The sequence below is a fragment of the Paenibacillus sp. XY044 genome, from assembly GCF_002257645.1.
Classification (GTDB): domain Bacteria; phylum Bacillota; class Bacilli; order Paenibacillales; family Paenibacillaceae; genus Paenibacillus_AQ.
In genome coordinates this window covers 1,498,665-1,729,350 of record NZ_NQMO01000001.1, presented here as the reverse complement: position 1 = coordinate 1,729,350, position 230,686 = coordinate 1,498,665, and the positions used below count along the sequence as shown (strand labels likewise).

Below are 230,686 nucleotides of genomic sequence, written 5' to 3'. Positions count from 1 at the left end.
AATATCAATACTCACGACCGGATGCACACGAGTGCTGGTTCAATCGCCTTGGCTGAGTCATTTGCCCCTCAAGATTCGTTCATAGCTGCAAAGCTCCGCACTGCAGGCGCGGTACTTCTGGGTAAGGCAAACATGACCGAGTGGTCGAATTTTATGTCCGATCGGATGCCAGCTGGATACAGTTCCAGAGGCGGATATGTATTGAATCCATATGGACCTGGCAAGCTTTTCGTGAGCGGGTCAAGTTCAGGATCGGCTTCAGCCGTAGCAGCAAGCCTGGCAGCAGCAGCAATCGGAACAGAAACCGCGGGATCGATTGTTGGGCCAGCAAGCCAACACTTTCTTGTCGGAATAAAGCCTACTGTAGGGCTTGCGAGCCGTAGCGGCATTATTCCGATCTCCATAAGTCAGGATACACCAGGGCCAATTTCCAAGACGGTCACTGATGCTGCGACACTTCTCGGGGTAATCGTCGGGATTGACGAGAACGACAAGGCAACGTGGACTAGCCCCCATCGTACTTTTCACGACTATACATCTTATCTCGACCGGGACTTTCTGCGTAAAGCTCGTGTTGGTATTCCCAGATTTTATTATCAGTCGTTGGATGAAGAAAGACTTTCAATCATGGAATCCGCCATCGAAGTTCTACGTGAGCAAGGTGCTACAATTATCGATCCTGTAGACCTGCATTTGGAACAGCATCCATGGAATAATGATGTTATTTGCTACGAATTCAAAACAGGTCTGAATCGCTACTTATCGAAGTTGAATTCGGATATGCCCGTACATTCTCTTCAAGAACTGATTGATTACAATCGGAAACACGCTGCTTCTGCATTGAAGTTTGGCCAAGATAATCTGATTCGCTCGGAAGAAAATACGTTAAACGAGATAACCTATCAACTAAAACGTCAAGAGTATAACCAACAAGCTGTAACAAAAGGGATTGACTATGCACTCGATCAGCACGGTTTAGATGCATTAATGTTACCCGGTGACATTGATGGCATGTACATCGCTGCCAGGTTAGGGTATCCCCTTATCACGGTCCCTGCCGGTTATTCAGTCAATGGAACAATTGATGCGGATGGCGATTCGACTCAGGGACCATTTGGTGTTGTCTTTTCCGGGAGGGCTTTCAGTGAGCCCACGTTAATAGGCATCGCCTATAGTTTCGAGCAGGCGACACTTTCCCGTCGTCCGCCAGATCTCGGGAATTGATGTATTTTCTGCTTCCAATTTATACCATTGGAATTAACAATTACATACTGACCGTGTCATGGGGTTGGACTTAACCATAGCGTGATTAAACTAACGGAGAACGATAGCTCAATAAAGAATTTGAAGGCAGCTGGTTACTTGAGATCGGCTGTCTTTTCTCAACTAACGAGCAGTTTTCAGAAGCAGGTGAATATATCATCCAATATGTGGTAATATAGAACCTCCTCAAACGAGTAATACGACAATGGTGAGGGATATGAATCTTCTTTCAGTTTTAGGTGGTTTGTGAATGTGAGGATAATTAACTAAGCTAAGGAGTGGATAATTTACTTTCCGCCTACTCAAATATAATTTCTAGGAAGATAGACATTGCACAATTAGAAGATTTCATGTTTTTGGAAATATGCGGGCTCTACGCATTTCGAGTAAGTAATGAAGAAATGCGTATATGGATACGTGAACATATACCAAGTCTGATTGAACTTTGTAAGTCCTTGCTTAACGGCAAAATGGTTTTTAATAAAATGAATCAAGTAGGCCTAGCAAATTAAAGAAGCTGTAATTAAAGAAAACAAAGTACGCACTTCATTTGAATCCTCCTTACCTTAAAGCACTTACAAAGTTCTCATGCTTCACAGGGTGTTCCGCTAACGGAAAACGATAGTTCAATAAAGACGTTTGAAGGCAGCCGACCCCAAAGCCGGCTGTTTTTTCATTAAGCTAACAGGCAGGATTGAGCAACAAAGTTCGAGAATACAGGTAACTGAGGAGGCCTTCATTGATTGGCTTAATTTAACGAATAGGAGAGTTAAAATGGATCATGCATTGTCAAATAAGTGGTGGGAATTAGTTTTTAGAGTCGTTAAAGACCTTGATGAAGGAAATGTTCCGTATAGCTTCGATGCTTCAACTTCACTTTTTGTACATGGTATTGAAGATTTTGAAATGGATGATCTAGATATTATGATTCAGTGGGATTACTTTGAGATTGCCCACAAGTTATTTCAAAAATATAATCCTAGTCCAATAAATAAAGGCGGGTTTTGGCAATTCAACTTCTTTGTTGACGGAATGGAAGTACATATTATGTCTTCAGAACAAATAACTTGTCTTGAGAAAGATAGAGAACGTACAGCGATCCAAAAGGAAAACAGGGCCATATGGTCCAAATCAATTCTTTTTTATCGTCGACATACAAAGAATCCCCATCTAATTGAAATAATTGATGCTTTCCTTAACGCAAAGAATAACTGAGATTAATATCATTTTATGTGAACTTCATTAATACTCAAGGGAGGGATTACAATAAAAGGAATCCTCATCTGTTTATTCATGGTTATGTTTTTATCTGGATGTTTAAATAGCTCTTCTATTTTATTTACTGGTGAAAGTAAGAACTGGTCAGCAAACTATGTCGTTACTAACCCTAATGGTGAGAACCACGATTACATATTGACATTAACTTACAAAGGGGATAACCCTTCTGAAGTAGGTAAAGTCAAATATAAGTTTTCTGTATCATCAGGGGGAGGAAGTGGAGAAACAGAATTATCAGGGCATAAAGAAATCACTCATAAATCTATTAGTAATGGCGCTGTTCCGCAGAAAGACGAAACAATCAATGTTACTGTCGAGTGGAAAGGTATTAAAGAAGAGCTACAGCTTTCAACTAACGGAGAACGATAGCTCAATGAAAACATTTGAAGGCAGCCAGCTTTTTGGTTGGCTGCCTTCTTCTCAACTAACCAGGGATAACTTTTGACGGGGGACTATATATGGTGCATTCATTGAACGTGAAACGGAGTAAACCGGTTTCTGCGATAATAGCGAGTATTCCGCATGGCTCATCTCAAATCACACCTGAAATGAAAAAGAGTAAGAAACCCGATATAGTTCTGCCAAACAATGATTGGTTTTTAAACGAGCTTTATAGCTTTTTGGAGGGATTAAACATTACAACAGTGTCGGCAAATTACAGCCGATATGTGATTGATGTTAACAGGGATATAAAACTTAAGAATCAAGGAGAAGACTACACCAAGTCGTTAGTTTATCAAAAATCCACATTCGGAAGAGACATTTACGATATACCTCTGTCTGACGACACAATTATAAATAGAATTGAAAACATCTATATGCCGTACCACTATGGGTTGTCGGAAGAGATAAGTACTTCTTTGGCAGTGTTTGGTAAAGCGTTCCTAGTCGATTTGCATAGTTTTTATATCCAGACGACACATGATGTTGTTTTAGGTACTTGTCACGGTATGAGTTGCTCCAATGAATTTTTAGAGGCTGTCCGAAGTGCTTTCGTTAGAGAGAGATTTACGGTAAGCGTGGATGAAAACGGACTTTCAGGCGGCCATATTGTTTCGAAATATGGTTCGTGGAGCAATGTGGAAGCAATTCAAATAGAACTAAGATACACATCTTATATAGAAAATCGGGTGTTTGGCGAAGAAGAGGTAACAACAAAAAATTATGAACTCTTCAAGGAAACCCAGTACCGTTTAGGTAAAGTTTTTCAAAACCTAAAAACCCATTCGCTGTTAAGCTAACGGGAAACGATAGCTCAATAAAGTCAGGCGGCAGCCGGCCAGGGAGTCCAGCTGCCGTCTTCACGCTAACGGGCAGTAGAGCGCAACAGTGTTACTTCTAGAACTGTGTTTTAGAACATGAACATTTCCAAGGAGATGATGACATGCAGACCGTATATGAGGCAGTTGGTGGTTACGAGGGCTTGCTCAAGTTGGCGGCGGCTTGGCACGCTCGGGTGCTGGAGGATGAGCTGGTAAGCCATGCGTTTAGTCATGGTTATCACCCTGAACACACGGAACGGCTGGCGGCGTACTGGGCAGAGGCTTTGGGTGGTCCACAACGTTACACCGAGGAATATGGTGATGAAAACACCGTGGTTCGCCTACACAGTGGTAACGGTCCTCACAAGGATATGGACCGACGAGCTATTATCTGTTTTGATCAAGCGTTGGTCGATGTGGGCCTGGCAACCAACGACCAACTAAGACAGGTACTGCATGACTATTTTTCTTGGGTCACAACCACCACGATGGCCGGATATCCAGGTTCCGCCAACGACGTGCCAGAAGGACTCCAAATCCCGCGCTGGTCTTGGAACGGTCTTGTCGGCCATAACAGTTGTGACCACTGTTAGGATTAAAGTAATGGGAGACGATAGTTCCATGACGGCAGCCAGCCGAGGAGTTCGGCTGCCGTCTCCACGCTAACGGGCAGTTTACGTTAATTACGAGTGGGTTTTCGAGTATTATGCAGGTTTCTATTATTCACGATTGACATCTGAATTCTAACTGATACAATAACAATAATTAGGAAATGATACGAATGAAAACGATGAATGAACAAGATATGCTACATTTCGTTCAGAGAGGGATGTTTTGGTGTGAAATTCCACGAAACTTAGTATATTGCCGGTTCAGGAGTGCGGTTAATACCCGCCGGTTTGACTCGTTATAGTCAACAAGAGCTGATTGTTTCGCTATGCGCGAGGACAATAACTTGGGTGGTACCGCGATTAAAATCGTCCCAATTTTGGGGACGGTTTTTTTGTTGTAAAAATTCGGAATGGAACGGGGTAAAATTGATGAAATTCATTCAAAGAATACTATTGAGTCCATATCTTACCGTCGAACGGGAATACATATGTACAAAATACGAGTTTTGTGAAAATGTACTAAGGAAACGGCCGAATGACGGCCATTATTTTACGGTATTCCACATTCATTACTTATCCATATTGTTAACGGCATTTCTCATCTCTTCATCCGTTAAATGCGTATAGATCATCGTCGTCTGGATTGATGAATGCCCCAGCTGATTCTTCAGCCTCGGTACGTCGTTATTCTCCAGGTGGTAGCGGGTTGCGAAGGAATGTCTCAAGGAATGGACTGTCAGCGCCGGTTTGCCAAACGCTGCAGCGTATTTTTCGATCAGTTTTTCAATTGATCTTGGTGTTAACCGCCGGCTTTTGCCTTTGCGGCCGATTGGCGCTGCTATAAATAAGTAATTTTCCGATTTTTCCGGTACATATCGGGCTTCCCGGATCTTCAAATAGCTTTCCAGATCCAATAACGCTTGCTGGCTGAAATAAACATATTGTTCCTTATTGCCTTTACGCAGCACGCGAACCTGGCCTTTGTTCATATCCAAATCCTCAATATTGATTCCCGCTACCTCGGATAAACGCAGTCCGGAACCGAGTATCAGCGATACGATGGCGGTATCCCGCTCACGGTTAAATTCGTGGAACCGAACCATGCGTTTGTTGGTTTTGTTTAGTTCACCGAAATCATGGGCTACAAACTGCCGGAACTTCTCAAAATCATCTTCACGTAAAATTTTGCCCTCGATGCGGTTTGCGACGGTTTCCTGGCTTTCCTTAATGGAATTAAAGTCGATCTTGGCCATCACGTTTCGTTGAATATATGGCTTCAGATCGGACGTTTCGGCCTTGTTCTGCAGGTAATCAAACAGCGACTTTAACGCCGACAGTTTCCGGTTGATCGTGTATTTGTTGTTGCCCAGTTGATACTCTAGAAACGAAAGGAAATTTTCGACTTCACGTACGGTCAACGATTCCAGGACAGTCAATTCGATATCTTGACGATGATCAGCAGCCAGTTTCTCAGCCACTAGCCAATCAAAGAAGATAAGATAATCATGGCAGTAATTCAGCAGCGTCGTGTGCGACAGTTTGCGTTTGCGGCTGTCGATATATTCGGTTACGTACCAAGGAAGCTCTGCACATTTATCATCAACGCGTTTCATGTAATGCAGCTTCATGTTTTTATCCATTTATTGCTAAACCTCCTTATATACAGAATATCTTATTTGTATTTATTCGTCAAATTATTATTTTACGTAATTATATTTCTGCTTTATTATAGTCATCATAGACCATCTATTATGCTGCGCGGCGCTTATTCCCCGCTCCAATATGCTCTCATTACGAATCATTCATTGTTCATCACAAATCATCTTCATTGTTTATTAGTGTCCGTTGGCTTAGATTTCAATTTACATCTTACGGCATCGAAACAATCGTTTTATATCCGTCTATTTAAAATAGTTCTATAAAACAATAAAACCGCGCTTATGCGCGGCTTATACTGCTAAATTGTTCTTACTTAGCCAATCACTTAAACCCGGTTTGGTCAATAACCACCATCTTGATAAAAATTACTTAACTGTCACCGGCAGCACGCCGCCAGCTTTCAGTTTACCGAGCAGCACTTTTATCCCGGCTGCTGTATTCGGCTCTTGCTTACCATAAACTGCGATACCAGAACGCACGTTCTGGAGGTAGATCGTCTCATACGGATTGCCTAGCGAAAGCAGCGTGTACCGCTTATTACGCTTGTTCATCTCATCAATCAAAGTCTGATTATCGGCCCAGTTAAACTGGCTGGCCACGTTACGGAACTGGTAAGAGGCCAGGATGACGTAATCCGCCTGATCCACCGCTTGAAGCGCCTCATTGGTTTTCCCTTGGCCGCCGATTATGGCTATTTCCGTCTTCAGCGATAAGTTAGTCGCGGCTTGCTTCAGCTGTCTCTCGAGCTGCTTCGCCTGCTCTTCATCGGCTGCGGCAATAACGACCCGATCGCCTTGCTGAATGGGGTCCGGGCTCGCGCCGTCGCGGCTGGCCAACAAGGTGACAGCTCGCTCGGCGATTTCCCGCTCCACTGTGCGATGCTCCTCGGATCCGATGACATCATTAAGCGCGGCCAGCTGAGTCGTGAGACTCTCGCTGCGGTCAAACAAACCATATTTTGCTTTCAGCTCCAATATGCGTTTCACCGATGCATGGATGGTTTCACTCGGAATCCTCCCGCTCTTCACCGCGTTCACCAGCGTTTGATGCGCAGCTTCCGGATCTTGCGGCATAAGGATGATATCCACTCCTGCGGAGACTGCCCGCTCCACCGATTGATTTTCCCCAAAATGCTCCGCGATCGCATTCATCGTGAAGGCATCGGATATGATGACGCCTTTATATCCCAGCTCGCCCCGAAGCAGCCCGTTCAGCACCTTCTTGGATAACGTAGCAGGGATCGGTACGCTGCTTCCGTCCTTGAGCGATGTGACGTGCTCGTTATCTACGGCAGGAAAAGCAATATGTGCGGTCATGATCATCTCTACCCCATTATCGATGGCAGCCCGAAACGGTTTGAGCTCCACCGCATCGAGCCGTTCGCGGTCATGGTTCAGTACCGGCATACCCATATGGGAATCTACCGTCGTGTCGCCATGGCCCGGAAAATGCTTGACTGCCGCGATGACCCCCGATTGCCGCAGTCCTTTCATGCTTGCGAGACCAAGCCGTGTCACCAAATCCGGATCCGAGCTAAACGACCGCATTCCGATAATCGGGTTGTCTGGATTGCTGTTAATGTCGAGCACTGGCGCAAAATTGACCTGCAGCCCGAGCGCCTTCAGCTCTTCTCCGGTCAGCCGTCCGCCCGCTTCGGCCAGCGCTGTATCTCCGGTTGCGCCCAGCGCCATTTGACCCGGCAGATTCGTCCCCCCAGGGATTCGTTTAATCACGCCTCCTTCTTGGTCGATGCCAAGAAACAACGGAATATCGCCTGCTTCCATCTGCAGATCATGCGTCAGTGTTGTGACCTGCCGCACGTTTACAATATTTTTGTCAAAAAGAATAAGTCCGCCCAAATCTTGATCGTGGATGCTGCGTTTCAGTCCTTCATTGACTGTCGTCGTCACTTGCCCATTCCATTGCCTAATGTCAGGCATAAGCATTTGGCCGACTTGCTCGCTGACGGTCATATAGGACATCAGCTTATCCCAATCCTGTGCCTGAATGGCTCCTTCGCGTTCGAAGCGGATAACCCGCGACATAAATACGGCAAACTCCGCGCGCGTGACGGATCGGTCCGGACGATACGTGCCATCCGAATATCCGCCGATCAATCCATTGGAGCTCATAATGAGGATAGGCGCTGCCGCCCAGTGCTTTGCTGTATCCGATAACTTTACGGTTTGTTGGCCTTGCACGAGTGAATAGGCGCGTGTAAGGAAAGCCGCAGTTTCGGCACGGCTCATCGGTGCATCCGGATGGAACGTGCCGTCAGGAAATCCGCCGGCCAGCCCATGTTTTGCCGCGATGGCGATTTCGCGATAAAAAGGATGGGTTGCAGGCACATCTGAATAGGTCATGCCTTTCGCATCTTGCTGCAGCTCCTGCGAATAGAGCTCCCGCACCATGAAAGTGACGGCTTGTGCTCTTGTAACTTGCCTCTCGGGCATGAACTTACCATTGCCGTATCCGGCCACGGTTCCCCGTTTGGCCATATAGGTGATGCCGTCTTCTGCCCACTTTGAGTGCTGCAGATCGGTAAACCGTTCTTCTGCAGCCGCACTTCCTGTCCATACGAGCACAGAACCGATTACGGCACCGAATATCGTCATTAATTTTACATTCATCTGTTCCACCCCTGTTGCTGTTCTATGTACGATGATTAGACGCTATTGATACACTGTTTGTTGCGTTATTGCTTTTTGTTTGCTTTGTACGGCAAAATGATCAAATCAGAAAAAAATAAAACGGCCTATTTCCTAAGCTGGAAATAAGCCAATTCACTGCACCGCGGTGGCCCGCCGGTTATTAACTAACTATTGCGCTTGTTATCAACGATTGATTTTGCGATAAAGTTTGTTTTCCCATCCGTTCACACCGTTGTCGTGGTCATATTGCAGCCAGATAACCATCGTTCCGCGCGAACGGTTGTTCCAATACGGATAAGGAATCGCCGTCAACGGTTTGCCTTCCGCATCTTGGGTATGGACCAGTACTGCTCCGTCAAAGAAACTTGCATCAAATTCGGTGGTAAACGCCGGTTGCTGCGGAAGTTTGCATTCCAACTGTTGGTCAATGTCCAACGCTTCGCGTGTGTATTGAACTTTGCCATCGGTGTACTTATCGTTGTCTACCGACTCCAGACAGTACAGCATGGGCCCTCTTCGGATGGCCGCTTTGTTGGCATGCGTGTTCACATTCGGGTGAGCCCCGATCAGGTCAACCGGCAGATCCAGGTCAAGTTGGACAACGTCTCCCGGCGACCATGTCCGCTCCAATACAGCGTAACCGTCCACGATCTCGTAAGAGACTGTTTGATCATTAACCGTAATCGTGTATTGGCCGCACCATTCCGGAATCCGCAGCCGAATGGAAAACGCTGCCGCGTGCTCAGGCGAAACGCTAATGCCGACACTTCCCGCCCAGGGATATGAAGTATGCTGCTTAAGCGTGACCGCCACGCCATCCAGCGTCATGCTGACTTCGCTTGCAACGTACAGATTAACGAATGCCCCCATGTTATCGTAGGCATAAATGTAAGTCGCTAATTCCGGCAGCATTTTGAGCATCATCGGCGGGCAACAAGGGCAGGTGTGCCACTCCCACCGGTTATGGGAGCCGCGGCTGACCAGCGGATTTTCATAAAAATACCGATGCCCATCCATGGAACGGCCGGCCAGAACAATATTGTACAGAATCGTCTCCAATTGATCGATATAACGGCCTTCGCCTGTTGCCAAAAAAAGGTTCCAGCTAAAGAATCCCATTCCCACGCCGGCACAAGTCTCCAAATAGCCGTTATCAGGCAATTCATAGCTGCCGCCGAACTTCTCGTCATGATGTACGGCTCCGACACCTCCGGAAATATGCGATTTTTGATGGACAATGTTATTCCATAGCTTCTTGGCGGTGTCCAAATACCGCTTTTCTCCCGTACACAAATAAAGTGCCGTTAATCCTGTATATAACAGCGTCGCGCGTACTGCATGCCCGACCGCTTCCTCCTGTTCCAACACGGCCTTATGATCCTGGGCATACTCTTCATGGGAGTTCCTGCCTTCATGATTTCCCCGATGATGAATCCAGAAAACGGCCAAATCCAAATAATCGGAAGCCTCGAACGCAATATTCATGGTATTGGAGAGCTCCGGATCATCAAGAGCCAGCTGATACAGCTTTAACAGCGCTTCTTCCGGCAGTGAGTGGGCAGGAACGATATTCCTTTTGGGCGATGGCCCCATGATTTCGCACATATGATTGGCAAATCTTACGGCAGCTTTGAGCAATGAAGTTTTGCCTGTCGCTTTATAATGATGAACGGCAGCTTCCACCAGACATCCTGCATTGTACACGTCGTGCTGCCATCTTAAATTTCCTCCGTTTTCTCCCCAACGCTGGCCGGGCCGGTCGAGCAACGTATACGTGTTTATGTAGCCGTCACCTACAGCATCCTGCGCGCGTGAGATCCGCTGTATCAGATCGTCGATTCTCTGATCCAGACGCTCATCATACGAGACAGCGATCATATCCGAGAGCCCCCGGATCGTTTCATAGATCAAACCATCGAACCACGGTTCGCCGCAGTGATTCCCGCCAGCGCCATCCGCGACAAGGTCGAAATTATGAATCGCACCGTCATGTTCGAATTTATCAAGGACATCATAGGAAGTGATTTCGCGCAGTATTTTCAATTTGGGCTCCCAGAACGCGTCATCGATGCGCACCGTTTGAATCGGAAGCGGATATACCGCCTGGTGCTTGTAGAATGTTGGTCTATTGTGGACTTTGGTTGCTTCGAAGGACAAAAGGAAACACCCCTTCGCAAGGATTAATCGCACTGCAAGCAATCATACAAAGCCTCACTTACGGTTTCGGCTTGATTCAGCGCGGCTTGGATCACATCGGAGTGGGCATGGGACATGGCAAGCTGCGCGAACTTATGCGAAACATGGCCAGATCGTTAAAGGAATCGCCGATGCATGCGACATCCTCTCTGCCGATGCGCAGTAATTTCATTAATGATTTGTCTCGGGCGTTCGTACCCTTACATAGTTGGCGTCGGCGCTGCATATCACGGTAACCAGATCGTCGCTGGATGTTACGTGCTGAACGGAAAGAGTTAAATCCGAGCGAAAAGTGTTTGACACGATCACCGTCCCACTGCAGTCAACGAGGGTGGCACCATTTTGGCATATGGCATAGCAGGGAACTTCCAGCACGTCCATGACCACCTTGATTTCTTCATACATTCTGCCCGAAGCGAGGCACATGCGGACCCCCTGCCGATGCGCTTGTCGAATGGCCGTGATATCTTCACCCTGTATCTGCTTGTTGCTATCCATTAAGGTGCCGTCGATATCCGTTACAAAGAGCTTCACCAAGTTATCATCCACTCCAAGATCGATTATATAGGTTTAGGCAGTTTCACCCGGCAGCCTTGCTCGTAAGAGCGAATGGCCGCTTCCGCCAGAAGAAGTACCCGATACCCGGCTTCGGCATCGACCGGAGGCGCCTGCCCATTTCTCAGTGCGTGCAGCAGTGCATCGACATGTCTGTCGAACGTCCGGTGGAATTCCCGGTCTGCATCGTTAAAATATCCGGCTTCCCAGCTTTCCCCGATTTCGCTGCCGGCAGCATGAAACGTATATTTCTTCACCGTGTCTTGAATGACGCAGCGGCCGAGGGCGCCGTTGATTTCCACACGATGCGTGTCCGGATAAGCATAAGAGGAATCGTAAGTGCCGATCAGGCTGCCGACTGCCCCGTTCTCAAAGCGAGGGGTAATCGAGAGGGTGCGGTAACCTCCGCCTGTCTTATCCGTCATCTCCGCCATGACCGATTCGATCGGCCCGCAGAGATGTTCCAGCATGTCAAATCCGTGACACTGTGTCTCGATTAGATTGGCATGCGGATGATCGCTGCTGCCTTCCCCGCCGAACCGCCAGGTCGCGAAGGTCAGGTCGCCCAGCCTTCCCGTCCGGATTGCTTCGTCAGCCAATTCCACCGGTTTGGCGAAGCGGTGGTTGAAATTGATGGCAAAAAATACGTTTCGTTTGGCAGCTTCATTCAGGAGCTGGTCGGCTTCCTTCAGATTGAAGACGAGCGGTTTTTCCACCAGCAGCGGAAATCCAGCCTGAATGACTTCCATTGTCGCATCAAAGTGTCCTTGATTCGGAAGGCAAATGCTAACGAGGTCAGGGACTTCCTGCTCAAGCATGTCGGCGATGCGGGTGTACGCTTTGGTTCCATAGAATTCCGCCTTTTCTTTCGTACGCTCGGGGTTGCGCCCAACGATCGCGCAAAAGTCTACATCGGGTCTCCCTTCCCATATGCGGGCATGCTGTTGTCCCCAGTTTCCCGCGGACCGAAATCCCTCCGACCTTCCGCGGTCGAAAGCGGAGCCTCCTGCGCCAATTAATGCGACTTTCAGCTTTTGATCTGCGCTCATGGTTCGATTAACACCTTTCCGGTATCGCCTTGGAAAAATAATTCATACGCTTCCTGGATGCGGTCCAGGCTGAAACGGTGCGTAATGATTTGCTGCAGATAAGGCAGATGGTTCTGGATAACCCGATGATTATCTGCGATTTCGCCATATTGGAAATACTCGCTGCCGAGGACAGCCCGTTCGGCGGCGATCAAATCGCTCGACACATGAAGGTTAAGTTCCTCGCCGTGACCGACGCATACCAATACGCCGCGCTGATGAAGCGCTTCCAGCGAAGCCCGGCGTCCGGCTGTTTTGCCGCTCGTATCAATGGCGATATCGACGCCGCTGCCGCCTGCTTTTCTGATCGTCTCCAATACCGAACCCGCGCCCAAATTTACAGGAATGGCACCCATCTTCTCGGCGAGCTCCAGACGATATGGGACAAAATCCATGATAAACACCGGGATGTCATCCCCCAGCAGCAGTTTGGCCATCGCCAGTACGCCAAGGCCGATCGGACCCGCGCCGGTGACCAGGACGGACGTAATATCCTTGTGTACGAGCTGAGCTCTCTTGATCGCATGGCCGCCTGTTCCCATAATATCCAGGAGCATCGTCGCTTCGCTAAGCGGAAGAGATGCATCGATCTGAAAGAATACGTTTTCATTTACAACCATATAAGGGCCGTAACCACCGTCGTGCGTAAAGCCATAATCGGCTCTTTTGTGCAGGCATTGATTGGAAAATCCTTGCCGGCAATTGCGGCATTCGCCGCAGAAATCCATTAAATAGACTACGCCATGAGACCCGATCACTGTGGAAGTACCTTCTCCGGCCCCAGCCACTATGCCTGCAGCTTCGTGGCCGGGCGTAACGCTGCTTCCCTCATAGAATTGGCTGCGGTCCGAGCCGCACAGGGCATTGGCTTTCACCTGGATTAGAAGCTGCCCTTTACCTGGTATGGGCACCGGCTTCTCGCCGTATTCAATTTTCCCTTGCCCGACAAACAGCGGAACGATCATGGTTTGCGGTACATTGGCAACTTGATGCATTCCTTTCCCCCACTCTCAAAATAGGATTCGGCATGCCTTAATCGATAACATTAACGTTAATGTACTGATAAAATAACACCGGTGCGTGCCGCTGTCAATCGTTTGTTTGCAAATCATGGGAATGTTGCTTCATCGAACGTGAAGCGGCAGATCTTTACGCGAATAACGACCGCTTCACGCTGTTTCAGCGATTACAGGGTGCTGCCTCTTAACACCAGCTTGGTGTCGATGACTTCATGGAATTTTTCTTGCGAGCTGGGGTGATTGATTTTATGCAATACGATATCAACGGCCCTTTTGGACATTCTCCCCTTGGAGTTGCTTACGGACGACAGCTGAAAAGGAATAAAGAGACGTGACTGAATATTGTCAAAGCCGATCACCGCATAGTCTTCCGGCACGCGATAGCCGTACTTTTGCATAACATAGGCCGCTTCCCATGCGATGACATCATTAAAGGCAAAGACGCCTGTAAATTGAGCCTTCTGTTCGATCAGCTGCTTGACGACCATTCGGGTATCTCCGGCCGAGGCTCCAACTTCTATAATAAGATCCTCATGTACCGGGAGTCCCGCTTCCTGGTGCGCTCGCCGATAGCCTTCGAGTCGTTCCTGGGCACTGGATATCCGGATCGGCCCGTTGAGAAACAAAACCCTTTCGTGGCCGTGTTCGATCAGATGCTTCGTTGCCAGGTAACCTCCCTTTTCATCATCACAGATCACATAATCAAAATCAGGCTCATCCTTAAACCTTCTTCCGATCAGCACGAACGGAACCCCGTTCTTCTGCAAAAAGCGGATGTTGTCTACCCCGCGCTGAGAAGGACAAATGATAATGGCATCCACGTTTTTGCCGATGGCCGTATAAATCGCCCGCTCTTCCATTTCATAATCGTCTTCCGTATTGATGACGAAAATCGTGTAATGGTGTTTCCGAGCGGTTTTCTCAATCTCCTTAACCATAATGCCGAAATGCGGGTTGGCTACATCGCTGACGATGACCGCAATGGTTTTGGTCAGGCCTGATCGGAGAGAACCAGCTAGCGCGTTTCCGACATACCCCATTTCCTTGGCCAGTTCTTTAATCATTTGCCGGGTCGAAGGTGCGATGTCTTCTTTATCTTTTAATGCTCTTGAGATGGTGTTTACGGATAGCCCGGCTTTGACCGCAATGTCCCTGAGCGTTACTTTCCTGCCTTCCATGTGTTCTCCCCTTTGGAAATCAATATGAAAGAGATGGCCTGCACAGGCGCTCTCATTTTGCTTAATAGCTTAGCACTTGAAATTTTTGGCGTCAATTCATGAGACAATACCTGGTTTGACAGCTTCCGCGGCGTATCCTATCCATTCTTCCTTCATATATATCCGCTCCTTTCACACAAAAAAAGGACCGCCGGCACATATGCCGTGATCCTATGATGAATGGTTTGAACCAGCTGCCTTGCTATTTTTTCAAATGATACGGAACCGTCGTCACAACGACGTCTTTGCGGAACAAGAGATACGTCCGGATCATCAAGCTGGTCTGGTTGTGCAGCAGATTTTGCCAGCTCCGCTTCGGAATAAACTGAGGAATGATGACCGTTACCTGGTAATTGGATTCGCTGGCTTTCCGGTGTACCGTATCGATAAATTTGCTGAGCGGATGAATAATGCTCCGGTAAGGAGAATGAAGCGTCACAAGGCGCACGTCAGGCCGCCATTTATGCCATTTTTCTTCAAACCGGTTCTCTTCCTCCCGTTCAAACGGAATATATACCGCAATGATCTGTTCAGCCGCAAGCGACTGCGCATAATTGAGGGAATGCTCCACGACATGCGTAATACCCGAAACAGGAAGAATGATCACATTGCCTTCGATCGGTAACGCCGGCTCGCATGTCGACAGCCGCAGCTGCTCACCAACCGCTTCATAATGCTTCTTGATCCGGTGGAACAGATACACGATCAGCGGCAAAAAGATCAGTACCGGCCAGATCTGCGCAAACTTCGTTACAAAGAACATGACCGACACCGTGAAGCTGATCAGCGCGCCGATCGTATTGATGACGAGCTTTGTCAACCAACCCTGTGGCTTTTCCCGGATCCACTTGACCATCATCCCGGTTTGGGAAAGCGTGAAGGGGATGAACACCCCGACCGCGTACAGCGGGATCAGATGCTCCGTCTGCCCGTGGAAGGCGACAATTAGCACGATGGATAGCAACCCAAGGATGATGATTCCGTTCGAATACCCCAAACGGTCGCCGCGGACGGTGAACATCCGGGGAATAAACCGGTCCTTGGCTAAATTGACCGCAAGCAGCGGAAACGCGGAATATCCGGTATTGGCTGCCAAGATCAAGATCAAAGCCGTCGTGCCCTGAATGAAAAAGTACATAAAATTCCGGCCGAACGTCTGATTGGCAATCTGGGAAACGACCGTTTCCTGGGCATTTGGGGATATCCCCAAATAATAAGCAAGAAATACGATGCCCGAGAAGAGCACGGCCAGCAGGATGCCCATTGCCATCAAGGTTTTGGCCGCATTGTTCGGGCCTGGATCCTTAAAGTTCGGGATGGCGTTCGAAATCGCTTCGACCCCGGTCAGGGCTGAGCTGCCCGAGGCAAAGGCTTTTAAGAGCAAGAACAGGCTGATCCCCGCAACCGGCGTCCCGACCGGTGTATGCAGATGCGGCGACACGTGGCCGGTCACAATGTTGTACATTCCCACCCCGATCAGAATGAACAGTGCAAAGGCGAACAGATACACCGGATAAGCCAGGATGGAGGCCGACTCGGTCACGCCCCGCAAATTCAGCAGCGTAATGAGGATGACGAAGGTAACGGCAATTGCCACGGTATGCTCATGCAGTACCGGGAACGCAGAAGTCAGCGCATCCGTGCCCGCCGAAACGCTGACCGCAACGGTCAGAATATAATCTACCAGCAGCGAACCGCCGGCCACCAGTCCGGAATAAACCCCCAAATTTTGCTTGGAGACGACGTATGCCCCACCACCATGGGGATATGCAAAGATGATCTGCCGATAGGACAGAATGAGTGCCGACAATAAAATGAGTACGCCGATTCCGATCGGTATCGAATACCAGAACGCCGCCGTGCTGACCGTGATCAGGACCAGTAAAATTTGCTCAGGCCCGTAAGCTACGGACGATAACGCATCGGAGGATAGAATGGCCAAAGCTTTTTTCTTATTCAGTTTTTGTTCTCCCAATTCAGTGGACTTCAGCGGACGTCCGATCAGAAGTCTTTTCAAGGCTGCCATGGAATGTTAGTCACCGCCAGTGTTAGAGTTGAATGATTCATGAGGTACCCGTTTTTCGACATGCTCAACCCTTTTTGTGCACAACAAAAAAGCCACAGGAAAGTTGGACTTTCCCGTGGCTTTTTTACGCGCACGACAAAACCCTCTTTCATCACGCTTACGAGGTTAGCTGTCGGATTCGGGACTGAAAGTATCCCTACACTCAATAATTGAACATCAAGTGATTCACCCCTGGGACGAAGCTTTGCTTCCTCCCTTTGGTTCCCCCGCTCCTGATTCCAGAATTCAGCGATCAAGGAGTATTACGTATCAGGTTCACAAGTTCTCGATTACGAATGAAATCTTACTCCTTCCGGACGCCTGCTGTAAAGAAGCAAACCTTTCGAGATCGGTGTAAAAAAATTCGAAAGAACATCATGTCAACGCTTACAATGGCGGTAATCTATTAATTTCTTGCCGTAGCTGTGATTTTCGCATGTTTTCGCTATAAAAATAACAGCCTGCCCCTAAATATTTCTATCCGCCACATCCCGCAGCGAAACCTCTACCGTATCCAATCGGTTCAAGCAGTGATGCCGGACCATTTCAAGGTCATTATCCAGCTGATCCGGCTCGAGGTCGCGATGGAGAATATTCATGCACCAATGGGTCAGGTTTCTCAAGTGATGGCGGTAGGCATAAAATCGCAGCAGATCCGGATTCAGCCCCACCTGCTGCCCAAGCTCCTGCTCATACGCAGAGAGGAAATGACTCAGTCCGTCTCCGATATATCCCACGATGTCCAGCTCCGGGGGTGCAAGAATGGCCGCCTCCCAGTCCAGGACGAACAGCCGCCTGTCAGGGGTCTCCATCAAATTCCCTCCCCACAGATCACCATGGCATAGCACTTTGGGAACCGGATCAAAAATGAGAGAATCGCGAATCCCTGTAATCTGATACATCAGCTCGGTGATGCGCGCTTGTTGCGGAATGACAAGTTCCCGAAGCACATGGCGAGCGGAGTTATCACCGGTCTGGGGAGACTTAAGCAGCAGCAGGCATTCCATCAAATTTTCAGAAAAGGATATATCATACGCTTCACTCAATAGGCAGGAAGACGATGTCCACGGGGTCAACTGCCGAATGCGCGCCGCCAGCCGTCCAACCCGCTCCAGTTGTTGTTTGGAGAAAGGGTAGGCCTCAGCCCATGTCTCTCCTTCGATAAAATGAAACAGCGCTGCGGTACAATCGGAGAGGGTAAGCAGAAAATCGCCGCTTAAAGTCCGGTGTGGACAAGATAACTCTCGAAAGCGGCCCGTTTGGTGCAATTCCCAGGTAAGCGGCAGATAACGGGAGCAGCGAATGATCCCTTGGCGGTGGCTGTCATTGCTATGGTCAAACAGTTTCAGGTAGTATCGTGTCCCGTTTTCTCCATCTACCCGGTAAGAATAAGCCGAATCCCCATAAGGGATGAAATCAATCCTCCGGGCAGCGATCCCGTAAGCTTCGTTCAGGTGATGCATAAATGCTTTTTCGTCCATTCGATAAGGATGCTTCACACCGCTCCCCTTCCTCTCCAAGTCCGGATAAAAACAATCAAGCCCGGTGTCTGAGTTCTCCGGACTTGATCGCAATCACCTCATATGAATTTTTAAAATAATCTCTTGTTCACCGAAGCTAACCGATATAGACGACGACACCGCCGCGCCTATATGCTTTCGGCAGTTCCGTCTCCAGCAGCTCCAGTCTGCGTAACATGTGGTCGAGGTCGTCCCCATGCACGTGGGTGCGGGCCCATTCCTTGAGCTGGGACACTTCTCCTAAGATAGCCGGGATGTCCTCCGACTCTACGTCCGTACCATACTGAAAAAGCGAAGTCCACTGCAAATTCAGCTCTTCCACCGCCGGAACCCAATATTTCTGGAAAAAGGATTCCGTCGCCACCGGAAGCATAAACGAACGTTCAAACTCGTCCTCCGGGTCCACGATAATTGCGCTAATCGACATGTTATTCCACCACCCCAAATCGAATGTTGAATGTATGATCCGGAAACTCCTGGCGCAGCTTGTTCAAGCTGTTCTCCGCGGCCGCCCGCAGAGCCGGTGAATCCCCGTCCAGCTGAAACTCGAAATGCCGGATTCCCTTGATTTGCTCCAGCGTCGGGATTTCCTTCGTTCCATCCGGCGTCGGCCGTGTTCCGACTGCCTTCTCCAGGTTGTTGATCCGTACCTTCGTTTTTTTGTACAGTGCCTTATCTGTAAACTCCTGCGGCGTCTGCTGCGGTTTGCCCGTTTTCGGATGGATGCGGTCCAACCCCTTGGCCGATTTGGCCTCATAGTATATGCCTCTCTCCAGGTCAATGCCGTCGAACTCCCCAAGCGGCCCGTTCCGGCTGTCATACAGCTCCACCCCACGGTACTTCGCTTTGCTCCAATGCACGTAATCGTCTGCATCGTTCTTCGGCGGCTGATCCTCGGGATCTTTCTCTTTCTTTGGCGGAGGATCCTCCCCATCCGGCTTATGCGGCCTCTTGGGCAGCTCAGGATCCGGTTTCGGCTCCTTTCGCCGTTTGAGCAGCTTCTCCAGCCAATCCTTCAGCCTGCTGGCGCCTTTCTTCCCGAAGCGTTCGGCCAGCCTGCCGAACGGAACACGGCTCAGCGCCAGCGCGACCAGCGTGGAGATGACGTTCTCGGGGGTAAGCATCCGCTTCGGATCGCGGATGTCCTTGGCGATTTCGTGGCCGCTCGCCGGAATACTCGCTGCCGTTAAGGCGATGCCAAGCGCGGGCCAGAAGCTGACGAACATCAAGGACAAGGCAAATGCCCCGAGCACGATGGCACTCTTTTCCCAGAAACCGAGGCGGTCCCACCAGTTCTGCAGCGAATCGAACATGCACGAGAAGCATGCCGGATCGGCTGGATGAACATGCGCCTGGAAATAAGCAGCGAAGCCCGCCAGCCCGGCGACCACGAGAACGATCGCGGTTACGCCTGCGGCAGCACGGAAATGCTTCAGCATCCTCGCCTGCAGGTCACCCTGGATCGTAATGGCTTCCTGATTGCCGAAAAGTAGAGAAAAGCCCATTTCCCTGCGTTCCCGGGTCCAGGACATCACGCTTGCGAGTCGTTCCCTGCGGGTCAAAAGAGCCTCCAGCATATACCACAGCTCCGACACCGGGTTGATCCATCCTTCGCCCTCCATTCTCGGCAGCCGGCTTTTCACGCGATTCAACGAGACGTAATCCAGAATAAGCCCAATCGTAAACATCAGGAGGAAAACGCCTTTCGTCCGGTATCCGCTGCCGGTCAGGTCGCTGATCTTCATAAACCAGTCCGGCAAGGATCCCTGCCCGTTATAGGCGGCATGATCGATGATCGACCACACAAGCAGCAGTGCAGGCAGAATGAAGATGGCGGCGCTCAACCGCTTCCGATACCGCACGGCCAAACCTAGCCCCAGGGCGACCATGCCGGTATGTACGGGATGACTGACCGACATAATGGTCGGAAAGATGCTTTCTTCAAACCGTCCGGGGAACAGCGTCAAAAAATCCCAATGGATGGTTTCCCCTCCAAGCATCGTCACACTGTAACCGTACGTCCGCCCGATAATGCCGGAATTCAGCCAGCGGCGCGTCAGCTCTTCCATCAATTGAAAGCCCACGCCCGCCCCGGCCCCGGCAAGCGTATAATCGGTAAGGCTCATGGAAGAGGCGCGGCGTGAAAAGAGCAGAAATAAGCCGAGCGGCAGCAGCTTCCACACTTCCTCGAAGATCGGCGTCAGGACGGCCTGGGACCAAGTGTCCCGAGTATTCCCGCCAAACAAGCCGTGAGCCGCGAGCAGCGTCAGCGCCGTGACCGGGATGACCAGGAAAATGCCCATCAGCATAAACATGGCCGCCTGCTTCCAGGTAAACGTCTTGCTCCGGCAAAGAAACCAGAACTGCAGCATGACATAAAAGGACCATAAATACTGAACGAGCATCGTGCGTGAATCCCGGTACAGGAACAGGCCCAGGATAAAAAATAGCAGGGATATCCAGCACCAAATCGTATATAAGGTTTTGAGCCAGGGTAGACGCCGGAGCGTTTCCTGTACCCATCGATAAATCCCTTCGGCGATATCCCTAATTCCGTTTCGGATGTTCCAGATCGTATCCGTTTCAATCTCCTCCTTCATGGCATCCGCCTGATACTGTGGGGCTGTCCTGACAAGAATTGCGAAGATATGGGATCCGCTTCCTCTCAATATACCTTATATTCGGCCTGGATTGGGCAGTGAATATGGGGATACAAACCAAAACTGGACTATTTTCCCCCTTCAAGGGGACTAAGGACAGCCAAATGGACGCGGCAAACCGGCAAGAGTGGTGCATAGCTCCTAAAATCCCACCGCCCCTATTCACGCTTGGCTGACGAGCTGCAGGACGGTACCTGTGATAACCTGATCAGAAACGTTGCCGTACAACACAAACAGATAATCATCCTTCACGAAACGATATATCGGTTCGGCCGTTCGGACATCACGAAGCTTTTCCGCGGACGGAACAGTCTTCTGAGAAGACTGTTCCGGATAAGGGGACGGACCACGCATCCGTGTGACGGACAAACGTAATCCATTCGTATAACGGACTCGAATCTCCGGTTCCTTCCCGCAACAGCTTGCATGTGTGTTTTATAACAACGCGAATGCACGGGGAAGGGTTACGAAGTTTAATCATACGTGAAATATAAATTTCATCGATTGGACGCGGATACGACTCAGGATCATTCAAACAGCTTCTTGATATCAACCTACAGAAGCGGGACAACTTTTCCCCATAATTCTTTATAATTAATGTTATATATTATTAATATTATTAATTATATGAAATGTATTCTTCTCTTCCGTTAACATAGTGCTAAAGAAACCGAAAAGCACGTTCCCATAGCAGGAACCGTGCTTTTTTTCAGTGATTCTACAATTATTTCATCCCATTAAAGATCATGAGTTCACACGGAAATCGCGGGTGTTATTTCCCTTTCGGCTCCTGCGCTTCCTCCAATCGGCGGCGCTTGGCATCCCGCATTTTCCGTAAGACGGAAACGAGAATAATGCATCCGGAGAGAATGATATTAATCCAGACCGATAGAACAACGACGACATACGGCCCGGTGCCAGGCTGCACCGCCGTTAGCGATACGAAACAGAGCAGCAGCAGCACTAGCGACATCGAGAGTACGATTCTGGACAGTGCTCCGAAGTCGCCCATCACACGCTTTTTATGGCGCCGATGTCAGCCATCTTGCGCTGCCACAGCTCATGCGCCTCCTCCGCGTAATGACATGCCGTTTCCTCGGAGCCCACCAAACGGAGCTGGGGCTCTTCCGAGGAGCACCGGTCCGTAGCCATCGGGCAGCGCGGATGGAAGCGGCAGCCTGAAGGCGGTTTGGCCGCGTTCGGCATCTCCAGGCTGCGCAGCGGCAGCTCCGCCATCGCCTTGGCGATTTCGGGATCGGGCGTCGGAACGGCGGACAGCAGCGCCTGCAGATACGGATGCTTCGGCTGGCTGAGAACATCGTTGACGCCGCCAAGCTCCATCACGCGTCCGAGGTACATGACGGCCATGCGGCCTCTGCCGGCAATGTAGCGGGCCGTCGCCAGATCGTGCGTGATATAGATGATGGCGATGTCCAGCTTGCGGTTCAGCTCCGCCATCAGGTTCAGGATCGAGATCCGCAGCGACACGTCGATCATGGAGACGGGCTCGTCGGCTACGATGATCTTCGGATTCAGCGAGATGGCGCGGGCCATGAGGATCCGCTGACGCTGGCCGCCTGACAGCTGATGCGGATATTTATCGAGGAAGCGTTCCGGCGGCGTCAGGCCGACGGTCTGCAGCAGCTCGACGACCCGCGCCCGGGCCGCCTTGCGCCCGCGGACGATTTTGCGCTGTAGGATGGGGGCGGACAGCGATTGGTAAATGGTCCGCATCGGGTTCAGCGCGGCGTAGGAATCCTGCTGTACCAGTTGAACGTCGCCGCGGAATTGGTTCGCCTTCTCGCCGCTTAGCTTCGGCACCTCCTGCCCCTTGTACAGCACCTTGCCTGAAGTCGGCTTCTGCAGGCCCGTGATGATGCTGCCAAGGGTCGTTTTTCCGCATCCGCTCTCGCCAACCAGAGCAATGATTTCGCCGGGGTGGATATCCAGGCTGACATCGACGACGGCGCCGACTTTCTGGGGAGGACCAAACATGCCCTGGCTCCGCTCAAAATACATGCTCACGTTATCGAGCCGCATCAGTACTTCGGGACTCTCCGTTCTGGACGCTTCCCGCAGTCGCTGTCTAGGCTCCACCTCAAATTCGATATTTCTGGCATTCATGACGTACGCACCTCCGCTACCGACTCGGGATTCGGGTATAAATGACAAGCGACTTCATGCCCAGCGGGCGTATACACCTTGATCGGATTCTGTTCCTTGCATTTTGCATGCGCATATTCGCATCGCGGGTGAAACGGACATCCCGGCGGCATATTGAGCAGATCCGGCGGAGATCCGGGGATTCCCTTCCGTTCCGATACATCTTCATACAAGCTCGGAACAGCCTTCATGAGCTTCGCGGTATAGGGGTGCTTCGGCCGCTTGAACATATCGTACACGTCGCCGGCTTCGACGACGTTACCTGCGTACATGACGCCGACCCGGTCGGCGGCTTTGGCAACGACGCCGATATCGTGGGTCATGAGCAGCATGGTGATATTCATGTCTTTGTGGATTTTTTTCAAAATATCGAAAATATAAGCCTGCGTAATCACGTCCAGCGCAGTCGTAGGCTCATCGAGGATGACGAGCTGCGGATCGAGCAGCAGGCTGAAGGCGATCATAACCCGCTGCTTCATCCCGCCAGAGAGCTCATGGGGGAACGAATTCAGCACCCGGTCCGGATCAAGCCGGACATAGTCGAGCAGATTCCGCGCTTTATCAACCATCTGCTTCTCCGTATACGATTTGGAATGGGCCCGGAATGTCTCGATGATCTGATCTTTGATCCGGACGACCGGATTAAGCGCGTTCTGTGCCGCTTGGAACACCATCGACACTTGTTCCCATTTATACGCCTGCAGCTCTTTTTTGCTCAGGCTCATCACATCGCGGCCATCAAACGTAATCGTACCTGCCGACACGCGTCCAGGGACTGAAATCGCCCGCATGATGGCGGATGCCATCGTGGATTTTCCGCTTCCGCTCTCCCCGACCAGCGCGGTAATCTGTCCCTTGGGGATGACAAAATCCGCTTCATTGACGGCCCGCAGCAGCCCTGCGCGCATCGGGAACTCGATTGTCAGCCCCCTCACTTCCACTAATGGTTCCATCATTTTCTCCTCCTTCATCGCCGGCCCCTACGATCTCAGTCTCGGATTCAGCGCCTCTTCCAGCCCGTTGCTGAAAAAGATGCAGGCCATTTGGAACAGCCCCAGGCACATGATCGGCGAGATCAGATAGATATAGCCCTTGGGGTTGAAGATGCCGCCCGTGTTCTGAACGGCCAGCTGGATCATCATCCCCCAGTTGGTCGGGGAATACGGAGCGAGGCCGAGCATCATCAAACCGACGCTGGCAACGATGGCCCCTTGGGCCGCCATAATAAAGTTGATCGCCAGGTATGGCGTCAGGTTCGGGAGAATTTCCCGGAACAAGATATAGGGCGTTTTAAGGCCCATAATCCGGCAGGCGATAATAAATTCGCGGTTTTTCAGCGACAGCAGCTGCGACCGGATCGCCCTGGCAAGCGGCGCCCAGGACCATGCCGCCAGAATAAAGGAGAACATGACCGGATTTTTGATCTGCACGAGCGCGGCCACGATCATCAGCACGGGAAAACTGGGAACGGTCAGGAACAGGTTGGTGATGAACATCAGCACCGTGTCGGTTTTGCCTCCGGCAAAGCCGGATACCGCTCCGATCACGAACCCGAGTACCAGCGTAAACAATGCGGCGAATAGTCCGATCGATAATACGTCCCGCGAACCATACACCAGCTGCAGGAACGTATCCCTGCCGCCGTAGTCGGTACCCAGCCAGTGGGCGAAGGACGGGCTCATGTATCGGCCGTCGAAATTGACGGTCATATCCAGCGACGCCATCATGGGGCCGAAAATGGCCATAAAAATGAATATTGCCAGAATGATCAAACCTGAGAACGCCTTCTTGTTGCGGTACATCGTCTGCCAGAAATCGATAAAGCCTTGACTCATCCGTCAGCCCTCCTCCAGCTTGACGCGCGGATCCAGCTTGGCGTAAATGAGGTCCGAGGCCAGGTTGGCCAGAATGACCGCTATGCTGGTCACGAGCAGCAAGCCCTGCATCAAAGTATAGTCGCGCTGCTGTGTTGCTTGCCCGATATAATAGCCCATACCGGGATAACTGAACACATTTTCGATCAGAGGCGATCCGCCGAGCATGAACCCGAAATTGACGGCCAGCGTCGTAATCAGCGGCAGCATGGCATTACGCTTGACGTAACGGCTCATCAGCGTCCGTTCGGAGACCCCGCGGATACTGGCGGCGACGATGTAATCCTCACCCAGCACGTTGACCGCGCTCCCCTTCATCGTCAGTGCCCATGTGCCGATCGTCGTAATGACGTAAGTCAGAATCGGCAGCGCGCCGTGATACAGCACGTTTAGGATGAATGGAAGGTTGAAGCCGGGCTCCACGATCGGGTCATACGCCCCGTTAACTGGGAACCAGCCGAATTGAAAGGCAAAAATAACTAGCAGCAGGATGCCGACAATAAAGTTGGGTACCGAAGACGTCAGGATCGCATAGATCGAAATGATCGGATCCAAGACCGTCTTGCGCTTGAACGCCATCATGGCACCCAGGTTGATGCCGATCAGGAAGCTAATGACGAGCGACACGCTGAGCACAAACAGCGTCCAAGGCAGCGCGTTGGCGATAATTTCGTTCACCGAAACGTTCTGATAAATCATGGACATGCCCAGATTGCCGTGCAGCAGTCCTCCCAAGTACCGTCCGAGCTGGGTGAAGATCGGCTCCTTCGGATTGTAATTGATCATGGCCGTAATCTGGCGGTACGCTTCCTCGAGACTCATTCCCCGCTGGGTGGCAAAGTCTCTCGCCCACGTATCGATCGCATTGCCGGGCGTCATCCGCAGCAGGAAAAACGTAAGCAGCATCGCGAGGAAGACCGTGATCAGGGAAACTCCGATTCTTTTTAAAACCCCTTTCAGGCTCATTCCTGTCACCTCCAAGTGTTTATCCGGCTCGTGCGGCCGTTATCTCGGCCAATACTCTTCCGGCATATACGTTGAGTTGAAGCCGTGATTCAAGTGGGTGATGGCCAGCTGCTCATCCGGATCGGTAGCGAGCGGCATATCCCGGTTGTATTGAACGATTTGGTCCATCATCGGGAAGTCCCCGGACATCGTTTTTGTATTCATCCAGGCGCCCGTGGCGTTCTGGAAAAAGTTCACGCCCCAGCAGTTTTCGTTAGCGATCCAGGCCAGGTTGTCGATAATTTTGCGGCGTTCCTGTTCATCCTGAACGTAAGGGAACCGTTTCATTTCCTGGTCGATATCGTATTCTTTGCCGTCGATGCCCTTCAGCTTCAGATCGAGTTTGCCGGTATCGACTTCATTTCCGTCCGCGTCCTTTTTCTTGACGTTCGGGAAGCCGACCTTCGTTTTCGTTCCCTGCCAGAACAGCACCCGCATGGAACTCCATGGATTTTGGAAGCCCCAAGACACGTCTACCCAGTCCATGGACATGTCGTATTGTCCCTTATCGGCGTTCGAGAAGTAGATGGTGCTGTCCACCGCCTTCAGCTTGGTCGGAATGCCGAATTTGGTAAACTGTTCTGCGGCGATCTGCGCCGAGTTCACGCCCGGTGCCCAGTTGTTCGGCGCACCGATGATGAAGGATGGCACTTTGCCTTCAGGATCGTGCCATAAGCCGTCGGATCCCTTCGTCCAGCCGATTTCTTTCAGCAGCTCGGCCGCCTTATCCAGATTCGTCGTGTAGTCAGTCATCTGATCGAGCACGGATTTGTCGACTTCCTGGTCCAGCGATGAAGGCATAATGCCCGTCATCGAAATTTTCGGGTATTCCTGGCCATAAAAGTTTCCGATTTCACGCAGCTTTTTCTTATCCAGCACATAGGTCAGTGCCTGCCGGAACTTGAGGTTGTCAAACGGCTTGTTCCGGATGTTGTACATCAGGCCCACGCTCGCCGGATCATACATCCGGTAGTGAACCAGATCTTTGTTCTGTTTCAGCAGCGATTCCAGGATGTCCTTCGGCGGGGTGCCGTCATACCAGTCGAGCTTGCCGGCCTTCACGAGAGCGTATTGGGCCGAGAGCTCTGGCACGTTTTTGATCCAGATCTTGTCAAAATGGACCGCATCAGGTCTCCAGTAATCTTCGAACTTATCCAACAGCATATCGGTTGTCGTCACTTTTTCAAACTTATAAGGTCCGGTGCCGACCGGAATTTTCGGGCCCGCACGGGTGAATTCATTCCAGTTCAGGGCGATTTTTTTGCTTAGCTCATCGGTGATATCCAAGTTAAACGGTCCATCCTTGGACTTGTCTGTAAGCGGTTTCGCTTCTTTCAGCAAAGCGTCGGCCTTATCCACGTATTTCTTGTAGATGTGGTAAGGAACTTGGCCCTGGAGATCTTGGGCGAGGAGCAGCTTTCTGAGTTCAGGATACGGTGCAGGGTTCATCCAGTGAAAAACAATCGTGTAGTCATCGGGGGTTTCGATCGAAGTCAAATACTTCGTCACTTCGGCCCCGTTGTTCAGCCGGTAGTACGCCCATACATCTTTGCTGGTAAAAGGGGCTCCGTCATGCCACTTTACGTTCTGATGCAGGTGTACGGTCGTCGTTTGCTCGGTATCCTCGGAGGATTCCGCCAGCCGGTTATACACATTGTTCATCGACCGGATAAAGAAGAAGAGGCCTTCAAACATGTAGCGGTTGTTGGTATCCCCGGTTCCTCCGGAGCCGAAAGGGTTACCTTGGTACAGCGGGGGCTTGGGCCATCCGCCCAAGACGTGGAAAATCTTGTCCTTGTTGTACTTGATCTGCGCATCCGGTATCGGCTGCTGCATATCTTTTACTTCGCCGGCGCTGAGCCGGTCCACCAGGCCGGGAGCTGAGGTGCCGCAGCCTGAGACGATCATTACGGCTCCGAGCACAATGCTTAAACAAAGGCCTGATAATCTTTTGCGTCCGCTCAAGAGGTTCATGCAGTTCCTCCCGTCTAGGTTATCTTCTCCGGAAGAGTGGCTCCCGGAGTATTCCCTATTATAGCGAACGATTCTAAAATCAAGTTCATAAAAACGCTTACATACTCTCCTGAAAATGGATAGAATCGTTTCGTTTTCGACGGTCGAAAATTTTTATAGTCATTCTCTACCAGATTCCAGAAGGTGGCTGGCACAGCCCCTTTAAACAGCAAAAAGGCCCTTTGGACAAGGACCTTCCGCGCTTATTCACAGCATTAACTTTCGCTGCTGCGCCTCCATTCCATCGGCGTCATGCCCACATGCTTGACGAACAAGTCGTGAAAACGGCTGGACGAGCTGAAGCCGACTTCGGAGGCGATGAATTCAACGGGCTTACGCGATGTGTGCAGCAGCCGCTTGGCCTCGTCAATCCGCAGGGAAATAATATACTGCTTGGGTGACATGCCGATGCGGTCGGTAAACTTTTTGCGAAAAATGCTTTCCGACAAATAATGGTTTGCCGCTAAATCCGACACCTTCAGCGACGTGTGGTAATTTTGGTGAATTTCCTTCAACGCGTCCTGGATCATTTGCTCCTCCGGATGCTCCGAGGGGACTTCCGCCACCTTGTCGCAGGTTCCTGTATGGTAAGCCAGCAGCAGTGTTTCCAGAGCGTTGCGGAGCAGATCATAGGAATATTCGGTCTTCTCTTCCCGTCCGCATTCTTCCTCGATCTGGCGCATGGCGGCTAGCGCGCGCTCCGCGGCTCCGGGGGTCAATGACGCCTTCAGGATCGGACCCGGCCGCTGCGAAAACGCATGCGACATCAAATATTGGCTGTAAGGGGGAAGGTTCTGATCATAGATGTGCAGCGAATAACCTTGCCAAGCTTTGATGCAGACGTAGCTGTGCTTCAGATCCGCCGGAATTAACAGAAGATCCCCAGGAAGTACTTCAACGTTCTGTTCCCCTGCAGCATAATAGCCCTCTCCCCTCACAAGGAAGGTGATTTCGGCGGATAGGTGGGAATGGGATTGAAATATTCCTTCCTTGTTATCCTTGTCGCTCGGATTTGTATGAAAGTTCGCGATGCAGTCCATAAATCCGATATCCATCAGCGATCCCTATCCTTTTCAAATGAAATTGGTTGAGACGGTAGCCTTACGATAACACATACCCCAAAGACTGTATGTCAGACGGAAGTATGGGGACGAATGGCCCCCGTTAACCATCAAAAAGAGGCCTCTTCATGCATTGACGTCCGTCTTTCCTTGCACGCTCCTGCACCCTCAGCGCTTGACCCACACATCTTTGTAATTGATTTTGCCCCAGGTATCCAGGGTGATGCCGCCTAAGGATTGATCATGTCCGACGATGTGGATGCTGTGGTACACAAATAACAGATGAAGGTCTCTCTTTAACCGATCCTCAATTCGTCTCAGCAAAATCCTTCTGACCGTGTAATCCGGTTCAGCCAGTACCTCGGACAATGCCTGGTCTACCTCACCCCTGGCGGCTGCGTCCAGGTGGTTGCGGATATATCCGTAATGGGAGCGATACATTTCGATCAATGACACGGACGGTTCGTTACCGAGCACTTCTCCGGCATAGATCATATCGGCTTGTTCAATGACGGACGGATTCGTAAGCTCACGGATCGGCATCACATGGACTTCCACATTCACCCCGATATCTTCGCAAGCCCGCCGGATCCATTCGGTATCCAGCTCGTTGCTGGTCATTTCGTAGGTGTATAGGGTCAAGGTTTCTCCGCGGTAGGCGGAATCCGCCAGGGAGACTCTCGCGAGCATCAAATCCTCGCCCCGCCCGTACGCCTCGTCATGGTCATACGGATTAAAGCCCGAGGATGGCTTTTCTCTCCTTCCTCCCAGCTCCTTGACCATCTGTTCGCGATTGAGGGCTGAGTGGATCGCCTCCCGAAGCTTAACGTCATGAAGAATTCCGTCCCTCGACAGATTAAAAGTCAGATAGGTACTGCCCTCTTCGAGCCGGGTCAGCAAAGAGCCCGTTTTCTTCTTACCCGCCGCTTCAAAATAGAGCACCTGCGTGTCACGTTCCTGAAGTCTGTCGGGCTTCAGATGCTCCAAATAGTTCGGCCAAACCCATATCTCAATGCGGTCCATCATCGGCCGGCCTTGGTAATACCGCTCGTTCGCTTCGAGGATGATGCCGTTATCGGTGTTTTCCTTGACGACAAATGGGCCTGTACCTACCGGCATCCGCCGAATATCCCGGGTCGCCGCAATGCGTTCCAGATCCTTAGGTACGATGGAGAAGCGTTCTGATGCCAGTAGTTGCAGAAAAAGGGCGTTAGGTTCGCTTAGGTGAAAACGCACGCTGATATCGCTGAGGACCTCGACCCTTTCCACATTCGCCATGAACCAGTCCGCTGGATTCAGCTGCCCAAAGCGCTGGAACGTAAACTGAACGTCTTCGGCCGTCATCGCCTTCCCGTGATGAAACATCACTCCTTTACGCAGATAAAAGGTCCATTCGGTGTACCCGCGATCCGACTCCCAGTAATGGGCGAGCCCCGGCTTGATCACTTGACCGGTCGTGTCGAACTCCACCAGCGTGTTCAAAATCTGTCGAATCAAGTGAGTCTCCGTGCGGCGAATGACGAACAGCGGCTCCAGATCGGGCACCGGCCGGTAAAACGGGAACCGGAGAATGTCCTTATGGTCGGAAGCCTTCTGCGCACCAAACTGCCCGGCCAGCCAATCGGAAAATTGGGTTTCGGTCAGGGGATCCGTATGCTCATGCAGCAGCCCGAACGCCTCGCCGACATTTCCTTTCAAGGCAAGTTCCTTCGCTTTATCCAGCAACAGCTCCTGTGCGTCAGCGACAAGGACGAGCCGCGACGTATTACCCCGGCCCAATCCGCTCTGCCAATCAATAAGCCCCAGCTCCCTCATTTTCTGAACGAGCAGCTGTGCATTTCGCCGCGTGCATTCCCAAATGTCCTCCAGTTCCTGCATGGTTACCTGGATCGAAGAGCCTCTGGTCTCGGAAGCAAAGTGTTGATTCAGTTTATTGTAGTAATGGACAACGTCCACATGAATTCCCCTCCTTCGCTAAAAAGGTGAAGAAACCGATACATTGTTTCTCCTTTTCCTTCGCCTTTTCCAAAATTATAATTTGACTTGTATCAAACGTAAAGAGGAGGTCTTGAAACATGTTAACGGCAGAGCCCAGCAAGGTCCGAGCGCCTACTGTCTTGCGGAACATAGATCCTATGATGCTTCTGTAATCCGGCGCCATCACGGCTCTGGTGGAAAATGGTATGGACTGGCGCTGCCCTCCTATGTATGATCTTACATAATCTTCGCTCGTTATGTCTATGATGCGCGGAATTGATGATCTCCCCATTCTGCTGCCGCGCCATGTTTATAGGCGTATTAGTGGATCTGGCCGGCAAAAAGACACAGCCGATGACGGCCATCATGCTGCAGGGAATCCTCTTCATCATCCTGTTCATTTCCCTGGAAACCGGTCATTCGCCGATCTGGTTGTTCTATACAGCCGGATTTCTGCTAATGACCTTCAAGAAGGTTTGTCCGAGCTCTGCCGCAATCGGTTGCTGTGGACGTTAAGCATCATTGTGATCTTCGCCAAATGTACTTCCAGCATGTTGGATACGGCGATCATTTTTTATGCCAAAGATCATTTGGAGCTCTCGAACAGCGAATGGGGATTCGTTCTTTCCGCTGGCCGGGGAGGCGGATTAGCCGGCAGTATTCTGATCCCTCGCATGAAACGTATTTTTGCCATCGAACCGTTAATTGCTAATCCACCTGTGCACTGCCTTTACCGTGATTCTGTTCCATGCTTTGGATTCTGCCCTGCTTCTGTGCCTGGGTCTCTTCCTAATACGGTTTGTTCGAGACCATTAACACCGTCCCTTCCGCCAGGAATCCACGCCGATGGAACTGATCGGACGGATCGTCTGCATCATAAATGTGCTGATCGCCGCCGGCTGTCCCGCAGGCCCATGGATTAGACATCGTACACAATACTTAACGCCGCAGGTTTATAAATGTCATGGTTCACCTTGTGAAAAATTACGGGAGGGATGATTGTAATTAGCTCCAATGAGACCCGTCCCATACCCGGGAAATCCACGCACCGAACCAAAATTATTTCTTGGGTAATCGCAAAATGTTCAGGAGTTCGACATCCACGTATGTCCTTCCATGTCGTTCATGCTGTTAAGTGATTGCGGCAATCTGTCGAAATAAGCGACCGATTGTAAACGCTGCAATTTCCGATTATACTAGCTCCGCGGGTAATTCAACGAACAACGAAACGATTGCGGAGGATGATACTGACATGTTCTATTTACTGCCGCTTATGCTGGAAAGAGTCGGCATCTTGATTATCGTCGCCTTTCTGCTGTCAAGAATGCCGTCATTCCGCCAGACGCTTCATCATGAGGATCGACTTCCTGCCAAGCTGCTGCTGATCGTCATTTTTGGCGTATTCGGCATGATCAGTAACTATACCGGAGTAGAAATTCAAGGAGGCGTCATCGGCTCCGAAATATGGCAGGCAGGCGTGCAAGTCGACAGCGCGCTGGCTAATACGCGGATTATGGGCGTCGCCATCGGCGGATTGCTTGGCGGACCGCTCGTTGGACTAGGTGCCGGGCTGATAGCCGGCGTGCATCGGCTAACACTTGGTGGTTATACCGCTGCTGCCTGCTCCATATCCACCATTCTTGCGGGCGTGGTGACCGGCTGGATCGGGAGGCGATTCCGCAGATCCGATGCCCGCGCGCCATGGCGTGCGGTTGCCATCGGGATCTTGATGGAATGCGTACAGATGGGGATCATTCTGCTGATAGCCCGCCCCTTTGACGCTGCGGCGCAGTTGGTTTCGGTCATCGGCCTGCCGATGATCGTCATGAACGGGTTCGGCACCCTCATGTTTATGCTGATCATTCAGTCCATCCTGCAAGAGGAGGAGCGTACGCGCGCCCTACAGACGAACCAGGTTCTTCATATTGCCGACCGGACGCTGCCCTTTTTCCGCCAGGGTTTGAACCCGGCATCGTGCCGGGAAGCGGCGAGCGTCATCCTGGAAGCCACCGATGCAGATGCGATCTCGATTACGGATCGGGAGCGGGTGCTTACCCATGTGGGTGCAGGCTCAGACCATCATGTAGCGCTCCACAGCCTGGCGACCCAGCTTACCCGGTCCGTACTGGAACAGGGACGGATGTCCGTCGCAACGTCCAAGGAAGACATTCAATGCTTCCACGAGGGCTGCAGCCTGCAGGCTGCGATCGTGCTTCCGCTGCAGGTGCGGAGCGGCACCGTCGGGACGCTGAAGCTCTACTATACGAACTCAGATCGGCTGGATCGGGTGCAGCGGGAAATGGCGGAAGGCCTTGGACGCTTGTTCTCCACACAGCTTGAGCTGGCCGAGGCCGAAATGCAGAGCAGACTGCTGAAGGACGCTGAAGTAAAAGCGCTTCAGGCGCAGGTGCATCCCCATTTCCTGTTCAATGCGATCAATACGATTTCAGCACTATGCCGGACCGACCCGGACAAGGCACGGGAGCTGCTCATTCAGCTCGGAATCTTTTTCCGCAGCAACCTTCAGGGTGCACGGCAGATCCTTATTCCGCTCAGCCAGGAGCTGAGGCATGTGGAAGCCTACTTGACGCTGGAAAAGGCACGCTTTCCCGACAAGTTCGAGATGAAATTCGATATCGAACCGGAGCTGGCCGATTTGGATATTCCGCCGTTCACGCTGCAGCCCCTGGTCGAAAACGCCGTGCGTCATGCCTTCCAGGGACTCGGTTCACAGCATAAAGGGAACGTATGTATTGCCGCGAGTCAGCAAGGCGATGAGGTCATTATTGTCACGGCGGACAACGGCAAAGGGATCCCGCCGAAGCTGCTGGACCGGCTTGGTGAACAAACGGTACATTCCGAAGACGGGACTGGCACGGCGCTTCATAACATCCGTAAGCGGATCGGGGAAATCTACGGCTGCGAGGGTTCGATCCGAATCGATAGCGATCCCCGTACCCCAGGAACTCGAGTCGTGATCACGCTGCCTTTGCATCTTGCACATAGGAGGGAAATGCATGCTTAGAGGATACATTGTCGACGATGAGCCGCTCGCCCGGGACGAATTGGCTTATTTGCTTGGCCGCACCAGACAGGTTCATATCATTGGAGAGGCCGATTCGCTGGGAACGGCACTGCAGTCGATTACGGAGCTGGCCCCGGACGTCGTGTTTCTCGACATCCAGCTGGCGGAGGATAACGGCCTGGAACTGGCCAAGCAGCTCTCCGGACTGGAACAAGTCCCGGATATCGTTTTTGCCACGGCTTACGATGAATATGCGCTGCAGGCATTCGAGGTGAATGCGCTGGACTATATTCTTAAGCCGTTTGAGGAAGATCGGGTACGGAAAACCGTCGACAAAGTCGTGAAGCTGCACTCAGCCCGCGAGAAAAAGGCAGCCCCTTCTCCCCCGCTTGGGCCCGATCGTACAGGCAAACTGGCAGTCACCGCGGAAGAGAGGATCCTGCTCATCGATATCGATAACATCGTTTATTTGGGATCCGAGGACGGTAAGAGCGAGCTGGTTACGACTGCCGACCGGTATAAGCTGAATGAGCCGCTGGTCAATCTGGAGCGCCGGCTGGCCGGAACTTCCGTCGTCCGGGTGCACCGGTCATACCTGGCGAATTTGAACGCAGTCACCGAAATTCAGCCGTGGTTCAACTCCGCATGTATCCTCGTCATGAAAGACGGTTCCAAGGTTCCAGTCAGCCGGTCCTTCACCAAGGAACTTAAGCAGCTGCTCGGATTGTAATCGAGGATCAACTACAGTTCTGAGTTCAAGCCTTATCGGCGGCAGATGCCTGTTCAGTCACATTCATGACGTATCTGGCGGGATGGTTCATCCGAAACATCGGCCTGCCATTCGCCGCATTCTTTTTGCCGTTCATCCTCTCATTCCGGCTTTTCAGCGTGAAAACACCATAAATAGATTTTCATCAGGTACAGTACGGATAAAATCCATTCACCCTTATCACGCGAGGTGTGCTTAAAGGAGGAACTCCAAAAATGAATGCGGTTACAATTGTTATTGCATCCATCTGCATTCTTATGATCGCCTACCGCCTGTATGGGACGTTCATGGCCGCCAAAGTGCTGAAGCTCAGCAACAGCATGCCTACGCCCGCCCACGAACTCGCAGACGGTAAGGACTACGTGCCGACGAACAAATGGGTCACCTTCGGCCATCACTTCGCCGCGATCGCGGCCGCGGGACCGCTGGTCGGACCGATTCTGGCCGCACAGTTCGGCTATCTGCCCGGTCTGCTGTGGCTCCTGATCGGAGCCGTGATCGGCGGCGCGGTTCATGATGCGGTTGTCCTGTATGCATCCATGCGCAAACAGGGCAAGTCGCTGTCCGAAGTCGCGAAGGAGGAGCTCGGACCAATTGCCGGCTTCTGCACCGGCTTGGCGATGCTGTTCATCATCATTATTACGATGGCGGGCTTGTCCATGGTCGTGCTGCATGCGCTCGAGAACAACCCATGGGGTACCTTTGCCGTCGGCATTACGATTCCGATCGCCATGGGCGTCGGCCTGTATTACAAAAAAACCGGCAAGCTAAAGACTGCGACCACCGCAGGCTTTATTCTGCTGATGATCGGCGTATTTGCCGGTCCTTATATTCAGGAAACGGCCATCGCCCAGTGGCTGACTCTGGATGCCAAGACGCTGGCCGTGATTTTGCCGATTTACGCCTTTTTTGCGGCGGCGCTTCCGGTCTGGCTGTTGCTGGCCCCGCGGGACTATCTGAGCAGTTTCATGAAAATCGGCGTTTTCGTCGCCCTTATTGCCGGCGTGTTCATCATTAATCCGGTGATCCGGTTTCCGGCTTTTACCGAGTTCACCGGCGGCGGGGGTCCGGTCATCGCGGGTCCCGTCTGGCCATTCATCTCGATTACGATTGCTTGCGGCGCCATTTCCGGTTTTCATGCGTTTGTCGGCTCCGGAACGACGCCGAAAATGATCAACCAATGGACCGATATTAAAGTCATTGGCTTCGGAGCGATGCTCGTTGAATGCGTGGTTGGCATCATGGCGCTGATCGCCGCCACTGCGCTGCACCCCGCCGACTACTTCGCCATCAATTCCGCGCCGGCCGTGTTCCAAACGCTTGGCATGCATGTGGAAAACCTGCCGCAGCTCAGTAAAGAAATCGGCATGGATCTGGAAGGCCGTACCGGAGGCGCGGTGACGCTCGCCGTCGGCATGTCGTATATTTTCACGAAAATTCCGTGGTTCAGCCATCTGGCACCGTTCTTTTTCCAGTTCGTCATCATGTTTGAGGCGGTGTTCATTCTGACGGCTATCGATTCCGGGACCCGCGTCTCCCGTTATCTGATCCAGGACTTCTTCGGCGAGCTCTATAAACCGCTGAAGCGGACCGATTGGCTGCCCGGCAATATATTTGCGAGTGCACTCGCCTGCTTCATGTGGGGATATTTGCTATTCTCCGGCGATATCAGCTCAGTGTGGGCCTTGTTCGGTGTCTCCAATCAGCTTATGGCCTCCATCGGCTTGATTATCGGAGCAACCGTTATTTTAAAAATCGCGGATAAGCCGATCTATGCACTGACTTGTATCGTTCCGCTGGCGTATCTTTATGTCACGGTTAACTACGCAGGCTATTGGATGGTTCGCCACGTGTATTTGAATCCGGAAGCTTCGGGATACAACGTCCTCAATGGCGTGCTTTCGATCATCATGCTTATCCTGGGCGTCATTATTTTAATTACGGCCATCAAGAAATGGATGGAGCTGTTAAGCTCACCGTCGTTACACCAGGGAAGTTTGATTCCTTGATTCGCCTGTTTATACTCAGCCGTGGATCATTCGGTTATTCGCACTCGTTTCCAATGGATGAATATTTTTAATACAATATTTATCACTGGCATAGCGACAAGCCGCAAGGCCTCCATACAGCACTTTGCGGCTTTTCCCGAAACAGATTCCACGACAGTCAAGCCAATAATTAGCATTTGCTTCCAATATCAAGGGATGATAATATGTATAGCGGTCATTCGGTGGCCGTGCATGAATCATGATATTACAGGAAGAAGGAAGTAATTAACTACATGAACAACTCGATCCGTTTATTTAAAGTGTCCGGCATTGTGCATAAGGATCAGCTTGTCGTTTGCGTCAAGGAATGGAAGCTCCTGAAGGAAACCGGACGTTATTACGAAATCAAATCGGAAGATGCCTGCGTCAAAAGGATCTATAAAGAAAAGCTCGGCGTCATTCAGGACGATACCAAAGCTTATTCGAATGGGCTGATCTCAAACCATACCTTCTGCGCGCTGGAGGACATTGAAGCCATGAGGACACTCATTATCAAAGAACTGGACTCCAAAATATCATTCTACCTGCAAGACCTGTTGCTTAACAGAAAAGCACTGGAACATCCTCACGAAAACTCGATTTCGCTTAACATTAAAGGTATGGATCGTTAACTTATAAATAACTTTAACTTTGTGCAAGGGCGTCCATCATTCAGGAGGATGCCCTTGCTGCTTGTATCAAGATAATTATCGGTACCTGCGTTCCGTTTCCTGTATCGGATAGTCGTTAGCGCTCATATCCCGTCTTCGCATCAGTCCTTCTTCATCAAACTCCCAATGCTCATTCCCATGGGTTCTCATCCACTGCCCCGTTTCTGCATCCCGCCATTCATACTCGAAACGCACTGAAATGCGGTTGTCCGTGTAACACCAGAGTTCCTTCATCAGCTTGTAATCCAGTTCTTTCTCCCACTTCCGTTTTAAAAAAGCCCGAATTGCCTCTCTTCCCTTAAAGAACTCGGTGCGATTCCTCCATTCCGAATCGGGAGAGTAAGCCTCCGCTACCAGATCCGGATTTTTTGTATTCCAAGCATTCTCGGCAGCTTTTACCTTGGCTAATGCCGACTCGTGGTTAAAAGGGGGTTTAATAACAATAGACATGGACCTCACCTCATCATAAGAACTAACCACAAAAATGTAGTTGTTATGGTTAGTATATTATGTACTTTTCATTAACCTGTCAATCTATTATTATTAGGTTAGTTTATTATATCGCCGGTTGGAGGAAAAACTTCATGACATTAAAAAACTCGGGCTCATTTCCGCTGCTTTCCGGCCATCCTTCACTGGATTTGGTCAATACTGAGCTAGTTCGCAGAGGTATCCGACATGATCTGCTGGTCCGCCCGGAGGACCTAACCGCTTGGCTTGAAGCGTTGAATATGCAGGAAAGCTTCCCCTCACGCAAGCTTGGCGCATGGAAGATAACGGAAAAAGCGCTGAATAAAGTTAGAGATTTTCGGGGAGCCATCAGAGACATGTACGAGCGGCTGGCTGACGGCCAAGAAGTCACCCGCCCATGGATCCAACTCATGGAAGCAAGTATTGCCAAGGCCCCTTTGTCCTATCAATTCATTGCCGGCAGACTGGTCCCTGTTCCCGTGGGGTCCGATGAAGATGCGGTTCTGTCCCTTGTCGCCCTGGACGCGCTGCGGCTGCTGGAAACTGGAGAATTAACGTATCTTCACCGGTGTTCCAATCCCGAATGCGTCCTGATCTATATTGACCATTCTGGACGACGGAAATGGTGCTCTATGAAGATTTGCGGAAACCGAATCAAAGTGGCGCGAAATCAGGCGAAAAAAGACCACAATCAAGAAACGTGAGCAAGAAACAGCACTTTTCTCATGACGAAGCTTCTTCCTAGGCACACTCTAAAAGGTTCAAGATACATAATATATATTATGTTAACCAAAAATCCGCGCAGGTTCTAAGGCACCCTATAGGGATCTCTAGAATCCGGAAGTTTGGATTAAATGTTAAAGATGTTATCTTCATTAGGTTTGCAGAAGCTTTTCATAATAACCCAATTTGGTCTGTGCTTCGGCGATCGTCTGGTCCAGTGCCTGCCGCTGCTCCTCCAATCGGTTCAATTGGGCCGACAAAATGGACATCCGACTCTGAATTAAACTCACCTGCTCATCGTCCAACGTTTCCCGTGTTTTGAAGCACTGCCCATCAGCAATAAACTCCTTAATATCTTCCAGTGATAAACCGCTTTGCTTTAAGCATTTGATCGATAAAATTTGGTGAACATTTGCATCGCTATAGCTCCTGACACCACCTGTTCCACGCGAAGCCGGTTGGATCAGTCCCATTTTTTCATAATAACGCAGTGTGTCCAGGCTAAATCCAGTCATTGTGGAAGCTTCCCGAATGGTATACATAGAAATCACCGCCTTTCTTCCGTATTGTAAACGCTGGAGCTGACTCCAAGTCAAGGGCTGAGTGAGTCGTAATGAATTGAAAAGAAATAAATTGCAATGAACTGCTGTGAATGGCAGGAATCGGAAATGTTATTAATGATATTAAATATAAACGTAATAAATAAAATTATGGTTTACATAACATATATTATGTTGTCTATATGTTCTCAAACCACATTGATTCAGTTCTGCGACATCCTTACATACTCGATTCACACTAGTTCCCATAAAAAAATCCCATCCCCTGCTTATAGGAATGGGATGGGATCAAAACTACCGCTATGCATGCTGAATTCGGATCATCAACGTTTCCAATCGCTCCAAATCTTTTTGAAAAGGACTGAGCACGCTATAAACTCCTGAGCCGGATACTGTTTTCCACAAATGCTTCGTGAAATTGGCAAGTGTTCCGGACGGCCCTAGATCAACGCAGATATGCTCTGTGGGGCTCAGCCGCTGGATCGCTTCCAAAAACCGGATCGGATGCCGAACGGCATCCCAGACATAGTCTGAAGATAAAGACGTGATACCCATCCCATATAGACCGGAAATCAGCTTCACCTGCGGCCGGTTAAACTTGATTCCTTTCAGGTAAGGTTTATACGCCGCTTCCGCCGCGTCGATTGACGCGGAGTGAAACCCGTAACGCACCGGCAGCACCTGATGGGCAGTCCGGGTTTGCGTTAAGTACGCTTCCGCCTGCCGGATGCCTTCGGCCGTGCCGGATACGACGAAGTGGGAATGAAAATTCACGGCGGCCAGCTCGGTGTGCTTATGCAGCTCAGCGGTTTGCTCGAACATCGCGGGATCGCTTACGATGGCGATCATGCCGCCCGGCTCGCAAGTCTGCTGGACCACGTCGGCTTGAGCGGCAACAAGCTCCAAAGCCGTTTCCCAATCGATTACGCCGGCAACGGCACAGGATGCAAACTCGCCTAAGCTCGTCCCCAGCACGATATCCGGATATACCCCGTTTTCTATCATCACTTGCGCCAATGCATATTCCACCATAAAGATGGCCGGATGGCTGTAGGATAAATGATCCAGAGGTTCGCCCGCTTTACGGCCGCTGCCGTACAGTTCCAGGGCGACAGACCTGCCCGCCGATTGATACAGCCGCCGGTCCATCCGGTCCATCCATGACCGGAATCCGGAATGCCGTTCGTAGAGTTCGATTCCCATCTGGTAATATTGGGAGCCTTGACCGGGAAACAAGAAAACGACGGGTTTTGCCATGATGGTGAAGTAACCTCCAGATTATTGAAAATGGTACGCTTTGCTTTGGTTCGGCCTCATACGGAAGTCGACAAAGTGCTTGCGGGACTCCAGCTGCACGTAAATGTTCCGGTCATACAAGCGGGCAAAACTTGCACCGGGTGCTTCACCGAAGGAATGGCCGGGAAAAACGCGCATGTCGGGAGTAACACAGGCTTTGATTTTTTGAATGCTGTCAAACATCTGGTCTGCCGAACTCCCTCTAAATTGACATCCCCCGCACCCTTCAATGAAAAGCGTATCCCCAGTGAACACGCATTCCCGCAGAAAGTAACACATGCTTCCCGAGGTGTGCCCTGGCGTCCATATGCACGTCACCGTAGTTTCTCCAAAGCGCAGTATTTCTCTATCATACACCTTTATCAAATTTTTGCATCTGAAGGCGTAGTCTTCTGCCTCTACCGCGGACATGTAAACGGCACAATCGTATATTTCCGTTAAATCGGATGCTAAATGAACATGGTCTTCATGGGAATGCGTCAGCAGGATTCCTTGCACTTCCACTTGCAGCTCCTTCAGTTTTCCTGTAATCGCTTGGATGTCCCAAGCCGGATCAACCAGCATGGCTTGGTGATTGCGGGAATCCACCACGATATACGTGTAATTGATAAAAGGCAGGGAAACGGTTCGCAGCGGATAAACGTCGTAGCTCAGTTGAGCTCCCCTCCTCTCCTGTTCTTCAACGGAAGCTTGGGTCCCGGCCGCATGGCGGAGCATACAGCCTCACGACCGTGGTCCGCGCTTAGCCGCCTATAGCGTTTGCCGTTCTTCTTTTAAAATCGTTCAGAAATGCCTCTGAAGCGCCTTCCTTCGAGTATAACCGGGCGCAGAACTCGTAGATCTTCTCATAAGACTGAGGTTCCGAGAGCAGCACCATATGATTGGACGGATCGATGTCTATCATGTGAATATTGGGGAACTGCCGCCCCCATTCTTCCCAATAAGCCGCTTGGTCCAATGGTGTTGTGTCTTCGTGAATGGAAAAGTACGGTTCGAGTTCTCCGAAAATCAAGCCTCGTTTATTACGGAAATAATAGCAGGTGATCTCTGCTGCATTACTGAGCGGCTTCACCGAGAAACGGTCAAATTGGTATGCGTGCTGCATTTTGATATTTGCATCAATCATCCCGCGGATCTGCTGCTCTGTTTTGGTTAGCCCTCGCCCGTAACCTAGCTGTATAAGCTGCCGCAAGAGCCCTTCTTCGTCCGCGGCAAGCTCCAGCTCGTCCCTGTGGATGAGGGTTTCAGCAAAAGTGTCCGGACGCTGAAACTGGTTTGAAGCCAAGGCGAGATTGACCGCCTGCAGCACCGCTGTCGGCCTGGAAATCTCCCCTTGCTGAAAAGCTTCACCATACGGGGAATCGAGCATGACAACGGTATTTACCTTGTGCTCCAGCTCCTGAAGCTGTCTCGCAACTTCGTAGGCCAACACGCCGCCTAGGGAGTAGCCGCCAAGATCGTACGGTCCCTCGGGTTGAACGGAGAGAATCATATGCACATAATAGGCTGCCATAGCGGCCACCCCCTGAAGCGGCGCCCGTTCAGACATCCATCCTCTTGCCTGAATGCCGTAGAATGGTCGATCGCTCTGGCGTGATAGATCCTGGTACATCTCTACGCCGCCAAGGCCGCCGTGAAACCAGAAAACCGGCCGCATCGTCTGTAAACCTGCGTTCAGCAAAATCAGCTCCGGAAACGCTGGCCATGTCCTGACTTCGCCTGTAACCCGCCGTTCGCCATGAATGGGAGCGTCCCGCTGCGTTTGGACAACGGATGGCGGGACAATCTGAATCAAATCCCTAAGAGTATGGCATTCCTGAAGGCTCGACAAGTCGATTCCCGGATCGACGTGCTGCTGCAGCCGCTGCAGCAGCTGCATGTACAGAATCGAATCGAGCCCGTATTGATCCAGCGGAAGGTCGGGATTCATTTCTTCGGGATCCATCCCAAGCAGTGCGCTTACGATTCCAGTGACCCGTTTGCCTACCTGTATGGCGGCAGCGGCTGCCTCGGTCTCCTCCCAAGCCAAGTTGTTCATCTTGGCTGTGCTTTCCGCTTCCCGGCTGCTCATCGGGATATCGCGCCAGCACCTTCTGGTTTCAAATGGATAAGTCGGCAGCGGGATTCGGCGCTGTTTGCTTCCTTGATACAGCTGCTCCCATGGCACCCTGACACCCTGTACCCAACACGCGGCAAGCTTCTGAATATTTTCTCCTGCTATCCATGCGGCAACATCCAGCTCAGAAACATCCTTTGGCGGGCTTTCCGCACTGCCGGCAGCAATAGAAACCGCACTGGATACTGCTAACCCGGTCATTTTGCCATCCTGCAAAAATGCACTTATTCCGGCAAGCAGTTCCTCACGGGTGCCGGCGATCAGGGCGAGGCGTGAATGCATGGCTTCTCTGCCCAGCTGAAGCGTATACGCCATATCCGCGAGCGGCAGACGCTCCATGCACTCGATATATTCAAGCATCTGACGGGCATAGGCTTTCAAGCGGTCCCCGTTTCGCGCAGACAAAACAAATAGGTGCTTCCTGTTTGCAGGATGTTCCGGCGCCGCCTCCGTGTGTGGAGAGGTGTACTCCTCCAAGAGGATATGCCCGTTCACCCCTCCGATCCCGAAGCTGTTCAACGCGGCCCTTCGTGGAAGCTCCCGCCCTTCCGCATCCGTTAATGCGGGCCAAGTCAGGTGCTCCGAGGTCAGACGAAGCGGGCTGCCATTCAAGGAAATTTGGCCGCTCGGCTCCGTAAAACCGTGTATTCCAGGTATCACCTTATGTCGGAAAGCGCAGAGCACTTTGATGAGAGAGGCCATTCCTGAAGCGACCTCGCAGTGTCCGATTAACGGCTTAAGCGAACCGACATAGCACGGATCATCCCACGGTTTGGAGGAGATTTCTTCCGCCATCTCGAGATAACCTGTTTTGAGGGAATGGATTTCGACTCCGTCTGCCATGGGAGACGCAATCCCATGTGCTTCGATGTACGAAACCGTCCTCGGATCGATACCGGACTGACGGAAAGCTTGCTTCATAGCCGTCTTCATCCCTTGGGCATTGGGCGATGTCAGCGACATGCCTTTGCCGCCATGGGATATGCCCGTCCCTCGAATAACGGCGTAAATTTCGTGCCGGTCCGCTATAGCACGGGACAGAGGTTTCAGCATGACGGCACCAACCCCTTCGCTGCGGACGAATCCGTTCGCATCCGGCTGAAATGATGATGCCCGTCCCTCCGGGCTTAAATATCCCATCGATTCAAACCCGACAAACGGATCGGGTGAAATCAACAGATTCACGGCGCCTACAATCGCCTGATCGCATTCCCCGCCCTGAATGGAGCGAACGGCACGATGGAGGGCCACCAGCGTGGACGAACATGCCGTTTCATAATATTCGCTTGGTCCGTGCAGATTCAGCGCATAGGAAATCCGGTTCGGAATCAGGGAAGGAACGACGCCGGTCATGGCTTGCGGATTCCCTTGTTCGATGCCCGTCATGCTCATATAGTCCCCTGGACCGGCGGCGACAAAGACGCCCGTACTATGATCGGATAGCCGCTGCACTGCGATTCCCGCGTCTTCCACAGCCTTCCAGGCTTCCATCAGCAGCAGCCTTTGCTGCGGATCCATCAGTTCCGCTTCCCTTGGCGAAATACCGAAGAACAAGGGATCAAAATTTTTGACCCCATCGATAAAGCCTCCCCATTTCACGCTGGTTGCCGTTCCTTCCACCGCGGATTCGCCGGCATAATCCCGCCAGTCCCATCGATCCGTGGGAATTTCGGTGATGGTGTTCTTGCCGTCTAATATATTCGTCCAAAATTCATGGATGTTCTTTGCGCCAGGGAAGACACCGCTGACACCGACAATCGCAACCGGCTCCGGCTCGGAAAGCATCTTCACAACTGGGGGTTCCGGTGGCTCGGTTAAATTGCCTTGTCCTGAATCTGTTACGGATTTTCCGCTCAACGGGGCACGGGATCGCCTGGGATATCCGCCCCTTGGCTTAACAGGGATCGTGCGCCCTGCCGCATTCGGCAGGGCATCCTCTGAATCCTTTTCGTCAGCAAAACGGACGTTTGCAGATCCATGAGCCGCAGCTTGGCTGGTTTCCGGAGCGGCGCGATCCGAAAATGCATCGGCATGTCGGTCCATCAAGTATTCCGCAAAACCGCCCAGCGTCGTGTACTCAAAGAACAGCGTGGGCGTAAGCTCCAACTGGTACTTTTCATTCAGCAAATTGGCCAATTGGGTCAGGGAAATGGAGTCGAATCCGTAATCGCTGAACTCGGAATCGGCGTCGATATCTTCCTCTTTGACTTTGAGGAGATGGGAAACACATTCCCGCAGCACGGCGTATGTCTGTTCCAACGTATCCGCGCCTGTTTCCCTGGATGGTATATCGGCATCCTGTACTTGTACTGCTGAAGGCGACGGATTCGATGGCAGCATTCTGGCACGGATTTTCGAACCGAGCCCGGCCATGGCTACAACCTGATCCGCTCCCGCAGCCATTCCTTGATACAGGGCCCGGATTCCATCCCCGGTTTCCATCGGCCAGGTGCCCAACGTTTGGCGCATGATTTTTACGACATCCTCGTCCACGGACATGCCGCCTTCCTTCCACAGCGGCCAATTGACCGACAGCATGCGTCCATGCCGCTGTCCCGCTTGGGCCAAATGGTTTCTGTAGACGGCATAGGCATCCATAAAAGCGTTGGCTGCCGAGTAATCGGCTTGCCCTGGATTGCCCGTGGCTCCGGCCACGGAGGAGAACGCAATCAGAACGTCCAGCGGCTGGTCGCGGCTGGCTTCGTCCAAGTTAACAAGGCCTGCGACTTTCGCCGACAGCACGCCCTGCAGTTCGTCGACTTCTTTGTTGACGATCAAATTATCCCGGATGATGCCCGCCGCATGAATGATCCCGTTAATCGTTCCATACCGTTCCGCTGCCCACCGGAGCAGGTCCGCCGTTTGCTCACGGTCCGCCATGTCCGCCTGCTTGTATATCACTTGGGCTCCGGCGTCGCTTAAATCGCGCATGGCTTGATCCACGGCAGTGGATTGCGGCGAACGGCCGGTGAGGATCAAAGTTGGCGATTGAACCTGACTAGCGATTTCCCGGGCAAAGATCAATCCCAAGGCGCCTGTGCCGCCGGTGATCAAGTATACGCCCTGATCTTTCCATGGTAGCGCTAGCATATCTGATTTGCCCACAAGCTCGCTCCATTCCGCTGTCCAGCGTTTGCCGTCCGCATAGCGGATACGGGAATCGGCCGGACACATCGCGCACTCGTCCAATCGATTGATAAAACCGGAATCGATGCGATCAAGCTCAATCACCTGGCCCACCAGCTTGGAGCTCTCCGACTGTGCGGCTTTCAATAAACCGCCAAGTCCTGCGAGATACCGATGCTCCTCGCGGCCCGACATCACCACCTGGATGAGAACCCGATCCTTCGGTTTCTGACGTAAAACGCTCCGGATCTCGGTGAACACGGTTTCCGCGTATGAAGCATAACGCTCCGCCATGTTTCCGGTCGCGCTGTTCATTGCGACACACCGGGTAGGAACTGCCGACTCTGTGGAGTTTATTCCGATGGCGGGGGCTTCTTCCAAATCGCACAGAAACACTAAGCGGCTGGCATAAGACGGCATCCCTCCATACAAAGGCGCCGGACTCTCCGAATAAACGGGCTCAAACAACAGCACGCCAGCATCGTCCTCCGGTTCTTTAACAGCCGGGGTCGCCTCCAACACCCTGGTGGAAAATCCTTCCATGCGCACCATGACCGTCCCGTTCTCATCGCATACATCAATATCCACCCGTTGAACCGGGCTGTTAGGCTTGTGGTCTTCGCTATATCGGATCACCGCCCACACCGCTGCGGGGCAGCGACCATAGACTTCCAGTTCTTGCAGGGCGAACGGAAGACCGGGTTTTGTCTCTCCTTCGGCCTTCCGGTCCGGCCCCAACACAAAGCCGAGGGTCGCCTGAAGCGCGGAATCGAGCAGGCTTGGATGAAGCAAGAAATCCGCTTTTGTTTCCGCCAGTACCTCAGGAAGCGCGATTTCTGCAACGACCTGCCCGTCTCCCGTCCATAAACCCCGAATTCCTTGATGTGCCGGACCGTACTGGATCCCCATGCTGCCGTACAGCGCATAAAGCTCTTCGGCCGGGATCGGATCGGGACGGCAGCGGGAACGGGCTTTCTGTAAGTCGATCGCCGGGCGCTCGCCACAGATGCCGATGGTCGCGGAACCCTGGCTGTGCAGGATCATTTCCGCTTGCTCATCCGCATGATGTTGGACGGTATAAACTTCATAGGCAATCTCGCCGTGATCATCCTGCAGCAGATCCACATGGACTTCCACAGGCGTTTCCTCTATCGCGATCGGCCGGGCCCATACCACGTTTTTCAACCGGATATCGGGATGCCCGTGCTGAACGCCGGCTTCCGGTATCGCTTGTGTCACGGCCTCGATCGCCATCTCCAAATAAGCGACGCCCGGAAGGACCGGTTTTCCCTTCACCACATGATCCGCCAGGAAAAATTCCGTCCCGTCGAACGTGGAACTGAATCGGACGCCCGATATGTCCGAAGTGTTGCGGTGCAAGAGCGGATGAAGAACAGCTGACCGGGGACCGCTAGATGCCGTCTGTTCAACTCGAGGCACGGATGAGTTATCCATCTCGGGAACCCAATATGGTTCACCTGCAAAAGGATACGTTGGCAGGCTGATGCGGAATGGCTTACGTTCCCCGTAAAGGAGGCCCCAATCCACATTCAGTCCTTTGACCCACAGTCCCAATAACTGATCGTATTTTTCCCGTTCCATCCATTTCAGCACAGTCTCCTGAAAGTCGGCGTCTGCCTCAATGACGGACACGATCTCTTTATTCCGTTTAGCCTGTCCCCGAATGTAGTCTTTGCCGAGCCCTCTTCCTTCCATAAAAGCATCGAGCTTCTTCTCAAGCTCCTCAAGGCTTTGTGCGCTTATGCCCAACCTTTCCTCCATCGCCTCGCGCCCGACTTGAAGGGTGTAAGCAAGGTCCGGCAGCTGTTCATCGGTCCACTGCCCGCGGCGTATCGAGGACAGCAGCCGCTCCGCTTGGGCCTTGACCCGGTCCTCGTTTTTGGCGGACAACAGAATCAAGGTTCGGTTACCGGTTCCATTAACGTTACGGTTATCCTGCGGATCGGCGTTGTATTCTTCCACGATGACGTGCGCATTTGCGCCACCCGCTCCAAACGAAGAAATGCCGGATCTGCGCGGGTATTCCCTGCCGTCAATGACCGGTCGCTCCCATGGAGCGGTTGCCGTCTGGACGGTAAAAGGCGTCCGACCAAAATCGATGTTGGGATTCAGTCCGGCGTGCATCACATTGCGAACAAGCGTCCGGTGCTTCATCTGAAGCAGCACTTTGGTTAATTGCGCAATCCCGGCGGCCGCTTCGGCATGCCCGATGTTCGATTTTACCGACGAGATGGAACAGTAACCTTTTGCATCGGTATACCTTGTGAAAACGTCGGTCAGTCCCTTCACTTCGATCGGGTCGCCGAGCGCCGTCCCCGTGCCGTGGGCTTCGATGCAGCTGACGGTTCGCGGATGAATTCCGCTCTGCCCCAGCGCTTTGTCGATTGCCTGAGACTGGGAAACCGGGCTGGGAACGGTATATCCGTTGGTTTTGCCCGCGTGACTGACGGCGGTTCCTTTGATCACCCCATAGATTTGGTCATGATCCCGGATTGCTTCATCCAGCGGTTTCAGCAGGACGGCGCCGACCGCTTCGGACGGAACATAGCCGGTACCCCCTTCGGCAAATGCCCGGCAGCGTCCATCCGACGCATTGAATTGTCCCTGGCAGAGCGTCACGTATTTGCTCGGATGAAGCGACAAATTCACGCCGCCGGCAATGGCCATCCGCGATTGGCCGTTTCGGATACTATCGCAGGCCAGATGCACGGCATACAGGGATGAGGAGCAGGCGGTATCCACCGTGAGACTCGGTCCGGTAAAGTTCATCACGTAGGAGACTCTATTGGCGATCGAAAACATTTGGCTCGTTGCGAGATACTCCTCCTGATTGGCTTTGTTCGCGGCATCAGCCATATAGAGCTGGTAATTGTTAAACGTGGCCCCCACGAATACGCCGATCTGGTTCCCGTAACCGTCCTGTCTCAGCGAATCGCGGGTATAGCCGGCATCTTCCACGCACGCCCAGGCCGTCTCCAGAAACAGCCTTTCCTGCGGATCCATGTACATGGCATCCCGGGGCGAGATGTTGAAAAACAGCGGGTCAAAATATTCGATCCGATCCAGGAAACCTCCCCATTTGCTGTAGCTCAGCCCATTCGCCACCGCCTTGGTCCGGTCCGGCTCGTAGAAAGCTTTTAACGGCCAGCGGTTTGCAGGAATTTCTTCGATGCAGTCTTTTCCTTCATAAAGATTCGTCCAAAACTGATCCAGCGTATCCGCCTGGGGATATCGACCCGCCAAACCGATGATGGCAATATCGATGGCTTCCTTCTGTGCGTCCGTTGGTCTTGGGTTTAGCCCCGGTACGGCGCCGGCATCTGGACGTGCCTCGAACTTAATTGCTGAATCTTGGCTTTCCCGGTGAGATGGCGCCGCGGTTGGTTCCTCCACTGGGAAGGTAGGCTTGGCCAATATCCGGTCTTCCGGAGCAGGGATAGGGATCGACATGGACTGGGAAACACCGGGAAGAAGGCACTCCACCGCCTTCTTGTGATGAACCGCCAAATAGCCGGCGAGCTGCTGGATATTGTTATATTGGTAGAACAAGGTGGACTCCAGCGTCCCGATCCACTGTTCGACCTTGGCGTTCAGTCCGGTGATCATCAAGGAATCGAGACCGATTTCCTCAAAGGAGGCTTCATCCTCCAACCGATCGTATGGAATGCCGGTGACCTCGGCCACGATCGTTCTTAAATGGTTGACTGCCGCTGCCGCCAGCGCCGTTTCTTCATGATGGTCGACTTCGTTGGAAAGAAGTTGACCTTCCAGTTCTGTTTCGAGCCTAACGTCATTCGGGGAGAATTCATCCTTCGGCAGAGTAGGCTCTCTATCTTCCTGTATGGAAAGCTTATCGATCCTTCCACGGCCAGTCGTCACGTCTGTGGACTTGTCGTCGCTTTGGTCTTGTGCCGCCTTCACCCAATAATATTCACGGGCAAAAGGGTAGGTTGGCAGATGGACGATGCCCGGCGATTCCTCGCCAAACATTCGATCTCCATCCAAGGTATAGCCTTGACAGTACAAATCCGCAAGAGCGAGCAGCGTGTCCCGGTATGTTTGCGCATCTCCCCATTGCCCTTGGCTTTGCCGCATCAGCTCATCGACATACTGGTTCAATGCCCGTTGAGCGGTGAATTGGCGGGATACCCTGCCCTCTACGTAATGAGGGGAGTTCACGCCCTGAAGGGACTGCTGCAGCACGTTTTGGGCATCCGACAAGTCTCGGATCACGACAGCCGACCGGTATTGAAAATGCTGCCGCCCTTGAAGCAGGGTGTAGCTGATCTCCCTAAGCTCTTCATCGGACCGATCCCCCGCAGCCAGGTACTCGGTCAAGTCCGCCGCTCGGGTCTTCAGTGCTTCTTTGGTCTTGGCCGACAGCAGAAGCAGGTAATACGGCGGATTTTCGGCTGCCGCCCGGTTTGCCGCCTCCGGATAGCTTTCCACCACCATATGCGCATTGGTCCCGCTCATGCCGAAGGCACTGACGGCACCTAACCGGGTACCCTCGTTCGAGGCTTCCCATGTCCGTCTGGCCCCATTAACGTAAAACGGACTGCCGTCCCAACGGATGTACTCATTTTCACGCTCGAAATTCAGGCTTGCTGGAATGACGCCATGACGCATAGCCATAACTAGATTGACCAGGCTGACGAGGCCTGAGGCCGCAAACGTATGTCCGAAATTGGTTTTGGCTGACGTTACCGCACAATACCGCCGTTTGCCCGTAAAGGTCCGGAACGCCTCATTTAATGCGTTGATTTCGACCGGGTCCCCGAGCTTGGTTCCGGTGCCGTGCGTGACGATATACTCAATCCGTTCCGGGTCAATTTGATACTGCCGGTAGACGTCACGAATCAAGCGCGCTTGAGCCGTTTCGCTCGGTGCCGTGATGCCGTTGGTCTTTCCGTCATAATTGACGCCGCTTCCGCGGATCACCGCATAGATCGGGTCCCGATCGGCCACTGCTTTCGACAAGCGTTTCAGTACGATCACCGCCACCGCTTCACCCGGAACGGTACCGTTGGCCCGCTGATCAAAGGCGTAGCATGTTCCGTCCTCCGACAGGATGCCCGCATGGCTGATGCCATCGTAGGCATCGGGTGTGAGCATCAAGTTGACGCCTGCGGCAACGGCGGTATCGCATTCCCCGTTTCGTAGGCTCATGCAGGCTTGATGCACAGCCACCAGCCCGGAAGAGCATGCGGTGTTAATCGCCATATTCGGCCCCGACAGGTTGAGTACGTAGGATAATCTTGCTGCCAGGATCGCATTGTGATTGGAAGTGATGCTGCCCTGTTCTTTAGTCAACAAATGATAGTCGCCTTCCTCGACGCCGACGAACATGCCGATCGTGCTTGACTTGAGCCGTTCTTCCCCATATCCGGCATCCTCCAGCGCCCGCCAGGCTTCCTGCAGCATCAGACGCTGGCGCGGATCGATCCATTCCGCCTCCTTGGGGGAAATTTCAAAGAACAAGGGGTCGAATTCGCCGGCTCCGGGAATCGTTCCGGACCACCGGCAGAAGACCTTGTCTCCGGCTGCTTCGGCCTCGCGGGTATGCTGCTGCCAGTCAAAGCGGTCCAGAGGCATCTCCGAAACGGCCGATTTTCCTTCCGACAAAATGGTCCACATGTCATCGATCGTTCTGGCTCCAGGGAATCGCCCGCTCATTCCTATGATTGCAATCGGCTCTGCCCGATTACTTGCGGCTTCCGACACCGAATGTAGGGTTTCCGACACACTTGGTCGGGAAACCTCGGCTTGCACGGCTTCCGGAGCTTGTATCGGGCTTGGGCGTTCAGCCAAGCGACTGCTCGAATTCGCCGCAGACTCCCGTATTCCGGAGACAAGCAGAGTCAGTTCCTCGTTCTCTTTGGCTGCCTCTGCCGCTCTATCCACCCTTTCTGCATAGAAGGACACCATGGGTTTTTCATATTCATCCATGAAATAGCCTGTCAGTTTAGCGATCGTCGACTGCCCGAAAAATATCGACGGCGAAATGTCGAGACCGTAATACTCGCTGAGCCGAGTGGCGAATTGGGCCAGATGGATGGAATCAAAGCCGAAGTCGGCCCAGTTTTCATCGGAATCGAGATGATGGACAGGAATGTGAAGCAGTTCAACGATCCTCTCCTTGATATCCCACTCCAGACACTGCTCGATGCTCCACCCCTTCATTTCTTTTTTGCGTCCTTTTCCTGCCGGGGAGTCCGGAGGTAACTGAATGGTTGCATTGGAAGCCGGTTGCGTTTCCTGTATCTGATCTCCCTCAGACCCGGAAATGCCCAGAAAACGGCGGACCCGGCTTGGACGGCCCGGAAGAAGCAGCACCTGCGTTGGTTTCGACGCGAGAATGCGGTCAAAAGCATCCAATCCTTCTCCCGTCTCGAGCAAACGCAGCCCGCTGGTTCGCAAATACATATCTGTGCTGTCCGGATCGTAAAAGCCCATGCCACCCTCTTTCCATAACGGCCAATTGATGATTCGCGTTTTCCCGATTACCGAATCGGACCGATGCTGCGCATAGGCCATTTCAAAGCGGTTGCCCACCGCATAGTCGCAGGCACCGAAATCGCCCAGCACGGCGGATGAAGAACCAAAATAAGTAACGAATTCGGGTGGATCGGACTCCAGGAGCTCATCCAGAATCAGGGTGCCGGAAATTTTGGGCGCCAGCACTTGCAAAAACGCTTCCGCGTCTTTCTGCAGAATGTTTCTGCTGTCCGAGATGCCTGCCGCATGAAGAACCCCATCTATTTTTCCAAAACGGCGCCGCGCCTCATCTAAACCGTTCCGCATAGCCTCGATATCGCAAAGATCCGCTTGCAAATAATAAACACTGCAGCCAAGCGCCTCCAATGCGTCAATCTCCGGCCGCTTGGCCGGTTCAAGTGGGGATCTGCCGGTCAAAATCAGGTTCACGGCGTGCCTAGCTCCCGCATGCTTCGCGAACTGTAATCCCAGCCCACCGCAGCCGCCGGTAATCAAGTACGTGCCACCCTCCCGGATCCAGCTGCTGACGCTCGGTCCATCGACGCTTAGCTCTTGATGCGCCAAAGGGCGGACCCGGCAAACGCGGCGGTCGCCCTCCTCGTACAGGACGCTTTGCCCGAGTCCGGCTCCAAGCTCATCCCAGATGTGTGGGGACCAAGCCTGTGGTCTTTCTTCACGGCCGGAATCCGCAGCGAATATTGCGGTAGTTACCTGTATGCCCTGCATGACCTGCCCAAGCGAGCGCTCGAATCCAATCCATGATTCCAAGTGGCAGCGTTCCAGCGGATTGGAATAGCGCCCCGCAAGAAGCAGCTGTTTCGGTTTCAAGCGGGCTGAGGCCATGGCTTGAATGATATGAACAATCGATGCATAATCGCAGGACAACGCCGGATTCTCCATTGCCCACATGTACAGAACGGAGTCCACTTCGGGGAATCGCTCTTTCACATTGGCGAGCGCATCCGCATACGCTTTCGGATCGGTAACAGTTAAGGTATGTTCGTCCACTGACAGCCCGGTATCCGGGGTGTGGCGGGAAATAAACATGACGCGGGTCTCTGGGCTCCGTTCACGGACCATCGCTAATAGCTGCTGTTTATGCTCATCTTCGTTCAGGAAACAGAGCAGCGTACGCGGCTTCCAAGATAATGAACCGTCATGTGGAAGATCCTCCCGGGCCCAAACCTCCTCGAACGACATCAGCACCTCGCTTTCCTCAGGAAGCGGGGACGAACGATATCCCGACTCGGCAATCTCATGCGCTCTTCCAATCGTTTCCGTTTGGAGGGGTACGCTTTGCGGCTGAACGCTTAGCCAACCTTGCTCTTGGGTTGTTGGCATCGATATCGGATGGGCAGCCCAATATTGTTCCCTCTGGAATGGATAGGACGGCAGTTCGATTCGGCGCGGAGAGCAGCCGGTATAAAGGTTCGTTCCATCAACGGAATATCCCTGGCAGTAGAGATCCGCCAAGGCCAAAAGGACATCCTTATATTTATCCGTTGGTTCTTCCTGTTCCGCAGCTCTGCGGGTTAAGTCGGATACGTATTGACTGATCATGCTTTGTCCGGCAAAATCAACAGGTACTTTTCCCGTAAAACGGTTCGCCTGTCTGTCTCTACCGCCGGATCCTGCCAATAGGAAAATGGCTTCCTGCACATTTCTGGCCACAACCGCCATTCTGTGCTGGAAGTGTTGCCTTCCCGTCAGCAGCGTATAGCATACGTTCACAAGATTCTGTTCGGTAAGGGAGTCGTTTTGCAGCCATTCCGCCAATTCATGGGCTTTGGCTTCCAGCGCTTCTTTCGTTTTGGCAGAAAGGGCGAACAGGAAATGGGAAGGTTCCACTCCTGGTTCGGGCTCAGGGTCTGACGCGTAGCTTTGAACGACCATATGAACATTTGTGCCGCTCATCCCGAAGGCGCTAACTGCGCCCAAGCGTCCGGATTCCGTTTCCGGCCAGGGGGTGCTGTCCTTGCTGACATATACGGGACTGTTTTCCCATTGTATAAAATCATTACCCTGCTCCAAATGTGTGCTGCCGGGAATCAGTTCATGACGGAAAGCCTGAACCAAATGAATCAGGTTGACCAGTCCGGATGCGGCAAATGTATGTCCAAAATGAGGCTTGTTGGATGAGATGGCACAGAAGGCTTTTCGATCCGTGTAACGTCTAAATGCTTCCTGCAACGCGCCTACCTCGACCGGATCCCCCAGTTTGGTCCCGGTCCCGTGCGAAACGATATATTCGATCTGTTCCGGATGGATTCCCGCTTGATCGTACACCGACTGGATCAGTTCCGACTGCGCAACCGCACTCGGCGCGGTAATTCCGTTGGTTCTGCCATCGTAATTGATTCCGCTGCCGCGGATGACCCCCAGGATCGGGTCACCGTCTTCTTCTGCTTTGGAGAGCCTTTTCAGCACGACAACGGCTACAGCCTCTCCGGGAACCAAGCCGTTCGCCCGTTTATCGAACGTCAAGCATTTCCCGTCTTTGGAGAGCATGCCGGCCTGGCTCATCGCCAAGTAAGGAGCGGGAGTAAGCATTAGATTCACGCCCGCGGCAATAGCGGTGTCGCATTCGCCGCTGCGGAGGCTAAGGCAAGCTTGATGTGCGGCGGCGAGGCCGGATGAACAAGCGGTATCGACCGTTAGCACGGGTCCTTTCAAATCCAGGAAATAGGATAATCTTGCCGCAAGGATCGCATTATGGTTGGAAGTAATTCCTTGTTCATGCAGGAGCTGCTGATAATCCCCTTGCTCGGCACCGACGAACATGCCGATACGTCCCTGCTTGATTTGGGCATCCCCATATCCAGCATGCTCCAACGCTTTCCACGATTCCTGCAGCAGAAGCCGCTGCCTCGGATCCATCGTTTCCGCATCCTTCGGAGCGATATCGAAGAATAAGGGATCGAACTCCTTAACACCGGGAAGACATCCCAGCCATTTGCTGTCCATGGATCCCTGCGCCCTGCCGGAATCGCTGTAGTACGAGCGCCAGTCAAACCGATCCTCGGGTATTTCCGAAACCTCGATACGCCCCTCGGCAAGGATGGACCACATTTCTTCGATGTTCCTGGCTCCGGGAAACCGGCCGCTCATGCCGATGATGGCGATGGGTTCCGGATGATCTTCAGACGACGATAAAGAAGCACGCGGCAGTCCCTTTGCGTCACTGTTAATCTCCATTGTCCGTATCCGCGTCGGGATAGGCTGTACTCCTTCTGCTGCGGGAGCTTCCCTGTAAAATTCAGCGATGACGTCCGGGAACTCCCGGCTCATGTAATGCACCAATTTATCAATCGTGGAATGGCCGAAGAAGACGGACGGAGAAAGCTCAATCCCGAGCAGTCCGGAGAGCCGGACGGCCAGTTGGGACAGGCTGATCGAATCAAAGCCGAAATCCGCCAAATTGGCGCTGCGATTCAGCCGCTCCACGGACAGATGAAGAATTTCCGAAATCTGCTCCTTCACGTCCAGCTCAAGGCATTGCACCTCTTGCAGACCGAGCATCTCCGCTCTTCGTCCTGAGCCTGTGGACGGTTGAGCCATTGTCCTCTTCACCGTAACGGTTGATGATTCATTATTGACGATCGGCGTGCGTCTCGCCTGGTCTCCGATGAAGTATCGCTCCTTGGCAAATGGATACCCCGGCAGGCTGATGCGGCGCGGATTCATGTCCATGTACAAGCGTTCCCAGTCAAGCGTGGCGCCCTGCACCCAGAGTTCCGCTACAGTCGCGAACTGTTCATCCCGAACCCATGCCTCGATGTTCCGGTTGAATTCGGTTTGCACCTCTAACCGGGAAGCCCCCATGACGGTCCCGCGGAATAAGCCGTCCTGTAGGCTTCGCGGCTGATCGCTGACAAACTCCTCCAAAGTAACCCGCAGATCTTCCATGGAACTCGCCAGAAAAGCCAACCGTTCCTCCATAGCCTCTCTGCCTACCTGTAGCGTATAAGCGATGTCACCGATATCGGCTTCAAGCGCGAAATCGCCGTGGACGGCCTTAAGCAGCTGCTGCACTCTCATCTTTAGGCCGGCCTCATTTTTGGCGGAGAGGACGATGATGACCTGCTTTCGTAGCCTCGCCGATAACCGTGGATCTTCCGGTTTTTCCGGCAAATACTCCTCCAAGATGGTATGGGCGTTGGATCCTCCGGCGCCAAACGAGGAAATGCCTGCCCTGCGTGGATGGATACGTTTTTTTCCTTCCGCTTCGATCTCCGGCCTTTGCCATTCCTCTACATGCTGCTGCACCTTAAACGGCGTCTTCTGAAAAGAAATATTGGGATTAAGCCGCGCAGCATGCAGGCTTGGAACGAGCGTCCGGTGCTTCATCTGCAGAACGATTTTGGTCAAGCCGGCGATGCCGGCCGCCGCCTCCAAATGGCCGATGTTGGATTTGGCCGAACCGATTGCGCAGAAACCGGTATCCTGCGTATCCATGGCAAACGCCTGGTTGAGACCCGTAATCTCGATGGGATCGCCCAGTTCGGTCCCGGTTCCGTGAGCTTCAACGTATGTTATCGTTCTGGCGTCGACGCCAGCTTTATCGAGAGCCGCCCGGATCAGTTCGCCTTGAGCTTTCGGGCTTGGAACGGTATAACCGTTCGTTTTGCCACCGTGATTGATGCTAGAGCTTCGGATGATGGCCTGGATGTTATCCCGATCACGCACAGCGCGTGACAAGGGCTTCAAAATGACGACGCCGACGCCTTCGCCAGGTACGAAACCGCTGGCTCCTTCGCCGAAGCTGCGGCATTTTCCGTCCATGGACAGCATGTTTTGCGCGCTTAACAAGGAATAGCTTGACGGATGAAGATACAGGTTCACTCCTCCCGCAATGGCGACCTCGCACTCGTCCCGCCGAAGATGTTCGCAGGCTTCGTGAATGGCCGTCAAGGAGGAGGAACACATCGTGTCCACCGGCATACTCGGACCGTTGACATTCAGGAAGTACGACACCCGATTTGCCACGGAGCTGAACGATGTGTAGGGATGGGCAGTATCCCCCTTCTCTCTCAGCTCAGGCCCGTATAAATCGTGGCCCGTTTTCGTAATACCGGCATACACGCCGACCCGCCGGCGATGCCGGACTGCCAGCAGCTCGCGTGTATAACCGGCATCTTCCAGCGCATGCCAACAGGCTTGCAGGAACAAACGCTCCTGCGGGTCCATCATCATGGCCTCCTTCGGGGAAATGTTAAAGAATAGCGGATCAAACTCCGCAAATCCCTCCAAAAAACCGCCCCACTTGCTATAGCTCATGCCGCTTTCGACAGCCGTTCCGGGATCCGGCGTGTAAAAACCGTTTAAAGGCCACCGCTCTACAGGCACTTCGGTAATGCAGTCCTTCCCAGCCATCAAATTGCTCCAGAATTGTTGGATATCATCTGCCTGGGGATAACGGCCGCTTATCCCGATGATAGCGATGGGTTCATTTGCCGGCTCCTCCTGTCGTTCCGGTGGATCCGGCTGCAGCGTTCCAGGCAAGGCTGATGCTGCCTGACGTTTTTTTCTTCGGGATACCAGAGTCGGAAATACGCTCTGTGCTTGCTCCTCCGCCTCTTTGTTCGGCGTGGTCGTTTCCTGATCGGACTCATTTTTGGAGCCGCTCCAGCGGACGCATGCATCGGTATGGGCCGATGACAGATAATCCGCAACCTCTCCCAGCGTCATGTATTCATAAAATAAGGTTTTGCTCAGATCCCCAAAAATCTCCTCCAGCTGCCGATTCATTTGATTGACGATCAAAGAATCGATGCCGTAGCTCTCCAGCGGTTCGTGAAGGCTTATTCGGGAAGACGGTACCTGGATTGTTTTCCCGAACAGCTCTTTAAGCTGTTCGGCGGTACGTTCCTTAAGCAAATCCGAGTTTAAATGAGCAAGCGCTGCATCGGTTCGCGCCAAGGAGCTAGTGGATTCAGAAAGACGCGAGCTTTCAGCCGTTCCTACCAGCTCATGCCTCCAGCGTTCGATATCTCCGGATAAGGTCATGATCTGATCATGTTTGGTCGCGATTCCGAAATATAGAACCTCGAGTCCGTCCGACGTTTCCATGGCGGTCAGTCCCCGGTTTCCGTTCCTGCCGGCATCCGTATGGTTTGCGACTTCCATTCCCCCATCTTTCCAGAGCGGCCAATTGATCGAAATCGTCCGGCCGGATCTCAATCCTTCCGCAGCGAGCCGGTTCCGGTAGGCCGCGTATGCATCCATGTAGGCATTTGCCAGTGCATAATCCGACTGTCCCGGGTTGCCGAGGCTTCCGGCGATGGAGGAGCACAGCACCAGGAAGTCCAAGGCAACGTCTTGTGTGGCTTGATCCAGCAGGGTTAGCCCCGTCACTTTAGGGGACAACACCCTGTGCATTTCCTCAACCGTTTTCCTAATGATATATTCGTCCTGGATGACCCCCGCGCAGTGGATGATTCCGTTCAGAACGCCGTATTTGCGTATCAGAAGCAGGACCAGGTCGTCGACCTGATCCTTGTCCGCGATATCGGCTTGAATATACTCGGCATTCGACCCTATGGACCTAAGAAATGCCAGCTGCTCTTCTTTATTCGCGTCTAAGGGAGCGCGACCCGAAAGGATGACGACAGGGCGGCTGGCCTTTCGGCAGATATCGGCTGCAAATTGGCGCCCGAGTCCACCCATGCCTCCGGTAATCAGGTAGACTCCGCCGTCTTTCCAAGGGGTGACTGCACCCCTTTCATCCATCTTCTCTTCCCTCCAGCCCAAACGGCTAACAGACCCGAATTGAATCCGGAGTCTTTCGCAGCAGCCAGTGGACCTCGCTTCCAGGATCCAATGAACAAATGCTGTTTCGTTCACTCCTTCATCAATCTCGATCAGCTGTGAGACAATCCGGGGGTTTTCCTGACGAGCCGTATTTAATAAGGCATACAGTCCCGTCTGCAATTTGCGCTCTCCTGCTGAATGGACGACGAGCTGAACCAACACTTTTCCTGTGCCTTTGTCTTTGATCGCATCCTGAACTGCTAATAACATCCGATCGGCATTTTCCATCAAATCCAGATCCGGCCGATCTGGGCGGCTGCATGCCAAAACGATTTGCTGCGTTTCAGGCAGCCTGCTGCGGCAGAGATCCTGGAAGAGAGGTTCTAGTCCGCACATAAACAGAATGTGCTTCGCATAAGCAGCATCTGCCGCATTAACCTCAATAGCCTGAAAGTCCGTTTCTTGATAAAACGGGGTGAGTTGTAGAATATCTGCGGATGGTACTGTTTTGCCGGATCCATCCCCGTGGGTCGGTCTGCTCATCATCTCATCTCTCCCATTTCTGAAATTGATACGGCGGAACGGAAATCGCGCTCGGGCATTTTCACCGTAAAATGACCGAATCGCGCACACAGAGTTCCCTTTGAATCATACAGGTCCAATTCTATAGTCCGCGTCTCACTGTAGCCGCCATCTTGTCCGCTTAGCGAGACGTACACCCACATGGCACGGTCACCCGTGTCCTTGATTCGAATTTCTGCGGCGGTGATCGGAAGAGAAGCCGCACGGAAACGAATCGGTTCGCGCAGCGGATTCACTCTAGTCCAATCGATCGCGCAAGCTAGCTGAAGAGCTTGATCCAATACGATGGGGTGAATCAACATTCGGTGGTCTTGGTGATTCGGCAAGTAGTCCGCGGAAATTTTGGCCAGCGCCTTCCCGTCTCCTGCCCATACGCCCTCGATGACCCGCTGTTCAGGCGCATAGCGGATATCGGATGTTTCAAATGAACGGTACCACTCCTGTTTCGTCCAGGTTTGGATGGAACAGCGGGCTTGAATCGCCGAAAGATCTGCGCGTTCTTCCGGGATCTTCTCCCAAAGAACCGACCCTTGATTGAGTACGACCGGCTCGGGCTGTGCACCCTCAGCCAGCGGCAGTGCCCGAATTTCATAAGCGAAGGTCTGGTCCTCTTCGGCAAACAGCTCCAGTTCCAAGGTGACACCATCCTGCACCAGATCTAGCGGTTTGGACCATGCCACGTCCCGAAGAACGATGTCCTCAGCCGGCAGTTTTAAACTATTGGACGACAGCGCGGCACCTGCTCTCGCCATTTCCAGGCAGGCTGCTCCAAGAAGACGGTAACTCCCTTTTTCCTGGAGCTTGTTCAGGTAATCCTCATTTCCAGTTATGATCGAACGGTATTTTACGCCGGACAAATCGGACACATTGTCATGCAGCAGCGGGTGGCGTTCTGATGGAGATCCGGAGAGATGATGCAATGTCCTCGCTGCTTCTCGTTCCTTGGAAGATTCCGAAATCCAGTAGCTTCCTTTTTCAAATGGATACGACGGAAGCGAGACAACAGTATGCCCGGTCCCTTGGTACAGAGCCTCAATATCCAGAACATAGCCTTGAACGAAAAGCTCTGCTACGACCGTCAAGCGTTCCATATACTCGTCCGGCTCATGGATGCCCTGCAGCTCATGGATGCATTGATTTCCGTATCTTTTTAGAGTGAGCCTCTCGCTGCGTTCGTTTTCCTGAAACGAAGCCGTAAAGACTTGCTGTTGCAGATAACCATCTGACAGCCACCCATGAAGGAGCGATTGTAGCTCAACCTCCGACTTGACCACGCAGGCAAACCTGTGGTTCAAATGCTTTCTACCCAGCAGCAGCGTGTAGCTGATGTCGGCAAGCGGCGCTTCTTTGTGCTCAGCCATGAAGTCCGTCAACTGTCGAACCTGCTCACGCAGCTGCTCAGAGGTCCGCGCGGACAAGGCGATCAGGTGCCCCGGCCGACTGGCCGATACTCGCTTTGGAGCTATAGCCTCTTCGATGACGACATGGGCGTTGGTTCCGCTGAAACCGAACGAGCTGACGGCGGCAAGCCTTGGGCGCTGCCCTTCCGGAGTCCATTCTTTCAAGCTTGTATTGACGTAGAAAGGGCTGTCTCCGAACGAAATGCCGGGATTGCCCTTGTGGAAATTCAGCGTTGGCGGAATTTGCCCGTGTTTTAAAGCGAGCAATATCTTGATGATGCCGGCCACGCCCGCCGCGTGCGCGGCATGCCCGATATTGGTCTTGATCGAGCCGATCGCGCAGTAGCCGCTTCGGTCGGTATACTTGCGGAAAGCTCGCGTAATCGCCTGGTATTCGATTGGATCGCCCAGTTTCGTTCCGGTGCCATGCGCTTCGACGACTTGAATATGCGAAGGGTCGATGTCGTATTTGTCATATACGCCGCACTCCAGCCTTTCCTGGGACAGGGCGCTTGGCGCGGTGATCCCGTTGGTCGTCCCGTCTTGATTGAGCCCGCTGCCCCGAATGACCCCGTAAATCCGGTCCTCGTCCGCCAAGGCCTCCTTTAGACGCTTCAGGACCAGAACGCCGGCTCCCTCTCCGGGGACGAAACCGTCGGCACGTTCGTCGAACGTGTAACTGTGCCCCTTAGCCGATAGCATCCCTGCCTTGTTGGTGCTCAAATAATACCAAGGCGTGGACTGAAGGAATACGCCCCCGGCTAATGCCATGTCCGTCTCCCCGGACCTCAGGCCCTGGCAGGCCAGGTGGACGGCGACCAGCGAGCTGGAGCACGCCGTGTCAATGGCGATGGCGGGCCCTTTCAAATCCAGATAATAGGCGATTCTGGCAGGGACGACCGACCCGGCCATTCCCCAAAAGGCCTGCGGCGGACGCTCGCTTCCCGCCAGAGACGAATAATCGCCGGACCCACCCAGGCAGCCGACATACACGCCGCACTGGCTTCCCTGAATGCGGGTGCCTGCATATCCGGAGTCCTCCAGCGCTTTCCAGCATTCCTCCAAAAAGACCCGCTGCTGCGGATCCATGTAGGTGGCTTCCAGTCCGTTAATGTTAAAAAAGAAAGGGTCAAATTGATCGATGTCGTCCACAAATCCCCCAGCCTCGCAGAATGTCGAGCCCGGCGGATAGTGGTCGGACAGTTTCCACCTAGGAGAGGTGCCGATCAGCTCCTCGCCGCGGGATAAGTGATCCCACAGCTCGTTTACGTCGGCCGAACCGGCAAATCTGCCGCTCATTCCGATGATCGCGATCGGTTCGCGTTCCTCCTCCCATCCCTGCGCATCAAATGGATTTCCGCTTTCCTGCGCTGAAACGAACCGCTCGCTTTCCAAGGTAGGATAGTCCATCGACCCGAAGCTCTCCTGTCCAGAATCCTCAAGTTCGTCTTCCGCTCCAATATTCAAAGCAGACGCAGGCGGCGAAATCTCTGCCAGTGTACCGGCAGCACCCTCCCGGTGATCCTTCAAAATATACGTAGTCAACTGTCGGACCGAACTGTAATCAAATAAAGTGGTCGTATCCAGTTCGATGTTTAGCGCCTGATTCAAAATTTGCACGAGGTGGACTCCGATAATCGAGTCAAGTCCGTAATCGGCAAACGATTCATCCAGATCAATATCCTGCGAATGCACCTTCAGCGCCTCGGACAGCTTGTCCACGATCACCTCCCTGACATGTTGCTCCAGTCTCTGGGAAATCATCTCTTCGTCATGGGCTTGAGATGGCTGTGAAGCGGCGAGGATCGTCCGTGCAGCATCGCTGGTCTGGTCGTCGGATTCTGTTCTAACACGCTTCGACTCTTGTCCGTGAATCACGTCAGATCTTCCGGATTCAGCCAGCGGACCGTTTCTAGTTCCGCTCAAGAATGATTTTCTTCCTACAGTTCGGCTGCGGTCCACGCCATGCACGGACGTTCTGATGCGAATCGTGCCGTCGCTTGCCGCGGCAATGATTTGCTGTCCCAAGGAATGGGCATGCACTGCCGGAAACTCAACCTGCCCATACCCTTCGCTTTCCAGCGCTGACTTCCATGACTCAGGATACAGTCCTGGACATCCCGGTATCCGGATTTCCGGATCGTCATACAACCACCAGCCTTCAAGGAGCCCAAAGGTCAGATGGGCGAGAAGACGACTGCTGCTAAGTTCGTTGATCAGAAGATGACCGTTTTTCTTCAGCAGCGCCTTGGCATGTCGCAGCGTCCGGCGCGTGCTTCTCGTCGCGTGCAGTACGTTGGCCGCGATGGCAATGTCGAACCTGCCTTTTTTGTTCATCCATCCCGTTCCGGGATCATCGACATTGAATAAATCGTAAGTCAGATAGGAGACATGAGGGCCATACTCATTTTCCGCGTGATGAAGAAAGGCTTTAGAAATATCCGTGTAACAGTACTCCTCGATCCGGTCCTGATAAGGCTGAAGCCTGCGGAAAAGCAGACTGCTCGTCCCTCCGGTTCCCGCTCCGATTTCAATCAGCCTGACTTTGTAGGACGGGTCCCGGCGCCATATCTCATGGAGGATGGCCACGGCCGAATCCGCCAGCACCTCGTTGAAGTAGTCTGCCACAGGGTTGTTTTTATAGATTCCTTCCACCCGGCGCATGGAGGAATTCGGGAACATCATATCGGTAGCACGGATTTTACCGCTTAAAATATCAGGGAGTGCCTCCAGCATCGTTTCGGCCAGGCTCATCCAAGGTTTCAGGCTTGAATCGGTCACCCACTGTTTCTTATGCTCATCCCAAGCGGATCGCGCGAAATCCGGATTCTGCGTAACATCTTCCGCTAAGCGATACGACTCGCCGGCTCGGATCAGCCGCCCTTTCCTGGTCAATGCTTCCAGGCTCTCCTCCAGCCAGCGGGTATATCGAGGAGAAATTTGGGTGCGCTTTTGAAAATCATCGCGAGTGCCGCTTATGTCATGGAACATCCCCATGGATGCGAGTCGTGACAGAAGCATGGATCCGAGCACATCATCCGCTTCGCCTGCCAGAACGAAACCTTTCTCCAGATCCAAGACGGTTTGGTTTCGGTCCGGAAGCTGCTGCAACCACGAAAAGGAACCGCTGTCCGAATCCGGCAGCACTTCCACCCGATCTTCGGTGCTCATGCCTTCCACCACAAGTTCCCGAGTCGTTCGAATCATCGCCATTTGCCGGAACGGAGCGGATAGCAGAAGCTCTACCGCTTCCATCCCGTCCGCCGGCTCGATCAATCCCATGCCGATGCGCTCCAGCTGCTTGACCTCCTCGGAAGCATTAGCTTCCGGGCTGCTCCAGTAACCCCAGTTCATGATTTTGACCGGGCATGACCACTCCTGGGACATCCGGTGGGCGAATGCGTCTTTGAACGCGCTGCCCGATGCGTAATGGCTTTGTTTCGCATTTTTAATGAAGCTGATCAAGGAGGAGAAAAACAGCACGAAATCCAGCGGTTCTTCTTCAAACACTTTTGCCAGCCTTACGCTGACATCCACTTTGGCGCGGAGCGCGGCCCGAAACGATTCTTCGCTCATTCCGGCAAGCTCCTGATCGTTCAAAACCATGGCGGAATGGATGACGCCGTTAATGCGCGCATGCTTCCCCTTTATATGCAAGTAAGCTTCATACAGTGAATCCTCGCTGGATGCGTCAGCTGACAGGTACTCGGGCTCCGGTCCAAATGCGGCGAGCCGGCCAGCTTCGCTCCGAATCCCTTCATCCAGCTGTCTTCGTCCGATCCATACGATATGGGCCTGATAAGTGCGTACCATATATTCACTGAAAGCTCTTCCGATGCCACCGGCACCGCCGATGACGACATATACCCCGCCGGTTTGCAGCAGGGATCTTTCCGGCCGTACCGGAGCATGGACCCGGATCAGCGAATGCTTATGCCACTTCCCGTTTCGGTAAGCCCATGGGTGGCCGCGACGGTCGGCCGAAAGCGAGAACAGGGTGTCCAGCGGCCAGTTGCTTTCACTCTCGAGGTCGGCAATCCGGACGGACCAGTTCGCATATTCTTTCACCATGGATCCTGCCAGTCCGTGAACTCCCGCATGGGCGGGCTGAACCTGCTCCTTGCCCGATACCGGCAGGGTTTCCGTCGTAATGATGGTCCACTGCAATGGCTGTTCGTCATAACGCCGATCCAGGAATGCCTGAATCCATCGGAATAAAGGAAGAATCCCTTGTTCCTGGGCTTGAATCCAACCCTCAGAATCGGCCCAACCGGACTTAGACTCTGGAGCGATCCACACGACATGTTCGATGCGGCTTAAGTTCCCCAGCCTCGCGCTGATCGCGGAAACCGAATCTTCCTCAGCGGGCACCAGCACGCGGGCATCTGGAAAATAACGCCGGATGCGATCCGCTTGGCGACCTCCCCCCACAATTAACATTCCTCCTTTAAGGGGTGAAGGGGTGAGAGCGGATATGGTGCCTCCCGGGACTTCATCCCAAACCGGAATTAGATGGACGTTTCCTACAAGACTCTCCGGCAAATGATCGGCATCTTCTTCATGCGGGTCGGATCCGCTGTTGAATTGACTCGCCTCATCGGCATGATACCGCTCCTCCATTTCCTTCGTGTTCCGATTGAATTGCGTTTCCTTTGCATTTGGATCGGATATCCTTGAGGCAAGCGCTCCTTCCAGAACCCGGGTCGAAAATCCTTTCATCCGCACGCACACCCGGCCGCTGGTATCGCATAAATCGATATCCAGTCTTTGCGTGGTTACCGTAGAATCCTCTCTCTGCCGGATCCATGCCCACATTTCAGCTTCGCATGGTGCGTATAACTCCATTTCCTGGAGTGCAAACGGCATCAACGGGTTGGAAGTGCTGGAAGGATGGCCGCTTGATGTTCGCGAAAGCTTGTGCAGCCCGATTGTGGCCTGCAGCGCTGAGTCCATCATGCCGGGATGCAAAACGTACCCGTTTTCACCGGGTGACATCCCATTTTTCAGCAATAACTTGGCAAGGACTTGGCTCTCCCCGACATGAATGACGTCGATGCCCTGGTGTGTCTGACCGTACTCCATGCCTAGGAGCCTGAAGTTCTCGTAAAGGTTGGAAGAAGGAAGCGATTGGATTCTGCAAACCTGTAAGATCCGATCCAGGTCCAGCGCAGGCGGACTCGCCGCAGATTCATCCGTTTCCGCTCGCCCGGAACTATGGATGACTCGTCCCTCTCCCTCGCCGCCACTATAGATTTCAAAAGAAATGCGGCCGCTGTGATCCTCGAACAACCGGATGGTCAGCTTGTTTTCCGAATCGTCCGCCACAAACGGCCGAATCCATGCGATGTTTTTCAGCCGCATCCCTTGAGAAGCTTCCTTGTGGGCTGAGCGCCCGAGGGAATACATCGCGGCTGCCCGTGCCATCTCCAGGTAGGCGACGCCAGGAAGAACTTTGCTGCCTTGCACCCTATGGTCTGTCAGAAAAAATTCCCCACCTGACAGCCGTGTCTCAAACCGCTGCTCTCCGAAAACAGACACGTTTTTATGCAGCAGCGGGTGGATGGGTGCGATCGTATTAGTGACCGGGATCGTCTGCCGAGGACCCGACGTAACCGTCATGTCCACCGGGATCCAGTACCTTTCCTTGGCAAAAGGGTACGTAGGCAGGCTGATTCGGTTAGGCTTATCGTTCCCATAGAGCCCTGCCCAATCGACAGCTGTTCCGAGAACCCAAGCGTTTGCCACGCGTTCGATATCTCCGGTTTGCTCCCATAAGTAGATATCCTCCTTCCGGAACGCTTCCGGACCTGATGAAATTGGTTTCACTTGCCCCCTGAATATACCCGGCCACGCTTCGTCCCCATCCAGAAACGCCCGAAGACTTTGAATAAGTTCATCCACCGTATCAACGACGAACAGAATCCGCTCCTCTAAGGAGACCCGTCCAACCTGCAGCGTATAGGCGAGATCCTGCAGGAAAACGTTGTCCTGATCCGTGTGGTCCTCCTGCAGCACATCACCAACAAGTCCAGCATCCCCGTATGTATCCTGAATTTGCTCAGCATACTCGTTTATCAGGTAGTCTGCGACGGAAGAAACCGTGCTTCGCTGGCCCCACTCGGATTCGTCCATTTCGATATGAAGCTCATTGCGGAGCGTTTCCTTCAGCAGCCCGAAGTGAACCGGCTCAATGCCGTAGTCTCCCCACGGAATGCCGGTTTCGATTAAATCATCACGAACAAACAGGATGCGGGCCAGGTATCCGCGCAATGCCGCTTCTAGCCGTTCCTTAACACGATTTTCAAGCGGTTGCTGAGCGGAAATTCGTTCTTCAATCTTTCCGATTTTCTTGCCCTGCAGCAGGTAATCCAGAATACGCTCGGCATATGCCCTGAGCCGTTCAGAATTTTTGGCTGATAATGGTACGGCCGCCCTCGTTACCCGCTGGTTTTCATTTCTGTCCTGCTGCGCAGTGCTTCTGGACGGTCCCACATATTCCTCCAGCAAAAGGTGGGCGTTGGAGCCTGTTGCCCCAAAGGAGCTCAGGCCGGCGCGTCTAGGCAAAGTTACTTGTAGCCCGTCTTGCTCCACCACAGGCTGCATCCACGCCTCCGTCTTGTTCTGGACATAAAACGGAGATCGGTCGAAATCAATATAAGGATTCAGCTCCTCCGCATGAAGGGAGGGAACGAGCGTTTTGTGGTAGATTTGCAGGGCGGCTTTCTGCAAGCCGATGACACCTGCCGCGGATTCCGCATGCCCGATGTTGGACTTGACCGACCCGATCGCGCAGTATTGGCGATCCTGAGAATCGCCGCCGAAAGCGCGGATCAAGCCTTCCATCTCAATCGGATCCCCAAGCGACGTTCCTGTGCCATGGGCTTCTATGTATCCGATCGTCCGCGGATCGATTCCGGCCTGCGACAAGCAGTCGGCAATAACTTCCGCCTGTGCGACCGGCCCGGGAACCGTGAACCCGCTTACCGATCCGACATGATTCACCGAACTGGCTTTGATAACGGCATAAATGCGGTCCCGGTCTTCAATGGCTTTACCCAGCGGCTTCAGCAGCACTGCGCCTGCCCCTTCGGATGAGACGTAACCGTCCCCGTCCTTGCCGAACGTCCTGCACCGGCCGTCGCTGGAATGCATCCCCCACAGTCCGTACGTCACGTACTTGGCCGGATGGAGCGACAAATTGATCCCTCCGGCCAGCGCGACCTCGCTTTCCCCCCGCCGCAGGCTTTCCACGGCCAAATGGACGGCGGTCAATGAAGATGAGCACAGCGTATCGACCGTCATGCTCGGTCCATGAAAATCGCAATAGAACGAAACCCGGTTTGCAATCGGACCGGTCTGCAGCGACAGCGGGAAAGTCTCCCCACGTGACATCGCATCCGCCCCGATGAGCGAATAATCCTTATGCATGACACCGGCAAATACGCCGACTCTGCGCCGGGCATTAATGCCGTGCGGCGGTACGATCGTGTCGGGCGTATAGCCCGCATCCTCCATCGTCTCCCAGCAGACCTCGAGAAACAAGCGTTCCTGGGGATCCATCGTTTCCGCTTCCCTTGGGGAAATCCGAAAAAACTTCGGATCAAACGCATCCGGGTCGTCGATGAACCCTCCCCATGTGGAAATGTCTTTTCCCGATGGGGATTTGATATGCCCCATGCTCTCTCGGTCCCATCGCGAGGAGGGGATTTCCGTCACGCAGTTTTTTCCGTCCAGCAGGTTCAACCAGAATTCATGCATATTCTCTGCCATTGGATACCGGCCGGCCATGCCGATGATGGCAATGTCCCCCTCCGATCCCGAGCCCTTCGATGCACCAGATATAGGCAGCTGTATCCTTCTCTTGCCAGATGGCTTCCTATCATGTTGCCGTTCCTGCTCGTCAGGCGGTACCGGCGGCATGAATATGTCATGGTAATGTTCTTCCAAATAGGAGGCAAGTTCCTGGATCGTTGTATGTTCGAATAACAACGTCGGCGACAAAGGCGTACCAATCCTGGACTCCATGGCCTTCACCATCCCCAGTAATCCCGAAGAGTCCAGACCAAGCTCGTAGTACCCGGCACGCCGATCGATCTGATCTCCAGCCAAACCGAGCCTGTCCGCCAGAATATCGACCAGAAACTGTTCGATCGATCCAAGCGTTCCGCCGCTCTCCCGCGAAGCTAAGGGGTAACCCGTTCCGGATACGGCTTCTTCGATAGTCTCGTTTCCGTTCCACTCCGGTCTTGAATCAACGCTGATCAGGCCGGCTTCGCGAACCCGCTTGACCGTAAAATTTCGCAGCTCGGCCACCTTGCTTCCTTGGGAATTGAAAAATTCCATCGTCCAGGAGATCAGCTCGTTCCGCCGGACGACCGAGTCTTTCCGGACAAGGGTGTGACATTGCAGCTGCAGAGGCTCCACGGCGCGAAATGATTCATAATACAAGGGCAGATACAAACGCGGCTCATCGGATACCGGAGGTGCCAGGAATCTCGCTGCCCCCACCCCGCTGCCGTCGATAAGCGCAGGATGAAACAAAAACTGCCGCGCGCTCGGCTCGGCATCGGGTGCGACGCGAACGTCCAAGATCATGGATTCCGGCCGCTCGTAAAGCATCCCCTCCGCTTTGATCCATCCGGTGTGGACCAACTGCTGCTCGCGGTACTCGCCGTATAATCGCTCCAGCGGCACTACAGCAGGTGCGGCGTGTCGATCCGGTTTAAAATCCAAATGATCATTGATAAAAGCGGCCGCCTCCGTCAGGTGCATTTCAGCTTCGGCATATAATTGGCTTTCACCGGGCGACCAATGGTCTCCGGAAGAATGCCCTTGGTACCCTTGGAGCCGAATCCCCCATATGCCGGCCATCTGGCGATCGGCAATCAATTCCAGCCTCACGCCTTTTGAACCGCTGATCAGCAGCGGCCTGTGGATGGCCAGGTTGCGCAGCTCCAGCTGCCGAAAGGAGAAGCCGTGCTTGTTAAACGCCTGATAAATCAGGTCAATATATGCCAAACCCGGCAGTAAAGGCTGCCCGAATGCTTGATGGCCCGCGATGATTGGGTTGCGGGCAGACAGATTAAAGTGTTCGTGTATCACTTGGCTCCCCCCTAGTCGAATCTTTCCCAAAAGATAAGCTGCGGTTCGACGGATGGCGGATTCTCGTCGGGGATTGTCAGACCCCGCTCCGCATCTTGCCTCATTGGTAACCTTGCCCAAGCCGGATCCGGGAGCGGATCGCGCCCCTTACGATCTTCAGACCAGGCAGCGCCATCCTCCAAAATGACGTGGACATTCGTTCCTCCGTCAGCGAAGCAGTTCAGGGCCGCCAATCTCGATTTCCGCTCCCATGTGGCGGCTTCCCTCTCGAAATAAAACGGGGATGCTTGCAGGTCGAAATGGGCCATCGGTTGTTGACCGGACAGGAAAGGAACGATGCGTTCGTAATGGAGCATGAGGACCACCTTGATCAGGCCGGCGATGCCTTCCGCACTCAGCGGGTGGCCGATATTGGGCTTGATCGATCCCAGCGCCAAGGGCACCTCGGAGTCGTCCCTGTAAATCGATTGAATCGTCTTCAGCTCGAGCAGATCGGTCACTTCGGTACCTGACCCGTTGACTTCAATGTAAGTAATGTCTTCCGCCTTTTTGGCGCTTTTGGCCAAGGCTTCCCCAAGAACTTCCCGCTGGGCCTGGAGATTAGGAGCCGCCGGTCCGGCGGTCCGGCCGTCATTGTTGACGGCGATGCCTTGGATGACCGCATAGATCCGGTCACCGTCCGCGAGAGCCTGCTCTACCGTTTTCAGCAGCACCATGCCTGCCCCTTCTCCCGGAATGATGCCGGCGGATCGCCCGTCAAACAGATGGAACTGCCCGGATGCATTCAAAATTCCGCGCTGATCAAAAATTCGATGGGCTTGATCGGTCGTTAACAGATGAATACCTCCGACTACCGCTCCTTGAATGTCCCCGTCTTTAAGCGCCTGAACGGCCATATGCAAACCAACAAGAGCGGACGAACAGGCGGTATCTACAACCAGGCTGGGTCCCCTGAAATCGAGGAATTGCGAAATGTTCGCCGCCAAATAATTTTGCCCTACGGCAACGATGGGGTTGCGTGCTTGCATCAGCGCCGACGCCTCGGGGGAATGCTGCGTTCTGGCCCCAAGATAAACCCCGTACCGTTTTCCCTTCACTTCCTGCAGCGTATATCCCGCATGGCAAATCAGCTTGACGCTCTCCTCGAGCAGCATCCGAGCCTGAGGATCCATGGCTCTGGCATCGGCTTCCGGGATCAGAAAATACGAAGCGTCAAAGCCTTCAATATCGTTAAGCCATCCTGCATCGTAACCGCTTGAATAACCCCATCGTTCGTTCGGCATCCGGCGGATAGCTGATCTTCCCTCGTTCAATAGGTCCCAATACTCCTCCAGCGATTCACCCCCGGGAAAACGGCAAGACATGCCGACCACGGCGATACCTGATGTGGCTGCAGGCTCCGCTCGATGAGATCCTGTTCGAACCGGATAGCCATCCCAGTCCGCAGCGCGGGTATCCTCCTCATGATTTGCATATCCCTGCTTGGCCTGGGCAGATCCTGTCAATACGCCTCGATCGCCTTCAGGAGGCAACCCAAAGGCCTCAGCATCCGCAGTCAACGAATGACTGGCGGCTAACATGGCTTGGTTCGGATGATGCTTGACGAGCCAAGCAGCAAGGCCTTCGATGTGCGAATGCTCAAACAGCAATGTCGGCTCCAGGTTTGCGTTCAACAGATCGTTCAATCTCCGCAGAAGCTGGGCTAACATGACGGAATCTACTCCGTAATCCTGGAACGAAGTGTCCGTGTCCAGCTTGGCGGAATCGATCTTGAGCTCTTCGGCAAGAAGCTCCTTCAGCCAAGACGTTACATACAGCTGCTGGTTATCGAAGTTTCCCGTACGCACGGACTTTACCGGATTTCTGCTGGTCATCATGCCAGGATTACGACGCTCCGCATCCCGCTCATTCGGGGAAGAGAACCGCAGCAACGTATCGGGTTTCCACGCGGACGGACGCACCACCGCCGGAAGGACAACCGCTCCGAAATCCGCAGCCAATATCGAATCCAGCATCTGCATCCCCTCTACATTGGACAAGCTCCAGAGACCGGTCTCTTCGTAAGCCTTGTTCCTGACTTCACCCATGCCGGTCTCCTTCCAGCTCGGCCATTGAATGCTGACCAGCGGGCATTCGTTCCGCTTGGATTCGGCAAAGTAATCCATAAAGGCGTTGGCCGCCGCGTAATCGCTTTGTCCAGCCGCCAGCGACGGAATCGCCGCGGAAACGGAAGAATACAGGACGAAAAAGCTAAGCTCCTCTCCTTTCATGACATTAAATAAGGATTGGAGACCATCCATTTTTGGTGATAGTACCCTCTCGATTCCTTGAATCGATTTCCGGATAAACGCGGGGTTATGGACGTCGACAACCCCGGCGCAATGGATGACGCCACCGATGGGACCGACCCGGAGCTTCGTGTCATCCACGGCATGTTGCAATGCGGCTTCATCCGTTAATGACACCGACAGGACATGCACCTCCGCTTGCAGTGACTCAAGTTCGAGCAAATCACGGATTTTATGTCCCATGCTCGAATCTTCGGCGAGATACCGGTGCCACTCCTCCCGGGGAGGAAGCGGTTCCCTGCCGGTTAGCACCAGCTTCCTTACGCCGTATTTCTGCACAAAATGGCGGGCGCATGCGTAACCGAGACCCCGGGTACCTCCGGTAATCCACAGCACACGTTCTTTCGGGAACGCAAAAGAACCACGGCCGGAGCCGGGTGCTTCCCGCTTCCTGCCGGGGGATTCCCCAAGATACGCCCGGTACCTGATTCCGTTCCGGTAGCAGACCTCGGTATCCAGGCTGCCCGACTTATATTCTGCAGCGATTTGTTCAGCCAGCTCACCTTCGGAAGCGGCTGGGTCTCCGTCCATATGCCAGGAGACGAGCCCTTTGTACTCATACTGCAGCATGCGGTAAAGCGCGGCACGGTCAGCGCCGGCAAGATTGACGGCTGGATTTTGAAAGGACTCCAGGCCGCGGGTCACGCATAACATCCGAAGACCATCCTGCTGCCGGGATTCAACCTGCTGCTGAACCCATTCCATCCAGTCCCCCGGCCGAAGCAGGGAAGCGCTGCAGCCCGCCAGATCAATAACTCCTTCGAATGTCACCCGCTCTTCTGGCGGCTGGGACAGCTCGCCGGTGTCCACTTCGAAAAGCACCGCCCCCTCAATGCAGGCCGATACTTGCCGGGCCAAAGCCATCGTTTCGGATGTCGCTATGACAGCCACGCCTTTTCCTTTCCCTTTGTAGCCGTCATTCTCCGGAGGAGCCGGCGTCCATTGCTTAGTCCAGAATCCGATCTCCCGCTGGGAATCTACGGGAGGGTGCCCGTTGTGATCGAAATTCGCAGCACTCGGATGAAGATTATCTGGAGATATTAATCCAGGAACCCAATAACGTTCCCGTGCGAACGGGTACGTCGGCAGGCTCATTTTCCTTGGCCGAAACTCCGTGTACAGCTTGTTCCAATCCACTTGCAATCCCTTGACCCAAAGGCTCATCAGTTTGGTATATTTTTTGCGTTCCATCCATTTCCAGATGGCTTCCTGAAGCTCTTCGTCCCGCATAAAAATCTGCAGCGTATCCTTGTTCCGCTTGACCTGCCCGTAATAGATCCCGTCAGAGTCATGATCACCATCCAGAAATCCGCGCAGTTTTTGCTTCAGCTCGTCTACCGTTCTCACGATCAGGGCCATCCGCTCCTCCATCGCTTCGCGTCCGGTTTGCAGCGTGTAAGCCATATCCAGCAGCCGATCATCACCATACAGCCGGCTTTCCACATCCAGAAGCAGCCTTTGTGCCTGCTCTTTCAGCTGCTCTTCGGTCCTGGCGGACAGCACGATCATAAACGGTTCTGCTGTATGCGCCGGCTTCTGATTGTTTTCGGAAAACGCAGGAATATACTCCCCGATAACCAGATGGGCATTGGAGCCCCCGGCCCCGAATGAGGAGATCCCGGCGATTCTGGGATATTCGGTCAAGCGTCCGTCCAAATTCAGGAGCGGTCTTGTCCATTCGGCCAATTCCTGTTGAACGAAAAACGCCGATCGTTCAAAGTCAATATTGGGATTAAGGACAGAGGAGTGCAGGGAAGGCACGATTTGCTTATGCTTGAGTTGAAGCAAAACTTTGGTCAACCCGGCGATTCCTGCCGCGCTTTCGCAATGCCCGATATTCGACTTGGCCGATCCGATGGCACAAAATTGAGCGTCCTCCGTCGCCTGCCGAAATACTTGCTGGAGTCCGGTTATTTCAATGGGATCGCCGAGCACCGTACCGGTTCCGTGCGCTTCGACATAGCTGACCGCGCGGGGATGTATGCCCGCTTTTCGGATCGCCTTCCCGATGACCTCTGCTTGGGCATTCGGATTCGGGACGGTATAGCCGTTCGTTTTACCCCCATGATTGATGGCCGTTGCCTTGATGACTCCATATATTTGATCTCCGTCTTCGACGGCTTTGGCCAGGGGCTTAAGGAGAACGGCGCCGACCCCTTCGCCCGGAACGTAACCTTCTCCGCCCTCTCCGAAGCTTTCGCATCGTCCCCTGCTGGAAATGAACTGGCCTTGGGAAAGGTACAAATACTTATTGGGATGGATGGAAACGTTAACTCCGCCCGCAAAGCAGACATCGCTTTCACCCGACAGCAAGCTCTGGCACGCCAGATGAATAGCCGTCAGCGAGGATGAGCACATCGTATCCACCGTCAGGCTTGGGCCATGGAAGTTACAAAAATACGACACGCGGTTGGCGATCGACGCCGGCAGACCAGGCAGCGCGATCTGACGCCCATGCGCTTGTTCCTGTGCTCCGTACAATTGGTATTCCTGATACATGGATCCCACGTAGACGCCGACCGCTCCCGAATCCACTAAAGTTTCCCGGGTGTATCCGGCATCCTCCATCGTTTCGTACACGCACTGTAAAAACAGGCGTTCTTGCGGATCCATCAATTCGGCTTCGCGCGGAGAAATATGAAAAAAGAGCGGATCGAACAAGTCCACCCCATCGATAAAGCCTCCCCATTTACTGTAGGCCTTCCCGGGTTTCGTCCGATCTTCGTCAAAATACTGACGGTAATCCCAACGTTCGTCCGGTATCTCTGTGATGCAGTCCTTTCCGTTCTTAAGCACTTCCCAGAATTCGCTGACATTGCCCGCTCCAGGGTATCGTCCGGCTACGCCGATCACGGCGACTTCAAAGCGACCGGGGGCACTGATGCCTGCTCCCGCCGTTCTGGCAGTTTCCTCCGAAACAAACCTTGAACGGCGCCGGCTGGCTGGGAGAGATCCCTTCCCTCCATCCTCCAGATCGATCGGAACCTTGGATTCCGCGGCTTGGCCTGAAGCCGAAGTCCGCTCACTTCCTCCAAGCGCCTTCAGCAGCGAATCCCGATGATCCCGTAAGAAGTAGCCTGTCAGCTCATGGATATTTTGATACTCAAAAAATAACGTTTTGGACAAGGAGCCAAATGTCTTTTCCAGCTCGCGGGTCAATTGCGTCGTCATGATCGAATCAATCCCGTACTGCTCCATCGGTGCTTCGGCATCGATTCGGGAGGCCGGTGTTTTCAGGACGCCTGAAATGAGTCGTTTCAGCAAACTCTCCGATTGTTCCCGCAACAATTCAGGTGAAGAGGAATCGGAAGGCAGTATTTCGTTGTCGGGTTGGATCATATTCCGATCCGGAATCGCCTCTTCCGGAACTTTGGCGAAGCGGATAAGCCGGGAGTAGAATAAGCCCGGGTTGCCCTCCACGACCAGGACTTGATTCGCGCCACCAGTGTAGGCTCGGTAAAATGCCTCTATACCCGTTCCGCTTGTCATCGCTGCCATGCCAAGCTCCGCGAGCATGCTGCGTTCTATGGGCTCAGTGACCTGCATGCCGCCGTCCTTCCATAAAGGCCAATTGACCGACAAAGTACGTCCGTTCCGTTCGCCAGAGCTCACAAGAATGTCCCGATATTCTGCATATGCATCCATAAAGGCGTTGGCCGCGCAGTAATCGGCTTGGCCCGGATTCCCGATTGGACCGAAAACGGAAGAAAACATCACAAAAAAATCGAGGTCCACATCGCGGCTCGACTCATCTAGATTGATCAGCCCCGTCACCTTCGGGGCCAGAACGTCATGCAGCTCGCCAACGGTTTTATGGATCAGGTAGCTATCCCGGATCAAACCCGCTGCGTGGATGATACCGTTGATCGTTCCGTGTGACTGGACAACCTTTTGCACGAGCCGATGGGCTTCGTCCTTATCCGTTATGTCCGACCGAACATACTCTACGAGTATCCCCTGCGAACGCAGTTCTTCCAGCATCATGTTTATGTGATCGTTCAATGCGGACCGTCCGGTCAGAACCACGACGGCATCCTTTACGCGCGCCCCGATTTCCTTGGCAAAGTGAAAGCCGAGCCCTCCTATGCCACCGGTTATGACGTAAACGCCACCGTTTTTCCAAGGTTGCGGATTCGGCGTGGACTCCGTTTGAGGCTTCACCGGCTTCCAGTCCATTACTGTACGGGATCCGTGTACATATCGGACGTGGAACTGACTGTTATCCATGCTCGCCCCAATATATTCCATCGCCTTATCCGGCGGTGTATCCGGGTCCACTTCAATCATTTGCCCGGTTAACTTCGGGTTTTCCAGAATAGCTGTTTTCAGCATGCCGCCCAAGCCCTGCAAAAGCGAATCCGCGTCTTTCCGCATGAAGATCAGTTGAATAAGCACGCGTCCCGGCGCTTTATCTTCGATCTGAAGCTGCAGCTCCTTCAGCAAACGCTCGGCATAATCGCGGTAACGTTCATCCCATCTATCGGCGTTATTTTGCCAATCCAGAATGCGCGCCGTATCCATTCTGTCAGACAATCGCCCGGCCCAGTCATCCGGACAGCCGCATAGGACGATCAGGTGCTCCCGATAGCTGTTTGTCATGGTTCGCCGTGGAGCAGACTCCTCTTTCCAATACGGTTCCAAGAGAATCAGTCCGGAATCGGGGAACGTTTCGTTCGTTACTTTAGACGTTGCTGCCTGCTGCCGGGTTAACTGTCTCCAGGATAATCCTTTCATGCTTACACAGACGTTGCCCTCGTCATCCATCCACTCCAGATCAACCTTATGCACCTGATGAAGCGGGTAATGGTCCTTGCTGTACCGAATCCGGGCCCACATATCATCCTGGCTCGGCTGCAAAACCAACAGCTCATCCAAGGCAAAAGGAAGCCACATTTGGCCTGGAGTTAGCGGTTCTTCCTTTTGGGACTGAAGAAATCCGTTCAGGAGAAGAACGCCCCCCTGCAGCGCGGAATCCAACATGGCCGGATGCAGGACCCACGAACTGTTCCCTTCCCGAAGGGACTGCGGGAGGGACAGCTTCGCGAGCAGCTCCGTATCCTCCTTACCGGGGTACACCGCATTAATGCCGCGAAGAGCGGGTCCGTAATCGAGTCCTACGGAGCGGAGGTAAGCGTAGCAGCGTTCCGCGGTGAAACGGGAAGGCTGCGCTTGTTCCGCGAGCTCCCGAACGGGAGCGGACGGCACTGGACCTGGTTGAACAAAATAAGCCGTACCTTGGCTATGTACCGTAATTTCATCGGCGTCCGTTTCGTTTTCGCTGTAGATTTCGAACGCCACCTGATCATGTCCTTCCGGATGAAGCCCAATATGAATCTGCACCGGATCTGCACCGGCTTTGACCGGCACGGACCAAACCAGGTTCCGAAGCGATACGGCCGCCTCGTGATTACGTTCCCTTCCGGAAGCACAGATCACGGCCGCTCGCGCCATTTCCAAGTAGGCTACCCCGGGAAGAATCCGTTCCCCGTTCACTAGGTGATCCGCGAGGAAAAATTCCTGCCCGGTAAAGGCGGCACTGTAGCGCTGCTCCCTTAAATCCGAAGTATTGGTATGAAGCAGCGGATGAATGGCTTGGACCTGAATGCCCTCATCCGCAGTCATTCCGCCAGCGGCCGCTTCGTTCTCTTCGGGAAGCCAATACCGTTCTCTTGCGAAAGGATACGTTGGAAGATGGGCATGCTTCCATCCGGAAGCGGGAAAGATCGACTTCCAGTCCGCTTCGTAACCATGGACATATAAATCAGCGATCTCCAGCAGCTTCCGTTCATATTCCTCGGCATCGCTCTTTTTCAAAGCCCGGAGATCCCTTATTAATGCGTCACCCCGCGTTTCGAGCGCCAGCGTATCCTCGCGTCTGTTTGAGGGTACTTTTGCCGTCAACCAGCCTTCGGCTTCATTCCCGGCCAACACTTGGGTGATTTTTTCCCGCAGTTCACGGATATCCCTAACGACAAAGGTGCCCCGATTGCCAAAATGCTCCCGCTGAAGCAGGAGTGTGGCACTGATGTCGGTTAGCGTATATCCCTCATCCTGGCGTTCCAGCCACTGCAGAAGATCCCGGAGTCTCCGGTCCAGGGCTTCCTCGGTTTTTCCCGACAGACAGACCATGCAGTACGGCAGTTTTCTGCTGACCGACCTCTTCTTGGGCGGAGCTTCCTCCAGCACCACATGTGAGTTGGTTCCACCGAAACCGAAAGAGCTGATCCCTGCCCTCCTCGGATAAGCTTCGCCTGTATCACTGGTTAGAGCCTCCCAGGGCCGAAGCCCATCTACGATATAAAAAGGGGTGCCCTCCAGCGAAATGCGGTGATTGAGCTTTTTGAAATTGTGCAGTCCGGGGAGCTGTTTATGCTTCATGGACATCAGCACTTTGATCACACCCGCGATGCCTGCAGCCGATTCCAAGTGTCCGATGTTTGCTTTTACGGAGCCAAGGCCGCAGTAGTTCCCCGGGGTCTCAATTGCGGGATCCTGGTCAGGCCGCAGCTTCTCAAAAGCTTGGACCAGTCCGCGGAATTCCATTGGATCCCCCTTCGGCGTACCCGTACCATGGGCTTCAATATAGCTGATGCTCTCAACGGGAATTCCTGCTTTTCGGTGGGCTTCAGCGATGACTTCCGCCTGTGCGTCCGGATTCGGATAAGTCAGCGTGTGGGTTTTGCCGCTATGGTTCACAGCGCTTCCTTTCAGGACGCCATAAATCGGATCGCCATCCGCGACCGCCAGGTTCAGCGGTTTCAGCAGGACGACGCCAGCTCCTTCGCTGCGTACGTAGCCGTCTGCGCTGTCATCGAACGTTTTGCACGAACCGGTTGGAGACAGCATGCCTGCCTTGGAGAAAGAAATATGGCGCGACGGAGTCAGGATCAGGCTGACGCCGCCCGCAAGCGCCATACGGCATTCGCCCAGCTGGAGCGACTGCGCTGCGGCATGAATGGCGTTGAAGGAGCTGGAACAAGCGGTGTCGATCGGAAAGCTGGGACCTTTCAGATTGAAATAATGAGAGATCCTGTTGGCGATGACCGCCGAGGCTGTTCCGATCGAATGATAGGTTTCAATCGTTTGGTTGGAGCTCTCCTGCAGCCCTTTGTAATCGAAGTTGAAGACGCCCATGTAAACGCCGATTTTTTCGCCGGAAATCTCCGACGGCCGCACCCCGGCATCCTCCAGGCACGCCCACGACAACTCAAGCATGATTCGCTGCTGGGGATCCGTGACTTCGACCTCGCGGGCGGAAAGGCCGAAAAAAGCTGGGTCAAAGGCATCTGCATCACGAATAAACCCGCCCCACTTGCTGTTGCTTTTGTTTTTTCCGGACTGGGGGTCGCCCCAATATTCCCGCCAATCCCAGCGTTCCTTCGGAATTTCCTGGATGCTGGAACGCCCTTCCTTCAAATTGTCCCAAAATTCATCGTAGTTTTGCGCGCCCGGAAAACGGCATGCCATGCCGATAATGGCGATATCTTTATCCATGTCAAGGTACACCTCGCTCGATCTTGTGATTGAACTTCTTCCTTGTTACTACCGCCTTACGATGATTTCAGGTTGAATTCCGTGCAGCCTTCCCAAATCTTCTTACACTATCGTCCCGCTCCAGCGGGTACATGGTCCAATCCTGAGGGTTGAGCTTCGTTTGCAGCAGGAGTCCGGGCAAACAGCGCCAATCTCCGGTTCAGCAGCTCTGCCGTCTCCAGCATCAGCTTCTCCGCGATTTGGTCCACATGCCTGTTCTGCCAGCGCTCCAGTGCCGTTCCCTTGACCCACTGGTTGAAAGCGCCGAGCGCCGGGCCGCAGTGGATCTGGTAGTCCACCCGATTCTCTTCGTCGCCTTGGATCGCCAAGCGGGTGGTGTAGGAGAAGTACCAGCGGAAAATAAGCGCCATCTTGAATTTGGGATTTTGCCGGGCCTTTTCCACCACCTGTGGATAGGACGCGCACAGCTTTTCATAGATGCTCTCAAAGGACTGCTTAAAATACTTGTCCTGAATTTGAGCCTTGGTTTTGCCGTCGATTTCATCAATCGAGTTGAATTGCCGGTACAGGTCATACAGTTTATTGGCGCGTGCGGGAAAAAAGAGGCCTTTCTTCAGCACCTGCACCCTGGCCCCCATTTCAAACATGTCCCCTGCGGGCGCATATTCCGTGTCCTGGACATTGGCCTGCTGCAGCAGGTCTTTGACGGCGTCGCTTGTACCGGCTTCTACCGTACATTGATTGATCGAACCCGTGACGATAAAGTCCGCGCCCAGCATAAAAGCCGCTGCCGCCGCCTCAGGCGTTCCGATGCCGCCGGCTGCCCCGATTCGGACCTGCTTCCGGTAGCCGAACTTGTCCATCATTTCGTCCCGCAGCTTGATCATGGCCGGCATCAGCGCGTACGCGACCGCCCCGTCGGTATGCCCGCCGGAATCCGCTTCGGCGCAAATATCGTCCGCCACTGGAATTATCCGGAGCATCTCCGCCTCCTGCGGAGAAATTTTCCGCTCTTCCAGCAGCTTGCCGACAATCCGCTCCGGTGCCGGACTCAAAAAAAGCTCGGCCACCTCCGGCCGCGACACTTTAGCGATCATTTTATGGGAGGCCGTCACCTGTCCTTCCGCGTTCTTCTTGAGTCCCTTTGCCCGGTATTTCACGAGTGCCGGTGTAATGCTCATGAACGCAGCGGCTTCAACGACGGTAATACCGTGCTTCAGGAACAAATCGACGGTCTGTTCTTCAACCCAAGGCTCCGAAGGATTGTGGACAAGGTTAAGTCCATACGCGGCCTGGTCCGGATCCAGACGTTCCTTGATATAGTGGATGGCTTCCTCGATTTGGGGCATTTTCAACCCGCCGGCTCCAAAAAAACCCATCATGCCTGCTTTACCCATGCGGACGACCATCTCTTTGGAAGCGATCCCGCGGTACATGGCTCCCGTACAATATGCGTATTTCAACCCGTAATCCTTTTTGAACTGACTGCTCCCCAAGGAGACGGCCGAAATGCCGGCCAAACGGTCGGTCACTTGATCCATGGTATGATCCTGTGGTGACTCTATGGCGGGTACGGTGGGAAAAGAAACAATAGCGCTTGTATCATCCAAGGATTTATTGCCATTCAGAGGTTCATTGTCATCCACGATGAGTGGCTCAGCTTCCGTCCGGATCCGGGCGATCAGATCGGTCAAGACCCTGCCCGGTCCCATCTCCTCAAATTGTTCAACCCCTCGTCCCCACAAATACCTGATGCTCTCGGTCCACTTTACGGAATGCGTGATTTGCTTGACGAGATTGGCACGGATATCCGCGTCCCTGTAGGGTCTGGCGTATACGTTTGAAATGACCGGTATGGCCAGGCCTCCGAATGAATAGCTGCGCAAAAAAGCCTCGAATTCCTTCGAGGACTCCTGCATATACCGCGAATGGAATGCGCCGCTCGTCCGCAGCGGGACGAACATCATGACATCCTTCATGCCCTCAAACAATGGCCTGGCATGCTCTACGTCCGCTTTCGAGCCGGAAATGACGATTTGCTTCGGGCTATTGAGGTTTGCAACATCAATTTTCTCCAGTTGATTCGCCCGCAGAGCTTCACGGATTTGCTCCTCGCTCAACCCGATAACGGCGGCCATTCCTCCGCCTGCGGCACGGCTCATTAACGCACCTCGCATTTGCACCAGCCGAAGTCCGGCGGCAAATTCAAAGGCACCGGCTGCAAGTAGCGCATTGTATTCTCCCAAACTGTGTCCGGCGACGTAATCGGGCCTTCTGCCGGTATCTTTTATTTTTTTGTAATAATGCAGGGCGTTGACCGTATACAGTGCGGGCTGGGTATACTCAGTTTGGTTCAGCTTGGAATCGGGGTCTTCCAGGCATAATTCCCGAATGGAATACCCCAGCACCTGATCGGCTTCGGCAACGATTTCCGGAAATTCGTCAAAAAGGGCACCCCCCATTCCTTTCTTCTGGGCTCCTTGTCCCGGAAACACGTAAGCTAACATAAGCTCTCCACATCCTCTCTACGAATATTGAAACGCCTGCTGCACTGCATGCCGCAGTACACCTAAGTCGGGCGGCCGCCTTTTGGGATAAACGATCGAACAGACATCGCTTCCCATAAACGTCGAAACCGCTTCATACTGCATGAAATTGGCAAAGCCGGAGATGACATATCCGTCACAAGCTTCCAGCCGATTGAGCTCAAGCAGCTTGGTTGGAACCGTCAGCCCCGTTTTCAGCACTTTGGACAATGCTTCCTTAACGGACCATGAAAGCGTCAGCACACGTTCCAGGGAATGTGGAATGGGCTGCATCAGCTCCAACTCCCTGGGAGAAGCCTGGTTCATCAGAACCTCCATGGCCGAGAGGGATACCCTTTCGATGTCGATCCCCATCGGCACAGCCTCATGAAACGCAACGGCGCCGGCGGCATTGCCGGCATGCGTGATGCTGACCTGGACGTTTGCCCATCCGATCACCACCGGTTGATTGAAACATCCCCGCTCGATCCGGATCGAACGCAGATCGCGTTCACCCGTAAGCAGCGAGACGGCATTCTTCGCGGCGTATCGTCCAGCCAAATAGCTGTGAATCCTTCGTTCGAACTTCAGCGTGCCGAAAAATTCCCATTCACCCGGATGAAGAAAAGCTGCAGCATGCTCGCGGTGCAGGTTCTCCCGCATTTGCACCATATACAGGGCGGCTTGTTCAGGACCGTCCCTGTTGTTGAACAGGTGTTTCAACCGCACCTCCCGGCTTTGATCCATCTCTGCATTCTCCATGAACGTTCCTCCTGTCTTTCACTCCCTGGTCTTCTGCCGGAAAACGCAAAAATGCCTGCGGGAACCCTCTGAAAATAAAGGAATCCGCAAGCATCCAACACTTTAACGTAGTGATGTGTATATGGCCCTTATGCCTTCTTAACGCGCCGCAACGCCGATTAAGCGGAACATAAGTTTATGTAAACAAGTCATTAATTACCAATTATAATAGTATATTTTGTAGTTTCTGTAAACTATTATTTTTTTTGCTATGATGATATATTTTATGACTTTATTCTCATATTTCGACAATTAATTTAATCGGTTTTTGCTATGATTTTCATGAACTTGTAAAGGAGGATTTCAACATGTCATGGTATGCGCTGTTTGTCAAAACAGGATATGAATCCAACATCAAAAAATGGCTGGATCGCAAGTTCGAACGAGACCTGCTGTACAGCCTCATTCCTAAAAGAAAGGTCCCGGAAAAAAGACGCAGCGAAATCGTTCATACCGTTAAAACGCTGTTTCCGGGTTATGTGTTCATTCAGGCCGACATGAATTACTCCATTTATTATCAATTGAAAGAAAATCCCTACATATATCAAACGCTGAATTACCGAAATGAAAAAGATAAATGCATCAGGCTTTATTCGCATGGTTTGAATCAAGATCAAGTACCACATTATCTGGTCGACGAGTCCCAATTTTTCAAAGAAATCCCCTGCGATGAAATGTTGGTAGTACTGAACCTTATCAACGAATGCGAGGTGATCGAGTATTCCAAAGTTTATTTTGAGGAATCGAACGTTGTGGTGCAGGCTGGACCATTAAAAGGAATGGAGAAGCTGATTAAAAAAATTGACAAGCATAAAAAAAGGGCTAAGGTGCTGTTGACCCTGATGGGCGCAGAGCAGCTGATCGATTTCGGGATCGAGATCGTCCAAAGCCCGTTGGAAAGCACTCTGGTCTGAAACTCAAACAAAAAGACTCCAATGCATGTACAAACCGGCCGTCTGAGAGAAATTGGCGACGGTTTACCGCCTTTCCCCGTTCTTCCGCTTCCACTGACCGAAACCTTAAACGGTTTCGGTCTTCTTCATCGTCAATACGGTTCCCGTCTCCCCTGCCTTCCGTACCTGATCCAACAGCTCGTGAATCGCAAGCGCGGTTTGAAAATCCGGAGCTTCATGCGTGTGATTCGCCAGATCCCGGTGGATCTGCTGGTAAATGCCCGCCACATTGTAAGCAGCGGTTCCGATCAGCCCGACCGGAGGCTGGAGGATATAGTCGGGCAGCGGCAGTTCCTTCAGCTCCCCGTCCCCCTGTGTACCAAGCACGGTCAGGTCGTCGATTTGGAACATAAAGTTTTGCCGTGAACGGATCTGTAGATCCCCCTTCGTACCGTTGATTTCGATCAAGAAGTTTCCCGCGTGTGCGTTGCGGATTTGGCTGCTGAAGACTGCATCTCCGGGCAGCTTGCCGCTGACGACGACATGGTCTGGTGCCGATGCGTGGATCATTTCGCCCGTTTCTTCCACAAGCACCTGCTGCGCTTGCGTCTTCAATATGGCCGAAATTTCGGAGAACGGACCCAAGAGATACATAATCCCATCCAGGAGATGTCCGCCGGCGATCGTCAGCTGATTGGCGCCGTTCGCATCATCCAGCATATAAACGTGACTCTGGTCGATCTGCTTGGAACGGATCGGATACACCGGCACAGCATAATTGACGTGAACGGCAAGCACGTCCCCGACATAACCTTCGGCCAGAAGCTCCCGGACATAACGAACGACGGGATTGGCCCGCGACTGGAGCCCGACGAAGTGGCGCACTCCTTGTTCCTGGGCCGCCTGCAGCAATCTTGCCGATTCCGCGGTCGTGCGGCCAAGGGGGAACTCGCTGTACACATGCTTGCCGGCTTGAAGAGCCGCCCGAATCAGCCGGTCATGCTCGGGAACTCGGACGGATACGGTAACCAAATCGACTTCCGGATGCAGGGCAAGCTCGAGTGGATCGGAAAAGGCATGCCGTATGCCGAAATGATTGGCGCTCGCTTCCGCGCTGGACTGCCGCGACGCACCGACGGCCGTGACCATAAATTCGGGCAGCGCCTTCAGCGCTGGAATGTGCGCCCGCCCTCCCCACGCACCGTTCAAACCGGCACCGATGATTCCGACACGAATAGGTTGATGATTTTTATTCATTAAGATAGCCTCCTTGAAATGGATATGGGATCCCCTGTTACCCATCCAAATTCTGGAGAGGTTTCGGGGTGGTAGACATAGATTAATACAGTGAGTACAATGTGGAAAGCAGGCACTTTTCGGTTCGTCACGAACCCGAAGGTGCGTTAGGAGGTGGATGATGGAAAACATTAGAGCAGCGGAACCCGTATTTTCAGTAACGTCCTGCACGGCTCGGCGTGTATTGGAAATCGTTTCGAATAAATGGTCAGTCCTCATCATTTTCGTATTGGAGAAAGGCACGAAACGATACGGTCAGCTTCAGCGAAGCATCGCGGACATTTCCCAAAAAATGCTGACCCAAACGCTCCGCCAGCTGGAGCGGGACGGACTTATCGAGCGTAGCGTTCTTCCGGAGGTTCCGCCTGTGGTGGAATACACCCTGACTCCGCTGGGAGAGAGCCTGATCCCCTACCTGCGTCATCTAAACCATTGGTTGAACGAGTATTATCCTCAGATCGAACAAGCCCGGAAAGCATACGATGCAAAAGAAAGATTCCGGGAAGACAAAAGCACGCAGACCATTTAGGTTTGCGTGCTTTTTTAGATGTATGGATGCTGTTAATACGAATCGGTGCTGTGCCCTTTCCGCTCGGCTTCATCCACCGCCTCATGAGTATGGGTGGCGCCCAGCGGACCATGGTGACTGCTCGGCCCATGCTGCTTGATCCCCTCGGCAACGCGCCGGCCGTACTCCTCATCACACTGGGTCAGATGATGGATCATCTTCTCCTGAATGACCGTACTGCAGGAAGAAAGCCCGTTTACGAGATTGCTGATCAGCTCGTTTTTCTCAAAATCGTCAAAAGCCCGATACGTCTCCCCTGCCTGTTTGTAATCGTTGGTTCGTTCAATGCTGGCCCGCATCAGTTTGCCTTCCACATGCGGCATGTACTCCGCATCGATCTGCGAAGCTTCCTTCAAACCGTTCAGCGAAGACGGCTCGTAGTTGATATGGGGATTTTGCCCAGGCGCCGTATCCACATGATACGTCATCTGGCCGTCGCGCTGATTGGTGGCCACCCGCTTTTTCGGCGCGTTGATCGGGAGCTGCAGGTAATTCGGTCCAACACGGTAGCGTTGGGTATCCGAATAAGAAAGCGTCCGTCCCTGAAGCATTTTATCATCGGAAAAATCCATCCCGTCGACGAGCACGCCCGTTCCAAATGCCGCCTGCTCCACTTCGGCAAAATAATTTTGCGGATTTTTGTTCAGCACCATCCGTCCGACCGGATGCCAAGGGATCTGATCCTTCGGCCACAGCTTGGTATCATCCAGCGGGTCGAAGTCCAGCTCGGGATGGTCATCGTCGCTCAAAATTTGCACGAACAGCTCCCATTCCGGATAATCGCCGCGTTCGATCGCTTCGTACAAGTCCTGGGTCGCATGGTTGAAGTTTTTGGCCTGAATAGCTTCCGCCTCCGCTTGGGTCAAATTCTTAATACCCTGCTTCGGCTCCCAATGATACTTGACCAATACCGCTTCACCTTCGGCATTTACCCATTTATAGGTATTGACCCCGGACCCCTGCATCTGCCGGTAGTTGGACGGGATGCCCCACGGGGATTGAACGAACGTCACCATATGCATCGTTTCCGGCGAGTTGGCGCAAAAATCGAAGAACCGTTCGTTGTCCTGGATGTTCGTGACCGGGTCCGGCTTGAAGGCATGGATCATGTCGGGGAATTTGATGGCATCGCGGATAAAGAAAATTTTCAGGTTGTTCCCGACCAGGTCCCAATTTCCGTCTTCGGTGTAAAATTTCACGGCAAAACCGCGCGGATCGCGCAGCGTCTCCGGGGAATGACCGCCGTGGATGACCGAGGAGAAGCGGACGAACAACGGCGTTTTTTTGCCCTCTTCCTGGAACAATTTCGCCCGTGTATATTTGGATACCGGCTCATCTCCGACTTTGCCGTAAGCCTCGAAGTATCCGTGCGCTCCCGCTCCTCTTGCATGCACGACACGCTCCGGAATGCGCTCGCGGTCAAAATGCGTGATTTTCTCGATGAATTGATAGTTTTCCAGTGTCGCCGGCCCGCGGGTACCCACGGTCCGGATGTTCTGGTTGTTTTTCACCGGATGGCCCTGACGGGTCGTGAGGGACATTTCGTCTTCACCCGGGGCCATGCGGCGGTCAACGGCATCTCCGGAACCGGTCACCGAAGTGCCGTTCTCCATAGCCTTATGTTTTTCGTCCATGCTGCTGATCTCCTTTTCTGGTTTATGTACATAAGCTGGGTAGTTTTAAAGTCGCAATGATATGAAGTAGAGTTTCCAGCGAATTCCGTTTTTATGCCCTGAGCTTGCGCCTGGAACTGGCACGGAACGAGCCGATCTTATAACCCAGCAGCCCATTTTCTGACTGCAAGAAAAAAGGTCCCCCTCTCGGCATAACCGATAACGGGGAACCCCTTGTCGCTTCAGCATTTACTTTTTCGCATCCAAAGCTTTTTGATAGATGTCAAGGTATTGGGTTAATTGGAGTCCGTCTAATCCCTTGACGTAGGCGTCCCATTCCTTGTTGATGTCTTTGGATCCTGTAATGAATTGAGCCATATTGGACTTTACGTAATCGATCAGCGTCGTTTTGATTTGCGCCGCGATCTCCGCGTCTTCCAGCGCGATAAATACGCCATTTGGGTACTGCTCCTTGGAATGGTATGGCTCATATTCCTTGGATACCTGATTCAGCCGCGTTCCGTATCCGTCCGATGCCAGCGGATCTTGCGGTGCGGTCCAGGAAGCCCGGTACGCATAAGTTCTTAACGATGGCCCGATCTGTTCCCATCCGTCATTATGCGTCGGCTTTTTGTCCGTTTTCGGAATCGTCGTATACTTCGCTTGCTGTCCGTTAATATCCAGTTCTCCGTCTTTTGCCTTCCGCCAGCCTTTGTCTTCCGGTCCGTTCTCCTCCAGCACGATCGCTTCTTCGGTGTACAGGTAGTCTGCAAGGCGGATCGCGGCAATCTGCTGATCTTTGGTCGCTTTATTCGTAATGGCAAACTGGGAACTGCCAATACCGGCAAAATTCAAGGTTTGCTGAACGCCATTGGGTCCTTTCAGAGGCGGTACCACGACGTAATCCTTATGCCGCGGCGCTTTGTCATCCATGCTGTAGGCGTAGCTGATCAGCGCTGTGGACAATGCACCCATGACGTTGTCCGGTTCCCGGTTGGCCATTTGCTGAACGGCGTCGGCATTCTGCGTAAAGGCGGCAGGATCAATCAAACCCTCTTTGTACAGTTTGTTTAAGTAGATTAGACCCTGTTTCCATTCCTCTTTATTGGCCGTAAAGTCAACCTTGCCATCAGCGACCCGCAGGAAGGTGCCAGCGTTCTTCTCGGTATAATCATCCAAAATGAAGGAGTTCATCAAGAAGGCCGACACGTTGCCCGCCCACATTTCATCCGAACCTGTGAGTGGAATTTCATCGGCTTTGCCGTTTCCGTTCGGGTCCTTTTCCTTAAAAGCTTTCAGGACGTTGTAAAACTCCTCTGTGGTGGTAGGGACGGACAGTCCCAACTGATCGAGCCATTTCTTATTAATCCACATCTTCAGCGCGTTATCGCAATGATAACATTCGTTCACTTGAGGAAGGGCGTAGATATTCCCGTCCGGGGCGGTGATCGAATCCTTCATATAAGAGATATCCTGCATCGCTTTCTTAATATTCGGCGCGTATTGTTCGATCAGGTCGTTCAGCGGGATAAACACGCCTTGCTTGCCGTACTTCATTTGTTCTTCCTTGGAGAGATCCCCCTGCAGGATGACCTCAGGGTAGTCTCCACTGGCCAGCATCAGCTGTTTGCGGTCCTTCAAGGCGTTGTTCGGAACCAGATCCCAATCGATCTTGATGTTCGTTTTCTTCTCCAGGTATTGGGTAAAAGCGTTGGTTTCCATATTCTCGATGGTCGGGAACTGCGGCGCGAACATTCTTATCGTCATTGGCTGCTTCGCAATCGGATAGGTGCCGACCTCCGTAAACAAATCGCTTTGTTCCGAAGGCGATTCCCCGCCCGGCTCACCCGCAGCGTCGGGCTTGCCCGTATCAGCGGATCCCCCGCAGGCACTCAGCAGCATCGTCAAGGCTAACAAACAGGTTAACGCCGCGGTTAAAGACTTCGTCCATCTTCTGCGCATCGAAACAACTCCCCATTCTTTTTCATGGTATTCTTGGTCACAACCTGTAAATCCTCCAAGCACCCGGTTCTTCCGTAATAGCGGACCGCACCACCTCCCTTAAGCTGGCTCCCCGCCTATCCTTTCAGGGAACCGATCATGACTCCTTTGACAAAGTGCTTTTGGACGAAAGGATAAATGATCAGCACCGGAGCGCTCGCGACCACGATCAACGAATATTTCAACAGGTCCTTCAGTCCTTGCTGCGCTTGCACCTGATCCACATTGGCCATCATCGACGGATCCACCGTGTTCAGAATCAAGACGTTGCGCAGAATGATTTGCAGCGGAAACAAGTCCGGAGACCTGAGAAAGATCAGGGCGTCAAAATACGCATTCCAATGGCCGACGGCATACATTAGCGTCATAACGGCGATGATCGGTTTAGACAGGGGCAGCACGATGCTGAGAATGAATCGGATATCGCTGCATCCATCAAGCTCCGCCGCTTCGGACAGCTCTTCCGGGATGGTCGTCTGGAAGAAGGTGCGGGCAACGATTACCTGGATCACCCCCATCGCTCCCGGTAGTATCATCGCCCATCGGGTATCGAGCAGATGAAGATCCTTCACGACGAGATAGTACGGAATCAAGCCCCCGTCGAACATCATGGTGATGACCAGGACAATCATAAAGAAATGGCGGCCGTACAGCGTTCGTTTGGCAAGCGGATATCCGAACATGATCGTCAAGGTCACGTTGATCGCCGTCCCGACCACCGTATAGAACAAGGAATTCATGTACCCGACGCCGATCTGCGGGTTCTGGAACACCGCCTTGTAACCATCCAGCGTAAAATCAACCGGGAACAGCCACACTTTGCCGGATACGACGGCCTGCGGCGAGCTTATGGATGAGCTAAGGATGTAGATCAGCGGCACGGCCACAATAATCAGAATCAAGGTCAAAAAAGCATAGACCATAGCGACAAAAATGCGGTCGCCCCTGGATTCCCGAATGGTTGTTGATGCTGCTTTGGACATTTTGTCCCCCCCTTGGACACCAATTTGATGAGTCATGTTCCAGCCTTCGCGCCGATTCTACTGCGTCTTACCACAGGCTGCTGCTCGACAGCTTGCGGGCGATGTAATTCACGGCGATCAGCAGGATCAAATTCACAACCGAGTTGAAGAAGCCGATGGCCGCCGAGAAGCTGAAACTGGAACCAAGCAGTCCTACCTTATAAACATAGGTGGAGATCACTTCGGAAGTGGCGAGATTGAGCGGGTTTTGCATCAAATAGATTTTTTCGAAGCCGAGTTTCATGATGTTGCCTAGATTCAGAATCAGCATGATCACCGACACCGGAATCAGGCTGGGGATATCGATGCTGATGATTTTCTGGATTCGGGAAGCTCCATCGACTCTGGCCGACTCATACAGTTCGGGATTCACTCCGGCGAGTGCAGCGATATAGATGATCGCCCCGTAACCGGTGTACTGCCATACATCGGACCAGACATAAATGGATTTGAACAGCCCCGGCATACCCATAAAATTCGTTTGGGTCATCCCCATCATTTCGAACAGCTTGCTGACCATGCCCACATGGGGGGTTAAATTGACGATAATGATCGATACCATGATAACCGTCGATATAAAATAGGGGGCGTAGGATATCATCTGCACGCTTTTCTTGAACAAGCCACCGCGTATTTCGTTCAAGGCGAGCGCCAGAATGATCGGTGACGGAAAGCCGACGACCAAACCATAGAAGCTGATCCCGAGCGTGTTTTTGATGTAGAGCCAGAAGTTGGGAGATGCGAAAAACTGTTCAAAGTATTTGAACCCGACCCAAGGGCTGCCCCAAATCCCTTTAATGACGCTGTAATCCTTGAAAGCGATCACGATCCCCGCCATGGGGACATATTTGAACACAATCAAGTAAAGAAAAGGCAGCAGGAGAACCAAATACAGCTGCCAATGGCGCCTGATCCGGACCCATGTCGTTTGCGGGCGGTGGCGGATGGCTGCTCCGGCCTGAGCGGAATGGGGTAGTCCAGGACCGGTTTGCAGCTTGTTGCGCGGACTTCGCATCAGCATGAACTCCTTCCAAGGTATGATTCGGAAATCGCTGCACCCTTTTTCGAATGCAGCGGAATGTAATGCGATTGTAAACGGCTGATCCGCTGGTCAACAAGAAACAAGAATATACGGGTTAACCATTTTCGCCTCTTTACGGCAAAACGAAAAAGGCCGCGATCCAATCGCCGCCTTAACCGTTTTCCACCACCAAACCGTTTTCACCCGTTTGCTTTACGAAGCTGATCGCTGCGGTATTCGCCCGGTGCCACTCCCATAATTCGTTTAAAAACACGCGTAAACGAGATGGCATGGGTATAGCCGACCCCCTCCGCGATCTCTTGTACCGAGTCATCCGTTTCCAACAACAGCCTTACCGCTTCACGCATCCGAACATGGATAAGGAAATCGACAAACCTCTGTCCGGTGTGCTCCTTGAACAATTTGCTGATATATTTGGGATTCAACTGAAAGCGGTCACCGAGCATCTCCAGGGAAAGGTTCGGGTTGGCATAGTCCTGCTCGATCAGTTTGCAGATATCCCGAATCATCGATGTATACTGCCTGCCTTCCTGATGCCGGCGCATGGATTCGAACAGACTGGACAACTCCTGCTTGATTTCAAACCGCAGCTGCTCCAGTGAACTGCCGTGCTCCAACATTTCCGTCAGCATGGGAAGTCCTTCCTGAACCCATCGCCGATAGAATTCTTTATTCATGTCCGAAAGCTCCCGGCCGACGTTGTACAGTAAATAATTCATCAGATTAAATATCTCTTCGTTGGTTAGAAGGCTGCCCTTCAACTGTCCAAACCACGCCTCGTATAGCTCTTCCCACCCGATATTCAGCATTCGGAAGGATTGAATGATCGAACGAATTTCGCCCAGATGCGCGTATACTTCGGCATTGCTTGTGCCGGCGATATCCTGGCTGCGGATCAGTCGGTTTTCCCCGAGGACGATTTTGTATTTGAGCGCTTCGACTGCGCTTTTATACGACTTGGGCAGGTCATGGATCCGGTATATCCCCTCGCCGCTTCCAATCGTAACAGTGAATTTCAAGTTTTGTTCGGTCCAGTTCAGCGTTTGCGCTGCAAAACGGGCCAAAACCTCCCCTTCTCTATCGTCTGTCTCCTCCCGCTCAAAGCAAATGACGGCTAGACTGGAAGGTGACGTCCATTCCGACCAGATACGAATATTCAGTCTCATCGCAATCTCGCCCGCCACCGTCCGCAGGGTGAATTTCAGCAAATTCTGGTCACCTGCCGTATACTTCCGGCAGAATTCTCCGTACTTGTCCATTTCAATGATAAGCAGCCTAAACCGCTCCAGTGGCTCGGGCAGATTCAGCCTGACGGCTTCCTCCCTCCACTTTTCCAGGCTTATCTCGGTTTGTCCCTCGATCAGTTGATGGAACAAATATCTTGTTCGAAGATGAAGATCTTCCTGGTATCTCTCCTGATATGTCCTGGACTGCTCCAGGATATGGTCGAATGCCGACTCAATAAAAGCGAACTCATCGGGCTTGCCTTTCCATAAACCAGCGCCGCTTACAGGCAGGGAATAGCCGCTGAAACGCTCCGCAATCCGCTCAATCGGCTTGGCGTTGCGCCGAGTCACATAGATCATCCAGATGAATCCGGCAGCGATCATAATGAGACCTACCGCAAACCACAGGTTATACAGCGCTGAAACCGCATTGACATATCCGCCGTTGATGAGACCGCTTCCATATTTCCAACCGGTGTAGCCGGAGGTATATTCCGAGAAGAGCTCGGATTTTTCTACTTTCGCTTCACTTCCGAACAAAAGTCGGCCGGAAGCATCGTTTACCTGGATAAAGCTGACCTTCGATTCATACATATCTTCCGTCAACTTGTTGAGCGAATCCACCGAGACGTTAACCACGATCATACCGAGATCATTTTTCATATATGGAGATCCACGCACCAGGCTGACCACCTGTTTGCCGCCGATCATTTTGAATTGTTCAAAGCTGCGCCCACCGGTCCACTTCGGAGTTTTCGATACTTGGTATTCCTCTATAAAAGTGTGGTCAGGATACGAGCCAATGTAGGCGTTGGTTGCGTCACTGAGCACATATCCATCCGAATTGCGCACCAGGTAAATCGAATCGATCAAAGGGTAGTAATTAATCAGTTCTTTGAGCTTCTGCACGGCCCTGATGTTGATATAAGGATCACTGCCTCCAGCTGCCCGAAAAAAATTGTTTAACGGCTCGCTGTTAATACTCTCAAGGACGATCATATTATCGATCACTTTCAGCGACGTATCCACGATCCGCATCGCCTGAAGGGAAAGCGTCTTGTTGGCATTCAGCGCCTCACTTCGACTTTGCTCGCTGAACAGTTGAAAGAAAATAAAGAAAATAAAGGTGACGACAATGATAAATACCGGCATGTAGGACAACAACAGTCGTTTAAACCATGATTTGCGCATCATAACCCCGCCTTTTTTTGTGGTCAATCTCTTTGGTATTAATGAATTATACGGCGGAGGCTGATCCCCTTTCGGTTCAGGGATAACCTTTAGAATTATTTTTGGGACGAATCATCGCAAACCGTAATTAAGCTGCTTTCGAGCGGAACTAGACCGGGCCGGAGGCGCCGGCATACCGATGATCATGAGCGAGTTCGGTTGGGATGCGGTAAGCGGACGCTTGATCGGTGAAAAATACGTTGGCATACAAAAAAGGACGGATAAGCCAGGCACCGCCCCGGCCTATCCATCCTTTTTTTTATTTAAGATAATGAGTGGCTGAGCAGCCAGGCATACAATTCTTTGTTGGCGTAAGTCTCGGTCCAGGAATTATGATTTGCGTCCGGATATACCGTAAATTTCACGTTGCCGCCGATTTCTTCCAGCGCCTTCACGATTTGTTCGGATTCCGACAGCGGAACAACATCATCCTTGGCCCCATGGAACGCCCAGATCGGGATATCTTTGATCTGCTTGGCATATTTGGGTTCCAGGCCCCCGCAAATCGGCACCACCGCAGCCCACTTACCAGGATACATAGCAGCCAAATGCCATGAACCATAGCCGCCCATACTTAACCCCGTTAAATAAACACGCTTCGGGTCTACTCGATATTGATGCTGTACATCATCCAGGAGAGCCATCAAGGCGTCTTCCTCCATCGCCCAGAAAAAATCCTCCGGACATTGGGGAGACACGGCGATAAACGGAAACGCCGGATCTTGCTCCGCGATCTTAGGAATACCGTGTACCTTGACCAGCTCCACATCATTTCCGCGTTCTCCCGCCCCGTGCAGGAAAAGGATGAGTGGCCATTCCTTTTCCGGTTCGCTTTCATAGGCTTCAGGAAGATGCAGCAAATAGTCCAGTTGAACCCGCTTCGTCATTTCTTTGTCCAGCCTCTTGACGCTTTGGCTCATGTGTTGTTCCCCACTTTCCATATATGTAGTGTCTACCCCGGTTCCCTTCATGTCCGGGCGGTGAACCCGCGCCTTCATCGTGACCGAAGTTCCCGACATCCCGACTTTCGTGAAACCGAAGCGTTCATACAGCCTCATCGCACGGTTTCTGGGGTCTACGCTTAAGGATACGGCCGGAATTCCTGCAGCATCCAGCTCTTCGAACGCCCGCTCTATGAGCCGGGTTCCGATGCCCTTTCCCCGATGTTCCGGCAGGATGGCCATACCCAGCTCCGGCGTATTCGCGTCCACGTACCCGTATCCGGGATGTTCCGCATCAAACAATCGGAGTGTGACCGAGCCCAATCGCTCACCTTTATCAGAGACAGCTATAAAAGCCATATCTCCCGCCCTTCCAAAGCCGTCCAAGTACTTCGATATTTCAGGCCGCGAAAGGATATCGCGCGATAAAGGGGGCTCCCCTTCCGGCGTATACATGGAAGCGTACAGCATCTCCCACAAAAACGGGATATCCGCCGCTTCCGCCGGCCGGATATGGAATGCTTCCGACAATCTCATCACCTCCCGGAGTTTTGGAATTAGCGTAAATTTTATCGTTTTACCTTCCAAGTCCAACATATCAGATCGCCGAATGGCTGGTCAATTGTGGAAATGTATCCGCTTCAAAAGATGCTTGAAATTCCAAATAAATGAACTATAATGAACAATATAGAACTAATTCAAACCATTATGAACCTTTGGAGGTACGAACATGGAAATTAGATACGCATCTCATCCCCAAGAAGTGAAAGCGTTTGATACTGCGCGCCTGCGTCAGGAATTTTTGATCGAATCGATGTTTGTGGAAGATCAGCTCACACTCTACTACACGCATGTCGACCGATTCATCGTCGGCGGCGCAGTTCCTGTGAACCAAAGCGTCAAGCTGGAAGCTGACCCAAAAACGATGGGGGCCGATACGTTTCTTGAGCGCCGCGAAATCGGCATCATCAATGTCGGTGGACCGGGCACGATCAGTGTCGACGGTACGGATTATTCCCTCGATTCGAAGGACTGCCTCTACGTGGGTCTCGGAGCCAAGGAAGTGGTATTCAGCAGCAGCGACAAAGCGAATCCGGCTAAGTACTATTTGAACTCCACACCTGCCCACAAGGCCTACCCGACGGTTAAGGCGGCTATCAGTGAAGCTTCGCCTAACAACCTTGGCAGCCTGACCAATTCCAACGAACGAACCATCTACCGTTACATCCATACCGGTGGAATACAAAGCTGCCAGTTGGTGATGGGCATGACGCTTTTGAAGCCGGGCAGCATGTGGAACACGATGCCGTGCCATACGCATAATCGCCGCTCCGAGGTTTACTTCTACTTTGACATGCCGGAAGACGGCAATGTCTTCCACTTCATGGGGGAACCGCAGGAAACTCGGCACCTTGTCGTCCGGAACGAACAGGGCATCATCTCCCCAAGCTGGTCTATCCATAGCGGCGTCGGAACGAACAGCTACACCTTCATTTGGGGCATGGCCGGCGAGAACCAGATCTTTGAAGATATGGACCCTGTCGGCATGGATGAATTAAAATAAGAGAAAACTCGAACGAATGGATGAATAAACAATGAACCCTTTACGCCGCTATGAAAACATCATGGAACTGCTCCTGGCCAAACAGGAGGTGACGGTTGCCGAACTGAGTGAACGGCTGAACGTTACCGGCAAGACGATCCGCGAGGATCTGGCCAAGCTGGAGGACAAAGGACTGCTTCAGCGGGTACATGGCGGAGCGATTCTGGCGCAAAGCGACCAGCTCGGCATTCTGTCCACGAAAGAACCGCTGGCCCGCCACGCTCAGGAGAAGGAAGAAATTGCCCGCCTGGCCCTTTCGCGGATCGAACCGAATGATGTCATCGCCCTGGACGGCGGCAGCACGACGCTCGAAATCGCCAAAGCGCTGGACAATCAGCCGCTGACCGTCGTCACCAATGATGTCCACATCATATCGGAACTTGCCCGCAAGGATGCCATCCGGCTTGTTGTCCCCGGAGGCTATCGCGTGCGGAACATGCTGGCGGGGCCGGAAGCGGTCACCTATGTTCGGCGGCTGAATATTCATAAGGCGTTTTTGTCGGCAACAGGCTTGCATCCTGAAGACGGGCTAACGATCTATACCGGAGAGCTACTGGACATCAAACGGGCGCTACTCGAAACCGCGCGTACCTGCTACGCCGTGGCGGACCATCACAAATTCGGACAAAGCGCCCTCTTGACGTTTGCGAAGTTGAACGAAGTTGAAGCGATCCTGACCGACTCGGGGTGCAGCCCCGAATTCGCTGACACCATTCGCCAAGCCGGCGCCCGTCTCGAAGTGGCCGAAGCGCATTGAAGCATCCAACCCATCCCATTCAAAGGACTGATATACCATGTTTGATTTGACGGGTAAAATCGCCCTGGTCACCGGCACGTCCGGGGGCCTGGGACAAGGCATGGCCGTTGGCCTGGCGGAAGCCGGCGCCTCGGTCGTATGCATCTCTTCGACCAACAGCGACCGGACAGTCGAAGCGATCCGCAAGCTGGGCGGGAAGGCTGAGCAAATTTCCGCCGACTTAAGTGACACGAGCGCTTTGGATCAGGTGTTCGCGCAGGCGCTAGGCTTTTTCGGCGGCATCGATATTCTGGTGAACAACGCCGGCATCATCCGCCGGACTCCGGCAGTGGACCATGCTCGCCAGGATTGGAACGACGTGATCAATTTGAATCTGAACTCGGTGTTCTTCCTCAGCCAGCTCGCCGGACGCCACATGCTCGAGCGCGGCAGCGGCAAAATCATCAATATTGCGTCCATGCTCTCCTTTCAAGGAGGCATTAATGTGCCAGGCTACACAGCCACCAAGCATGCGGTTGCCGGGATTACCAAAGCGCTTGCCAACGAGTGGGCTGGTAAAGGCATCCAGATCAACGCCATTGCCCCTGGGTATATGGAAACGAACAATACGGCTCCGATCCGTTCGGACGAGCAGCGGCTGCAATCGATTACCGACCGGATTCCGGCAGGCCGCTGGGGCACGCCCGAAGATTTGAAGGGTCCCGTCGTATTCCTCGCTTCCCAGGCATCCGATTATGTCAACGGCCACGTGCTGTGCGTCGACGGGGGCTGGCTCGCCAGATAACGTCGTATTCAAAAAAAGCTGCCATTTCAGAAAGGGTTCCGGGGACTGACCCCCGTTCCCTTCTCCTGAAATGCGCAGCTTTTTTTCTTGCTGAGTCCCCTGCTTGAACAGCATGGCATGCTGAATTATGCCTTTTCCGAGGTTCCAGCCAAGGGAGCGCCGCTGGCCTTCAATTTCATCAAAGGTGCGAGCACGGCAACACCAAGCAGAATGAATACTCCCGCCAGAACAAACACCGTCACTAGCGATAACGTATTCTTCAAGACACCCGACAGCGTCATCGAGATCACCATCGAACCGGTAAACAACGGGCTCAAAATGCCGTTGACCCTTCCGATATACGCCTCTTCCGTATTTTTCATCATCAGCGTGTTGATGCCGATATTGATGCAAGGAAATACCAAGCCGCTAACAAACTGCAGCCCAAGCGTTAATCCGTAATGGGTGGAGACGCCCATGCCGATTACGGTCAAACCGACGACAGCCATACTAAAGGCAAGCAGCTTCTGCGGCGATAATTTGCTGCCGAGCCCCATGGCGATCCCTCCCCCGATAATCATGGCCACCCCATTGATCAGGGACATCCACTGCAAATCGGCTTCCGATCTGCCGAGACGCTCCGTGATCAGAAAGATGCCAAGCGGTTGAATCAAACCAAATCCAAGACCAACGGCGAAAAAACCGCCTCCCAGTTTGCGCAGGATGGGCCTCGAGCGGATGTACCGGAACCCTGCCTTGATATCTTCGAGAACCTGTGACTTTCCCCTCTCCCCTTCGTCCTTCCGGTCCCTCGGAAGGAATGCCAGCGATGCCGCCGACAACAGAAAGGCCACGCCCATGATGCCGATCGCCGTTTCGATGCCGTATCGTTGATAAACGAACATGCCGACGACGGGACCTAAGATCATAAATACCGCAAACAGCGTTTGATAAGCCGACATGCCCTTTTGCAATAATTGCTCAGGAACGTGCAGCTTGAAAAGCTTTAACCCCGCAGGCTGGGAAAATTGGGACAAGATCGACGAGACGAAGGTCGCAAAAAAGACCACTTTCCAGGATCCATATGCCATCGCGAGCAGGATCACGAGGATCGACAAAGCGCTGAGCAGATCACAGCTTACCATCGTCCGTTTAGGCCGCCAGCGGTCGGCAAATGTCCCTCCAATAAACGAGAAGACGAAAATCGGCGCGTATTCGGCGACCGAAATGAGCGAAACGGCAAAGGCGTCGTCATGCGTCATTTTTTTAACATACAGCAGGATCGCAATATTTCGGACCCAGATGCCGATTTGCAGAAATAAAGTGGACATCAAAATCACTTGCACGAATCTGCTGCTCAGCAGCGATGGAGATGAAGAGGCTGGTTTGGCGGACATCACTTTCTTCCTTTCGAATGGGAATGGTGCTTTCGAAATCGTTATAACTGAATTTTAGCGATATAAACTTGATCGTAACATTGTTTTGTAGTTAGTCAGAAAATGTGATTTTTAGCGATTTTTTAGAAATTTTGATCTCAACCGATGAATTTCCCTTCTCCTTTCTTTCGACACCTCGTTCAATAAGGAGTTCTCTTTATCGACAAATACAACTTTTCCCTCTGAAATCCCTTGTTGTTCCTAGAATGCATCAATAATGTAACATAACATTGTTTTGTTGTAAATGATAAACATTTCATTGAAATTCTGATCCCCCCAATGATTAGCTCGATGCCTGGCGCAGATATATATTAATCACAAACAAAAAGCGATCTGCCGCAGGTCAATCCCCGCAGCAAATCGCTCTTTGGCTTTCATTCACAGTTTTCGTCCGGAACTGTACTTTTAAGATCAATCCAATCAGCCCAAGTAAGGGGTCACCAATGCCCTTACCCGGTCAATGCCGTCCCACATATCGCCAGGACCGTCATAGACGATCGTAATCGGTCCTTCGTACCGATGTTCTTTTACTCGCTCCATGCATGAAATAAATTCAGCATCATCCAGGTTGCCCTGATCGTCCTGCTGCGCTTTGGCGTGGATGGATTCGCTTCGCGCGATGGTCCGGGACAATTCCTGCAGCTTGTTCTCGCCTTTAAAATTACCGAAGTCCGACGTCAATCCAAGATCGGCGCCGCACGCATCCAGCAGTGCCAGGCAGTTATCCGCCGTGGAGGTCATCGCATGAAAATTCTCCGTTACGATGCGGACCTGTTTATCCGCCGCGTAATCGATCAGCCGCTGCAGCTGGCTGGCGGCCAGCCGGAGTGCTTCGGCATCACCGGGATCGGCATCCCCGCCGATAACCCGGATCCGCTCTGCGCCTGCGGCGGACGCGATATCGATCCAGCCCTGCAGCCACTGCATATCTGCCTCACGGCGCGTTTCGTCCGGATTTGTAATGTCGCCGTAATCGGCAAGCAGGGTATAAAAGCGCATCCCCGCCTGCTGAATCGCCTCACGAAGCTCCTGAAGATAGGCGACGCTCGTGTCCTTGAAATGAAAGTGGCAAATTTCCATCGTAGTGAAGCCCTTCTCTTTCAGCACAGCCGGAAGTTCAAGCAACGAGAGCTGCTCCGGCTGCTCCTCCACCCGGGTGACATGTTCCTTCCGCTCATCATCCCACTGCGTCCAGCGTAGCGGTCCCAGATTACGGTGCAGGCTCCACGTCGTCAGCGATAAATTTGGCATCCAATCCCCACACTTTCCTGTAGTTGCTGCCCGTATTATGTTACCGATTTAATAGTCCAAGAAGTCCTCTCAGCCCACAAGGATTCGGGCAGTTCAATCGCTTTCCCTGATGCGGTATGTAGATTCCACCCCATCTTGAAAACGATTGCATCTCCCCCTATACTGTAACTTCCGTTTACCGTTGTCAATACAGGCTCGCGACATTTTAAAAATAGGGATTAGTTCACTCAGGTCGCGTCATGAAAAATGACGCCAAGCGTATATCGAATACCGGTCTGCACAGTGCTTACCCCATGACGCAGCGTCGTTCGGTAATAGCCTCTTGTCCCTTGAACCGGCCGGTAGTTCGTTGGAAAGATCAGCCCTTCTCCTCGTTCGAGCGTGATCACATGCCCCCTGCTCTGCGCCCGAGGACGCTGCTCCACCAGCAGAAACTCCCCGCCGGCGTAATCCTGCTGCCTTTGATTCAGGGCAAACACGACCTGAAATGGAAAATACGCTTCGCCGTACAAATCCTGATGCAAGCAATTGTAGCCTCCGGCTTCGTACTTCAGGATAAGCGGTGTAGGCCGCAGCTGGCCTTGCCGGTGGCAATGTTCCAAAAATTCGTCAAGCGATGCCGGATACCCCGCTTCCATGCCGAGCTGTTCATGCCAACGGTCGGCGGCCTTGGCAAGCTCCGGATACAGATCTTCCCTGAGCTGCTGGATCACCGCAGGCAGCGGGCGGTCATAGTATTTGTATTCCCCGCTGCCGAAGCGGTACCGGGCCATCGATATCGTGCTGCGGAACAGCTCGTCGCTTGCGTAGGTTCCAATCAACTCATCGCATTCGTCTGGTGTCAGAATGGCCGGCAGCTTGGCGTACCCTTGATCGTCCAGCGTACTCCGAAGAGCCTCCCAGTCTACCACCTGGATTCGTTCCCGGATACTAGTTGGCATGACGCGGTCTCCCAACCGGAATGGACTGCCTCGTTTCGAGCGCAAGCAGCCTATCCTTCATGTCCAGACCGCCACGGTATCCTGTAAGTGCCCCGTTCTTCCCGATGACGCGGTGGCAGGGTACCATGATCAGCACCGGATTGGCTCCAATCGCCGCACCCACCGCACGCACCGCAGCCGGCCGCCCAATCTGGTTGGCGATCTCGGAATAGGTTGTGGTCTGCCCATACGGAATGGAGCAGAGGGCCTGCCACACCTCCCGCTGAAATGGGGTCCCCCGTTCGTCCAAAGGAATCGTAAACTCTTCTCTTCTTCCCTGAAGATATTCGGAAATTTCATTCATGTATGGGCGCATCGTCTTGTCATCATGAACCCACTCATGGTTCGGATAACGCTGTGCCGCCCACGCCTCTAGTTCATCAAAAGATCCGTCATGGGAACCGACGTACGCAAGCCCTTGCGACGTGGCGGCCGCATAAAGGCTCCAGCCGTCTCCATCGAGCCTGTCCCAATACAGGGTTGCGAAGTCATTTTTGCTTGCCTTGATCATGTTCATATTCATGGATATGCACCTCCAAAGCAGCGCCATGCTGCCGTATTTGCCGGAATTCGATCGGCGTCTGGCCTGTTATTTTTTTGAACAGCGTAATAAAATAAGGGACGTTCGGAATCCCGACTCCCGCGGCAATCTCCGTGATGGATTCATCCGTTTGGGTCAGGAGCCGAATAGCTTCCTGTATCCTTTTGCGCTGGATATATTCAACCGGGCTGATTCCCTGAACTCGCTTAAAGGTCCGCTGCAGATGAAAAGGGCTGCCGTGACAGACATCGGCCAAATGTTCCAAAGACAGCTTTTCCCGAAAATGGTGGTCGATATAGTCGGTGATTTGGATCACCCATTCCTGATCAGGAAGCTTCTCGCCGGTCGGCTTACACCGCTTGCACGGCCGGAAGCGAGCTGCCAGCGCTTCATCTGCATGTTGAAAGATCTGCACGTTTTCCTTGTTGGGCGGTCTGGATTTGCAGGAAGGCCGGCAAAAAATTCCCGTCGTGCTGACCCCGTAAAAGAAACGGAAATCATATGCCGCATCGTTGGAAACTATCGCCTGCCACTTTTCCTCTGGAATTTCCTCGTTCTTCCGCCGCTTTATCTCCGTCTGGTCTGCATCCCTGCCCATCCATTGATTCCTCATCTGCCTCACCTCCACCCCCAGTATACCCTTCTTTGGGCTGCTTGGAATGGACTTTGGAATGTAAAAGCAAGATAACGAAATGAAAATGCACCGATTTCGGTATACACTGGTAACGTAAGCAAGATGCAAAGGAGGACCTCCTATGTCTACTCAATGCCGACAAGAAACGATGCATTCGGTTTGGGACGCTCCCTATTTTACGGGCGTGACAACGATGAACATCTACTGTACCCCGTGGTGCAGCGGTCATCCCAAACCTGAAAATACGATCCGCTTCCATACCAGGGAAGAAGCCGAACTTGCGGGGTACCGCCCATGCAGAAAGTGCTGCGCCACCCTTCCGCGCGGCTCCTGGGAAGACCATAAACACGAGATCAAGCTATTCATCCCGGATGAATTCGATTTCGAGGAAAACGTTAAATATTTGCTGCGCTCTTCCAATGAGTGCCTGCACCGGATCCACAATAACCGGATTTACAAAGCGCTGTCCGTCGCTGACGAGACACCGGTTATCGAAATCCGAGCCGGAGACTGCCGGGAACTGGTGATCCGTTTTCTCGGCGAAACGGCACCCTCCCGCAAATGGGTGCGTGCCGAGGTCGCCCGTTATGTACGGGAATGGTTCGATTTGGACAGAGATATCGCTCCCTTTTACCGTTTGGCTGAAACCGATCCCCTTTTGAATGGGCCCGTTGAATCCTTTCGCGGTTTGCGGACCGTCGGCATCCCTGATTTGTTCGAAGCTGTCACTTGGGGAATCCTTGGGCAGCAAATCAACCTGACCTATGCTTACACGCTCAAAAGGCGTCTGGTGGAGAACTTCGGAAGGAATGTTGAATGTGAGGGAGAAACGTACTGGATTTATCCGACACCGGAAAAAATCGCGGCATGTTCGGCGGGGGACCTTGCTGTACTCCGGATGACGGTCAAAAAATGCGAATATCTCATGGATACCGCAAAGCGGATCGCCTCCGACGAGCTCAGCAAGTTGGGGCTGCTTCAATCTGGAAGTCATCAGGCTGCAGAAAAGATGCTTACGGACATCCGGGGGATCGGCCCTTGGACTGCAAACTATGTATCCATGCGGTGCCTCCGGTTTCCGTCGGCGTTTCCGATCGACGATGTCGGACTGCATAATGCCATTAAGCATATGATGGGAAGAGACAGCAAGCCGTCCAAAACGGAAATCCGGCAACTGTCCGCCAGCTGGTCGGGGTGGGAGTCTTACGCCACCTTTTACCTGTGGAGAGTGTTGTACTAAGGCGATCGTCAACATAAATCGCGGATTCGCAGCGCTGCTTCACGGATTACGCGTGCCATGTTCGCGGTCATCGCCTGGTCGGCTTGATCGAAACTGACATATTGGTAACCATCTACCTCCGGTTTTGGCTTGCCGCTATATCGATCGATAAACATTGAGGTGCATGCCATTTCTTCTACCGGGGGGAGTGGGTCCGCTTCCCATAAGAATAGGTGCAGGTTTTTGGCACGGTTATATGGAAAAATGCCAAAATCCTTGATTTGATCTGGATGGATGTTGAGTCCGGTTTCTTCAAGGACCTCCCGGCACGCGGTCTGCGCCGGTGTCTCCCCTTCCTCCGGCATTCCTTTTGGCAAATCGTAAAATTTGTTGCCGGTGGAATGGCCGGCGAGGAACACTTTTCGGTTGGTGATGATGACTCCGACGGATATTACAGGCATATCAACATGTCCCCTTCTCTTGGTGTTTGGAGCCGATATCGGTTATTTGGGCTTACAATAACTACAATAACTCAAAATGAAGATTCGCTGAATTTGCAGCGATCACTGGCATTATAGTTTGTTCAAGATAGCCCATTTCCAGCACCGCAACAACGCGCTCGTCCTTATGGACACCGAAACGCTGGGCAGAAATTCGATCATATATCCAATCGTTCATAGTCATCCGGACATGGAGCTTGCTCTCCTGTGCGAGCAGGTAAAAATTTTGCATGAGGCATGACGCTGCCGCGAAATCTTCTTCCCTTTTATGAGGATCGCGGTCTTCTTTGATCACCAGGATCAAATAAGCCGGTGCTTGTTCCTGCATTCCGGACATGATGCCCGTGTTGCCGGAACCAATGAATATAAAACGCCAAGGCTCCCGCAGTCCATCGTTCGGAGCCCACACGGCCACATTTAATAGATCCAGGATATGACTTTCACGAACAGGTTGATCACTGTAGTTCAATGAGTGTACTGTATTGGATACGCCCGTCATGTTCACTGATCCGCCTCCTTAACTCGATAGGATGGTCCATTTCTTTTCTGCACGCGTCCTGGCTCTGGCTTTTGGCACTTTGTCGAAATATCCGAGGTGTAAAATGCCTACCAGTTTCTCTGTCGGTTTCATTCGTAACAGAATGAATAACTCCCGGCTCTGCATCATCGGCTCCGTGTCCCACAGCGCACCAAGCTGCCGCTCCCATGCGAGTAACTGGAAGTTTTGCATTATCCCGCAAACCGCGGCAACATTCATGTCATTTTTCTTCCTGTCCCCATCGGTAGAGGCAATGACGGCGAGATGGCCAGGTATTTCGGTTACCCGTTTCCGGACAAAGTCCCGAACTTTCTCCGGCAGCCATTTGACCAGTTTGTTCTGCACCAAGGGCTCGAGCATACAAGCAGCGAGCCGTTCCCTGGAATCCGCCGTTCCTACATACACACAGCGGTAACATGCAGCCGCTCCTCCTAATGGATACAACCCCTGCGCTTCCCGCAACAATTCCAACACAAGTTCCTGATCCACTTCAGGCGAAGCTTTAAACCTGCGAATGCTTCTGCGTTCTTGGATTATCTTCGCCCATTTCATTCGCCGATCCCTCCAGCCATCGCCCGATCCGAATCACCAGACCGGCCCGATTCATCGGGTATACCGTGAACATTCATCGCCCCGCCGATGAGAATGATATCATAATCCATCGAAATGACCTCTCTTCCGAAAATCCGCGCATGAGGATCCAGCAGCAGTTCTCAACCTCTGTTAGGCCATGAATGGAAACTTGAGTAATCAAAATATGATGTTAACGATACAGGTCAGTCAAGTCTCCGAACAACCGCTTTATAAACTCAAGCTCGGTTTCGCTGTATTTATTCAAAAATTGTTCCATTCGCTGCATTTCTTTGTTATGAAGCTCTTCATGAATGGCAAAAAGCCTTTTCCCGGCCGTCGTCAGGCGGAAATACACTTCTTTTTTGTTATCGTTCAACTGGGTTTTGCGAACCCAGCCTGCCTTCAGCAACTTATGGGTAATCTTTGAAGTATTCCCTTTGCTTAAATTCATTTTGTCGGCAATGGACGTAACATTTATCGGTTCCTGATCGCCAATGCACGCGATGGTGTGCAGCTCCGTCATATTCAGGGTAGATTCCGTACCAATCATTTTATGGAGTTCTTCAAGAAAATCGCCGGCCATTCGGGCCTCGTATTGCTCTTTTTGCTGAAGGAATTGAATGAAATGATCATGAATGGACGCTTTTATCATTTGGTTCGTCGTCATGTTATACAAACTCCTCGACTCATCGTTTTTTATCATTATAACCAATAATTAGTTTCATGAGAAACAATATGAGTTTGAGGAAGGAACACTACTCTAACAATAGTAGTGGTAGTCTCTAATATTAAGCGTATTCCCCTCCTTTCGACTCGCATTAAAGTTTCCTTAGAATAAATAAATCAATCTTAATATAAACCTTATATTGATTAAACTCCAATTTTATTTATTCATATGAAACAATATTATTGTATAAATTATTCTGGCTCCTGTCAATTCATGTTCATACCGCCTTTGCTGCAGAATCCGTTATCCGGTTTGGGATGGATCGTCGTATGTTGTTGAGCAGTTTCACTTCATAAAGCGGTACACACTTACATGGATGTTAGTACCTGTACCAAAAGTGCGTACTTACAGCACGGCTGCGTGTTCTTTATACTCATAACGAAGTGGTATAAGAGAAGGAGGATCAATCCGTTGAAAACCTTTGTAATCGTAACGCATCCAAACATAGAAACGTCCGTCATCAATAAACGTTGGGTCGAAGAACTCCTTAAATACCCCGAAAAATATACGGTCCATGAATTGTATAAGACTTATCCTGACGGAAACATTGATGTAGAAAAAGAACAGCAGTTGGTGGAATCGCATGACCGTCTCGTTTTGCAGTTTCCGATTCAATGGTTCAACTGCCCGCCTCTCCTTAAACAATGGCTGGACGAAGTATTGGCTTACGGCTGGGCCTACGGCTCGAACGGAGGCGACAAATTAAAGAGCCGTAAAGTCGCGCTCGGCGTTTCTGCAGGGATCAAAAAAGCGGATTACAGCGAAACGGGCAGATACCGGTATACGCTGGAACAATTATTGGCTCCATTTGAAACGACCTTCCGGTATTGCAATGCGGATTATCGCCCGGTTTTTGCATTCTATGGTACGGAAAGCGAGCCGGGTGAAAATGTGCCGGGCGCCGAGCCAGAGATGCCGGTAAACCAATTGGAACAAAGCGCGCTGAACTATTTGAAATTTATCGATTCCCTCTAAATCGGCAATGGATATTGGCATGAAAAAGAAGTATTTCCCTAACAGGGAAATACTTCTTCAGATAAGCCAAAGGCAGCATGCCTATCGCTGAACAGCCTCCACAGCGGGAGCATAGTTGTTCTCCCCCCACTCGCACATCAGATTCAGCACGGGAATTAGCGAGAGGCCTCGTTCGGATAACGAGTATTCGACCTTCGGAGGGACTTGGGGAAATTCTTTGCGTACGACAATGCCGTCCGCCTCCATTTCTTTTAACATGAGGCTTAGGGTTTTAAAAGAAATGGTTCCGATACTTCGCTGGAGTTCATTGAAACGCATCACTTGATGTTCGGACAACCAATACATGATGATCATTTTGTATTTGCCGCCGATTAAAGACAACGTATATCCAAATCCGGTATCTTTGAGCTTTACACCGCCCGGCACACAGGTTTCCCGCACAGGAAGCACTCTCCTTTCGCCAAGTTGATCTGTCTAAATTATAAATCTTTTATCATTCAGAGCAAATGTATGACTCGGTTAGCAGTTAGCTGCGGCGTACCCGGCAGGGGATTACCTACACATTTCTTCCATATGCCTCAATCTGCGTCAATGCCGGAAATGGCGTCTCATCGCCTTTGATCAACCGTTTGAGAACCAGCCATTCGACTGTACGTGGAGAGATATCAAAATATTGGACGCTGCGGATTTTCTCAGTTTGAAACTTCTCCTCGGAGCCGTCGGAAAAAGCGATCGTCACTTCTTTCCACCAGCTGTCATGAGGAAAATCGCCCCGCAACACGAGGCCCAGCCGGTCAAGCTCCACCTTTCGCCCGAAATCCAGCGTCAGTTCGGCATCCGCCTGCTGGTTGATTCCCCAGGATTGATACGGATATGAACCGTGGCTGCAATTGGCATAGACGCCGTCGATCGCGTTGCGCGCGAAGAAGGTTGGATCGTTTCGGGTCTCCACATTGGCATGAGCATGCGGGAATGCGCTCGAATCTTGCTTTTGGTCATGGGGGTTCAAGGCCAGATTTCGGTATTGATTAACTTCGCTCTCCGTCGCATATCGGGCAGTGACATAATGTCTCGATCCGGTAAAAGCGTTTTCAGGATAGGCTCGTTTGTACGCTAGCGGAATCTCGTATTCCCATACGGTTCCCTTTACATAAATCAAAGACGGATTGAGCGTTTCATCCATCTGAACCACGATATACGAATCAGGCTGCTTCGTCGTGACTTTGAACCTGTCGCCCTCGGCGTACTCCACACGCTGGCAGGCCAGATACGTAAACCCTTCTTCTTCCCGTTCCATCAAATGGACATGTGTGGTTTGCGAATCGCTGTACTCTTCCGCCCTCACTTCATGTTGATGATTCAGTAACTCGATTTTGATTGTCGGCATAATCCTTCTCTCCCATTCATGACATCATATGAACCTAATTGGATTGAAATAAACTAATAAGAACATTATATATCGGTTCAAATGAACACTAAAGGGATTTTTTTATCGTCAACCCCGTTTTACTTCAGTTTCATTGGTTCATTGGCGATCGTGATGGGACCTTTAACTGGCTCGAACCTCTTCCCCGTTTATTTGTGCCAAAACGTCCCCATCAATAGCATCTTTTGTTATACTAAAATTGCATTAAATCTATATTTAATGCAATTTATCTTTAAATCGATCAGGTGGGTGTCAAGCTGATGAAATATACGGAAGTTTTTGATCCATATGAACGTGAAATGAAACTGTTTATTTCCTATATGAAGGATCGTGAGTATTCGCAAGAGACGCAGAATGCTTACGCGCATGATCTCAAGCATTTTTTGACGTCACTGGACGGCAAAGCCATTACGGAGGTTTCGGATATTGATGTCATGTACTTTCTGACCTGTGTCCGTGAAAGCGGCGCCGGCGCCCGATACCGTAACCGATGTCAGTCGGCCATCCGCCTCTTCTATAAAGTCATGATTCGCTTCAAGTTAACGGAGCATAATCCGGCCATGAATATTGAAAAAGCAAAGGTGGAGAAGAAAAAACAACCCGTATTTCTTCAAAAACAATTTCTCGATGCATGCCTGGGACTGGTCGAAGGAAGATATATGATTCGGGACGTTTCCATCGTTGCCCTAATGGCTTATGCGGGTTTCCGTGTCAGTGAGATCGTGAAGTTAAACATATCGGACTTCGATCAGGTGGCGTCAAAAATCGGCGTGCTCGGAAAAGGCGGGAAATGGCGGTACATCCCCCTCCCTGCAGAAATGAATCACCTGCTTCAAACCTGTCTGAATGAGCGGATCCATCCCCGGAATGCCAAGGAAACGGCATTTTTTATTTCCCAATTCCGGCGCCGTATCAGTAAACGAATGGTCCAGAGTGTGGCGGAAAAGACTTTTCATGCCCTCATCGAAACATATCCGCATTTATCAGGAAGCCAGCTGTCCGCCCATAAGCTGAGGCATTCCTTCGCTACGGATCTGCTGCACAATGGTACCGATCTGCGTACCGTTCAAGAGCTGCTTGGCCATGAGGATATTTCCACGACCCAAATCTATACCCACGTCCTGGATGAGGCCAAAGCGCGTGCAATGAACAATATCCGGCCGGCCATTCCCGGGGAATTGTTGAATGGACAAGCCTAAACGGCGGCAGGCTTCATTCGGCGGAACGCAAAAAACTCCCGAATGATCGACCTGAACCGTTCAGGTCTTCTCATTGGGAGGATGTAGGAAAATCGCAAAATTTCAAAGCGATCAGGTCGCCGGATTCCAACTATTCAGCTTAGCGCCGCCAAGCAGTTGTCTTTGCATCCACTGATTCGAGACAAGCGCATCTCCGTCCGCCTGCAGCTGATGATACAGCCGAAGACGAAGTTCATTCAGGATATCGACATGCTCCGCCTCGCTGACTACGTTCTTCAGTTCGCCAGGATCCGCATGCAGATGATACAACTCATCGATATCCGTTGGATTCCAGATATATTTCCAATGCTCGGTCCGGATCATGCGCTGCGTGTACAGACCGAACTGCTGACCATTGTAAGTGGCAACGACAGCATCCCGCCACGGCTCAGTCAGCGGCCCTCCGGCAAGCAGCGGCACCAGCGATCTCCCCTGCAGATGGCCGGGGTCACAAGCATCAAGTCCCAGGATGGACAGTAGGGTCGGAGGCAGATCCAGAAAATTATAAACAAAGTCGCCGCAGATCTGACCGGCATCCCGCACGCCGGACCAGCGAATGATGAGCGGCACCCGGACCACATCGTCATATAAAATATAGTGCTTATCCATCATGCCGTGCGAGCCGCACATGTCGCCATGGTCGGCGGTGAAGATGACCATCGTATTCTCAGCGGAACCTGTTCGGTCCAGCGCTTTCAGCACTCTTCCAATGGCATCGTCAAGCTGGCTGATCAATCCGTAGTAACGGGCGACAATGGGCGCCCAGTCATCCCATGTAAAATGCTCGACGCCCCAGCTGAGCTGCTGCTGCCACTGGATATACGGTTTGCCTGCCAACGTATCCCGGTACCCCTCCCATTCCGGGATGTCAGCCGGATCATACATATCGGCAAACGGCCCGGATGGTCTGCACGGCAGGTGCGGTTCATAGAAATGCAGCGCCATGTGCCAAGGCTCACCTTGGGATTGAAGGCGTGAGATTTCTTCGATTGCACGGTCTGCAAACCAATGCGTCTGTGCGTCTTCCAGCGGAATGGGATTTCTCTCACCGAAGTATCCGTTTGTAAAATGCACATCCGGATACTTCATCTTCACAAATTCGTCGTACTCTCGTTCACCGAGATAGGAATGATATCCGTAAGCCGTCGCATCATGGTCGGGACTCACGCCCCATTTGCCCAAGTAGGCACATGTATACCCGTTCTCCGCGAGCGTCCTTGTCCACGTATAGGCGTCAGGCCGAAGCGACGCAACGGGGAGCGCGCCGCTGTAGTTCCACAAGGCTCCGAACGTTTCCGGGCGGCGGCCATTCAGAAGCGACTGCCTGGCCGGGCAGCAGACCGGCAGGACCGAGTAGGCATGCGAGAAAGCCGCTCCACCTGCAGCGAGACGGTCCAAATGCGGCGTGCGGACAGGAAGCTTACGACTATAACCCACACAGTCATACCGAAGCTGATCCGCGGTGATCAGCAGCACATTTGTCGGCCGCTTATGCATGTACGCCGCTCCTGAACTCGCTCGGTGAGCAGCCGGCATGCCGCACGAACAGCCTGCTGAAGAACGACGGATCGTCATAGCCGACACTGGCGGCCACGGCGATCACCTTCTCATCCGACTCGATGAGCATCCGCTTGGCCCGCTCAATCCGGATCTCGTGGAGGACGTCGAACACGCTCTTCTCGAATTCCTCCTGCATGATGCGGTTAAGCTGGCGCGTGCTTACGTTAAATAAATCGGAAAGGGATTGGAGGGTAATTTTTTTATCGAAGCTGCGCTCCAAATATCCATAAATCCGGCGGGCTGTCATCACCCGGTCAAGCTGGCGCGGTGAAGCATAACTTTTACGGCTGTGCATGAGCGCGTAATATCGTGAGAGCAGTACCAGCAGCTCCACCAGTTGAAGCTTGATCACCGTCGTATGCCCCAGAACGCGCGCTCCGAGTTCCCTTATCATGCTGTCCAGCAGCGTAAGGACGGAAGCCGCTTCCTGTCCGAGCAGGTTTAAATGATGATTGAATCTGACGTCATGCTTTAGGAAAGGATGTACGTAGAAGTAATCCATCGAAGTTGTAATCTCCAGTTCCCTGAGCAGCGCATCCGAAATGAAGGACGGCATGAACAGGCAGTTGATGATTTCCATCTTCTCGCCATGTTCCACCGTATAAGCATGCGTCTCACCCGGATTTATAATAAACACGTCCCCAGCGCGGATGTCATAACGCGTTCCTTGAAAAATATGACTCCCTTTTCCCTTCACAACGTAGACGAGCTCTACGAATTCATGTCCATGCTCGGCAAGCGATCCTTGTTCAGTCCGCGTAATCCAGAACGGGAATTCGTCCTTCATGTATCCCCGGCTATTGAGAATTTCCTGCATGCAGCAGCACCTCCTTCTGACCGCTAGCCATTAATGGCGGACGAAGCTGCCTGATCAAACCGCTCTCGCCGCGGATCCCGCTGCCATTCTTCCCAGCTCATGCCGGAAGCCGCCAGAATCTGTTCGATCCTCTTCCGGAATGGCAGCCCAGCCTCGGCAAGCTGACGCATCATCGGGTCCTCGCGTCCGTCGAGCTTGCTGCTGACCCATTCGCCCATCTCCTGTTCGAATTGGTCGGCGAGATCCGGAAGTCGATCGGCCAGATTGTCTTTTTCCGCCGGATCGTTGATCAGATCATACAATTCCCTTGGCGGACGGGTAAACGGTCCCGAATCATACGTACGAATGAACTTGTACCTCGGTGTCCGAATGGCTCTGGCCGCCTGCCAGGCGCATTCGCTTAAGAATACTTTTTCCGCCGTTCCCTCTGCTTCCCCTTGGATTGCCGGCCATAAACTTCTGCCGTCCAGGCCAACAGGATCCGCCAACGTGGCAAGGTCAATATTTGACGGGAGCTCGTGGCGGACGGACTCCAGAATGGTCGGCAGCAGGTCTACTTGCTGGACTAGTCCCTGCACCCTCCTTCCGGAAGGAATTCTGCCTGGCCAACGCATGATCAGAGGAACATGGACGGTGGGTTCGTACAGTCCACAGTGGTCCCAGTAAATGTCGTGCTCCGTCAGGCTTTCCCCATGATCCCCGAAAAGAATCAGCAGCGTGTCCTCGGCAATGCCCAATTGTTCCAGATGGTCGTCCAGCTCTTTCAGCCGGTCGTCCAAATAGCGGATTTCGGCGTCATAGAGCGCATCATAGTAAGCACTGTCCGTTACCGGGCCGACCAGATCGTAGTGATGGTGTTTAAAGAACGGATATGCCGAATGATTATACGCCCCCTCCATACTGCGGTTGTCCGGATCATAGGGATCGCGGCCGCTGTCGTAAAATTCGGGAACATAGGATGCCGGCGGGAGATAAGGCGTATGGGCATCCCAGTAATGGAGGAACAGAAAAAAGTTCTCTTCCCGGTGCGCTTCAATCCACGGTAATGCCAACTCGTTGACGGTCTCGCCGTCGATCCAGCGGTTGCCGCCGACGCTGTTCGTGTAATAGCGGTAGCCTCTGGCAAACCATTCTTTCAATTGATACAAATTGTCTACCGCCGAAGTTGTGAATCCCGCGCTTCTCAGCATCGTCGGCAGCCACGGCACCGACTTCGGCAGGTGCGTCAGCTCTGAGCCATGCGATACAACACCCGTCGTAAGTCCGATTTTGCCGGTAAAAATCCCGGTATGCGCCACCTCGGTCGGGATATCCGCGGCGTACGCCCGTTCGAAGAGAACGCCCTGCTCGGCGATCCGGTCCATGTGCGGACTCGTCGGCTTGGCGTAGCCATACCCGCTCAACCGGGAAGCGCGAAGCGTATCCAGCGAAATCAAAATGATCTTCATCCGTTCTTTGTCCTCCTAAGGAGCTGCTTTTTTAAGCGGCGCTCTGTGATTCAACCAGGATAGAATCAAATCGCTATTGTGCTGAAGCGAATGGCTTGAAGTGCAAATCGTAATATCGGGTTCGGAAGGGATGTCGTAAGGATCGGATATTCCGGTGAAGTGCTTCACCTCTCCGCGCCTTGCTTTTGCATACAAGCCCTTCACGTCACGCCGCTCACATTCCTCCAAAGGACAATTGACATACACTTCGACGAAACCCGGAATTTCCTTTCTGGCGTAGTCTCTCATTTCATTATATGGCGTAATGGCGGATACGAGCACATGGACCCCATTGCGGGCAAGAAGCCTGGATACGTAGGCGATTCTTTTGATGTTCTCTAACCGTTCCTCACGGCTGAACCCGAGGCCCTTACAAATCGTTTCCCGCAGTTCGTCGCCATCCAGCAGCTCAACGCGATATCCCTGCTGCAGCAGTTCATTCGCCACATAACGGGCCGTCGTCGTTTTGCCGGCCCCCGAAAGGCCGGTAAACCATAACACCGTTCCTTTCTCTTCCTGCCTTATGTCCATCCTTAAGTACCTCCTGCTTATGGGCTGGTCGGCACCTCTACGGGTATTCCGCCGGACTCATGCGATCGTATGGCCGCTTCGATAATTTCCTGAGCCGCGAGCGCATCGGAGCCGGAAGCCTCGATGTCTTCGGGGGAAACTCCCCCTTTGATCTGTTCGATGAACCGGTTAATCCGGTGCTTGAACGTGTCGTCAAAACCCTGCATCCCGCCAAACAATGGATTACGCAGCACCGTGAGCTCATCCGATTGGTGGGGGTAATACGTCATGCTCTCATAGACGTTGTCGATGACGATCCGGCCCTTGGTGCCGGCCGCTTCGCAGAACTCGATCGGGTGACGCATGGAGGCGTCGTAACTGCCGGTAAGATGACCGACGGCTCCCGAAACGAACTCCATGTTGACGGAAACGGTCGACCAAGAACTCCTTCCAGGCGCCTTGGTCATGAAAGCCTGCACCCGCTTCACGTCGCCGGCAAAGTAACGCATGACGTCGATAGAATGCGGATGCAGAGCGCGCATATGCAGCCATGGGGTATCCTCCTGCGAATTCGAAATCGTAAGCCGCATGTTCATATACAGCATGGAACCAAGATTACCTTGCGTGATGAGTTCCTTGGCCTTGTACGCGGCAGGCGTAAAGCGGTGATTCAGATTGCAGGCGAGCCTGACGCCTCTTTCCCGCGCTAAAGCCACCATGCTGCGGGCCTCTTCGATCCGGTTCGATATTGGTTTCTCGACGAGCACGTCTTTTCCTGCTTCCATTGCGATAACCGCAGGTTCAAAATGATGGCTCCCTTTCTCGATGCCCGCCGTCGCCACCGCTACAATATCCACGGACTCTGCGGCGAGGAGTTCACGCAGATCCGTATAGAAAGGAACACCGTGCTCGAGTCCCGCCGCCTTCGCGCGGTCCGGCATAAGGTCACATACGGCGACAAGCTCTGTATCCGGGTGCTGCTTATAAGCGCGGCAGTGAATTTTGCCGATGTTGTTCACACCGACGACCGCTACCTTAATCATCGGGATTCCGCCTTTTCTTTCGCCTGCAGCGAACGCGCCTTTTTGATCGATCCGATGTGAAGGGAATCATACACTTCCTTGGACGAGGCGAATTTCTTCCCTGTTCCATGCCAATTCAAATTGGTATAGATCGGATTTACCCTTTGGGTCTCCTGCTCTCTCCTGGCAATGTGGTCTTCCATCCGTTTCGTAAGCAGCGCAACGACCTCCGGCTCCTGCTCCGCGACATTATGGTTTTCTTCCGGATCAAGGATCAGATTATAGAGCTCTACCTCGGGTTTGAAATGGAAGTCCGGTTCGAGCGCCCGAATCAGCTTCCATTCCGGTGTGCGCCAGCCATGCTTGCGCATCCAGGTGCACTCGGTGATATAAAATTCGCTGATCCGGTTTCGCTCCTCGCCTGCGATCGTCTTTTGCAGACTGCGTCCGTCGAACTTTGTCTCCATCGTAATGCCGAGCAGATCAAGAACCGTCGGCATCACGTCTGAAATGACGGTAACGTCGGATACCCGCTTACCGGCAGGTACGCGTCCAGGAAACTTGATGATTAGCGGAACGACCAACGTGCAGTCGTACATCCCATGATGGTCGAAATAGCAGTCGTGCTCATACAGCGTCTCTCCGTGATCGGCGGTGATGATCACAAGCGTTTCATCCTCCAGGCCCATAGCACTGAGCTTGGCAAAGATGGTTTGGATGCATGCGTCCATATAGGCGACAGCCCCGTCATACTGCGCGGTGACGTATTCCTGGTCGGTGACGCCTTCCGGAATCCATGATTTCAAAAAGTCGGCAAACGGTTTGAACGCGTAGACCGGTTCCATGGAGCGGTTGCCGGGATCCTTTTCGTCACTGCCGTAGAACATTCGTTCATACGGCGCGGGCGGCAAGTAAGGAGAATGAGGATCCATGTGCCGCAAAAAGAGGAAGAACGGTTTGTTTTCCGCAGCCAAACGTTCCAGCTCCGGTACGGCCACTTCGTTCAGATTTTGCGCTTTGGGCGTTCTTCCCGTCTCATCGGGCTGCCAAGCCTCGTAATCCAGATACGTCTCGAATCCGCGCGAGGACGGGTTGCCGGTGAAACCGATGCATGTCGTGTTATAACCTTGATCGCCCAGCGTTTCGGCCAAAGTCTGCACATGATCGCCTAATGGGCCTTCATGGCGGAGCGCCACGACGTCCGTTCCGAATACGTCCATCCCTGTCAGCATAGACGCATAGGCCGGAGTGGTCGGAATGCTGGGACTGAAATGTTTCTCGAACAGGACGCCTTCCTCTGCGATCCGGTCGATATATGGGGTCGTCAGCTTATCGTAACCATATGAGCTCATATGATCGCGCCGAAGGCTGTCTATGCCGAAGATGATCACGTTTGGCTTACGTTTAGGCTCGTTCTTGCGCTTGCGGTTGCTCATGTCGATGGGGTCCCCTCCTTACCAAATATGGATTTATCGTGCATTCAAATTTTTGAGGATTGCGTTCAAGTAGCCGTACGATTCGGCGGCAACGATCGAAACCTGTGCCAGCGAATGCTCTGGTGAAGCACCGATGACCTCTAACACAACCGGGCCGTCATACCCGCCGTCGACCATGGCTTTGCAGTATCCATACAAATCGATGTCTCCCCTTCCGCACGCCTGCAGCTCAATTGAACCGGGTCCTTGTTCCTTACCCAGACAGTCGCGGATATGAATATGTTTCACCCGTGTTAACACGGAGGGAAGTGCCTCCTCGGCTTGCTCGCCGGCGCGGTGAATATGGCTTGGGTCCATGTCTATGCCGAACGCCGGGGACGGAATCTCCTCCATAGCGCGCAGCGTTGTCGGCGTGTTGTGAATTGCGTTGCCTACATGGGCTTTGACGCACAGCGTTACGCCAAATGATGCTGCCTTCTCAGACATGTTGGCCAGCTTATCGATCGATGCAGCGAGGTCTTCCTCGACATTCATCTTGCCGCCTGGACCGACATTCACGATCGGAATATTCATTTCGGCAGCTGCCTCGAATGCAGGAAGCAGCCGCTGCTCATCCAATGATGCGACTTCTGTCGACAGGAACGTCAAACCGTTCTCCTGAACGATTTCGAGCAGCTCGTTCTTCTGCTGCTTCCAGCGGCTTAGTTCCAGATGCTCGCACATGCCCTGGATTGCGGCAATCTCGACTCCGTCGTAGCCGCAGAGCGCGATTTGCTTCGCCGCTTCGGCAAAGCTGAAATGCTTGAATAATACGGAATTGACCCCTAACTTGATCATCTCGGGTTATCCTCCCTTGTTCTTCGGATGATGGACAAAGTCCAGACTTCTTACTTCAGGAACAATGGATCTCCATGCAGCGGCGGCAGCGGATGCGGCCGAACGACTTCACCGCCGCGTTCGTAGGACTCCTGAACGGCATGAACGTATTCCAGGACGGCCAGTGCATCGCGGCCGCTGGCACGCAGCTGATCCTGAGACACCTTGTTCTCTACATCTTCCAAGAAGGCGTGCAGCCGGTTGTTGAACGTCCGGTTGAAATCGTTTGTTCCGAAATCGGTGACGACCGGTTCCGGTTGAACGCTGATCGCGGGGATGCCCTTCTCCGCCTTCCAGAAGGAAACCTTCTCGACGCAATTTTCAATGCAGAAGGTCCCCTTGGATCCTGCCACCTCCAAGCTCCACCAGCCGCCGAGGCCGTATACTGCATCGCCCCGCTGGCTCAGCAGATACCCTACGCCGCCGTTCGCGAACTTAACATGGATGCTGTTGATAGATACCATCACATCTCCGGCGTTGCGGCGAAATCCCGGCCGGTCCGAGAACGTTTGGATATGGGTGATGTCCCCGCAAAAATGCCTCATCACACTGAACGGATGAGTCAAAAATGCCCGCATGTGGAAATAAGGATGTCCGCTGATTTTCGCGGAGCCGGCAGGCGCATAATTCGGTTCCCCGCCATTGAAGCCCATCTTGGCGAGGCAGTAGACAAGCTCGCCGATTTCCCCGCCGTCCATATAAGCCTTCGCCTTCTCGGCAGGAGCCGTGAAATAGTGATTCAGGTTGCATCCCAGATAGACCTTCTGCTTCTCGGCGAAGGCAACCAGTTCGCGGCCTTCGCGGACATCATTGCAGAGCGGCTTTTCGACGAGCACATGCTTGCCGTAACCGATCGCTTCCATCGCCGGTTCGAAATGCCAGCTCCCGTTATCGATCCCTCCGGTCGTAATGTCTACGACCTGCAAATCCGGCTCGTTCTCGATCATGTCCTTCACGTTATAATAGGCTTTTACGCCGTGTCTTTCTGCAGCAGCATCCGCCCGCTCCCGCACGACGTCACACACCGCTACGACATCTGCCAATGCATCTTCCTTATAGCAATTGGCGTGGTTATTCCCGATTCCATTCATGCCGACGATTCCGATTTTGACCGCCATTTCCTCATCCCTTTCATCCGTTATTGATTGGTTGCCACACATGCAGATGATTTGTAACCGTTTTCTATTAACATCATAATCCCCGCGCTTCCCGTGTTCATGGTCGATCGGGACAGAAACCGTACCGATCCGGACGATTTGCCATGAACATTCAGCCGATGATCGCTTCTATCCTTTTACCGCCCCTGCCGTCATCCCCGCCACGATTTTTTTGTTGAAGAATATAAAGAGAATGAGCGGCGGGATGGAGATCAGCACGATATCCGCAAACAGCAAGTTCCACGATGTCGTGAACCGGCTCATGAAATTGTACAGCGTCAGCTGGATGGTGGCGTTGTTCGCGCCAGGGAAAAAGTAAAGCGGATTGACGAAGTCGTTAAACACATTGATGGACGTTAAGACGATCACGGTCGAGGTTACCGGCTTCAGAAGCGGAAAAATGATGCTTAGAAACAACCGGCCGCCTCCGCATCCGTCGATCAAGGCGCTTTCATCGACTTCGCGGGGGAGCGTCGCTACAAACGCTTTGTACAAAATCGCAGCGAACGGAAAGTGAAGAGCGACCTCAATAAGCGTTATTCCCGCCAGCGTCTTGAACAGGCCGATGGAATCGAGCACCCAGATCGTCGGCACAATAGCCGGCGGTATCATCAGCCCGGCGAGCACGAGAAAATTAATGAAGGAGGACGTTCTCCCGCCTTCCCTCCGCTGCAGCACAAACCCGGCCATCGCCGCAACAAGAACGAGGATGCTGATGGACAGGACGGTGAGCAGCGTGCTGTTGATGAATGCGCGGACCAGCATATAATCCGAGGCGGTCAATACGGCTTTATAATTGTCCAAAAAATGAAAGCTGGTCGGCCAAGCCATGCTCATATCCGCGGACTCCGCCTGATTTTTAAGCGAATTGATGATGACAAAGTAAAAGGGAATCCAAAAGATCAAGGTGCTCAGTACGAGCGCCACGAGAGCGACCGAGATTCTCTTGACCCGCTTGTTGAGCTTGCCGTCCATGTGCTCGCTTCTGCTACCACGGATGCCTTTAATCATGTGGTCGCTGCTTATGCCTTTACTCATAAGTTCACCTCGCTTTTCGTCAGGAACTTATAGAGTGGAAACGCCAGCACCGAAACAGCGATAAACAGGATCACGTTACCGGCCGTGGCCAGCCCATAAAAACCAGCCTGGTACTGCTTGTAAATGATGGAGGCGATCAGATCGGTCGTAAAACCGGGTCCCCCCTTCGTCATCGCCCATATCAAATCGAAGGAGCGCAGACCGCCGATGAACGCGAGGATAATGACGGAGTTCATGGCCGGCCGGCTCAGCGGCAGCGTAATATTCCAAAAGGCGGAATAGTTATTCCCTCCGTCGATTTTCAAGGCCTCATAATATTCCTGGGGAATCGCCGATATTCCGGCGATGTAGATGACCGTCGCGACGCCGACCCCCTTCCAGACATCGACCATCGCGACGGACAATAAAGCGATTTTCGTATTGCCCAGCCAATCCGGCCCGGTGATGCCGAGGGAGGCCAGAACGGTGTTGAACATCCCGTGCGAAGGGTGCATCATGGTTGAGAATGCGATCCCCACAGCGATCGTACTTAACAAGGTCGGAAAGAAAATGACCGAACGCAAATAGTTTTTGAACAAGATTCTCGACGTTAGAAAGGCACCGAGCAGAAGACCGAGCACGACTTTTAAGCCGCAGGTCACGACCGCATAAACGAGTGTGTTCCGGAAACCGATGCTTAGCGACGTTTCGGAGAAGAATGTGGCATAGTTCTCGAAACCGATATACGTCCATTTCGTTAGTGTCCATCTCGTCATACTGAAGAAAAACGACAGGATGGTAGGGAGCAAATAAAAGACGAAGTAAATGATGCCGGCTGGCAGCAAAAAGAAATACGAATACGTTCTCATCTTGGTTTTGGTCATGAAGTTTCTCCTTTCTCGGCTTTTACCAGCCAGGAAGGTTCAGCTGCTGTGCCTGTTTCTCCACGTCCTTGTCATAATCTTCGGCACCTTTCTTGCCGGTGCTGATGCCGCTGCCGACGGCGACCGTGATATTTTCAAGGTTCGGTCCTTTGACCGGAGAGACGAATTCAAGCGCCGGTGCGGTATGTCCCTCATCGAAATAATGCTGCATGTCTTTAACGGCACCGTAAGAATCGTCCGGCAGCGTGGCGCCTTTGATCACGTAAGGTCCTGCTGCTTTTACTTTGGAAGCAAACACGGCCTGCCCTTCCGAAGAAACGAAATACTCCACCCATTTCTTTGCCGCGTCAGCGTTCTTGGTGTCTTTACTGATATACAGACCGCTCGGCATCCATATGGTCAGTCCGTTCACGTCCGCGCTATCGCTTGGCTGGGCGAAAAATCCGATGTCATCGATTTGGTCCGGCGTATTGGCCATGATCGTATCGAGTCCGCTGGAAAGCATCGGATAGTGCACACCTTCGCCGGTGGCCAGCATTTTCAGCGCCACGTCATAGGTCGTTGCCAGAAAATCCTTATTCATATAACCCTTCTTGTACACTTCTTCGATCTTTTCAAAGCCGCGGAGCGCCGCAGGCGTGGTCGCATATTTTACCTTGTTGGCCGTGTAATCCTCCGCAAAATTCGGAACCTGCGCCTGAACATTATAAAAGTCGGCCAGCACGAACAACTGCGAAGTCCATGTATCTTTGTAGGAAGCGAGCACGGCCGTTTTGCCGGCTGCCTTAATTTTCTCGTTGTTGGCCATGAACTCATCCCATGTTTTCGGAACGGATAAGCCGAGGTCGGCGTAAACCTTTTTGTTGTAGAGAATGCCGCCAGCATTGGTTGAACCGACAGGGGCACCGAACAGTTTACCGTTTGAAGTAACGACCGTCTTGAAGGAATCGAGCACATTCGCCATAAAAGGTTCGTTCGTTACGTCCATAAAGTGCTCCTCCGGATTCAGTGCCTGAAAAAGCGATCCGGTATTATAAACGAGCAGATCATCCATATCCCCGGTAGCCAGCCGCGTCTTGACCAGATTGTCACCTTCCCCGCCGTCCGGTTTAATATCAAATTCGATGGCGATATTCAGTTTTTTCTCAGCCTCCGCCGCAACTGCCTTCAATGCCTCCAGCGTTGTACCCGTGTTGCCGACCATTAAGGTCAGCGTCGTCTTTTTCGAAGTCGAACCGGCGGTTCCGGTATCGCCTTCAGCGGCATTGCCGCCACCACCCCCGCAGCCTGCAAGCAGCGTAATCATCAACACGATACTGTTAACGAATGCAAGCGGTTTGCTCTTCGTCATCTTCATGTTTACACAACCTCCCTAACTGATTCGTTCATCTGATCCTGCTGTTTGCCAAATGGTTGAATGCGTGTTCGATGGGAGAATCCATACAGCATCAAGGGCCCGGGTTCCCTCGTAAGTTAAGATTAGATGGATTGCGGATGGGTGAACACCTGTGGATTTGCCCTTTTTTAGGGGGTATATTTTCTTTTTTGCGATTGTGCGTATGTTTTAGGGGGTTTGCCGACGATTCGCTTGAATACAAGGCTGAAGTGCTTCGGGTCCTCATATCCGACAAGGCTGCTGACATCCGTGATACGGGCTCCCTCGCTCAGCAATGTTTTGGCTGCCTCGATACGGTGCCTGATCAAATAGTCCGAGAAGGTGTGCCCTGTCTGGGTTTTAAACAGGCGGGACAAATAACCAAGGCTTACATGATGTTCCGCGGCAAACTGCTGAAGGGAGAGGTCATGCTGATAATTCGCATGAATGTGGTTAATCAGAATGGGGACGAGCTCCTTGGGCTTCGGATCGACAGGTTTTTGCCCGCTGAACAGCCCGAAAACCCTACGGGTGAGCCAGCTGGACAATTCGTCATAGCTAGTGAATTCGCGAAGCAGATGCATGTCTTCATGGAGCGCGGTAATCCGGATATCCGCCTTGGAGGAGGCTTGAAAATTATATTTCAGCGAATAGAACAGGTCACTCACGAACTGCGTGAGCTGCCTCAAAGTCAGTTCATGACGCTTCAATTCAAGGACCATGTTATGAATCGTTTCTTTCCCCCTTTGGATATCTCCCTGTCTGATAAAATTTTGCAGCAGCCTGGCCCGATCCCATATTTCGCCGATTTCTGCCTGTGTGCTGCGCGTGTCCGGAGTCACGAATGTGGACATTCCGAACTTTATCTGTTCTTCGATCATTTTTAATAATGCCTCATAACCGGAGTGCAGGGACTCCCCCCTTTTCTTGATCACGTACCCCATATGCACCTGAATTCCCGAGCGAGTGATTTGCTGATAGAGCGTTTCAAGGCAAGAGGTACAGTAGGAAATGAGATGCGCATCCTCTAAAGCTGCCAGGATGACCTTCCACTTTGCGCCAACGTCAATGCAGTGGATGTCTTGTTCCCGCAGCCGCTTGAGTAGTAACGATTTTGCTCTGCCGATTACCGTATCCTTTTCGACTTCTCCCGAGGTCCGGCCAGCCGTTTGCAGCAAGGCTGCGAAGTACGGAGCCGCGGTAACGGATGCCGTATACTCATTCTCCTGCGCCTCTGAAGACAAAAGCATCTGTGAGATGGCTGCATGCTTACGTTCGGTTTTCCTTTTTGTATCGTTTGTAATATGAAGAAGCGTCTGGTCTATGGCTGCGTATAAAACCTCCTTGCGGACAGGCTTCAGCAAATAATCGATGACCCCGATTTTCATCCCCTGCTGGGCATACGCAAACTGGTCATGGACGCTGAGCACGATCGCTTTAAGGTCGGGATGGATACCGATAAGCGCCTTGATTAATTCCAGCCCGTCCATGCCCGGCATATTGATGTCGGTCAATACAAGGTCGGGCATATTCTCGCGAGCTGCGGCCAGTGCCTCTTCTCCGCTTCCGAACGCAAAAATGCGGTGCTCCGCTTCATAGATCCGAAACAATTCGATAAGCTCCGCAAGTGCCCAATGCTCATCCTCTACCAGAAATATATTCATCCGTATCATCCTCCCTTTTCCGGGTGTCGTGATCAATAAACGGTAACGTGATCCGGACGGTCGTCCCTCCGTTTTGGCTGCTCTCAAGCTCCATGCCGTATTCGGCGCCGTAGCATAACCGGATCCTTTCACGGATGTTGCTGAGACCGATTCCATAAGGTTGGTCTTGAATGCGGCTCGTATGTGCATGATGCTGCAGGGCGCTCCGCAGCTCTTCTAACTGTTTCTTGTCCATGCCTTTGCCGTTATCGGACACTTCAATGACAAACGAACCGCCGTCTTTCCTGGCCCGAAGTTCAACCCGTCCGCCGGACTTTATTTTTCCCAGTCCATGAATGATGGCGTTCTCGATCAGAGGTTGAATCGTTAATTTCAATACCGATGCATGCAGCAGATGCTCAGGGACAGACACGTGAAGCTCGAACCTGCTGCCGAACCGATGATGCTGAATGTTCATATAATTATCGATATGGTTCAGTTCATCGCGGAGGGGCACCGGATGCTGCAAGTTTTTCATGCTGTACTGAAACAGCTCCGCGAGCGATTCCGACATCTCGGCAACCTCCTCAATACCCCGGACACGGCTGATCGACTTCATAATGTTCAACGTGTTGTATAAAAAATGGGGATTGATCTGTGCCTGAAGCGCTGATAACTGGGCATTTTTCTCCGCCAGCTTGGATTCATACACTTCGCTGATCAGGCGGGAAATGCTGTCCAGCATGTTGTTGTAAATCCGGCTCAGCCGGCTGATTTCGTCATTTCCTGTAACGGTCATATACTGGCTGAAATCTCCCTGTTCGACCCGCGTCATTTTCTTCATCAAGTTACGCAGCGGGATCGTGATCTGGTGTGACAACATATAAGAAACGAAGGCAATCAGGATCGTGGCGAGCAGTCCGGCAAGAACGAGGATATATTGCGACTTTTTCTGCTTGGACAGCAAAAAGTCTTTCGGAATGAGAATGACCGTATTCCATTTGGTATAATTCGAATGCTCGATCGTGTACAGGTATCGCTCCCCCATCCACGTCAGTTCCCCCGAGCTCGGCGATTTCTGAAATACGGACTTGCCTAGTCCCGTATGGGTGTTTCCAGTGAGTTCGTCCCTGTCGTCGTAGACGATGTCTCCTTGGTCTGTAACGATAAGTACTCTCATACTCCGTTCAAATTCGTTGGCGTTGGACATGACGAGCATTTCGTTAATGACATTAACATTGATGTTGATTTTCATGTAAGCAAGCGTATCCAGGTAAGGAATGCGGTTGATGTTCCGTACGAACGATATGACCTTTTCCTGGCGATCACCTCCGGTACTTTCCTCGCAGACGGGCAGCAGAATGAACTTGTTCTTTTTGATTTCAGCTGTTCTGGGGTACCAGGCTTCATCCTCCAGATTAAAACTGACTTTAGGTCCGCTGGCTTTCGATACAAAATAAGCATTATGGTCCAAAGTAAACAAGTAAATGCTCTGCAATTGGGATCTCGACTGTAGATGCGTGAACAGCCGGTTGTTGATCGTAAGCTCGATTTCGTTCTGTTCAACGGTATCGTCGGAGTGGTAATGATCGATCAGGCTGTTCTGGATGATGGAATCTCCGATGATCGACACGGATAATTTTTCAATGTCCTGTACGTACAGCTCGAACGTCCTGCTGAACTGCCTGGTGATCGTATCCGATAGTGCGAACGTTTGGCTTTTGATATCGCTCACATTTTTGTAGTCAAACATGAAACAGGTCAGTGTCACAATAAACAAGGATACCGCCGAGAATGCGATAAACATTTTCGTCTTCAGCAAATAGTCGTTCCACCGTTTGATAGGGCTCTCCCCCTTGATCCATCCAATGATTTTGTGTAAATCATCCTAAATTGGGTTAGTCGGTACACCACCACCTTTGTCCATTCGCTTCCGGTTGTCCTTCTCAAAATACATATGCGCCGGAATGATTGTCCTGTATTCGATAATCATCGTTTGGAACCCTTGTCACGCAAAAAAACGAATGCCAAGGTGGCATCCGTCCATTGCGGAAGAGGGCGTTATGCATTCTTTTTATGTGTGAGGAATACTCCTGGGATGAAGATGATGGCCAGGACGATGGCAGAAACCAAAAATCCTGCATGATACCCTTTCAAGCCGCTGGCGATCGTTGGCTGCAGTCCGTGAACAAAAGTTGCGACAACGGTTGCGATCACAGCCGTACCAAAGCTCGAACCCACATTTTCAATCATATGAATCCCGACTCCCGCTTCCGGAAGTTGTTTGTCGTTAAGTCCGGTATAAGCTTCACTTGTCAGCGGAAGAACAATCCCTCCGACGCTGGTACCCCGGATGAACAATAGGATGGAAATCCAGATCATACTTGTTTGATCGGTGATGAAGATCAGCGGAATCGATCCGATTAGCGAAAGAACAAGGCTGACCATAACGACGTATTTCGCACCGATCTTATCAATCATGACTCCGATTACCGGCCGGGTAACGAGCATCCCAACGCCTTGAGGAATTAACGCAATCGCTGCTTCGATTGCCGTGAAATGACGGAAGTTCTGGAAGAACAAAGGCAGAATGAACATAGGACCCATAATGGAAATATTGGCTAAAAATAGTCCGATGCTTGCTGTAGAGAAGTTCTTGTGCGCAAACAAGTTCATGGGCAGCACGGTTTGATTCTTATTCATTCGATTATATACGAGGTAAACTACGGCTAAAGCGAGGCCAATCCCCACCCATAGAATGGTTTCGCTATTGGTAAATGATGCATGATCGGCTGCTTTCGTAATGCCGTAAATCAATGACGCGCTCATGAGGGATAAATTCACAATTCCGAAAACATCGAGCTTACTGTCTTTGTTGAACGGTTCAAAGTCTGGAATCTTTTTCATCATTAGCGGTACGGCAATCAAAACGATGAACACGTTGATGAAGAAAATCCAATGCCATGATGCGCCTTGAACGATGAAACCCCCGATAACGGGCCCCAGGATCGGGCCAAAAATCATAGGTGTGCTGACGATGGCCATCACTCTCCCCAGATTTTCTTGACCTGCCGTTTTGACCAAGAGGGTTGACATAAGCGGGGTAATAATGCCAGCGCTAAATCCTTGAAGCAGCCGGAAGAAGATGAAGCTGGAAATATTCCAGCTCACTCCAGCGAAAATGGAAATGATGCCAAACGCGATGACCGCACCGATGAAAACTTTCTTTCCGTTATATTTGTTCATAAGCCATCCGGATACCGGAACGGCAATCGCGAGAGCTAACACATAACCCGTGACGGACCATTGAATGATGTCGAGTGTGGTGTTAAATTTCTCCGTTAGTTTATTGATGGCGATGTTCACCATCGTTGAGTCAAGCATCGGAGCAATGGCTCCAAGTGCGATCGCCCAGGCGGCCATGAGGATTTGTTTAGGTAATCCTGATTTCTTTACTTTGTCATTGTCTTTTGCCATGTGATTCTCCTCTCAGAAGTTGTTGTTTTGATTCCGCGGAAACATAATTAATGTATCGCATCTTTGTTTCCGTGTCAACAAAAATATCACAATAAAAAAGCAGCCTGCTCTGAACGGAGCCCGGCTGCCTGTGGTTTCATCTCATTTTCTTGATTCAAATCATTCCGAATTAATGAATCTCAATACCCTGTTTCATGATTTCTGCATCCAAATGCCTTCTATACTTTTCTATGAAGCCAAGCATACTGTCATATTGATCCTCGGTTACCTGCTCAAATACGGCTTGATCCCGCTCTTGAAACTCTTTGTGCAGTTCCTCATGGATGTTATAAATGACCTCACCTTGCTCCGTAAGCCTAAAATAGATTTCTTTCTTGTTATCCGGTTTCCGATAGCTTTCGATCAGGCCTTTTTCTACGAGCTTCTTTGTTAACTTACTTATGGCGCCTCTAGTCATATAAAGGGACTCCGCAAGTTTTGTCACGTTGGGATCTGAATTTTTACCAATGGATTCGATACAATGTACTTCAGAAGGCTTATAACCCTTAAGACTGACTTCCATCTTCATCTTATTAAGCCAAGCCATCTTGTTAAATAAGTCCCTGAAATCCATCATGACCTGTTCTTGTTTGTTCATGGCCTGTCCTCCCGCCCGTTGGTGCATGACCCTATTATATTGAAGTTTTGTTTCTATCTCAACAATATGGGCGAGAAATCAAGCATTAAGCAAACTATTTGATCAGGGAGGCTCTCAATTGAACGCCATATTCCAAATACCCTTTTAAACAAGTCAACATATAGACCCATCCTTCTTTGTTATCCACCAGTTGATGTATCCAGTCCTGCTCGTTTTCCGTAAAACCTTCTTCAGTCACTTCAACGGTACTTTCGGAAATCCCCGATTCAGCAATCGAAATGGTAACTTCATGCCCTTCTCCATCGGCGCCCCACTGAAATACGATTTTTTTGTTTTCTTTGATTTCTATGATTTTGATATCGCCCTGGGCATCGTATTCGTCGTATCTCAACGTAATCGTTTTGCCCTGTTCCCATCTTTCCGAGCTTGAGGTAAACCAGAAGTTCCCTATTTTATCTGGATCAACGAAAGCTTCAAACACTTCATTGACCGGTTGCCGATCTTCATTTTGGTAACGTTGTTCATGCGACCCATTTCCTTTCATGATGGAATTCGTCCTGTCATCATTATAGCCTGATTTCACATTTCATTCACGATACTCGGGATGACGATGGCGCTCGCATCCGAACAAGTAACAGTTGGAACTTAGGGAGGTGTTATATTTCAAGGGAGGAACATAGCCGGCTAAGATGCGCGCGAGCAGCCCCTCATACTCTTTCTTTTCATTAGCCAGTTTTTGAACATACTCGGCTTTTTCATCCTCCGTCCAATCGTCGTCGAGCTCCTCTTTGTCCGCATCGCGGATGTCCGCGGCTTTTTGCTGAATAACTTCGTTAAGGATTTCATGTGCGCGGCCGGCCTGATTGATTTTCAGTAAAGCATACGCAAAGCGGCCGACCCAATCCGGTGTCTTCCAGTATATCTTCCAGCCTTTTTCAAACCATTCAACGGCCTGCTCATAGCAGTCTAATTCAACATACAATTCTGCCATTTCGACCTGGCCGACAAATTCGTCGTCTTCTTCGGAAAAAGCATCCAGCTTCGCTGCGGCTTCCTCCGCTCTCCCGAGTTCAATCAAGCATTTTATATGGCTGTACATCGTATAATCGGAAGGTTTTGCGCTCTGCAGAAAATAGTCCGCAGCTTCATCGATATGCCCCATATGATATTTCGCGACCGCCAGGTTATTGTAGGCCTCATCCGAAGGCTGAATCGCTAAGGAGCGGTTCAGTATATCCGACGCATCTTTCCACTTTTCCATGTCGGCGTAAATTTCACCCAACAAATTATAAGGAAAATAAGATATCGGCTCCTGAGCTACGGCCTCCAGGATCAATGACAAGGCTGCCTCGTTATCTCCTTCTTCATGCACATAGATCCACGCCAGATTGGTCAAGGATTGAACATCCCGTGATTCCTCTACGGCTTGTTTGAAAAGCGCTAGCGCTTCGTCGTAATTATTTTGTTCAAGGCACGCTATGGCCTTTTGATTCGTATTCAAACGGTGTTTTCTCCTTTGGGTCAGGGTGATAGAAAGCATGCTGCATATCAGTCGTTACACAAAAAGGTTAATGCTCGATCCCCCTCTTTGACAAGCTAAAAAATGATTTAACTAAACATGGAAAAAAGCTCCCGCAGCCGGAAGCTTTTTCGTTCGATTCATCCGCAGCGCGGATCATACGTATGATATCAGTTAAAACCGCCGTTTACCCGAATCGTCTGTCCCGTAATCCACCGGGCTTTGTCGCTGACCAGCAGCTCGATTGCGTTCGCGATGTCTTCCGGCTCACCAAGCCGGCCAAAGGCGTTCATGCGGCGAAAGGAATCGATTAGCTCCTCTGATTTCCCGTTCAAAAACAGCTCGGTCGATACTTGCCCCGGGGCGATGCAGTTAATCGTGATGTCTTTAGGGCCGAATTCTTTGGCCAATTGACGGGTCAACTGCTCGACGGCACCTTTGGTTGCCGCGTATACACTATAAGCCGGAAGCATGGCACCCGATACCGAAGTTGAAAAATTGATGATCGTCCCGCCTTGCGCCATATGCAAATTCGCTTGTTGGCAAGCGAAATACGTTCCCTTTACATTGATATCGAAGTGCCGGTCAAACCCTTCCTCCGTCACTTCCGCAATCGGCGCCAGTTCCATGATGCCGGCATTGTTAACCAGAATGTCCAGGCGTCCGAACCGTTCCACCGTCTCTGCGAACATCGCTTTGACTTCGCTAATCTTGCCCACATTGGCGCGGATCGCAGCTGCTTCTCCACCAGTCTGCTCAATCGCCTGGACCACCTCATTCGCTTTGCCTTCATTCAAGGAATAATTGACGACCACTTTCGCCCCGGCTTCAGCCAATTGTAATGCGATTTGTCTCCCGATGCCTCTCGACGCTCCTGTGACGATGGCGACTTTACCATTCAAACTCATATCCGTTCGCTCCTTTTATTTTATATTGCCCGTTCCGTTTCTCCGGTGCCCGGGCCTTATGTATTCATTATAGGGAATGGTTGTTAAACTCCGTTAGAACATACCTATTCAATTCTTGCCTATTTCTCTTCGGAGTATTTCTGGAGCTGCATATTACAATGTTGGAGCTTCAGAAGAGCGGTTTGTTTGAAGCTCAATATACCTCATCATTTCGGATACACCATCCATTTGATTTTTCAATTGCTCATTCAGCTTTTGCAGAGCCATCTTAAAGGAGCGTTCGATCGCAGCGAGATCCGATGTTTCTAAAGCTGCCAGCAGCTGTTTCATATTTTCAATAAAATAGACGGTTTTTCTTAAACTGCTCAGCACGATAATCTTTTTTAATTCCCCCGACGTAAAAACTCTATATCCATTTTCCGGGTTCCGCTTAGAGCGAATGAGCCCCTCCATTTCCCAATGCCGGATAGCAGAGGCGTTCACGCCAGCAATCGCGGCTACCTCCCCGATTTTCATCTCTTCCGTTACCTGGATGTTCCTGTACTTGGAGAAGTCGGTTTTTTGAATCAGGCCCATGATCTCTTCCACCCGTTGTTTCTCTACCTGGATGTTGTACTGATGTAAATTGATTTTCCAAAGTGCCTGTTCGACATGCCCCTTTTTTAACAAACTCATCACATCGTAGCTGACTGGAATTTCGAATCCTTTGATTAAAGCACGCAAAGCAATGAATGCTTGAACATGGAGCGATGTGTAACATCTTCTATTGCTGGCTGTACGAGGAACATCAGGCACCAAATCGAGGTCTTCATATCTCCGCAAGGTGGTGGTGCTGACATGAAGTCTCGTGGCAATTTGCTTGGGCGTATAGTTTTTGTCCATTGGCGGCCCCTTTCCTTAAAGTGAAACCCTAAACTTAAGTAACATTATTATAAGAATTGCCGGCCGCTCCCACAAGGATTGTTGGGTTATCAAATGAAAACTTGCTTGAATGTTGTATGTTCGAAGACATGCGACCGCTTCACACAGCTGGTGTCGGGCAATTATTTATAATAATTTACTACTCTGTTTCGATATATTCCATTGACGGAATATTCCCATAATGGTATATTCAGTCTGAAAATACTGCTTGTCCTGGGAGGGTTAGAATATGCTATGAATTTGAAGGTATTTATGCACTTTCGGAACCCCTTCGATTCCATTGGTAAGATTGTGAATCGACTTCATGTTCGCCAGCCGCAGGCATCTAAGCATCTCCGCGTTCTGCATGAATCCGGCGTCATTGAGTTTGTTGCTGTTGCGAACGCAAACCGCCGTATTTACCAGCTTCGACCAGAACCTTTCAGAGAATTAGTCGTATGGCTGAAGGAATACCGTGAAATTTGGGAATCTAAATTTGAGAATTTGGATCGTTATTTGCAAGATCTCCAAAAGAATGAAAGCAAATCTGAATGATAACCAATTAACTGGAGGAAATGATCATGTCAACACAAACCGTAATCACTTATACTTTCAATGCGCCGCGAGAACTTGTATTTAAAGCGTTCACCGAAGCCGAACATCTGCGGAACTGGTGGGGGCCAAAAGGATGGGAGTTTCGAGTTGCTAAAGCGGATTTTCGTTCGGGCGGTGTTTTTCACTACTCCCAGAAACCTGATGACGGTGACATCATGTGGGTTAAATTTGAATACAGCGAAATTGTTACATTGGAGAAAATCGTATACACCAGTTCCTTTTCCGATAAGGAAGGTCATGTTGTACGTGCGCCCTTTGATTCAAATTGGCCCATGAAAATCCTGCACACCATGACGTTCTTCGAGGATCAAGGAAAAACGTTCCTTACGCTCACCATTGTTCCCGTCTCTCCGACTGAGGAAGAACTCAGAACTTTTGAGAATTCTCAAGATATTCTACATGAGGGATTCACCAATACTTTCGATCATTTAGTCGAATACCTAACACGGCAATGAAGTTGACGAGGGTGTCTTTTAGACACCCTTTCAATATGTTTTTAAATAACAACGGTTAAGAAATATAATCTCCTCAATGTGGAAGTTAACGCGAAAAACACATGTTAAACATGTTGAATCGTACGTTAGCACGTCGAGTGGTCCCATGTTTAATTTTACGCAGCTTGCCTCCCCTACTCGATTGTGGGTAGCAAAGGGTGTCGGTATATATTTTAGGCCGGTGTGCGATATAATTAGGCATATGTCTATAAGAGGTGACCATACATGAGCAAGAACGACTCAACATTGCCCAAGTACCAGTTGGTGAAGGATTACGTGCTGTTACAAATAGAAAATAAAGAACTTGGCACAAATGACCGAATTCCGAGCGAATCCGAGTTTTCCAAACTGCTAGACGTCAGCTCGATTACGGTGCGAAAGGCGCTGGCGGAGCTGGTCAATGAAGGGGTCATTTACCGCATTAGAGGAAAAGGGAGCTTTGTCGCCGATCCGGCCGTTTCTGTACATACAACATCCAGTTACGTTACGTTTATGATTTCCGGTAACGAAATGCATGACAGTTCGTATATGCAGATCATTAAAGGGATTCAATCGTTCGTGAACCAGCAGGACTGCAAGCTGATCATTGAATTTGTGGAAAATGACGTGGAGCAGGAACACGAGGTCATTCAAAAGCTGATTCAATCCGAAAATCGGGGACTGCTTATTTATTCCGCCAATCCGGAATTGGCCAAGGGGTATCTGAGCGAGATTCGAAAACATTCGATACCCTTTGTGATGCTTGATCGTATTCCTGCCGGCTATCCCGTCAACTGCATCACTTGCAACAACCATGACGGCGCATACGAAGCCGTAGAGTATTTACTTGCCCAGGGTCACCGGAATATCGGATTTGCGGCTTATGATTTTCATTTGAGTACCGAGGCAGACCGGTTCAACGGGTACCGGAATGCCATGGTGAACGCCTCCCTTGCTCCGGCTGACGAACAGATATATCTGGAGCGTGATTTGAACTATTCCAAACTATGCAGACAAATCCAACAAAACGAGCTGTCCGCACTCTTCTGCGTGAACGACCGGCGGGCCCTAGAAGTGATTGAGCAGCTTACCCTGCGGGGCATCAAGATTCCCGAGCAAGTATCCATCATGGGCTTCGACGATATCGAAAGCGCCAAATACGCCAAGGTATCGCTGAGCACCGTCAAGCAAAACTTTGAGGAACTGGGCCACGAAGGGGCTAAGCTTCTGTTCGAGAGCAGCAGCCGTGATACGCCCAGCAGTTACAAAAAGATATTGCTGTCCACTCAGCTTGTCATACGCGAATCGGTTAAAAAACTGTAGCCATGCTGGCCGATCCTAAAAAACAACAACCCAGTGCGTTTAAGCAAGGTTGTTGTCTTTTTTGCTTGTAAAATCCAGGGTTTCATCAGAGCTTGTTTGCCTGCATCCCTTTTCGTTCCCTTCTTCTCCAGTTGCCAGTACCATAGCGAATGGGTTTTTCAAAGTAAGTCCAGGATATCGCCGCGATGACCAGAACAGCAGCCATTTGCACGGCCGCATGAAGGAAAGACCGTTCCTCGCCAGTAAATGTAAGCACGAGTATAGGGTAATGCCAAAGATAAATTCCATAGGAGCGAATGCCCAACCAGCGAAGTGGCCGCCAGCCTAGGAAACGCCCGAGCCACGTAGATGGGTGAACGACTGCGGCAATGACCGCTGTAGTGGCTGCACTTTGCAGGACCATCCCGCCTTGATATAGGAAGGGTTCATATTGGCTTGTCCTGTTGATCATCCAGATTAATACGGCCAGACCGGCAAATCCCGCGATATCGAATAAAATGCTCGCAGTTCCTCGCTTGCCCTTCCTCTCCTTAGCCAAACCACCTGCTGGCCGGCACAGAGCGAGTCCCGCTCCAATCAACAGTGAAAAGGCGCGCGTATCGGTTCCATAATACACCCTGCTCGTATCCAGCAGCCCCGGTACGTAGAGGAAGAACATCGCCAATGCTGAAGCTAAGGCGCCCAGGAGAATCAGCGTCAACAATACCTTGCGATGGGTAACGAAGCGGAGTCCCAGCATGAGCAAAACCGGCCAGATCAGATAAAACTGCTCCTCGACAGCAAGAGACCAGAAATGCATGAACGGCGAAGCCGTACCGAACCGGGAGAAGTACGCCGTGTCGTTAACGATAAACCACCAATTTGTTACATACAACATGGACGCAGCAACATCGCCCCATAAATCGGCCAAACGCGAGGTTTGGAACACGGCGAGCCAGACGATCACGATGAGCAGCACGGAGCACATGGCAGGAAGCAGCCTGCGTGCGCGCCGGATCCAAAAATCCAGCAGATCGATCCGTCCGGTTCCCTCCCACTGCCGGATGAGCAGATCCGTAATCAAATAACCCGATAAAACAAAGAAAATGCCGACACCCAAAAATCCGCCGGGAAACCATCCCAGATTCAGATGGTAAGCAATGACTGCGCAGACAGCAAGCCCCCTTAGCCCATCCAGACCGGGAATGTAGTGAGCTTGTCCCTGATTACTCATGACCTGGCATATTTAGATGGCTTTCCGCTTCTTGAAGGAAGAGGGGGTAAAACTCGTCCTTGAAATGAACGCCATCCTCGGCATGAAGATCCGAATCCATCTGGAAAATGGAAGACAAGTCGATATAGTCCGCTTTTTCTTTGGCGGCCATCTGTTTCAGCGAACGGTTGTAGTCCGGAATTTGCTTGTACCGCGATTCTTCCTTTAATACTTTATCCGTAACTGGCGTAACCGATATGACATGAACGCTCACATTCGGTACGTTTTTCCGGATTCCCTCAATCAGCTTGGCATAATGGTTCATGGAATTGGCGATGGGATCGTCTACCGGCATGAGCAGGTCATTGGATCCAAGCATGATGAACACATGCTGCGGCTTCTGCGCGGCAATTTGATCCACGTCTTCGATGGCAAATTGAGCGGTTGCTCCCGCATTAGCGATGGTTTGACTTTTGTCCACCCACTTCGCGATCTTCTCCACGAAGGAGTCGCCAACGAACATGCTGGAGGAAAACACCGACTGCGTAGCGTTGGCTTCAGTGTCCGCATCCTGATCATGCACTGAACTCGTTGTATCCGGTAAGACCGTCCCATTTCCACCCGAGCTGCTGCAAGCGGAAATGGAGCACGCAATCGCTCCGGTCAGCAGAATGAACCCCATTTTTTTCTTCATGATGAAGAACCTCCTTATGATCTGTTCTTGTATCTCTGTTCGTAAGACAGCATAAAGGAGCCAAATCAAGATTAGATAAAGATAAAATCAACAGGAGCTAAAGATTGGTTCCGCCAAGCCGGTCAGTAAAAAACGCCCATCCTGCATCATGCAGAACCGGCGTTTTCTTGTATTCTAACCGAAGCCCATCCAACATGACAATCTTCTTATAATGCTTGTCTTGTTGGATTTGCCGCTTTGTACTCCAATCCAACTACACCATTGGTATAAATTTTGGTTTGCGTCAATTGGAGCGACTGCATCTGTCCGGCCAAGGCGAATAAATGCTCGCCTTGGGAGGCGACGACCGGATGAACCAGCAGCCATAATTTATCGTAGAGCCCGTATTCGATAAAGGATTGCCATGTCTTCACGCCGCTCTCCACCGAGATTCGCTTCGCGGCTTTCTTTCGGGTTTGGAGTTCTTCAGCAAGGGAATGCTCGTCCTTCACCCGAAGTAATTCCGAGTTTCTCCAGGTTAATTCCACATCGGAGTGCGATATGACCAGTTTAGGAATGTCGTTCATCTTTTTGGCAATGGCCTGCTCCAATGCATCGGGAGAGTTCTCCGCCTGCTGCCAGTATTCGGCTAGTGAGGAATACGTGTTTCTGCCGACGATTATCGTATCGATGTTCTGATAATATTCCAGATAGTCTTCAAGGATTTCCTCGCTCAGCGTCATCCACTGATGCTCATCCGAAACGACGCCATCCAGCGAGACCTGCATGGTAAGAATGATTTCGCCCATCTCATTAACAGCCTCCCTTTAAAACGTTGTAATGATTACATTATACCTACAATCACTGGAGTCCTTTTCTCGCCGATTGCTCACTCAACGAATACGCGATCGCAGGCGACTGCGGATGTTGGCCGTCAGACTTATGTCTAACGGCTGTCGGAATCTTTGCTGCCAATAAACTGTTTTTCGAGTTCGTCCAGCCGAGGCGTAGGTACACCTGCATTCCGCTTCCAATCGTCAAACGCGTCGAAGAAAGCGGCAATTTCGTCAAAGGAGCCGTCCACTAATCGGGCAACCGGCAGGCTGTGATAGATTTTCAGCCCCAGGCTGGCCGTCCCTTGATGCTTACGGAAAAATGTTGCCTGACCAACCGGCGTAACCGTATATCCCAAAGCTTCAAGCACGCTGAAACCTTCATCGATCGCCGCAATGATCTGCTTACGCGTTTCTTTATCCTTGGCTATTTCTTTTAGCCTGCCACCTTTGGCGAATAAGGCAGCATTCATCGCTAATATCGGAACGATGTGGCTTTTCAGCCAAGCGTCCATATCCTCGTGAAACAACAGCTTGTATTTGGTGCTCTCGAAGGCTTTTTCCAGCAAGGGTCGAAAAGGAACCGGTCCGTCAAGCCCGCCCAGCACCATTTGTCCGCCTCCACGGATGCAGACGACGCGCCCATTTTCCCGCCGGCCCGCGCTAATCTGGAAACCAAAGGCGATCTGTTTATCGGTACCGCTCATTTGCTGCAGCTCCTGCTGCATCCCGCGCGCATCCGCATTATTTCCTACCAGAACGATATGACGGCTGCGATTTGCGGCCAGAATGGGCAGCACGGATGGAAAATCCGGATAGGTCATGACGACAAAGATGATATCGAAGATTTCCTCTGCTTCCAATGTGCGAATAACCCGGACCCGATCGACCGTCGTTTGGCGCTGAAAATAATGGCGGATGACGAGTCCGCTTTGCTCCAGTTCCTCCGCCCGCTTGCCTCTCGCCAAGACGGTCACTTCATGGCCTCCTCGCACCAATACGTGCGCCAAGTAGCTGCCCAAGACGCCTGCCCCATATACCAATATGTTCATGAATACTCCTCCACTCGAACATTTTTAACAAATATTGATTTATCAACAAATGTTGATTAGACTTAGCATATCAACGAGATAAGACGGCTTCAATCGGTAATGTTCATGCTTTTGTCGATAAATCAACAAACACAGATCAAGTGTTCAAAAAAAGGAGAAACGATGGACAGACGGATTGCAAAAACGCGGGAAGCGATACTCAAAGCCTTCGTCGAACTTTTAGAGGAGAAAAAGATCGAGCACATTACGATCAACGAAATTGCGGATCGGGCAAATGTGAACCGGGGGACCATTTATTTGCACTATGCCGACAAATACGACCTGCTGGACCAGTGCATCGACAGCTACTTGAAGCAATTGTACGAAACCTGCATGCCCGAGAATGACACAACCTTGTTTGCATCCGAAGGCCCGCTGCTTGAAACGTTCGAATATTTAGAACAACATGCGCACATCTATGAAACATTTTTGACTAGAAAAGGAACCCATGCGTTCAGAAGCCAAATGATGGCGTCCGTCATAAAGGGGGTCGAGGAGCAGATCGATACTTACGGCCTTCCGCAAGGAGCTAATCGGGAGATCACGGTACAATTCGTGGCTTCTGCAATCACGGGTCTGGTGGAATGGTGGATCGTGAATTCAATGCCGTATCCTGCTGAGGAGATGGTCAAGCAATTGGTGATGCTGCTGGAGCAGCATTTGCCGACGAAGTCGTGAATATTGATAAATCCTTGTTCAAAAGATATTTAAAAATCGTCTCTTACTACTGTTGTCTTTAAATAAGACGCGTGTTAAAATGAACGCACTTAAAATCGGAATTCAAAAGGGGAATCGACAGGATATGCTCCTCACTGGTCGTTCTGAAGTGCAGGCTTAATCGCATACGAAAAGCAGGAAATCATCACACTGATTTAGGCGTTCTGTTAATTAGCAGAGCTTTGATTCGTCGCGCCTTTTTCCTGCTTTCCGCTTCAGAACATCAGGACAATAAGCAGCACTTCGGTTCAAGGCGCATCATCATGCGTCCACTGCACCAAGTTACAAGCTTCCGTGGATCTTGAGTTCCATGGGAGCTTTTTTGCTGCCGAAAAAGGAGATTTTCGATGTACCCTTCTAAATCGTTACCTTACGTTTTCTTTGGCTTGCAAGGTCTTTCCATGTTGGGAAGCCGCATGACCTCTATCGCGATCGGACTGAAGTTGTTCCACGAAACGGGTCAATCGTCCCCCCTGCTGCTTCTGTCTCTCTTTAATGAATTGCCCCTCTTGTTCTTGGGAGGCTTGATTGGCATCGCCGCTGACCGCTGGAAGCGCAAAACGGCCATTATTGCCGGGGATACGGGCCAAGCGGTCTGTACGCTGCTGCTCGTGGTTTGCCTCGTTAACGAACATTTCATCCTGCTCCCGATTTACGGCATCGCGGCCGTGCAAGGATTGTATATGGCCCTGCAGAGTTCGGCAACCTCCGCCATGATTCCGCTTATGGTGCGGGATGAAGAGCTGGATCGGGTGAATGCCATGAGAGAACTGCTCTTTCCGCTTGCAGGGGTGATCGCCCCTTCATTGACCGGTGTACTCTACGAATCATACGGTTTAAGCATCATATTGACGGTGGATCTGCTCACCTTCCTGGTAGGAACCGGGGCCATCGCCTTGCTCCCGCTGCCTGAAATGAAGCAAGAGAAGAAGCAGGGGGAAGAATCTCGCATATGGGGCGATGCCGTTCAGGGGTTCAGGTTTTTATGGGCGCACAAACCGCTGCTCTATCTGCTTCTGTATTTCGGATGGTGGAATTTTGTTTTGAACGGGCCGCTTGAGCTAGCCATTCCTTATTTCTTACAGCGTACGGGGAGCGGCGGCTCCACAACCATTCTCCTTGGAGCAATGAATGCCGGTGCTTTGGCCGGTGCGGCTGCGGCCGTATGGTGGGGACATTTCCGGCATAAAATCAGGTTCATCTTTGCTGGCTCTATCCTCACTTCCTTGATGTTTGTTCTGCTCGGAACGAGCAGGCAAACCGTCATGCTGGGAGCCGCCGCATTTCTACTTATGCTTCCACTCGCGATGACAGGGGCTTTGTTTTTTTCCATTTTGCAGCGCAAAACGCCTCTTGCACTGCAAGGACGAGTGTTTGCCGCTTATGGCCAGTTATGTGCCGTCACGGCGCCCATGTCCTTCCTTGTAACCGGGCCTCTGGCTGACCAATGGCTTGAAACTCTCCTGCCGGAGGCGAAGCTGTCCCCTTTGCTTAAATGGATCATCGGTACAGGTGATGGAGCATGGATTGGATTCATCTTCGTCGTAAGCGGTCTGCTGCTGCTTCTCGGAGCGATGTGGACTCTATCCTCCCGCAAGGTTCGTCGTTTAGATACGGACATTGATCAATAGAATGAAAATTTAACGCCGCCGGTATATTACCGACGGCGTTAGGCGTTAAATTGATTCAATTAGGTAGAGAATGATTCGTTTTTTTGAACGTGCTCCGCCATGTATATCATCGGTTCATGCTGAACCACCGGTCAAGAAGTAAACATGATAGCTCTCTTCCTGGACATCTGATAGTGGAATAAACGTCAAATCATTCTTTATATAGCGGAATTGAAGGAGCCCTTGTGGTCCGGTTTCCTTCATGAAATTGTTGTCCACATCTCCTTCTTGAAGAGGAAGCTTCAGATACTCTTTCGAGTCTGATATCGCAGCCAAAATATACGGCCCATATGCAAGCGATACGCATTCTTTCCGGTCAGGAGCCGATTCCAGGCGAATCCGGCAGTCGAGCATTAAGCAAACCTCGTCGCCGTCCTTCCAATCCCGATCCAAAGACCAATAGCCGTCTGGCCCAGGGATAGGATCGGCCTGCTGGCCGTTGATCTCCACGCTGCCGCTTTCCTGGCTCCAGTAAGGTCGGCGGATTTTCAGAATGAACTTTCCATTTCCCTGCAGCCGTAGGGTAACTTGCCCCGGTTGATGCTTCTGTGCAGAAAGAGCTACTGTTATCCCCTTCTCCGCCCAGTTCAAGTTGGAGGAAACGAAGAGATTGACATACAGCGATTGATCATCATAAGAATAGATTGCTTCCGGGTATTTAAAATGGTTTTCCATGCCGGTGCCATGGCAGCAGGTGTTGCCGGACGAATCGAAAGACTTTCTCCCGCCTGGCCCCAAAGGCATGAAGTATGTGCTCCCACCTGTTGGCTTGCTGTCGCCCGAAGCCAGGATATGATTAAACATGGTCCGTTCGTAATAATCCATGTAATCCGACGCAGGTTCGTAACCGAACAATTCTTTCGTCAGCTTTAGCATATTATAGGAGGCGCAGGTTTCAGCGGTTTTATCGCTGAGGTTTCCGCCAATCTTGCCCGCCTGCTTGAACATTTCGCCTTCTCCCGTTCCTCCGATCGAGTAGATGTGCGCGCGCGTAACGGCATGCCAGAAAAACCTGGCGATATCATAATATTTCTTTTCACCGGTCGCCCGAAAAATGTTCAATGCCCCGATGATTTGCGGAATATGCTGGTTGGCGTGAAGGCCGCCTAGAGCATCGATGTGCCCCAGCATCGGGACGAACAAACGGTCATTGTCAAACCATTTTGCCGCCGCAAGATGGCTCGGTTTATGCGTCAATTGGTACAGTTCCGCGAGCGATTCGTTCATGCCGCCGAACTCGCCGGCGATGTACATGCTCCACATCGTTTTCAAAACGTGGTTCGGGAGCCTGCTTAATCGGCGATGCACCCAATCGCCGAGACGGTCGGCGATCCCGAGTGCGGTGTCGCTGCCGAGATGGCGGTGCACGTCAAGCAATCCGGCGAGGATTTTATGCAGCGTATAATAAGGCGCCCATATCTCCGGATATCTCGTAAAAGATTCCAACCGGTCAAATTGCTCTTCAGAATAACCGCTCAGGAATCCATCATGATAACCAGATTTTGTGGAAAAGGCTTGTTGACATGCCTCTAGCGAGACGATCATATAGTCCGCCTTTTTTTGGATGTCCTCATCCCCTGTTGCCGCATAGCAAAGGGCTAGCGCGGACAGGTAATGACCTGTCGTATGTCCTCTGAGCAAACAGTCCGGTGAATCCCAGCCGAGCATTTCCGGAGCACCCAGCGTATCCAATCCGGCAGCGGCCCGGAAGTTGTATAGCATTTGATCATCATTTACGGATTTCAGAAATTCCAGATTTCGGTTTTGGGCAGCCTGAAAGGCTGTTTCGGCGTCTAGCCGGACCATGTATGGAGGAAAACTGCTCACAGTTGGAATAGGATCCATCGATTCCTGATCAACGTTGGCGTGAACCGAAATGTCCGCGGTGACCGGGATCCCCGTATCCCTAAGAACGCCTCGAATGGTTACGGAGCCTGCTTCTTGGAACATTCGTTCTTCCCCCTGCTCCCAATCCACCGCATGGGTAATGACCTCATGTTCCTCGGTTTCAACCACCGCGACGGAAGGCAGATATAGGTCCTTACCGAGCTCAGCTTTCAGGGAAACGGGGTAAATTCGGGAGACCTTGATGTTGTTTTCCTCTTCCAGAACGGTCACGTCATAGACTTGTTCCTTCACGCTTTCGCCATAACGGAACGTCGCACGAAGCGGAATAGTCCGCTTGCCGAGGCCATACTTGGGACGGACAACCTTCCCATCATCCTTGATGAACCGGGTGTCTCCCGACTGCCAGGTGATCTGCGATCCGTATTTGCCTTCCCTGGGCAGACTGATATCGAATTCGACCGTCGCGAGATTGCCCAAATACAGGGCTTCCATGTCTTTTAGGACGATGATTTCGTCCTCATGAACCGATGGCATCCTTCACCCTCCTACTAAAATATAGTGAGTTTATGGGAGAGGCGCTTGCCCATGAAACTTGCGCTCACCTCTCACCATCCATTCTGTACGCCTCTTTCTGAAACCCGCCCCATTTCCGGTAAAATTGCTCCCTGGCCACCTGAATGCCAGGTCGGAACTGAATGAGCGCGGAGGCACGCACGCTGCGGACATGCTGCATGGCTCCTAACACTTCGCGTTCGTGGTGCTGATCGAGCACGCCTTCGTCACTGCAAATCGTGACGGCCGCGAGGCGTCCTTGAGCCATGGCCACCAACGCGCTCTCGATTCCCGTAATATTTCCGGCTACGTACAGACCCTCGACCGGAGTCCGCATCTGCTCATCGTGAACCGGAATATGGCCACCCAGCTCTTCCGCATATACAAACGGGCACCCGGCCACCGAAGCTAGTTCGGCCAAAGGGTATAGCCCTCCGGCAAGAGCGACGAAATCAACAAGCTCCTCCCGCTGGCTACCCGGGATGATGGCACCCTTATCGTTGACATCCGCTAGCGTTACCGATTGTACCTGGTTGCGACCGTTAATGGAGACGGCGACGGTTCGCAAACGCAGGGGAATATCCCATATCTTGATGCCGCTCCTTGGAATGAACCTCGATACGAAACCTGTCAGACCCAGCGCGTTCGCAGCTTTTCCTCCAATCCTCATCAAAGGCGACGGCGCCAAATGGGCCAATCCCATCAGTTCCTGCAAACTCTCTTTCGGCGAAGCTTCTTTGCCGGATATCGGCCCCATCCCGGGCAGGACGATGCCTGCGATCGAAACCCCGCTCACCGACAGTTCACGGGAGATCGCCATGGCAAGCACATTCACGCCTATGATCAAGCCGCGGCGTCCCGGTTTGACGTAGTGGACGTTGGCCATCACTTGCGCGGCGCCGATCGACATGACACCCGGCAGCGTCCACCCTGGAAGGGGATGAGGAATTTCAGCGCTGCCTGTGGCGAGCAGAACATTCCTGGCCTGCAAGGATCCTTCGGAGGTCCTTAAGATCCAATGACGGCCGCTTCGCAGTAAACTGTGAACAGATGCCCCGCATCGGATCTCCACCCCTAAAGAGGAACACCGGTCGAGAAGCTGCCCGGCTACCTGCCTTCCGACCCACCAGTGTCCTTTCTCTTCATGAAACTGGCCTAACATACGTCCACCCGGTTCAGGGAATTCGTCCACCACGGCAACGCGGAGATGGTGGCTGGCAGCTTCCACTGCTGCCGACAATCCTGCCGGGCCGGCACCGACGATCAACAGATCATATGGGGTCGCTGGGATCATGGAAGCCTCCTCCCCGTAATCTCGTTCGGAAGCCGCTCCCCTTCCGAGATGCACATTCCCGCTTCCAGCGGAGTCAGGCAGGCTCTCACCGAACCTTTGCCCTTCACGTTCAGACGGCACTCCATACAATGGCCGATGGAGCAGTACAGACCTCGGGGGCTTCCGGATTCCTCGTGCCGGCGCAGCGTTCTTATGCCCAAGGCGAGCAGCGCAGCCGCAATCGGCTCGCCTTTCAGTCCGGCCAATTTCTCGCCGTTAAATGTAAAATCCACAGGTTCCCTCTCGGACTTCCTCGGTCCCAAGATCGGATGATTTTCGATTCTATCCATTAGAATTCTCCCTTTGCCAACTGCCCGAACGTGACGGGACGGATCGGCGGACGGTAAGACAGCTGCTCCGCATCCCGGGGAGACTGCGGGTTCTTCATATTGACCCAGGCATCGAGCAGTTGTCTGCATACCCTGCCCTGGCAGGCTCCCATCGTCGCTCTCGTCTTCATCTTAATCTGTCTGGCTGAACAGCAGCCCGTTTGGTAGGCTTCCTCCAATTGTTGCAAGGTCACTTCTTCACAACGGCAAACGATCAGGTTTGATGAATTCATGGCCGGCCTCCTACCAATACCGGATGGCGCAGGTTTTCAGCTCGGTATAAAAATCAAGAGCCGCTTGACCCTGTTCACGCGAATGCGAACTGGACAGCTTCATGCCGCCGAACGGGGATTGATACTCCACGCCCGCCGTTTCCTGGTTGACGCGGACCATTCCCGCCTGAGCCTCATCCAGGAAACGATGCGCATAAGACAAATTCCGGGTAAACAACGAAGCGCTGAGTCCGTACAGTGATTGATTGCACAGGCTGATCGCTTCGTCGAAATCGGCAGCCTTCAAGATTGCGGTTACCGGTCCGAAAATTTCTTCCTGAATCAATGGATGGTTCGGATCAACGCCCGCAGCTGCGATCGGCGGGATATAATATCCTTCTTCGTTCGCCTCGGCGGAGCGGCCTTCGGCTACGATTTCAGCCTGCTCCCGCGCAAGCTTCACGTAGGACATCACCGTTTCATACTGGCCTGCGGAAGCGACAGGACCAAGATAAGCCGACGGATCCATCGACCGAGCCATCTTGATTCCGTCGATGGCTTTCTTCAACGCTTCAACAAAAGCGTCATAAATTCCGGTTTCGACGATAATCCGGCTGGTTGCCGTGCATTTCTGACCGGCCGAGCGATAGGCGCCGCTAACAATCATGGGAACCGTCTTCTCCAAGTCGGCGTCATTCATGATCACGGCGGCATTTTTTCCGCCCATTTCGGTCTGATACTTGATGTTCCGTTTCGCACAAATTTGGGCAATGCGGGTGCCTGTCGCCGTTGAGCCGGTAAAGCTTACAGCGTCAAGGGAAACCTGCTCCAGAAGGGCGTCACCGATCTTGCTTCCTTTGCCGACTACCAGGTTCAGGACGCCAGGCGGAAGACCTGCTTTCTCAAAAACTTCGCTCAGCAGGGTGGCGGTCAATGAGGCGTTCTCTGCCGGTTTCCAAATCACCGTATTGCCGCAAATGAGTGCAGGCGCGATTTTCCATAACGGAATCGCCACCGGAAAATTCCAAGGCGTAATGATGCCTACCACGCCTAAAGGAATCTTCTTCGTATGCTGGAGCACGTTCGGCTCGCTTGCGGGAATAATCACTCCGTTCGAGCGGACACCTTCCGCGGCGTAATACCGAAGCAGGTTGACTCCCCGGGAGACTTCGCCTTGCATTTCGGTTATCGGCTTTCCCATTTCCATGCTGGCGAGGCGGGCGACATCCGCGGAAGCGGACTCGAGCGCAGCCGCCATACGATACAAATGCTCACCCCGAGCGGCACCGGTCAAGCGGGACCATGAACCATAAGCGCTTCGCGCAGCCTGCTCCGCTTGAATGATATGCGCTGCATCCGACAAATGAAGCACCCCGATCTCCTCATGGATGTTGGACGGGTTCTTCACGGCCAGCTCATCCGACGCGGGGGTGATCCACTCACCGCCAATCCAATTTCGGCTGTGTACCATTCGCAAACCTCCTCTTTCAATCCATCCTTATGAACTCTTCGCTTCACCAGCAGATTGATGACGATTGACGGCGTGCTCAAATGCTTTTTGAATCGCTTCGTATTCAGCTTCTGGGAGCGGGAGACGTGGAGGGCGGGTTGGACCGACCGGGAATCCGGCGAGCTCCATCATATACTTGATCGACTGCACTAACTGGGGACTCGCATCATAATGGAAAAGCGGCAGAAGACGGCGATATAGCGCGGTCGCTTCCTGTACTTTTCCTTGTCTGGCCAGGTTGAACAGTTCCACGCCTTCCTTCGGCAGCGCGTTCGGCACCCCGGAAATCCAGCCCACCGCTCCCATCAACGGACCCTCCATGGCTAAATCATCGACGCCGATCAGCACATCCAAATCGGTATATTCGAGGATGTCATGCACCCTGCGGATGTCGCCCGAAAACTCTTTCACCGCCACGAGATGCTCCAGTCTCGAAAGCCTGGCGAGCAGCTGCGGCGTCAAATCAACCTTATAATCATGCGGATTATTGTAGGCGATCATCGGAAGGCCGACTTCGTTCAACGCTTCATAATGCGCAATGACCTCATCTTCCAGCGGACGGTACTGGATCGGCGGCAGCGCCATAACGCCTGCAGCGCCCGAATCCTTGGCATGCCGGACCCATTCGGCGGCTTGCTTAGTAGAGGGCGCGGCCGAACCGACGACAACCGGTACGCGTCCCGCCGCGGATTCGATGACGGTTTGAACGACCTTGGCCCGTTCCTCATTCGTCAACGTGGCATATTCGCCAAGCGATCCTGCCGGAACCAGTCCGTTGACGCCCTGCATGATGAGCCAGTCGCACAGCTCGGCGAGCCGCTTGTAATCCACCTCAAATTCGGTTGTAAATGGAGTGATGATCGCAACGTAAACCCCTTCAAATTTTGGCATATCCAGTTATCTCCCCTCATGATTCATGTCGTTGATTGTGACGCTAATACAGAACGAATCCATCACTTAATGGATCGTCCGGATCCAATAAGAAATTCATGAAGCCAAGCACGTAGGCGGTTCCCGACAGCTGAGGAATGACGGCTTTCCAGCCGGATACCAGGCTATCCCCGGCGATACTTCCTACCGCGCGTACTCCGCTGATCCCCTCATAAACGACCTGCTGTCCGGGTTCGAGCAAGCCGCGGGAGCTGACAACCGCCAAATGAGCGCATACTCCCGCACCACCCGGTGACCGGTCCAGCTGCTCTCCTGCAAATACGCATGCGCTGCGGAAGGTCAGCCGATCAGGCTCACGCTCATCCCGCTGATAAAAGAACACGCCATGAATGCCGGAAATCCAATCCAGCTGCGGATGCTGGAGTTCAAGCCGGCTTTCGGCTTCGCTGCGGATCATTCCTGCCCATTCTCTAAGCTGATGGGGCTCCAAGGAAGCCGCCCCAAGCCTGCTCATATCCACCACGGCATAAAATTCCCCACTGAATGCGACGTCGATCCAGATTTGCCTACCCTGGAACGTGATGGGAAGCTGCTCCGCAAGCACATAACTGGGTATATTCCGGAACGACACCGACCGAACCTCGTCTCCCTCCATATCAGCGGTCACCCGGACGGTTCCCGCCAGGCAATCGATCAGAATAGCATTGGCCGCATCGGACGGGGAGATCTGCCCCGTCGCGGCCCAAGCCGTGACCGCGGCGATGATTCCGTGTCCGCTGACGGATGCAAGACCTTGCTGGTTCAGAAACAGCAAACCGAATCGCGCTTCCGGCGTCACCGGCGCTGTGACGATGGCTCCGGTCTGCGCATAATGACCGCGCGGCTCCGACATCAGCAGCTTCCTTGCGTCATCAACATGCCGCTGGAAAAATAAAGCCTTGGCGCGCATTGTAGAGCCGGGCAATTCCGGCAGGCCGCCCGTGATGATCCGCAGCGGCTGTCCGCAGGAATGCACATCGATCGCCGCATACCATTTTTTCATTTCCATATTGCTGGCCCCCCGTCGTTGTGATGATCAGAGCAGGAAGAAACCCGATTTCAGTTCATCCCTTTCCTGAAGAACGAACTGGTGAAAGCCCATCACCCAAGCCGATCCGGAAATCTGCGGAATCACGGCCGGCAGATGGCCGACAGTCGTATCTTCCAGAACGCGGGCGCGGAACATCGAACCCACGATGCTCTCATGAACAAATTCCTCTCCGATTTCCAGTTCTCCCTTTGCACGCAGCACGGCCACCTTGGCGGATGTGCCCGTTCCGCAGGGGGAGCGGTCAATCCCACCGGGAGGAACGACGACCGTATTCCGGCAGTGGGCCACTGGAGATACCGGATCACTGTAGAACTCGATATGGGTCAATCCGCGGATGACGGGAATTTCGGGATGTACGATTTCAAACCTGTGATTCACCGCGTCGCGGATTCGAACGGCGGTGCGGACGATCTCCGAAGCCCGCTGAGGAACCAGCGGCAATTGCAGCGAGCGAGCATCGACGAGCCCGTAAAAATTGCCTCCGTACGCAAGATCCAATGAGACCTCGCCAAGCTCGCCGACTTGCACCCGGACATCCTGCTTATAGAGGAAAGACGGAATATTCGTAAAGGTGACCTGTTTGACCTTCCCCTTCTCGATCGTAAGCCTGGCTTCCACAAGTCCGGCCGGCGTATCGAGCCGGATGACGTCCTTGCTTGCCGGATAATATCCCGCCTCAATCAGCGCCGTGCACAACCCGATTGTGTCGTGTCCGCACATCGGCAAATACCCGCCGGTTTCGATAAACACGACACCGATGTCCGCCTTCTTATCGCATGGAGAAGTCAAAACACAGCCGGACATAACCTCATGCCCCCGTGGTTCGAACATCAGGGCTTGGCGGAAATCGTCATGATGCTCGGACATGTATACCATTTTCTCGGTCATCGTCTTTCCAAACAGCTCAGGAGCACCGGACAGGACGGTTCGGGTCGGATTGCCCCCGGTATGCGTGTCAATCGTTGTTACCATCTTGGACCATCTCATCGAATCACCTCCTGGAGGTACGACTCGTTGCGGAAACGATCATATCGAAGACGGTCCACTGGAATGCAGGTCTCCGCCCCGCCCAGCATTTCGCTGATCACTTTCCCGGTAACGGCGGCCAGGCTGATCCCGTCCCCTTCATGCCCCGCCGCCACATAGAACCCTGGGACTTCGTCGATTTGAGAAACGATCGGCAGATGATCCACGGTCCACGGCCGCAGGCCCGCATAAGTTCTCAGGAGCGGGATCTGCTCCAGCACGGGGAAGAAGCGAATGGCTCTCTCCGCAATCAGGCCGATGACCTCCTGATCGACGCGGCTGTCCATCCCGACGAATTGGCGGCTGGAGCCGATCAGGAAATTTTGCGAAGCGGTAGGTTCGAAGACGAGCGCAATGCCGTATTGATCGAACTTGGGGTCCACGCTGCGGGTACCGCCGAATTTGCTGATCAAATAACCGAACTCCATCACCTTTCGTTTCCCGATGTTCGCCCACCGGGAAGCGACAAGAATGTGGCCTTTGCGGGGTTCGATCGGAATATCGATGCCCACCATCTGCCCGATATGCTTCGCCCAAACCCCGGCCGCATTAATGACGATATTCGTGCGGATTCTTCCCTCCGAGGTTTCGACGGAACGTACTTTTCTTCCCTCGTCAAGCTGAATGCCGGTGACGGACGTGTGGGTTCGTAGCCTTGCCCCATAGCGCCGTGCCGTAGAGGCAAGAGCGTAGGTCAGCAGCACCGGGTTGACCGTTGAATCCGTCGCGCATTCCAATCCGCCCAGCAGATCTTCGGCCATGCAAGGCCACTCGTCCCTCAAATCCTTCTGATCTAGCATGCGGAAAGGAAGGCCGGCTTCACGCTGGCGTGCAACCCAGGATTCGGCAGCGATCATCTCTTCGTCCGTCTCGCAGACCAGAATGCTTCCGGGAGCCCGGTATTCGAACTCCTCATCGAGTTCCCGTACCCATTCCTGGACCAGTTCCTGCGATTTCAGCGACATCTGGCTGTCGAAGCCGGGATCCTTGTCAATGGCGAGGATATTGCCGTCGCATTTGGATGAGGTGCCGCCAGCGATTTCCCCGCGCTCCACGACGAGAACGTCCATGCCGGCTTTCGCGGTATAATAGGCAATGGACATGCCGATGATCCCTCCCCCGATGATGACGACTTCTGCGGTTTCATCACGCATGGATGCAATCACTTCTTTCGTTTTATAGGACGATCAGCTCTTTGTTTGATTTCGTCAGCACTTCGATCCCGGTGTCCGTCACGAGAATGTCATCCTCAATGCGGACGCCTCCAAAGTCAGGCAAATAGATGCCTGGTTCCACCGTCAGGATCATGCCGGGTTCCAGCCGCTCCTCCGTCTTCTGGGAAAAGTTCATCAGCTCATGGATCTCCAGGCCGAATGCATGGCCGAGACCGTGCCCGAAATACTCGCCGTATCCATAACCTGCTATGCAGTCTCTGGCCAGAGAGTCTCCTTCCTTCCCTGTAATCCCAGGCTTTAATCCTTCCAAGGTCGTTCGATTGGCTTCAAGGACGATCCGGTAAATCTCTTGATGCCGCTTTGTCGGTTCACCGATAAAAACCGTCCTCGTCAGATCGGAACAGTACCCCTCGTAGTTCGCGCCGAAATCGAGCGTTACGAATTCGTCCCTTCCCAGCAGCTTCGGGCTGGCCAGTCCATGCGGCAGCGCCGAGCGTACGCCGGAGGCTACGATCGTCGGGTACGCGGACGAGACGGCGCCGTTCTTGCGCATGAAGTATTCAAGCTCCGTGGCGACGTCCCTTTCGGATACGCCCGGCTTCATAAAGCCAAGGATATGCTCGAAGGCCATGTCCGTGATTTCGATCGCCTTCCGAATGTGCTCCTGCTCCCGCTCATCTTTGATTCCACGCAGCTTTTCGACGATGTTTTGCGTCGGGATGAGTTCAAAGTCCCGAAAGGCTTCGACATAGGTTTGAAATGACGCGTGAGTGAGATGATTTTGCTCAAAGCCGAGCTTCCGTACCCCTGCAGCGCTCAGCTTCTCCCGGATCATTTCGAGCGGCTGGCCTGTATGCTGTTGCACCTGATATTCTTTGGCCTGCTCCGTTGCTTGGCGGGTATAACGAAAATCGGTGACCAGCCAAGCCTGTTCCTTCGTAATAGCGACAAAGCCGGCCGTACCCGTAAATCCGGTCACATATCTACGGTTATACGGGCTGGATATCAATAGTCCGTCGATACCCTGACGATCAAATTCTTCACGTACCTTGTTGAGACGCTGTGCTTCCATAGTAGGTTCACGCTCCTTTTTTTGTCATCGCAGCCGTAAAGGATGTTTGTGGTTTCCTGTTAATCAATCTAATGTAACTACATTCAACCTTGTTGAATGGCGGCTGTGCAGAAATCCGAAAGTTCTTCTTCATCCCTTCATGCCGGTCAGCGTAATCCCTTCGATAAAATACCGCTGCCCGATGAAAAACACGATAATGACCGGCAGGATGACCACGGTGGACGCCGCCATGAGCAGATGCCACTGCGCGCTGTGAAGCGACTGGAACATTTGCAGCCCTAACGCGAGCGTAAACTTGCTTTCTTCGTTCAAATAAACGAGAGGTCCCATGAAATCGTTCCACGAGTTCATGAAAGAGAATAGCCCGATGACAATCAGTGGCGGTTTGGATAAAGGAATGATGATCCGGCAAAAAATCGTTAATGGACCGGCACCATCCACGTAAGCCGCTTCATCGAGATCTCTTGGAATGCTGGCATAGAACTGCCGCAGCAGAAAGATGTCGAAGGCGGAACCGAACCAAACCGGCAATATCAAAGGCACATAGGTATTAATCAGGTCGGCAAGCCTCCACCCGATAAACGTAGGGATAAGCGTTACCGCTCCGGGCAGCATCATGCTGGCGAGCAGCAATCCGAAGAAAAACTTCTTCCCCGGCCAGTCAAGCCTCGCGTAGCTGTATGCCCCTAACGAACTGCTGATGAGGGCTCCGAGCAAACAGCTGGCGGTGATAGTCAGCGTATTCCGGAAGAATCGGAGAAAATCGATGGTCGTCAGCGCCTCCGCATAGTTTTGAAACTTGAACGGCGAGGGGATCCATTTGGGCGGCATCTCGAAGATCTGCATGGACGACATCATGGAGCTGCGTACTAACCAGAACAACGGCAGCAAACAGAAAACACTCCCCAGGATGAGAATGGCGTATACGATGATCTGCGAGAACCGGCGGCTTTTCCTCATGGGCGCTACACCTCACTTTCATAAAATACCCAGGACTTGGATGTACGGAAAAAGATCGCCGTGACGATCAGGATGATAATAAAGAGAATCCATGCGATGGCAGAAGCCTGCCCCATTTCGCCAAACTGAAAAGCTTGACGGTAGATGTAGTAGTTATAGAACAAGCTGGCGTTGTTCGGTCCTCCCTGCGTCATAATCAAAGCTTCCGTGAACACTTGGAAAGCCCCGATGGACCCCATGATCAAGTTGAAGAAAATGATCGGCGTCATCATCGGAATGGTGATATGACGGAACTTCCGAACCGCACCTGCGCCGTCCACGATCGCGGCTTCGTACAAGGATCTCGGCACACCCTGAAGGCCTGCCAAAAAAATGATGATCGTGCTTCCCATCCCCCAAAGGCTCATGATGACGATGGAAGGAACCACCGTGTTTTCGGAGTACAGCCAATTTAAGGTGGGCAGATTCAGCGCTTCCAGGAAGCTGTTGAACAGCCCCAGATCCGGGCTGAACAGCCAGATCCAGATCATCGAGGACGCGACGGCCGGCACGATCGCCGGCAAATAGAAGATCGTGCGGAACACCGATTTGCCGCGGATAAATTCCATGTTCAGCAGGAAGGCAGCGATAAAAGAGACGATCAGTCCGAGCGGAACGCGAAGAATGACATATTTAAAGGTCACCCACAGCGAATTGTAAAAATAGGGATCCGTTCCGTCGAAGAGACGCTTATAATTCGTAAACCCGATGAATTTGGGCGTATTCACGATCCGGTAATCCGTAAAGCTGAGCAATAGGCTGGTGAGCATGGGCAGGATGACGAACAGCATGATCCCAAAGATGCTGGGCAGGGCGAAGAGTATGCCCGCCACAGCGATACGGCGTTTGTGCAGCATCAGAATCCCTCCTTTCTGGATCGGTTCATTCGGTCAGGGGTTATTTGCCGTAATAGCCTTCAATCAGCGGCTGTACTTTGGGCTCCACTTCTTTCAGTGCGTCTTCCGCCGATTTTTTGCCGGTCCAGACCAAGTCAAGGGCAGGAGTTACCAGCGCATTGATTTTATCCAGGTTCTTCACTTCAAAGCCCGGGGTCCGGATGCCGTTTTCAATCGTCTGTTTCATGTAAGCATCTGTGTATCCCTCCGGGTGAGCTTTGTTCCCTGACGCCCATTTATTGATGAGGTCCGGATTCGTATACCACTCTTTCTTGAGCGGCATCCATAAGCCGCCTTCGATCAGCGGCAGAACCGACTCGGGGTCCGCCATGTACTTATACAGCATCCATGCCTCTTTCGGATGCTTGGTAGATTTGAAGATGACCGTCGGCGCGCCGTCCAGCAGCGTGTTGCTTTTCATCAATTTGGGCAGGACACCGACGCCAAGATTGAAGTCCTGTTCCGCAAAAGCCTGGAGCGCCCAGTTGCCGGATACGGTCATGGCGACCTTTTTGGTCTGGAGTGCCATGTCGGGCAGACTCTTGGTCTGCAGCGGCGTTGGCGACACGTGGTGCACATACATTAAGTCCGCCAGCTTTTGAATCGCGTCTGTCGCCTCCGGCTGTGCCAGCCCGAATCCCTTTCCGTCTTCCGTCAAGAAATTACCGCCGTTCGAGACGACCGCCGCCATCATGTTGTATGGATCGTACTGGAGGCCAAACTGCTTGATCTTATTCGGATTAAAATTGGGATCGAGCGCATTTCTTCCCTGATCGTCGAGGGTCAGCTTCTTTGCGTACTCTATGAACGTATCCCAGTCCCATGCCTTATCTGCCTGCGTGGGAGGAAGCTCGACACCCGCTTCAAGGAGCATATCCTTGTTATACATGAGGCCATAGCCTTCGACGGCCGTACTCATGCCGATCGTGTTGCCCGGTTCGATTTCATACCATACTTGATCCAGGTAGTCTTCCTTCTTGAATTCCTTGTCTTCCTCAATCAGCGGCGCGAGGTTCAGCAGCTTTCCGTCTTTCCCCCAGCTTAATGCCGCGCCGGACGACAAATAACCGAGGTCAGGTGCGACATTGCCTGCAACCATCGTTGTCAGCTTGGTCAAATAGTCGGCAGGAATGTGCATGGGCTCCACTTGAATACCGGTCTTCTGTTCAAAACTTTTGAGCGCATCCGTGACCGTTTTCTTTTCGATCGTGTCTCCCCAGAAGGCAAACTTTAAGGTGACTTTTTCTTCTCCACCGCCCCCCTCCTTGCTGCCACCTTCACTTTGGGCTGTTCCTCCGCTGCCCGAACAACCTGAGAGGGATACGGTTACGGCCAACAAAGCGGGTAAAGCGATCCCAGTGAGAAATTTGGAAATTCTCATTCTTTTACCCTCCAATCACATAGAATTGATGTTTGTAAATTCATTGTAAAAAAGTGGAGGTTCAAAAAAAATTCGAACATTTTTGGAATGGTGGACAATTTTTATAAGTTGTTCATATCGGTAATTTAATGATGACGGTCGTTCCCTTGCCTTCCTCCGAGTTTACGGTCACGCCATAGGCTTCACCGTAAATGAGTTTGATTCGTTGATCGACGTTGCGGATCCCGATGGAGGTGCTCTCCTCTCCGGCCAAACCTGCCAATTTGTGGCGCGGAATGCCGATTCCGTTATCCTCTACCATAAAGACCCGCCCATCTCCCGTAAGCCGCCCCCGTATGGCAATCCTTCCACCGCTGTGCAGGCGGGCGAACCCATGAACGATCGCGTTCTCGACAAAGGGCTGCAGGAACAGTTTCGGGACTTTGAATGAATACAGTTCAGGTGAGATATCATAGGTCACCGTAAATTTGCCTTCAAAGCGCTGCTCGGTAATCGAAAAATAATGCTTCAACCAATTTAGGTCGTCCTCCAGATCGCCAATGTCCTGGTTGCTTGAGGAAGTATACTGCAGCATGGAAGACAGGCTGACGATCATGGCGCTCAAATCGTTTTGCTCGTTTTCGAGTGCCGTCCAATTCATGATGTTGAGCGTGTTATACAAAAAATGAGGATTCAGCTGAATGTTCAGGGACATAATTTGGGTTTCCTTTTCCCTCAGCTTCACTTTATAGTTCTCTTCGATCAGGTTGTTGATTTTTACGTTCATTTGATTGTACTTGTGGATGAGCAGCCCCATCTCGTTATAGGATTTGACCGGAATTCGGGTATCGAATTCCCCTTCTCCCGTTTTTTTGATCGCTTGCAGCAGCTGTTGAATAGGCTTGGTGATGGAATTGGCCAGGAAAAACGCCAAGAGAAGCGAGACCAGCAGAAGGATCAGCGTCAAATAGAACGTATACGATTTCACCTCCGGTAAAAAGGCGCTGCCCAGCGTTTCCGGCGAGATCGTGACACCGGAAATCCAGCCGGTCACATCGGAAGTATCGAAACAAACGATAAGCGGCTTACCGTTTCTCGTGATCGTGAGGGTGCCGCTTTTCATCTCCGCCATTCTTTTCAACGAGGCTTCATCAAGCGTGGAATCCTCCTCCCGTGAATCGGCCACCCGCTGACCGTCCCGGCTCATGATAAAAAAAGAAGCCCCGGTGGATGGGAGCACGCTGGCGAAACGGGAACGGTAATAATCGGGCTGATAGGTGATCACCAGCACGGGAGCCTCGGCTTTGCCCTGCAGCTCGATCACCTCGCCGTTATTGATCTGAAACAATTTCAACAGGCGCACCCCGGCCAGAAGCTGAACGTTCTCGGAGGGCGTGGGAGAACCGGCGTCCCGATTAAACATGTCGCCAAACGAAAATGTCGGGACCCAGGCCATTCCCCCGTCCGCTTGTACCGCAGCCTGATACAGTGCCGTTTGGTTAAACCCTTCGTAAGGGATAAAGGTCGTAGCACCTGTCGGTCCAATGTCTGAATAACTGGTGATTAAATGGATCGAGTACATATGCTTCAAGTCTGGAAAATATGTATTTAAGGCCCGGCTCACCCTTTTCTCCATGGTGATCATTTGGTATTCGTCCTTCGGATCGGCGGTGAGGTATTGTTCATACAGGACCTGCTCGGCGATCAAGGCAAGGCTGCTGTCTTCGATCCTGGCAAGCTCAGCGTCCATGATTTCGTTATTCTGCTTCACGATGGAGTACAGGTTCTGTTTGGCGAAATCGGAAATGAACCCGCTGCTCGACACAAAATATTTGTAGCTTAGAATGGTTAGAGGAATCGTGACGATGAGGGCATAGGACAACAGCAGTTTGGTTCGATAGCTCAAATCCTGAAATCGCGGCATCATTCGGCGGCTTCTCAATGAACATCCCTTCCTTATAAGCGGGTAGCGGATAAATGACGGTATTCGTCCGGACTTGTGCCGTACTCCTTCCGAAACAGACGTATAAAATATTTCACGTCTCTGTAGCCTACGTTCTCGGCCACTTGGTAAACTTTCTGGGAGGTTTGCAGCAGCTGGCTGGCCGCCGCCCTCATTCGAATGTGGGTGATGTATTGGTGGATGGTCATGCGGGTGTAATTTTTAAACAGAATGCAAAAATATGAAGGGTTAAAATGAAATTTCAACGCCAGCGTGCTTAGGGACAAATCCTCTTCGCCATAGTGCGTTTCAATATAGGCCTTGCAGCTGTCAACCACGAACTCGCCTTTGCACTGCCTGCGTTTGTCCATGTGATCCGCCAATTCGATGATCCACTGGAAAGCTGTCTCCTGTAATTCTTCCATGCGGCTGCAGTGCATCAGTGCTCCTTCAATGGCAGTATTAGGTATAAGCGAAAAGCCTTTTTCCGTTAAAATTGATATTACATGGTGAATCGAGGCGGCAACGGAATACTTCAGCTTGGAGGGATCGGGATACCCTTGGGCCACTGTACGATCCAGTTCGGTCTTCAGACACGCATGAATGTCATCCTTTTTGCCGGAAAGTAACGCCTTGGCCAGTTTGCCTGCATCAACGTGGATGATCGCGGCCGGGGCGACCGGGTTTATTGGTTCGGACTTGTACAGTTTCCCTGACCCTTCGTAAAATAAGCTTTGAAGCGCAAATCGCGCCTGCTGATAAGACGACTGTGCCCCCTGCTTCCACTCCGTAAAGTACTTACCTAAGCTAAATGTTAATTCCTTGTCATGCTCTTTTCGAAAATGATCCATCAGCTCCTGCAGTTTAGCTTCAAGCGCGCAGGTGACGTCAAATGAGGCATCGGCGCTAAGGATCATGACCGTCAACCATTTGTCCGTCTCGTAAAATGCATGAGCAAGTCCGGCTTCTTCCATGATATGAGCAAGCTTGCGCTTAAGCAGGGACAGCAACAGCTTCCGTTCCGCACCGACTGCATGAATCACAGCGCCCAGCGAGATTCCGCGTCTCCAACCTGGAAAGGAACTTTGCAGCAAAGTGATATCCTCTTCGGCAGGACTTCCCTCCAGCAATTCGGATAAAGCGGATTCTATGGTTGCCTTACGCAGCGCACCCGCTTTGTGTTCGGCTTTCTGAAGGAGCGGCGTAACTTTCTGCGCCTCCACCGGCTTGAGCAGGTAATCGCTTGCCCCGAGCTGCAGCGCGCGCTGCGCATAGGCGAAATCCGAATAGGCGCTTAAAATGACGACACTTTCGCTTCCCCCGCGGCGGGTTAAACGCTCCACAAATTCGAGGCCGTCCATGATCGGCATCTGGATATCGGTGAATACCAAATCGATCGGATGCATCTCCATGCTTTCGAGCGCCTCCGCACCATCCCTGGCATTAAAGATGTGATATTCCGGCCTCAGATTTTGCAGCATCCGCGACAACCCTTGTCTGTGCTTCGGTTCGTCGTCAACGACTAAGACGTTCAACATATCCAATCCCCCCTGCGTATGAATGGTACAAAAAATGCCCATCCGGGTTTCAAGTAAATTGAAGGTTTTGGGGTTTCCAACCGTTTACAAGAATCCTGTATGAGCATAAGACAAGCTGAACGGAATCATCTACCCGAGATTCGACTGTTAGACGGGCTCAAGCTTTGGAATCCGAACAGAAAACCGACAAGTATTTTACTTCATCCGTGACGGGCGTATACTTATGATTTTCCAAGGAATCGAAATACAGACTGTCACCGGCATGCAGCGTATACGCTTCCTGGCCGACATAATAAATCATGGTGCCTTCGAGCACGTAAATGAATTCCTGACCGACATGGGACACCGTCCGCTTCTCCGTCTTTCCTTTCTTAGCCACAAAATAAAAGGGTTGCATCAGTTTCTCGGGCCGCTCTGCCGCAATGGCCGAAAACGAATATCCTTTCTCCGACGTTACCATCTTATCCATGGCCCCGGTCATCGTTGTATACACCGTCCCGTTTTGATCACTGTCGTCTAGCAAAATGGAAATTTTGGTTCCAAGTGCTTCCGCGATTTTAATGAGCGTGCCGATCGGCGGAACCGTTTTTCCGTTTTCGATCTTGGACAGCAGGCTTTTGGTAAAGCCGCAAGCATGGGCAATATCGTCCAGGGTCCGGTTTTGGTCCTTGCGAATTTTTCGGATTTTACTCCCCAGTTCCATGACATTGATCTCCTAAATAGAATGTAGTTCAACCAAGTTTAATAAAATGAAACAATATTTAACTGCTGTTGTCAATATAAAATTTACCAATAGGTGCAGGCATGTTTACCGTATGCGGAGGGACGGAAAACCACCAATTACAGCAAAAAACAGGGATTATCCTTTTAGGAAACTCCCTGTTCTTTATATTTAATCATATTAACGATTAATGTTATGAAACGTAAATGATTTCTGTTCACGGCATAAAATATTTCACTGTTCAGCATCGTGGTAGGGCATGAACGCTAATTCCAGAAATACTTCAACTCCTTGTATCCGAGATCCCATAATCTCGCATCTCCCTCAATGATGATCGTAAGTTCATTCGCTTTTTCAAGTGGAATTTCGTACGTTTCTGCAACCCTCTCTTGATAGGTCGGTGCTTCTGTGTACAGAATCTGCCGCCCATCGACCAAAATCGACAACGTTCCTTCCAGCTTCGCATCATGACCAGTTACTCCATACTTGAAGTAGAGAATGATATCTTTACCGCTTAGATTAGAAGTGTAAGCTGCTGCAGTTTGCTCTTTGAAACTGAAAACATTGTAATGAGGAACCACCTGTTCGCTGCTCAACTCAAAAGGATACGGTGTTGTGGCTTGAACAGCATTTCCACTGCTGTCCTTCAGTTCGTTGATCGAAATAAATGTTCCTTCTTTTTTTGTGAAAGCCATTTCTATAACTTCGCAGCAGCCCCATACAGCGGCAAATAAGAACACTGCGGAAAAACCGGCAATCACAAGCTGTTTCTTCATGGTCTTTGCGTTTGATCCTAATTTGTAAGCAGCGTATCCGATGGTAGCACCTATGGAGTTTTGAACCGCGTCGTTGATATCACCGCTGCCTAGAAAAGTGAGCATCTGCACCGTTTCGACCACCATAATGGACAAAAAGAACAGAATAATAAATCGAACATAACGCATGGGAAACAACATCGGAATCAAAAAGCCGAAAGGAATAAATGCAGCAAAGTTGCCAAAACCAAACAGAGCCATCAAGGAAAAACGAAACAAATCAGGCACAGCCGGTACATGAAAGAAATCAATGGGCGTAAAAATAAATTCATACTCCGTAATCCGCTGCGATGCCTCGATTCTGCCAAACGCAAAAAACATAAAATACAAAATGAGGAAAGTATACAAGATGGTAATGATCAGGATGACCTTGCGTTTCTTTGCCATAAGTTGTGCTCCCTATTGCGAAGTGAGTGGATATCTGATGCAAGTTTATCCCAAGATTCATACTTCTCCTAGGGTTCTTCCTTACATCAAACTTACAAGGCTGTCATGCAAGGGAATCATGGGACGCAACCAAAAGAGCATCAGGTGAACCAGCGCACCCAATGCCCTTCTAACTCTACTTATTTGCTGAACATGACCTAGGATCAGCAGCTGTTGGTAGGTACGATGATCTGAAGTGGCCATGAGTTCCCCAAGCGGCTGTTTGCTAGTTTTGCCTAGGCTTGCAAAGCTTTTGTTATTAGCTCTTTGAGCGCTGTCTGAGAACCGATCAGCCGATGTAAATCGTCAGTCGTTTTCTCCATCGTTCCTTCTGCAATGGTGTTATAGATCATGGCCGTCGTTTGAGCTAAAGATTCCGACATGCCTGCCTGAATAAGCATGGACTTCTCTTCGTCGAAGGAAACCTTTTGATGAATGACGCGCTTACCTGAAACCTCGGAGAGAACTTCGGCCAAATCATCGAAACTCCATGGACGATTAGAAACCAGGTTATATTCCTTGTATTCGTGTCCTTCCTCGGTCAGTACCGTCGCGGCAGCAAGTGCCAGATCGCTGCGGCTAACCGCATTCACGCTCCCTGTGCCAGAGTTGGTGACGATCGCCCCGCGTTTTACATTTTCTTGAAGGAAGGAATTAATAAAAAACTCTGTATACCCGCCATTTCGCAAAAAGGTATACGGAATACGGGTCGCACGAATCGCAAATTCGGTAGCCATATGGACGAGAGCAAACGGATTCTCCTCGGCAAAGGCGAAGCTGGTGTAGGCAATATGCCTGATACCCGCATCTCTGGCGGCTTTGATTACATTGGCATGTTGAACGATCCGCAGCGGATCATCGGGTTCCGGACTGGATACAAACAGCAGCTTGGCCCCGCCTTCAAAGGCCGCGAGAAGCGTATCCGGAACGTTATAATCTCCATGGCGAACTTCCACCCCTGCATCCGTTAGTGAAACAGTCTTATCCGTATTCCGAACGACCGCAATCATATGACGTCCCGGAACCTTCTTCAGTAAATGATGTATAACGAGCCCACCTAGTTTTCCCGTAGCTCCCGTGATAACCAGCTTCATCAAATGTTCTTCCTTTCAGAAAGGTATTGTAAGCGAGGAAACATTCCGATCCCTTATGCGATCATCCTACCACAATTAAATGGTAATAAAAGGTTATAATTGAACTTTCCTCGCGCTCATTGATGAAGGTTTTACGCCAACATACTGGAGTTCTACTGCTGATGATCAAGTCTAGCCATGCTTCACAATGTTTTCCGAGGTGCGGAATGCCAAAGCTATTATCGTCAGCACCGGGTTTACACCGCCGTTCGTGACATGCACGGATCCATCGCTCACCCACAAGTTGTCGTAACCGTGTACGCGTCCCGTCGGATCGGTGACGGAGGTCGCGGGATCATTTCCCATCCGGAGCGTCCCTGCCTGATGCTGTCCTGCGCTGAGCCCGCCTCCCGGAGTCGTTCGCCAAACCCGGCGCGCACCCGCGGCCCAGAGCCACTTCTCCGCTTGTTCGCCCAGCATCGCCGCCGCGCGCAGCGATTCCGGATGGGCACTGCCCGAGAGCTGAGCGACAGGTATACCGAAACGATCCTTGACCGTCCGTGAGAGCCGCACTCTCGATTCCGCCGTCGGGATTTCCTGAATCGGCCCCTGGATCTGGCTGGTGCGCAAATAACTGTCACGCATCGTTTCTTTACCCGCAAGCCCCCACCTCGGCGCATCCGGGGCAAGTGCCCTGTACCAATGGACCAGGGGAAGCCGGGTGAACTCGTTGGCGAGGAGTCCGCCCCCGATAACGCCGCCGCCATTATCATGGGCGAAACGAAGCGTGGCGATGCTCACACCTGGACCGAGACCGTCTTGAATCGGGTCGTCCATAAGGCCGTATGCTCCCGAGTAGACATGGCCTTGCAGATTTCTGCCGACTTGGCCGGACCGGTTGCCGATCCCATCCGGCTCCGCATCGGTTGCCGAGTTCAGCAGCAGACGCGCACTTTCGATCGCGCCGGCAGCAACGACGACATGGCCGGCTGGCACAAGCCGGCGCCGGGTCGTCCCGCCTGCTTCCTGCACAAGCCGAACCCCGGTGGCCCGTTTGCCGCCTTCGGTTTCAATCCGCTCCACCATCGTATCGCAGATGATATCGCAGTTACCGGTTGCGGTGGCCCGCACGAGCATCGTGTTATGGCCCCCGTTTTTGCTATTGGTTGGACAAGCGAAGCCTACGCATTGGCCGCACTGTCCGCATGCCGGCCTGCCGTCCCGCTTCACCGAGTTGATCAGCAGCGGGACCGATCCGGCTTCCCACCCCAGACTGGCTGCCGCTTGCGCCAGTCGCCGTGCCTCCGTCGTCAAGGGCATAGCCGGCATCGGATAAGGGCGGCTTCGCTTCGCATGCCCGGTATGGGCGATCCCGTCACCAGATACGCCCACCTCCCATTCGGCCCGCACATAATAAGGCTCCAGATCCTCATACGTGATCGGCCAGTCGCTAAGGGAACTACCGTCCGGGATGCCGTAGTGACTCGCCATTCGGAAATCTTCCGGATGGAACCGCCACGCCTGGGCGCCGTACACCCGCGTACCGCCGCCGACCGTCATGGCGTTGTTATGGTAATCTCCTTCATACGGGGCAGTGATTCGCTCCTCCCCAGCATCCGCAAGAAACGTCCGCGGGCTGCCTTCCAGATCCGGCCCGGTGTTATGGCCGTATTTGCTCAACCGGTGGTTACGCAGATGATCACTGCCTACCTGGTCATACCGAAGCCAATGGCCGCGTTCGACGACGAGGACGCGCATGCCGGACTCAGCCAGCATCGCCGCCGCTACCGATCCGCCCGCCCCTGCTCCAATAACGACGGCATCGTAGCGGTCATGGAGCTGATCCAGCGTTCGCAGTGGCAAATCGGTTTCAACGGCCCGTCCCTGTTCGCCGGAAACCGGTCCCGGCCGAAAGCCGATCATTTCCCATGACTTACCCTCGCGATTCCCGCCGGATTCAGGATTTCCATAGTAACCTTCAATGACCAGCTCCAGCAATGCGTTAAAAAATGCCGGAGACGAAACAGGCCAATCGCGGACGCACCCATGCTGGACATCCAGCAGCAATTCATCCTGCTGATCGTTGGCCAGCTTTGAAAATGATGAATTATATCGCGACGAAACCTCCGTCTCGAGGGCCCGGAGGCCGGGTTCGATCAGCACATTCCAGGTTACGGGATCCTCACTAGCCCTCCGATCCATATAAATCAGCGCACCTCCGGCCGCTGCAGACGGCCACTCATTTTCCGGGATGAATCGATTAGAAACCGCTTCCAATACGGGGTACCATTCGTCTAATTTAGACGTTTGCTCATTCCGCTTCAATTTGCTTCCACCTTTCTTGGATCCTCGCGCCTTGATTTTTCATTCACTTTAGTAGAGACTACGCCTAATAAGAAAGCGAATATGCCGTTTCAACGTGACCAGTTTCATTTTCATCCTATGAACTGCTTTTATTATTCTTTTTCTTCTTCCCTAAACCCTGCTTGTGTACGGTCCTTTCCGGAAAAGTCCCAAATCATCCATTAATGATTTTGATTTGACTATATCCAAGTTAAATCATATATTTAATTATATTTAATTCGTAAGTACGTAAGTTTAAGTAAGCAGCAAATTTTGTACAGTGAAAAGGAGAGAAATCGTATATGAGCAATGTCCAATCCATCGTCAATGAAATCTCGCCGGAGGTGCAGGGGCAGCGAAAATCCGAATATCCGGTAAGCCCGCTGTTTCTGAACCGCTGGTCTACGCGCGCTTTTTCCAACCAAGAAGTCAGCGATCAGGACCTCTACGCCATCCTCGAAGCCGCGCACTGGGCTCCATCCTCTTATAATGATCAGCCATGGCGCTTTATTGTCGCTAAAACGGAAGAACAGCTCGGCGAATTCCATGCATTTTTAAGTGAATTCAATTTAGCCTGGGCGTCCAGTGCCCCCGTTCTCATTGTGGTCGCATCCGACAAGCTTAGAGAAAACGGCGACCCGAATGGTGCGCATGCTTTCGATGCAGGCGCTGCATGGGCTTCATTGGCGATTCAAGCAACGCTCCTCGGTCTGCACACGCATGCCATCGGCGGTTTTGACCGCAATAAAGCCCGTGAAATATTGAATGTACCGGATCAAATCGAGCTTCACGCCGTCATTGCCCTCGGTTATCTGGGCGATAAATCCGTACTTCCGGAAGCGATTCAGCAGCGCGAAGTGCCGAATGACCGCCGTACGCTGAACGAGCTTGTTTTTGAAGGAAAATATGAGTAAGACACTCTTTCGCAGCAAAGTATTTAATACAATTAAAAAGCTGGCCGATTCTGGCCAGCTTTTTGTTGTGCTGCACATGGTCCCGTAAAAAAAACAACCCCTCGGAGAACCAAGAGGTTGCTTTCTATCTTCCAATTAAGCCTTGACGGCGATCACTTCGATTTCCACCAGTCCGCCCTTCGGGAGCTTGGCTACCTGGACCGCGCTGCGTGCCGGATAAGGTTCTGCAAAGAATGTGGCGTACACATCATTGACCTTCTGAAAATCATTCATGTCCTGCAAAAATACCGTCGTTTTAATCACATCGTTCATGGTGAAGCCCGCCGACTCCAGAATCGCTTTCACGTTGAGGAGTGATCGCCGTGTCTGCTCCTCAACGGATGCAGGAAACACCCCTGTCGTGTCCATTCCAATCTGTCCGGATGTGATCAGCATATTACCGATTTGAACCGCCTGGGAGTAAGGTCCGATGGCTCCTGGAGCTTCGGTGGTTGCGATGGTTTGTCTCTCTTGTGATGTCATGGTTTCTCTCTCCTTGTCGCGCTTGAAGCACGTTTATATATTTATGGGAATTGCAAATACCTGGTCAGCTAAAACCTGTATTTTGCAAGTACCTGAATGGGAATGAAAGTTATCGTTAATTCGTATGGGCTGCCTTCGCCGCGGTCGTCGTCGAATTCAATTCTTCTTCTGCATTTGGACCGTCATATTCTTGCAGCATTTCTTTTTGCTGTTCCGGCGTCAGCTTGGCGATCCCGAAACCGGTGAAGCCCCAGATCATGGCGAAAATAATGCCTGTCCAGCACAGCATGGCCCATGGCAAATAGGATAATGTTGCAACACCCAACGTACCGGCCATGTAGGCTCCTGCTGCGGTCCATGGCAGAATAGGCTCTGTAATCGCCGCGGAGTCTTCGACCGTCCGCCCGAGATTTTTCGGATGCAGTCCACGGCGGATGTATGCTTCACGCAGCATTTCGCCCGGCATCAGGATGGACACCTGACCGTTGCTTGTGACACCGATCATCGTTAATCCGGTCACGATCGTCGCGACGATCATGGACCCTGTCGAGCGTACATGCTTCAGAATTCGATTCACGATCAGCTCAAGCGATTTCGTGAGCGATATCGTGCCGGCAAACGTAATCGCACTGAAACAGATGAGCAGCGTCCCCATCATAGAGTTCATCCCGCCCCGGTTCAGAAGCTTCGGTACATCCGGGATGACTGCAGCTGGATCAAAACCTTGCACGTGAACCATCGCGATGTCGAATCCGTTCAATACGGAGCTTACGACATCATGCAATGTGAAACCTTGGAATATCAGGGCATTTGCCATCGCAAAGGCTGAAGACAGCAGCATGACCGGCAGCGTTGGTTTTTTGCGGATCGAACCGTACAACACAATGAGTATCGGAACGACGAGCAGCAAATTCCAGTGGTAAATCGTGCCCAGCGTATCCATAATGGTCCCTACTTTTTCGGGGACAGCTACGCCGGAAGCATGCGTGTTCAAACCCGTTATGACATACACAATTCCGGCCACGATAAATGATGGCAGGGTCGTATACAGCAAATGTCCGATATGCTCATACAGGTTCACGCCAGTGGACAGGGCGGCGATATTCGTCGTATCCGACAGCGGCGACAGCTTGTCGCCGAAATAGGCACCGGCAACCACCGCACCGGCTACGGCTGCCAGATTCGCATCCAAACCAGCGCCCACGCCCATAAACGCGACCCCGATCGTGCCTGCCGATCCCCAGGACGTACCGGTACAGACCGAAACGACCGACGTCACCAAAAAGGCGGTAATGAGCAAAAATTGCGGGTTGATAATTTTAAGCCCGTAATAAATCATCATCGGAATCGTACCGCCCACCATCCATGCCCCGATCATCAATCCTACAGTAATCAGGATCAGTATGGCCGGCATCGTTTTGGCAATTTTTTGGGCGATGGAATTCAAAATATCGTTGTAACTATGCCCCAGCTTAACCGCAATGATTCCCGCGACAACCGTTGAGGCAATAATGAGCGGTTCAGGCGGCAGCTCGAACATGACATATCCCAAGCACAGCAGCACCACCATCGTTATGATCGGAAGTAATGCCAAAAACAGCGTCGGTTCTTTGATTTGTTTCCCCTTCGTTTGCTCTGTCATCGATGTATTCCCCCTGGGATAAATGAATTGTGAACTACTTCTTGTGCATAGGATAGTGATCTGCCATACGCTGAAGAGCATTCCTAAGAAGAGACCTTGGAGCGGCGACGTTCAGCCGGATATAACCTTCACCATTGGCTCCGAAGGAGGTTCCGTAGCTGACACTAACCCTGCTCTTGTTTTGAATCCACTCCACTAAATCGCTTTCAACCTTGCCGCAGGCGGTGCAGTCCACCCACAATAAATAGGTACCTTCAGGTTGAATGATTTTGAGCTCAGGCATATGCGTTTTTATAAAATCCATCGTATAGGCGATATTGTCCGTGATATAAGCGCGTAGCTCATCCAGCCATTCATCGCAAGCCGTATATGCCACTTCCAGAGCGGGTACGGCTAAAAAGGTCGGATTATGAATCCCTGCCTGCTGCAGCCCATCCTTAAAGCGTTCCCGCAGCTGGTCGTTAGGAATGATGATGTTGGCGATTTCCAGACTTGCGAGATTGAACGTTTTTCCCGGGGAAGTGCAAATGATCGAACGGTCTGCCACTTGATCCGACAGCTTGGCGATCACGGTATGCTCGTGCCCCTGATGGATGAAATCCGCATGAATGTCGTCGGATACGATCAGCGCATCGTATTGGATGCACAGCTCGCTGATCCGCTCCAGCTCATGGATCGTCCAGACCCTTCCGGTTGGATTATGCGGGGAGACGAGCATGACCATCTTCACGCCCTCCCTCATTTGCTCTTCCATATCTGCAAAATCGATTTCATACCGTCCGTTCACAAGCTCCAGCGGACTTTCAACCAGCCGTCTGCCATTGATCGCAACCGCTTTCGCGACGGGTTGATAAGCAGGTGTATGGATGAGAATGCGGTCACCCTTCTCCGTCAGGTTCTGAATCAATACAGAGACGGCTTGTACGATACGAGGGCAGAATACGATCCACTCTTGCGGCACCTGCCAATCATAGGCTTTGGACAGCCAGTCTTGTACCGCTTCGAAATATGGCGGGAACGGATCCGTGTAACCGTAAATGCCGTGTCTGGCCATTTCCGTAATCCGGTCCACCACGGCGGGCGGCGCCGGCAAATCCATGTCCGCTACCGACAGCGCGATCATGTCTTTCCCCAGGGACTGGGACATTCCGTCCCATTTGGCGCTGTTCGTGCCGTATCTGCTGATGATTTGGTCAAAGTTAAATTTCATGATGTCACCTTCCCTTGATCCTGCGTATGCCTGTTTTGATTACTTAAGCTTTTGCAAATAACGGTACACGGTAGGCTCGGATATCGCTAATGCAGCGGCGACTTGGGAGACACCGCCTTTCAGCAAGAATACGCCCTGCTCGTTTAACTCGCGTACCAGCTCGATTTTCTCTTGCGAGGATAACCGGTCTACCGGTATTTTTATTTTGTTGATTACGGATGCGATCATATGAGTAAGTAGATCATCCGCATTGCCCTGCAAATATTCCTTGGACTGTTTATCCTCCGAAGGTACTTCAATCGAAGCTGGGGGAAGCAGTGAGCCGCCTTGCAAAATATGCTGAATCCATTCGGCAGCAGCCTCCATGTGCGTGATATCAATGTTCAGGCACATCAGTCCAACCAGCTCATTATCGTCATTTTTGATAAAAAAGGTAGACGATCTGAAGCTTTGTCCCATCTTTCCCGAAGCCTTATAGTTGGCGATAAACTGTTCTTCCCGGTATGCTTCCGCTTTCAGCAGTTTCAAGACCAAGTCCGTGGAGGCGTCCCCAACCTTGCGGCCGCTGATGTGACCGTTCTCAATAAAAATAATCGATCGTTCCGGGTCGCTGATGTCATGGACAACGACTTCGCACTTGGGTCCTATAATAGCCGCGATAAATGAAGCAATCGGGAAAAATTTCTCAAGGAATTGCCGGTTATCATTCATGTACGAATTGTCTCCTTCCCTTCAAGCCTTATGCGTTGTGTGTTGTTATGAATTTTATCAATATAATAATTTATTATCGTGATAAAAGTATATTACATTCTAAAAACGGTTTCAATCCCTAATTTGCAAGAATGGCCCGAATCATGTCGATATTTGTTTGGTTTTCTGATAAAGATGTGGAAGACCGGTTCCTAAATACCACAAAAAAGCCACCTGTCTGGTGGCTTCAGTGTGATAAATATTTATCAATTCTGGTTTACATAATATATTTTACGTTAACCATTTTGTCAATCATGCTTCTTCCACAACGAGAAGCTCAGCGATCTGCCTCATCTCGACATCCGTTAACGGGCCAAAATCCATCGCTTTTGCATTTTCCGTCACTTGTTTGACGGTACGAAAGCCCGGAATTGGAATCGTTACGTCACTTCTAGCCCATATCCAGGCAAGGGCGCCTTGGGCGAGCGACCGTCCTCCTGAGGTTAATACCTCGCGGATTGAACGCAATTGCCCGGTCAGTTTAGGCGAAGGCACCCCATCTTTAAAATACATGAGCCAATCCAAGTCATTGCGGAGCCGGATATCCTTCGAATCCCGCACATGGATCGCTTCTGAGTATTTCCCGGTCAACAGACCCATTGCAAGCGGACTACGGTTAACACTGGCTAACCGGTTGCGTTCGCAAACGTCCAGCATCGCTGCGTTGTCGATAAAAACGTTGAAATCATGCTGAATCGCCGTGCAGTGTTTGCTCTGCGCAAAGAGCTCGGCTCGATCCGTCGTATCGGTAGACCAGCCGAAAAAGCGAATTTTTCCCTCCGTTACCAATTCCTCAAGCACATCGATGACCTCTTGTGCCAAGTGTACTGGGTAATCGCCCAGGTGAAATTGATAAAGATCGATATAATCTGTGCCTAGCCTGCGCAGTGAAGCTTCGCAAGCCGTCTTGATGTAGGCGCGGCTTGCATTTGATCCCGACGCCAATTTGGTTTCTTCGTTTGTGACATACCCGAACTTCGTTGCTAACACGACCTTATCCCTGCGCCCTTTCAGCGCTTGTCCGATCACGCGCTCGCTATGCCCTGCTCCGTAATTATCGGAGGTGTCGATAAACTGGATGCCGCTGTCGAGCGCAGAGTGGATCGCGTCAATGGATTCATAGTCGTCCACTTCGCCCCATCCATACGGCTTGCCCGATTCCTCGTCAAACCACGGCCCCCCAATCGCCCAGCCTCCGATGCCAAGCGCGCTGACCTCGATCCCTGATCTTCCCAATGTTCGTTTGAACATTCCTTCATCTCCTTTGTGCCTGTTCTTCAGCTTCAGTATAATAAAAGGTAATTGGTCAACATAAGAACCAAAAGGAGCGTTTATCTAAGAACCAATTTAAAGGAGATAACCCTATGTTCGGATTTAGAGCAATGGCAGGTGCAGGTTCTGTCACCAAGCAGTTATGCGGCTACTTACGCCAGGAAATTGAGAACGGAGCGCTCGCACCCGGTCTTCGGTTGCCACCTACTCGTCGGGCCGCCATGGACCTTGGGATCGCGCGTAACATCGTGATCGAAGTGTACGAGCAGTTGACCGCCGAAGGGTATTTGACGTCCAGAGCCGGCTCCGGAACGTTTGTCGCCGAAGGCATCGAAGCCCGCACTGCTTTGAAAATCACTCCTACGACTTTCCCGGTACAGTCGGCACGAGCCGAGGCTGTTTCTAAGAATACGAAGCTAATAGACTTTGACGGAGGACTGCCCGATCTGTCTCAATTTCCTCGAAGGCTTTGGAGCAAGTACGTTAGGGATATTACCGATTCGGCGGGGGAAGACGTATTTTCGTATGGCGATATTCAAGGACTGCCGACACTGCGGGAAGCCATTGCCGGTTATTTATACCGAGTAAAAGGCATGACGTGCAGCATGGATCAAATTGTCATTACGTCGGGCACCTCTGAAGGAATGCTGCTGCTGGCCTCCACCCTATCGGATCGTTTTCGCACCGTTTATGTCGAAGAGCCGACGATTGGGTTTGCCGGTGATATTTTTCGGAAATTACATTATGACATTCACCCGGTCGAGGTCGATCACCAAGGCATGCAAATCCACCGGATCCAGCATGATGCACCTGCCGGAATGATCGTGCTAACGCCCTCCCACCAATACCCGACAGGCAGCATTCTCTCGATTCAACGGAGGCAGTTGGCCGTCGCAATAGCTGATAAGACCGGGCACTATATCATTGAGGATGACTACGACAGCGAATTCCGGCATAAAGGCGGGCCGGTTCCACCGCTGCAGCTTCTTTCCCCTAACAGGGTCATCTATGCAGGCACATATAGCAAGACACTGTCGCCCGCCCTGCGGATCGGCTTCCTCGTTGTTCCACCGGACCTGATCGAGCCGGTCGTTCGCACCAAAACGGAACTGAATCTGACGACATCCGGCATCATACAGTCGGCGCTTGCACGTTTTATTGTGGATGGGCATTTTGACAGGCATATTCATAAAATGAGAGCGGTATACAAGCGTAAGCGCGTCTATATAGCGGAACAATGCCGCCGCTTATTCGGCGACCGTGTTGAACTGCTGGGAGATGAAGCCGGGATGCATGTCCAGCTCCATTTTCGGCAAGATGCTTACGGTCCGATGGACTGGCACAAGCTCGAAGCGTTCGGCGTCCGCCTCTCTTCCTTCGAAGATTACGCGGCTTTAAAAGGCCGCTCCCCCGGCAAGGTGGTGCTGGGATACGGAAATCTGACGGAGAGAGAAATGTCTGAAGGGCTGCGTAGAATCCAGCAGTTTACGGAATCGTGGATGTTGACTTGAGTTGTGCTTAAGTTAAATCCATTGGCATTTGTATCGATGAATATTATTCCCTGGCTGAGCCAATTGTTTAAAGTTTAACCCTCAAGTGCTACAACAATATGTGTGCATAAGATATTCCAGTATATCAGGGAAGTAAACCCGCGAAACCGAAAGATTGCATGAATGTTATATGATGACTGTATAAACCATTGGGGAGTGAAGATTATGGAACAAGTCATCAGGCTCAAAGATTCGTCCGAAATCAAAGTCGGATTGGCGGGACCGGCCGGAAGTAAAACGATCATGCTGCCTGTCGCCAAGGAATCCATGTATGGCCAAGATGCTGAAAACTTGAAGCTATGGGGTGTCGATCCTGAATCCGGAAAGCATTTCATTGAGGGCCTCGCCGATACGTTTCAAGTCTTGTACTTTGACTATGAGGGTCATCGCATGAATCATCCGAATCCGGACCATCTTACTCCAGACCAAATTGTAGAAGAACTGCTGTTCATCGCTGATGAAATGAAAGTCCGCCGTTTTAGCTATTATGGATACTCCTGGCTGGCGCTGGTCGGGCTGCAGCTGGCCATCCGTACGGATCGGCTGGACAGCTTGATTATGGGCGGATTTCCCCCATTGGACGGGCCCTACAAAGAAATGATGGTGGTGACCCGCAGTACTTACGAACAGGCTGTGGTCAATCAGGATGGTCCCGCATGGGAAGAACGGCAGGAACCGCTCATTCCGGAACAGGTCGATTGGGATCAAGTGCAGGTCAAGATCGACACGAATCAAACTAAACAATTTATGACGATGTATCAGCATCTGATGGAATTTGATGACCGGTCCGTCAACCTGAATCCGTCTGTTCCAAAGTTGGCTTTTGCCGGAGAGAAAGATACGATCGTGTACGGGGAAAGCTTCGGTGGCGTAACCGTGGACATTGCCGGTATTCTGCAGCGAAACCAACTAGCTTTGGAAGAGATGGAATGGGATGTTCGCATCCTATCCGGAGACGGAATGGACCATACCAAAGCCATGCAGCCGGAGACGGTGCTTCCGGTCATCAAGCCTTGGCTCGTGTCTAGACTGAGGGATGATTAGGAGATTTTCCGCTTACGCTTTTCAAGATGATCCAATCGATTATCCTCCCAATATACGTTGCTCATCATTTAAATAAAGGCATCCGGCTCCAGGGAACCGGGTGCCTTTATGCGTTTATCTCGCCAAAAATTCACGCTCACCTAACGTTTGTTGACTATAGTATCAAGTTTGTTATCTGGAAGCATGGAATCTTCCTTTTATACAATGAATTTACCAAGCGCAAGCTGCAATAGAGAAACCACCGGAAGGAGTGACTAACATGAGTTTAAAAGCCGAACAAAGCCATAAACGTAAGCGCTTACGATCCCGTTGGCATAAGCAGGATACGGAACTTACCCTTCTCGCTTTGCCCACGACCATTTGGTATATACTGTTTTGCTTCCTGCCAATGTTCGGGATCATTATCGCCTTCAAAAATTTTAGAATTAGCGGCGGGTTCCTGAGCAATGTGTTTAACAGCCCATGGATCGGCTTCAAAAACTTCGAGTTCCTGTTTAAATCGAACGACGCTTGGATCATTATCCGCAACACGATTGGATACAACCTGATCTTTATCATTCTTGGCATCGTCCTCCCTGTTCTATTTGCCATTATGGTAGGACTGCTCCACAGCCGGAAGGCAAGCAAAATCTATCAAACGATGATGTTTCTGCCCTATTTTCTATCTTGGGTTGTCGTATCTGCCGTAGGCTGGGCTTTCCTAAGTTTCGACAAGGGGATCGTCAACCAAATGCTCGTCAGTATGGGCAGCGACCCGATCAACTGGTACATGGAACCGAAATACTGGCCCCTCTTCCTGATTCTCTTAAACGTCTGGAAAGGCCTTGGCTACGGAATGATCATTTATTTGGCGACCATCACGAGCATTGACAGCACCTATTACGAAGCCGCGGTCATCGATGGCGCATCGATCTGGCAGCAGACGAGATTTATTACGCTGCCGATGCTGAAGCTGGTCATCGTGATGATGTTCATATTGGCGGTCGGCCGCATTTTCTACACCGATTTCGGCTTGTTCTATCAGGTCACGCGGGACTCCAATTCCTTGTTCAACGTGTCCACGACCATCGATGTCATGGTGTATAAGCAGCTGAAAACCGCTACCGTCGGGATGGCCTCCGCTGCCGCATTCGTGCAGTCCGTACTGGGCTGCGTCACAATTCTGATCGCTAACTGGATCGTCCGCAAAATCGATCCGGAAAGCGCAATGATGTAAGGAGGTAGGGACGATGTCAACACGAACGGCTTATGAAACGGGCCTAGAGAAATTTAATCGTACCCACAGAGTCGTCGACGTCATTTTCCATCTGATTTTTATCGTCTTGGCGCTGATCTGTGTCATCCCGGTCGTTGTGGTTCTGTCCATCTCATTTTCCAGCGAAAACTCGATCCGTGAGACGGGATATCACCTGCTGCCGACAGTTCTGTCGGGTGATGCGTACGCCTATATCGCCAAGCAGGGAACGACGATCTTGAGGGCGCTTGGTGTTTCAGTCCTCGTCACAGCGGTTGGGACCGTGCTCGGCGTCCTGCTGACCGCTTCCATGGGATACGTAATCTCCCGTCCCAATTACAAGCTGAAGGGTTTTCTGACCTGGATCGTATTCATTCCGATGGTGTTCAACGGCGGTTTGGTGTCCAGCTACTTTATCAACACGAATTTATTGGGTCTGAAAGACAATTTCTGGGCCCTGATTCTGCCGCTGGCCGTCTCATCGTTTAACGTGATCATCTGTAAAACGTTTTTCAAAAGCACGATTCCCGACGGGCTCATCGAATCGGCGGAAATCGATGGCGCGAGCCAGCTGCGAATCTTCTTCTCCATCGTCCTCCCGATCTCGCTGCCTGTGATCGCGACGATTGGTTTGTTTCTCTGCTTCGCTTACTGGAACGACTGGTTTCAATCGATGCTGTACATCGACAACCAGAACCTATACTCGCTGCAGGCTTTGCTCAACAGCCTGATGAGCAATGTGGATGCACTGGCAAAGAATGCCGCAAGCATGGGCGTCAGCTATGCCGTACTTGTTGCGACGATGCCGAAGGAATCCGCGCGGATGGCTGTAGCGATTCTCATCGTTTTGCCTGTAGCGTGCGCCTATCCGTTATTCCAAAAGTATTTTATTTCCGGGCTCACGGTCGGCGCTGTCAAAGGATAATGACGAAATAAGCCAAGACATCTTGGTTTATGATAAATCACTGTAATCACGGTGATTCAACATCTATAAGGGGGATTTGGAATGAAAAGATCTTTCAGGTTCATCTCTACGCTCTGTTTGCTGACCCTTCTGGCCACAGCTCTGGCGGCCTGCGGCGGCTCAAAGCCTGCGTCTACAACCGATGAATCGCAGACAAACACGGAGCCATCGAAGGAAACGTCGACAACCAGCAAGGATGTTCCAACATTGGTCTGGTGGACGATCGGCGGTCAAATGCCAAGCAACTTCAGCAAAGCGGTTGATGCAATGAATGCTTACACGGCCGAGAAAATCGGCGTAAAAGTGGACATCAAGGTAGCCAGCTGGGGCGAATGGGACACGAAGATGAACACGATCGTCAATACCGGCGAACCATTTGACATCATGTTCACGAACAGCGGGAAGTACAGCAAGCAGGTTGCGATGGGCGCTTTTGCCGATATTACCGATCTGGTTCAAAGCGAAACGCCTGACCTGTACAAGCTGATTCCTGAAAACGTGTGGAATGGCACCAAAATCGGCGGAAAGTATTACTCCGTTCCGACCTATAAGGATTCCGCGCTGACACAGTACTGGGTATTCGATGACAAATATGTGCAGAAGTACAATATCGACATCATCAACATCAAGACGCTGCAGGATCTGGATAAGCCGCTTCACGATATGAAAGCCGGCGAGGGCAAAAGCTTCTACCCGCTGCCGATGACCCAAGGCGAAGGCTTGAACGGATTCTTTAACGATTATGACGATCTAACACTCGGCTTCCCTCCGGTCGGCGTGAAAGCGGACGATGCATCGCGCAAGGTCGTATCCGTACTGGAGCAACCTGACATCATGGCTAATCTGAAGCTGCTGCATCAATGGTATCAAGACGGCATCATCAATCCGGATGCTCCGACGAAGACCGAGGCTGACAAAGGCAGACCGTTCTTTGCGGCACAAGCCTTCCCTGGTGCAGAGATCAGCTGGCAAATCAATGATAACGTCCAGAAATACGACATGGTTCAGCATTATGGACCGATCTATACCACCAGTACAATTCAAGGATCTCTGAACGCGATTTCGGCTAACTCGAAATATAAGAAGGAAGCATTGAAATACCTTGAATTGGTCAACACCGATCCGAAGCTGCGCAACATGCTGGCATTCGGCGAGCTGGATGTGGACTACAAGAACGTCGACGGCGAAAAGGTGATCGAGCGTACAACCGATACTTGGCCGCTGGCTGCTTACACTCAAGGCACGTTCTTTAATCTGGCGGTTACGAAAGGCGCTCCTGAAGATCAATGGGAACAAGTTAAAAAGTTGAACGAGGCAGCCTCCTCCTCCACGATCCTTGGCTTCGCGCTCGACATCAGCAATCTGCAGACCGAAGTGGCGAACTGCCAAGCCGTATGGGACAAATACAAATATGAACTCATTACCGGCGCATCCGATCCGGAGAAAATGGTGCCGAAGATTACGGCTGAACTCAAATCGGCCGGCATGGATACGATTATGAAAGCGGCTCAAGAGCAAATCGATAATTACTTCAAGTAAGAAGAATGGTATTGCATCCCTTAATGAGACTCTCTTAAGGGATGCTTTTTCCTTCCCATCTATGAAGTTTCGTACTAATCGTGGTACCTTCGCACTATTCGTGGTACATTGGGATTAGCATTCATGCTTTCGACGAGTTGCTGTAAATCGAGGTGACTTATGGGCTCTTTTTTACAAATCAAAATTTACCGCCACAAGTTTATCGCCTATGTCATCTTCGTTGTGAGCATAGGACTCACACTGGGCACGCTGACCTGTGCTATGCTGCTGAACCAGTGGGTAGGCAATGCCCGGATTGAGGCGGCGAACGCTTTCTCCCGTGTGGAGAATGAACTGCAGTATGACGCCGACCGGATCGAGGCTTACATGCAGCGGATTTACTCTAATCAGGGTCTGTTGGACGATGCCAAGAGCTTTTCCAGCAGCAGTGCTGAAGGGTACTTGACGAGCAGGCTGAATCACAGCGTCTACTCGCAGCCGCTGGTTTCCTTTCCGGAGGATCTGAAAACCTACTTGTACAGCTGGGCGCAAGGCGAAATCACGCAGATTAGCCTGCACACCGGCGAATACGGCAATGTGGTGCGATTTAACGATAACGGCATCGCCAGTTACACGTTCGGACTTCCGAATAAGGATGAGGCCTTTCGCGATACCATTTCGAAAGGTTTCGTATATCGCAAGAAACTGTCGGATCCCATCCTGGGCTCTCAGGAATTCGGAGAGCTGCGCTTCTTGGTCAGCAGTGAGCAAATCTTCAAATCGGTCCAAAATTTCCGGGTTGGCGAAGCTGCGGCCGTCAGTGCTGCCGGCGATATTTACCTGATCGGAAGCGGACACGACCAAGATATCGATCAAATTTCTCGCCTCGCTGCGGCAAATGGACGAACGCACGGCATCATTTCAAGAGGATTATGGAAGCCGATTTTTTTTGTCTCCTTCTCCTCGACCAAGTTCAATTTTAAATTCGTCAGCATCATCGATTTGGCCACGCTGATTCGTCAGCACGCCGGAATGCTGATCACCCTCTTCCTGATTGTGCTGGCCGCGATGGTCAGCGTACTGCTGCTCATTGTCTATAATTTGCGGGATGATGCTCTCTTCCTGCACCGGATCATTCAATCGATCGGGCGTGTCAAAACGGCCAATTTTACGACGAGCCGCCCTGCCCGGTACCGGAGAAACGAATACGGCATGATCGCCAGGGAATTGGATGATATGATTCAGCAGCTGGATAAGTACATCCGCAATGAATATTTGCTGAAAATAAAACAGCAGGAAACCGAAATGAAAGCGCTTCAGAACCAGATTAACCCGCACTTCCTATACAATACGCTGGAGGTGATCCGCTCTACGGCTCTTGTCAATCGGGACACAGACACCGCTGACGCCATTGCGACTTTAGGGACGCTCTACCGCGAAATCGTTAAAAAGGAAAATATCATTTCGATTGCCAGCGAGCTGGAACTCCTGCAGAAGTATTTGGAGATCATGGAATTTAAGTATCCGGGACGTTTTTACTATCAAGTCAATGTCGAGCCGGTTCTCCTTTCGATCCCAACCGTGAAATTTTGGATGCAGCCTCTCGCAGAAAATTTCTTTATTCATGGCTTTGATGCCGGTCATGAGTTTAATCTGTATGTCGTCAATGGCTGGGAAGCCGATGACGGTTATGTGCTTGAATTCGTGGACAACGGGCGGGGCATCCCGGCAGAGCGATTAAATACCGTTCGGCGCAAGCTGTTTAACCAGGATGACGCTTCTTCCGGAAGTATCGGGCTTCGCAATGTGTACACACGGCTGAATTTCTTCTACGGAGAAGACTTTACGATCGAAATTGCGAATAACGAAGAAGCCGGGGTCAAGATTGTGGTACGGATCTCAAAAGAGGTGATTGAACATGTACAAATTGATGATTGTGGATGACGAACCTCAAATTTTGGAGGGAATGAAACGGATTTTAGATTGGAACCAATACGGGTTCGGCCGCATTGAAACGTGTGAAACGACGGAGGAAGCGATGTCCAAAGTGGTTGACCTGCAGCCGGACGTGGCCATCTTTGATGTCTGCATCGGCAAAACCCTCGGGTATGAAGCGATCGGCAGGCTCAACGAATTTAAAATCCCCACAAAATACATTATTATGAGCGGATACAGTGAGTTTAAGTATGCGCAGGAAGCCATACGCTGCGGCGTCAAAGACTATCTCCTCAAACCGGTTGAGCGCACAAAACTGCAGCAAGTCATTGAAAAGATTATTGTCGAGGATCTGAACGGTACGATCGGCAATAAGAACAGCGAAGACTTGAACAGGGATCCCGTATTAGGGGTTCAATACGCCCACTTATCCAAACTGGTCAATCGCATTTTGCTCATGATCAAGATGGAGTACGCCCAGAATATTACGTTAAAATCTGTGGCGGAGCGTTTCCAGATGAACAGTACTTACCTGGGACAGTTGTTTCTTAAAGAAACCGGAATGAAATTTTCGGAGTACCTTATGGCATACCGGATGCTGCTGGCGGAGGACCGAATCCGTTCGACCGATGAGAAAATATCTTACATCGCGTTTTCCGTTGGCTACAACAATCTCAATTATTTCTATACGCACTTTCAAAGCTTTTTCGGAAAATCTCCTTCAGAGCTGCGGGGAAAGGCTTAGGCAGCGTATGCTTCAGAAAGGAGGCTCCCGATGGTAATGAAATATGGACGCAAGTTACTCTTAACGACCCTTTCTCTGATTCTGCTGCTCGTATCGTCGACCGGCTGCTTCCGTCAAACTAGCCAAGATAACGATCCCCATGACGGCGATCCGGTCAATTTGATTTATTATACGATCGGAGAACCCGATAAGGATTTACAGCTCGTCAACGATAAGATCAACGAAATCATGGCGCCCAAAATCGGCGTAACCGTCACTTACATCAAGGTCGGTTGGCAAGAATATGAAGACCGGCTGCATACGCTCATATCCGCCGGCAGTCCATTCGATATCGCTTATGTTCCTGATTATGCCCCCACGGCAATCCGAGGAGCCTGGCTGCGGCTGGACGACTACCTTCAAGGGCTGGGCAAGGAGATGTACGATGCCGTTGATCCGATCTTCTGGCAGGGTGTACGCATGAACGACGGCGGCATATACGGCGTTCCGACCAACAAAGAGTTAGCGGTGCGCGATCAATGGATGTACCCTGCCTCCATCGTGGATAAATACCATATCGACATCACCAAATACGATACGCTGGAATCGCTTGAGCCTCTTCTTCGAATGATTCAAGAGAACGAACCGGATTACGTACCCATGGAGCTCGATCGGGATGCGCACAACTTCTTCGCTCTCGCTGGTTATGAGTACATCATGAACAACAAAATTCCTTTAATGATCAAATCGCTGGACCCGAACGCCGCGGTCGTCAATATATTCGAAACCAAGGAAGCGCGGCAGATTCTGGATACGATGCGCCGATATTACAAAGAAGGCTTCATTAACAAGGACGCTGCGCTGCGAGAGCCCGGAGGCTTAAAGCGGGGTGCTAAAGTATTCTGGAAATCCTCCGGCGGCGGTCCCCTCTCGGAGACGACCTGGAGTAAGGATCGCGGCTACAAGATTGTGGCGAATCCCGTCACTCCCAGCGTCGTCACCACGGAGTCGGTCCGGGGAGGAATTATGGCGGTGAACGCGAACACCAAGCACCCCGCCGAGAGCATTAAGTTTTTGAATTTGCTCAATACGGATTCGGAAATTCGAAACTTATTTAATTATGGTATAGAGGGCGTGCACTACACGCTTGATGACAAAGGGCAGGTTGTCCCCATCTCCGTAAAAGACAAAGATGGAGCCGATGCATCTTCCCGTTACGCTGGAGTACAGTATACTCAGGGGAATTGGTTCATCCTGAATACGATGGGCGGCGACTACCCGGATCCCCTCGATAAATGGGAGCAATTCCGTCAATATAACGCCGGAGTCGTCAAATCCACCGTGCTCGGTTTTACGCCCGATCTTTCCAAGATGACTGCTCAAACCGATCGCATCGAGATGGTCTGGCAGAAATATTACCCCAGTCTGATGACGGGCTCCGTCGATGTGGGATCGATCCTCCCCAAGTTTAATCATGAACTGAAACAGGCAGGCATCGATGACGTGCGGAAAGAGGTGCAGAGGCAGCTAGATGCATGGCGTTCAGTCAACAGATAGCAGCGCGTCCCTCTTATCAACGAAAAATCAGGTCATCTGTTTTGGTAGTTCCGGCAGTCGGTCACGCAGCATGTGCACCGCTGCCGGTCATTTCATTGAAAGATACTCTTCCTTCAACAGTCCGTAATATACAAGATCCTCGTACTTCCCCCACTTTTTAGCATGCTGTCTTAACGTACCTTCATATTTCATACCCAACTTGGTCATCACTTTACCCGATTGCTGAACGGCCTTGGCGTCATTTAGGCAAAAAAGACGTAACAGCAGCCTGTCTAATGGAATGGTCGGCAATGGTTTCATATACCGCGCTCCCCCTCCTCCTCATTGGATTTCTTTACATTTTAGTGCAATCGATGGATAAAAAAAAGCCGCCGATTGGGCGGCAGCAGATGCAGTCATGTTCTCAGCTACTTCAATATCCTGCTAGCCTTTGCAATCCTCACTGCAGCACGGTCCAGCTGACCCCGCCATCAGTCGTTACGGCAGTTCCTTGCAGGAACTGAATCCAGCCATGCTGCGGATCGGAGAAGCCGATCGATCGCACGTCTACCAGCTCCGCATCAGCAGGAAAAGGATGATCCGTCCAGGTGAGGCCCCCATCAGCGGTCGTCAGGAGCCGAGTGATCACACCGTCGTTGGCTTCAAAATCTTCAAAAAGCATATACCCGTGCGCTTCATCACCAAAATAGACCGCGTCCGGGTACCAGTCCTTGTCGAGAGTCAAAACGGTCTGCGCCGAATGGTCCGCCCCGAAGCGAATCAGCTCCATATTCCCCCTAGTGTCCGTCTGCTTCAGCAACCATCCGCTGGAAAAGGACGTCAGGTACACCTTCATCTCTGAACCACTCTCTTTGCTTAGCAGCGTTTTACTCCAGGTCTTCCCGCCGTCTGAGGTGCGGTAAATCGTTTTTCCTTCTCCTGTGGCGAACAAGACGCCGTGATTTGTGTCAAAAAAGCGGAAGGCGGAAACGTCGGCTATCCCCAGCTTGCTCAGCGATTCACTGGGCACTTCATGCCAGGTGAGCCCGCCGTCCTGGGTTTTCAGTAAAACATGATAGGGTCCTTTTTCCCGGAATGCCATGAGGAAGCCTTCTTTCTCATTAACAAAGCTGATTTTCTCCAACCGGATATAAGAATCCAGGGAAGCGATGATCTTCCAGCTCGCCCCACCGTCGGTCGTATTCAGTATCTTCCCGCTGTCCAGCTGGGTCCCGATGCCAAATCCGAGCTGACGATCGATAAAAGCCATGTCCTCCGTCGGTCTGCCATACGGCTCGGATAAGGGGTAAGACTCCTGCCAGCTCATTCCCCCATCATTCGAGCGAATGAGAAAATCGGAGCCATTCATCCCATCGACTGCAGCCCAAATTTCCTTAGACGATACCATTTGTACCTGATTTACCGCCACCGCCTTGCTAACGCCGGTAAAGCTGCGGCCACCGTCCTTCGTCAGCCAAATGCCTCCTTCGACCGGTCCCGCGCCTGGATGCAGCGAAATCACGCCTGTATTCCCGTCGATCAGCTGAATGCCACTTACATAAGGACGTCCCGTCCGCTGTGTACTCATTTTAGTCCAATGATTACCTCCGTCAACGGTACGGTAGATGTCTCCGCTCAGCGTCCCCTTCTCATTCGTCAGCAGCCATCCGGTATTTCCACTCGCAAACTGGATTTGAAATGCGGACAAAGGAGTATTCTTCGCTGAGATATCCAGCTGTGTAGACCATGTTCGCCCGGCATTGCTGGTCTTTACGACGACAAGCTTGCCATCATCCTTGCCGACAGTACCGACTACATAGCCGGTCCCGGCTTTCGGAAAACTGGCGCTGATCGGTTTGAAGTCCTTGATTCCAAACACAGCCGTATGAAAATGAGCCCCCCCATCCTGTGTGAGAAACAAGCGGCCGTTCACGAGCATCGCGCCGTCTGCCTCATTCACAAACGACAACATCCGTAGAATGGGGTTGCCTTGGGAGTGGTCCTCTTGGGATTCGGACTTCCACTTTGTATTCCAGGTCCTGCCGCCGTCGCCGGTTTTCAGCAGGCTGATCTGTTTGCACTGAAGCTGCCCTACGCTGCTGGAACAGTTTTCTTCGGCCAAAGCGTACCCGGTTTTGGCGTTGATGAAATCCAGGCTGCGTACATACTCTCCAGGCAGATCCCGTTCCTGCCAATGCGTTCCGCCGTCATGAGTAGACAGCAGCCTCAGGTGAGCGTCAGAGCGCTCTTTGACAGCAAATCCCGTTTTGGAGTCGACGAAATCGATGACCGGAAGATCATACGAAATATTCCCGTTCCATTTGAGCGCCTTTCCCTGCTGCAGCTGAACAGGAACATCGGCTGTAGACAGCGAGGCTGTTGTTGGTTCAGCCCCTTTTGCACATCCTGTAAGAGCGGCTGCCAATAGGACCAGCAGTGACGCTGCCCGAAAATGCCCACGTCTTATTTTCATGTATAACTCCTCCTTAACCCCCGCAAAGAACATTCTGTACGATATATCCCCTATGCTTTAACCGTCCACGGCTCAAGATTGTTTATGACAAGTATTATTATAGGGTCTGCTATTGTACGATTGGTTAAGGATTATTCTCGTTTTGGAGTCAAGTTTTTCATATTTTCATGGCTCCGAGCGGCGCATGTATTCAGGAACATAAAAAGCCGCCTCTTCAATGCCTCACGCCTTGCAAGAGGTGGCTTTCAACGCGTCAGAATAACTTAGAACTGCTTCAGTTCGAGGTCGCGAGCAATATCGGCAATAAGGCGATCGAACCACGGCTTCCCCTGCGGGACCCACCTCCTCGCCGCTTGGGCATACCATGCCACATGAAGGAAATGATACATTTGCATAATGCCGATCGGGACATAACGCGTAGGGTCAAATCCCAACGAGTTTAATAAAGTCGCGGCATCAAGCAATATTGGCCCCCGAATCGGTCGCTGCCAGTCGAGGACGCGGTACCCGTCGTTTGTCACCAGCACATTTTCCGCTTTGAGATCGGCATGAACAAGACCTGACGGAGAACGAATTTCGGCAAGTAACGCCGGGGCTTCACTCCACTCGCGCAATTTATTCACCTGTTCGAGGCTCACTTGCTTGAAGCTGCCCTCGTGGATGCATTCGCAAATCTGATCAAGGGCAGCCCCAATATATGCGGTCCACCCTTCTTCCGTACTGATATCGTTCATGAAAGGCAAATCTCCATGGATCCGTCCGATCATTTCAGTCAGATCATTGGCTATGGCGGCTGCCTCTGACTCTTTCAAAGGAATATCGTTCAATCGGGGTGCCTTTATTTCTTCCATTAACATGGCCGTCGTATCACTCTTCGTTTCGATGACGCGAACAGATACCATGAGCGGAGATCGAGCACGAGCATAAAATTGTGCCTCAAGCGTCGGCGGAGCCTGCACTTTATAGATGTAGCTTCCACCCTGTTCCGTGCATATTCGCTGAACGCATGATAATGGCCATTCGTGGATGGTGACCCGTTGTGAAACCGGGCTGTCTAGATACTCTCCCAGTTCTTCGTCGTCGTGGAGCAGCAAATCAAATGATTGATGACGGTGCATATGATCCTCCGTTCCAGTTCAGAATAAACGGTTTTTTGGAAAAAGAAGGCGGAAAGCCAATCGGAATCGTTTTTACTTCGTCATGGCGAACCGGTTATCCTCCTTGAACCATTCGGCCCTTGCACCTAATGACTCGCTGATAAAACGGAGCGGCAGGTAGGACGTCGCGCTTAACACAAAAATTCTTACGATTCCGGCTCGTCTGTATTCCTCACGGACTCGATTGCTTGTGGGTTTACCCGGACGACCTGTACATTGGCATAGACGCTGCTCCCTTTGTACTTCGCATTAATACGGGTCATTCCAGCCTTATGGCCAATCAGGTTTCCCTCCTCGTCCACTGCGGCGATATCCGGACGGTCGCTGCTGAACACGGCCAGCTTCGTGATGTCTGTTTGCATTTGTGTGCTGTAGTCATACAACAAAACCTTGATGTCCAGTTGGGATCCTTCCGAAACCGAATATTCGCCCGAATCCAATCGAAGGCTGCCGTCAACGGGGTCAAATTCGTCCGTATCCTCTGCAACAACGGTGATATTCAACCTTGCCGTAAAACCAGCATAGTCTGCTTCGACATGCGTTTGTCCCGGTTTATGCCCCGATATCCAGCCCAAACCGTCGATGTCCGCGATGGAATTGTCTTCAGAACGGTATACAGCCGCACTGGATAAATCGCTTTTTGTTCCGTCAGAGTATACGGCCTGCAGTACCGTTGAGGTATTGGTCCCCGCTTTCAATTTCTTTTCATTCACCGCAAACGAGATGCCGGTCAACAAACGCTCAGCAGGCTGTCCGTCCGACGCAGGCGACAATTTCATCAATTGAAATTTTCTGACGTCTCCCCGCAAAATCGTTCCCGGAAAAATAAACCCACCATCCGAAGTTACCGCCGCCATTCCGACGCTAACGATTGGAGGTCCTTTAAACAGCTCCCTGCTGAGAAGGTCACCGTTCACATCGACACGCAGCACGGCGTACTGGGTTTTCGACTCATTCAAGCTGTTTGAGGAACGTTGACTTCCAAGCATCGCGTAGCCTTCCTTGGTACGGACCAGACATGGATACGATTCGGTATTTGTGCCATCCCGATACGTTTTTTGCCATTGCATCTGCCCGCTGAGATCAATCTTCGAAAGCAGCGTCACGTCTTTATTGTCGATACTTTTTCGGCTTAAAACCGCATAACCCCCATCCTCCGCGGCAACGATCGAATAGGCCGTCCAGCCACTTTGTGGATCGACCCAAGGTTTCGACCAAACCACGTTACCTTCATCATCGATCTTCATGATCAGCAGCGCGTCCTGCTCTTTCGATTCATATTCCACCTCGCCTGCGTGGCCCACCGCGATAAAACCGCCGTCTGTAGCGGGGATCAGATCGTTTAGATAGTCGCCGTTACCTGTAAAACGGTATTTGTTGTACCACTGTGTGTTTCCATTGCTATCGAGTTTTAAAATGTATCCTTGTTCATACGCGAGCCAGCTGACGATCCCCTCGCCGGCGATCACAAAGCTGCCGTCATCCGTTTCGATTACATTTTTCGGGAAGCTGTGGATACCATCGTCTTCTTGTATTTTTTCCCACAATACATTTCCTGCTGAATCCAGCTTAATCGCGTACAATTGGTCAAGAGGTTCGCCGTTTGACGTTGATGATCCTATGACGAAGTACCCGCCTTCTTTCGTCTCAATGGCCCGGTATGCCGTATTTCTCGTCGTGTTATGCTGGAGCCTGCGCTCCCACATCACCTGGCCGTTCACATCCAGCTTCAAAATATAAGCTTTTTGATACGCGTATCCTCCTGGCAGGTCAGCATCTTCAATCCCCCCTAGCGCCAAATAACCGCCGTCTGATGTTGGGATCACGCTCTGTCCCTCGGAGTCGCTTCCGTAATCTCTGGACCACTCGACCGCCGGATGCGCCTCCTCAGCGCCCGCATGACCCACTCCAGGAAAAAGCCCAAACCATAGCAGCGTAACGGCGAAGCACCCCTTCAGCAATTGCGAGACAAATCTACCCACACGCAAACTCCTTTCAGCAGAACCTGATATTAGACGAGAGTGCCAACATTCTCGATCATCATCATTATCCATTCGAGTCCCAGGGCATGTGTATCCCGCAAAAATCACAATTCCATGTTACATTGGTATGATTTACCATACGCTACTTTAGTCAGTGGGTCATCGCAGGTCATCGCATGATTCTGTTTTTTTCGGCAAAAAAGCCGCTTATTCAGCGGCTTCGATAAACATGGTTTATATAGAGTTATCCAGGATATTCTTCACAGAATTTACTGCTTATAGCGCGTTTAATGCTGCTTCGATCGGCGTTACACCGCTGATTATATCAAACGCTTTGCCAATGGTATGACGATTTTCCAAAGAAGCTAGAATGGCCTCAGCCACATCCTCACGGGGAATTTCCCCTCGATCCAGGTCAATCGCTGCGGCGATCTTCCCGGTTCCGGGATTATTGGTCAGCCGTCCTGGGCGAATTATCGTATAATCCAAGCCGCTATGCTTGAGCCAGATATCCGCATAATGCTTCGCCGCGCTGTAGTAAGGCGCACTTTCCATCCAGAGCTCACGGTGATGGACCCCGATCGCGCTCACTATGATAAAACGCCGCACCTCGGCTTGTTTGGTTGCCTCCATCGATTTGATCGCACCGTCCAAATCAATCATCATGGTTTTATCGGCCCCAGTATGGCCGCCCGACCCTGCAGTAAATACGACAGCATCTGCACCCTTTGCAGCAAGGGCAATCTCATCGATGCTCCCTTCCAGGTCAGCAAGCACGGCTTGCACGCCCTGCTGTTCGAATGCCGCTTTCTGTTCGTCGGTTCGCACCATCGCGATGGCTTTGTGCCCATTGGATTCCCGCAGCTTTCTTACAAGATGTCGGCCAATTTGGCCGTTGGCTCCGATAATCAGAACGTTCATGAAATCCTCCCTTTCTTTCAAACGCCGTCAAAAGCGTCCTTTCATCCTGGATCTCCCCTTAAGATACACGGAAAACGGTCTTGGTGCAGATGTGTGTCGGAAGTATGGATGCCATTAACTTTTCACATTACCTCCTAATAAATTCCCGTCATGCTTTCCTTTATTTGTTATGGAAGAGTATAATGTTTTGGTATAATCATCCTGAGGTGTTTTGCTATGGATGGAAAAAAATTTGTTTTGATTATGGTCATTGTTCTAGTAGTGATCGGTGTGTTTTTTATAATACTGATGCAGCTTTTGAGTACGATGGGCAAGATCTAGATTGTTCTGCTGGGTGACTATAAGCCATCTAGTCGTTGCGGTCTAGCTGTACACTATATCGGCCAGATGCCCCTCCGCAGCTGCCGCTAAGTCTTGCCCGCTCAGAAAAATTTGCAGTCCCCGCTTTCCTCCGCTAATGCTGACGAGTTCCATCGAGCTCACCGATGCATTCAAATAGAGAGGATATTTTTTCTTCATGCCTAGTGGAGACACGCCGCCCCGGATATATCCCGTTAATGATTGGATTTCTTTGACGGGAACCATCTCCACTTTTTTATTGCCGCTTGCTGCGGCCAGACTTTTCAAATTCAGTTCCCGGTCGCCTGGTATACAGGCAGCGAGGACCCCTGTCTTATCTCCTCTTAAAATGAGTGTCTTGAACAACTGCGCGGGCTCCAGCCCTACTTTGGCGGCAACCGTTGCCGCATCCAGCTGATTTTCATCCCACTGATATTCGTGCAGCGAATACTTCATCCGGAATGTGTCGAGTATTCGGCAGGCATTCGTTTTAACGGACATCTTTTTCACCTTTCCTTGCAAATGACATTTCATGCAAATAACTCGCAATGAAATCCGAATTAAATTACTTCACGTTTGACTTCGTTATATTTTACCATGGCCATGATCCCACGGAAAATGTTCGAACCGCATCAAATAGAAAGGCACTTTTCATTACTCAAAAGCTCGAAATATGATGTGTCATATGGAGGTGGAGATGTTGAACAATAAAAACATCAAACTCAGGATTGCCTGGATTGTTCCAAACGTATTCATGTATCTTTTTTTCTTAGGTTTTGGAACCTTTGTACTTATCAATGCAGTTGGTCTAAGAGAAATCAATCGACTTGGCATTTTGGTATTCATGTTGCTTCTTGTGCTACTTGTGGCATTGTTGGGTTCGTATCGAATTTGGTCTTGGATAAAGCAAGGAAAAATGTAGCATTAAAAGGCAACAATGGTTACGAAAAGAGCCAATAGAAAAAAACAACCTGCACCATGTCAGGTTGTTTTCTAGCTCCTCTTGGGGCTGGCCAGTCCGCAGCAATTAAAATATGCTGTCTGGAACGTAATAAATTTTCTGCGTGTTCTGTTTGCTGTCGGGGTTTGTCACGATATTAAAATAAACGTTCCCGTTTTTGGTTTGTACGCCTTCGATTTCATGTTTTCCGACATTGGTGATTTTCACCAGGCTCTTGTATGCCCCAGTACCAGATAACTTGGCAATCTGTGGCGTATTCCCTTCAGCGCCACCCGACGTGTATATTTCGGTTTTACCCAGCAAATCGGCGCCTTGGAAGGAACCGTTCGGTCTCACGATGGCACTGCCCGATTGGGTGAAGCTGGATACGCACGCTGCTTTCGCCGCAGCACTATCCAGACGCACCTGCTCGTTGCTGTCCAACAGTTTGTTCAGTTTAACCGTGTCATAAATGGACCACGTAACCTTCCCCTGCTTCGTTTGGACCCGGAAAAAGGTATAAGTGCTGTTCCCGCCGCCATCAACACGGTACGTATCCCCTAATCTTGCACCTGTCTTGTTGGCATAATTCATGTACGTGAACCGGTGCAGATCCGTATAATCGACGGTCTTTCCGGCCGAATATTGAAGCCTAGCCACCTGGAGCGACCAATAGTTACTTGTTGAAGGATCAGCTTTTGAGCTGAAATAAAAGTAATTGATGTCCTTATAGGTGTACATATCGAGCGTCTGGCCGTGACCGGCATTCGTAATCTTCATTTCATCTTTATATGTAGCGTTATTACCGTTGATGACCAATCTTGAAAGATAGACCGTACCTTTGGACCGCTGGGTTACATATACGTATTTCGAAGCGATATACGCCTTCTGCACCGCCAGTTTATGATGAAGTCCCTTAAGATTGTAAGCGAGTTTTGCCGAAGCGTTTACGGTTTTTCCCGGCGATGCCGCGAAAGCGGGCAGACTTGACGTCCCGAACATCAGAATGGAAAGGGCGAGCAAGCAGAATAATTTGAAGTACCTGTGCCTTGAAATTGATGCCTGATAAGAATACATATAAATACCTCCATAGAAAAGTCTTAGCCCCATGCTAATCGAATTAAGTCGCTATGAAAACCGTTTTCCAAAGAATTAGGGCTTAATACTCACGCTAGTCCTCCATATTTGGGATTAACCCAAACCACAATGCTTCTAAACGAATTTTCCGAAAATATCCAAATGCTTTGATAACACATTTCGAACACGATTATGATCGAGAGATTTAGTCATAAAAAACGAGACCACTTCGTGGTCTCGTTCACGCTGCTAACCTTTGATGCAGAATTTCCTTAATCAAGCTTCATTTGCCGTGCCAAGGTGGAAGGGATCTCCTCTTTATCCACGATCACGTCAATCACAAAAGGCTTATTGAACTGCAGCGCCTGTTTAAATATCTGCGTAAATTCGCTGAGCGTCGTGCATCTTGCGCTGTCCGCTCCCATCGAAGCCGCAAACGCGGCGGCATCCAAAGGCTGCTTAAAGATCGTACCGTCGGTTCGCCCGGTAAACTCGCGCATTCCTTTTAATGCCATATCCAGCTGTCCGTTATTGATGACAATAAAGATGACGGGCAGCTGTTCGGCGACGCATGTCGATATTTCGGAGCCCAGCATAAATAAGCAGCCGTCTCCCGTCAAACAAATGACGTTTTGTTCCCCGTCGGCAAATTTAGCGCCAATCGCCATCCCGATCGCATTGGCCATGGACGCGAAATAGGAATCGAAGAAAAAGGTTACGCCCGGCTTTAAATCAAGCCAACGCACCGCATGGTACCCGTGAGCCCCATCATCGGCAAAAATCGTGGACTGCTCAGGAATAATATCCCCTAGCGCCTGGCAGACTTCCGCCACCGAAAGGGACTGAAGCACAGGCAGCGGATCGTGATAACGCTCACCAACCCCTACCTTCTCACTAGTGCTCTCATTCGGATACAGACGCAGCAGTTCCTCAAGGTTCGTTTTTAAATCGCCAAACACATGCGTATGCTCAGCTTGTATAATGCCGCCCATAAATTCGTAAGAGATGTCGAACTGGATGATCCTTTGCGGGAAATAAGAACGGTCCAAGCCCGCCAAGGCGGTATCGCTCACACGCGAACCCATCACCAGCATCAGGTCGACGCCCGACTCAAGCAGGTCTCTGGCTTTTTGGTGCCCGCCCAGTCCAAAGGGGCCGTGATAAAGATAGTGCGACGAATGGATGCTCCCCTTTCCACCGGGAGTTGTGACAATGGGAACCTGAAACTGTTCAGCGAAACTGGCGAGGGGTTCTTGAGCTCCGGAGAGGACGACACCTTTCCCTGCCAGAATCACAGGGTTCCTTGCGGCTCGCAGCTGATTCACCACATCCGTCAGATTGGTTGCGGCATAGTTTAAACGGCTTGACGGGATATGAATATTCGGCTCGGCCACGGGCGAGATCATAACGTCAAAGGGGATGCACAGATGCACCGGACCTTTCCGTCCGGTCATCGCTTCGCGCAAGGCATGGTTAAAGATCGCCGGGAAGGTATCGGCGCGGGAGACCATCGTGCTGAACAGCGTAACGGGTTTCATGATTTCCGCCAAATCGATTCCGAATGACGAAGAATCCTGGCATTGCGGTATCCCGGTTTCCGCCGCCGACTGATGTCCCGTAATGAAAAGAACGGGCAGGGCGTTCATTTTTGCGTGGGCCGCGGCTGTGACCAGATTGGTCCCTCCCGGTCCGGATGTTCCGACGACTACGCCCAGCTGTTTGCCTGTAAAAGCATAACCTCCGGCTGCAAAACCCGCTCCGCTTTCATGCCTCCCCAGAATAAATTCGATCCCCTGGTTGCCAAATTCCAGAATCACCGGCGCGACCGATTTGCCAGGAATCCCGAAGGCATGCTGAATATCCAGACTGACAAGCGTTTCAACTAAGAGCTCAACGACATTTTTCACACAGGACACTCCTTTTAAATGCCTGACAAGGGTAAATGGATATTGAAATCCGTACCTGCACCCAATCTGGAATCGACGCTGATCTCTCCGTTGTGGTTGTTGATAATACGGTAGGATACGGATAGACCCAGGCCCGTTCCGTTCTCTTTGGTTGTAAAAAAAGGATTTTGAATTTTTGTGAGGTTTTCAGGACTAATACCGGCGCCATTGTCAGAAATAGTGATGGTTAGATGGTTGTTTTGTTTGGACGTTTTTAATGTTACGGCTTCTTTAGGCTCAGACGCTTCAACGGCATTTTGTAAAATATTGATCAAAACCTGTTTAATTTGTGCAGCATCGGCGTACAGGATGTCCTGCTCACCCGTATGAAAATCACGGTTAAACCGGATATCGTGCAGCGCAGCTTGTCCCTCCATAAAATCAAGCACGCTGTCAAGAAAGGGATTGATATCGATCGGCTTGACGATGGGAAAAGAAGGCTTGGACATCGTTACAAAATCCGATACGAGATTTTTGACGCGCACCAGCTCCTCGTGCACAAAACCCAAATAACGGGTCGTGTCCGGGTCAAGCGGACGCTCGCGGATAATTTGCACAAAGCCCATGATGGCGGTAAGCGGATTACGGATTTCATGGGCCAAACCGGCGGCCAGCTTCCCAATCGCCGATAGCTTCTCGCTGACGATGATCTGCTGCTCCAATAAATAGCGATCGGTAATATCCCTCAGCTGCGCATAGGCGCCTTGAATGACGCCATTTTCAAAAATCGGGATGATGTCGGCAAGGCAAACCGTGTGCGCTCCGTTGTCGTGAAAATGCACCTCGATCCCCCGCTGCCGCTGCCCGTTAGCAATCGTGTGCAAAAAATGCGGTCCAAGCTCCGCTATTTGATAGGAAGACTGTCCGACCGAAATATAATCGGGTATGATATTCAGCGCGACATGGTTAAAATCGACAATGGTTCCGGATCCGTCAGCTAAAAGAATCCCCGTATCCAGATTGTCCACCATAAGATGATGCAGATCCAGTTGACGCTGGTTCGTTTTTCTGAGCATCAGCTCCCTTCCCATGGATTCCGCCATATTGACGAGCATGGCGAGCTGATAGTTACTAAAATCGACGACGCTGGTCATCAGGGAAATCGTCCCATCACGCATTCCATGATTGCCCGGAACCGAAAACGGTACGCTATGGCAGGCAGATTCGTGCAGAACAAGATGAAAATGATCCGTTCCCACGGTTTGAAACGGAATTTTCTTTTCCAGCGTAATCAGCGTCGCACAAATGCCCACCTCTCGCTCAATCAGCAAGCTCCCTTCTTTAATGTTCAACTGTGATAGATTTTCTCTCATAATCCGATCACCGAAGGAATCAATAACCAAACCTTTATCATCCGTGACGAGGAATGAAACCATTTGCCCGTTTAGTAATTGAATCGTGTTCTCTCCAAAACCCTTCGTGACCTCCAAAATGTCAGCATAGAGCCGCTTCTGTCTCTGTAAATGATCTTCGGACACGGTTGTTAAGGGAGAGGGAACATCCGTTGGCTGCATTCCATAGGCGATGCAACGTCGTCGAACCTCGGCGAGGTAATTGTTTTCCATGTGGTCGAACCCCCAAATTACAACTGTACTTCCTATATCTTATAGTATATTTAGCGCTGCGAACATGAATATTTTAGGGATTAGGTAAGGTTTCCAGTTATTTTGTCGAATAAACAAAGAGGCTGTCCTAAGTCTTTGGACTCAGGAACAGCCTCTCGATTGTATCGAAAAAAAGAGCAGGTCATTTCATCTGCATTATTTTTGAAATACGGATTTCATATGGATTCTTCAACCGAAATGGCTCCGACCGAAGTGGAAATCGAAATGATCGGACCTCCGCCGTTGATATCGGTAGAACCTTTGGATACCCCGGATATCGTTCCGAGTTCGCTTTGAACCTTCAAAGTGCAAGACAGGGAGTTCGCAAGTACCGCTTGAACACCGCCTACATCGGTGCCAACCTGTAGACTGCTGCCCCTCTCCATTTCCAGGATCCCCACACGGACGCTTCCTGCTTCTGACTTGATTTTGGATTTCCCTACAACATACGCTCCCTCAACGGTGATCCCGCCAACATGATTTTCCACCTGATACGATCCATTCAGGTTATTCATCGTAATACTGCCAACTTCATTTACAATTTCATAACCGGTGACCTTGTCAGGCACGTTCACGACATACTCGATTAACAGTTCGGATTTCCCGAAACGGGACTCTGCCCAATCCCATAAATCTCGTCCTGGTTCATCCTTTGCATGCGTCACGATTTCCATCGTACCGTTCCTTTCCACGATGGATGTTTCCGCTTGCTCTGCAATATTCCGATGCGTTTGATCATTCAAAAACCAAATGGTAGTCTCCACCGTGATCTTGTTCCCTGGTCCCGCTACGAGCGTGATATTTCCTGCTTCATGGTGAATCTGAAGCATTGAATCTTTCTCTACTTCCCGTTCGGCGGTACGCTGAACGCTGTCACCCTTGCTTTTGATGCTTTCTTCGATGCCCCTAACACTATCCTTTACGGTCTTTCCTGCAGCCACCACCGTTTCGTGCGCTTCCTGTTTGAACTTTTGCGCAGCATCGTCCACGGTTCCGCAGCCTGCGAGCATTATCACGGCAAATACGGCCGTGGTCCCAATAAGTATGTTTTTCATTTGTCCTCCCCAATATCTTCCTATTTCGTTATGTATAGTATCCATTATACGGAAAACCGCATGGAGCACACCTATCAAAAGGCCAGTGTGGTAACTGGACCTTGGTCGAGGATATGTCAAAGTGCAGCTGAACCAAAACTACCTGGTTTGTGATGACAACGGTTAGCACAGCGCAAACGAATGACTAAAAAACAGCAGCCTGTCAGGCTGCTGTTCATCTAACTTCTAATGGTGCTTTAACTGATACAAATAATAAGCATAATCTGTGGGTGTTCCTGCAATTCCTAATTGCCTGAGCATCGCAGTCACATTTCCACGATGATACGTCCCGTGGTTCACCATATGCTGGATATAATCCACACATCTGGCCTGAAATTCACCGGATGGGTATATTTCTTCGATGTTATCGAGCTGCTCAACAAATGAGCGAAAGCGGACCGCCAGCTCTTCTTGCATCTTACCGAGTTCTTCCATACTCTTATCACTAGTTTCCGCCACAATACGTTCAATCGTGTTCTTCAACTGCAAATAGTAGTTCTCAGACAATTCGGAGACGCCGCCTGAATTTAAGAAAGACAGCCATCCCCGATCAATCACGTAAATATGGACGATCGTATCGTAAATGGTTGGAAATACGCTATTGATTTCCTTTCGGTATACCTCCTCGGAAAGTTGCTGCAAGTGACTGCATACCTGCCGATTTGCCCAAACATGATAATCTAATTGCTGCAAAGTATATGTTTTCAACAGTGTTCCCCTTTTCCAATGGGAAGCCCGCAGTTTAAGGGCGATTATGCGTCTGATCCCTCAAAAGTAAGCCCATAAATGAAAGTTGTGTTCATTATAAAACGCCTCCTTGAAGACACATGATCTAGTATATATAGGGGGGCATTAAACGATCCGTGTTTTCCCCTATGGTTTCAATCGTATCAAAATAGATAACGCTTAGCCTGAGAAAGTTTGATTATAATCGATTTCTCCTTCATTCCAGACAAAATATGTCTACTTCTTAGCGAAAAAAAGCAGCCCACTACATGTGGACCGCTTAGTCGTGTTGGAATTGACATTACTCAGGAAGCGTTGGATCATCATCCTCTAGCTTTTGGACGGAAGCTGTTTCTCACTGTTTTTGCCAAAGCCGGACTCATACACCGTAAAAAAGGAAATGTTCGAAGTTTGCACCTGATGCTCATTCAAATCTACCCATTCCTCGCTCTTCAGCTTGGAGATTATACTGCTGACGTCATCGGATATAATATTGAGTGCTTCTCCGCCGACAAAATGAATCGTAATGCTGGTCTCGCTCATCGCTCGCACCTCCCATTCATTTCCTATTGGCATAGTATGGCCCAGGCCATTACTTCTTATTTACACGGATTAGGAGAAAGACAATCTGAGCTATTTAAAACAAGTCGGGATACATTTCTTTAGCGAGCTTTTCCATCCCGTCGATCGTATTGTAGCCATAGCCAAACATATAATTGTAGTCTACCGCATAGATTTGCTTGTTTTTAATCGCCTTCATGCTGGACAATTTGGGATTTGCGTAGAGTGCCTCTTTGAGCTTTTCCTGGGTCGTGCCACCCGTCGTTACCCAGTCCGGAATGATGAGTACATCCGGGTCTGCCTGAATCAGCATTTCGACGCTGACCTCGCCCGTTTCATTTTTAAAGACATTATCCAATTTGACCATTTTGAAAGCATCGTTAAAGAATGTTTCTTTTTGTGCCGCGTATACGCTCACTTCCTTCGGATCGCTCATATGGAGATAGGCGAATGTTTTCTCGTCTTGGATGCCCGCCAATTTGGAAGCGATACCTTCCTGTTTCCCCTTCAATTCCTGGATGAAAGACTCGGCTTTATCATGTACGTTAAAAATTTCACCTAGATGCTCAATATCTTTGTAAATCGAGTCGTAGGTTCCCCCGGTCACTGAGGATTCGAGGACATAGGTTTTGATTCCCATGCCGTTCAGAGTGTCCACTGTGCCTACACCCCAGTCAGCGTTATCAAATAAGCCGCCTCGACCGTATACCAGATCAGGATTCGTACCGAGCGTAACTTCCTTGCCGACATACTCGTCGCTAAGGATATTCAGTTTGTTATATTCCGATTCGACCGCTGGGTCCGGTGCCCCGAAATTTGCGCCGACCCCGGCGATTTTGTCGCCTAATCCCAAATGGAGCAGCAGTTCCGCTGCCGGTCGGGTATTGGCCATGATGCGCTCAGGCGCCTTATCGAATACCTGCTCCTTCTTCTCCCATGTCGTTCCCCCTTCTGCCTTCGTGAAATTTCCGATCGTTATCGGATAATGGCTGGCAGCCTGGGCGGCCTCCGGTTCACTGGTTTTCGCCGTATTCCCGCAGGCGGTGAGCGCCAACATTGCCGCAAGTCCGGCAGTCAGCAACAAATGCTTGTTCACTTCTCTTCCTCCCCTTTTATAAACCGTACGCAAATCCCAATCCGTTCGTAACCGGATTTACATATGTACGACACTTGATTTGGTACAGCGCTTCAATGTTCTCAGGCGTCAGCACCTCTTCAGGCGTGCCATACGCGTATACCTCGCCATGCTTCATCGCATAGAGATAATCACAGTAATGAGCGGCCATTTCCAAATCATGAAGCGCAGCCAGCACCCCGATGTTTAATCCCTTCACGCAGGATAAAATTTCGAGCTGATACCGAATGTCGAGATGATTAGTCGGTTCATCCAAATTCATGAATTTCGGCTGCTGCGCGATTGTTCTTGCCAAAATGACCCTCTGCTTTTCTCCGCCTGACAGCGACAAATAGCTGCGTTCTTTATAATCAAGCAAATTCGTTCTTGCCAAAGCCTCTTCCACAATCGCCACGTCTTCCAATTTGTCGGATTCCAGCAGCTTCTTGTGCGGCGTTCTGCCCAGCATAACCATCTGCAGGACCGTTAAATCAAAGTTCATTTCATTGAACTGACCGACGACGCCGAGCCGCTGCGAAACTTTCTTTTCATTTGCTTTCAGCACATCCAGGTCGTCTAAATAAACCGTTCCTTTGCTCGGAACCAGGCTCTTGTATATGCTTTTCAGCAGCGTGGATTTGCCGCATCCGTTTGGACCGATCAGGCCTACGAACTGCCGGTTGTTGACCTGGATCGAAACGTTCTTCACGATATCTTTTTTGCCGATCCTGACTTCCATTTCCTTTGCGGTCAACTCCATGTCTCACCCTCCGAAATTGTAGCCTTTTTTCACGATCATGTAGATAAACAGCGGCGAGCCGATCACCGACGTAATGATCCCGATGGGCAGTTCCACATTATGGATCAGCGTTCTGGATAGAATATCCGACCATATCAGGAACAATCCTCCGAGCAGCAGCGTTCCGGCCGTCTGCCGCTTGTGATCCGCACCAAAGATTCCTCTCCCGATATGCGGAATGATCAATCCGACAAACCCGATCATCCCTGCGTAGGCGACCATCGTACCGGTAATAAGCGCCGCGGCAATCATATAAAGCTTGCGATAGGCACTTAAATTAATGCCGAGCGTGATCGCTGACTCGTCGCCGAGCAGCATCGTATTAAGCACCCGGTGCTGTAAAAGAAACAATGCGCAGCCAAGCAATACGACCACCGCCATGATCGGCGTTTTATCCCAGCTGGAGGAAGCCAGGCTTCCCATGGACCAGAACGTAACGGTCTTGATGCCCTCCGCGTTGTTGGCGAAATAAATGACCAGACTGGAAAAAGAACTGCACAAGGCCCCGATGACGACACCCGATAAGACAAGCTTTACTGATGTCGCTTTACCTCCGATACTGGATAGCACCAGCACGGCAATCGATGTGATCATAGCCCCGGCAAAGGCGCCAAAGGCGACGCCGAACTGGGACAGCAGCGCACCACTGCCGAATCCGACCAGGATCGCAAAAGTAGCCCCCAGGGATGCGCCGGAAGAAATGCCGAGAATGTACGGATCAGCGAGTGGATTTTGCACGACGGCCTGCATGATCGTTCCGCATAGGGAAAGCCCCATGCCGATCAAAAGTGCAAATATGACGCGCGGCATCCTCACTTGTAAAATAATGTTTACGAATGAGTCACTCTGGACATGGCTCATCGATCCCCACTTGCCGTTGGTCAAGGCATGCACGATAATTTCCATCGCCTGCCTGAAAGGAATATGTACCTGTCCAATCGATACGGAAAAGACAGCGGATATCGCAATCAGAAATAATAAAATGATCATAACCGCATAATAGCCGGCACCCAATCCTGTTGATATTCTTTCCTTCGTACTCAAGAATTCACCTCCTGTCGATGCATGACGATGACTGCAAATTAAATGATAATGATTATCATTATCGACTATATTAAGGCATAATCTTCTACATTACAATCCCTAGTGCAAAAATAAAATGCAAAAAGCGTCGGGCAGCCAAAAAAAACTGACGCCGTTAAATAGCGGCGCCAGCTCAGTCAAGCAGCATTGGATATGGATCCATCTATGTATAGCAGCATGCTTACAAACGTTGTACCAGGCCCTCGTAACGCACGCTCCATGTTCCATCACCCGGAAATCCCGGCGCATGGTTGCCGGGGCCGCCGATCCAGCCGGCAGCCATCAAGGCTACAGTGGCCAGCAGCCCTCCGTTGCCTGGAAGATAGCTGAGCAAATGATCACGCTGATAATTATGTCCATTAACGAGATAGCTGTTTTTGACTTGATCCATCATCAGCATGTCTACCGCAAGGGCCGGTTCGCCCAGCCTGGCCGCAGCCATGGCCGCCATCGGGAAATCCCATCCCCACGACGTCTCCCATTTCCAGTCATCGCGGACGCGGTATAGCGTCCGGAGCATCGTTTCCCTGTCGACAAGCTTGCCGGGCAGTATGCCGCATGCGCCCAGCATCGACGGATGGTCGATATTCGCACTCTCAAACGTGTCCGAGATCAGCTCATGCGCTTCATACGTGCCATTCATTGCATGCGGCCGCGACAAATTTGCACGGACATGCTCCCAGCGCGGATCAGGCGGGAGGCCAAGGCGGCGCCTCCACTCCAGGGCGATTCCGAGCCCATGAAACCAATATTCCAGCTCAAACGTTGGATTCATCGTCCGGTCGCCTCGGTGGTTCTCTTGCGCCGGAATAACGGGCGGACCCAGCACGTAGCGGCTGCCTTCTTGTTCCCAAACGACGTAGGAGGCCATAAACCGGGCGCTTTCCATCACGATGTCCCGGTACCGTTCAAGCGTTTCGCGGGTCGGCTCCGCCTGAAAGCAGAGTTCGGCCAGGTCGATCGGGTGCGGCTGCTGCCATATCAGCAGCGCACCGACATTGGACGGGCTCTGATCGCCCTCCGGCCCTACCATTTTCGGCCACCGAGCCCCTTCATACCCTTGAGATACCGCAAGCGCACGTGCCTTAGGCAGGATTTTACTGTACCAATCCATACTTTTGCGAAGCAGGTCGACTCTTCCCCACTGCGCAAAATGAGCGGCGTGCCACCAATGCATCTCCAGGTGGAATTTGCCGAACCAGCTGTTATACATCAGCCCGGTTTCCTGCGGAGGGAGCGATCCTGCGGAATGAAGCGCGGTCAGAAACTGCGACAGCACCACGCGCCGCTCGAGTTCTGATGCCCGGGGATCGCGGCTGCCTGCCAGCTCAAGTGCGCCTCCGCGCTGCCAGAAGCCTGCCCAGTGACGCCTCGAAGCCTCGATAATGTCATCGACATCTTCGCAAGCCGGCGCTTCAATGGGCGACAGGCTGATCGCAAACTCTAACCGTTCCAGTGAAGAGTCTGGTATGACACGGAACGCATGCGGTTCTTCCTGAACGAAGTCCCCTGCGGTCCAAGCCATTCTAACGTGGTAGGTATCCTCGTCCAAAACCCTCTCGATTTGTGCATCTCGACGAGTCACACTCCGGCATGTCGATGCGTGCAGAAGGGAATCTCCCCAATTCAAGCCGATGCTGCTTCCCCACCCGCGGGCTTGCGGATGGGGAGCCGGGAAGCGGACGATGATGGACAACCGTCCCTCTGCGATCAGCGGTGACTCGATCCGGATGCCGATCTGGTCGGCATCCGGATGACATGCCGTCACGACGTTGACGATCGCACCACCGGCACGGAAACGGCTACTGATGACGCCGCGCCACAGGTCGAGCGTCTGCTCAATGTCCTGGAGCTCATCGAGCTCGATGGGTTTACCATCTTGAGATCGCAGGTCGAGCCCGAATGTGCCAAGCTGCACGCGATGCGGATTTTGCCTCAGCCAATGAAAGGCTTCCTCCTGTCCGGCCGCGTTCGTGGGATAACCCACGTCACGCCCATGCGTGTCGAAAGATTCGAGCTGCAGCTGCTCCAGGGTGTGGATATTCCGGCCACCAGTGGAATGCCACCCCCAATGGGACTGCGTTCCAAGCGGAAAGACGTACGCGTCCGGGTAGCTCTGCATGCCGGTGACGTCGACCGTATATGCCAGTTCCCCATTCCCGACCGAGAGCGGTGCCGTTTTTTCCGGTTGGCGCAGGATGGGATTGTGCCGGGAGACAAGCTTTTTGCGTTCAATCGGCTGCATGCCTGTTCCTCCTCGTTATTTTTGGTATTGTTTCACTTTGTCGTACCAGGCTTGTGCCCGCTTCGTCACTTCGTCCCCGCCGGATTTTTTCCACTTCTCCACGAATTCGTCGAACTTGTCGATCGGCCATTCGCCGATCACGATCTTTGACAAGTATTCCTGGAACAGCTTATGGGACTGGATGTCAGGGTAACCTTCGTAGACGGAGACCGGCATGCCGTCGCCCGCAATACGCCGCGCATCGGCGGTAGCTGTCGCAAAGATATCCTTGATCATCTGCACCCGGTCCGCCGGGAAGGTTTGCTCAATGCGGTAATCCATGCTTTCCTTCGTGTTATAGTTCAGCATGCCGAGACCGAGGGTACGGTTATCGTCTGCAGGCAGCAATTGTTTCTTCCCGTCGACGACCTCATGCTGGATTCCTTCGATGCCGAACTGGACAAAATCCGCATTTGCCGGATCGTAGAAGAAGTCGAGCAGCTTCAGGGATGCTTCCGCCTTGTCCTCGGACACTTTCGGAATGAGCCACTCCGGTTCGCCGACGCTTTTCTGCGTAACGAAACCCTTATATCCCTCCACTGTAGGCATCGGCATGCCTTTGATATTCACATCGGGTGCAAGCTTCTCGATCGCGTCAAGCCGGCTGTTCAAATTCCCCGGAAGATGGTACCAGCTGCCGACCAGGTTGTTGTTGATCTTCGCGGTCCATATTTCTCCTTTGTTCAAAAACGTCTCGTTATCGAGCAGTTTCTTCTCATACAGCTCGCGGATAAATTGGATGGCCGCCTTCATATTTCCGGTTACGCCTGCGTATTGCAGCTTGCCGTCATAGATATCCCATTCGGGCTTTCCTTCCCACATGGCTACGCCGTACATGCCGAACAGGTGGTCCATCCATGTGCCGAATTCCCGCCCCGTCGTCGGCAGCTCGTCTTTGGTGCCGTTGCCGTTGGGATCCCCGTTCAGGAAAGCGGTCAGCACGTTCACATAGTCATCCTTGGTTTTGGGCATTTGAAGCCCCAGTTTGTCGAGCCAGTCCTGCCGGATCATCGGCGCACGCTCGGGTATCATGTAAATTTTCGGGACGTAATAGATCTTTCCGTCATCGGTCGCGGAGCGCACGACATTCCACGCCTCCTCCGGAATGCGTTCCCAAACGTGAGGCGCATATTTCGGCAGCAGATCGTCCAGCGCGAGCGCACCGCCTTGGGAAATGAGCGTCTGCTCCACTCCGCCTACCGGTCGCATAATGTCAGGCAGATCGCCGGAAGCGATCATAACGTTCATGCTTTCGACAGGATCGCCGCCGGAAGAGGTGGTAACCAGGTTGTACTGCACTCCTGTTTTTTCTGCAATATACTTCACATGAGGGTCATCGCTTTTGGGCAGCTTCCCTTTTCCAAGGTGGGTTTTGTATACGTTTACAACAGTGTAGGAAGAATTTTTATCACCCGCCCTCGAAGCTCCCTCCCCCGATTTGCCGCTGCATCCGGCTATCAAAGCCGTGCCGGTCACAACGGTCAGCATCAACCGAAGCCTTTTTGACCATGCCTTCATTCTGATCTCTCCTTTTTCGCAATAATGATCATTTATTTGAATCTCGTCTCAGCAGCGGACTTGGATGGGCCCTACTCTTTCAAAGAGCCTAGCATCGCGCCCTTCACAAAATATTTCTGCAGAAACGGGTAGGCCAAAATAATCGGCGTCGCGGCAAATATAATCGTGGCCGCCTTCAGCGTGGTTGTATTGTATCCGATGTTGCCCAGCATATCAGCGACTTCGAGCGTCTCGGGCGTCATGATATATTCCCTGAGCTTGACCTGCAGCGGGTGCAGGTTCGAATCGCGGATAAACAGGATCGCCCGCTGAAACGTATTCCAGTACCCCACGGCGTAAAACAGGCTGACAGTCGCGAGTACAGGCTTGGACAAAGGCATATAAATTTGGAACAATACCCGAAAATCGTGGCAGCCGTCGATCTGCGCCGAGTCTTCAAGTTCCGAAGGAATGCCCATGAAGAAGGTCCGGATGATCACCATATTGAACGTACCGATCACGCCCGGCAGAATGAGCGACCAGACGGAATCCAGGAGGCCGAGCGATTTGACCGTCATGTAAAACGGAATCAGCGGCGCGTTGAAAATCATCGTAATCACGATTCCGAACATCACATGCTTGCGAATGAGAAATTTGGCGTGTGCCAGCGGATATGCCGTAAGCACGGACAGCAGTACGCTGAGGAACGTACCGACGACGGTGATAAACACGGTGACGCCAAAGGATTGCCATAAATCCTGCCTGTGCAGGATATAGATCCACGAATCAGCCGTCCATTCGACCGGGAGGAGAAACACTTTCTTCGAGTCTGCGGCAACCGGCGAGCTCAGCGACACCGCCAGCATTTGCAGAAGCGGAGCAAGCATCGTAAAGGCCGCTGCCGATAATAAAACATAATTGACGACGGTAAACAGTTTTTGACTCAGCGTTGTTTTCATCACCATAACCCCTGCTCTGTTTTTCTGGCTAACCTGTTGAAAATCCACAGCAATACAAACCCGATAATCGATTGGAACAAGCCGATCGTCGTCGTCATGCTGTACTGCCCTTGAAGGACACCGGCACGGTAAACGTACGTCTCGATAATATCCCCGACCGAATAGGTCATCGGGGTCAGTAGGTTGAAGATTTGCTCAAAGCCCAGCTCGAGAAAGTTGCCGATCCGGAGCAGGAATAGCGTAGTAATGGTTGGCAGCAGCGATGGCAGCGTGATATACAGTGTCTGCTTCCACCTGCTGGCGCCATCCACAACGGCTGCTTCGTACAAACTCGGGTTGATGCCTGTCAACGCGGCAAGATAGATGATCGTTCCCCACCCGATCTCTTTCCAAATGCCGGAAATCACAACGATCGACCGGAACATTTTCTCCTGCTGCATGAACAAAATGGGCTCATAACCAAACCAGCTACGAATGACGTTGACGATGCCGCCTGTCGCGAGCAGTTCAAACACGATGCCGCCTACCACGACCCAGGACAAAAAATGAGGCAGATAAAATATGCTTTGATACGTCCGCTTCATGACCATGCTGCGAATCTCGTTGAACAGGAGCGCAAGCACGATCGGAGCCGGAAATCCGAACACGAGCTGGTACAGGGCGATCAGCGCCGTGTTTCGCAGCACTTTCCAAAAATCCGGGTAAGAAAAAATAAATTTGAAGTTGTCCAGGCCGACCCAAGGACTCGCCCAAATGCCCTTCATGATCTGATAATCCTGAAAGGTGATGATGCTCCCGGCAAGTGGAACATATTTAAATACGATATAGAACATCACGCCGGGCAAAATCATGAGATACAGCATCCAATGCTTCTTTACGTTTTTCAAATAACGGTTCCCAGATTCCCGCTGCCGGTTTCCATGACGGGGTATCTCATGAGAATAAGCCATCCCTTTATCGACCGCCTTTCTTCCGAAATGAATCTTACGATAGCGCGCTTCTAAATCATACGGTCCGCTGCAGGCTACCGGCAATGAATCATTCGGTTTTGGCATGAGCAAATAAAGAAAATCCACCCAAATGAACATTTCGCTCATCGGATGGAGAATTGGTTGATTGCCCGCTCAGACGGGAAATTTGTTATATTTCTTGTGCTCACGGTATTTTCCTGGGGTGATGTCCTTCAGCTTGCGGAATACTCGGATAAAACTGTTCTCATGCTGGTAGCCGACCATTCTGGCAATTTCCGATAGTTTGTAATCCGTTTCAATGAGCAGCTCGCCGGCACGCTCGACACGCAGTCTCGTGAGATAATCATGAATCGTTTCGCTCATTTCCTGTTTGAACAGTTGGCTGGCCAGACTGACGCTGATCGGAACGGAAGCGGCGATTTCCTGCACACCGATATTTCCGTCCAAATGGCGATTCATAAAGTCGACCATCTGCTGGACCATCATAAATTCTTTGCTGCCGCTCAAACTGCGGAAATGGTCCGACAGTCGGCAGACTTCCCTCTCCAGCAAGCGGACGATATCGCTGAGGTCCAATGTTTCAAGCTCCAGCGCAACTTCAGCCTCATCCCACCCTGAACCGGATTTCATGCCGTCCAATTTGAGCAGTCCCTTCCGAATCGTCGCTAAAAATTCCAGCGCTTCGGAGGGCGACGTCTCCTGATTTGCCAGGTGATCGCCGAAGCGCCCGATCATGCGAAGGGCCTGCTCCGTTGATCCCGATTGCACCGCCTCAAGCAGATTCGCCGTTTGGGTTGCATCCGGCTTCGGTTCCGCCGAATGGCCCGCCATTTCGATTTCCCTGTAAGGGATGACTGAACGGTAGCCGAGGTAAAGACGGTAACTGACAGCGGACTGTGCCTCATAGAACGCAAGCCTCAGCTTCAGAATCTCATCGAAAGGCAGGCTTGAACCAATCGATATGTCTGTGCGCAGCATCCCCTGCACCATACGCGAGGCATCGTCAAGCCGCTGCAGGAGATCGGGTTCCTGCCCCTCCCGGCTGGAGGATACGTGCTGCACAAGCAAAGCAAGTTTATCTTTTCCGAGGTCTAGATTTACGCTGCGGTAGTCGCTCGCTAGCAGTTCCTCCACAATATTCAGCATGGCGTATTTGTACAGAAAACGGTCGTTATCCGAAACGTCCTCCGCCCACTCCTTATACCGGTCGATCGAAATGACGATGACTCGGAGCGGTGCATCGGTCCATTCCTGAAAGTACTGGCGCCAGCGGGATTCGATTTCGCGCTTTCCGGACAAGTTGCCCATGGCTACATCCTGCACGAATTTGGAGGCGGCCTCCGTCTTCGTCAGCCGGATCTGCCGGGACAGCTCTTCATGTGAACGGAGCAGCCGGGATGTGATGCTTTCCAGCTTCCCGAAGTCCGCTCCGTCCTCGGTTCGTTCATAACCCGCCAGAAGCTTGCGCATTCTGCGAATCGGCCGGAACGAAACGGCGTGGATATGGAAAATGAGCCATGCACCGAGCACTAGTGTGACAAATGAAACCAGAAGAACGACCGTACGGATCGTTTTCGATTTGGCCAACACCTGATCCTGCCGCACGATAGAGACATAATTCCACTGCGTAATCGGCGACGGATTATAGGTCAGCAGCAGCCGCTTGCCCTCATGTTTGAAATCGCCGTACAGCTTATCGCCGAGACGATCGATCGTTTGATGAATCGCCTGCTCGTCAATCAGGTCGCTCCCGAGCGCATAGACGAGATTGCCATCCCTGTCCACGATGTATTGGGAATTGTCAATGGACGAGACGCTGTTGAGATGCATCTGCGAGAACAGCACGGAGCTATTGAAGTTCATCGCGATCAGTCCTCTGGTCTGGCCCTGAATCACGATTTTACGGAAATAGGTCAGCTGGCTTCGTCCCTCATGATCCGAAGAAGCGGACAACTGCCTCGATTTCACCAGCATGGGCTGCTCCTGAAGTTCCTTTTCAATACCGGTCCAATCCGAGTCCGGAAACGTGCTGAACCTGGAGCTGTATCCCTGCGGATATGAAATGAAGCTCCGGGTGTCCTTATTGAATATGTATACGCTTTCTAAATAGGGCAGATTGACGACGATCGATTTCAAGTAATCGGTCAGCTGTTTGATGTCTCTCTGCGACGCTTGCGCTTCATCCGTCAAATACCAGTAGACCCCGGTATTGAGCGCAAGCTTGATCGCACTGCTGTCCGTATCCTGAATGTAGCCTTCGATAAAATTCATTTTATCGCTCAAAAGCTGATGATGCATCTCGCTAAGCTCACTCTGCAGCACAGATTTAGACGTATAATACGAGGTCAGGCTAACCGCCAGTATGATTCCAAATACCGCAATCGTCAGGACAAAAACCAACCTTGCCTGCGTCGTCGACAGCAGCGTTCTTGCCCAATTGGATAGCTTCGTCATCGTAGCACATGCCTCCCGACTTACTGTATGTTCTCCTAATGTTACCACATACCTCCCCGTTTCTTTTACATAAAAATGGAATGATCCCGGATTTTTTGTAAACGCCATTATGTCGGAAAGGCAATCCGTCCGGAAGCCTCTGTGAAATAAGTTGGTTGTAATGCAACTGCACGCCTGAGTAAAACAAAAAACCGGGCATATGCCCGGAAATACAACAGGTTGAATACAGCATTGCATGCTGGCTTTAACAGATGATGACCTAGGGAGAAATCGGCTGCAAGCGTCAATCCCAGGCCACCGCTTTATTCTGCTACTGTCAAGCCGAGCACGCCGATGATGATGTCGTTCGCTACGGCCCGTACTTTTAATCTATCGATTTCTTTCGGCTTCACGGCGATATCTTTCATTTGCGCGTATAGCGATCGGACATAGATTGGGTTCAGCTCATGCCAATCCGGGCCATCCGGCTGGGCATAGCTTTCATTCCAATGCTCCGAGTCGCGAATGTCGCCGATGCACACTCGGCAGATCGGAACGGGTCCGTAAACGGCACGGTCGCAGTCTCGTTCCGACTCCGGACCTTTCTCCATGGACCTGAAGTCCTGCGGAGCAATCAACGGATGGATCGCGGCTTCGCCGTCACGATATATAATTTCAATTTCTGCGTTAATTACGCCGCATTGCATTTGGTTTGTATAGCCGGTCAGCAGCAAATAGATACGGCGGCCGGTGCAGCCAACCGGAAGCTCAAGCGAATCCGGAAACACGTCCCATCGGGAAGCAAAGGCACCGTTTGGAAGCTGCGGATCCCGCTGCTGCAGAAATGTTATCCCCGCCTCCGTTACCACAAGTCCCCGCTCGTCTACCTTGCGGCTCAGCAGCCGGTCATTGATGAGTTCCATGCCGACTGAGCGCGTTACGCACCAGTTGGACGGAATTAAATGAATCGGGACCTGGAGCGAGCAAAAAGGGATTCTTGGCGACAGATATTCCATGCGGAACAGATCGCCGGCCCTTGCGTTAAAAGCATGATCGATCGGAATATGACGCTGCTTCACGTCGGCCGGTAGTTTCAGGGTCCAATCCGTGTGCAAAGCTTCCACCTCCCAGTGTTCCCCGTTTGGTAGGGATAGCTTTAACGGAAAGCGGTTAGTCCCCGGCAGCGCCTTCGCCCCGTTCATCCGGAACTTCAGCGGATCGGTGCGCTCACCTTGCCGCAGCTTGATTGCGTTAGATACTTGCCCGCAGGCTGCTTCTATTTGAATGCTTTCCTGCGTATGATTGGCGAGCCGGACACGAAACTCGCCTTCATCAGGGCTCCAATCGACAAGCTCGGCCTCGACAGGCGGCCGGACGTCGACATGCAAAGGCTCCCAGGATGACATTCCGTTCTGAAGGACGCGAACGAAAGCTACATGGCTCCCGAAGACATCCAACTGGACTTCGCCCTTCATGGATGTCTCCCCTGCTTCAATCGATGTATGCCGGAACACGCCTTGCGGATCGTAAATCTCTTTGGCCAGCATCCCCTCTGGCAGCCGCAGCCTCCACTTTCGTCCAGCGGCAGCGATAAGCTCAGGGGACATGACTGCACGTACAGTCTCTGCATAACGAACGGAAATGCAAATCTCCTTACCCGCCGGCAGATCGATGCCGCCCGCCACAAGATACGGATGTCCAATGCCTGCTTTTAACTCGAACGCCATGGGTGATCCGTTTGCCTTGACCGACAGCACGGCCGAACGAGCCCTTAGCTTCAGCCGCAGCGAAGCGTTTACGGACGACCGGAATACGTACGTCTCTTTCTGTCCCTCCCGGGTATAACTGTACCCGATTCGCTCGGAAAAGAAGGATGCGCGTTCCCAGCTTTCTGGAAAATTGGGCGAAACTTCGTACCATCCGTGCTGCAGTTTAGCCCGGATTCCGTAAAGCCCCTCGGTCACCGTTCTGGCGAACATGCTGGCCGTATCGGTAAAGTCTACGCTTTTGCCCTCGTAAACGCACATGAACGCCCCCGGGGACACATGGCGGGAGGTAGAGTCGTAAGCGGCGCCAAGGAGAAGCCTATAGCCCTCTTCCGCCTGCCCGATCCGGTAATAGCTCAACGCCGCGTGCAGGACATCCGCGTAATCGATGTCCCGGACGCTCCATACGTAAGGCGCCCAATTGCTGTTCCATACGAGCTCCCCGAGACCTTCGCTGGTCTCAACGGCAACGCGCTCGAGCGCGTGCTTCGTGTACTGCAGCGTCTGGTATATTTGAAAATCGTCCAAAATGCCGGATTCGATCGTATGCACGATCGTCGGCAGACTCGCCGAAGGATGAACCAGCTTGGCGCCGTATCCGTCCTGCGACTCCGCGATGTTTCCTTCCCGGACGAGCCACAGCCTTCCGTGCACCGCTTCGCGAATTTGCTGTGCGCGCCGGCGGTAAGGCACCGGATCTTCGCCCAGCTGCCCGGCCAGCTCCGCTGCTCCTAAATGAGCTCGGTAATTATAAGCGGAAGCAAGGGCACATCCCGCTCCCGAGGCGAATACGCCGTCGCTGGCCCAATAGTTGGCGTAGTTTTCGTACAAGCCGTCGCCATCAGCGTCGAAGCATCGCTCCTCCCAAGCCAGATGCCGTTTCAGCGCAGGGTACAGCTGTGGCGCGAACGTCCGGTCGCCCGTCCATTCCCACTCCATTAGCAGCTGGTCCATGAACACCTGCTGCATATCGTACTTGGCCGTCCCTTCCATGCCTTTCGTGTAAGGAATCATCCCTTCACTGACGAATACGCTGCGGCCGCTCTGCCTTGCCAGCCCGAATTCAGGATCCGGATCCGGCCGCGCGATGCCTTCGGATTTATTTCTTAGCTGCATGCCGATAAAATGGCGTGCTTCAGATTGTACACGGTCATGCCAGCCGAGCTGAATCGGACCATACATGCTGCGCCAGCCCGACAACCGGCTGTTCCAGGACCACGCGCCGTGAGCGAACACCGGGGGCAGCCATGCCCCTTCCAGCGCGGCACAGGCGGTCCGGAGCGCAGCGTTCATAAGCTCGCTCGGCGTTTTCACCGTCACAGTTGTTGCAATCCGCTCGTAACAAGCGGAAGCTTCCTCATGGAGCTGCTTGGCTTCGGAAGCCATGAGCGGAACGATCTCCGTTTCTCCGTAACGGAGCACGATGTAATGCGGTCTGCTCCAATCCGCATCCTCGGCGCCATGGAAGATGAGCAGCGGCATCTTCGCGGACGGTGCCATATCCGGTAACGGAATCGCCAGTAAAGACCCGGAGTCCGGCGCGCACGCTCCGAATTTTTGTGGCTCATCAGCATGATCCGGCACGTTAGCGCTTTCGCCGTGAAACCACACGCCGGCTTCCATGGCGTTCGTTACGTCAAACGTGCCCGGTATTGTCGTTTGCCCTGTGATCCGGCCGCCCTTCATCCAACCAGCGGACAGCTCGAAGCCGTCACCGTATGCCAAAATCTCGTTCCCATCACAATCGGCCGGCTTCAACTCCGTTACATGCTGAGGCGTATATCCTGGATCCAGCGTCCTCGAGTGGGTCTGCCCGGATGCCCCGCCGTATGCCGCCGCGACTGTCAGTCCGTTCAGTCCTTCGGGAGCTTCGAGTTTAACCAGCATGCCGGCATCGGCCGCAAGCGGCATCATCTCGAGACGAAGCATTCCTCGCTCTCCAAGCATCGGATCCGCAATCTCGTAGACCATACGTGCGCCGTCATATCGGGCTTCGATCCGCTCACATTCGCGCAGCGGCTTCATTGACCGCCCGTTCCCGAGCCCCAGCAGCAGCCGGCCGCCGTCGCCGGGCAGGAACATCATCCACTCGGGAACATCGCCTGCAAAAACGCGGAACCGTTTGCCGATATGCGGCAAATAGGCGCCATACAAGGCGCGATTGTATACTTGAGGTCCGTTTATGACGCGAAAAGCGCCGTCCTTTGCGTGATATGGCGCAGGGTTTCGGCCGGACAGATACGATCTATTCGGCATGGGCGGCCGCTCCCTTCGCCGGTTCTTGCCTGGCGGCGAGATGAGACCGGAGGCGCTTCGTTTCAATGCCGGCGAGCAGCACGATCCCGATGCCGTGCGTATCGTTGAGCTGCCAGGACAATCGCTCCTTGTAATAGAGCGGTGAGAAGGAGTAGCCTGAACCGCGGCAGACGCCATAAATATTGCCGTGTTGATCGATGCAGTCTCGGGTCAGCGCCTCGAATCCGCGCAGCGCGGCATTCGCGAAACGGCCTGCGTCCGGGAGCCATCCCTGACGAACGCCTTTGGCGAAGGCATAGATAAACATTGATGTACAAGATGTTTCCGCATAGGAATCAGGATCGGTCAGCACCTGATGCCATAGTCCTTCCGAATCCTGTAAAGCCGCATAGCCGCCGCAGAGCTCGCGGTACCACCCCAGCAGCACGCTGCGCCGGGGATGATCTTCCGGCAATACGGCCAGCAGTTCCGTCAGCGAAAACAGCACCCACCCGTTTCCCCTTCCCCATGGAACGTTACACGGCTTCCCGAAACGGATATTATAGACGTGATGCATGATGTTCCGCTCAGGCATGTACAGCCGTTTTCGATACAGCAGAAACTGCTCTGCCGCGTCGTCAAGATAATGCCTTTTTCCCGTTAAAGCAAAGTATTGGCAAAGGAACGGTACACTCATATACAAATCGTCGCACCAGATCGTATTCACCATCAGTTCGCTGAAGCTTCGAAAACGGTACAGCGTTCCGTCTTCCAGCCGGTCCTGCTCCTCCGTGATGTAGCGTGCGATCCGTTCTGCCGCCTGCTCGGCGCCCGGGAGGGGACGCTCTTTATGCGCCCGGAGCATGGTCGCGCCAAACGATCCGCAATCGTCCAGGCTGTCGATGAGAGCCAGCTGATGATTGGCGCAAGGGGCGCCGTGTCTCTCGGCATCCCACATGACCATCTCGTCGATCGCCGTGCATTGACCGATATGGTCTGCCGCATAATCGATATATTCGCTGCGGCCGAGCTCCCTGCCGGTCTCAAGCAAACCGTACAGCGTCACCCCAAGGGGGTAGTTCCAACGGCCGAACAGACGGCTTTCGGCATACGGCCGTACCCGCATATTCGGCTGGTCTGTCCTCCAATACGTGGCTTCCTGACCTGATCCGAGCAGCCGTTCGACCGATGCGGACGCCACTGCGGGCGGAGGCGTTTCGAACGGACCAGCATACAGCCAGCAGCCCTCCATCCCTTCGATCGGATGGGGCATGATCCAGCAGACGCCGCTGCCCTTCTCGAATGGATCAAACTCGAACCCCCATGCTTTTCCGCGGCAGGCCGACTGGACGATGATGTTATGGACACCTATGCTTAAAGGGAAGGCGGCCGTAAAACGGCCGGCATCCTGATTCGCTTCGCAGACGAGCCTACCGTTTGCGAATATGCGAAGCGTTCCCTCGCTGTTCCCGGATAGCTTGACGGTGCCGTCGTATGCGGGTCCCCCGCAATCGAGCTTCGCCCAAGCCATTCCCGTCAAGCCGTGCCCGCTGCCAAAAATTCGCGCAAAATCGCCGGCCCGCCGTTCATCATTCGTCCATTCCCTCCTCGGCAGCCATTCGAGCCCTGTTTCCGCTTCGGATACCGCTTCGAGATTCTGGCCATCAAACAGGCGGACAACGTGGGGATCCGCAGTTTGTGCGGGAACCTCTTTGACGTTCCCCGGCACAAGCCGGTTCCGGACCGGCCCCGTGTAGATCCACCCTTCCTGGCCATCCCGCTCCGCACTCGGCGCAAGGAAATGAATCGGCGCTCCCTTGATTGATCCTGTGCCAAAGACGGCGCCGCAGCCTGTGGCTGTTTTTTCGAATTCGAGGACAAACGAATTCCAGCCTTTGCGCAGCTGTCCGCGAATTTCTGTGCGTGTGTCCGGCAGCACGTCATCACGGTGGTTGGATTCGAAAGCCAACCGGCCATTGATAAACAGCCTTGTATGGCTGTAACAGCTGATCCGTAGGGGCTGGTTCCCCTCGTCATCCGACCACAGTTTGGCCCATGCGTATACGAATTCCCCTTCTTGCAGGTTTGGGAGTTTATGGTCAGCGTTCATATCGTATCGGTAATCCTGCTTCCGGAGAAAGCCTTCCGCGTACATCGTCCTGTACACCGGTGCCTGCCGCGGGTTCTCCCCGATGTACCGATTCGCGATGGTCGCCAGCACCTGTTCCTCGGATGCCGATCCCCCATGGCCGATCGCCTTTTTTTCATCAACGTAGCCCATGGCAAGCCTCCTTAACTAAATTTGACCAGATCGTCAATATGAACCGCCTGTCCGGTCCGGATTGAGCGGTTGGCGGCGATTCCTGTCAGAATCGATTTGGCGCCGTCTACGTGGTCGGCCGCTCGGCGAAACCGGTCTTCGGCCGGATCCCCGAAAATATCACGCAAGAGGGCCGGATCTCCACCGCCATGACCGCCCGCGGCCAGCTCTACCTCAACTTCGTACGGCTGGCCGAACATCGGAATGACGCGGATCGATCTCGTTTTGACGGCGCCTTCCTGCGCCTTGTCTCCTCCCGCGTTGACGTAGGATTGTTCGCCAACGGCCATTTCAATGCGCCCTTTCGTGCCGTTAAACGCGATTCGGTACCCTTCCCACGGCATGTAAGCATTGAGCGCGTACGTCAGGATGGCGTTGTTTTTGTAGCGAACTAGGACGCCCATCGTGTCTTCGATGCTGATCCCGTCGCTAAATACGCTCCGGTCACGGATGTAGCCGTCCTCTTGTTCGGCATCCAAATACAGCGCCTTCAAGCTTTCGTTTTGATCCATATGAAGCGCAAACGGGTCCTCCTTCGCGTTCGGGTGGCCGGTTGACCGGTCGTAAAATGAGGTGACGCCGCGCTTCTCCGCGTTTTCCTTGCCGTAAAACAGCAAATCGCCGAATGCGAATACCGTCTCCGGCTCCGAGCCGATCCAAAAATTGACCAGATCGAAATGATGCGTCGATTTATGAACGAGCAGCCCGCCGCTGTTGCGTTTGTCCCGGTGCCAGCGCCGGAAATAATCCGCCCCGTGCTTTGTGTTCAACAGCCATTCGAAATGAACCGAAGTGACCTGTCCGATCGTGCCGTCCTCAATCAACTCTCTTGCTTTGGTATGATGCGGAGCGTATCTATAATTGAAGGCTACCCGCACGTTCCGCCCTGTTCTGTGGACACCGTCCAAAATTTGCTGGCATTTGTTCTCATCGACCGTCATCGGCTTCTCCGTAATCACGTCACAGCCTAACTCCATGGCCCGGATGATATATTGATGATGCGTCCGGTCGACCGTCGTCACGATGACGGTATCCGGCTTTTGCTCGGCTATCATGCGGTCGAAATCGCTCGCGGGATAAGTTGGAACCGGACGGCTGCCGTATTTTTCCGCAAGCAGCTTATTGGCGTAATCCATGCGCTTTTGGTTCGTATCGCAAAAAGCAAGCAGTTCCGCCGTCTCCTTAAATTCGGTGACGATCGCAGAGTAAAAAAAGCGGGATCGCCCTCCCGTACCTACCAGCACATACGTTTTTTTCTTTGGCATTGTAGTCATCGTCCTTTCCTATGAGGATTGCTGCTCTTCCAGCAGCTCGATTTCGATAGCAGCCATCAGAAATGCTGCTGTACCTTTGGGATCGTCCTGTCTTGTCGGTTCGCCTATGTAATAGTCATACGAGCCGTCCCGATAAGGACGCCCGCCAAGTCCAGCCACCTTGCAAATGCCGTTAAGGCGGATTTCCCCGTCCTTTTCCGAAACGCATTGGGTGATCAATCCTTCGAATCCCTGCCGTGCGGCTTGTGCCGCTTCGCCCTGCAAATAACCGAGACGGCTGCCCTTGGCCAACGCGTATACGAACATGGCTGAAGCGGATGTCTCCAAGTAATTGCCCTCACGGCCTCTTTGATCCAAAATTTGAAACCATAATCCGGACGACTCGTCCTGCACACGAATGACCGCTTCCGTTAGACGATGAAACAGGCTGACAAGGAGGCCCCGCTTTGGATGATCCAGCGGCAGATCATCCAAAACGTCGGCAGCAGCCATCATAAACCAACCCATGGCCCGTCCCCAAAAGTGGGGTGAACGGCCTGTATCCGGGTCCGCCCATCGCTGTTCTTTGCTCTCGTCCCAAGCATGGTACAGCAGCCCTGTTACAGGATCCCGGGCATTACGTTCCATCAGTTGAACTTCACTTGCGGCTTCATCGTACCAAGAGGCCTCGCCGGTTAAGGACGCATAGGCAGCCATAAAAGGTGCCGTCATATAGACGCCGTCCAACCACATCTGAAACGGGTATATTTTTTTATGCCACAGCCCCCCGTCGCTTGTTCGCGGATGGCCTTTCAGCTGCATGGCTAACAGCTCGATCGCCGCCCGGTACTTACCGTCGCCGGTTTCACGATGCAGCGTGAACAGCGGTTTGCCCGAATTGATTTGATCGACGTTATAATCGTTCAAGCGGTAGCCGCGGATGGAGCCGTCCTCCTGTACGTACAAATCCATGTTCGTTTTGACGTAATTGAAATAATGGACATCGCCCGTTTTGCGCCACATTTTTTCTATTGCCGTAAGCAGGCAGCCGATTTCATAATTCCAGGACAGTCGCGAATAAAAAGGCAAGTCCGTGACCAGCGGGTAACGCTCCATAAACGGACGCGCCCATTTTTCCGACCAGCGCTCCATGTACATCTCCCCTTTCTGACCTCCATCGTAGACGCCGCCGCTCCCCACCGGCAACCGATCGAATCACCATCAGATAGGCAATTCCCTCACAATGGTGCCGTCTGAACGATCGGTTTATTTCCCGTAAAATCGGTTGATTCACATGGGCTGGTTTGAAACCGCTGACCCAAACGCTTATCGGGTTTAGTCTTACAAAATAGCAAAAGCCGGGCGTCGTATGCCCGGCCTTTGTTTTATTTCTTTATTTTTCTTTGTCCCATTCAATCCCCTTTGGATTCAATCCGGCTGCGCGTCAGCAAATAAAATTGCTTGGCCAGAAAGGCCGGTGTGTATGGCATGTCGTTGCGCAGCCAAGCCACGATCGTACCAATAAGAGCGGCGGATCCATGCCAAATGGCGATGTCTTTGGGAATGGCTGCCTTGTAACAAAAAGAATCGGTGCCCATCTCTTCGATTCTCGCCGAAATTAACTCGGTCAGCATATTTAACAGCCTCTCGCTGAATATGGGCGCGCGCCTCGATCCCAAGATCACCTTATAAAATTTGTGGTGCTCCGCAATATGCTCCAGCAGTCTCAGCATCATGAACCAATCTTCTTCTTCGACCGCGGCCGGTTTCTCCGGCTGGATGCCCACGGCCCGCTTAAAATCTTCGATCATATCATCGGCCATTTTTTCCAGCATGTCGGGAATATCACGGTAATGCAAATAAAAAGTGACGCGGTTAATGGTGGCCCGTTCGGCGATCCGGCTGATGGACATTTTCTCGATATCTATCTCCTGCAGCAAATCGATAAAAGCATCCTTGATAAGCTGCCTTGTGCGAAGAACCCTGGGGTCGATCGGCTGTTTGGAAACGTCTGGCATTCTCTTCCTTCCTTTCTCCTGATAGGTGTAATAGACAATTTATCAAACAATTGCAGTAAATCTTCCCACTAATCAACATTCAAATGGTGAAATGAAAGTTAATTTACATATTGCATGAAAACGTTGTTTGTAAGCTCCAAAGGTTCTGTCTATAATCTCATTTATACAATGTTAATTATCCAACACATTGTAAATTAAGTCCAGAGAGAAAAGAAAGGAAGGAGTAGGTTGAGTCATCATATGGAAACAACCAGCAATACCGTCAAGAAGGGCCCGATTCTAATCATCATGATTTTGGGAGCCTTTCTCGCAACGCTGAATCAGACGGTCATGAGCGTGGCCACCCCCGAATTGATGGTTGATTTCAACATTTCGGCCACCACGGCTCAATGGCTGACCACCGGCTATATGCTGGTCAACGGAATTCTGATTCCGATTACGGCTTATTTCATGCAAAGGTTCTCCACCCGCCAGCTGTTCCAAGCCTCGATGATGATCTTCCTCGTGGGAACCATTGTGTCTGCGCTCGCGGTCAACTTCCCGGTTCTGCTTACGGGACGCATGATTCAGGCGGCAGGCGCCGGCATCATCATGCCGCTGTTAACCAATGTGATTTTGGTGCTGTTCCCTCCCGAAAAGAGGGGCGCGGCTATGGGGATGATGGGACTTGCCATCATTTTCGCTCCAGCGATCGGCCCGACATTGGCCGGTTACGTCCTGGAGAATTTTAAATGGCAAACGATGTTCTATGGCATGATTCCGCTTGCCGTTCTTGTCATTATCTGCGGTTTTATTTATCTGAAAAACGTGTCGGAGCCGATACGCTCCAAAATGGACGTTCTCAGCGTCGTTCTGTCCACTGTTGCATTCGGCACGATGCTGTACGGTTTTAGCCAGGCAGGGAGCAAAGGATGGTCCAGCTCCGAGGTGCTGGTGACCATTGCCGTCGGCGTCATTTCCCTCGGTCTGTTCGTATGGAGACAGCTCGTGTCCAAGAAACCGCTGCTGGATCTTCGGGCCTTCAAGTACAACATGTTCTCCTTGACCACGGTGATCAACATCATGGTTACAATGGTGATGTATGCGGATATGATGCTGCTTCCGTTATATCTGCAAAATGCACGCGGCTATTCCGCACTGGAATCCGGATTGCTGATGCTACCGGGTGCGCTTGTGATGGGATTACTGATGCCAGTCACCGGACGCCTGTTTGACCGCTTCGGCGCCAAATGGCTTGCGGTCGCCGGATTGATCATCACGATCGCGACTACGGCCGGATTCATCAATTTGACGGATCATACCACCTATGCGTATCTGCTGCTCATGTCGACAGGACGCCGAATCGGTATGGCCCTCCTGATGATGCCGATCCAGACTGCAGGTCTCAATCAGCTGCCTGCCCGATTAAATGCGCACGGAACGGCGATTTCCAACACCGTGCGACAAGTGGCCGGCGCAGTCGGTACGTCCCTGCTGGTTACGGTGATGTCCGACCGGACGAAAACGCATTTGACGGACATGTTGGCATCTGGCGGGGGCTCGGCGGCGAATCAGAAGCAAATGGTTCTGGAAGCTACGATCCAAGGCATTAACGATGCCTACGTCGTCATTATCGGCATCGGTATCGTCGGGCTGCTGCTTTCGTTCTTTATCAAACGCACATCTCGGAGCATCGAGGATTCTTCCGAAGCTGTGATCAAAAAAGCCGTGATTAAAGAGGCCTAGGGGTTCATCCCTTGGTCTCTGTCCATCCGTTCCAATCCCGAAAGCGGACCTTAAGGCATGGGTCGTTCGGTCGTGGTTCCTCTACTGATAATATGTTAAATTAACATATGTTAATTTCATCATAATCCAAATAATTCAAACCGGGAGGGAGTACTATGCAGAAGGAAATCATCTCCTTAGCTAAAATCACCCAATTTCAATCCGCCGTGGAAGAATTCAACCCATTTGAATGGTACAGGCACCATTTGGAACATGAACCGATCAGCTACAATGAGGAAACCGATTCCTGGAACGTATTCCGGTATGAAGATGTAAAAAGAGTATTGAGCGATTATGAATACTTCTCCAGCGTGAGAGCCCGGACGACGATCAGCGTCGGTGCTGATAATGAGGCGGGCCAGCACAACTCCGGACGGGTCAATCTGAATTCGGATCCACCGGATCACCGCAAAAGCCGCAGTCTGCTGTCGGCCGCCTTCACGCCAAGAAGCTTGAAGCTATGGGAGCCGCGAATCCACGAGGTTGTCAGCCAGCTGATCAAGGACATGGACGACGAACCGGTCATTGATATCGTCAAGAGCTTCTCCAGCGCGCTTCCGACCATCGTGATCGCCGACCTGCTCGGCGTTCCGTCAGAGGACCGTTTTCTGTTTAAGGAATGGGTCGATCATCTGTTCCTTCCTCTTCCGGCCGACAACGCCGAAGACGTTCAGGAGCTGAAGCGGCAGGCGGCCGTTCATTATTACAACTATCTCTACCCGCATGTCATCGCCAAAAGAAGCCAGCTCTCCGATGATATTATTTCCGACCTGATCCAGGCCGAAGTCGATGGCGAACGGTTGACTGATGACGAGATCGTCCGGATGACCATGTTTATTCTCGGGGCGGGCATCGAAACGACCAGCCATTTGCTGTCCAGCACGTTCTATTCTTTCCTATATGATAACGACCAAATCTATGAGGAGGTCCAGTCTAACCGGGAGCTTCTTCCGAATACGGTAGAAGAAATGCTCCGCTATCGGTTCCACATGGCGAAGATGGATCGGACGGTAAAGCAGGATAATAACGTGCTCGGCGTAGACCTTAAAAAAGGCGATGTCGTCGTAGCCTGGATGAGTGCCGCGAACATGGACAAAGAGGTTTTTGATGATCCATTTACACTGAATATCCACCGTCCCAACAATAAACGTCATCTGACTTTCGGTAACGGTCCGCATTTCTGCCTGGGAGCTCCACTCGCCCGGCTTGAAGCCAACATCGGCCTGGGGCTGTTCATGGACCATTTTCAGCGGATCGAGCCGGTTCCCGGGTTCAAGCTGGAAGATCACCTGACCCCATCCGCCGCCGGACAGACGCTGATCTCTTTACCAGTACGCGTAGTACGCCGGTAAGCATTTCATCGAAAGGGTGAGACCAAATGCCTTATGTGATTACCTCGGGCTGTATTGATGAAAAAGCAGGAGAATGCGTGGACGTATGTCCGGTAGACTGCATCGAGGAAGGCCCGGACCAATTTTTTATCGAGGCGGATATTTGTATTGAGTGCGGTGCTTGCGAGGTAGCTTGCCCGGTGGGAGCCGTTTTTTACGATACGGACGTGCCGGACGAGGAGAAGCACATGATCCAAAAAGCGGAGAATTTTTATAAATCGAAATGATGCAATCATTAGAACAGCCTGCCGATCCAGAAATCGGCAGGCTGTTGCTGTTACGACTAGCATGGAAAGATCGAGATCCCTTCCTTTTACGGTATTACCTTGAAGTTATCAAAATGCGTATGCTTATTGGCTGTTCTGACGCCTGCTTTGCCATGCGTGAATGGGTTCAGACTGTTGTCTGTATAATCGATTTTCGGTTGATTCATATCATCAACATAGACTTTTATATTCGTCCCCTTCGCCACCACTTTCATATGATACCAGGTGTTTATCGAATAGGTCTGCGGCGCGCTTTTGATGAATGTCCAGCTGTAACTCATCTTGCCCAGGTTGACTCCGCTTGTCGTCAAATAGGCATAGTACCCCTGGAAGGCGTCATAGTTGTTTTGCCCCCGTTCCGTGCCATGGGAAGGATTCGACACCCTGAAGAGCAATCCCCCGTCCCCTCCGGAGTCGATCATTTTGACGTCGGCCTCCACCGTATAATCCGCCCAGTTTGCATCACCGATTGTGGACTTGGCAGGTCCCGAGCTCCCTGCGCTGTACTCGCCGTTCTCTACGGCCCATGTTCCTTCGAAGCGCGTCCACCCGTCGTCATTGCCATCGTTAAAGTCATCGCTAAGCGTTGTGACCTGCGTGCTCTTATGGAACGTCATCCGTGAGAAATCGGCCTCGCCTTTGACGAATTCGACCCGAAGTTCCCTCTGTCCGGCGTTCAGATAGACACCCTTCTTCGTTACCGTCTGCCAGTTATCCCAGTCCCCCGTGCTCGGCACGTCGATGATTCCCGTTACATCCGTCGATCCGTCCCACAGGCGGATTTGCACGCCGCTCATCGTCGTGGCCATTCGGAAGTCGATATCGTAATAACCGCTTGATTCCACATTGACTTTATATTTATACCATTCTCCCGTTTGATTCCAGCCTAGGTTGAAGAGTCCTTCGCTATTGAGACGAATGTCGCCCGCGTCCGTACGGTATGCGCCCCCGATATTATCCGCGGTCGTGTCATGATAGGCGACCCCCTCGCCTCCTTTCATGTAGTGCACCGCTTCGATCGTGCCTGGGACCGGTTTGTAAGCTTCCCATGCGCTGCTTCCGTTTACATCGTTACTGAAAGCGACATAGCCGAAATCCGCATGCGTATCTTCCGTCAGGACACCGATTTTACCTCCGCCCAAATTGGCGGTCCGCGTCCCTTTCAGCATGCCGTCCACATAATATTTAAATATCGTACCGGATTTCTCAATGCGAATGCTGTGCCATTTCGAGTAATCGAAACCTGCCGGCAGATCGAACGTTTGCCATGCTTGGTCCACGCCGTTGATCCGGAAGGACGTCGCAAGGCGGTTATTTTTCGAACTCAGCAGCGCTACGCCATAATTGTTCTCGTCCGTATATGAGAAGGTGGCGCCATATCTTGGGCTTGCGGAAGTCCCACGCTTCATTTCTTTCGTATTGAACTCAGCCGTATAATCAGAAGCGCTGGATGCCGACGATATTTGCTTGTACCAGGTTGTATCGCCAATCGAGTCCTGCCACATCAATTCTTGATTGTAGATGCCCCAATGGCCACCGTTGACATTGGTCCACCCGCTGCCGATCGATGTACGTTCGAAGTAATCGTAGAACGTGGGCATTGCCGGATCTTGCTGCGGGGTTGTTGTTGGGCCCTGAACGATCATTTTATCGTTGTTCCAAACGATACGGTCCATATTGAGATGACGCAGCGGGCCGACCACACCAGGTCCTTCCAAGTTGTGATATACGATATAATGCGTATCAAGGTTAGGCCCCATCACGACCGTGTTATGGCCAAGCCCCACGGTGGGACCTTCCGTGCTGATTAACGCCGGATTCAGGCTGTCGGCAACGTAACCGGAACGCGGACCTGTCGTACTCACCGCATAATCTACCCGGTAACCCTTGCTGAACACATGATTTCCGGTATAGGTCATATAGTATTTGCCGCCCCGCTTGAACACGGTCGCCCCTTCGGTCCAGCCTCCCATGCCGACGCCCGTAGACGAGCTCGCTCCGATCGAGGTCGGGCTGCTCATCGGCGCTGCATCGATGCGCCCCTGTCCGGCGTGGTAAAAGCTGAACGATCCGTCGTCGTCGATAAAGACATGGCCGTCGATCGTTTTGCCAAGATTGCCGGTAACGACGTTGAAGGGACCGGTAGGACTCGTGCTGCTGAGGACGTAATGACCTTTGCCTGCCGGCGATGTGTACATATAGAACATACCGTTCCAATAGACGACCTCAGGTGCATAAGCACCATGCGTAATCGGATCCGTTGCGGCCAAACCGCGATAGGACCAGTTCACCAAGTCCTTGGAGCTCCACACTTTGACGCCGTCATCCGTATCTCTTGTACTCACATACAAATAGTAATAGCCGTTAAATTTCAAAACGTAAGGGTCTCCGAGCCCATACTGCCCCCATTCGTCAAGCAGTGTTTTTGGGTTTTGATAAGCAGAGGTTTCAGTGGGTACAGTCGTGATCAGAGAAAATGTAACCGCTAGCATAATAAGCCATCGCATGGATTTCACTATGATATTACCTCCCTTATTTGTCCGAAAGATTACATCTGTGAAAATGAACTGACAACGGCAAGAGCCAAAAGAATATGTTTTCTTTTGGCTCTTGGTGTTTTCGGCGTTTGGTCATGCCATATTAATCTGTTTAATTTTCTCCAGCGGAAATTTCGGCGTACGGTCTTCTTTCAGGAACCCGTTGATCTCCTGCTGTACATCGGTAAGCTGCGTATAACAGTAGCCGACAATCGAATCGACGCTCTTGATCGCCATCGTTAATCCCTCGAACCGGCGCAGAAACTCCTCTTCGGTAAAGACTTGACGGCCGTAACCCCAGCCTTTGTCCGATTGGAATGCAATGCCGCCGTATTCGGTGATCATAATAGGCTGGCCCCGGTACTCGTATCCTTCGGCAAAGGCATATTTCCATTTGTTGCAGGTCGTTTCGCCGTTCAAGACAGCCTCAAGATTCGAGTACCGTTTCATGAATCCGTCTCCATTTTCGACATAATCATGCAGCGTCAAAATATCGGATACGGTGTGCTCCCAGCCATCGTTGGTGATCACAGGGCGGTAAGGATCGATCGCTTTGGTCAAATGATAAATACCCTCTGTAAATTTTTGCTGTCTCGAGTCGCGAAGGATCGATGCAATCCCCCACGATTCATTAAAGGGAACCCAAGTAATGATGCTGGGATGATTGTACTGCTGCTGAACGATCTCCAGCCATTCTTTCGTAAATGCCTCGACCGCCAGATCGTGGAATTCGAAGGTCGCAGCCATTTCGGACCATACGAGCAGCCCTTTCACATCGCACCAATAGAGGAAGCGGGCGTCCTCTATTTTCATATGCTTGCGAACGCCGTTATAGCCCATCTCTAACATGCTGTCAATATCTTCGATAAGGGCTTCCTCGCTCGGCGGCGTCAAATGGCTGTCCGTCCAGTACCCCTGATCCAAGATCAACCTTTGGTAGATCGGCACGTTATTCAGCAGCACCCGGCCATTTTCGATCGAGATTTTTCTCATCCCGAAATAGGAAAAGACGCGGTCCACCACCTGATCGTCCAAGCTCAGGACAAATTCGACATCATACAGATTCGGGTGCTGTGGAGACCAAAGGCATTTTTTCCATGGCCCGTTCGCCTCATGAATCAAATCGACTTCCACCGTCAGGCAGGGACGGTCGATCACTAAGCCCACTCGCTTTACGGGCTTACCCTGCAAAGTGACGATCGCCTCCAGCCTCAAATCGCCTGAAGTTTCCACCCCCTCCACTTGGTAATCGAAACGGACGATGGACCGGTCGACGTCCGGCGTCATTTTGACCGATTCCAGCCGCTGCTCTTCTACATATTCCAGCCATACCGTCTGCCAAATGCCCGTCGTCTGGACGTAGAAGCATTCGAAATTGTCCTTCGTCCAGCGCTGTTTGCCGCGGGGCTGGGTGCAGCTGCTGCTGTCCTCTGCTTTTACTGTAATTTGATTGTCGGCACCAAAGACCAGATAAGGCGTGATATCAAAGGAGAAGGCGGCATACCCGCCCTGGTGGCTCCCGGCCATTCTCCCGTTGATCCAGACCTTAGCTACGTGATCCACCGCCTGAAAATGCAGGATGACCCGTTTTTCCCCGGCTTCTTTCGGGATATGTACCTTTTGGTTGTACCAAACATAAGGGTGGAATTCTTCGATCCCGATTCCGCTAAGCTGGGTTTCGTACGTAAAAGGAACATTGATCTTGTGTGTTTCAGCGAACGTCTCCTGCCAATGTTCCTTTTCTCCCGCGTTTAGGTCATCGAAACGAAACCCCCACTCTCCGTTCAGGTTCATCCAGTCGTCCCGCACGAATTGCGGCCGGGGATAATCCTTGATATAGCCTCTGGTTGTCATTGTGCCACTCCTGCCTTTTGCTCTGTCTTGATTTCAACCGCATAGACCGATGTTTTCCGTAAAGGATATCCGTCCTGCCAGGAGGAAACTGGAACGACACGGGACGCGCACATGATTCGTTCCGGTTCGAACACCGAATTAATGTCCTCGTAGGAGTCGCCTGTGATCTCATGTAAGATGGTGTCACCGAAAGGTTCGAATGAGCGCAGGTCAAGCTTGGCCTCTACTTCATGCAGGCTGCGGTTCACGATAAACAAAGTGATGACGCTCCCATCCTCATTTACGCCGGCGGTAACGTCCAAATCCGGAATCGCATCAAGCCCGATGCGCGTCTGCTTCGGCGACTGTACGGCAAAGGTACCGCACTCCGCATTCACCGGCAGGATCCGCCGGATGTCCCGGTTGGCGTACAGCTTTAACACCTCATAGGTCGGCGTTCCGTATACAGTAAGCGGCAGGCCGCTCCAGCCGGGCTTCTTGCCGCGATATTGATCGGCATAATAATCGCCTACACGGATGCAACCGCCAAGCCAACCGTTCACCAGATCGGAGAAGCTGCCAATGTGAACCATATCGCTGCTGCGAAGCATTTCGTTCAGGTTGGCGGCGTTGGCGACGGCTGCCCCCAGCGTGTGCTCATCCGGCAGCCCCTTGCGGATCGTGTTCGGAAAATACATGGTGTTGTACTCGGTGACGGCGAGCTTCACATGGCTGTGTTTCGGATTCGCGCGGATAAGTTTCACAGCCTGCCGGATATCTTCGCGAGTCCATTCCGGGAACGTCGCAATGGCTTTATATCGTTCCTCTGCCGGCGTATCGCGGTTCATTCCGAAGCGCCCGAAGCCGTGGTATAAATGCATCGTCAAATAATCGATCTGCTCGCCCGCAATATCGAGCACCGGCTTGTTCCATTCCGGGTCAGTATGACCACAGGCCAATATGACGATTGAAGAGTCGACCGCCCTCATCGCTAGCGTGAACGCCTTGCAGCGCTCGGCGAAATCGGCGGCGGAGCAGGTTCCCACTTGCCAGTCGCCCCATACTTCGTTGCCGATCTCCCAATAACGTACGTTATACGGCTCAGGATGACCATTCGCCGCCCGCAGGGCTCCCATCGGCGTGTCGATGCTTCCGTTGCAGTATTCCACCCAACGTGCGGCTTCCTCGGCCGTACCGGAACCGTCGTTGACACTGATCAGCGGTTCCACCTGCAGCTCTTGGCAAAAACGGATAAATTCGTCCGTCCCGAAATATTTGCTGGTCCATCCGCCCCAAGCTTCGTTGTACATTACTGGCCGCTCCAGCACCGAACCCACGCCATGTTCCCAATGGTAAGCGCTGATGTAATTTCCCGAGAGCCGCATCATTCCCGCATTCAGCGGCCGGGCCATATCGATGACCTCGCGTTTCACCATGCCGATGCTGTCTTCCGGGAGCAGAGACACGTGATCGAGCCATAACATGCCGGTGGATACATGATCGGTCCAGCGGGGATGGTCCATCGGAACATAGACCCGAATCTCCGCGTCGGCGCAGTTTCGAGAGACGGGCAGGCTAGCTTCGTATTCTTGCCAGTTATGGCTTTTGAGTTCCATATTCACACGCCCAAGAAGCTCCTCCGTCCGCCGGTCTACCGCTTCCAATACGAGATAGCGGAGTTCGACGGATGCGCGGGCGACAATCCGGACCGTGTATGTCATCGGTCCCTTTAGCGCAGCGTTCTGCGCGATGCCTGCGTATGCCTCGTCTTCGCTCATGATCCGGATTCGCTGTGCGCGGCCGGAATGCCTAAGGGCCGGCGCCTCCAGCGCATATTGCGTATTGCGGCCGTTCGTATAGGGAAGCCAGCTTCCCGATACGGCGCTCTCTCCGGACTTCTCGCTCTCAAAATCCATGTCTCTTAAGGGATAGGCCAACATCGCTTCCATATGGTCGCGAATATCTTCTACGAAGTGCCCGAAGAGATAAGGATTAACCGTATGTTCTCCGGGCTGGCTGCTGTCGATTGTAATCGTCGCATTCGTTTGCACAATATACCTCCATAAGTAAGATGTTATAAATCACCGCCGATAAAGGCGTCTGCCCATGTCTATCCTTTAATGGAGCCTATCATGACGCCTTTGACAAAATGTCGCTGCACAAATGGATACATAATCAAAATCGGCAGGCTGGAAATAATGATGACCGCGTACTTGATACTCTCCGCGAGCAGTACCTTATTCTCCAGTCCAACGTTGCCGTCAACGGCGTCGGTTTGGCTGATCAACAGGATTTCCCTCAGGACAAGCTGCAGCGGGTATCGTCCTTCGTCGCGAATGTAGATCAGGGCATTAAAAAATGAGTTCCAATGTCCGACGGCATAGAACAGGACCATGACGGCCAGGATCGGCTTGGACAGGGGCACGATGATGTTGATCAGCAGCCGCCAGTTCGAGCAGCCGTCAATATGGGCGGCCTCCTGCAGCTCCCAAGGGATGCTGCTCTGAAAGTACGTTCTCATGACGATCAGATTGTACGTTGAGATTGCTCCTGGAACGATCAAGGACCACATCGTGTCCAGCATTCCTAGATTTTTGACGAGCAAATAAGTAGGAATGAGCCCGCCGCCGAAAAACATCGTAAGCGTGATGATGACCATCAGCACTTTCCGGCCTGGCAGGTCGGGTCTTGACAGCGGATACGCCGCCAATATGGTCAGGATCATATTCACGATCGTACCGACCACCGTATAAATGATCGTATTCATGTATCCCGTCCATATTTTCCCGTTATGAAAAATATTCGAATAAGCGTCCAATGACACGCTTTTCGGCAGCAGCCATACTTCTCCGTTCAACACTTTCGCCGGGTCGCTGAATGAAGCACTGACTACGAAAATGAGCGGATAAAGGACGATCAGAATGATGATCGAAGCGATCGTATAGACGATCGCATCGAACACCCGCTCATCCTTGGGTCTGCCTATGGTAGCGGCAGCTTGTTTCGACATGGTGCATGGCCCTCCTTTACCAAAGACTCGTCTCCGACGTTTTGCGCGCAAACCGGTTCACCATTAGCAGCAGCACCAGGTTGATGACCGAGTTGAACAGCCCGATGGCCGCGGTGTAGCTGTACTCTCCTTTGAGAATACCGGTCGTGTACACAAACGTGGAAATGACATCGCTCGCCTCAAGGTTCAAATTGTTCTGCATCAGTAAAATTTTCTCGAATCCGATGTCCATGAAATGGCCGATGTCCAGGATCAGCATGATCACGATGACGGGAACGATTCCCGGCAGGGATATATGCCATACGCGCCGCAACCGGGAGGCGCCGTCCATCTTCGCCGCTTCATACAGCTGGGGATTGATCCCGCTGAGCGCCGCAATGTAAATGATGGATTGCCAGCCCATATTCTGCCATATGTTCGAGCCGATGAAAATCGTTTTAAACCAGCCAGCCTCCTCCAGAAAACGGATCGGCGACCCGCCGAATGCCTCGATCAGCGTATTGATCGGTCCCGTTGTGGGCGAGAGGAACACGTTCAATATACCAACGATGACAACGACGGAAATAAAGTGCGGAATAAAGGTAATGTTTTGCAGCAATTTACTGAATGACTTGCTGCGAATTTCATTGACGATCAGCGCCAGCACGATGGAAATCGGAAAAGCAATCAGCAGCGAGAACAGATTGATCGACAACGTGTTCCACAGCAGCCGCCCGAAGTAATACGAATCGAAAAACCGTTCGAAATGATCAAAGCCGACCCAGCTGCTGCCTATGATGCCTTTGGCCGGATTGAAATTTTTAAAAGCAATTTGCAGTCCGTACAGCGGCCCGTAGTGAAAGATCAAATACCAGGCGATCGGCACCAGCAGCATAAGATACAGGTCGTACCGCTTGGCCATCTGACTCCATAAGCGTCTCCCCCGTCTTGCGGAACCGCGGGATGGAGCGGCCGCCGCCTGGACTTGCGCGCTCTTCATAACCATCTCTCCTTACCTAATGACGAATATCATCGATTCGGTTATTTATCCATCTTGTCATAGGCTGCTTGATACAGCTCCTGAAGCTTGTCGATCTTCATCTTTTTCAGCGTGGACTGGAATTCATCCCACTTATCGAAGCTGAGCGCTCCGGCAATGAATTTCGTGCTTTGCTCTTCGTAATATTTATCAATATCGTTCCGAAGGATGTTAACTTCTTGCGCCGTTTTCTCGTCAAACATTGGAGCCGCATAACGGACCTTCGGCATGTACGGATCCAGCTTCTTCTGAGCCTCTTGCACTTGAGGAGGATTGATATAAGAAGCTACCTTTTCGCTGATGAGATGCGGTGCTCCGCCTCCGGCGTACGGCGTTATTTTCGGTTGGGTGTCCGAAGTTGAGAATTCTGCCTTATAGTAAGGAATTCCGTCTTTCAACTCATAGTGCTCGCCTTCTCTGCCGAATCGCAGCAAGGTCGATCCTTCGTCGCTGTAGAAATAATCGATCCAGCGCATGGTGATTTCCGGATATTTGTTGACGGATGTGATGGCGAAGGCACCGAAATCGCGCGGTACCGGCGCTGTCTGTGCCTGCAGCCGATCACCATTCGGACCTGCCGGAGGCGCAATCCCTACATATTGGTCTGCAATAGGCAGGAAGTTGTTGTTCGTCTGGTCAAAGAAAAATCCGGCATTTCCCGAGCCCTGTTTGGCCAAATACTGTGCTTCCTTCTGCGAGAACAATTCCGGATCCAGCAGCTTCTCTTTGTACAGCTTGTTCAGGTACATGAGCATTTCTTTGTTCTGCTCGCTGCCCATCCAGATGTTGACCTTGTCGTTCTCCAGATTGATATTGTAGCCAAGCTGCTGGTCGAGACCAAACGAACCGCTCATCATGGTGACGACCGCTAGGCCCGCACGGGCGGTCATCGGAATTTCATCCTTCTTTCCGTTGCCGTTTGGATCTTTATCGCGGAAAGCCACCAGCACATCGTACAATTCGTCCGTCGTCTCGGGCTCTTTGAGTCCCAGTTTCTTCAGCCACGCTTCATTGATCCACTTCTTATCCGTGCGGGCTGCAGCCAGCGTTACGATTCCCGGTATCGCGTAAATGTGGCCTTCCGGTGTCGTGATGGCTGAGCGAATTTCCGGATACTGTTCCATCAGCGATTTCAGGTTAGGCGCATATTTGTCGAGCAGGTCTTCGAGCGGAATCAATTGACCAACGGCACCATACTGCGTTGCTTCAAGCGGCGAAATGCCTGAGCGGTAAAAAGCGTCGGGCAGCTCATTGGACGCGAACAGCAGATTTTTCTTCTCCTGAAAGCCGTCCGTCGGCGCTTCGGTGAAGTCCACGTGCACATTGCTCATTTTTTCGTAATCCTGAAATACGGGCATGTCCTTGAATGGACCATTCACAGGGGCGATCCGTGTGAACATGCTCAGCGTGACGGGTTCTTTGGTTAGCGGAAACCCGGTCTCACTAACCGTTGCTTCGGATGGATCCGCTTTTTTTTCTTCGGATCCCGTTCCGCTGTTGGAGCTGCAGCCCGAGAGCAATAACGCGGAAACGAGCGCTGTGCTCAGCGCATATTTTCCCCAAAGTTTATACATGATTCTATGACCTCCGTTTTATATATTTGGGAACGGTTGAAAGCGTTTCCCTTGGTGCATGTGAGTATTATAGTTCACCCGACATGACAGCAAATTCTACTTATTTGACTATTTACTCCACATATTTTACGGTTTCATCGCTGTCGTTCCGGACGGAGGCTGCTCACATAGGCATGCGGCGTCATCCCGGTCATTTCCTTGAACACTTTGAAAAAGTAGTTATATGTCGTAAAGCCCACTTGGCTGCTGATCTGTTTTACCGAATATTGATCGCTCTCCAGCAGCCTCTGGGCCGCGTCAATACGAATCCGGTTCACGTATTCCGAGAAGTTGCTCTGAGTTTCCTCTTTGAATAAACGGCTTAAATAAGAGGGATTGAGTCCGATTGCGCCGGCCACCATTTCCAAGTTGATATAGCCTTGATACCGCTCTAGTATAAAATGGATGGCCTGCGATACATGCCGGGAATAGCTGCCGGCGGTACGCTGCTGCTTCAGCAAATTCAGCAAACCGGTGAAATAGGACTGCAGCCATCGCTCAAGCTCGTCCAGGCTGCCGATCCGCCCCAGGTCGCGGCGTGGCGGAAGCTCGTCCATGGCGGCTTCAGCTGCCGGCGTGGATATCGATTTTTTCAAAGCTTTGTCGCCGGTGTGCAGCAGCTCGCTGACAATCATCTGAACCGCAGGGGAATGCAGCGGCTGATGACGTACAGAACCACACACGGAGGCGATCAGCTGCTGCAGCCTTTCCTGGTCCAGACTTTCCAGGGCAAGAAGCAGCTGCTTCTGTTCCTCAATGGTTAGGGCAACGCGCAGCTGCTGCTCGTTCGTTCTCTCCTTTGCAGCAGGATCACGATCGTTCACCTTTTCGGATGGTGTCCTGGACTCCCCGGCAGGAGAAGCATCAAGTGCCTTTTCGGCCGATCTGTAGCTCGTCCCCAGCTGCGGCAGATTTGCGCATGGATGCCCAAGGGCGTATACGGATTTCAGATTCAGCAGCAACTCCAGCGCATGCTGAACCTTGCCCATCCAGCGGTGTGCGTCGCTGGTGCCGGCATGCTCGCTGCGCTCCTTGAACGCAAACACGACAACCAGCCGCCCGTTCTCCACGTAAGCGGCCGTCCGTTCATGGATATCTCCGAGGCTCTGCTGCATCACATCGACTGCCTGCTGCACCAGCCGGTTCGTTTGACTGTCGCTGAATGACTCCGTCAGCAGCAGAAACGGAATGATCTGCAGTGCCGCTGCTGCATAACGGACAGCGCCTGGATACAAATCTTTCATCCCGCCCGCGTCTTCAAAGGTACCGGCCGCTTCCTCATTCTCTCTCAACAACTCGGCAATGCGGCTTCGGATGAATACGGGTTTCATGGTCTCCGCCATTTTTTTACTGGCCATACGGCCTTCCTGCGCCCGGTCCTCATCTTGCCAATCCTTAACGGCTTTGTTCAAAACGTTCAGCAGCAAGGCCTCATCAAGCCGGTGCTTGAGTAAATAGTCCACGGCCCCGCTGCGCAAGCATTCGCGGA

General features: G+C 51.9%; 164 protein-coding genes and 1 riboswitch (2 of these 165 only partly in view). Of the genes, 37 read left to right on the top strand and 127 right to left on the bottom strand.

Annotated elements, in window-relative coordinates; genetic code table 11:
* From CJP46_RS07795 to CJP46_RS07775, 5 genes are all read left to right on the top strand, one after another.
* Positions 1-1,224: the 3' portion of an amidase family protein gene (locus tag CJP46_RS07795; RefSeq protein ID WP_094594966.1), read on the top strand. Its footprint begins 255 nt before the window's first position; 1,224 of the gene's 1,479 nt are visible here — the last part of the coding sequence; the start codon falls outside the window, past its left edge; it ends in the stop codon at positions 1,222-1,224.
* A gap of 813 nt (positions 1,225-2,037) precedes the next feature.
* Positions 2,038-2,478 carry a C2 domain-containing protein gene (locus tag CJP46_RS07790; protein WP_094594965.1) on the top strand — a complete coding sequence of 147 codons (441 nt, stop codon included), beginning with the start codon at positions 2,038-2,040 and terminating at the stop codon, positions 2,476-2,478.
* Positions 2,479-2,556: 78 nt separating this feature from the next.
* Positions 2,557-2,910 carry a hypothetical protein gene (locus tag CJP46_RS36105; RefSeq protein ID WP_143812938.1) on the top strand — a complete coding sequence of 118 codons (354 nt, stop codon included), beginning with the start codon at positions 2,557-2,559 and terminating at the stop codon, positions 2,908-2,910.
* 89 nt (positions 2,911-2,999) lie between these two features.
* Positions 3,000-3,782, top strand: coding sequence for an N-formylglutamate amidohydrolase (locus CJP46_RS07780; RefSeq protein WP_094594963.1), 783 nt, complete (start codon positions 3,000-3,002; stop codon positions 3,780-3,782).
* Between the two features lie 143 nt (positions 3,783-3,925).
* Positions 3,926-4,396 carry a group II truncated hemoglobin gene (locus CJP46_RS07775; RefSeq protein ID WP_094594962.1) on the top strand — a complete coding sequence of 157 codons (471 nt, stop codon included), beginning with the start codon at positions 3,926-3,928 and terminating at the stop codon, positions 4,394-4,396.
* 587 nt (positions 4,397-4,983) lie between these two features.
* Here CJP46_RS07775 and xerS read toward each other — a convergent pair.
* The 20 genes from xerS to CJP46_RS07675 all read right to left on the bottom strand — a co-directional run bounded on the left by xerS (position 4,984) and on the right by CJP46_RS07675 (position 31,116).
* Positions 4,984-6,054 carry a tyrosine recombinase XerS gene (gene xerS, locus CJP46_RS07770; protein ID WP_094594961.1) on the bottom strand — a complete coding sequence of 357 codons (1,071 nt, stop codon included), beginning with the start codon at positions 6,052-6,054 and terminating at the stop codon, positions 4,984-4,986.
* 384 nt (positions 6,055-6,438) lie between these two features.
* Positions 6,439-8,703 (bottom strand): glycoside hydrolase family 3 N-terminal domain-containing protein, encoded by a 2,265-nt coding sequence (locus tag CJP46_RS07765; protein WP_094594960.1) that lies wholly within the window; start codon positions 8,701-8,703, stop codon positions 6,439-6,441.
* A gap of 204 nt (positions 8,704-8,907) precedes the next feature.
* A complete protein-coding gene (locus CJP46_RS07760; protein WP_179281069.1) occupies positions 8,908-10,881 on the bottom strand; it encodes a glycoside hydrolase family 127 protein in 1,974 nt (657 codons plus the stop codon).
* Positions 10,882-10,972: 91 nt separating this feature from the next.
* Entirely contained in the window at positions 10,973-11,092 is a 120-nt protein-coding gene (locus CJP46_RS37500) for an HAD hydrolase family protein (protein ID WP_179281068.1), read from the bottom strand.
* Positions 11,092-11,454 (bottom strand): HAD family hydrolase, encoded by a 363-nt coding sequence (locus tag CJP46_RS07755; protein WP_256992259.1) that lies wholly within the window; start codon positions 11,452-11,454, stop codon positions 11,092-11,094. Before CJP46_RS07755 ends, CJP46_RS37500 begins: the two co-directional genes overlap by 1 nt.
* Positions 11,455-11,480: 26 nt before the next feature.
* The gene (locus CJP46_RS07750) at positions 11,481-12,524 is read right to left on the bottom strand and encodes a Gfo/Idh/MocA family protein (protein WP_094594957.1); all 1,044 of its coding nucleotides are present in this window, start codon (positions 12,522-12,524) and stop codon (positions 11,481-11,483) included.
* Positions 12,521-13,558: a zinc-dependent alcohol dehydrogenase family protein gene (locus CJP46_RS07745; RefSeq protein WP_094594956.1), complete on the bottom strand. Its 1,038-nt coding sequence runs from the start codon at positions 13,556-13,558 to the stop codon at positions 12,521-12,523. The genes CJP46_RS07750 and CJP46_RS07745 overlap by 4 nt, the downstream gene beginning before the upstream one ends.
* A gap of 191 nt (positions 13,559-13,749) precedes the next feature.
* Entirely contained in the window at positions 13,750-14,760 is a 1,011-nt protein-coding gene (locus CJP46_RS07740; RefSeq protein WP_094594955.1) for a LacI family DNA-binding transcriptional regulator, read from the bottom strand.
* Positions 14,761-15,001: 241 nt separating this feature from the next.
* Positions 15,002-16,825: an APC family permease gene (locus CJP46_RS07735; protein ID WP_094594954.1), complete on the bottom strand. Its 1,824-nt coding sequence runs from the start codon at positions 16,823-16,825 to the stop codon at positions 15,002-15,004.
* 138 nt (positions 16,826-16,963) lie between these two features.
* Positions 16,964-17,126: riboswitch (cyclic di-AMP (ydaO/yuaA leader) on the bottom strand.
* A 205-nt stretch (positions 17,127-17,331) separates the two neighbouring features.
* Positions 17,332-18,363, bottom strand: a complete 1,032-nt coding sequence (locus tag CJP46_RS07730; RefSeq protein ID WP_094594953.1) for a phosphotransferase enzyme family protein — start codon at positions 18,361-18,363, stop codon at positions 17,332-17,334.
* A 118-nt stretch (positions 18,364-18,481) separates the two neighbouring features.
* Complete coding sequence (locus CJP46_RS07725; protein WP_094594952.1) at positions 18,482-18,811, bottom strand: hypothetical protein; 330 nt, start codon at positions 18,809-18,811, stop codon at positions 18,482-18,484.
* A gap of 1 nt (position 18,812) precedes the next feature.
* Positions 18,813-20,984 carry a PrsW family glutamic-type intramembrane protease gene (locus CJP46_RS07720; protein WP_094594951.1) on the bottom strand — a complete coding sequence of 724 codons (2,172 nt, stop codon included), beginning with the start codon at positions 20,982-20,984 and terminating at the stop codon, positions 18,813-18,815.
* Positions 20,985-21,816: 832 nt separating this feature from the next.
* On the bottom strand, positions 21,817-22,056 hold the full coding sequence (locus CJP46_RS07710; protein WP_094594949.1) for a hypothetical protein: 240 nt from the start codon (positions 22,054-22,056) through the stop codon (positions 21,817-21,819).
* Positions 22,056-23,168, bottom strand: a complete 1,113-nt coding sequence (locus CJP46_RS07705) for an oligopeptide/dipeptide ABC transporter ATP-binding protein (RefSeq protein ID WP_218831022.1) — start codon at positions 23,166-23,168, stop codon at positions 22,056-22,058. The genes CJP46_RS07710 and CJP46_RS07705 overlap by 1 nt, the downstream gene beginning before the upstream one ends.
* Positions 23,165-24,163: an ABC transporter ATP-binding protein gene (locus tag CJP46_RS07700; RefSeq protein ID WP_094594948.1), complete on the bottom strand. Its 999-nt coding sequence runs from the start codon at positions 24,161-24,163 to the stop codon at positions 23,165-23,167. Before CJP46_RS07700 ends, CJP46_RS07705 begins: the two co-directional genes overlap by 4 nt.
* 24 nt (positions 24,164-24,187) lie before the next feature.
* A complete protein-coding gene (locus CJP46_RS07695) occupies positions 24,188-25,042 on the bottom strand; it encodes an ABC transporter permease (protein ID WP_094594947.1) in 855 nt (284 codons plus the stop codon).
* Positions 25,043-25,045: 3 nt separating this feature from the next.
* Positions 25,046-26,047 carry an ABC transporter permease gene (locus tag CJP46_RS07690; protein ID WP_094594946.1) on the bottom strand — a complete coding sequence of 334 codons (1,002 nt, stop codon included), beginning with the start codon at positions 26,045-26,047 and terminating at the stop codon, positions 25,046-25,048.
* A gap of 39 nt (positions 26,048-26,086) precedes the next feature.
* Positions 26,087-28,060, bottom strand: coding sequence for an ABC transporter substrate-binding protein (locus tag CJP46_RS07685; protein ID WP_094594945.1), 1,974 nt, complete (start codon positions 28,058-28,060; stop codon positions 26,087-26,089).
* 254 nt (positions 28,061-28,314) lie between these two features.
* Positions 28,315-29,154, bottom strand: coding sequence for a helix-turn-helix domain-containing protein (locus CJP46_RS07680; RefSeq protein WP_094594944.1), 840 nt, complete (start codon positions 29,152-29,154; stop codon positions 28,315-28,317).
* Between the two features lie 174 nt (positions 29,155-29,328).
* Positions 29,329-31,116: an SgrR family transcriptional regulator gene (locus tag CJP46_RS07675; protein ID WP_094594943.1), complete on the bottom strand. Its 1,788-nt coding sequence runs from the start codon at positions 31,114-31,116 to the stop codon at positions 29,329-29,331.
* A gap of 297 nt (positions 31,117-31,413) precedes the next feature.
* Here CJP46_RS07675 and CJP46_RS07665 point away from each other — a divergent pair, with 297 nt between their 5' ends.
* On the top strand, positions 31,414-31,653 hold the full coding sequence (locus CJP46_RS07665; protein WP_179281067.1) for a hypothetical protein: 240 nt from the start codon (positions 31,414-31,416) through the stop codon (positions 31,651-31,653).
* Positions 31,654-31,926: 273 nt separating this feature from the next.
* Here CJP46_RS07665 and CJP46_RS36470 read toward each other — a convergent pair whose 3' ends face one another.
* Positions 31,927-32,064, bottom strand: a complete 138-nt coding sequence (locus tag CJP46_RS36470) for a hypothetical protein (protein ID WP_179281066.1) — start codon at positions 32,062-32,064, stop codon at positions 31,927-31,929.
* 325 nt (positions 32,065-32,389) lie between these two features.
* Here CJP46_RS36470 and CJP46_RS07660 point away from each other — a divergent pair, with 325 nt between their 5' ends.
* The 4 genes from CJP46_RS07660 (at position 32,390) to CJP46_RS07645 (ending at position 37,590) form a co-directional block, all read left to right on the top strand.
* Positions 32,390-34,162, top strand: coding sequence for a sensor histidine kinase (locus CJP46_RS07660; RefSeq protein ID WP_094594940.1), 1,773 nt, complete (start codon positions 32,390-32,392; stop codon positions 34,160-34,162).
* A complete protein-coding gene (locus tag CJP46_RS07655) occupies positions 34,155-34,892 on the top strand; it encodes a LytR/AlgR family response regulator transcription factor (RefSeq protein WP_094594939.1) in 738 nt (245 codons plus the stop codon). The genes CJP46_RS07660 and CJP46_RS07655 overlap by 8 nt, the downstream gene beginning before the upstream one ends.
* Positions 34,893-35,146: 254 nt before the next feature.
* Complete coding sequence (gene cstA / locus CJP46_RS07650; protein ID WP_094594938.1) at positions 35,147-36,940, top strand: carbon starvation protein CstA; 1,794 nt, start codon at positions 35,147-35,149, stop codon at positions 36,938-36,940.
* Positions 36,941-37,212: 272 nt separating this feature from the next.
* A complete protein-coding gene (locus CJP46_RS07645; RefSeq protein ID WP_094594937.1) occupies positions 37,213-37,590 on the top strand; it encodes a hypothetical protein in 378 nt (125 codons plus the stop codon).
* Positions 37,591-37,665: 75 nt separating this feature from the next.
* On the opposite strand, the gene CJP46_RS07640 is transcribed toward CJP46_RS07645, so the two are convergent.
* On the bottom strand, positions 37,666-38,079 hold the full coding sequence (locus CJP46_RS07640; protein WP_094594936.1) for a nuclear transport factor 2 family protein: 414 nt from the start codon (positions 38,077-38,079) through the stop codon (positions 37,666-37,668).
* A 134-nt stretch (positions 38,080-38,213) separates the two neighbouring features.
* Here CJP46_RS07640 and CJP46_RS07635 point away from each other — a divergent pair, with 134 nt between their 5' ends.
* Positions 38,214-38,804, top strand: a complete 591-nt coding sequence (locus tag CJP46_RS07635; protein WP_094594935.1) for a CGNR zinc finger domain-containing protein — start codon at positions 38,214-38,216, stop codon at positions 38,802-38,804.
* A 171-nt stretch (positions 38,805-38,975) separates the two neighbouring features.
* Here the strand turns inward: CJP46_RS07635 and CJP46_RS07630 are convergent, their stop codons facing one another.
* The 8 genes from CJP46_RS07630 to CJP46_RS07540 form a co-directional block, all read right to left on the bottom strand.
* On the bottom strand, positions 38,976-39,365 hold the full coding sequence (locus tag CJP46_RS07630; protein WP_094594934.1) for a MerR family transcriptional regulator: 390 nt from the start codon (positions 39,363-39,365) through the stop codon (positions 38,976-38,978).
* A gap of 318 nt (positions 39,366-39,683) precedes the next feature.
* Entirely contained in the window at positions 39,684-40,640 is a 957-nt protein-coding gene (locus CJP46_RS07625; protein WP_094594933.1) for an acyltransferase domain-containing protein, read from the bottom strand.
* Between the two features lie 21 nt (positions 40,641-40,661).
* Complete coding sequence (locus CJP46_RS07620; protein ID WP_094594932.1) at positions 40,662-41,396, bottom strand: MBL fold metallo-hydrolase; 735 nt, start codon at positions 41,394-41,396, stop codon at positions 40,662-40,664.
* A 25-nt stretch (positions 41,397-41,421) separates the two neighbouring features.
* Positions 41,422-59,736, bottom strand: coding sequence for an SDR family NAD(P)-dependent oxidoreductase (locus CJP46_RS07615; protein ID WP_094594931.1), 18,315 nt, complete (start codon positions 59,734-59,736; stop codon positions 41,422-41,424).
* Positions 59,733-70,274 carry an SDR family NAD(P)-dependent oxidoreductase gene (locus CJP46_RS07610; RefSeq protein ID WP_179281065.1) on the bottom strand — a complete coding sequence of 3,514 codons (10,542 nt, stop codon included), beginning with the start codon at positions 70,272-70,274 and terminating at the stop codon, positions 59,733-59,735. Before CJP46_RS07610 ends, CJP46_RS07615 begins: the two co-directional genes overlap by 4 nt.
* 11 nt (positions 70,275-70,285) lie before the next feature.
* Positions 70,286-80,116 (bottom strand): SDR family NAD(P)-dependent oxidoreductase, encoded by a 9,831-nt coding sequence (locus CJP46_RS36095; RefSeq protein WP_143812933.1) that lies wholly within the window; start codon positions 80,114-80,116, stop codon positions 70,286-70,288.
* Positions 80,117-80,223: 107 nt separating this feature from the next.
* Positions 80,224-82,623 carry an ACP S-malonyltransferase gene (gene fabD, locus CJP46_RS07545; protein ID WP_094594924.1) on the bottom strand — a complete coding sequence of 800 codons (2,400 nt, stop codon included), beginning with the start codon at positions 82,621-82,623 and terminating at the stop codon, positions 80,224-80,226.
* 18 nt (positions 82,624-82,641) lie between these two features.
* Entirely contained in the window at positions 82,642-83,403 is a 762-nt protein-coding gene (locus tag CJP46_RS07540) for a 4'-phosphopantetheinyl transferase family protein (RefSeq protein ID WP_094594923.1), read from the bottom strand.
* 347 nt (positions 83,404-83,750) lie between these two features.
* Between CJP46_RS07540 and loaP the strand changes: the two genes are divergently transcribed.
* A complete protein-coding gene (loaP, locus tag CJP46_RS07535) occupies positions 83,751-84,356 on the top strand; it encodes an antiterminator LoaP (protein ID WP_094594922.1) in 606 nt (201 codons plus the stop codon).
* A 105-nt stretch (positions 84,357-84,461) separates the two neighbouring features.
* Here the strand turns inward: loaP and CJP46_RS07530 are convergent, their stop codons facing one another.
* Positions 84,462-85,592: a Gfo/Idh/MocA family protein gene (locus CJP46_RS07530; RefSeq protein ID WP_179281064.1), complete on the bottom strand. Its 1,131-nt coding sequence runs from the start codon at positions 85,590-85,592 to the stop codon at positions 84,462-84,464.
* A 160-nt stretch (positions 85,593-85,752) separates the two neighbouring features.
* Between CJP46_RS07530 and CJP46_RS07525 the strand changes: the two genes are divergently transcribed.
* The gene (locus CJP46_RS07525; RefSeq protein ID WP_094595118.1) at positions 85,753-86,160 is read left to right on the top strand and encodes a winged helix-turn-helix transcriptional regulator; all 408 of its coding nucleotides are present in this window, start codon (positions 85,753-85,755) and stop codon (positions 86,158-86,160) included.
* A 32-nt stretch (positions 86,161-86,192) separates the two neighbouring features.
* Here CJP46_RS07525 and CJP46_RS07520 read toward each other — a convergent pair whose 3' ends face one another.
* The 6 genes from CJP46_RS07520 to CJP46_RS37370 form a co-directional block, all read right to left on the bottom strand.
* Positions 86,193-87,761, bottom strand: a complete 1,569-nt coding sequence (locus tag CJP46_RS07520; RefSeq protein ID WP_373557974.1) for a catalase — start codon at positions 87,759-87,761, stop codon at positions 86,193-86,195.
* A gap of 300 nt (positions 87,762-88,061) precedes the next feature.
* Positions 88,062-89,774: an ABC transporter substrate-binding protein gene (locus tag CJP46_RS07515; RefSeq protein WP_094594919.1), complete on the bottom strand. Its 1,713-nt coding sequence runs from the start codon at positions 89,772-89,774 to the stop codon at positions 88,062-88,064.
* Between the two features lie 116 nt (positions 89,775-89,890).
* Positions 89,891-90,796, bottom strand: a complete 906-nt coding sequence (locus CJP46_RS07510; protein WP_094594918.1) for a carbohydrate ABC transporter permease — start codon at positions 90,794-90,796, stop codon at positions 89,891-89,893.
* A 67-nt stretch (positions 90,797-90,863) separates the two neighbouring features.
* Positions 90,864-91,850, bottom strand: coding sequence for an ABC transporter permease (locus tag CJP46_RS07505; protein WP_094594917.1), 987 nt, complete (start codon positions 91,848-91,850; stop codon positions 90,864-90,866).
* 206 nt (positions 91,851-92,056) lie between these two features.
* Complete coding sequence (locus tag CJP46_RS07500) at positions 92,057-94,297, bottom strand: AraC family transcriptional regulator (protein ID WP_256992230.1); 2,241 nt, start codon at positions 94,295-94,297, stop codon at positions 92,057-92,059.
* Between the two features lie 299 nt (positions 94,298-94,596).
* Positions 94,597-95,805: a GNAT family N-acetyltransferase gene (locus tag CJP46_RS37370; RefSeq protein WP_306431033.1), complete on the bottom strand. Its 1,209-nt coding sequence runs from the start codon at positions 95,803-95,805 to the stop codon at positions 94,597-94,599.
* A 199-nt stretch (positions 95,806-96,004) separates the two neighbouring features.
* On the opposite strand from CJP46_RS37370, the gene kduI reads away from it, so the two are divergent.
* From kduI to kduD, 3 genes are read left to right on the top strand one after another with little or no spacing between them, the layout of a single operon-like run.
* Positions 96,005-96,838 carry a 5-dehydro-4-deoxy-D-glucuronate isomerase gene (kduI, locus tag CJP46_RS07485; RefSeq protein WP_094594916.1) on the top strand — a complete coding sequence of 278 codons (834 nt, stop codon included), beginning with the start codon at positions 96,005-96,007 and terminating at the stop codon, positions 96,836-96,838.
* A gap of 31 nt (positions 96,839-96,869) precedes the next feature.
* Complete coding sequence (locus tag CJP46_RS07480) at positions 96,870-97,634, top strand: DeoR/GlpR family DNA-binding transcription regulator (protein ID WP_094594915.1); 765 nt, start codon at positions 96,870-96,872, stop codon at positions 97,632-97,634.
* 37 nt (positions 97,635-97,671) lie between these two features.
* A complete protein-coding gene (gene kduD, locus CJP46_RS07475; protein WP_094594914.1) occupies positions 97,672-98,418 on the top strand; it encodes a 2-dehydro-3-deoxy-D-gluconate 5-dehydrogenase KduD in 747 nt (248 codons plus the stop codon).
* Between the two features lie 125 nt (positions 98,419-98,543).
* Here kduD and CJP46_RS07470 read toward each other — a convergent pair whose 3' ends face one another.
* The 5 genes from CJP46_RS07470 to CJP46_RS07450 form a co-directional block, all read right to left on the bottom strand.
* Positions 98,544-99,794 (bottom strand): MFS transporter, encoded by a 1,251-nt coding sequence (locus CJP46_RS07470; protein ID WP_094594913.1) that lies wholly within the window; start codon positions 99,792-99,794, stop codon positions 98,544-98,546.
* 459 nt (positions 99,795-100,253) lie between these two features.
* Entirely contained in the window at positions 100,254-101,084 is an 831-nt protein-coding gene (locus CJP46_RS07465; protein ID WP_094594912.1) for a sugar phosphate isomerase/epimerase family protein, read from the bottom strand.
* A gap of 227 nt (positions 101,085-101,311) precedes the next feature.
* Positions 101,312-102,025 (bottom strand): 2OG-Fe(II) oxygenase, encoded by a 714-nt coding sequence (locus CJP46_RS07460; protein WP_094594911.1) that lies wholly within the window; start codon positions 102,023-102,025, stop codon positions 101,312-101,314.
* Positions 102,015-102,587, bottom strand: coding sequence for a methylated-DNA--[protein]-cysteine S-methyltransferase (locus CJP46_RS07455; protein WP_256992229.1), 573 nt, complete (start codon positions 102,585-102,587; stop codon positions 102,015-102,017). The genes CJP46_RS07460 and CJP46_RS07455 overlap by 11 nt, the downstream gene beginning before the upstream one ends.
* Positions 102,553-103,203 (bottom strand): bifunctional transcriptional activator/DNA repair enzyme AdaA, encoded by a 651-nt coding sequence (locus CJP46_RS07450; protein ID WP_094595115.1) that lies wholly within the window; start codon positions 103,201-103,203, stop codon positions 102,553-102,555. Before CJP46_RS07450 ends, CJP46_RS07455 begins: the two co-directional genes overlap by 35 nt.
* A 157-nt stretch (positions 103,204-103,360) precedes the next feature.
* On the opposite strand from CJP46_RS07450, the gene CJP46_RS07445 reads away from it, so the two are divergent.
* Positions 103,361-104,479: an Ada metal-binding domain-containing protein gene (locus CJP46_RS07445; RefSeq protein WP_256992228.1), complete on the top strand. Its 1,119-nt coding sequence runs from the start codon at positions 103,361-103,363 to the stop codon at positions 104,477-104,479.
* 8 nt (positions 104,480-104,487) lie between these two features.
* Here CJP46_RS07445 and CJP46_RS07440 read toward each other — a convergent pair whose 3' ends face one another.
* The 4 genes from CJP46_RS07440 to CJP46_RS07425 all read right to left on the bottom strand — a co-directional run bounded on the left by CJP46_RS07440 (position 104,488) and on the right by CJP46_RS07425 (position 106,736).
* The gene (locus CJP46_RS07440) at positions 104,488-104,919 is read right to left on the bottom strand and encodes an NUDIX hydrolase (RefSeq protein WP_094594909.1); all 432 of its coding nucleotides are present in this window, start codon (positions 104,917-104,919) and stop codon (positions 104,488-104,490) included.
* A 61-nt stretch (positions 104,920-104,980) separates the two neighbouring features.
* Entirely contained in the window at positions 104,981-105,457 is a 477-nt protein-coding gene (locus CJP46_RS07435; protein WP_256992257.1) for a nitroreductase family protein, read from the bottom strand.
* Positions 105,458-105,475: 18 nt separating this feature from the next.
* On the bottom strand, positions 105,476-106,048 hold the full coding sequence (locus CJP46_RS07430; RefSeq protein WP_094594907.1) for a nitroreductase family protein: 573 nt from the start codon (positions 106,046-106,048) through the stop codon (positions 105,476-105,478).
* 211 nt (positions 106,049-106,259) lie between these two features.
* Entirely contained in the window at positions 106,260-106,736 is a 477-nt protein-coding gene (locus tag CJP46_RS07425) for a MarR family transcriptional regulator (protein ID WP_256992227.1), read from the bottom strand.
* Between the two features lie 471 nt (positions 106,737-107,207).
* Here CJP46_RS07425 and CJP46_RS07420 point away from each other — a divergent pair, with 471 nt between their 5' ends.
* Positions 107,208-107,771: an NAD(P)H-dependent oxidoreductase gene (locus CJP46_RS07420; protein ID WP_094594906.1), complete on the top strand. Its 564-nt coding sequence runs from the start codon at positions 107,208-107,210 to the stop codon at positions 107,769-107,771.
* Positions 107,772-107,852: 81 nt separating this feature from the next.
* Here the strand turns inward: CJP46_RS07420 and CJP46_RS07415 are convergent, their stop codons facing one another.
* Together CJP46_RS07415 and CJP46_RS07410 are read right to left on the bottom strand one after the other, a co-directional pair.
* Positions 107,853-108,212, bottom strand: coding sequence for a winged helix-turn-helix transcriptional regulator (locus tag CJP46_RS07415; RefSeq protein WP_094594905.1), 360 nt, complete (start codon positions 108,210-108,212; stop codon positions 107,853-107,855).
* A gap of 115 nt (positions 108,213-108,327) precedes the next feature.
* A complete protein-coding gene (locus CJP46_RS07410) occupies positions 108,328-109,158 on the bottom strand; it encodes a hypothetical protein (RefSeq protein WP_094594904.1) in 831 nt (276 codons plus the stop codon).
* A 299-nt stretch (positions 109,159-109,457) separates the two neighbouring features.
* Between CJP46_RS07410 and CJP46_RS07405 the strand changes: the two genes are divergently transcribed.
* Complete coding sequence (locus CJP46_RS07405) at positions 109,458-110,396, top strand: tyrosine-type recombinase/integrase (RefSeq protein ID WP_094594903.1); 939 nt, start codon at positions 109,458-109,460, stop codon at positions 110,394-110,396.
* 111 nt (positions 110,397-110,507) lie between these two features.
* Here the strand turns inward: CJP46_RS07405 and CJP46_RS07400 are convergent, their stop codons facing one another.
* The 19 genes from CJP46_RS07400 to CJP46_RS07310 form a co-directional block, all read right to left on the bottom strand.
* On the bottom strand, positions 110,508-111,932 hold the full coding sequence (locus CJP46_RS07400; RefSeq protein WP_179281062.1) for a sulfatase family protein: 1,425 nt from the start codon (positions 111,930-111,932) through the stop codon (positions 110,508-110,510).
* The gene (locus tag CJP46_RS07395; protein WP_094594901.1) at positions 111,925-112,812 is read right to left on the bottom strand and encodes an AraC family transcriptional regulator; all 888 of its coding nucleotides are present in this window, start codon (positions 112,810-112,812) and stop codon (positions 111,925-111,927) included. The genes CJP46_RS07400 and CJP46_RS07395 overlap by 8 nt, the downstream gene beginning before the upstream one ends.
* Before the next feature lie 23 nt (positions 112,813-112,835).
* Positions 112,836-114,260, bottom strand: coding sequence for a sulfatase family protein (locus CJP46_RS07390; protein ID WP_094594900.1), 1,425 nt, complete (start codon positions 114,258-114,260; stop codon positions 112,836-112,838).
* Positions 114,261-114,275: 15 nt separating this feature from the next.
* Positions 114,276-114,830, bottom strand: a complete 555-nt coding sequence (gene cysC, locus CJP46_RS07385) for an adenylyl-sulfate kinase (protein WP_094594899.1) — start codon at positions 114,828-114,830, stop codon at positions 114,276-114,278.
* 17 nt (positions 114,831-114,847) lie between these two features.
* Complete coding sequence (locus CJP46_RS07380) at positions 114,848-115,852, bottom strand: Gfo/Idh/MocA family protein (protein ID WP_094594898.1); 1,005 nt, start codon at positions 115,850-115,852, stop codon at positions 114,848-114,850.
* Positions 115,849-117,267: a sulfatase family protein gene (locus CJP46_RS07375; RefSeq protein WP_094594897.1), complete on the bottom strand. Its 1,419-nt coding sequence runs from the start codon at positions 117,265-117,267 to the stop codon at positions 115,849-115,851. Before CJP46_RS07375 ends, CJP46_RS07380 begins: the two co-directional genes overlap by 4 nt.
* Positions 117,268-117,300: 33 nt before the next feature.
* Positions 117,301-118,104 carry a sugar phosphate isomerase/epimerase family protein gene (locus CJP46_RS07370; protein WP_094594896.1) on the bottom strand — a complete coding sequence of 268 codons (804 nt, stop codon included), beginning with the start codon at positions 118,102-118,104 and terminating at the stop codon, positions 117,301-117,303.
* Between the two features lie 50 nt (positions 118,105-118,154).
* Positions 118,155-119,261 (bottom strand): Gfo/Idh/MocA family protein, encoded by a 1,107-nt coding sequence (locus CJP46_RS07365; protein WP_179281061.1) that lies wholly within the window; start codon positions 119,259-119,261, stop codon positions 118,155-118,157.
* Positions 119,262-119,429: 168 nt separating this feature from the next.
* Complete coding sequence (locus CJP46_RS07360) at positions 119,430-120,338, bottom strand: carbohydrate ABC transporter permease (RefSeq protein WP_373557963.1); 909 nt, start codon at positions 120,336-120,338, stop codon at positions 119,430-119,432.
* Entirely contained in the window at positions 120,335-121,201 is an 867-nt protein-coding gene (locus tag CJP46_RS07355; protein ID WP_076165466.1) for a carbohydrate ABC transporter permease, read from the bottom strand. The genes CJP46_RS07360 and CJP46_RS07355 overlap by 4 nt, the downstream gene beginning before the upstream one ends.
* A 22-nt stretch (positions 121,202-121,223) precedes the next feature.
* Positions 121,224-122,558, bottom strand: coding sequence for an ABC transporter substrate-binding protein (locus CJP46_RS07350; protein ID WP_094594894.1), 1,335 nt, complete (start codon positions 122,556-122,558; stop codon positions 121,224-121,226).
* 167 nt (positions 122,559-122,725) lie between these two features.
* Positions 122,726-124,240 (bottom strand): response regulator, encoded by a 1,515-nt coding sequence (locus CJP46_RS07345; RefSeq protein ID WP_179281060.1) that lies wholly within the window; start codon positions 124,238-124,240, stop codon positions 122,726-122,728.
* A complete protein-coding gene (locus CJP46_RS07340) occupies positions 124,215-126,041 on the bottom strand; it encodes a cache domain-containing sensor histidine kinase (RefSeq protein ID WP_094594892.1) in 1,827 nt (608 codons plus the stop codon). The genes CJP46_RS07345 and CJP46_RS07340 overlap by 26 nt, the downstream gene beginning before the upstream one ends.
* 239 nt (positions 126,042-126,280) lie before the next feature.
* Positions 126,281-127,696 carry an MDR family MFS transporter gene (locus tag CJP46_RS07335; RefSeq protein ID WP_094594891.1) on the bottom strand — a complete coding sequence of 472 codons (1,416 nt, stop codon included), beginning with the start codon at positions 127,694-127,696 and terminating at the stop codon, positions 126,281-126,283.
* A 169-nt stretch (positions 127,697-127,865) separates the two neighbouring features.
* Positions 127,866-128,333 (bottom strand): MarR family transcriptional regulator, encoded by a 468-nt coding sequence (locus tag CJP46_RS07330; RefSeq protein ID WP_094594890.1) that lies wholly within the window; start codon positions 128,331-128,333, stop codon positions 127,866-127,868.
* 94 nt (positions 128,334-128,427) lie between these two features.
* Entirely contained in the window at positions 128,428-128,877 is a 450-nt protein-coding gene (locus tag CJP46_RS07325; RefSeq protein ID WP_094594889.1) for an SRPBCC family protein, read from the bottom strand.
* 42 nt (positions 128,878-128,919) lie between these two features.
* Positions 128,920-129,834 carry a tetratricopeptide repeat protein gene (locus tag CJP46_RS07320; protein WP_094594888.1) on the bottom strand — a complete coding sequence of 305 codons (915 nt, stop codon included), beginning with the start codon at positions 129,832-129,834 and terminating at the stop codon, positions 128,920-128,922.
* Between the two features lie 188 nt (positions 129,835-130,022).
* Entirely contained in the window at positions 130,023-130,760 is a 738-nt protein-coding gene (locus CJP46_RS07315; protein ID WP_094594887.1) for an SDR family oxidoreductase, read from the bottom strand.
* Positions 130,761-130,913: 153 nt separating this feature from the next.
* Positions 130,914-131,642, bottom strand: coding sequence for a MerR family DNA-binding transcriptional regulator (locus tag CJP46_RS07310; protein ID WP_094594886.1), 729 nt, complete (start codon positions 131,640-131,642; stop codon positions 130,914-130,916).
* Positions 131,643-131,915: 273 nt separating this feature from the next.
* Here CJP46_RS07310 and CJP46_RS07305 point away from each other — a divergent pair, with 273 nt between their 5' ends.
* The 3 genes from CJP46_RS07305 (at position 131,916) to CJP46_RS07295 (ending at position 134,071) form a co-directional block, all read left to right on the top strand.
* The gene (locus tag CJP46_RS07305) at positions 131,916-132,215 is read left to right on the top strand and encodes an ArsR/SmtB family transcription factor (protein ID WP_256992226.1); all 300 of its coding nucleotides are present in this window, start codon (positions 131,916-131,918) and stop codon (positions 132,213-132,215) included.
* A 26-nt stretch (positions 132,216-132,241) separates the two neighbouring features.
* Entirely contained in the window at positions 132,242-132,730 is a 489-nt protein-coding gene (locus CJP46_RS07300) for an SRPBCC family protein (RefSeq protein WP_256992225.1), read from the top strand.
* A 264-nt stretch (positions 132,731-132,994) separates the two neighbouring features.
* Positions 132,995-134,071, top strand: coding sequence for a GntR family transcriptional regulator (locus CJP46_RS07295; protein WP_094594884.1), 1,077 nt, complete (start codon positions 132,995-132,997; stop codon positions 134,069-134,071).
* A gap of 85 nt (positions 134,072-134,156) precedes the next feature.
* Here CJP46_RS07295 and CJP46_RS07290 read toward each other — a convergent pair whose 3' ends face one another.
* The 4 genes from CJP46_RS07290 to CJP46_RS07275 form a co-directional block, all read right to left on the bottom strand.
* Positions 134,157-135,284, bottom strand: a complete 1,128-nt coding sequence (locus CJP46_RS07290) for an acyltransferase family protein (RefSeq protein ID WP_094594883.1) — start codon at positions 135,282-135,284, stop codon at positions 134,157-134,159.
* Positions 135,277-135,957, bottom strand: coding sequence for a GDSL-type esterase/lipase family protein (locus tag CJP46_RS07285; RefSeq protein WP_094594882.1), 681 nt, complete (start codon positions 135,955-135,957; stop codon positions 135,277-135,279). The genes CJP46_RS07290 and CJP46_RS07285 overlap by 8 nt, the downstream gene beginning before the upstream one ends.
* Before the next feature lie 206 nt (positions 135,958-136,163).
* A complete protein-coding gene (locus CJP46_RS07280; RefSeq protein WP_094594881.1) occupies positions 136,164-136,745 on the bottom strand; it encodes a dihydrofolate reductase family protein in 582 nt (193 codons plus the stop codon).
* A 137-nt stretch (positions 136,746-136,882) separates the two neighbouring features.
* Entirely contained in the window at positions 136,883-137,821 is a 939-nt protein-coding gene (locus CJP46_RS07275) for a ketopantoate reductase family protein (RefSeq protein WP_094594880.1), read from the bottom strand.
* Positions 137,822-137,983: 162 nt separating this feature from the next.
* Between CJP46_RS07275 and CJP46_RS07270 the strand changes: the two genes are divergently transcribed.
* A complete protein-coding gene (locus tag CJP46_RS07270) occupies positions 137,984-138,538 on the top strand; it encodes a TetR/AcrR family transcriptional regulator (protein ID WP_094594879.1) in 555 nt (184 codons plus the stop codon).
* Positions 138,539-138,924: 386 nt separating this feature from the next.
* The gene (locus tag CJP46_RS07265) at positions 138,925-140,208 is read left to right on the top strand and encodes an MFS transporter (protein ID WP_094594878.1); all 1,284 of its coding nucleotides are present in this window, start codon (positions 138,925-138,927) and stop codon (positions 140,206-140,208) included.
* A gap of 114 nt (positions 140,209-140,322) precedes the next feature.
* Here the strand turns inward: CJP46_RS07265 and CJP46_RS07260 are convergent, their stop codons facing one another.
* The 19 genes from CJP46_RS07260 to CJP46_RS07170 all read right to left on the bottom strand — a co-directional run bounded on the left by CJP46_RS07260 (position 140,323) and on the right by CJP46_RS07170 (position 163,380).
* A complete protein-coding gene (locus CJP46_RS07260) occupies positions 140,323-142,629 on the bottom strand; it encodes a beta-L-arabinofuranosidase domain-containing protein (RefSeq protein WP_094594877.1) in 2,307 nt (768 codons plus the stop codon).
* A 64-nt stretch (positions 142,630-142,693) separates the two neighbouring features.
* Positions 142,694-143,941 carry an NAD(P)/FAD-dependent oxidoreductase gene (locus tag CJP46_RS07255; protein ID WP_094594876.1) on the bottom strand — a complete coding sequence of 416 codons (1,248 nt, stop codon included), beginning with the start codon at positions 143,939-143,941 and terminating at the stop codon, positions 142,694-142,696.
* Complete coding sequence (locus CJP46_RS07250; RefSeq protein WP_094594875.1) at positions 143,938-144,270, bottom strand: (2Fe-2S)-binding protein; 333 nt, start codon at positions 144,268-144,270, stop codon at positions 143,938-143,940. The genes CJP46_RS07255 and CJP46_RS07250 overlap by 4 nt, the downstream gene beginning before the upstream one ends.
* Complete coding sequence (locus tag CJP46_RS07245) at positions 144,270-144,542, bottom strand: (2Fe-2S)-binding protein (protein ID WP_094594874.1); 273 nt, start codon at positions 144,540-144,542, stop codon at positions 144,270-144,272. Before CJP46_RS07245 ends, CJP46_RS07250 begins: the two co-directional genes overlap by 1 nt.
* Before the next feature lie 10 nt (positions 144,543-144,552).
* Positions 144,553-145,992, bottom strand: a complete 1,440-nt coding sequence (locus tag CJP46_RS07240; protein WP_094594873.1) for an aldehyde dehydrogenase family protein — start codon at positions 145,990-145,992, stop codon at positions 144,553-144,555.
* Positions 145,993-146,019: 27 nt separating this feature from the next.
* Positions 146,020-146,922 carry a dihydrodipicolinate synthase family protein gene (locus tag CJP46_RS07235; protein WP_094594872.1) on the bottom strand — a complete coding sequence of 301 codons (903 nt, stop codon included), beginning with the start codon at positions 146,920-146,922 and terminating at the stop codon, positions 146,020-146,022.
* 43 nt (positions 146,923-146,965) lie between these two features.
* Positions 146,966-147,970, bottom strand: a complete 1,005-nt coding sequence (locus CJP46_RS07230; protein WP_094594871.1) for a proline racemase family protein — start codon at positions 147,968-147,970, stop codon at positions 146,966-146,968.
* A gap of 27 nt (positions 147,971-147,997) precedes the next feature.
* A complete protein-coding gene (locus tag CJP46_RS07225) occupies positions 147,998-148,999 on the bottom strand; it encodes a proline racemase family protein (RefSeq protein ID WP_094594870.1) in 1,002 nt (333 codons plus the stop codon).
* A complete protein-coding gene (locus tag CJP46_RS07220; RefSeq protein WP_094594869.1) occupies positions 148,996-150,192 on the bottom strand; it encodes an NAD(P)/FAD-dependent oxidoreductase in 1,197 nt (398 codons plus the stop codon). The genes CJP46_RS07225 and CJP46_RS07220 overlap by 4 nt, the downstream gene beginning before the upstream one ends.
* A 22-nt stretch (positions 150,193-150,214) precedes the next feature.
* Positions 150,215-151,285 carry a M24 family metallopeptidase gene (locus tag CJP46_RS07215; RefSeq protein WP_094594868.1) on the bottom strand — a complete coding sequence of 357 codons (1,071 nt, stop codon included), beginning with the start codon at positions 151,283-151,285 and terminating at the stop codon, positions 150,215-150,217.
* A 129-nt stretch (positions 151,286-151,414) separates the two neighbouring features.
* Positions 151,415-152,245, bottom strand: coding sequence for a carbohydrate ABC transporter permease (locus CJP46_RS07210; RefSeq protein WP_094594867.1), 831 nt, complete (start codon positions 152,243-152,245; stop codon positions 151,415-151,417).
* A gap of 5 nt (positions 152,246-152,250) precedes the next feature.
* On the bottom strand, positions 152,251-153,141 hold the full coding sequence (locus CJP46_RS07205) for a carbohydrate ABC transporter permease (protein WP_179281058.1): 891 nt from the start codon (positions 153,139-153,141) through the stop codon (positions 152,251-152,253).
* A 40-nt stretch (positions 153,142-153,181) separates the two neighbouring features.
* Positions 153,182-154,561: an ABC transporter substrate-binding protein gene (locus CJP46_RS07200; RefSeq protein ID WP_094594866.1), complete on the bottom strand. Its 1,380-nt coding sequence runs from the start codon at positions 154,559-154,561 to the stop codon at positions 153,182-153,184.
* Between the two features lie 112 nt (positions 154,562-154,673).
* Positions 154,674-156,482 (bottom strand): cache domain-containing sensor histidine kinase, encoded by a 1,809-nt coding sequence (locus CJP46_RS07195; protein WP_094594865.1) that lies wholly within the window; start codon positions 156,480-156,482, stop codon positions 154,674-154,676.
* 14 nt (positions 156,483-156,496) lie between these two features.
* On the bottom strand, positions 156,497-158,020 hold the full coding sequence (locus CJP46_RS07190; RefSeq protein ID WP_179281057.1) for a response regulator transcription factor: 1,524 nt from the start codon (positions 158,018-158,020) through the stop codon (positions 156,497-156,499).
* Between the two features lie 157 nt (positions 158,021-158,177).
* On the bottom strand, positions 158,178-158,723 hold the full coding sequence (locus tag CJP46_RS07185; protein ID WP_094594863.1) for a helix-turn-helix domain-containing protein: 546 nt from the start codon (positions 158,721-158,723) through the stop codon (positions 158,178-158,180).
* 284 nt (positions 158,724-159,007) lie between these two features.
* A complete protein-coding gene (locus tag CJP46_RS07180; RefSeq protein ID WP_094594862.1) occupies positions 159,008-159,943 on the bottom strand; it encodes a VanZ family protein in 936 nt (311 codons plus the stop codon).
* Positions 159,944-160,218: 275 nt separating this feature from the next.
* Complete coding sequence (locus CJP46_RS07175; protein WP_094594861.1) at positions 160,219-161,076, bottom strand: SDR family oxidoreductase; 858 nt, start codon at positions 161,074-161,076, stop codon at positions 160,219-160,221.
* Between the two features lie 171 nt (positions 161,077-161,247).
* Positions 161,248-163,380, bottom strand: coding sequence for a GMC family oxidoreductase (locus CJP46_RS07170; RefSeq protein ID WP_256992223.1), 2,133 nt, complete (start codon positions 163,378-163,380; stop codon positions 161,248-161,250).
* Positions 163,381-163,700: 320 nt separating this feature from the next.
* On the opposite strand from CJP46_RS07170, the gene CJP46_RS07165 reads away from it, so the two are divergent.
* Positions 163,701-164,312 carry a nitroreductase family protein gene (locus CJP46_RS07165; protein ID WP_094594860.1) on the top strand — a complete coding sequence of 204 codons (612 nt, stop codon included), beginning with the start codon at positions 163,701-163,703 and terminating at the stop codon, positions 164,310-164,312.
* 135 nt (positions 164,313-164,447) lie between these two features.
* On the opposite strand, the gene CJP46_RS07160 is transcribed toward CJP46_RS07165, so the two are convergent.
* The 5 genes from CJP46_RS07160 to CJP46_RS07140 all read right to left on the bottom strand — a co-directional run bounded on the left by CJP46_RS07160 (position 164,448) and on the right by CJP46_RS07140 (position 169,687).
* A complete protein-coding gene (locus tag CJP46_RS07160; protein ID WP_094594859.1) occupies positions 164,448-164,834 on the bottom strand; it encodes a RidA family protein in 387 nt (128 codons plus the stop codon).
* A gap of 115 nt (positions 164,835-164,949) precedes the next feature.
* Complete coding sequence (gene nhaC / locus CJP46_RS07155; protein ID WP_094594858.1) at positions 164,950-166,476, bottom strand: Na+/H+ antiporter NhaC; 1,527 nt, start codon at positions 166,474-166,476, stop codon at positions 164,950-164,952.
* A 34-nt stretch (positions 166,477-166,510) separates the two neighbouring features.
* Positions 166,511-167,686 carry a MalY/PatB family protein gene (locus CJP46_RS07150; RefSeq protein WP_094594857.1) on the bottom strand — a complete coding sequence of 392 codons (1,176 nt, stop codon included), beginning with the start codon at positions 167,684-167,686 and terminating at the stop codon, positions 166,511-166,513.
* 39 nt (positions 167,687-167,725) lie between these two features.
* Positions 167,726-168,397 carry a helix-turn-helix transcriptional regulator gene (locus tag CJP46_RS07145; protein WP_094594856.1) on the bottom strand — a complete coding sequence of 224 codons (672 nt, stop codon included), beginning with the start codon at positions 168,395-168,397 and terminating at the stop codon, positions 167,726-167,728.
* A gap of 291 nt (positions 168,398-168,688) precedes the next feature.
* Complete coding sequence (locus CJP46_RS07140) at positions 168,689-169,687, bottom strand: aldo/keto reductase (RefSeq protein WP_094594855.1); 999 nt, start codon at positions 169,685-169,687, stop codon at positions 168,689-168,691.
* Positions 169,688-169,800: 113 nt separating this feature from the next.
* On the opposite strand from CJP46_RS07140, the gene pdxR reads away from it, so the two are divergent.
* The 8 genes from pdxR (at position 169,801) to CJP46_RS07095 (ending at position 180,234) form a co-directional block, all read left to right on the top strand.
* Complete coding sequence (pdxR, locus tag CJP46_RS07135) at positions 169,801-171,219, top strand: MocR-like pyridoxine biosynthesis transcription factor PdxR (protein WP_094594854.1); 1,419 nt, start codon at positions 169,801-169,803, stop codon at positions 171,217-171,219.
* A gap of 204 nt (positions 171,220-171,423) precedes the next feature.
* A complete protein-coding gene (locus CJP46_RS07130) occupies positions 171,424-172,302 on the top strand; it encodes an alpha/beta fold hydrolase (RefSeq protein ID WP_094594853.1) in 879 nt (292 codons plus the stop codon).
* A 259-nt stretch (positions 172,303-172,561) separates the two neighbouring features.
* Entirely contained in the window at positions 172,562-173,518 is a 957-nt protein-coding gene (locus tag CJP46_RS07120) for an ABC transporter permease (RefSeq protein ID WP_094594851.1), read from the top strand.
* Between the two features lie 13 nt (positions 173,519-173,531).
* Positions 173,532-174,461: a carbohydrate ABC transporter permease gene (locus CJP46_RS07115; RefSeq protein WP_094594850.1), complete on the top strand. Its 930-nt coding sequence runs from the start codon at positions 173,532-173,534 to the stop codon at positions 174,459-174,461.
* A gap of 81 nt (positions 174,462-174,542) precedes the next feature.
* A complete protein-coding gene (locus CJP46_RS07110; RefSeq protein WP_094594849.1) occupies positions 174,543-176,039 on the top strand; it encodes an ABC transporter substrate-binding protein in 1,497 nt (498 codons plus the stop codon).
* Between the two features lie 159 nt (positions 176,040-176,198).
* Positions 176,199-177,962 (top strand): sensor histidine kinase, encoded by a 1,764-nt coding sequence (locus CJP46_RS07105; protein ID WP_094594848.1) that lies wholly within the window; start codon positions 176,199-176,201, stop codon positions 177,960-177,962.
* Positions 177,937-178,698 carry a response regulator transcription factor gene (locus CJP46_RS07100; RefSeq protein ID WP_094594847.1) on the top strand — a complete coding sequence of 254 codons (762 nt, stop codon included), beginning with the start codon at positions 177,937-177,939 and terminating at the stop codon, positions 178,696-178,698. Before CJP46_RS07105 ends, CJP46_RS07100 begins: the two co-directional genes overlap by 26 nt.
* 30 nt (positions 178,699-178,728) lie before the next feature.
* On the top strand, positions 178,729-180,234 hold the full coding sequence (locus CJP46_RS07095) for an ABC transporter substrate-binding protein (RefSeq protein ID WP_256992222.1): 1,506 nt from the start codon (positions 178,729-178,731) through the stop codon (positions 180,232-180,234).
* An 87-nt stretch (positions 180,235-180,321) separates the two neighbouring features.
* Here CJP46_RS07095 and CJP46_RS36975 read toward each other — a convergent pair whose 3' ends face one another.
* From CJP46_RS36975 to ybaK, 6 genes are all read right to left on the bottom strand, one after another.
* Positions 180,322-180,534: a GNAT family N-acetyltransferase gene (locus tag CJP46_RS36975; RefSeq protein ID WP_256992221.1), complete on the bottom strand. Its 213-nt coding sequence runs from the start codon at positions 180,532-180,534 to the stop codon at positions 180,322-180,324.
* A 139-nt stretch (positions 180,535-180,673) separates the two neighbouring features.
* A complete protein-coding gene (locus CJP46_RS07085; RefSeq protein ID WP_179281056.1) occupies positions 180,674-182,686 on the bottom strand; it encodes a WD40/YVTN/BNR-like repeat-containing protein in 2,013 nt (670 codons plus the stop codon).
* Positions 182,687-182,949: 263 nt separating this feature from the next.
* Positions 182,950-183,804 (bottom strand): phosphotransferase, encoded by an 855-nt coding sequence (locus tag CJP46_RS07080; RefSeq protein ID WP_094594845.1) that lies wholly within the window; start codon positions 183,802-183,804, stop codon positions 182,950-182,952.
* 185 nt (positions 183,805-183,989) lie between these two features.
* Complete coding sequence (locus CJP46_RS07075) at positions 183,990-185,825, bottom strand: hypothetical protein (RefSeq protein WP_094594844.1); 1,836 nt, start codon at positions 185,823-185,825, stop codon at positions 183,990-183,992.
* A gap of 276 nt (positions 185,826-186,101) precedes the next feature.
* Positions 186,102-186,746, bottom strand: coding sequence for an SDR family oxidoreductase (locus CJP46_RS07070; RefSeq protein WP_094594843.1), 645 nt, complete (start codon positions 186,744-186,746; stop codon positions 186,102-186,104).
* Positions 186,747-187,109: 363 nt separating this feature from the next.
* On the bottom strand, positions 187,110-187,586 hold the full coding sequence (gene ybaK, locus CJP46_RS07065) for a Cys-tRNA(Pro) deacylase (protein WP_094594842.1): 477 nt from the start codon (positions 187,584-187,586) through the stop codon (positions 187,110-187,112).
* A 196-nt stretch (positions 187,587-187,782) separates the two neighbouring features.
* Here ybaK and CJP46_RS07060 point away from each other — a divergent pair, with 196 nt between their 5' ends.
* Entirely contained in the window at positions 187,783-188,007 is a 225-nt protein-coding gene (locus CJP46_RS07060; protein WP_256992220.1) for a hypothetical protein, read from the top strand.
* Positions 188,008-188,112: 105 nt separating this feature from the next.
* On the opposite strand, the gene CJP46_RS07055 is transcribed toward CJP46_RS07060, so the two are convergent.
* The 19 genes from CJP46_RS07055 to CJP46_RS06965 all read right to left on the bottom strand — a co-directional run bounded on the left by CJP46_RS07055 (position 188,113) and on the right by CJP46_RS06965 (position 215,765).
* Positions 188,113-189,102, bottom strand: coding sequence for a phage baseplate protein (locus CJP46_RS07055; protein ID WP_094594840.1), 990 nt, complete (start codon positions 189,100-189,102; stop codon positions 188,113-188,115).
* Positions 189,103-189,374: 272 nt separating this feature from the next.
* Complete coding sequence (locus tag CJP46_RS07050) at positions 189,375-191,009, bottom strand: thiamine pyrophosphate-binding protein (protein WP_143812930.1); 1,635 nt, start codon at positions 191,007-191,009, stop codon at positions 189,375-189,377.
* A 14-nt stretch (positions 191,010-191,023) separates the two neighbouring features.
* The gene (locus CJP46_RS07045) at positions 191,024-192,613 is read right to left on the bottom strand and encodes an ATP-binding protein (protein ID WP_094594838.1); all 1,590 of its coding nucleotides are present in this window, start codon (positions 192,611-192,613) and stop codon (positions 191,024-191,026) included.
* A 215-nt stretch (positions 192,614-192,828) separates the two neighbouring features.
* Positions 192,829-193,707, bottom strand: a complete 879-nt coding sequence (locus CJP46_RS07040) for a hypothetical protein (RefSeq protein WP_094594837.1) — start codon at positions 193,705-193,707, stop codon at positions 192,829-192,831.
* 225 nt (positions 193,708-193,932) lie between these two features.
* Complete coding sequence (locus tag CJP46_RS07035) at positions 193,933-194,454, bottom strand: DinB family protein (RefSeq protein WP_094594836.1); 522 nt, start codon at positions 194,452-194,454, stop codon at positions 193,933-193,935.
* Between the two features lie 348 nt (positions 194,455-194,802).
* Positions 194,803-195,015, bottom strand: coding sequence for a hypothetical protein (locus tag CJP46_RS07030; protein ID WP_094594835.1), 213 nt, complete (start codon positions 195,013-195,015; stop codon positions 194,803-194,805).
* Positions 195,016-195,109: 94 nt separating this feature from the next.
* Positions 195,110-196,129 (bottom strand): ABC transporter substrate-binding protein, encoded by a 1,020-nt coding sequence (locus CJP46_RS07025; protein ID WP_094594834.1) that lies wholly within the window; start codon positions 196,127-196,129, stop codon positions 195,110-195,112.
* 16 nt (positions 196,130-196,145) lie between these two features.
* Positions 196,146-196,907, bottom strand: a complete 762-nt coding sequence (locus CJP46_RS07020) for an ABC transporter ATP-binding protein (protein ID WP_094594833.1) — start codon at positions 196,905-196,907, stop codon at positions 196,146-196,148.
* Positions 196,908-196,910: 3 nt separating this feature from the next.
* Complete coding sequence (locus CJP46_RS07015) at positions 196,911-197,936, bottom strand: FecCD family ABC transporter permease (protein ID WP_094595110.1); 1,026 nt, start codon at positions 197,934-197,936, stop codon at positions 196,911-196,913.
* A 274-nt stretch (positions 197,937-198,210) separates the two neighbouring features.
* Positions 198,211-200,274, bottom strand: a complete 2,064-nt coding sequence (locus CJP46_RS07010) for a glycoside hydrolase family 65 (protein ID WP_094594832.1) — start codon at positions 200,272-200,274, stop codon at positions 198,211-198,213.
* Between the two features lie 15 nt (positions 200,275-200,289).
* Positions 200,290-201,831, bottom strand: coding sequence for an extracellular solute-binding protein (locus CJP46_RS07005; RefSeq protein WP_094594831.1), 1,542 nt, complete (start codon positions 201,829-201,831; stop codon positions 200,290-200,292).
* A gap of 71 nt (positions 201,832-201,902) precedes the next feature.
* The gene (locus tag CJP46_RS07000) at positions 201,903-202,769 is read right to left on the bottom strand and encodes a carbohydrate ABC transporter permease (RefSeq protein ID WP_094594830.1); all 867 of its coding nucleotides are present in this window, start codon (positions 202,767-202,769) and stop codon (positions 201,903-201,905) included.
* On the bottom strand, positions 202,769-203,719 hold the full coding sequence (locus CJP46_RS06995; protein WP_094595109.1) for an ABC transporter permease: 951 nt from the start codon (positions 203,717-203,719) through the stop codon (positions 202,769-202,771). The genes CJP46_RS07000 and CJP46_RS06995 overlap by 1 nt, the downstream gene beginning before the upstream one ends.
* Positions 203,720-203,893: 174 nt before the next feature.
* On the bottom strand, positions 203,894-206,194 hold the full coding sequence (locus tag CJP46_RS06990; RefSeq protein WP_179281055.1) for an AraC family transcriptional regulator: 2,301 nt from the start codon (positions 206,192-206,194) through the stop codon (positions 203,894-203,896).
* Positions 206,195-206,496: 302 nt separating this feature from the next.
* Positions 206,497-210,195, bottom strand: coding sequence for a DUF4450 domain-containing protein (locus CJP46_RS06985; protein ID WP_094594828.1), 3,699 nt, complete (start codon positions 210,193-210,195; stop codon positions 206,497-206,499).
* Positions 210,185-212,455 (bottom strand): glycoside hydrolase family 88/105 protein, encoded by a 2,271-nt coding sequence (locus tag CJP46_RS06980; RefSeq protein WP_094594827.1) that lies wholly within the window; start codon positions 212,453-212,455, stop codon positions 210,185-210,187. Before CJP46_RS06980 ends, CJP46_RS06985 begins: the two co-directional genes overlap by 11 nt.
* Before the next feature lie 11 nt (positions 212,456-212,466).
* Positions 212,467-213,759 (bottom strand): Gfo/Idh/MocA family protein, encoded by a 1,293-nt coding sequence (locus CJP46_RS06975; protein ID WP_094594826.1) that lies wholly within the window; start codon positions 213,757-213,759, stop codon positions 212,467-212,469.
* A gap of 18 nt (positions 213,760-213,777) precedes the next feature.
* Complete coding sequence (locus CJP46_RS06970) at positions 213,778-214,899, bottom strand: glycoside hydrolase family 88/105 protein (protein ID WP_256992219.1); 1,122 nt, start codon at positions 214,897-214,899, stop codon at positions 213,778-213,780.
* A gap of 260 nt (positions 214,900-215,159) precedes the next feature.
* On the bottom strand, positions 215,160-215,765 hold the full coding sequence (locus tag CJP46_RS06965) for a TetR/AcrR family transcriptional regulator (RefSeq protein WP_094594825.1): 606 nt from the start codon (positions 215,763-215,765) through the stop codon (positions 215,160-215,162).
* A 240-nt stretch (positions 215,766-216,005) separates the two neighbouring features.
* Here CJP46_RS06965 and CJP46_RS06960 point away from each other — a divergent pair, with 240 nt between their 5' ends.
* The 3 genes from CJP46_RS06960 to CJP46_RS06950 all read left to right on the top strand — a co-directional run bounded on the left by CJP46_RS06960 (position 216,006) and on the right by CJP46_RS06950 (position 219,147).
* A complete protein-coding gene (locus tag CJP46_RS06960; protein ID WP_094594824.1) occupies positions 216,006-217,490 on the top strand; it encodes a DHA2 family efflux MFS transporter permease subunit in 1,485 nt (494 codons plus the stop codon).
* A gap of 155 nt (positions 217,491-217,645) precedes the next feature.
* Positions 217,646-218,881 carry a cytochrome P450 gene (locus CJP46_RS06955; RefSeq protein WP_094594823.1) on the top strand — a complete coding sequence of 412 codons (1,236 nt, stop codon included), beginning with the start codon at positions 217,646-217,648 and terminating at the stop codon, positions 218,879-218,881.
* A gap of 26 nt (positions 218,882-218,907) precedes the next feature.
* Positions 218,908-219,147, top strand: coding sequence for a DUF362 domain-containing protein (locus CJP46_RS06950; RefSeq protein WP_094594822.1), 240 nt, complete (start codon positions 218,908-218,910; stop codon positions 219,145-219,147).
* 86 nt (positions 219,148-219,233) lie between these two features.
* Here CJP46_RS06950 and CJP46_RS06945 read toward each other — a convergent pair whose 3' ends face one another.
* The 7 genes from CJP46_RS06945 to CJP46_RS06915 all read right to left on the bottom strand — a co-directional run.
* Complete coding sequence (locus tag CJP46_RS06945) at positions 219,234-221,693, bottom strand: family 43 glycosylhydrolase (protein WP_094595107.1); 2,460 nt, start codon at positions 221,691-221,693, stop codon at positions 219,234-219,236.
* A 123-nt stretch (positions 221,694-221,816) separates the two neighbouring features.
* On the bottom strand, positions 221,817-223,577 hold the full coding sequence (locus tag CJP46_RS06940; RefSeq protein WP_094594821.1) for a glycoside hydrolase family 2 protein: 1,761 nt from the start codon (positions 223,575-223,577) through the stop codon (positions 221,817-221,819).
* Positions 223,574-225,607, bottom strand: coding sequence for an alpha-L-arabinofuranosidase C-terminal domain-containing protein (locus tag CJP46_RS06935; protein WP_094594820.1), 2,034 nt, complete (start codon positions 225,605-225,607; stop codon positions 223,574-223,576). Before CJP46_RS06935 ends, CJP46_RS06940 begins: the two co-directional genes overlap by 4 nt.
* 59 nt (positions 225,608-225,666) lie before the next feature.
* Positions 225,667-226,566, bottom strand: coding sequence for a carbohydrate ABC transporter permease (locus tag CJP46_RS06930; protein ID WP_094594819.1), 900 nt, complete (start codon positions 226,564-226,566; stop codon positions 225,667-225,669).
* Between the two features lie 16 nt (positions 226,567-226,582).
* Positions 226,583-227,545, bottom strand: coding sequence for an ABC transporter permease (locus CJP46_RS06925; protein WP_256992218.1), 963 nt, complete (start codon positions 227,543-227,545; stop codon positions 226,583-226,585).
* Between the two features lie 41 nt (positions 227,546-227,586).
* Complete coding sequence (locus tag CJP46_RS06920) at positions 227,587-229,158, bottom strand: extracellular solute-binding protein (protein WP_094594817.1); 1,572 nt, start codon at positions 229,156-229,158, stop codon at positions 227,587-227,589.
* 134 nt (positions 229,159-229,292) lie between these two features.
* On the bottom strand, positions 229,293-230,686 hold the 3' portion of the coding sequence (locus CJP46_RS06915) for a response regulator (RefSeq protein WP_094594816.1). 271 nt of this gene lie beyond the right edge of the window; 1,394 of the gene's 1,665 nt are visible here — the last part of the coding sequence; the start codon falls outside the window, past its right edge — the gene reads right to left on this strand; the stop codon is at positions 229,293-229,295.

Coding starts and splice junctions, on each gene's coding strand:
- CJP46_RS06945 (WP_094595107.1), bottom strand. CDS start 221,693: ATGCGATGGCTTATTATGCTAGCGGTTACATTTTCTCTGATCACGACT.
- CJP46_RS06985 (WP_094594828.1), bottom strand. CDS start 210,195: ATGCCGAATAGATCGTATCTGTCCGGCCGAAACCCTGCGCCATATCAC.
- CJP46_RS07710 (WP_094594949.1), bottom strand. CDS start 22,056: ATGGGCGACTTCGGAGCACTGTCCAGAATCGTACTCTCGATGTCGCTA.
- CJP46_RS06955 (WP_094594823.1), top strand. CDS start 217,646: ATGCAGAAGGAAATCATCTCCTTAGCTAAAATCACCCAATTTCAATCC.
- CJP46_RS07370 (WP_094594896.1), bottom strand. CDS start 118,104: ATGATCAAGTTAGGGGTCAATTCCGTATTATTCAAGCATTTCAGCTTT.
- CJP46_RS07220 (WP_094594869.1), bottom strand. CDS start 150,192: ATGCGTGATGAAACCGCAGAAGTCGTCATCATCGGGGGAGGGATCATC.
- CJP46_RS07660 (WP_094594940.1), top strand. CDS start 32,390: ATGTTCTATTTACTGCCGCTTATGCTGGAAAGAGTCGGCATCTTGATT.
- CJP46_RS07425 (WP_256992227.1), bottom strand. CDS start 106,736: ATGACGACGAACCAAATGATAAAAGCGTCCATTCATGATCATTTCATT.
- CJP46_RS07735 (WP_094594954.1), bottom strand. CDS start 16,825: ATGGCAGCCTTGAAAAGACTTCTGATCGGACGTCCGCTGAAGTCCACT.
- CJP46_RS07740 (WP_094594955.1), bottom strand. CDS start 14,760: ATGGAAGGCAGGAAAGTAACGCTCAGGGACATTGCGGTCAAAGCCGGG.
- CJP46_RS07465 (WP_094594912.1), bottom strand. CDS start 101,084: ATGCCAAATTTATCGCTGACGACGTGGAGCCTGCACCGTAATCTGGGA.
- CJP46_RS07400 (WP_179281062.1), bottom strand. CDS start 111,932: ATGCATAAGCGGCCGACAAATGTGCTGCTGATCACCGCGGATCAGCTT.
- CJP46_RS07010 (WP_094594832.1), bottom strand. CDS start 200,274: ATGCAGCCGATTGAACGCAAAAAGCTTGTCTCCCGGCACAATCCCATC.
- CJP46_RS07185 (WP_094594863.1), bottom strand. CDS start 158,723: ATGGAACTGGGGAGTAAAATCCGAAAAATTCGCAAGGACCAAAACCGG.
- CJP46_RS07020 (WP_094594833.1), bottom strand. CDS start 196,907: ATGGAGTTGACCGCAAAGGAAATGGAAGTCAGGATCGGCAAAAAAGAT.
- CJP46_RS07500 (WP_256992230.1), bottom strand. CDS start 94,297: ATGATGCGCAAATCATGGTTTAAACGACTGTTGTTGTCCTACATGCCG.
- CJP46_RS07635 (WP_094594935.1), top strand. CDS start 38,214: ATGACATTAAAAAACTCGGGCTCATTTCCGCTGCTTTCCGGCCATCCT.
- CJP46_RS07295 (WP_094594884.1), top strand. CDS start 132,995: ATGAGCAAGAACGACTCAACATTGCCCAAGTACCAGTTGGTGAAGGAT.
- kduI (WP_094594916.1), top strand. CDS start 96,005: ATGGAAATTAGATACGCATCTCATCCCCAAGAAGTGAAAGCGTTTGAT.
- CJP46_RS07765 (WP_094594960.1), bottom strand. CDS start 8,703: ATGAATGTAAAATTAATGACGATATTCGGTGCCGTAATCGGTTCTGTG.
- xerS (WP_094594961.1), bottom strand. CDS start 6,054: ATGGATAAAAACATGAAGCTGCATTACATGAAACGCGTTGATGATAAA.
- CJP46_RS07255 (WP_094594876.1), bottom strand. CDS start 143,941: ATGATCCCAGCGACCCCATATGATCTGTTGATCGTCGGTGCCGGCCCG.
- CJP46_RS07080 (WP_094594845.1), bottom strand. CDS start 183,804: ATGCACCGTCATCAATCATTTGATTTGCTGCTCCACGACGACGAAGAA.
- CJP46_RS07095 (WP_256992222.1), top strand. CDS start 178,729: ATGGTAATGAAATATGGACGCAAGTTACTCTTAACGACCCTTTCTCTG.
- CJP46_RS07430 (WP_094594907.1), bottom strand. CDS start 106,048: ATGAAATGGGCGAAGATAATCCAAGAACGCAGAAGCATTCGCAGGTTT.
- CJP46_RS07625 (WP_094594933.1), bottom strand. CDS start 40,640: ATGGCAAAACCCGTCGTTTTCTTGTTTCCCGGTCAAGGCTCCCAATAT.
- CJP46_RS07720 (WP_094594951.1), bottom strand. CDS start 20,984: ATGAAGGAGGAGATTGAAACGGATACGATCTGGAACATCCGAAACGGA.
- CJP46_RS07395 (WP_094594901.1), bottom strand. CDS start 112,812: ATGCAGGAAATTCTCAATAGCCGGGGATACATGAAGGACGAATTCCCG.
- pdxR (WP_094594854.1), top strand. CDS start 169,801: ATGTTCGGATTTAGAGCAATGGCAGGTGCAGGTTCTGTCACCAAGCAG.
- CJP46_RS07700 (WP_094594948.1), bottom strand. CDS start 24,163: ATGATGGAACCATTAGTGGAAGTGAGGGGGCTGACAATCGAGTTCCCG.
- CJP46_RS07085 (WP_179281056.1), bottom strand. CDS start 182,686: ATGAAAATAAGACGTGGGCATTTTCGGGCAGCGTCACTGCTGGTCCTA.
- CJP46_RS07520 (WP_373557974.1), bottom strand. CDS start 87,761: ATGGCCCCGGGTGAAGACGAAATGTCCCTCACGACCCGTCAGGGCCAT.
- CJP46_RS07200 (WP_094594866.1), bottom strand. CDS start 154,561: ATGAGAATTTCCAAATTTCTCACTGGGATCGCTTTACCCGCTTTGTTG.
- CJP46_RS07250 (WP_094594875.1), bottom strand. CDS start 144,270: ATGGATAGAATCGAAAATCATCCGATCTTGGGACCGAGGAAGTCCGAG.
- CJP46_RS07510 (WP_094594918.1), bottom strand. CDS start 90,796: ATGTCCAAAGCAGCATCAACAACCATTCGGGAATCCAGGGGCGACCGC.
- CJP46_RS06990 (WP_179281055.1), bottom strand. CDS start 206,194: ATGACGAAGCTATCCAATTGGGCAAGAACGCTGCTGTCGACGACGCAG.
- CJP46_RS07365 (WP_179281061.1), bottom strand. CDS start 119,261: ATGGCGGTCAAAATCGGAATCGTCGGCATGAATGGAATCGGGAATAAC.
- CJP46_RS07120 (WP_094594851.1), top strand. CDS start 172,562: ATGAGTTTAAAAGCCGAACAAAGCCATAAACGTAAGCGCTTACGATCC.
- CJP46_RS07215 (WP_094594868.1), bottom strand. CDS start 151,285: ATGGAAGCACAGCGTCTCAACAAGGTACGTGAAGAATTTGATCGTCAG.
- CJP46_RS07245 (WP_094594874.1), bottom strand. CDS start 144,542: ATGAATTCATCAAACCTGATCGTTTGCCGTTGTGAAGAAGTGACCTTG.
- CJP46_RS07270 (WP_094594879.1), top strand. CDS start 137,984: ATGGACAGACGGATTGCAAAAACGCGGGAAGCGATACTCAAAGCCTTC.
- CJP46_RS07315 (WP_094594887.1), bottom strand. CDS start 130,760: ATGAGTTTGAATGGTAAAGTCGCCATCGTCACAGGAGCGTCGAGAGGC.
- CJP46_RS07745 (WP_094594956.1), bottom strand. CDS start 13,558: ATGCATCAAGTTGCCAATGTACCGCAAACCATGATCGTTCCGCTGTTT.
- CJP46_RS07330 (WP_094594890.1), bottom strand. CDS start 128,333: ATGAACAAACAAGAACAGGTCATGATGGATTTCAGGGACTTATTTAAC.
- CJP46_RS07690 (WP_094594946.1), bottom strand. CDS start 26,047: ATGAGCCTGAAAGGGGTTTTAAAAAGAATCGGAGTTTCCCTGATCACG.
- CJP46_RS07060 (WP_256992220.1), top strand. CDS start 187,783: ATGTTGAACAATAAAAACATCAAACTCAGGATTGCCTGGATTGTTCCA.
- CJP46_RS07180 (WP_094594862.1), bottom strand. CDS start 159,943: ATGGCAAAGAAACGCAAGGTCATCCTGATCATTACCATCTTGTATACT.
- CJP46_RS07235 (WP_094594872.1), bottom strand. CDS start 146,922: ATGCCAAAATTTGAAGGGGTTTACGTTGCGATCATCACTCCATTTACA.
- CJP46_RS07790 (WP_094594965.1), top strand. CDS start 2,038: ATGGATCATGCATTGTCAAATAAGTGGTGGGAATTAGTTTTTAGAGTC.
- CJP46_RS07160 (WP_094594859.1), bottom strand. CDS start 164,834: ATGACATCACAAGAGAGACAAACCATCGCAACCACCGAAGCTCCAGGA.
- CJP46_RS07645 (WP_094594937.1), top strand. CDS start 37,213: ATGAACAACTCGATCCGTTTATTTAAAGTGTCCGGCATTGTGCATAAG.
- CJP46_RS07640 (WP_094594936.1), bottom strand. CDS start 38,079: ATGTCTATTGTTATTAAACCCCCTTTTAACCACGAGTCGGCATTAGCC.
- cysC (WP_094594899.1), bottom strand. CDS start 114,830: ATGGACATAAGGCAGGAAGAGAAAGGAACGGTGTTATGGTTTACCGGC.
- CJP46_RS07175 (WP_094594861.1), bottom strand. CDS start 161,076: ATGAAGCTGGTTATCACGGGAGCTACGGGAAAACTAGGTGGGCTCGTT.
- CJP46_RS07350 (WP_094594894.1), bottom strand. CDS start 122,558: ATGAAGATGACGAAGAGCAAACCGCTTGCATTCGTTAACAGTATCGTG.
- CJP46_RS07000 (WP_094594830.1), bottom strand. CDS start 202,769: ATGAAAACAACGCTGAGTCAAAAACTGTTTACCGTCGTCAATTATGTT.
- kduD (WP_094594914.1), top strand. CDS start 97,672: ATGTTTGATTTGACGGGTAAAATCGCCCTGGTCACCGGCACGTCCGGG.
- CJP46_RS07260 (WP_094594877.1), bottom strand. CDS start 142,629: ATGCCATCGGTTCATGAGGACGAAATCATCGTCCTAAAAGACATGGAA.
- CJP46_RS07150 (WP_094594857.1), bottom strand. CDS start 167,686: ATGAAATTTAACTTTGACCAAATCATCAGCAGATACGGCACGAACAGC.
- CJP46_RS07705 (WP_218831022.1), bottom strand. CDS start 23,168: ATGAATGCCAGAAATATCGAATTTGAGGTGGAGCCTAGACAGCGACTG.
- CJP46_RS36105 (WP_143812938.1), top strand. CDS start 2,557: ATGGTTATGTTTTTATCTGGATGTTTAAATAGCTCTTCTATTTTATTT.
- CJP46_RS07390 (WP_094594900.1), bottom strand. CDS start 114,260: ATGAAGATCATTTTGATTTCGCTGGATACGCTTCGCGCTTCCCGGTTG.
- CJP46_RS07375 (WP_094594897.1), bottom strand. CDS start 117,267: ATGAGCAACCGCAAGCGCAAGAACGAGCCTAAACGTAAGCCAAACGTG.
- CJP46_RS07615 (WP_094594931.1), bottom strand. CDS start 59,736: ATGATGAGCAGACCGACCCACGGGGATGGATCCGGCAAAACAGTACCA.
- CJP46_RS07070 (WP_094594843.1), bottom strand. CDS start 186,746: ATGAACGTTCTGATTATCGGAGCCAACGGCCAAATTGGCCGACATCTT.
- CJP46_RS07280 (WP_094594881.1), bottom strand. CDS start 136,745: ATGGGCGAAATCATTCTTACCATGCAGGTCTCGCTGGATGGCGTCGTT.
- CJP46_RS07115 (WP_094594850.1), top strand. CDS start 173,532: ATGTCAACACGAACGGCTTATGAAACGGGCCTAGAGAAATTTAATCGT.
- CJP46_RS07325 (WP_094594889.1), bottom strand. CDS start 128,877: ATGAAAGGAAATGGGTCGCATGAACAACGTTACCAAAATGAAGATCGG.
- CJP46_RS07240 (WP_094594873.1), bottom strand. CDS start 145,992: ATGGTACACAGCCGAAATTGGATTGGCGGTGAGTGGATCACCCCCGCG.
- CJP46_RS06920 (WP_094594817.1), bottom strand. CDS start 229,158: ATGTATAAACTTTGGGGAAAATATGCGCTGAGCACAGCGCTCGTTTCC.
- fabD (WP_094594924.1), bottom strand. CDS start 82,623: ATGTTAGCTTACGTGTTTCCGGGACAAGGAGCCCAGAAGAAAGGAATG.
- CJP46_RS07480 (WP_094594915.1), top strand. CDS start 96,870: ATGAACCCTTTACGCCGCTATGAAAACATCATGGAACTGCTCCTGGCC.
- cstA (WP_094594938.1), top strand. CDS start 35,147: ATGAATGCGGTTACAATTGTTATTGCATCCATCTGCATTCTTATGATC.
- CJP46_RS07445 (WP_256992228.1), top strand. CDS start 103,361: ATGTCTACTCAATGCCGACAAGAAACGATGCATTCGGTTTGGGACGCT.
- loaP (WP_094594922.1), top strand. CDS start 83,751: ATGTCATGGTATGCGCTGTTTGTCAAAACAGGATATGAATCCAACATC.
- CJP46_RS07145 (WP_094594856.1), bottom strand. CDS start 168,397: ATGAATGATAACCGGCAATTCCTTGAGAAATTTTTCCCGATTGCTTCA.
- CJP46_RS07040 (WP_094594837.1), bottom strand. CDS start 193,707: ATGAAAAACATACTTATTGGGACCACGGCCGTATTTGCCGTGATAATG.
- CJP46_RS07685 (WP_094594945.1), bottom strand. CDS start 28,060: ATGAACCTCTTGAGCGGACGCAAAAGATTATCAGGCCTTTGTTTAAGC.
- CJP46_RS07530 (WP_179281064.1), bottom strand. CDS start 85,592: ATGAATAAAAATCATCAACCTATTCGTGTCGGAATCATCGGTGCCGGT.
- CJP46_RS07655 (WP_094594939.1), top strand. CDS start 34,155: ATGCTTAGAGGATACATTGTCGACGATGAGCCGCTCGCCCGGGACGAA.
- CJP46_RS07380 (WP_094594898.1), bottom strand. CDS start 115,852: ATGATTAAGGTAGCGGTCGTCGGTGTGAACAACATCGGCAAAATTCAC.
- CJP46_RS07355 (WP_076165466.1), bottom strand. CDS start 121,201: ATGACCAAAACCAAGATGAGAACGTATTCGTATTTCTTTTTGCTGCCA.
- CJP46_RS07015 (WP_094595110.1), bottom strand. CDS start 197,936: ATGATCATTTTATTATTTCTGATTGCGATATCCGCTGTCTTTTCCGTA.
- CJP46_RS07680 (WP_094594944.1), bottom strand. CDS start 29,154: ATGGATATCGGATTTATGGACTGCATCGCGAACTTTCATACAAATCCG.
- CJP46_RS07470 (WP_094594913.1), bottom strand. CDS start 99,794: ATGTCCGCCAAACCAGCCTCTTCATCTCCATCGCTGCTGAGCAGCAGA.
- CJP46_RS06925 (WP_256992218.1), bottom strand. CDS start 227,545: ATGAAGAGCGCGCAAGTCCAGGCGGCGGCCGCTCCATCCCGCGGTTCC.
- CJP46_RS07130 (WP_094594853.1), top strand. CDS start 171,424: ATGGAACAAGTCATCAGGCTCAAAGATTCGTCCGAAATCAAAGTCGGA.
- CJP46_RS06965 (WP_094594825.1), bottom strand. CDS start 215,765: ATGCCAGACGTTTCCAAACAGCCGATCGACCCCAGGGTTCTTCGCACA.
- CJP46_RS07360 (WP_373557963.1), bottom strand. CDS start 120,338: ATGAGTAAAGGCATAAGCAGCGACCACATGATTAAAGGCATCCGTGGT.
- CJP46_RS07045 (WP_094594838.1), bottom strand. CDS start 192,613: ATGGAAAACAATTACCTCGCCGAGGTTCGACGACGTTGCATCGCCTAT.
- CJP46_RS07525 (WP_094595118.1), top strand. CDS start 85,753: ATGGAAAACATTAGAGCAGCGGAACCCGTATTTTCAGTAACGTCCTGC.
- CJP46_RS07300 (WP_256992225.1), top strand. CDS start 132,242: ATGTCAACACAAACCGTAATCACTTATACTTTCAATGCGCCGCGAGAA.
- CJP46_RS07225 (WP_094594870.1), bottom strand. CDS start 148,999: ATGAGATGGTCCAAGATGGTAACAACGATTGACACGCATACCGGGGGC.
- CJP46_RS06930 (WP_094594819.1), bottom strand. CDS start 226,566: ATGTCGAAACAAGCTGCCGCTACCATAGGCAGACCCAAGGATGAGCGG.
- CJP46_RS07140 (WP_094594855.1), bottom strand. CDS start 169,687: ATGTTCAAACGAACATTGGGAAGATCAGGGATCGAGGTCAGCGCGCTT.
- CJP46_RS07110 (WP_094594849.1), top strand. CDS start 174,543: ATGAAAAGATCTTTCAGGTTCATCTCTACGCTCTGTTTGCTGACCCTT.
- CJP46_RS07105 (WP_094594848.1), top strand. CDS start 176,199: ATGGGCTCTTTTTTACAAATCAAAATTTACCGCCACAAGTTTATCGCC.
- CJP46_RS07335 (WP_094594891.1), bottom strand. CDS start 127,696: ATGGCAAAAGACAATGACAAAGTAAAGAAATCAGGATTACCTAAACAA.
- CJP46_RS06995 (WP_094595109.1), bottom strand. CDS start 203,719: ATGGCTTATTCTCATGAGATACCCCGTCATGGAAACCGGCAGCGGGAA.
- CJP46_RS07450 (WP_094595115.1), bottom strand. CDS start 103,203: ATGGGCAGGGATGCAGACCAGACGGAGATAAAGCGGCGGAAGAACGAG.
- CJP46_RS07190 (WP_179281057.1), bottom strand. CDS start 158,020: ATGTTGAACGTCTTAGTCGTTGACGACGAACCGAAGCACAGACAAGGG.
- CJP46_RS07455 (WP_256992229.1), bottom strand. CDS start 102,587: ATGAATATGAACATGATCAAGGCAAGCAAAAATGACTTCGCAACCCTG.
- CJP46_RS07505 (WP_094594917.1), bottom strand. CDS start 91,850: ATGCGAAGTCCGCGCAACAAGCTGCAAACCGGTCCTGGACTACCCCAT.
- CJP46_RS07410 (WP_094594904.1), bottom strand. CDS start 109,158: ATGCCGACAATCAAAATCGAGTTACTGAATCATCAACATGAAGTGAGG.
- CJP46_RS07695 (WP_094594947.1), bottom strand. CDS start 25,042: ATGAGTCAAGGCTTTATCGATTTCTGGCAGACGATGTACCGCAACAAG.
- CJP46_RS07405 (WP_094594903.1), top strand. CDS start 109,458: ATGAAATATACGGAAGTTTTTGATCCATATGAACGTGAAATGAAACTG.
- CJP46_RS07725 (WP_094594952.1), bottom strand. CDS start 18,811: ATGTCGATTAGCGCAATTATCGTGGACCCGGAGGACGAGTTTGAACGT.
- CJP46_RS06970 (WP_256992219.1), bottom strand. CDS start 214,899: ATGGAGCGCTGGTCGGAAAAATGGGCGCGTCCGTTTATGGAGCGTTAC.
- ybaK (WP_094594842.1), bottom strand. CDS start 187,586: ATGTCCGTTAAAACGAATGCCTGCCGAATACTCGACACATTCCGGATG.
- CJP46_RS07435 (WP_256992257.1), bottom strand. CDS start 105,457: ATGACGGGCGTATCCAATACAGTACACTCATTGAACTACAGTGATCAA.
- CJP46_RS07775 (WP_094594962.1), top strand. CDS start 3,926: ATGCAGACCGTATATGAGGCAGTTGGTGGTTACGAGGGCTTGCTCAAG.
- CJP46_RS07100 (WP_094594847.1), top strand. CDS start 177,937: ATGTACAAATTGATGATTGTGGATGACGAACCTCAAATTTTGGAGGGA.
- nhaC (WP_094594858.1), bottom strand. CDS start 166,476: ATGACAGAGCAAACGAAGGGGAAACAAATCAAAGAACCGACGCTGTTT.
- CJP46_RS07345 (WP_179281060.1), bottom strand. CDS start 124,240: ATGAATATATTTCTGGTAGAGGATGAGCATTGGGCACTTGCGGAGCTT.
- CJP46_RS07440 (WP_094594909.1), bottom strand. CDS start 104,919: ATGCCTGTAATATCCGTCGGAGTCATCATCACCAACCGAAAAGTGTTC.
- CJP46_RS07205 (WP_179281058.1), bottom strand. CDS start 153,141: ATGCTGCACAAACGCCGTATCGCTGTGGCGGGCATACTCTTCGCCCTG.
- CJP46_RS07165 (WP_094594860.1), top strand. CDS start 163,701: ATGAGCAATGTCCAATCCATCGTCAATGAAATCTCGCCGGAGGTGCAG.
- CJP46_RS07005 (WP_094594831.1), bottom strand. CDS start 201,831: ATGAAGGCATGGTCAAAAAGGCTTCGGTTGATGCTGACCGTTGTGACC.
- CJP46_RS07210 (WP_094594867.1), bottom strand. CDS start 152,245: ATGAGGAAAAGCCGCCGGTTCTCGCAGATCATCGTATACGCCATTCTC.
- CJP46_RS06975 (WP_094594826.1), bottom strand. CDS start 213,759: ATGCCAAAGAAAAAAACGTATGTGCTGGTAGGTACGGGAGGGCGATCC.
- CJP46_RS06950 (WP_094594822.1), top strand. CDS start 218,908: ATGCCTTATGTGATTACCTCGGGCTGTATTGATGAAAAAGCAGGAGAA.
- CJP46_RS07630 (WP_094594934.1), bottom strand. CDS start 39,365: ATGTATACCATTCGGGAAGCTTCCACAATGACTGGATTTAGCCTGGAC.
- CJP46_RS07285 (WP_094594882.1), bottom strand. CDS start 135,957: ATGAAGAAAAAAATGGGGTTCATTCTGCTGACCGGAGCGATTGCGTGC.
- CJP46_RS36975 (WP_256992221.1), bottom strand. CDS start 180,534: ATGAAACCATTGCCGACCATTCCATTAGACAGGCTGCTGTTACGTCTT.
- CJP46_RS06960 (WP_094594824.1), top strand. CDS start 216,006: ATGGAAACAACCAGCAATACCGTCAAGAAGGGCCCGATTCTAATCATC.
- CJP46_RS07275 (WP_094594880.1), bottom strand. CDS start 137,821: ATGAACATATTGGTATATGGGGCAGGCGTCTTGGGCAGCTACTTGGCG.
- CJP46_RS07750 (WP_094594957.1), bottom strand. CDS start 12,524: ATGAGCGCAGATCAAAAGCTGAAAGTCGCATTAATTGGCGCAGGAGGC.
- CJP46_RS07540 (WP_094594923.1), bottom strand. CDS start 83,403: ATGGAGAATGCAGAGATGGATCAAAGCCGGGAGGTGCGGTTGAAACAC.
- CJP46_RS07310 (WP_094594886.1), bottom strand. CDS start 131,642: ATGGACAAAAACTATACGCCCAAGCAAATTGCCACGAGACTTCATGTC.
- CJP46_RS07055 (WP_094594840.1), bottom strand. CDS start 189,102: ATGTATTCTTATCAGGCATCAATTTCAAGGCACAGGTACTTCAAATTA.
- CJP46_RS36095 (WP_143812933.1), bottom strand. CDS start 80,116: ATGGATAAAGATATCGCCATTATCGGCATGGCATGCCGTTTTCCGGGC.
- CJP46_RS06940 (WP_094594821.1), bottom strand. CDS start 223,577: ATGACAACCAGAGGCTATATCAAGGATTATCCCCGGCCGCAATTCGTG.
- CJP46_RS37500 (WP_179281068.1), bottom strand. CDS start 11,092: ATGAAATTACTGCGCATCGGCAGAGAGGATGTCGCATGCATCGGCGAT.
- CJP46_RS07305 (WP_256992226.1), top strand. CDS start 131,916: ATGAATTTGAAGGTATTTATGCACTTTCGGAACCCCTTCGATTCCATT.
- CJP46_RS07620 (WP_094594932.1), bottom strand. CDS start 41,396: ATGCTCCGCCATGCGGCCGGGACCCAAGCTTCCGTTGAAGAACAGGAG.
- CJP46_RS07030 (WP_094594835.1), bottom strand. CDS start 195,015: ATGAGCGAGACCAGCATTACGATTCATTTTGTCGGCGGAGAAGCACTC.
- CJP46_RS07265 (WP_094594878.1), top strand. CDS start 138,925: ATGTACCCTTCTAAATCGTTACCTTACGTTTTCTTTGGCTTGCAAGGT.
- CJP46_RS07780 (WP_094594963.1), top strand. CDS start 3,000: ATGGTGCATTCATTGAACGTGAAACGGAGTAAACCGGTTTCTGCGATA.
- CJP46_RS07460 (WP_094594911.1), bottom strand. CDS start 102,025: ATGCCAACTAGTATCCGGGAACGAATCCAGGTGGTAGACTGGGAGGCT.
- CJP46_RS07290 (WP_094594883.1), bottom strand. CDS start 135,284: ATGAGTAATCAGGGACAAGCTCACTACATTCCCGGTCTGGATGGGCTA.
- CJP46_RS07515 (WP_094594919.1), bottom strand. CDS start 89,774: ATGCGCAGAAGATGGACGAAGTCTTTAACCGCGGCGTTAACCTGTTTG.
- CJP46_RS06980 (WP_094594827.1), bottom strand. CDS start 212,455: ATGGGCTACGTTGATGAAAAAAAGGCGATCGGCCATGGGGGATCGGCA.
- CJP46_RS07230 (WP_094594871.1), bottom strand. CDS start 147,970: ATGGAAATGAAAAAATGGTATGCGGCGATCGATGTGCATTCCTGCGGA.
- CJP46_RS36470 (WP_179281066.1), bottom strand. CDS start 32,064: ATGTCTAATCCATGGGCCTGCGGGACAGCCGGCGGCGATCAGCACATT.